Raw genomic sequence first — 230,686 nt, forward strand, 5'->3', positions numbered from 1 at the left:
GCGATTCATAAGGGATTAATTTTAAACGTTCTTTTATTTTCATATTTACACTTCCGCCCGTTGCGTGGAAAAAGCTTCCGTGCGGAAGGTGATCAAGTACGGTCGCTCCGGCATGAACCATAGCAGCTCCGGCTAAAGCAGAAACGCCTAGCTCTAAAATCGTCGATCCAAAAACTTGGCTTGCGACTGCTGTTCCTGCCGTTGTCGAAGCCGTTGCGGCTGACATAAAAATACCTGAAACCGGTGCTAAAACATAAGCAGGCAACCCAATGGCAGACAAGCCTTGAATGATCACGTCTTTTAGCTGAGAGTTAGCAATGATTCCTGCTAATGTCCCCGTTCCAAGCAGCATAATGGCTACACCTGACATTTTCCCTAACCCTGAAATAGCGTATGTATTAAGCTGTTTTCCTTTTTTCATCACAATGGCACCAACAATCCCTCCTGCAGGAAGAGCAACCATCGGATCAACATTAATATCAAAAAGCGGACGCAGCGCCAGCAGGACGATGGTAACGATTGGCGCTATGATGGCTGTTAAAAACAGCGGCAAGCTGCTTGCATCCACTGTATCTATTTCTTCAGCTTGAACCATTGTTCCTTTTTTCACTAATCGTTTGGCTACTACATAAGTAGCTGCTACGCCGAATATAGCGGGAATAATCCCTGCGGCCATTACGGATGTAAGCGGAATATTAAATGCATCTGAAGCAGCAATGGCGTTAGGATTAGGAGACATTAAATTCCCTGCCTTTCCTCCTCCGATCATTGCTAGTAAAATAGCAGGCTTTGACATACCCGTACGTTTCGCAATAGCTAAAGCAATAGGCGCCACTGTGATCACAGCCACATCAACAAACACGCCTACTGTCGTAAGAATAAGTGTGGCTAGCACTAGAGCTAAAAGTGCTTTTGTTTCCCCGAGTTTTTTTACAATGGTTTCTGCTATAACCGCTGCAGCACCTGATTCTATTAATACCCCGGCCAATACCCCAGCTGCAAGAATCCGCAGCACTGCGGGAATGATGCCTTGCGCTCCTTCAATCATTAAAGTAACGGTATCAGCAATATTAACTCCGCCAATCAGTCCTCCTATTAAAGCTCCGGCTATCATTCCGTATGCAGGAGCCACTTTCTTTAAAATTAATATAATGGCAATTACTAATGCACAAATCGCGCCTAATGCGCTTACTTGAACGTCCATAAAGCATCCCCTTTCTTGTTTCTTCTATCCCCAATTCTAATTGTAAGCGCTACCTTTAATTCTTTCATTAGTCACTTCAACAAAAAGAGACCTTGCTATCGCAAGATCTTTTATGCACGTGCACAATTATGAAATTTTAGATAGCAGTAGCGCTACATACAGTTCGAGAAGGTCTTTTACTTTCCTTGGATCTTTTCCCGTGATATCTTGAATTTTATCTAGACGGTAGCTTAGCGTATTCCGATGAATAAAAAGCTTTTTAGCTGCCGTGCTTCCTTCGCCATTTTCTTCTATGTAGATCGTTAACGTTTCGATAAGCTCTTTTTTCTTATCATATTCCTTAAGCTTTTCATAGTATTGCAACAGATCATGATTTTCTTGAAAACCGGCGCGTTGACGTAACAGTACGGGAATTTGATAATCCGAATAGCTGTAGAAATCAGCTTCTGGATGAAGCTTTGAACCAACAGCAAGCGTATCTTTCGCCTGCTGATACGATACATGAAGGCCTTTAAAGTCAGCTTGAACAGATCCTGCAGATAACTTACACACCATACCAGACGCACGAAGCTGTTTTTCCAGCTGTTCAGCATAGCTGCTAGCGCTGCCCGCTTCTATAGATTTCAATAAAACCACTCCGTCTGGAAGCATAGCGTATAGATCATTATTAGCTATGTATTTCTTTACAACCTTCATAACTTCATGGCGATTTTCAGCTTTAATAATTAGTGCCATTCTTGGAAGGTATAAGTTAATATTAAACCGATTCGCTCGTTCAAAAAATAAGGAATCCAGCGGCTCTTCTTGTTGAAGAAGCTGATGAACCACCTCTTCTTTTAATCGTTCATCCCACTGAATTTCCTCTATTAAAATCATTTCTTGAAAAATCATTTCAGCAGCCATACGCACAAGCTCTCCGTAATTACGAATCTGTTCTGGCAGTCCTGTTAATCCCACGACTCCAACAATTTCTCCGTTAAAGAAAATAGGCAAATTCACGCCCGGTTTGGCTCCGCGCAGCGAGTCAGCCTGCTGCTGAGTAATTTCGTAAGAACTGCCGCTTTTTAATACCATTAGCGCTCCTTCGTGAATTTGGTCCATTCGCTTTTTGTCACCAGAACCAATAATGACTCCTTTTTCGTTCATCACGTTAATGTTGCAATCAATAATCTCCATTGTTCTACCGACAATTTTCTGAGCTAATTCTTTTGTTACATATCTCAAGCCTGCTCCTCTCTTTCTTTACATTCCCATCTTTTTAGTTTCTTTATCAAAGTAGAATGATCGATACCTAATTCTTTCGCTGCCTGCCGGAGTGATGAACAATGTTGAATAGTTTCTTTAACGAGTCGCTGTTCAAACTGCTCCACTTTCTTTTTTAGAGGTAAATAATCACATTTTTCATCTTCATGATAAGTATGAAAAGGTAAATGATGGGCTTCAATTGTTTCTCCAGGAATAGACACAATCATATTCTCCACCATATTCCGAAGCTCTCTTACATTTCCTGGCCATTGGTAAGCTTCTAATACTTGCTTCGCTTTATTTGATATGCGCTTTTGGACGTAATACAAGCTGCAAAAGTAGGAAACATAATGATCAACCAGTAAACTGATATCCTCTTTACGTTGAGATAGAGGCGGAAGGCTGATTTCGACTACCTTTAAACGGTAGTATAAATCTTCACGAAACCTCCCCTTTTTAATAAGCTCTCCTAGATATTGATTTGTTGCCGAAATGATTCGTATATCGATACTTTTTGTTTTAGTTCCTCCAATTTTCTGTACCTGCTTTTCCTGTAACACTCGAAGCAGTTTCACTTGCAAGGAAATCGGCATTTCACCAATTTCATCAAGCATCAAGGTTCCGCCATCAGCGAGTTCTAACAGTCCTATTTTCCCTTCTGTTCGAGCGCCAGTAAAAGCTCCCTTTTCATAGCCGAACAACTCCGATTCTAGCAACGGCTCAGGAATGGCTCCGCAGTTCACTTTAATAAATGGCTGATTGTTTCTATCGCTTGAATCGTGAATAAGGTTAGCGACTACTTCTTTTCCGGATCCTGAGGGACCTGACAGAAGAATACTTGTAGGAAACGGAGCTACTCGTTTGGCTTGCTGATAAACCAAGTTCATCCTATTGCTTTGAAACACTAGGGGCTGTTCCGACCCATTCACGTTTACAGCGTATTTATTTGCATTCATATGCGAAAACTCTTGTACCTTTAAAAGCTCTTTTTTAACTGCGTTTAACTGTGTAATATCCTGTACAGTGGTCACAACGAGCTCTATTTCACCTTGTTTGTTAAACACTGGATTTCCTGTTACCATAACGTCTCTTTCGCTTGAAATGGTTTGCATAATAGAGCGCTGCTGTTTTTCTACTAACACAAGTAGGGAAACAGATTGATCAATATATCCTTCATCGATAACAGTTTGCATATGCTTTCCTAATACGTCTCGTTTATTTGTTCCTGTGATTTTTTCATAAGCTTCATTTACATATATCGTTATTCCCTTTTTATTTACTACATATATTCCGTCCGTAGAGAATTCAATGATGGCCTGTAACGTTTCGTTCGTCAAATCTTTTTTCCCTTTAAAAGAAGTCATTGTTTTGCATTCCTTTCTTATGGTGAATTCCCGCCAACATATGGTGAAACTTTTCACCACTAACCATTCAATGCACAATAGCCTTTTTCCTTCTAAAAGCGGTGAATTTTTTCAGCACTTGGTTATAAGAAGCAAGGAAAACTGCGCTAATATTTACTTTTCAAATACTGGCATAAAAATTGCAGTCTAGTATGTTGAAAGAATAGGAAAGAGTCTATCCATTTTAAAAAGGATTATTCTCTCCAGCATATAGGGTAAATGTAGTATAAAGTCATTTTGAAAACGCAAACAAAAATTCAACTACGTTTAGGAGGCTATTATATGTGTAATATTATCAAACCTAACCCAAAGCTTTATGTGATGGACAACGGCTCGATGCAAATGGATAAAAACTGGATGCTTGCAATGCATAACCCAGCAACTGTTAAGAACCCTCATGCACCTACGGAATTTGTAGAGTTTCCAATTTATACTGTATTAATTGATCATCCTGAAGGGAAAATTCTGTTTGATACAGCCTGCAACCCTGAATCAATGGGACCACAAGGGCGTTGGACTGAAGCAACTCAACAAATGTTTCCTTACTCCGCTACAGAAGAATGTTATTTACCAAATCGATTAGAACAATTAAGGGTTGACCCTAAAGAAATTAAATTTGTTGTTGCCTCCCACCTTCATCTTGATCATGCCGGCTGCTTAGAATTGTTCACTAACGCCACTGTTATCGTTCATGAAGATGAGTTAAACGGCACTCTTCAGTCTTATGCACGCAATCAAAAAGAAGGTGCTTACATTTGGGCTGACATTGACGCCTGGATAAAAAATGACCTTCGTTGGAAAACGATTAAACGAAACGAAGATACCATCAAACTGGCAGAAGGAATTAATGTCTTGAATTTTGGAAGCGGACATGCTTGGGGTATGCTTGGTCTTCATGTTCATTTGCCTGAAACAGGTGGCATTATCTTAGCATCCGATACAATCTATACAGCTGAGAGCTATGGTCCTCCTGTTAAACCACCCGGTATTATCTACGACTCTCTTGGATATGCAAACACGGTTGAACGTATACGCCGTCTAGCCTATGAAACTAATTCGCAAGTTTGGTTTGGTCACGATGCAAATCAATTTCAGCAGTTCCGCAAATCTACTGAAGGTTATTACGAATGAAATCAAGCAGCTGCTTAATATAAAAAAATTTTCTATAAATCGGAGGGCAAACAAATGACCATTTCAAAACTAGTTTTCACCCCTCTTAGCTACACAGGATGGGGATCACTTCAGCAACTGCTTCCCGAAGTAAAAAAATATGACCCTGCTCATATTTTAATCGTCACAGATCCCGTGTTAAAAGACATTGGACTTGTAGATAAAGTAAGTGCTCCTCTTATCCAAAATGGATACGAAGTAGATGTATATGCAGATACGGCACCAGAGCCGCCCTTAGCGCTTGGTGAAAAACTCGTATCTTACGCAAAAAGCCGAAAATTTGATTTAGTCATTGGAGTTGGCGGCGGCAGCGCATTAGATTTAGCAAAACTTACGGCCGTTTTAGCCGTTCATGACGGAGCTGTAGAAGAATATTTGAACTTAACTGGCACGAAACAAATTACGGAAAAAGGGCTTCCGAAAATTTTAATTCCTACGACCTCCGGCACGGGCTCAGAAGTAACGAATATTTCTGTATTATCTCTTGAAAGCAGCAAAGACGTCGTGACCCACGATCATTTGCTTGCGGACGCCGCGATTGTAGATCCCGAGCTTACGCTGAGCGTTCCTTCTAAAGTAACGGCGGCTACAGGGATTGATGCATTAACTCATGCCGTTGAGGCTTATGTATCGGTAAATGCAAATCCAGCAACGGACGCCTTAGCCCTAAAGGCTATACGCATGATCAGCTCTTCTTTAAGAGCAGCTGTAGAAGATGGCAAAGATAAAGAAGCGCGAACTCAGATGAGCTACGGAAGCTATTTAGCAGGTCTCGCTTTTTTTAACGCTGGTGTTGCTGGGGTTCATGCACTTGCATATCCGTTAGGCGGACAGTTTCACATTTCTCACGGTGAATCAAATGCCGTACTGCTTCCATACGTTATGGGCTATATCCGCAGCAGCTGCGTGACAAAAATGCGGGATATTTTTGAAGCACTAGGTGGAAACGCTACCTCTTTATCAACAGAAGAAGCTTCTTACCAGTGTGTAAAACACCTGCAGTCACTTGTCAAAGACGTCGGAATTCCTCAGACTCTTCGCGGATTTGATATTCCAGAAAGTGCCCTTCAAAAGCTGACAGAAGATGGCGTCCAGCAAAAACGAATTCTCGCTCGCAGTCCTTTGCCTCTTCGTGAAAAAGACATACGAGCTATTTACCAATCGGCTTATGATGGAGCTATAGTGGAACCTGTCCACTAAAAAACTCCCCCTTACCTAAGGGGGAGTTCTAATTATGCTGCTTTGGCCGTTGTACCAAAACGATTCTCTTTTGGATCGCTAGGCTGGCAGAATAAAACAATTAGCCAGATACTGCCGATAAGTGGAACCAATGTAATGAGCTGCCACCATCCGCTTTTTCCCGTATCGTGGAGTCTTCTTGCTCCTACCGCTAACGATGGGACTGCAACCAACAACGAATAGATAACCGGAAGAAAAAGAGGCTTATCAATAACGAACTGAAGGAACGAAAGAATAAATGAAATAACAAAGTTAACTAACACAAACATCCAGTATTCAGTTCGGCTTGCTCGACCAGAAAATACCCCGTAATTTTTTAACACCTTTATGTACCATTTCATCTGCAAAATCCTCCTTTTTTATCATATAATTGTAAATTTATAGTTTATATATCCTTTTTATTCAAAAAACAAACCGTTAAATAAACAAATAACGACATTTTTTATCCAAAAGAAAAAACTTCTTTAAAAAAAGAAGTTTTCTTAATGTATTATGCTTTTTCTATTTAATCAAATCATTTCGGTCTTCCATACTTGGCGGTTCCTCAAGCCATCCGTTTTTGGCCATGATTTTTCCCCCTTCTTGCCCGTATGTTAAAATGTCTTTAGCCGTACTGACAAGTGTAAGGGGAAGATCTCCACGCAAACTAAAGGCAGTGCCTAAAGCGTTGCTTCCCAGCCCGAAACTGCAGAATAAACTTACGCAGTACATCATCAGCTTATCTGAAAAAGGTGCTACTTTTGATTCTGTCGCTTTCGCTCCCCACGTCGCAGGCGTCTGAATATCGCTCTCCAAAAGAATCTTGCTATAATCACTTACAACTTTTTTAGCCAGCTCTTTTCCTTTTACAAAGTACTTCTTCACTTCAGGTTCATTTGCTACTTGAGCAAACCCTGTGATCATTTGCATGCCCAAAATGTTGCTTTCAATAGCGTAATAAATATGTGCTACCTCTACAGTATTTAATGCACGTTTACTCGAAAACAAATGGATTCCATTCATGTAATCTGTGCCTTCGGCAAACTTCACTGTTTTAGGTACTGAAACAGCTGGAGGTCTTGGAAGCACGTTTTTTCCCTGAAGATAATCTACACATTTGTCATAGCCACTTTGCGTGAAAGCGGTAAGCTCTTTATATAGTGAAATCATGTCTTTTCTGTAGGACATGGTTAAATGAAGCGTATGTAGCCCCATGCTAATTTCTTTTAAAAGGCGAAGAAACATAATATCAAACATCTTATCATAAAGCTTAGGAACACCGACATTTACGTCTTTTTCTGTGTATCCTACCGGTACGGCTGCCCCTTCATTCTGTAAAATTTTTTTGATATCTTCAATGTAGTTCACCACTTGCATATGCGTATCTTGCATAATTTCTTTTGCTCGGTCATCTTCTGCGTGTGCAATAAAATATTCTAAGATTCTTCGGACCATTGTCTTTTGCTGATAGGTCATCCAAAGAGTAGCAATTTCACTTGAACTTAAGGGTATTTCTTGACTCATACACTAAACCTCCTGCTAGGGATACATAGAGCTCTATTTATTCAAAAGTCGGCATCTGTACTAGTGAAGATTGTATTCTACTTTAACGTTCATTCACGTAATCAGATACAAAACTCTGTCTCTTCCTCAATTAATTCTGCTTCATTTACTATGCACAAACTGGAAGAATTCTATGTATTTCCCCTTGCTTTTAAATGGAGGAAACAAAAAAAGCCCCTTTCCATTTAAGGCGCTTTTTCAAAGAAAACGGTTTTATTCCATCGTATCAGAAATTCTTTTGTAGCTTCCGCACTTTTTTAGATATTGAATAATATCTTGATCTTTTACACGCTGGATAGCTGTTCCGAACAGTTCTGCTGCTACCTGCATGCGTTCATGTTTATGTTCAATGGTCATAATATATCGAAGCGCATCCACAACCGGTGCATTGTGACGTGTACGACGAGTTATGTACTCGTGAATGGCTTCATTTAACCCTTCCGATTCCGCTTGTTGAAACTCAGGTTTTCTTACTGCTTGACTATATACCACTTTTTTGCCACTCCTTCTCCTCATTTTTAATCATTTTTTATCTCTCTTTTATTTCCAGTTCCCTAACAAAAAGGAAACAAAACATGCAATCTTAACTTTTTTTATAAAAAAACAATTATTTTTCATAAAGCTCTAACAAGCGTTTGTGTATCCAAATAGCAGCTTGTAAACCTTCTCCCATCGCTACCGTAACTTGTTCAGAATGAGCCACAATGTCTCCTGCTGCCCACACGTTTGAAACATTTGTTTCTTTTGTACGCGGATTTACGATAATGTGCTGATTTTCTAGAAGTTCTACTCCCAGCTCATGCGCTAATTCTGTTCGAACTTTATTTCCTCCGAATGCTAAAAAACCTCTTTCTCCATAAATAAATTCATTGTTTTCTAGGATGACGCCTTTTAACATTTCTGCTTCAGTTATGACTTTTTTTATTGCCGCTTCTTTATAGGTAATTCCCTTTTGCATCAAAGTATCTGCTAAAGGTCCAATTTCTTTTTTGTCGTGATTAATGTACGTAATGTCATTTGTCCAATATGTTAACGTAAGAGATAAACTGGCTCCTGCTTTTCCTGACCCTAGTACTAATACCTTTCTATTATTTACTTCATATCCGTCGCAGTCGGGACATACATATACGGTTTTTCCCATGCAAGGATATAGCTCTTGCTGAAGGTCAGGCGGAACCCGATCTACTACTCCCGTCGCAAACAGTAAAGTAGCTGCTTCGTAGTTCGCAGAGTTTGTGATGACGTTAAACCCATCTATTTCTTTTTGACACTGTATGACACGATCTTCTGTAAATTGAATGCCGTAGCTTTTTGCTTGCTGCCTTCCCGTTTCTCTTAGAGTTTGCCCGCTTATTCCCTCAGGCCATCCCAATATATTTTGATAATTTTTGCAAAGATTGGAACGTCCATCGTTTGAATCAATAACCAATACATTTCGCTTATATCTTCCAAGCTGAATAGCAGCTTGAAGTCCTGCAATTCCTCCACCTATAATGACGCAGTCATACTTATCTGCCACAGCACATCACCCCAGCTTTTACTATTTTCTAAACGAAAGCTTCAGTTTTTCATTATCTGTTTTTGTATTATTTTTATACGCTTTATTGTCTTTATTTTTTGAAGTCATTCTACATACAAAAAACCGCCTCGGCAGCTGCCCTGCCTAGAGACGGTTTTTTATAAAATGAAAAAGACGATATTACTCATTTTTCTTTCCTGCTTCTTTTTCATTAATTTTAGTAATCAAATCTTCTTTATATACTTCACTATCTTTCCCGTAGCGTAGACGGCTATGACAGTTGGGACATAGTGCCGCAGCGTCCATTGGCTTAGCGAGTCCGCTCTCTGAAAGCTTTGAAAGATAGTACATTTGCAAAAAGGAGCTCCCATCTTTTGCGATAAACGGCGCGCTTTCTCCGCAGGCTTCACAAATACCAGCTGCGCGTTTGCGAACATATTGTTTAAGAGCTGCCGTTTGTTCATAAATACTTGTCTTTTTTTCTTTCCCTAACGCCATATGACGAAGCTGTTCAGTTGAATAAGCTGAAACATCCAGCTGTGCTGCTTTTTCCTCAATCACAGGATTTCGTTCAAGTTCAAAAATAATGGCTTCACGCAGCTCTCCGTCTGAATCCCACATAATTTCTAATTGATGATTGATATACGTCACTTCATCAATAAACTCGACCACTCCCGGCTCCACGTAGTGAAACAAATAAACAGCTTTTCCTGATAAAAAATGTTCACGAAGCGCTTTATTGCCTTTAATGAGCTGCATCGATCCTCTTTGGCCTTCCCCCGTATAGAAAAAAGCGGTTTTATCTTTGTTCCATCCGTGTCCCGTTCCGTATTCACTTCCGCTTTCTTTTGTAAAAATAAAAATATATGGATGCGCTTTTGGCGTTGATATTTCGCTTTGTTCCTGTCCTTTATAAAGCTTATGAATTTGTTTTCTGCGATAACGATGTCCTTTTTGAAAGAAATCTCCGCGCTGTAAATCCGTAATCAATGAATGGCCTCCTACTGCGGTCCTGCTTTTATAGTACTTATAGCTCTACTATACACTAATTTTTGTTTTCTTTGCAGATCGTTTCTTCTATCTATTGGATTTATATCATACAAAAAAGCAGCTGTATGGGCAGCTGCTTTTTTGCTATAGTCAATTTTGCACCGTGTAGTCTTCTCCTAGCCATTTTGTGCTGAGTTTTTTTAACGTCCCGTCTTTTTTCAGCTTTTTAATCGCTTGGTCAACTTCCGACTTTAACTTTTCGTCTTTTTTGTTAAACATAAAATACACTTTTGAATTAATCACAATATCTCCAACCGTTTTTTGCTGAAATTTTAGCGCTTGATTGCTAAAATCGATGGAAAATGGCGTCGCAAGCGTAGCATCTGCTCGGCCTGTTTTTAATTGAGTGGTAGCATCATCCGCACCTTGACCGGCGTAAACTACATCGATTTTATTGCCGTGTTTTTTATTATATTTGTCTAGATAGACAGCCGCATTGCTTGTAGCTCCTACAATCATTTTTTTCCCTTCTAAATCTTTTAATGAATGAATATCATTTCGAGTTTTAGGAACTGTTACATAAAGCGGAGAATAATTATATGTTTCATCATTAAATAAAAACTTTTTCTTTCGCTCAGCGTTCTGAGCCATGTTATGAGCAATCATATCAATTTTATTACTTTCTAAGCTAAGAAGCAGATTTGAAAATTCCATCGTTTTAAATTCAAATTTATAATCCTTTAACTCTTTGTCGATCGCTCTTACTACTTCTACATCATAACCGGTCAGTTTGCCTTTATCATCAATAAAGCAAATGTTAGGAAACTGAGTGCCCGTTCCAACAACAATCGTTTGAACATCTTTTTCTTTCTTTTCTCCCGCACTTGAAGATGCGTTTGTTCCGCATCCTGCCACGCTCACAGCTACTACAATTGAAAGTAAAAACAGCCAATATTTTTTCATACGTTCCTCCCCCGAATCCCTATATTATGTAATAAAAAAAAGGCTCTTGATAAAGCATCTGCTTCATCAAGAGCCTCTGGTTAACCAGTGGGCTTACTTCGTGTAAGATTATTCACATCATAATACTAGTTAACCGATAAATCAAGTAGGTTTTGAAAAAAAGATTATCTTGACAGCTCAGTATCTACCGCTTAAGATACAACTAACAAAACAATAAAACTGCATATCTACCAGTCAACTGGAGGCAAATGGACACGGCAATGCGTGTACGTTTGCTTTTTTTATTGTCGTCCAGCATTTTATCTTTTGGAGGTAAAACGTATGAAATTTGCTTTATTTAGTCTTATTCAAAATATCCCGAACCCGGTTACTGGAGAAACATTAACTGCTCAAGAAAAATTTCAGCATGTGTTAAATCAAGCAGTGCTGGCAGAAAAATTAGGTTTTGATGCTTACGGAGTCGGCGAAAGACACGGAGCTCCTTTTTTGTCTTCTTCTCCTCCCGTTGTTTTAAGTGCAATCGCTGCTAAAACGTCTCATATTCGTCTTCTTACTACCGTTACCGTTCTAAGCATTTTAGATCCTGTACGAGTAGCTGAAGATTATGCAACGCTTGATCACCTGTCGGGTGGACGCCTTGAACTGATTATCGGAAAAGGCAATGATCCGCGTCATTATCCGCTTTTTGGCATTACGGAAGAAGAACAATGGGAATCTCTTGCTGAAAGATATGCTCTTTTGAAACAGCTTTGGACAGAAGAAAATGTCACGTGGAGCGGCCGTTATCGTCCGCCTTTAACTAACGTTACGACTCAGCCTCGGCCGTTTCAGCCTTCTATTCCCGTTTGGCATGGAAGCGCGTCAAGCCCGCTGTCTACAGAACTTGCAGCTAAATACGGAGAGCCTCTATTTTCATCCAATTCTTTTCACCCTCAGGCTAAATATAAAGCGCTGATTGACCATTACCGCGAACGTTTTGCTTATTATGGCCATGACCCACGCAAAGCCATCGTCGGTTCAGGGGCAAGCAGCCTATATATTTCTAATACAACGGAAGAAGCGATTCGCCGCTATCGCCCGTACTATAACGCGTTTAGCAATACAGAGGCAGCGAAACATAATCAATCGCCGTTCACGTCACTAGAAGATATCGTTCAACACGGTCCTGCTTTAGTAGGAAGCCCGGAGCAAATCATTGAAAAAATAATAGATTATCACAACGCTTATGGAAACGAAGTGCTGAGCATCAGCGTAGACGGTCTAAGCGAAGCAGAACAGCGCGAACAGCTAGAGCGCTTCGCAAGTGATATTGCACCTGTTCTTCGAAAAGAAATTCCCAGCAGCGTATGGGAAAATGAAAAAAAGAGATTGAGACATAATGAAATCAATCCAATCTAAAGACGAACAAATCAGATACATGAGCTGAACCGCTTATGACACCGCCGTTGATTTCCGTGCAAGGCTTCGCTTTCCGCGGGCGGCGCTAGAAGAACCTATACACATAAAATTCACGTTCACAATCACGCTATGAAAAAATCCGAACTAATTGGATTCTCCATCAAGAATCTTAATTAGTTCGGATTTCCCTTCAACTAAATTACTTTTGTCCCAACCTCTTTTTAATTTAGATACAATTCGCACGTTTAGTTTACTAACTTTTTAAACTAATAAACTACTCTGGTTAAGACGCCTGCGTGTCTGTATCGTAAATATTGGCTGTTACTTCGCTTCTTTGACAAAGTAAGATGAGCAGCCAAATGCCTCCAATAACTGGAACAAAGTTAATTAAATACCACCAGCCGCTTCTTCCTGTATCATGAAGTCGGCGAACAGTAACGGCAAGTGAAGGCAGAATCATTGCTGCTCCGTAAAGTAATACTAAAATAACTCCAAATACTGCAAGTGAATCGATAAAAACCAAGATATATGGAATGATCATAAAGATATAAGCAAATAATGTAAACATCCAATACTCCGTACGCGTTGCTCTTCCTCGAAACGTCGCATAATTTTTTAACGCTTTTATATACCAGTACATTTTTAAACCCTCTCTTTGTTTATTAAATTAAACTACCTAACCGTTTAAGTCCTACGCAACTTTATTAGGTACATCAAACCGGTTTAACTGCGACTCACTCCGTAGACAAAGAAGAATTAATAGACAAATACTTCCCGCAATCGGAATAATAGTAATGAGCTGCCACCACCCGCTTCTTCCTATGTCATGCAGTCGACGTGCCGTCACAGCAAGGGATGGAATGAAGACTGCAACAAGATAAACTATACGCAAAAACGGAGGCATATCTGTTATAAGTTCAATAGCTGAAAGCACACACCATATAATAAAATTAAATAAGACAAACATCCAATACTCTTTACGTGTTGCTCTTCCTTGAAACGTTGCATAATTTTTTAGCACATGTAAATACCATTTCATACAAAAACCTCCTTTTTAAACCGAATTTTGTAAGACAAGCTTACTAGCAGTAATTACCTTAGCATACAAAAAATTAATTTCATATCCTATTTTTTGAAAAAATCCCAAATGGTAATATAGATATAGGAGAGAGATGGATAATAGTTAGTAATAAATACCCAATAAATTCAGTTAAAAAACCATTTAATTACTATAATTACTTTTAATTTATAAAATGTTTTTTTATAACAAAAATCCTGCCGTATTAATCGGCAGGCTCTATCTTTACTTACGTGCGGTAAAAGTAAGGTCCACATGAGCTTTCATGAGTAATCACATAAGTCCATGTAAAGTCTTTATCTACGACATATAAATCTTCTAAATACATGTTTGTATTTTCACTTAAATCAGCGCTTGTTAAATGCTTACATTTAGATAGCTGCAGCACTCGTTCATCATGCTCAAACAGCAAATAACAGTCGTTCTTAACTTGGTTCTCAAACGCTTGAACCGCTTGTTCCTCTTGCAAGCAAGGAAGCTTTTCATAGCTAAACGTATGCCACAGAAACTGATCCATATAAATTTTCTTTTTTTGCGATGCGCTTAAAGCATCTGCAAATTCATTTTCCCACCGCTTCCGGAAGAATTCACCTTGATTCGATAATTTTTTAACAAACATTCCTTTTTTCTTTAACGCATCTTTCATTTTCACTGTGCTTTCTCACCCTTTATTCTGTATTCATTTCTTTTTATCGGCTTCTTAGCTTATTTGTCCATTAGTACCTATGCGTTAGATTCCTTGTTTTTTGACTAAACTTATTTTATAAAACGCCGGCTTTAACGTGCACAAAAACAATACAACCGTACTTAAAAGCATGATCAGGCTTCCACCAATTACAGCTCCTTGAATTGAAACAATGTGTGCAGCCATTCCGCATAGAAAGGTCATCATAATAATTAGCAGTGACTCAAGTAGCCCATAGATACTTCCTACTCTCCCCATCATGTCAACGGGAATGCTGTTTTGATAAAAGGTTTGAAAACCAGCACTTGCAAAAGCTAACGCAAAGGATAAGCTAAAAAATCCCGCTCCCATAGTTTGAAAAGAAGACGAACACGCATACAGCAAATAGCCAAGCGATACTCCTACACTGCCGGCACCTATTAGAAAGTTCGTGGACAGCTTCTTAGCAAACAGTGTATTCACAACTGCGCCAATCATAATGCCAGCACCTGCTACGCTTACTAAAAATCCGTATTCGCTTTCGGATAAATGAATGACTCTTGTTGCAAATGAAACTTCAAGAGAATCAATTGCCGTGGCCATGACCATTAAGAAACTGAACAATACATAAATGGTGATAATGTATCTGTTGGCTCTACTGAAACGAAACACCGCTTTCCAATCTTCTCGAATGGTGTTTACAGAGAGTTTATTTTCTTTAGTTTTTGTTTTTATATCTAAGTTAGGCATTAATAAAGTAACCATTCCTGACAACACGAGCGCTGCAGCATTGGCATAGATAGCAAACGCGGGCGTTCCAACCATAAATAACGCACCTGCTGCGGCCGGACCAAGAAGAAAGCCTCCTGAGTCAATCAAACTGCGCAGCGAATTAAATCTTTTTCGCTTTTCAGTTGGAATAAGCTTTGTAATATAGACCATCGATACCGGACGAAACATCGAACTTGCCATACTGATGATAAATACCAGCACATAAATGATCAGTATGGATGAGAAGAGCGGAAGGCAAGCAATGACCCCGGCGCGCATCCAATCTAAAACCATCATAAGCTTCCGTTTGTTCATGCGGTCAATTAAGCTTCCAGACCATATATTTGTACATAGCGCAGCAAGCGGCTTTATCATGTATAGCCCTGAAATCGCAAGCGGCGAATTCGTCATATCAAGCATCATGACATTTAAAGCGATCAAATAAATCCAGTCGCCGATATTGCTAGTGCCAATTCCAAACAGCAATAAACACGGGTATTTCCAAGACAACAGCTTACTTTTCATAAAAGAAAGGCCTCCGCTTCACTATTGATTTTTGTCAATAAAAAAATCCCACCCCCAAGACATGTGTCTTAGGGGCGAGATTATGAATCGCGGTGCCACCCTAGTTTGTTCATATGTCGCCATATAAACCTTGTCGAGTACGGCTTTCGCTTATACTCTAGCTTTGTAACGGAAGCAGCCGTCGCACTATCACGTTAGATCCAATGCGCTGCTCAGAGGCTTGTTTCAACAGCGTTTTTCTTGCTCCTTTTCAGCTTCCGGAGCTCTCTGCTAAGAATACGCGCTGTCTACTTTTCTCTTCACGGCATTTAATTTCTAACATCTTACCATTATTATCTATTTTTTGTAAATACTTTATTTCAAAATCATTTTTTTCGGCTGAGAAAAGAATAGTCGGTATCCTACGTATACAAAATAAATGATGGAAGCTACCAACACGATTCCCCACATATTGTACATATCTTTATTTCCCCATACGCCCGTTAGCGAAAACAGCGCTGGAATTGTTAAAGTAACCCACGACTGTACAATCGCCACTTTCCCTACATATGCAGATACATCTTTTTTGCTCGTATTAAGCACATAAAATAAAAACCATAAAAACGACCAAAGAATCCATGTAATGGCATTCACTACGTCATGATAGTGAACAAGAGAAACCGTCACGTACACTAAAGCGATAATGGATACCCAAAGTGAGTAGTAGCCAAGCCCTGTTCCCTGCATTCCCTTTAATACCGTCACGCCTACATATAAATACGTAAGGCCAAATAAAAAGATTGCCGTTCTTTCATACAAAATCCAGTTGCTTTGATCTGACGTAATAATTAAATAAAACGGAACAATAACTTGAAAAGCTCCAACAAATAAGTTAAATACGCCTACGTTTTTTTCATCTGCTTTTCCAAGCAGCATGAGTCCGTTTAAAAATAAAGCTGCACCTGACAGCAACAGTCCAATTTGATCCATTTTTCAGTAAGAAAAGCCCCCAGCTTTTCTTGTCCTCCTCTGTGTCGATGTTTTTCTTTAGGATGCGCGGAGCTATGGTTTACATGTAAAAAAGAAAAAGCACTTCCTTTTGAAAAGGAAACTGCTTTTCTTTCTGTTTCTATTACACTTATAAAATGAAGCTGACAACAATCGCTGACAGTACGCTTACAAGCGTAGCTCCATACAGTAAACGCAGACCAAAGCGCGCTACTGTATTTCCTTGCTTTTCACTTAAGCCTTTAACCGCTCCTGACACGATTCCAATTGATGAGAAGTTAGCAAATGATACTAAGAATACGGATACAATTCCAAGTGTTTTAGCACTGAATGTTGAAGCCATATCTGAAAGACTCATCATTGCCACAAATTCATTTGTTACAAGTTTTGTTGCCATAATTCCGCCCGCTGCTACTACTTCTGAAGCAGGAACACCCATGATGAATGCAAACGGTGCAAACACATAGCCAAGCAGGTGCTGGAACGACAGACCAAACAGCATTTCAAACACGTTATCAATCGCAGCCATCAGCGCAACGAAACCAATCAGCATCGCACCTACGATAATCGCTACTTTAAATCCGTCCATAATATATTCGCCAAGCATTTCGAAGAACGTTTGCTTATGACCTGTTTGTACCTCTAAAATATCTTCTTGATCCGTTACTGTGTAAGGGTTAATGATAGAAGAAATAATAAATCCGCCAAATAAGTTAATCACAATTGCTGTTACTACGTATTTTGGTTCAATCATTGTCATATAAGCACCAACAATGGACATTGAAACAGTCGACATAGCTGATGCACAAAGCGTATATAAACGGTTTGGCGGCAGTTTGTCTAATTGCTTTTTAACGGTAATAAATACTTCTGACTGACCTACAATGGCAGAAGCTACTGCGTTATAAGACTCTAATTTTCCCATTCCGTTAATCTTACTGAGAACCAACCCAATCCATTTCATAATGAAAGGAAGAATTTTAAAGTGCTGTAAAATCCCGATTAAGACAGAGATAAAAACGATTGGAAGCAGCACGTTTAAGAAAAACGGCATTGATCCTTTATTCGCGATTCCGCCAAATACGAACTCTACGCCTTCATTTGCGTATGAAAGCAGCTTTCCAAAAACGCTGGCAATCGCATTAATAATAATCAAGCCAAACTTCGTGTTTAGAAGTAAAGCTGATAAAAGAAGCTGAATCACAACCATAATAACGATTGGTTTATATTTGATTTCTTTACGGTTATTACTTGCAAGATACGCTAATCCAAAGACAACGAGTAATCCTAAGATGCCAATTAAATATTTCATAGTATCCTCCACTGCTTACTTATTTTTGTAAGTCTTTTGATGAAAAATAGCCTGGTAAGATTTCGTTAATGTTTGTAATCACAAAATCTCCTTTTAAGTTTGCTAAGATAATTTGTGTGTGATCATCACAGAACTCAGCTAATACTTGTCTGCATGCGCCGCAAGGAGAAATTGGGCCGTCCGTATCTCCTACAACTGCAATAGCTGAAAACTGCTTGTCCCCTTCTGAAACAGCTTTAAAAATAGCCGTTCGCTCAGCACAGTTCGTCAATCCATAGGAAGCGTTTTCAATATTACATCCACGATAAATCTTCCCATCGGTTGTTAAAAGAGCTGCACCAACATGGAAGTGAGAATACGGTACATGTGCTTGTTTGCTTGCTGCGATTGCTTCATCTATTAATTGTTTTGGCTCCACAGTCATCATCCTTTGCTTAGTTTACAGCAGGTTAGTTAGTACTAACCTGCTGTCATTTATTAATAATCAGAGTTGCTTAATTGACCTTTTGCAATTGATACGCCAGAGCTTGCACCAATACGTGTTGCACCAGCTTCAATCATTGCTTTTGCATCTTCTAAGCCGCGAACGCCGCCAGAAGCTTTTACACCTACATCTGGTCCAACCGTTTTTCTCATAAGCGCTACGTCTTCTACCGTTGCGCCTCCTGTAGAGAAGCCCGTTGACGTTTTAACAAAATCAGCTCCAGCTTTTACAGCTAGCTCAGAAACTTTTGCTTTTTCTTCGTCTGTTAAAAGAGCTGTTTCAATAATTACTTTTACTAGCGCTTTTCCTTTTGCAGCATCCACTACTGCTTGAATGTCGCTTTGCACTAAGTCATAGTTTTTATCTTTTAACGCGCCGATGTTGATTACCATATCTACTTCATCTGCACCGTTTTCGATTGCATTTGTAGTTTCAAATGCTTTTACTGCTGAAGTCGTAGCTCCAAGAGGGAAACCGATTACCGTACACACTTTTACTTCTGGAGCATCTTTTAATAACTCAGCTGCTTTTTTTACCCACGTTGGATTTACGCAAACTGAAGCGAATGAATATTCTTTTGCTTCTTGTGCTAAAACCGTAACTTGCTCTTCTGTTGCATCTGCTTTTAATAATGTATGATCAATAATACCCGTAATGTTTTGACTCATTTTGTTCTTCCTCTCTCTTTCTTAATGAATTTCTTTATAAATTAACGTTGGAGCTTCTACTTTTTCAGCGACCGTGCTGTAAGAATCATAAACGATATCCATTACTTCCTGTACATCTTCGCTATTGCTGTGGATTGTAACAAGAGCGTCGCCTTTTTTCACTGAATCTCCAACTTTTTTATTAAGCATAATACCAACTGCTAAGTCGATTTCAGATTCTTTTGTTGCACGTCCTGCACCTAGCTTCATTGCCGCTACGCCAATTTTTTCTGCAACGATTTCTGAAATGTATCCATCTTCTTTTGCTGGCACTTCAATTTTGTGCGCTGCATCCGGTAATTTAGACGGATCGTCTGCCACAGAAGCGTCTCCGCCTTGTGCGCTTAAGAATGTTTTAAATGATTCTAATGCTTTTCCATTTTTAATTACTTCTTGAAGCATTGCACGCGCTTCGTCTAAGCTGCTTGCTTTTTCAGCAAGTACAACCATATGACTTCCTAATGTTAAGCAAAGCTCCGTTAAATCTTCAGGGCCTTCGCCTTTTAACGTGTCGATTGCTTCTTTCACTTCAAGCGCATTACCAACCGCAAAACCTAGAGGCTGGCTCATATCTGAAATGATTGCTTTTGTGTTTCGGCCTACGCCTTTTCCGATTTCAACCATTGCTTTTGCTAATTCTTCAGCGTCTTCAAGCTTCTTCATGAATGCGCCGTTCCCCGTTTTCACGTCCAAGCAAATGGCATCTGCTCCAGCGGCAATTTTCTTACTCATAATTGAGCTTGCAATTAACGGAATCGAATCAACCGTTGCTGTTACATCACGAAGCGCATAAAGTTTTTTATCCGCTGGCGTTAAGTCTCCGCTTTGGCCGATAACGGCAATTTTATTTGTATTTACTAAACGAATGAATTCTTCGTTTGTAATTTCAACATGGAAGCCAGGCACTGCTTCTAGTTTATCAATCGTACCGCCAGTGTGTCCTAAGCCGCGGCCAGACATTTTGGCAACCGGTACATCAACCGCAGCTACTAAAGGTCCTAATACAAGTGTTGTTGTATCACCTACGCCGCCTGTGCTGTGTTTGTCTACTTTAATACCTTCAATTTTTGATAAGTCAATTTGATCGCCTGATTCAACCATTGCTTGCGTTAAATTTACGCGTTCTTCCTGCGTCATTCCTTGAAAGTAAATCGCCATCGCAAATGCCGATAGCTGATAATCAGGTAAATCCCCTTTTGTATAACCTTCGATAATAAAATCGATTTCTGCTTTATTTAATTCATGTCCATTACGTTTTTTTTCAATTAAGTCAACCATTCTCATGACGTTTTCCCCCTAAAAGTATCTGCATATTGTGCATCCACTAAAACGTTTTCAACAACTTACACCCTTACTATATAATAGCTTTGAACAATTGTAAACAGATATATTTACATTTGTTCAAAAATATTTATAGCTGCTGTTTTAGTGAATAAAAAAAGACTTCCGCACTCGGAAGTCTTCCCTTATTTTTCAGCTTTTATCACAAATGACAATACGATTCTGTACTTATTCTTTACCTTTTTATAAGGAATTAATACGTATGGCTGATCAGGCGGCGTAAATCGTTCAATTCCTTTTTGATTAGCATCAGGAGAAAAGTACATTCTTCCCCACCGTTTAATGATATAGCCCGTGGTTCCCTTGGCAATCACTCCGTCTTTTGAAACGTCTGTTTGAAAAGGATACCGGTTTCGCTGTGCCTGCAGAGACGATGCAGAATAAGATACAATATCTTCTACTATTTCAATTCGATGAAGCTTTTGCTCTTGAAAAAACAGCGTCTTCATCTCCTTTACTCTTGTTTATCTAATAAAAAGCGCGCCGTGAACTGATCAGTAACGAGTACATTTGCAAATTTCCCTTGCAGCGCTCCGTAAATGCTGTCGATTTTCTGATCCCCGCCAGCTACTAAAATGGCGTACTCTTTCTTCTTAAGTTCCTCCAAATCAAGTCCTAGCGTCCGTTCATCCAGGCTTTCATTGCAAATTTGTCCATCTTTATCAAAAAAGCGTGAACAAATGTCTCCTACGGCTCGCGAAGAAATCATCTCTACATCTTGCTCGGAAAAATAGCCAAGCTGAAAAAGCAGCGAATCCGTTTTAATGGGTCCCGTAGTAAACACAGCAATGTTGGCTTGTTTGCCTAAATCTAAAATGCGCTTAATATGACGATCCGTTTCCATTGCTTTTTTGACTACCACGTGATCGACAATCACAGGCAGAGGAAGATGCATAGGAGGCGTATTGTATGCCTTTCCAAATAAGTACATAATTTCAGAAGCATATGTGCTCGTTTCCGAATGGCTTACTCCGCCTTTTAACTGCACAACCTGCACGTCATTCACATACTTTTGTTTTAAATCGATGGCCACTTGATAAAGAGTTGTTCCCCACGTCACCCCAATAATATCTCCATCTTTTACGATGTCATAGAGATAGTCAGCTGCTGCTACGCCTAGATGACTTTTAATAATGTGATTTTCATATTGAGGCACCGGTGTGACGATTGCTTTTTTTAGATTGAATTTTTGTTCAAGCTGAGAAGACAATTTTTCACTATTGATAGATGAATCCACAATTTTAATTTGAACAATGCCTTCTTCTTTTGCTGTCTGCAGCAATCGAGAAACCGTAGGCCTTGATAAACCAAGCTTTTTTGCAATTTCACTTTGATTATAATCAAGAATATAATACATCCTTGCCGCTTCAATCACTTTATTAAATTTCTCTTGATCCATCTCCATCGACTTGTTCTCCCTTACCTTATGAATTTCTTAACCCAATTTTACCAAACTTATGTCTTTAGTTTACTTGTTTGGTGAACAAAATTTCAAGAGGGGATTTTGTAACTGAGATGAAAAGAGAAATACTCGGGTTTAAGGAGACCAGTTTTCTACGTATCCATTCGTTCCAGCATACTCATAAAGAGCTTCTAGCTTACGCTCAGAATAATAGTTAAAATCATTGTGAACTGCTGTTAATTTAAGATTATCATTACGAACAAACATCTTCTCGAGGTATACACTCTTAGCAAGTTTATTGCTCTTTTTTGTGTTGCAGCTTTGACAGCTTAGTACCAAATTCCACATATTATCTGATTGGATATAACTCCATGGGATAAAATGATCTACATGAGTAGCGATGCGTTTATCAGAAAGAACTTTCCCACAATAAAAACATTCTTTTGTTTCATATTTCCAAAGGATGTTATAGAATGCATGCAGCGATTCGCGTTTTGATATATTTTCCACTTTCAACAAGACATCTTCCAACTTATTTTTGTCATTATGCTTTTCTAAAAATTTCGCCAAATGATAATTGGTTAAATGAGTAACAATTTGTCTATATTTTTGTAAAAAAATATAGATACTGCTATTAAACTTTATGTATTCTGTTCTTTTATCAAACTCATAAACAGAACCTTCCATATCTCCGTATAACGCCCCTAATACATACCTTGCCCCCACTTTTTTAGTTCTTTCTACTAATTGCAATTGAAGATTACTTGGTAAATGATCAAATACTACTTTATTGGGGACACCATGCATTAACTGAAATTCCTTTAACTCTTTTTGAATTCCAGCTTGTCTGTTGGACGTATTTAATTGATTCAAATCATGATGAATAACCAAGTTCCAATATATTTTAGCAAATGAAAAATACACTTGATCAAACGTGAGGACTAACCGATTGTCAACATTATATAGGTTTTCAATTAAAGCTTTCATCAATCCATATTTATATGTTGTGGTAAAGTGACCATTAGCGAAAAATTGATTAATGATCTTCCAAATTTCTTGTTCTGTTAAATAAGTTTTTTTTATTTCTCCTACTTTTAAATTGAAACTCACCTGCCACCGCTCGCTCCTTCCACTATTGCACCACCAAACTACGCTTCTTCTGTTTCCACTAAATAAATTCGACCATCAAACTTCCCGCGCTCCTTCGCCTTCTCCTCACGCACTTTCTCCAGCTGCTCTGGCGTGGCTCCGTGCACAGCTGCTAACGCGTGCATCACTTCCAGTAAATCTGCGAGTTCTTCAATGGCCTCTTGATGCGTTTCGGCTTCTATGTATTCTTGAAGCTCTTCTTTTGCTTTTTTTATCAGCTCATTTTGATATTCTTCTCGCTGCAGCACGCGTGATTTGAAGGTTTTTCCGCTTTGTTCAATAATCGTAGGAATTTTATCTCGCACTAGCTTGTTATAAGTGAGCATTATTTTTTCCCTCCATCTCTTACCTTTCTAGTAAACTAGTATCTTTCAAATTCTGCTTTGTTTCCGTTAAACACATTTAAATCAATAAACGTTTCTTTACCTTTATAGCCGCTGGCACTCATTGCATTTGGAATTACCCAGCCTATACTCCATAGTAGAAATATAAAACTTACAAGAGCGGCTAATATAACTCCTACGGCAAGAAATCTGTTCTTCTTTTGATTTTCTTTATCTATTGTGTTTACCCCCTTTTTTAGAAAATACTTCTAATATTCTAACATAAAAAGGATTTTTCAAAGCAAAAGAGCCTACCAGTCTTTATTTGGAAATATAAAAAAACCACCTAAAATCAGGCGGCTCTTCTTTTATGCTGCGTCTTCAGATGGTTCATTATCTTTGGCTGCTTCTATAAGTAAGAAAATAGCCGTTAAGATGTGCATGATCATGCCGACAATTGGAATCCACGCAATAGCAGAACAGACAATTCCCATGATATGCCCTGTCCGAACTTTGTTTGTTTTAATCGCAAATACTAAACCTACAATATGCAATGCGAGCATTAGAATAAGCGGCGTGTAGGCTAGGCCAATAACCAAGGTCCCGCCTAGAATTGGAATCCCCCAAAGAGCCTCTAATCCTCCGCTGACCCATTTCAATATACGACTTGTTTTTCCCAATGTATCCTCCCCCTTTGTCTTCAATGTATGCACAGAGGTTTTGTTTCTGAACGGTTGTATATGAAAAAAGTGGAAAAAATACGTGTACTAAAAATAAATCGATAGTCCCATATAAAGATACGTTTTTATACGGGACTAGTGTAGTAGTGGAAAATGAATGAGAGGAAAAGGCTTTGTTTTACATGTAATAACGAGGAGCTCTTCGTCGAGAGAATGAAGTAAACATCAACAAAAAAGCCGAACTCAAAATGTAAGCTCGGCTTTTTCTTATATGATAAATAGAAGTATTATAAAATGTTTTTTGTATTAGTGTTCTCGACTCTTCTCAAATTTTTCAACAGCCTCAAAATCAAGCTCGGCTGATATCCAATCGCCTTTTTCCGGGAATTCTAGATTTCGAACGACTATTTTATTCGGCCCTTTTTTTTCTAAAATTTTCGCCTGGCAGTTTTTGTACATAACTACTTCTCGTTCTTTGATATCTGTCCACAACAAGTGCAGAACCCCTTTCAATTTTAAGAAGTTAATATTTCGAAACACTGTTTTACATTTTATTATATTTTTTTGGATTTGTTAATTTTTTTGTCTTGTTTTTCATAAAAAAATGATCAAAACGCTTTTTTCCACTACAATATACCCAAAATATCTTTTAACCTTTAAATATTTATGGTATATTTTTAAAATTGTATTACAAGTTTTTTGTTTTTGCCTTTTCGTTTCTCCTCTTTTCTTCTTTTTACATATTCATAATAGACATATCAATCTATACTAATACGTATCAAGGTTTAAAAGTTCAAAAATATCTTAACATACTAAAAAGCATTGGGTTGTCCCACTAGAAAGCCAATCGAATTTACAAAAACTCCACCGAAAAAACTAGAAGCCTTTAGCCATACAAAAGACTACTTTTACTGCATTTATATTTTAATGAATACTAACAACACAATTTGAGGTGCCAACAATGAACGTATTGACAAACGCTATAATTATCTTATTAGCTTATTTAATTGGATCAATTCCTTTTGCTTTAGTGATTGGAAAAGGGTTTTACAAAACCGATGTTCGTAAGCACGGAAGCGGTAACTTAGGAGCTACTAATACCTTTCGCACTTTAGGAAAGAAAGCAGGTATTATAGTATTGATCGGCGATATAGCAAAAGGCTCGCTAGCCGTCTGTTTACCGCTTATGATGAATAGTCACTTGCATATGCTTGTCCCTGGATTTATTGCTATTCTTGGACATAGCTATCCGATTTTTGCAAAGTTTAAAGGAGGAAAATCTGTAGCGACTGCCGCTGGTGTATTCCTTGCATTTTCACCATTAGCTTTCATTCTAGGGATTCTTGCTTTTTTAATTTCTCTCAAAATTTCTAAATACGTATCCTTATCTTCACCTATTGGCGCATTGGTTGCCTTTTTAGCATCAATCTATGTAGGCGATGTAGTATTAATCGTATTTGCAGCTATTATTTTTATTTTCATTACGTGGAAGCACATAAAGAACTTTAAACGCATTAAGTTAGGTACAGAGCCTAAGGTTAATTTTTAAACGTCATGAAGTTATTGACTAGTAATCTTTAAATATGTTTACCAAAAAGGTGTTCATGAGTTGAACACCTTTTTTTATTATTTTAGTACGCCTTGTCCCAAGATAGACGTAAATTATGAAATTTCTTTAAAAATGCTCTTGATTATAGAGTAAACAATACATTCCATTTGATATTTACAATTTAACTACTTAACATAGTAATCTTTTTAGTAAATTTGAATAAATAAATGAAACCTTTCCTCTCCACTAACCGTATACCTATCATGCACGTATTAGTTAAAGGAGGAAGACTTGTGCTAAAACGAATTTCACTGTTTATTTTCGTTAATATTTTAGTATTAATTACAATCACAACGATTACATCTTTATTAGGTGTTCAAAGCTATATGGGAAGCGGCGGTTACGGCGGCCTGCTGGCATTTAGCGTCATTGCCGGCTTCAGCGGCGCGATTATTTCTCTTATGATGTCACGCGTGATGGCAAAGTGGATGATGGGTGTTCAAGTTATTGATGAACGTTCCCCTCAAGGTGAATATGAACGATTTGTTTTAGAAGAAACTCACCGACTTGCATCTGTGGCAGGATTAAGAAAAATGCCTCAGGTCGGAATTTATCACTCAGCGGAAGTTAATGCTTTTGCAACAGGGCCAAGTAAAAGACGCTCACTTGTTGCTGTTTCAAGCGGAATGCTTGAACGAATGGATCGCGATGCGATCAGCGGCGTTATCGCTCACGAAATAGCGCATATTAAAAGCGGAGATATGGTCACAACTACGCTGCTGCAAGGAGTATTAAATACATTCGTTATTTTCTTCTCTCGTTTAGTAGCCAAAGCGGTGTCAAACTTTGTGCGAGAAGAGTTTGCGATGGTTGTTTATTTCCTTACATCGATTATATTTGAGATTCTCTTTAGTATCTTAAGCAGCCCAATTATTTTCTGGCATTCAAGAAGACGTGAATTCAAAGCCGATGAGCTTGCAGCTAAACTCGGCGGCAAAGAAAAAATGATTTATGCGTTAGAATCGCTTCGTCATACTACTTCATTAGTAGATGACCGCCAAAAATCAATTGCCGCTTTTAAAATTAGCGGTAAAGAAAAATTCTCACGCTTATTTTCTACTCATCCACCGCTTGAAAAACGCATTGAGCGCTTGCATTCACTATAAGCAGACAAAACCAGCTTCTTTAAAGAAGCTGGTTTTTTTATGTTATGACTGAGAAGCAAGTACGCGTGCAGCTTCCCACAGTAAGACGCCGTCTTTATTTTTTGTTAATTCCACGTAGCCTTCTTTTTCAAGATACGTAAGCTGGCCGTACACTTCTGAGAAAATAAAGTCAGGTGCTTTTTGATACATATCCGGGAAAAATGCAGCGCTGACTTCAAGCGTTGTTTTCTTTCCTTCCCCCATCGCTTGTAACACGCGCAGCGCCCATTTATGCTGCTTTTGAATGCGTTCCATAATTAAAGAGTGAATGTCACTAAGCGGTTCACCATGTCCGCTATAAATCAAATCAATGTCGTAGTTCAACGTTTTTTCTAGAGACGCTAAGTAGTCCAGTAGCGGCGTTGGCTTGGGATTTTGAATGGTTGGCTCTAAATACGGGTTTGACGGTACTTTTGGCAAAATATGATCTCCGCCAAACGCAACTTTTTCTTTGCGATTGTAAAACATCAGCTGACTTAACGAATGTCCCGGCGCTTCAATTACTTCCCACTCACTCGCATACGGAAGTGTATCTCCTTCTTTTAAATAACCCGTTAGCTTCTGCCCTTTAGGTGAATATACTTGAATTGCAGCCGTTGCTTTACGAAGCCATTCTTCCATTACATCATCACTGACTCCAAACTCCATAAGGAAATTACGATATAGCTCATTATGCTGCTGAACAAACTCTTCATCTTGGTAAATCCAAGGCTCCACAAGCTTATGACCGTAAACAGGTATATCACTCGGCAGCCATCCTAAAAATCCAGTGTGATCCGGATGCTGATGAGTCAGGATAACTTGTTCAATATCCGTTACTTTATATCCTTCTTTACGAAGCGCCTCTTCAAAAACGCTCCACGCTTCTTTGGTTTTCATACCTGCATCAATTAACGTTACCTTGTCTGCTTTTAATAAAAACACATTCACTGGTCCAATTGGAAATGGCGTAGGCAGTTCAATGCGTATCACTTTATGATCTAAACTCATTTTACCAAACCCCTATATCTGCATTCTTTTTACTTTTTTATACTGTTAAACGTCTTATTCTTTTAATTAGTCAATTTCCTGCTAACGTCTACCTGTAAAAGTACTCTGAGGAGCAGTCATTACATAGCTCTTTGCACTCGTACAAACAGTCACATAAACTCATACTATTAATAGTTTAGCAGGTTTGAAGACAAATTGATAAAGGAATGCTTTCCAGTGTACTTATTTAAAACAAACGAATGGTTCATCAAACGAAAAAAGTAAGATAGAATAAAGAGACGAAATGATGATATAAGACCTGCGGTAGTATGTCAACTGAAAAATGAAAGAACGTAAAGTTATCAAAGGGCAATTTACTTAAAAAAAGCATCACGAAACTAGACCAGTAACGAATGTTATTTACTGGAAAATATTTGAAAGGTAGCGATGACAAGTTTTATGTCATATTTTCACGCCCCTTTCTGGCGTAAAGAGTTGGTGACTGCGTAGTAGCGCATCCACCAATCGCACGAGTTTTCTTGCGGTTAGAACGAGTGCACGTTTGTGTTGATGTTTTGGTACTTCACTGTACTTTTTCACGTAGTAATCCCGGTAATCTGGAACTTGCTTTCGTACGGAGTTGGCGGCTTCAACTAAGTAATATCGCAAGTAGTGGTTACCGTTACGTGATAGGGACGTGTCTTCGGCAGTAAAGCGCCCAGACTGATGCTTTCGCCAGTATAGACCTGCGTATTTTGCTACTTTAGCTTCATCATCAAACCGGTCTATTTGGCCAATTTCAGCTATGATACCCGCAGCGAATACGGGACCAATTCCAGGGATGGATTCAAGCGTGTGTGTCAATCCAGCCATCAGTTTTTTGATCGCTTTGTCAATTTCTTTTATCTGCTTTTGGAAGGTGCGAATGACCTCGATCGAGGTCCCAAGTATCACATCCATGGAATCTTCCACTACCTTGTCCAAGCGATACGAAGATCGCACGGCTTTCTGAATGGAGGTTGCCACACATTTCGGGTCACCAAATCGGTTTTTCCCTTTCTCTTGAAGGAATGCTGCTAGTTCCTCCAGTGGTAGGTGGGCTAGTTCTTCCAAGCTGTATTTCTCTAAGAAAAGCTCCATCATTGCGTTACCGAAGACCGAGGAGTCTACTTCTTGAGAGAAAGTATTACACTTATAGCTTAGGTGTTGAAGAAAATGCTGCTTTTCTTTTGTCATCATACGAATGAGTTGGTAACGGGACCGAGTCAGTTGTTGTAAGGCCACGTATTGGCTTTCTTTGACCACTGACATCTGGTTACGTCCAAAACGTAAGTAATCCGCAATGATAAAGGCATCGATTTCATCTGTTTTGTTCATGTCCGAATAGCTTTTCTTAAAATTAGCTATTTGTTTAGGGTTCATGACAAACACCTTGGCACCGAAGACTTTTAAGTCTTCATCATGATGGAGAAACATCGACGGGTGAAAACTATAGACCGATGTAGATTCTAAGCCAATCTTTAAGACGTCAACTTCTTGATCGCCTATGCAGTCCAATAAACGCTCTTTAAGCAACGTCGCGCCTGGTAAGTCATTGGTGACGGTAAAGGCATTCAGCTTTTCTCCTTCACCATTTAAAATGCATACTTTCATATCAAACGAACTTACATCTAAACCAACAAATAATCTCACGGGAGAGACCTCCTTTCGATTTAGAATCACTTGGCATTTCCTTGGACGTCTCGAGATATCTCTAGTGTGTACGCCGACCAACAACCTCGTGTATCAGAGCTTCCCCTGCATTCGAAAGCCGCCATAGAGCTACTACCCTCTAGGTTCGAATGACAGGCTGCTCAGCCTGCGAGTAGGGAGTCCCGCGCGTTCACTGAGAAACAGTCTTACATTGTGGTTAATCCACAGGAGAAAGAAGAATTGTCCCAAATGATCCTATGATCATTATCTAGAAATATCTTGAGACGTCCAAGTAATATGTTATTTAGTTTATTAATTAATATGGAAACAGATCTTAGCTCCTAAATAGGGCTTAAATATAATATACGAGGAGTATAGGTTATGATTAAAGCGATTTTTCTTTTTATCTTAGCAGGTCTTGCTGAAATTGGCGGAGGCTATTTGATTTGGCAGTGGCTGCGCGAAGGAGCATCAAGCTGGTTAGGACTTCTGGGCGGTATTGCTTTGGTGCTGTACGGCGTCATTGCTACGTGGCAGTCGTTCCCCGACTTTGGACGTGTATATGCAGCTTACGGCGGTATTTTTATTGTTTTAAGCCTGTTTTGGGCATGGTGGGTTGATAAAAAAATGCCCGATACATACGATTGGATTGGCGGACTTGTGTGTCTGATTGGCGTAGCGGTTATGCTTTGGCCAAGAAGTTAAGTAACCACACAGAAAGGAGCGCGTTTTCTCCCTTTTTGTAAGAAGAAGCAAAATAAAAAGAGGCTAGGACATAACGAGTTGAATCCAATCTAAAGACGAACAAATGAGAGACATGAGCTGAACCGCTTGAGACACCGCCGTTGATTTCCGTGCAAGACTTCGCTTTCCGCGGGCGGACGCTGAGCCTCCTCGTCGCTTACGCTCCTGCGGGGTCTCATCTGTTCCGCTTTTCCCGCAGGAGTCTTCGTCTTGCCCTCCAATCAACGGCTAGAAGAATCTCAACAGGTGAAACCTACGTTTACCCTAACAAAAAAACGAACCACTCATCAACATGGTTGATAAATGGTTCGTTTTTCACTTCGTCTAACATACTTTTTTCCCAGCCTCTTTTTATTTATCACTTATTAAATCTGCCGAAAAAGCCTTTTCTTTTTTCCTTAAACGTATTAGGTCTATGTAAATTAAATAAGTGTTCGATGCCATTTTCCATCATCTTTTCTAGCAAAGCTTCTTGTCCATGCTGGAAATAGTACTCCATTTCTTCTTCGTACAAAGGGAGAAGCGTATGGAAATAGACTGGCCACTCTCCGTGGGTTTCTTTTCCGTTTTCAAGATACGGCATCATAAATGCCTCTTGGCACTGCGGCAAAGGAGGCACGACCATAACACCACAAAAGCCGCTTTCTGGTGAATACGGTTGAACCTGTAATGGCAGCTTCACTTTTTCACCTGTTAAAATTCGTTCATAGGTATCCACGTAGCGATCCAGCTCTTGATTTGGAAATACCATCCACTGACCAATCCAATTCATATGATTAACCGTAAAGCTTCCTACTTGATGCATGACTTGTGGAATCCAGCTATACTTTTCATCTTCAAACGGATCTTGATCTGCATGCATCACCAGTTCAACGTACGCGCTATCTAATCCAGGGGGTGCCGGCAGGCGAAGCGTACTATAACCATGTGTTGCGACCGTATAAAACGGCACTGATGCTGTAGGAGCCATTTCATAAAAACCTGCCTCTGTCACCTCAGCTGATTCTGCTTCGACACGGCGGATAATCGGTCCATAATACGCTTGTAAGTGAGCTTCCACATCCTCATCGAGCGATTCCCGAACAAATGGATTTAACTCTTCAACTGAAGCTTCTGCTTCCTGTGATGACCATACTTCATAGAAAGTAAAACCGGTTAGCCCGTTCTCAAACACTACCTCTCGAAATGCATCAGAAACATAAATTTCTGGAGAGATAATAGGAAAATCTCCTAGACTATGTTCGGTATACTTTATTCGAAAAATTGGCTGTCTCTTTACCTTATCCTCTATAAAGGATAGCTTGTCAAATCCTCCAAAATCATCAGGTATTGATTCTGAATAGTTCACACATTCGTTTATCACATTAACAATATTAACAGCGTAGCACTTGTATTCAGGGTGAGTAAGAGGAACAAATTCTACAAACTCAGAAATTAGTTTTTCTAAGCTCTGAACAGCATATCCATCGATAATTGGAGGAGTTGCAAAACCTTTATAAGTTAAAAGGTTATTTAACTCTCCTTTTTCATATGTTTCAACTGGAAGATTTGTTTTACTATGTAGATACTCTCCTTGCTGCAGCAGATTTTTAAATAGTGTTTCGTCATCTTCCTTGTTAGCAGCGGCTATTTGCTCACTTTCTAAACTTGTACTTAATTTCCATATTTTCATAAACAACACCTCTAGTTTCTATATAGGAAGTGTATCCATTATAAAATTTCCACTGTTCTATCCGAATAGGAATATATAACCTTTTATGCACAATTAATTCTACCATAAAGATAGAAACCTAGAAGTATTAGGCTTTTGATTGCAAAAAAAGACAACCTAAAGGTTGTCTTTTCCATTACTTCAACTCAGCCCATCTTTTATCTAATGATTTTAATAGCTCATCTTCAGATGTTTGGCCGCCGATGTATTCTTGTACATCTGCTCCAAATTTTTGCGTTACGCCTTCAGGGAATTTTGTCCATTCCCAAGGAAGCGTTTTTTGCTCCTTAGAATATTTAAGAAGTTCTTCACCTAAAGGTCCGATGTCTTTTGCTTCAATTGACTTAAAGGCTGGAATGTACTTGAAGTCTTCTACTAGCGCTTTTTGACCTTCTTTAGATGTAACCATCCAGTTTAAGAAGTCTTTTGCTGCTTTTTTATCTGCCGCTGGTGCTTGTTTGTGAATAACCCAGTTACTTGGAACGTCAATTGCAAGCTTGTCAGATGCAGCTGCATCGTCGCTTAGCGGCATAGGTAGAATCCCTACATCCATGTTCGGCGTAATTTTATCAAGCATTGGCTGAATCCAGTTTCCTTGCTGAATCATCGCTGCTTCACCGGTCGCAAATTTCGTTACTTGCGTGTTGTAGTCCGTCGTTAACGGATTTTTATTTCCATATTTCACTGTTAAATCAAGCAGCTTTACATACTGTTTGAACTGCTCGTTTCCTGCGATTTTCGTACTGCCGTCATTTAATCCTTTAATAAATGCATCCGGATCTTTTTGACTGGCAAATGGAATGTTTAAGCCGTGGTTTCCAAGCACCCACCACTCTCCGTAGCCGATAGAAAATGGCGTAATGCCGGCTGCTTTTAGCTTTTTAGCCGCTGCTTCTAATTCTGAATACGTTTTTGGAAGTTCTTTGATGCCTGCTTTTTTGAACAGTTTTTTGTTATATGTAAATCCATAGCCTTCAAGACTGATTGGCTGTCCATATACTTTACCGTCCATCGTCATTGGTGTAAGTGTGTTTTCATATGCGTCATCAACCCAAGGCTGATCTGATAAATCTTCTAATTTATTTTTCCACGTTTTCGCCTCTTGATATCCTCCGTTTGTGAAAAGGTCAGGTGCATTGCCCGACGCAAACTGCGCTTTTAAAGCTGCTGCACCGTCAGCTCCTCCACCAACCGTTTGGATATTGAACTTCACGTTTGGATGTTCTTTTGTATATTGATCAGTTAGAGCTTTTAGCTGATCTGCAATTTCTACTTTTCCTTGAAATACATCTACTACTACTTGATCTCCGCCGCTTTTTTTATTACCAGATGCGCTTTCGTTTGAACATGCGGTTGAAAATAACAGCGTAGCCGATAAAACACCTACTGCTAAAGGCCATTTTTTCATTTTAAATGCCATTTTCCGTTCCTCCCTATTTGCTGCTGGTTTTGATGCCTCAGCCTCAAAACCAGCCCTGTTGCCGCTTCTATTATTTAATTGAACCGCTTGTAATTCCTTTAACAATGTGTTTTTGCATTGCAAAGAAGAAGATTAATAGCGGGATAATACTGATTACAAGTGCTGCTAGTGCTAAATCCCACTGCTTTGTATACTGACCAAAGAAGAAGAATGTCGCAAGCGGAATCGTTCTTAGCTCAGGATCTTGCAAAACAAGAGACGGAAGTAAGAAGTCATTCCAAATCCATAGGCTGTTTAAGATGACGACAGTCACTGTAATTGGCTTTAATAACGGGAATACAATTCTCCAGAATACGCCTAGACGTGAGCATCCGTCGATGATTGCCGCTTCTTCTAGCTCAACTGGAATTCCTTTAATAAATCCGTGGTATAAGAAAATCGTCATACCTGAACCGAAGCCTAAGTACATGATCACAATACCCCAAATGCTGTTTAACAGATTTAAGTTTCCTGCTACTTTTACAAGTGGAATCATGATGGATTGAAATGGAATAACCATTGCCGCTACGAATGCCATAAAGATAATGCTGCTGATTTTTTTCTTTGTTCGAACCAGCATGTAAGCTGCCATTGAACAGAAGATGACTAGAACTGCGTTACTGATGACTGTAATGATCAGCGAGTTGCTAAGCACTTTTAAGTAGTTCATTTGGTTAAATGCATTAACAAAGTTTTGAAACTGAATCGTTGTTGGCAGTGCCGATGTGTTTGATAAAATTTCTGCAAATGACTTCAGCGAGTTTGAAAGCACGTAATAAAAGGGAACCAAGAACACCAGTCCAAGCAGGACCGCTAAAATTTCAACAATAAAGGTTTTGCTCGTATATTTGTTTCCCATTACGATTCAACCTCCTTCTTCTTCGTGTATGTTACTTGAATAATCGTAATCGCTGCTACGACGATGAAGAAAATTAAGGCTTTTGCTTCACCTAGACCGTATCTGTTATTCACAAATGCTTCTGTATAAATGTTAAGCGCTAACATTTCTGTTGATTTGAATGGACCACCGTTTGTTAATGATAAGTTGACATCAAATACTTTAAATGACCATGAAATCGTTAAGAATAAACAAACCGTTACTGCCGGCGCTACCATTGGAATTGTAATGTGACGAAGAATTTGCCATCTGCTTGCTCCGTCAATTTTTGCTGCTTCAATAAGCTCTTGCGGTACGTTTTGCAGTGCTGCTGTGTAAATAAGCATGATATAACCTGCTCCTTGCCATACACTTACAATCACGATGCCCCAAAATGCTGTTTTTGCGTCTCCCAACCAAGGAAGTTCAAAAAGCGAGATTCCCGTGATTTGTCCGATAGATGCAAATCCTTTTACGAAAATGAACTGCCATACAAATCCTAGTAAAAGTCCGCCAATTAAATTCGGCATAAAGAAAACCGTACGTAAAATATTTCGTGTTTTTAACATTTGAGTAACAAGGATTGCTAACACGAACCCAACCACATTCGTTAAGATAATCGCAACGACCGTATATTTTGTTGTGATCCAAAACGACTGCTGAAACTGCTTATCTTCGGTGAACAAGTACTTGAAGTTATCAAGCCCCACCCAGTTAATCGTGCCGTTTACTCCGTTCCAGTCTGTAAATGAGTAATAAACCCCTGTAAAAAATGGTATAAGTACAATCACACAAAATGCTAAAAGTGCGGGCCCTACAAATAGAGCAAATAAACCTGCATTTTTCAAATTTTTACGTTTTTTCGTATTAACTGATGGTTCTCTTTTAAGTTCTTGCTCTAAAGGAACATATTCTGTCTCCTGTAATTTACTTTGGCTATTCATCTTACTAGCACCTCCCTATGTCTTATTTTAGCGAAATCCGCTATTTATGAAACCGCTTTAATTGACGAGTAGGGTGTAAAATATTGACCTTTGTGCAACATTTTCTCCCCTGTGCACATTTTACATACTTTTCTAAAGCATGAAAGAAATATAAGAAAAAGCTAGAAGTGGACGACATATCTTCTTATCTTATACACTAGAAAAAAGATGTAGTTGGGAGGAACATACTCATGACAGCAAAACGAGCGCTAATTACAGGTGCCAATTCAGGAATGGGGCTGGCCACAACGATTGAACTAGCTAAAAAAGGATTCGAAGTCATTATGGTATGCCGAAATGAAGAAAGAGGAAATGCCGCTTTAGAAGAAGCGAAACGCCAAAGCGGATCGGATTCCATATCTCTTATGACCTGTGACCTAGGTTCTCTTGACAGTATCCGGGCTTTCAGTGAAGACTTTACGTCTCGCTACAGTGTACTTGATGTGCTGATTAATAACGCGGGCGTCGTGACAATTAAGCGGGAAACAACACAAGACGGATTTGAAATGATGCTTGGTGTCAATCATTTGGGTCACTTTTTATTAACTAATTTACTTTTAGATCCGCTGAAAAAATCTCAACAGGGACGCATTATAAACGTTGGATCCGGTGCTCATAAAGCGGGGAAAATAGACCTCAACAACCCTCACTTAACAACAGGATTCGGAATATGGCGAGGATACTCTCAGTCTAAATTAGCAAATAACTTATTTACGGTTCATTTAAGTAAAAAGTTAAAAGACACCTCTGTAACCGTAAATTGCCTTCACCCCGGAGCCGTTTCTACCGCTATCGGCGTTAATCGTCAAACAGGTTTTGGAAAAAGCATTCACGCCGTGCTTCGCCCTTTCTTTTTAACACCTCTTCAAGGTGCCGAAACAGCTATTTATTTAGCTGACAGTCCTGAAGTGACGCATATTAGCGGCGCTTATTTTTATAAAAAACGCGTGACTCCTCCTTCTTCAAGAGCAAAAAATGAGCGGCTTGCAGAAGAATTTTGGGACTGGAGTGCGCGCGAAGTTGGTTTATAAAGTAGATAGATACGCTTGGGAAAGAAAAAAGTAATGAAAAAGGTCAGCTTTTCGTATTAAAAAAACGTTAGTCCTATAGCAAAAATAAAGCCTGATACAATTAAGGTCGTCACGCAGTAGCCCATTATATCGCGTGCTCCGAGCCCTGCGATAGCTAGTGCAGGTAGTGCCCAAAACGGCTGCGCCATATTCATCCATGCTTCTCCGTAAGCAATGGCCATCGCAGCGACTCCCGGATCTACGCCGAGCTGTTCAGCTGCCGGCATAATAAAAGGTCCTTGTACAACCCAGTGTCCTCCTCCTGACGGAACAAAAAAGTTCACAACGCCAGAACTTAAAAACGCAAGAAACGGAAATGTCGTTTCATTTGAAATCGAGATAAATGCGTTCGTTAGCTTCCCGCCTAAGCCTGATAGCTCCATCATGCCTTGAATACCTGCGTAGAATGGAAACTGAATCACAATCCCAGCGGTTCCTTTCGCAGCATTGGAAACGGCATTCATATAGGATAAAGGCGTGCGGTGAAGTAAAATACCCGTCGTAAAAAACAATAAATTCACTGTGTTGATATCCATTTTAAAACCGTTTGTAGCAAAATAATAAATTAAATATGAATACCCAAGAAGTGCAATTGTTAGACTTAAAAACCTGCTGTTCTCCATGCGTACAGCAAATGTTGGCTTAGAAGAAGTTGTCTCAACAACTGTAGCCGGCGCCATTTCATCTTCTGCCAATAGTCTTGGATCGATTTCTACCACTTCTTTTCCCGTCGGCATCATCAGTCTTGTCATAATAGGAAGGACAATTAATAATCCGAGGGTAATAAATAAGTTGTAGCCTGTAAAAATTGTGTCTGAGAGTGGAATAAGTCCAGCCGTTTTTTCCATTGGGTTTCCAGGTGTAGCAGCGACAAGAGGAATCGAACCTGACAAGCCTCCGTGCCATGTTAAAAACCCTATGTAAGCACAGGCAATTAAAAACCGATAATCAGATCCCGGCACGCGTTTCGCTACTTCTTTCGCAAACAGCGCACCTACAATTAAGCCAAACCCCCAGTTAATCATACAAGCCATGGCTGCGCCTAGCGTGACCAGAATAACCCCTTGCGCCGGAGTTTTGGCTAACAGTGCTATGTTTACAAGCCACTTCTTTACAAGCGGCGAGCTAGCAAGCGCATGCCCTGTGACAAGCACTAAGCTCATTTGCATCGCAAATGCAAGAAGGTTCCAAAAGCCGCTTCCCCAAAACTGAACCATCTCAATCGGCCCGTGAGGAGTAAAAACAATACCTGATACAAATAAAATCAGCGTCAGGATTAAAGCAAATACAAACGGATCAGGTAAAAAGCGCTGAACAAGCGCCGTGAAGAAATTAGATAACGCTTTCATTTTACTCCTCCTTTACAGGAATACTCCTGTGAATAAATGTCGACAAGCATCTTTAATTATACATAATTTGTTGAAAATTGTTAATATTTAGTTTAAATAAAAAACCCTTCTGTTTTCCAGAAAGGTTTTACACACTAAACGTTTGAATAAGAGTTGGCTCTCCGTCAAGTTCAATTTTCTTTTCTTGAAAGGAAATATGTAAGCTTTCATAAATATGTTTCCAAAATGAAATAGCCCGCTTATTGCCTGCAAGCTCAATAATCATATACGTTCCTTTTCGATGAGAGAAAATGTCTTTTACCGTTTCAGAAGCGATACCCTGCTTTCGGTATTTGTTTAAGATAAAAAAATCATTGATGCAGTAATCTGCTTCTTGCTGAAGTGCGGGCTGTTCAAGAAGTAAAAAAAAGCCCGTCAGCTTATCATCTACTTTAATAAAGTATGGCGAGAGGCCTTCTACTTTCCAAAACAAGGGCAGCTCTTCAAAATGAAAAGCTCCATCTTCGCGAATATCTAAAGAAGGTGTATACGCAGATAAATCATGGAGATAAAGAGAATACAAATTTTGCAAAACGCCCGCTTGGCTTTTAGGTACTTTTTCAATCGTAAGCATTCTTAGTTCATCTCCTTCTTTTCCTATCATAAGGGTTTTTTGTGAAAGTTTACAGTAAAAATGTTTGAGGCAAAGTGAAGATGGATAGTCAAAAAGCTCTTTTTTCATTTTGTAGATGTATGAAGCGCAATAAAAAAACGATCATCTCCGGTACTGTACGCTCCGTCTGATAATCGTTTTTTATGTTTTGTGTGCTGATGCTGAAGTTTTTCCTTCTTTGTTTTGGTTTTACGCGTTTCCATGTCTGCAAATATAAACAGGCTGCGGTTTAATTCTGGATTTCGTTTTCCTTCACGCGTCATTTTATCACGCATTTTTTTTGCTTTTGACTTTGCCATGTAACTTCCTCCCTATATAAACGATTTATACATATCTTACTGCTTTTTTATAAAATGTCAAGTTCAGAAGCACTGATGTGTTAACAGTGCTTCTGTATAGTCATGACTCTTTATTTTTCAGCATATCATCTAATTTTTGTTCCATTCTCTGAAGCCTTTTTTCATTTGCCCCCTGCTTTTGAATCAACCTTTTTAAGCCTATAATAAATGCAATTATTACTCCTGCTATTCCTATCAGGATCAGCAGCATAAGAATTTGAAAAATAATATCACCTATATTAACCATAGTTCCACCTTTAATCTGTTTTTTTACATTATATTATTTATTTGGATGTATATCGCTTTATTTTATAAAAAAAGCTCTCAGTGCTGAGAGCTTCATTTACTATCTTCATCGTAGACCGTCCACTTTTCCTGTTTGATTTGATTGGAAACATCAATCAGTTTATTTTTTACCCGGTCCTTTTCTGCTCCTGTTAAAGGCGTAGGTCGGTAGTCGTTTCGCGCCGTTGTGGAAGAAATGCGGAATGGAATCACATTGATGTCTTTATTAGTCGTTAGCTTTCCATCTTTAATCGTAAACGTCTGCTGAAATACAAATGTATCCTTATCACTTGGATTTTTGTTTCCGCCAAACATAAAGTTTCCTAAGCTATAGACAATAAATTTATTTTTGTATTCTTCAATTCCTTGAACAACGTGAGGGTGATGACCTAAAATCAAATCTGCTCCGTTATCAATTGTATACTTCGCCAGTGCCTGCTGCGCTGTATCAGGAACATAGTGTCGTTCAGATCCCCAGTGGAAATGCACAATAATAATTTTAGCGCCTTTTTCTTTTAAAGACTTAATTCCGTCTTTAATCTGACTTCTTACTTCTTTTGTGTCATCCCAGCCCGGATATCCAAGCAATCCTACTTTGACTCCCTTTACCGTTGTAATATATGTATCTTCATAGCCAAAATAGCCTATTCCGCTTTTCTTTAAGTTTTCTCGTGTATCATCATATCCTTGCTGTAAATAATCATGCGTATGATTATTAGCCAAGTTAACGGTTTCAATACTTCCTTGTTTTAAAATATTTACAAACGAAGGATCACCTTTAAAACGAAATGTTTTACTTGCTTTTTCCGTCGCAGTTGTCAGCGTTGTTTCTAAATTAACCGTTGTTAAGTCATCTTGCTCAAAGATCGATTTTACATTTTGCGTAAAATACGGCAGGCCATTTCTTGCTGCTACGTCGTTAAAAGTAGAATCGTACCCAAAGCTTTCATCGTTTCCTAAGGTAAAATCTCCTGCTGCGCTAACTTTAATGGTTGTATTGATTGCGTCTTTTTTCTCTTTTTTACTCGCTTCTTCTTTAGACTTTACTGTTTCTTCTTTTTTCTGCGGCTCAGAAGAGGTTTGTTCTCCTGCTCCTCCGCACGCTCCCAATAAAAAACACAAACTTCCATAAATAACAGCTTTTTTTAAATACTTGTTCATGTAACGTTAAAACCCCTTTTTACGTTTTAATAACTGTGTCTGGACTTGGTGTTTACTGCTTATTTCGCCAAATACATACAATTCTCCTGTTTTATCGGCAAAATAAGTGAAATTTTTATAAATAAAGGAAGTTTTTATATTCTTTTTGGGTTAGAACAAGAGGATTTGGCTAAGAGAAAAGTAGCGCAAACGCTGCGGATAAAACTGATGAGCTGTACTAAACTTCAAGTGATTCACAAAATAGCAGAGCGATTCCAAACGTCACCTAAAATAAAAACCTCCTTTGCTCATGCAAAGAAGGTTTTATTTAAACTTAACAAATCGAATCATTAGATTTAGGATTTTTGAGTCCAAATAACGGGCGGATAAATAGTGCTAAGCCTGTGCCAAGCATTGCCATAACCATCCATACCCATCCATGAAGACTAAATGAAGCAATGCCGCCAAAGTAAGCGCCAATGTTACAGCCAAAGGCAAGACGCGCACCATATCCCATTAAAAGGCCTCCCACAACAGCTGCTCCTGCAACGCCAGGTTTAATCTTTCCTGGTTTGAACGTTCCTTGCGCCGTCGCTGAAATGAAAGCGCCTAGTATGATCCCAAAATTCAATACGCTGGTAGAGTCTGCTAGCACACTTTGCGTTAGCGCTTCTCCATTTGCACCTTGGAAAAATCCCCAGCTTGATACATCTATTCCAGCTGCCATCATTGCTTTTCCGCCCCATAAAGCAAAAGCAGAAGTAATACCCCAAGGATTTCCTCTTACAGCCAGCGTTAATGCATTTAATACAGCCAGCACAATCGCTGCAGTGAATAGAGGCCAAGAGCCGCGAATGATCTTTTTCCACCCTTTTGTCGTAGGAAGCTGCTTCATCATAGGCGGATTTTTCTTTTTGGCAATTTGAATCGTAATCCAGTAAATCGCTGCAAACGCGATAAGCTGTACAATCCAAGCACCAAAATAACCAAGGCCTGTCGATTCAGCTAATGAAATAGGAGGAAGCGAAGGTTGTTTTTGCCAAAATGGCAAATGATACGCCCCGAACATAGAGCCTACAATAAAGGCTAAAAGCGTTAAAATCATGGAAGAAGAGCCACCGCCTAACGAATACAGCGTTCCTGAGGCACATCCATTTCCTAGCTGCATGCCAATTCCAAACATAAACGAACCAACTATCACGCTGACTCCTACAGGTGAAACATATCCTTTTGGCGTTACCCCTGTAAAGCTAAAGCCTGTACTTAAAATAATAGCAAACAGCGTTGACGCAATCGCTAGCATAAGCATATGCGCTTGCAAGCCTTGAACGTTGCCGACAGATACGAGTCGGCGAAATGCTGATGTAAAGCCAAAACGTGCGTACAGAAGCGTCATTCCTAGTGCTAGACCGATAATAAATAACACACCTTGCGTCCAATCAGTCGTTAGCACAATCGCTAGAAGTAAAATAACCGCTGCTATAACCCCTCCTGCAAATAACGGCTTTTGCATAGGGCTTAATTCTGTTACAACAGTAGTTGGCTTTGATTTATATGATGAGTGCAACGTTTGTGCCAAATCATCCACTCCTTTTCTGATAGAAATACTAAGAATTAATATTTATCATCTTATAGCACTTCCCTTTCTCTGTAAACTATTTAGCAAAATGAAAGTGAATTGTTTATTTTTTGAGTATTCTTACTTTCGTTCATACAAAAAGCAGAAGTTTCTGTTCTTCTGCTTTTGGCTGCTAAACGTAAATAGAATGAATCTCTTTTAAAGGTTTAGGATTAGGCTTTGCAAAATAATACCCTTGAAACAAATCATAACCCATCTCTATCAGGCATTTTAAATCTTCTTCTGTTTCTACACCTTCTGCAAGAGCCTGCGCCCCCATTCTATGGGTGATAGCTAACATATCTTGAGCCACTTTTTTCTGTTTCTCATTCTTACTGACTCCGTTTGTGAATTCAAATGCCAATTTCACGACGTCAGGCTCCACTTCTAAAAGCCGATTCAGCGTATTATATCCAACTCCTACGTCATCTAGCGCATATTTAAATCCGTGGGAGCGATAATAATTCAAAATGTTTTTCAAATGCTCAATATCTTGAACATCCTCCGTTTCAATCACTTCAAACACTATTTGCTCGGGCTTTATATTCAATTCTTTAATTAATGTAAATGTAGATGCTAAGCAATGCTCAGGGTTATATATTGCTGTAGGAATAAAGTTAATAAAAATCAGCTGATGATCAATAATACTAGCATTTTTTACAGCTTCTAAGCGGCAGGCTCGGTCAAGAGCGAAGGTTTTATTTCTTATTTGAGCAGCTTCAAACATTTTAAAAGGAGGTATAATACTTCCGTCTTCTTCTAATCCTCTTGATAAAATTTCGTGGCCAACGATATGCACGCGTTCATGATCAACCGATACAATCGGCTGATAATACGAGCAAATTCGCTTGTCTTCAATCAGCTCATCAATCCACAAGGCATCTTTCATTTTTTGGAAAGCGGTGATTGGCTCCATACGCCGCAGGTTTTCAAACGGGCTCCGCTGCTTGGCTTTTACAGCCCACACATGCCGAGGGTCTAGATGCTGATGAACATAATCCATAAAACTCCAAAAGATATCTTCCCTCATCCAGATCATATCTTCTCCAAGAGTCTTCCATTGGTTTTGAGAAATATCTTTAAAGTATTTCTCCAATTTCTTCACATCCCTTGGTTGCTGAAAAGAAACCGTATATCCTGTCCTAATTGGCAGACACGCGTCGCACCCCATAGCTCATCTTCTCCCTCATTTATCATCAGTTTTCTGTATGTATACACGGATAGTTCTTAGGAACTATACCACTTTTAAGAAAATTGCAAACCCTATTTTTCCGCTAAAATAGAATGTACCAAAAAGTTTTGGTAAAATGATAGACGTGTTTTATTGTCTACATCATAAGACGCACTTGATAAAAGGAAGTGAACCATACATGAGCAAAAACCGTTTTACGAAGTGGTTTTTATTTTCTTTACTACTCTTTGCCTTAAGTACTGGAGCAATGTATTATACGCTCTATATATCGTACTGGGCGTATTCTATTAAGCTGTTTTTAATTGTGGTGCCGCTCTTTACATTATTATCGGTTGCTTTTGGTTCGTTGGTAATCGTTCATGAGCGCAAAAGAAAACGCGTATTTCAGCTACAAAATGAAGGAGGCATTCCCAAAAATACGTTTATTCAAGGTTTTTCCGAAATAACGGTAGGAGCAGGCTGCATCTTGCTGTGCTTTTTTCTCTTTCTTTATTTTCTAATGGATTATTAAGTACATATAAAAAAGACGAGCAGGCAGCTCGTCTTTTTATTTGGATCTTTCTAGAATATCTCGAACGCTTGCATAATCAAGCTCTTTATAAGTACCAACACCTGGTTTTACAAAGGTCTTTTCAACAATCGCATCAAATTCAGAGTCATCAATATCATAGTCACGCAAGCTGTTCGGGGCTCCTAAGTCATTCCAGAAAGTGCGAAGCGCTTTTGCACCTTCCATTGCTGTTTCTTCATCGCTTTTTCCTTCTGGGTTGATGCCAAATATGTTTACAGCCAGTTGTTTTACACGAGAAGGATCTTCTTTTAGCACATGCTCCAGCCAATTAGGGAACAAGATAGCAAGGCCGCCTCCGTGGGGAATATCATACACGGCCGACAGAGCATGTTCAATACGATGAGTAGCCCAGTCTCCCCCGTCCGTTCCGTTTGCTAAGCTTCCGTTAAACGCCGTCGTGCTGATATACATCATTGTTTCGCGATACTGATAAGAAGTCAGGTTTGTAAGAAGCTTAGGACCTTCTTGTACAGCTGTTCTTAGCAATGATTCAATAAAGCCGTCGATCATCGGCGTATTTTCTGTACGATGAAAATAGTGTTCAAGCGCATGCGACATACTGTCAACAATTCCATAGACTGTTTGGTCGCGCGGCACTGAAAACGTGTACGCCGGATCTAAGATAGAAAAAACGGGAAATACATGAGAAGACGTCCAACCTAGCTTTTCTTTTGTTTCCCAATTTGTAATAACAGAAGTTGAATTCATTTCAGATCCTGTTGCCGCAAGTGTTAAGACCGTTCCAAAAGGAAGAGCACCTGTAATCTCTACTTTGCGTGTAATTAAGTCCCATGTATTCCCTTCATACACGGCTCCAGCTGCGATAGCTTTTGTACAATCGATCACGCTTCCTCCCCCAACGGCTAAGAGAAAATCAATGTTTTCTTTTTTACATATGTCAACGCCTTTAGCTACCGTAGTCAAACGAGGGTTCGGTTCTACACCAGACAGCTCGTGAACAACTGCGTTAATAGACTGAAGTTCAGCTTTCACTTCGTCGTATACGCCATTTTGTTTGATGCTTCCTCCTCCGTATACTAACAGAACGTTTACTTGTTTATGATAAGAAGCAAGCTCTTGCGATAGCTTCGTAATTTGATTTTTTCCAAAGTATAATTTGGTAGGATTGTGCTGCAAAAATATATTCATGTTCTACACCTCTAGTTTTCTTTTCTTGTAAAAAGTGTATCACGAAAGCAGCTTCATCATTATTGAAGATTCTCTATATCTATTATCAATATTTTTGATAACCTTCTTGTACAAGTGAAATCAAGTGTTGAATGGGTGCTGTCAGCCATTTTTTCTTTTTGAATATGAGCTGTGAATAAAGATAAAATTCTTCATGGTCAAACGGGATTTTAATCAGTTTTCCATTTTCAATCTCTTGTTTTACCGCTATTTCTGGCACAAGAGCAATACCTAAATTATCCGCTACGCACTGTTTAATTGCTTCAAGACTGCTAAATGAAATCACCGATTGCATATGAATACCCCTGCTGCGCATCATCTCTTCTAAAAGCGTACGATAAGGGCAGCCACTCTCGGTTAAAATGATGGTTTCACCTTCAAACTCTTCCATTACAACGTTGTTTTTTTCACTAAAAAAATGCGAAGGCGAAGCAATCATAACCATGTTTTCTTTTCGAATAGGAATCACTTCTAAACTTGAAGAGGTTTGAAGGCGATCAAGCAAAACGGCTACGTCATACTTTCCGTCAATAATCCCTTGTGTTAAATTTGGACATAAACCCGCTTCTAGCATAATCTTTAGAGAAGGGTGCTGCTTTTTTAATTCACGAATATACGGTGTAATAAAATAAGCGGCCAGCGACTCCACGGTTCCTATTGAAACTGTTCCTCTAGCATCTTCATTCGTAGTAAGGCGCTCTTTTGCTTCATTTAATAACTCGGTTACTTGATTCACATAATAAAGCAATTCTTCACCAGGCTGAGTCAGCTTCATTTTTTGTCCTGTTCGTTCAAATAGTTTTTGACCGTAATGATCTTCTAATTTTTTTATATGAGTGGTAACGCTTGACTGAGCATACCCTAATTCCTCGCCCGTTCGTGTATAGCTCCCCCACTTCGCTACTTCTTTAAATGTATATAAATAGTTAATATCCATGTGCTGCTCCTTATGTACTACTGTTTTGTTTCGTTATCCATATGCTAAAGCTGTTCTTAATCAGAACCTATACGTAAATAGAATCACAGTACAGTATAAGCGAACTTGTTTTGCCAAGCAATTTTATCAACCTTAAAAATTCTTTTTATATTAGGCGATTACGTCGTTTTTTGTTCATAGAATGAAAAACAAACTTATGAAAAGAAAGGGTGTATCTCGTGACAGCCTACAAAGAAGTGCTATATAAAGGAAAACGCTTTGTACTGATTCACGTATATGATTCAGGATACTGTGAAATTCGACCGATTGATCATGCTTTTAAAGTCGAACTTGTGCGATTAGATGAGACAGAACAATGTGGATAACAGTCATGAACGCAGCCATTGCAGCTGCGTTTTTGTTTGTATTATAAACAAGTGGATGAGATAAAAATACCTGAATTGGCTGGCCTTTTACATAATTTCTTCCTGTATACTTTGTAACTAAGGATATCCGCACTTATTTAATTTATATATTTACCCGAGGTGATGACATGAAAAAAGGCTGGCTGGAATGGATATTATTATCCGTTGCGTTAATTTGGGGAGCCAATTATACAATCGGAAAATTTGGAGTTGCTCATATGTCTTCTATCCAATTTAGCGCGCTGCGTTTTATAATGGTTGCTCCTATTCTTTTACTTATTACAGGAATAGTAGAGCGAGGCATTCGGATCGAAAAGAAAGACTGGGGACGTTTAATAGCCGTAAGCATAGTAGGCGTTACACTCTATCAAACGCTGTTTATGGTATCTGTTAAATATACGACAGCTACAAATGCTTCTTTACTTATTTCGATGTCTCCTATTTTCACAGGAATCTTAGCTATCTTATATAAGCATGAAGCTTTTTCGTTAAAAACACAGCTAGGCTCTGTACTTGCTTTTTTCGGTGCTGCGTTTGTACTGCTGTTTGGTCACTCTAGTCATGCGCTGTCGCAGCTTGCATGGTTCGGAAATATCATGGGGATTGTAGCGGCCGTTGCGTGGGGCTGGTATCCAATTTTAGCAAAACCTTTAGTCGTAAAATATTCTGCTTTGCGCGTAACTGCCTGGTCTGCTTTGATCGGAGCTATTCCTCTTACTGTCTACTGTCTTTTCACCTATCAAACGCTTATCTGGCCAACAGATATAGGCAGCTGGAGCTCTTTGGCATACTCTGTTTTGTTCGTGACGGTGTACGGGCTGGTAATGTGGTATGTAGGAATTGGAAAAATTGGATCTACAAAAGTAATGGTTTACATGTATGTTATTCCTTTGTTCGCCGTTGTCTTTGCTGCTGTAGCCATTGGAGAAACCATCAATTCCATGCAGCTGCTTGGAGGACTTATTATTTTTAGCGGTTTGTATATTGTTAAAAAAAGCCCTGCTCCTAAAACAGCTCTCAAACTTAAAAAAGCAAACTAAAAAGAGTAACGGGTTCGGTTGATGCGTTGATGCGTTGATGCATGGTAACGAATAGCGCTCAGATTTTTTCTGAGCGTTATTCGTATATTATTTTAATGCCCTAATTGAATGAAACATCCGTTAGTTTGATTAATGAACATTTTTTAGTTTATATTCATGAGTAATTTTATGCTGATTGTGTATGCGTTTAAAGCCGTTTCGTTCATAAAATAACTTCGCTTCGTCCGTATCTGTATATAAGACGAGAGTGTTATAATAGTTCTCTGCATAATGAATGATTTCTTTTAAAAGTCGCTTACCTATACCCTTTCTGCGAAACCGAGCTGAAACATAAAACCTTCTTACTCTTCCAACGTTAGTATACTGACTGTAAAGATCTTGATTAAGGCCGGCTACGCCAATTAATTTATTTTGTTCACCGTAAACTCCCCACAGCCTTTCTCCTGTTCTGTTAAATACGTTTTGCCCGTTTTTATACTCCGCTATTAGCTTGGTAAGAAAGAAAAAGCCTTCCTCCTGGCTTTCTATTAACAGCTCTTTTATATCATGCTCCATAAGATACGTTAGCGTGATGATCTTCATATATTCTCTCCCCGTTCAACAGGTGATGTTGTTTCCACAGACTGCTTGTTATGAACTAATACTGCAATACCTATGAGAGACGTTACCAGCAATAGGAAGCTTGCAAATAGATATACAATCCTCACCCCAAAGAAGTCCGCTACTGTACCTACAAACGCGATAGAAAGAATAAACGCACCCTGTACAAGAGTTGATTTTGCCGCTATTACTTTAGAAAGAACCCCACTGCTGCAGGCATTTTGATAAATGGTTTCCTGCGCTGCGTCTCGAAGCTGATAGGCAGGACCCATCATTACCAAAAGTGCTAAAGCTAAATACGGGTTCGTTACTAAGCCGTAAAAACCGGTTAAAACAGCATAACCAATTGAGCCCGCGAACATAAGAAGCAAAAGCCTTCCTTTTACCATAGAAGACATTCGGTACACAATAATTCCTCCGACTATGCTTCCAAAATAATACGCACCGTTTATATATCCCCACCATACTTCTCCTTTTCCAAGCACTTCTTTCACAAAAGAAAGAGTAATAGCCCCAATCCAAATGGTTCCAACGAGTGATTCAGTTATGTCCATTATAACGAGTGCTCTGATGCGTTTACGTACCCATAAAAAGCGCCATCCTTCCATTAGCTTTGCCACGCTTCGCTTTTCTGGCTGCTTGTATCTATGAGCTTCTTTTATAAACAGCAAACAAACAAACGAGAACAATAAAAGACCTGCCGTTATACATAAAGAATAAGTGAATCCTGTTAAAGACAAAACGAAACCACCAAGGGACCACCCTGCAAATAGAAAGGTTTGGTCAATTGTTGAAAGCAAACTATTCGCCTGCATTCTTTGACTATCACTTACTAAGCTGCGAACAACCGACGTTTTAAAAATAGTAAAAAAACCGTTAAAAAAAGAAATGATCCCAACAATGACAAAACACATCGCTAGTACTGTGACTGTAAATTTTTGTGTGAGTAGCATATACAATCCAGCGAGCATTCCTATTTGCATAACCTGTACAGCCCGCATAATATGAATAGATTTATATGTATCGGCTAGTAAAGGTACGCTAAGACCACTAAGGAGGCGAGCAAGTAAGCTCGTCATCGTAATCATTGATGCAAGAGCTGTTGAACCGGTGTTTTGATTTATATAGAAAGTGAGGGCCATTGTATAAAGAACAAAACCTAAATTTGTGGTTACTTGACTTGCTGCTAAAAAATAAAAACGCTGAGTCAATTTTTTCTCCTTTCCGTTAGGCGTAACATACAAAGGGATAATATTTTTTGTTAATTTTTCCCTTTTTAAACTATAACACTATTTGACGAAATCCAAAACTATCTATAATTTAGTAGATGGAGGTTTTTATGTTTAAATATAGTTTTCTTATTGTTCTTATTGCTTTTTTACTTATTAACTTTAACGGCCAGGAAAATCAAATTGTAGGTGGGAGAATAAAAAAAGAGCGAAGTGAGGTTTTCTTTGGAGAATATGACAGCTTTACAGGCCGCTACTCTCGGAGCATTAAACTCAAAAAAGGCGTAACCTACGTTTTCAGGCTATCTAAAAACACTAAAAGTGGAGACCTTTCTCTATATGTAGAAGATCCAAGACGTACACGTTTCTTTGAGATGACTAATAACTCTCTTTATCTAACACCCGAAAGAACGAGAAGATATCGTATTAACTTTATAGGCTCTGAGCATAAAGGATCTTTTCAGCTTCACTGGAAAAGCAGCGTTCAAAGGGATGATAATGAAACATCTGTTTAATGCCATGTGATTTAGACAACGTTTAAACGAGGAGGAATGGTTTATGATGATTAATCAAGCTGTCCTGTACACTCATCTACTGGACGAAATGAAGGCTTTTTATGCAAATTCCCTCAATTTCCCATTAACTGCCGCTTCACCGCGTTCTTTTTCCATTAAAGTTGGTGAAAGTGAGCTCACTTTTAAAGAAAGTGCTCTACATACAAAGCCCTTTTACCATTTTGCTTTTAATGTTCCAGCAAACCGCTTTATGGAAGCGAAACAATGGGCTACTCAAAGAGTCTTCCTCAATACAGAAGAGAAGAAAGATGAGATTTATTTTGAAGCATTTGATGCTCATTCGTTTTATTTTGAAGATCCTGCTCATAATATTGTTGAATACATTTCAAGACATTCAGACTGCCCGCCATCCAACGACCCCTTTTCTTCTAAGTCGCTTTTAAGCATAGGAGAAATCAACTTGACAACGCCTCATGTCCGCTCTGTAGGGACACAGCTTATTAACTCGGGTATCACCGTGCGCAACAACAGGCCATTAAACGAGAACTTTAACTTTTTAGGAAGCGACAGTGCGTTTTTTCTTGTAGGGGCGCCTAAAAGACGGTGGTTTTTTTCGGACCGAGACTCTGAAGTTCATCCATTAACGGTGAAGGTTAATCATTCTCTAGCAGTTGCGTTAGATAAAAAAGGAATGCTGAAGATTACGCAAGAATGATTGTTTTTTCAATAAAGCCATGTAACAAGCGAACTTGTTACGTGGCTGTTTTTGTTCAAAATTCAGCTCTACTCCACCTATAGGTTTTGTATATAGTTCTCGATGTCCTTTCTGTTCATCAGCATAAAAACCTTGCAATCCTCATCATTTTTAAGCTTTTTAAACCGGTTTCTCATCTTTTTTTGCCGTTCTCGATACGTCGTAAGAATAAATGTAAAAAATGACCAATCTACTTTCTCAGGGCATCCTTTTGCCATATCTTCACGCGTTTTTCTTGCATATACAATCCTCCTCTTTATCACTCGGTACACACAAACGATTAGCGGCAGCTCTAAATAAATGATGGTATCTGCACGCTTCACTCGAATATCATACGAATTGCTGTAGTTCCCATCGATAATCCAGCTGTCTTTTTTTACAATGTGCTCCTGCAATTCTCTAAAACTATCATTGTCTCTTTCCGCCCAGCCCGGCTGCCAATACAGGCTGTCTAGATGATGTACTTCTAGATCAAGCTTTTTCCCTAATTTCTTGGCAAATGTGGACTTTCCTACTCCTGGAGAAACGCCCATTACCAGCACTCTTTTCATTTCATCACCTTACCTTTTTAAAAACTAAAGCTAATTGAAGAGAAGGCAACTGTTTATACTGACTCGGTGTACTAAAAGCAGACTGCTGTATAAAGCAGCTTCATGTTAGCAGTTTTATTCGCATAATTTTCAGATAACATATAAACATTCATCATAAATTTCTGTATTCCTTCTTGCTTTGTAGTAAATAGGTTGCTTTTATTAATCGTTTCCTTTACCTTAAATGTGAGTATATAAAAGTAAGGTGAAAAAAATGAATGCATCTATGCTAAAGAGATTTTTACGAAACCTCGGGATTTTTATTTATATTGTCATCGCAGCTATTAATATTTACTTAACGAGAAATGACTTGAGCGATATGCTTACTCGCCTTGTGCTGCTGACTATTTTACTTCCTTTGTTTTTTAGTTTTGTGTATGCGTTAGGAAAATCACATTTTAAAAGACAAGAAGAGCTCGCTCAACAAGAGAAGAAAAAAGAGTAAAAAAAGCCTTTTATAGAGAGGGATTCCCCTTTCTAAAAGGCTTTTACTTTTTTTCATATAACTGAATCTGAACTACATCAGGATTAACGTTATACTGCTTGGTAAGTTGATTTACGACTTGCTGAATGTCCTTCTTCTTATAGGAAAAAAGTTGTTCAGCCGGCAGAAGAACCAGAACTTGAGCTTCCGCATAGTCATTCAGCACCCTAACTTCTTGAAAACCATGCTGCGTCAAAGCTGATTTTAACTCTTTTTCAAAGTCGGTGCTTTCTTTTGGGACAGCTATGGAGAGCTGATCGTAAGAAACTAGCGAAACCTCTTTCTCTTCAGGCTTTGTATACACCGCCCAAGCAGTTGTCAGCACTGTGACAGCAATACCAACATTCAATATCCACACTTTCATACCATGAACGCTCCTTTTAATCGAGTTTGTTCATGATATGAAAAAATTTATTGGTTCATGCGTTATCTTCCTAGCCATCCTCCGTCTACGGCAAGCAAGTGTCCGTGAATATAAGCAGACGCATCAGATGCTAAAAAGACAATTGCTCCTTTAAAATCATCTGCCTGTCCCCATCTGCCTGCGGGAATACGTTCAATGATTTGTCTGCTGCGCGTTTCATCGTTAATAAGTGCTTCATTCATATCAGTGGCAATGTATCCTGGTACAATTCCATTAACATTTACGCCTTTTGCTGCCCATTCATTAGATAAAGCCTTTGTAAGCTGAGCAACTCCGCCTTTTGCTGCGGCATAAGCTGGAACGGTAATACCTCCTTGGTAAGAAAGCAAAGATGCCATATTAATGATTTTTCCGCTTCCTTGTTTAAGCATTTGGCGGCCCGCCTGCTGACATAACAACCATACGGTTTTTAAATTAACGTTCATAACAGCGTCCCAATCTTCTTCTGCAAAGTCTACAGCGGGTGAACGTCTTTGAATGCCCGCGTTGTTCACTAAAATATCGAGCTTGCCAAAATAAGCAACAACCGATGAGATCGCTTCGCTTACTTGAGAAGCATTTTCTAGATCACAATTAACAATAAAACATTTTCTTTCGAGCCGTTCGATTTCTTCTTTTACTCCAAGAAACTCCTTTGAACGCTGCAAAAGAGCGATATCCGAACCTGCTTCTGCCAAAGCAATCGCCATTGATCTTCCAATTCCTCTTGTTGCTCCTGTAATTGCTGCTACTTTACCATCTAAAGAAAACAAATCTACTGTCATTGTTCATTCTCCTCTCCGTTTGGTGCAAATAAAACCTTAAGTGATTCATCAGGCCGCTGCATAAACTCAAACCCCGCTTGAATATCTTCAAGCTGCAGTTTATGAGAAATTAAAGAATCTGCTGCTATTTCACCGTTTGCAAGTAAATCAATAGCCGTCTGAAAATCTTCCCTTGTATAACATCTCGTTGTAGTTAATGAAATTTCCTTAAAGTGCATTGCTGCTAAATCTACTTCTGGAGCGCTTTTGTATACGCTCACCACCACAACCTCTCCTTGAATACGGCTTGTTTCAACCATTTGTTTTGCTGTAATTTGATTTCCGGCTACTTCAAATACAACGTCTGCACCGACTTCATTCGTAAGCAAACGCACTTCTTTTACTACGTCTCTTTTCGCTGCATCAATTGGTATAAAGCCAAGTTCTTTCGCTTTAGTTAAGCGATAAGAACTAATATCTGAGATCATTACTTTTTTTGCTCCTGCTCGTTTCGCAATCATCCCGATCAGCAGTCCAATAGGTCCTGCCCCTAAAATGACAGCTTGGTCTCCTACTTTCAAACGCGAGCGTCGCACTGTATGTACGGCAACCGCTACAGGTTCTGCAAGAGCTGCATGCTCGCTAGACAGTTTCTCTGGCAAGAGGTGAAGGCGGTTCACAGGAACAGCCACGTACTGCGCAAAACCTCCATCTTGATCAATGCCGATTAGTTTTAACTTTTTACAAACGTGAAACTGTCCTTTTACACAGGCTTCGCACGTTCCGCAGCTAAGCGTAGGCTCAACTGCTACGCGGTCACCTAAAGAAAATTCCGTTTCTCCTCGGATCTCCTCTATCACTCCGCTGAACTCATGTCCCATAGTGAGTGGCGCCTGTGCTCTAGGGTGTTTTCCAAAATAAATCATCATATCCGTTCCGCAAATTCCAGCATGAGATACCTTTACAAGCGCTTCTCCTTTTTTTATAACCGGTTTCGCTTTTTGCTGCATAACGGCTTTTGTTTCTGAAACGTAGACACCTGCTTTCATTTCTCCATCCCCCTTTGTATACTTGTCGACAAGTTGAAGAGAAAAATACTCAAAAATATTTCGAATATTTTATCCCTTTTTTTATGCTTCATTCAAAAGTGAAGCTGTTATCGTATTTCGCGTGTCTTCAAAGTGACGTTTCACTTCATCTTGAATGCGTTCTGTATTTTGAGACTTTAATGCCTTAATCATTTCATGATGCTGCTTAATCAGTGGGAGCACAGCTGCTTTATCATCTCGAAATCTTTTTTCAGTCGTAATTAAAAGAGCAGCTAAAATAATTTCACGGATGCTTTCCCACAATTTTAATATCCGCTTGTGGTCTGCTTCGATAATCACGAGCTCATGAAACCGCAAATCTTGATAAGCAAACTCTACATAGTCATCGTATTTAGCTGCCATCTTCATTTGATCAATGCTTTGCTCCAGCTTTTTAATAAGCGAATCATGGTTGACTTCAGATAAACGTTCTAAGACAAAGTGTTCTAAAAGCAGACGAACATCGTACAGCTCGTTTAAATCCCTAGTTGTTAAACCAATAACAACTGCTCCCATTCGCTGTAAATCAATGAGCCCTTCGTTTGAAAGGATCCGCAGAGCTTCTCTGATAGGAGATCGACTCATTCCAAACTCTGCCGAGAGCTGATTTTCTGATAGTATGGTTCCTTTTTTCAGCTCGCCGCTCATAATTTGAATTCTTAATTTGCTTACCACTTGTTCTCCCAGCGAGGCTCCGCGAAGCCATCTTTCCGGGTAGGTTACCTTTTTAATGTGTCATCACTCCCTTAACCAACTTGTATACAAGTATTCAAGATTTAGTATATAGATAAGAAATCTGACTGTAAACGTTTTCTTTGCGAAATGTATATTTTTACAATTCTTTCTTACACTAAGAACTACTGATAAATAAAAGGTGGGAAGATGGATGAATCAAATTATATTATGGGGAATTCTTGTTATTCCATGGTTTTTACTGCTGCTGCTTGATAAACAGCGGGTTAAACGATTTTTTACTGTAGGGTTGTTTGCTGCATTAATGATGACAATCGCCTATCAAGTAGCGGAAAAAATGCACTGGTGGACGGTTCAAGAAAACGTATTTTTTCTTACTAGCATGGGAGCAACGATTTATTGCCTTCATATTGTGATTACGATCTTTGTCTTTTACCTTACGTATCCCGGGTTTATCTTGTACATAATGGTTAACATTATTTTGGATTTGATTCATGGTTATGTTATAGTTCCTTTTCTCGCTAAAATTGGGCTTTATAATCTGTATGAAATTAGTCATTTTGGACTTTTCCTTGTCATAACTACCGTAGCCATTATCCTTTACTTGTTTCAGCGGCTTCTTGACTTTATATTTGAAGAAAATCATGCATAAAAAGAGGCTGGGACATAACGAAATGAAGCCCACCTAAAGACGAATAAATGAGATACATGAGCTGAACCGCTTATGACACCGCAGTTGATTTCCGTGCAAGGCTTCGCTTTCCGCGGGCGGCCGCTGAGCCTCCTCGTCGCTTGCGCTCCTGCGGGGTCTTCTGTCCCGCTTTTCCCGCAGGAGTCTTCGCCTTGCCCTTCAATCAACTGCTAGAAGGAACGAAACCCATGAAGCTATATTCACCATAACCAAAAGAACGAACCACTCATCAAACATGTTGATCAATGGTTCGTTTTTCACTTGGGCTAAAATACTTTTGTCCTAGTCTCTTTTTAATCAATAGAAAAATGGAATAACCGTATCTCCGCGAATCGGTTCAACAGCTGCATGAAACTGAATTCGCAAACTTTTTGACGTTTCGATGTCAGAGGCATCCATGACGTGAAAATGAATGTGAGGTTCGGATGAATTCCCGGAATTTCCACACCTTCCGAGCAGCGTTCCTTTACGAACCACGTCTCCTTTTTTCACAGAAACCGACCCTTGCTTCAAATGTGCAAGCACACTGTATTCTTTCCCTTCATGTTCAATGATAACGTGATTTCCTAAAGGATTTTTTTTATTGGTGTGTCCAATTTCATTATCTTCTTGGCCATCAGCTGCTGCGATAACGACTCCTTCAAGCGGAGCTACAACCTTTTTTCCATAAGCATAGTAATCTTCGTTTTTCATTCCATCATTTTTATAGCTTTGCTTTCCTTTTCGCACGACTAAATCATATGCATACCTTTGGCTTTCGACTGGATGGTGATAGTTCAACACCTCATGCTTTCCACCCCAATAGACAAACCATTCACTTTGAATCGGCATCGTATATTTGTTTGTACTCCATCTCTCTCTCTCTGAAAATGATTCTATAGGAGCAAGCACAAGTGCTTGTATAATATTATGTTCATCAAACATAACGCTGATGGCTTTTCTCTGCGTAGAATTTATCCAAATAAACTGCTCAATTTGAGGGGTTAAATAAAGATTTGTTTCTAGTCTGTACAACTGTTCTCCTTGATTAAACAATTTGCTCTGCTCCAAAAATTGCTGAAGGGAAACTTGACGTTTAAATTCTTCGCTTACACAATCATAAAGCTTCTTAAAATCCCCTTCTGCAAATAAAGTTCCAAACTCTTCTCTGATATTCACTTTTCTCTCTGTATCCATCATTGTAATCCACCCTTTTATATGTATTTCAATTTGTTTGAATTATCTATAAGTAATACGTTTTATCTTATAAAAAGGTTTCATTTTCCAATTATTCTATCTCAAAATCTTCTCCTATACCTTATTTACAATTTTCTCAATCCATTTTATACTTATTTTACAAATATTTGAAAGGAGGTGCAGCATGATGAAAATAACGTTAAATAAGAAAATCAAGCTGCGCCAAGTAAGTATTTTTGGCGCTTAAATTTTAAGGAGATTTCACAATGAAAGTAGCATTAGTACGTCATTACAAAGTAAACAAAGGGCTTCCAGAAAACCACCGCTTATCCACCGATGAACTAGTGGCTTGGTTTCAGGAATATGATGAATCAGATATTACGTATGGAGAGACTGATTTAAATAATATTGAATGGAAACGCTGTTTTTCAAGCGATATGCCGCGAGCACACAAAACGGCAAAGCATATTTATAAACAAGAGATCACTCTTCTTCCGGAACTTAGAGAAATACCCATGCCTATTATTCCAGTAAAATTTAAACTTCCTTTTATCCTCTGGGCATTACTGTTTCGCATGTCCGGACTCATCAACAAACAAGCTCGTACAGATATGGCTGAGACTAAGAGAAAAGTAGCAGCAGTGCTAGATCGCGCTATTTCCGAGTCAGAAGACGATTTGCTGATTGTCAGCCACGGAGGCATTATGAAATTTATGCGTAAAGAACTTATAAAACGCGGCTTTAAAGGGCCTCGGTTTGATATTGCTGTTAACGGAAAGCTTTATCTTTTTGAAAAGCAATAGAATGAAACTTACTAGAAAAAGTCGCAGAGACTACTCTCTGCGACTTTTTAATAACCATTTTCTTCAATTGTTAATGCTTCACGCAAAGCGATATCTTTTCGAATATTATGAGCGATTTCACGTGTGATTTCTCCTTTTTCATAAAGTTCTTGCACCGTTTCCCGCTCGGTATGAAACGCTTTATAACATAAATCTCTCGTTGCTTTTTTACGTTTACCTGAATTATACTCCGTACTCTCTTTTCTAAGTCTTGCCATGGATCTATGGTATTCACTAATGATAGCAAGTGAAATCATTCGATTTTCTTCGTTCATATTTTCTTTAATGACCTTTATCGCTTCTTCAATCATTTGAATACGTACTTTGTTCACTTTACTTCTTCTGCGCAGGCTTTGTTTTCTTAAAGCCTGCTTATTCGGTGAAAAAATTCGGACTAGTAATAATAAAACTTTTTTAAACCTCATCCAGCTCACCAATAATTTGTACCTTACACGATTGGTTACAGCCATTTCAAGCTTGTGCGTATGTTCCAAACAAATATACGCTGTCTCACGGTCTATTTTTTCCTCTTTTAATAGCTTTTCCACCAATTTCCCCTTGGCCTGAAGAGCCAGCAATCGAATTTCTTCTTCATACTGTTTGTTTTCAGAGGCTTCTAAAGGATGCGTTTTAACGATGATGTTATTAATCGTTGTATTATACGTTGAAATTAACGAAAGCGCTGCTCCACGATTTTCCTCGGTCATTTCTCTTTTTAACCGCTGAATAGCAGCTTTGTGCACTTTAATGCGTGCTTTAACCTCTTTTGTATTGCGCTCAGGCTTCTTCGGCGCCTTTTCTGTTTTCGCAATAACAGGTAAAAGAATGCTTGCCGCAACTAAGGTTAACAATATAACGCCTGCTGCTAGAAAAATAATCAGAGAGCGTTCCGGGAAATCACTGCCGTTATCAAGCGTATAAGGAATCGAAAACGCTCCAGCTAACGTAACAGCTCCTCGTACACCTGAAACCGTAATAATACCAATAGACCGAGGCTCAGGTTTTAGATGCTTGTTATTTTTGTAATACCAGCCTACTGACCATGATACCATCACCCAAATAAATCGTAGTACGAGCAAAAAGACAGTAATAATCAAAATATAAAGAAGCACTTGTCCATTATTAAAGTTTGGATCTTGAATAATTGCTTTCGCCACTTTTGGTATTTGCAGACCAAGCAGCACAAAAACCAAGCCATTTAACAAATATAAAATAACCGTCCAAGTACTTTTTGATACCACTTTAAGCTGCTGGTTAGGTGATTCCTCTCGGTCGCGCTCAATCGCATGCACAATGCCGCCTGCTACAACTGCCAAGATTCCCGATAGATGAAAGTGTTCAGCAATGTAGAAGACAACAAATGGAGTTAGAATTTGTATTAACATATGAATCGTAATATCTTCCATTCCTAAACGTCGAACAAGTACACGCAGTCTGATAATCAGAAAAGCGATAAATGCTCCTACAAACAAACCGCCCAGCGCTACCCAAAGGAACTGAAATGTAGCATCTACGATTGAAAAAACGCCCGTTACGGTAGCAGCTACTGCTACTTGAAACGCTACAAGACCAGAGGCATCATTCATCAGTCCTTCCCCTTCAAGCAAATGCATAATTCGCTTAGGCAGCTTTACTCGGCTCGCCATAGCTCCAACTGCCACTACATCTGTTGGGGACAAAATAGCGGCTAGTGCAAATGCCGCCGGTAACGGAATGGAAGGGATAAGCCAATTAATTAGATATCCCCCTACTGCCACCGTTACAAAAACCAGTCCCAGCGCTAGTAATAAAATAGGTGTACGAAGCTTCCAAAGAGCAGCTCTTGACACGTTTTTCCCATCATTGAATAATAGCGGGGCAATAAATAAAATAAAAAATAATTCAGGTTCCAAATGGACATCTCCGCCAAATGGCAAGATAGCAAGCCCTGCTCCCAAAGCTATTTGAACTAACGGAACAGGAATAAATGGCACAAAATGATTAATGATATTAGATAGACCAATCAAAGCCAATAAGACTAATATCGTTAGAAAAAATTCCATAAAAACAATCGACTCCTACTTCTATTTACATCTCTTTAAAGGTATCACGTTGTCTCTTTTCGTTCATTTTATAATGTTTAGTTTACGCTTTTTCTGCCAAAAAATGTTGCGAGTTATTAAAAAGTGTTCTTTCTTTTCGATAAGTTTATTTCTACGGAGATTAAGGGAACAGTATACATGATATTCTTTATTTACCATATAAATCAGCTCATCAAACTTTTATAAAGGAGGTGTTCCCTTATCCGTTTCAACGGGGTAAGGAGATAAATTTGGAAACAGTAAATGTCATCTTATTCATCGTATTAATCATATTAACAGCCTTTTTTGTTGCAACGGAATTTGCCGTCATTAGGGTACGGTCGACTAGAATCGATCAGTTAATTGAAGAAGGAAACCGGAACGCTTTAGCAGCAAAAAAAGTAGTATCAAATTTAGATGGTTATCTTTCAGCCACACAGCTGGGCATTACGGTTACCGCATTGGGTCTAGGCTGGATAGGTGAACCTACGGTAGGTCATTTATTAGAGCCGCTTATTGACATGCTTCCTTTTGCTACATCACTTTCGCATGTCATATCTTTTGTTCTTGCTTTTTCGATTGTCACATTTTTAAATGTGGTAGCTGGAGAACTTGCGCCCAAAACGGTGGCGATTCAAAAGGCCGAACAAGTGACGCTGTTATTTTCCCGTCCTCTTATTCTTTTTTCTAAGTTACTTTATCCGTTTATTTGGCTTTTAAACCACTCAGCAAGAGGCGTTGTCGGATTATTCGGCCTGAAGCCAGCTTCTGAAAATGAAGTAGCTCATAGTGAAGAAGAACTTAGAATTATTTTATCTGAAAGCTATGAGAGCGGTGAAATTAATCAATCGGAATTTAAGTTCATGAATAATATCTTTGAATTTGATAATCGTACGGCTAAAGAAATCATGGTGCCTCGTACAGAAATTGTTAGCGTATCAGCAGATGAAACGATAGAAGAATTCTTAAAAATGGCTAGAGTAGAGCAATATACTCGCTATCCAGTAGTTATAGATGGAAACAAAGATCAAGTGGTGGGATTAGTTAATATTAAAGAAATATTAGCGGATTACATAAAAGAAGATGATATCAAACCACGTACCGTGCAAACGTATATGAAACCCATCATTCAAGTCATTGATTCCATCGCCATTTACGACTTATTGCTTAAAATTCAAAGGGACAGAATTCACATGGCCATCTTAATAGACGAGTATGGAGGAACAACGGGGCTTGTAACGGTTGAAGACATTTTAGAAGAAATTGTTGGTGAAATTCGTGATGAATTTGATGATGATGAAATACCGGACGTACACAAAATTAATGAAAATCACTACGTACTAGATGCGAAGGTGTTGATTGAAGAAGTAAATGATTTACTCGGAACAACTATTGAACAAGAAGACGTTGATACCATTGGCGGCTGGATGCTGACCGAAAAGTTTGATCTTGCTAAAGGTGATAGCATCAAAAACGAAGGTTTTTCATTTAAAGTCATTGATATTGAACATCACCATATTAAACGAATCGAAATAACAAAGGAAAAAAGTACGGATCCCAGCTGATTATCCGTACTTTTTTTGATGCTCTTTTTTCATTTGCAAGTACTCTTTATTCTCTCGTACCTCTTTCCATTTTTCCATAAAAATTGATGCCGATTCTGCTTTTTGTTCATCCATTTGCCGTTCGTTACGCTCGCCGTCTTTGTTGTATTTCTTTCCGCCTTTGTAGTTCGCGTAGCGCCTCGATCGCGTGTATCCCATTTGGAGAAATTTCCGGGCCATGTCCATTCCAACAAAATCGCTTTTTTCTTTGTAGGTTAAAAAAAGCTGATAGATGGCGTCGGCGGATTCCTCAGCAATGTCAGGTGTACGAAAACGCCAGTGAGGAAGAATTTCACTTTTATATGGCTCAACAAGGAGAACTCCTTGTTCTCCTTTTCCTACTCTATACTTTTCAGGATGTTTTCTAAAATCGATATGTTCAAAGTCAAGTGAATAATCAAATGCCACGGCTCTTCCCTCCTTTTTGATCTCTACCCTTTACAAATGAATGATAAAACTTTTCTTAAAGAAGTTTTTCACATGCAGGTGAGGGTAATAATAGGTGGATAAGTATGGTTAACTTTTTTCTTCATACTAAAAGAAGTCCGAACTTATTAAATCATGATATGGGAGATTTCGTTATGTCAATAAAGCTACAGCAAAATCGAATAAAAGCTAATTTTTGGATTACTCCTTCTATATACGGAATTGTTGCTTTTGTTTTAGCCACTATTAGTACATTTTTAGATCGATATTTGACAGCTCACAAACAGTGGTTAAAGTTAGTTCCATCCGTGTTTCTAACGGATAAAGAGCTTGCTCATACTATTTTAAGTTCAGTATCAAATTCCTTATTAACGATGACGACAATTACATTTTCTTCTGTGTTAGTGGTACTGACTACGTTTGTAGGTCAGTTTTCTCCTAGAACGATTCAGAACTTTAATACAGATGCCAAAACTCAGCGCGTGCTTGGCACTTTTATCGGTGGATACGTATACGTGCTTGTAGTGCTCATTCAAGTTCGCAGCAACCAAGTCAGCAATACTTTTATTGTTCCTTCATTAGCCATCGTGGTAGCATTCATTTGCTTAGGGATGTTTGTGTTTTTGATTCACCACGTCATCAACTGGATTAAAGTCGGAAATTTAATTTCAAACATTGCAAAAAAAACGATGCTTACCATTGAAGAGAGACGGCTAGAACAACAAAAGCACCCCGAATCAAAGAATGAAATACAGGTTGATTTTGATAGTGAAAACACACTGCAAATTAAAAGTAATAGACAAGGATATATTCAATATATCGAACTCAACCATTTAACAGCACTAGCATCTAAATTAAATGTCATTGTTAAACTCGAAAAAGCACCCGGAGAGTATGTAGAAGCAGACACACCGTTATTAACTGTAATCACTCACCATCAATCGTTAGAACGTGAAAAATTTCTTCATTGCTTGTTTATTACAAATGACCAAGAATCGATCCAAGACGTAAAATTAGGTATTCAAAAACTAAGTGAAATTGCATTAAGAGCTATTTCACCAGCTATTAATGACCCTGAAACAGCTATTAACTGCATTGAACAGCTCACGCAAGTGTTTATCAAACTCGGACAAAGCTATTCTTCCTCTCCTTATTATTGCGATGAAGAAGGACGTATTCGAGTGCTGCTAGAAAAACCTTCTTTTACGGATTATTTGTACAAAGCGTTCTATCAAATTCGCCATTATGGAAAAGAAGATGTTTCCGTGATGTCTGCTGTCATTAAGGCATTAACTGTAATCGCTGAAACAAATCGCTCTGCCATCAAAAACGACGTGTGGTTTTTTTCTTCCTATATCGTAGAAGGACTGCAAAAGGAAGAGTGGCTTAAAATGGACAAAGAGTTTCTTAATCAGCTTCTCAAAAACCTTGCAAAAGCTTGTGAAAAAAAATGCGGGTCTATGTTGATAGAATAAAAACCAAAAAAAGCCGCTCATCAACTGAGCGGCTTTTTCTTACGATGTGAGGAACTTCTAATCTATGGGATAACAAACGGGCTAGAGTCGTTTTTCCACTTCCAACGGATCCAACGATATGTATTTTTTTACATGAAGCGCTTTGAATACTTCATCTCCTCCTACTTCAAACCTGTTCTTCTATACATATTGTATCATTCAAGTTCTTTTTCTCTAATGCAAACCAAAACGTTTTATGCTAGTATTTTATGGTACTTGACTGACAAAAGGAGTGAAAACACAGTGCCTAAAACCCTTTTTGGAAAACTTACGCTGTTTTGGATTGGACTATTTTTATTAATTACAGGTCTATTTTTTTATTATAAATATACAAACCAAGGGTTTACAGCTGCAGATTTATTCTTTCGCGCCTCTCCTCCTTTAGCTACTATTGGCTTTCTTTTAAGCGCAGCCGGACTATATGAAGAACGAGGAAAAAACAAGCTAATTCCTCTTGTTGTACTCACCATTAGTTTTATCATGCTCTGCCAAGCAGGCTATCACTTTATCCATATGCATACTCCACCGCCGCGTCCCTGACTTTGTCTCATTCTCATTTATAAAAAAGCTCTCGTTTAGTATATTAAACGAAGAGCTTTATTTTCTATTCAAATAAACGCACAAGCTTTTTTGTATAGGGATGCCTGTTTTTATCAAATAGCTGTGCACGGTCAAATTGATCGATAACCTCGCCTTGCTGCATAACCATCATGCGACTGCTCATAAATTTTACTGCTGCTAAATCATGCGAAATAAAAAGATAAGACAGCTGAAAAGTCTCCTGCAAATCTTTTAATAAATTTAAAATCTTTGCTTGTACCGTAACATCAAGGCTCGCTGTTGGTTCGTCTAACAGTACCAGAGACGGACCTACGCTAATGGCACGCGCAATCGCTACACGCTGAAGCTGTCCTCCGCTGAGTTCATGGGGATAATTCAACGCATATTCTGCGTTAATTCCGACTTTTTCTAACAAATAAAAAGCGATTTCTTTTTCATTTCTGCTCACATGAGATAAAAATGAAGGAACGGTTCGCTGCTGCCGCAAAGGCTCGAGCAAAGAATCGATGATTTTTACTTTTGGATTAAAAGAAGCCGCGGGGTTTTGAAATACCACTTGCATGCCTAGACGAGCTTGCTGCAGTTTTTTCCCTTTTAACCGGTGAAGAGGTTTCTCTGCAAACCATACTTCTCCCTGCTGAGTCTCTGTTAACCTTAGCACGCTTTTTACAAGCGTACTTTTTCCGCTTCCACTTTCTCCGACAATCCCCACACATTCCCCTTTATCGATATGCAGGGAAACATTATTTAGCGCTTTAACGTCTTTATACTGTTTCACAAGCTGCGTGACGCGTAATATATTTTTTTCTTTCATATCTCACTCCTATATCAACACTTTTTTCTGCGTATCTAACAATCGATCAGGCGTTTTCCGTAAAGAAGGAATGGCGTTAAACAGTTTTTTTGTGTAAAAATGACGCGGAGTGTGAAGCAGAGATTCGATACTGTTTTCTTCCACGATTTCTCCTGCTAGCATAATGGCTCCCCGGTCCGCATATTTCCGCACATGACGCAAATCATGAGTAATAAACAGAATGGCACAGCCAGCTTCTTCTTTCAGCTTATACAGCAGCTGAAGAACTTCAGCTGCTGCCACGCTATCTAAAGCCGTAGTTGGTTCATCTGCGATAATCAAGGCAGGCTTCATCACCAGCGCTAAAGCAATTGCTGCTCGCTGAAGCTGTCCTCCGCTCAGCTGAGCAGCATAGCTTTTATACACGCGTTCATTAGGTAAATTCACCGCTTTTAAAGCCTGAAAAACGGCGGCTTTCCTGTCTTTTTTAGACAGCTCACTATGAGTACGAACCGTTTCATCAAACTGCTTTCCAATTGTTAAAAAAGGCGTAAAAGCGCTTCGATAATCTTGAAAGATATACGAAATATCTTTTCCAAGGATAGGAGCCTCTCCTTTCTGTTTAAAGGTGATAGAGCCTTCTTTAAGCGTCACACCTGAAGGCAGCAGTCCTCCTATCGAAGCAGCAGTGATGCTTTTCCCGCTTCCGCTTTCTCCAACGAGCGCCATCCACTGTCCTTGTTCGATTGTGAAAGAAACGTCTTTTATGATTTGTTTTGTTTTATTATAAATGGCTAGATGCTTTACTTCTAAAACGATGACGATCACCTCTTTTATCGATTAACTTGATATTTCCCTCGAATATATTCACCTAAAGCTGTAAACGTCAGCACAAATAAAATAATGGCCACACCTGGTATCAACATTAGCTGCGGAGCATTGTAAAAGTAAGCCCTGCCTTCATTTAGCATCGTTCCCCATTCCGGAGTAGGCGGCTGAGTCCCTAGTCCAATATAGGATAATGAGGCCATCATTAAAATGATTTTCCCTATATCCAGCGTAGCAAGAACAAGAATATGTCCCCCGACGTGAGGAAGAAAGTGGCGAAGGATTAAAGGCAGTGTTCCCACTCCGTTTAATTTAGCAATCAGCACATATTCTTTTGACTTTTCTTGAAGCACAATACTCCGCACTACCCTTGCATAACTAACCCACTTTACAATAACCATCGCAGCAATTAAGTTAAATAATCCAGGCCCTAACAGTCCGCTTAAGACAATGGCTGCAATATAATCAGGAAAAGCTAAAAAAGCATCTACAATTCTCATTAAAAAGCGATCTATCTTTCCTCCAATATACCCTGAAACTAAACCAACCGGGACTCCAATCAAAAGAGAGAGCGCTAAGACAAGACAACTAGTTCCAATCGTAGTCTGAGCTCCAGCTATGATTCGTGAAAAAAGATCTCTGCCTAAGTGATCAGTCCCTAGCCAGTGATCACTGTTGGCTTTTTGAAGCCGGTCTTGCATATTGACTTGTGTGGGGTCCATTGGTATTAGCTGACTTCCAAACAGACAAAATAAAATAAGCACAATACCACACATGCTTATTACTACAAAAAGAAGCTGCGGCTTTTTCAAGTTTTATCCCCTCCCTTTACATAGAGCTGGGGATTTACATATTTGTAGCTCAAATCCACAAGTGAATTGATTAAAACAACAAACAGGCCCATCCACAAAATATACCCTTGAATCACAGGATAATCACGATTCATAATCGCATCAATAACTAGTTTTCCGATTCCAGGATAAGCAAAAAGCACTTCAATAATAACCGTTCCTCCAAGTAAACTCCCTAAGCTTGTCCCTAAAATGGTAAGAATGGGTGTTAAGCTATACCGAAACGCATGGAAAATAAAAATGCGGCTTTCACTTATTCCTCTTGCTCGAGCAGATCGTACAAAATCTTGTTTCAATCCTTCTAGCAGACTAGCTCTAATCATTCGCATATACACAGCGGACATGGCAAAACCAAGTGTTAAAGAAGGCAGCACAAGATGGGCTGCTGTGCCTGTACCCATTGAAGGAAGCCATTGAAGACGTACAGAGAACAGCTGTATAAACAAAAGACCGAGCCAAAAGCTTGGAATAGACGCTCCAATTAAAGAAATACTTCTGCTGAGATAATCAATCCACTTATTTGGATATAGTGCTGACAGCGTTCCGAGTGGCACAGCTATTAAAAGCATCACAACCAAAGATGCAACCGTCAAGCGCAGCGTAGCCGGAAACTTCTCAACTAATTCGTCGATGACAGGCTCTTTTGTCATATATGAAGATCCTAAATCAAACTGAAAAAAACGCTTCAGCCACTTTACATATTGAATATATACGGGTTCGTTAAACCCTAGCTCTGTTCGCAAACTATTTATTTGTTCCTCAGAAACTGCCACGTCATCTACGCGGAGCATTTGCTTAACTGGGTCTCCTGGAGCCAGCTTCATTAAAACAAAGCTGAGAAACGATAGGATAACTAAAAAAATGAGTAATTCTATTATTCTTTTACCAATTAATTTCATATCTATTTCACATCTAAATCCTTTGTTATCACATAGTATTCACTTTTGGCTGTAACCCAATTTTTCACATTGTCTCTATAGGCTACAAAATTGTTCGGGTGAACAATCGAAGAATGCAGCGTTTCCTTTTCTGCTATTTCTCCCGCTTGTCTTGCTAACTTATTGCGCTGTTTTTGATCAACGGTTTTATTAAGCTCATCAATAATGGAAGCTAATGCTGGTTCATGAAAATGTCCAACATTAAATGCCCCTCCCTCCGTATAAAGAGCATTAAAGAAATATCCTGCATCTCCTCGCGGCGCGGTTACTAGGCTGTATGTAACGATTCCCCAATCATCTTTTGTTGTCATATACTCATCCATATTTTCCACTTGTTGAATGTCTATTTTCACACCAATCTTTTTGGCTTCTGACTGAAGCATTTGTGACATTAAAGGCAGTTCTGGACGATAAGGGTATGTAACAAGCTTAAAAGAAAGTTGTTTTCCATTTTTTATTGCTTTTCCATCCTCGAGTATATAACCGGCTTTTTCTAAATGTTTTTGAGCCTCACTTGGTCCGTAGGTTTTCGTTTTTTGATCGTTCGAAAAATCCAAACTATCTAAAAATGGACCTGCTGCTGGTGAACCTTGACCTGCGAGCGCTGTGTTGACAACATCCGTGGGATTTAATAATACATCAAACGCTTTTCTCACATTTTTATCTTTAAACGCTTCTTGCCTTGAATTATAGAAAAGCATTTGATTTCTGAGGCTCGGCTGTATATCTACTACAATAGATGAATCTTGTTTTAAAGTATTTAAGCTTTCAATTGCCGGACGATATACAATATCAGCTTCACCTGATTGTAAAGCAGACGTGCGTGCATTTTCATCATCATTAAATGTTAACACAACTTCATCCAATTTTGGTTCCCCGTCCCAGTATTCTTTATATTTTTTTACTTTCATTTCACTATCCGGTTTAAACGAAGCTACTTTAAATGGTCCCGTTCCCACTGGTTTACTTTTTATATCTGAAGTATCTACATCAATAATTGCCGTGTTTGGATGAACAAGTTCAGAAGGCAGCGTAGCAAGCGGCTCTGTTGTTGTAATGGTCAAGATTTGGCCACTGGCTTTCATTTCTTTAATTTTAAGTGCACTTTTCATTGCTTCACTTTCTTTTATCGTTCTTTCTAACGAATGTTTCACGGCTTCAGCATTCAAATCCTTGCCATTTTGAAACGTAATTCCGTCTCTAATCTCAAATATCCAGGTCGTCCCATTATCTTCTGTTTTCCATTTCTTTGCGAGCCACGGTTCAATCTGTAATTGCTCATTCACTTTGACTAGCGTCTCAGCAATTCCCGCTCTTACAGTTGTATAATTTAGCTGCGGATCGAGCGTGTCGCTTGGAAAATTTGATACAAAAGTAAGTGATTTCTTTCCACTCTTTTGTTCGGTACTCGCGGAGTTATCCGAACATGCAGCCAGCAGACCTATCGTAACAAGCATTGAGCATAGCAGACTTATCTTTTTTCTCATATAAACCCTTCCTTTATTAAAAACTAACCTTCTTTTATGTACTGCCTCTAAATATAATCCTCCTTTAAATCGTAACGATTATTATTATCATAAAAAGTTTAATTTGTTTACCTTACTTTGTCAACAAAGGTTTTTAAAGGATACAGGTGCTCTAGCACCTGCTTTCACTCGTTGTGATGATTGAATTTATTGATAACGTATACAAATGAGCATAAAAAAACAAAGCCTTCTCGAGGCTTTGTTTATACAGCATGTTTTTTTCTTTTATATTTCCACATCATATATCGATAACGAATCGTGCAGCCTATACAATATCCCATCAGCGCTACACCCGCAGCAAGAATCACCATTATACTAAATACATAGCCAACAAACGTATAACTAAGTAAAAATGAAATGAAAGCAATCCCAATGCATATCGTTGCAATCCATTGATTAAAAAGCTGCTGATCACGGTCTTCCATCTGATACGAAGAAATAGGTTTCTTGAGAAGCTTTTTACCTGCCATAATTACAGGATTACGCTTTGTTACAAGTGTGACTACTCCAACGAGAAAAGGCAAAAGTAAAAGCCACTTTGCCGCAAGTAAAGCGAGCAAAACCGTTATAACGATAAAGAGTTGATTAAGCTGAACTAATGGTTTGGGAATGCTCATGGAACTCCTCCTTCTTAAAACCTATTATACAAATTGGTTTACTAATTTAAAAGAAAAAGCACTCCAAATGAGCGATAAGACTCATATAAAAAAGTTACATAATTTCACTAACGTACTTTAAAATCAGTATCGTAAATAAAATCAAGACAACGTATCGTAAAGAACGGATTCGACGTTGAAGAAGACGTTTTACATGCCTTTTATTACGCATATGGGTTCTTCCTTTCGTATATTGAATTGTCTTTAGACACACTTATATCATACTTTTTCGGAAAACACCAACGTCAGAAAAAATTGCCAAGAACCACAGCTTTATGCGCTTAAAAAGCCTTTTCCAATTACGTCTCGTACATCGTGTACAATCACAAATGCTTCATCATCAATTTTTTTAATTAACTTTTTAAGTTTAAGAAGCTCTTGTTTATTAATGACAACGTACAAAATTTCTTTTGATTCTTTTGTATAGTTCCCTCGACCGTTTAGAATCGTTACCCCGCGATCAAGCTGTTCATTGATTTGGTCCGCTACCTCGTTTTTGTTGCTTGAAATAACGGTAACGGCCTTTTTGGCATCAAATCCTTCAATAACGAAGTCAATTACTTTTGTTGTAATGTAAAGCATGACGATCGTAAATAGTAACTTTTCGATTCCAATAATAAAATAAGAAGCCAATACCACTAGTAAATCAACAATTAAAAGTGCATGACTGACTTTCCAGTTTAAAAACTTATTTAGAATTCGAGCAATAATGGCTGACCCTGCTGTTGTTCCACCAACTCGCAAAATCATCCCAATTCCAACGCCTAGCAGTACACCGGCAAAAACCATGCCAATGAGCTCTTCGTGAAGATGAAGACCCCAGCCTTCAGTTACGTGAAGAAAAATAGATGTAGTGATAATCGTAATCATTGTATAGACGATAGTTTTTTTCTCTAAAAATTTATACCCTACGATAAGCAAGATACCGTTTAGAATAAAGTTAGTGACGCCTGTTGAAAGATGCGTTGTATAATATAAAATAATGGATATACCCGTAACGCCGCCTTCACCCAGTCCTATTGGAATGACGAACATGTTAACTGCAAGTGAAAATACAAACGAACCTATTAATAAAAAGATGACATCTTTTACTATTTTACTCATCGATTAAACCCTCCTCGGCATAAAAATTCACATAAAAAAGCCCCTTCTCCAAAAGAGAAGAGACGCTTATGTTTAGTTTTTATATTACGTATTCTTAAATTGCCATGTATGACTATAATATGTTCCCATACGTTTGTCAAACGGAAAGTTTATGCATTATGTGTAACCAAGGCTATGAGTCATTTATCTTTTATGTATACTAGGAGTGTTTTAATTTATTTAAGCAAAGACGGATGCAGGAATTAGTCGACTCAATTAATTCTTTATCGCCTTTTTTCAATCGAATTTCTAACGCGCGTTGAAAATAGTGATGTGCTCTGGAAACAACCCGCTGATCAAGTAAACATTTTCCATAATGCTGATAGACAAAGTCTTCATATATGTGAAGGTCTTCATCTGCTTTTAATTGTTCGATGAGTAGCTGAAACGTTTCATTCGCCTTATCCCACTGTTCTTGCCAGTGATATGTATGTCCAAGTCGGATTGTATTCAAAAATTCACCTATTGTATCAGCATGTCGGTCATATAGATAAATGGCCAGCTGCAAGTGTCTTTCACTGCTCGTTAATTCTCCAAGTATGCGCTCATATACACCAATATGTCCATATGTTTTAGCAGCGGCACACTCATCCTCTTCTTCAAGAGCTCGTTTCTTTAAATAGATGATTCCCTGCTTCATTTGGTTTGGGTTAACCGGAACTTCTCGAAGCTTTTCATTAAATCGATAACTCATATTAAACGGAAGATCTCTGATGTTCATGCACGCTCCTTTCATGTGGCACATCAGCAAACATACTTTCATGACCGCTTGCTTATGGTCCATTGGATGTAGGATTCTTTCCATTTTGATACGTTTACGCGATTTACAGGAAAGCTCAGCAAAAGTGCTGAGCTGTTGGTTCTTATTATTTTACTTATATATCCATTTTATCACAAAAAATACTACCGTAAAGATGATCAGGCAGTCTTCATATAAAAAAATGGTTTTTTATCAATAAAAATGGTTTTATGCTCTTGAAAGCCTATACGCTGATACAATTTTTTGGCTTCTATGTTATTGTATTCAACGTTTAACGATAAAAACATCTTACGCTTTTTGGCTTCTTGCTTGGCTACATTTAAAAGAGCCGTTCCTATCCCTTTTCCGCGGTAATCTTCGTCTACACATAGAGAATCAATATAATAATCTCCATGTTCAGTTTCTATATCAATTTCCCACGCTGGATTATTAAGTTTCGCACGCACAAAACGCTTAACTGGTTCATAAAGCGTTTGTAACATACTTCCTTCGTAGCAAAGCATAAGTCCAACTACCTTCTCATCGACTTCTGCGACTGTAATATGATGATAGCTATAGCGATTCTTCTCAGACAGAATAAACGCTTTAAGTCTTAAAAGCGCTTCTTCATTCGTTGTAGCCGCCGTATGAGAGCGTGCAATACTCCCAAGCATGTCATAAAGTAATTCCGTTACAGCAGAAGCATCTTCTTTTCTTGCTTTCCTTATTTTCACGATTTTCAAACTCCCTTTATTCTCTTCGCTTGCGTTATTTGTAGCAAAACTTCTTACCTATCTACTTTAACACGAAAAAGAAAAGAAAGAAAAAATTAACTCCTAATCTTCCTTTCATTGTATAATTAATGTATATTTTCAAATGAATGGATGATGACTATGAAAAAACGCTGTCAGCAGAAAGATAATACGATGAGCGGGAGAGAACTTATAGCGGAGGTTCTTTTACAAGTGCCTCAGCTGCTCATATGGCCCCTGCGTCTTCTTATACGAATTGGCCGCTCTTTGTTGGATGGTATTTAACAAATTAGGTAGAATCTAAACCATTAAGGCCGCTCTAGGTCTGCCTTAAACATCAGAATATATACAAAGAAAAGACAGAACTATTATGTACAGATAGTGGTGATTACTAACATATGTTCACGTTCTTCATAACTTACAGAAGCACCCTCTTCTGTAATGCCTTCGTTGAACTCATAATTTTCATCATACATCCCGTTCGAAAGCACTTAACTTCTGCTCCTAAATGTCTCCACATTACCAGGGTGCTTTCCAAGCGGTAAGCTCACGCCGCAGCTCATTCAATAACGTTGTCTGCAGGTTCCCAGCTATTTGATTTTTTCGTTGTACTAGTCCTATGGGATAGCTTAGCTGCATATCATTTACTTTTCTTAGTACGGTTCCTTCTAAATTAGACTTATCCGAAATTACAGGGACAATAGCAAGTCCAAGTCCTTGCACAACGGCTTTTTTTAACATCTCAGTACTGCCAATTGCAATAGTAGAGTAAAGATTTTTTCCTTGCTTCATAAGATATGTCTCTAAGATATGCCGACAAGCACTATTTTGACCTGGAAAAAGCAGCCTCTCTCTTGTCAAATCACTAAAATTAATGATCTCCTTATCGGCTAAAGGATGATATTGGGGCACAAGAAGTCCAAGTGTCTCTTCAAACCACTGTGTAAATACTAGATTTTCTTCAGCAGACGGAATAGAACAAACGGCAAAATCCAACTCTCCTTTTGCTACACGATGCCCCAGATTATTCGTATTTCCAACCTCTAATTCAAACTTAACGTGATGCCTGTCTTTTAGAAAAGGCACTATAACAGATGGCAACATTAGACTCGTTGTTGGTTCAATTGCTCCCATCCTTATCATTCCAGCCTCTCCTTTGTCATACGAAGTAAGCTTTTGTCGTATAGATTCCGCACTAAATAATAACGGTGTTATTTCTTCAAGAAGAACCCGCCCAGCCTCTGTTAAAGCGATTTTTTTTCCTCTTTCAAAAAGCTTTACTCCAAGATCTTCCTCAAGCTTTTTAATTTGCATCGTTACAGTCGACTGAGCATAATTCTGCTCTTGTGCAGCCTGTTGGAAACTTCCATTCGTAGCGATTAGTTTAAACGTTTTTAATGATTTTAAATCCATTTCTTACACGCTCTTTTCACTTCAATATTATTGAATTGTTAAATCAAATAATTCATTTTTACAAATGTATCATAGTTATGTATGATAAATCTAGGCTGTTTGATATCCGTACTAGTTGGTATTTATCTAAAAGGAGGAATGATTAATGAAATCAAATAAATTTTTAATAGGTATTTTAATGTGTTTAACTGCCGTTGTCTCTTGGGGAGGGATGTTCCCTCTCATGGGAAGTGCACTTAAAATAATGGATCCCTTCTATTTTACGTTATTTAGATATGTTTCTGCTTCTATTGTATTAGTACTATTGCTGCTCCTCATAGAAGGTCTCAGAGGGTTCTCTACGGATGGGAATTTATTAAAAATATGGTTTTTAGGCACGATGGGCTTTGCAGGATTTAGCTTTTTTGTATTTTTAGGACAGAGATTGGCTGGCTCATCAGGAGCTGTTATTGCCGCTGTTATAATGGCTGTTCAACCTCTGCTTGGAGTTATTGTGAACTTTATAACAACGAGAGCTGTCCCTAAGCTATTGACTATTTTGTTTATGTTAACAGGGTTGGCAGGAGTAGTAATGGTTATTTCAAAAGGTGATGTAAGTACGTTCGTGGAAAAAGATGCAAACATCTCTGCTTACCTATTTATCCTTTTAGGTGCTTTATGTTTTGTTATTTATACAATAGGAGGAAGTTCCTTTTCAAAATGGTCACCATTGAGATATAGTACACTAACCTCTCTTTATGGAACTATTTCTATCATTATTATTGTATCTATCGGTACGTTATTAGGCTGGTTAAAAACTCCATCTGTTTCCGCAGTGAAGGATGTATCAGGAGCACTGTTTTATACAGCATTTATTGCAGGAGTATTAGCCTTTTTTGTTTGGAATATCGGGAATCGACTGATTACTCCTGTAAATGGTATTCTATTTATGAACATGGTTCCTGTAACTACTTTTATTATCTCCGTTATTCAAGGTTATCACTTGTCTACATTTGAATTAGCTGGTGCACTCATTACTGTAGGAAGTTTGATTGGCAATAATTTATATACTCGTAAAATTAACAAGAAAGAAGCTGTACATTTTACAGAAAGCACAGCGAAATGACTATTTTCTAGTTCAATAAAATAAAAGAGGCTGAGACATTACGAGATGAACCCAATCTAAAAACGCACCACTCATCAAACATGTTGATGAGTGGTGCGTTTTTCACTTCGTCTAAAATACTTTTGTCTCAGCATCTTTTTTGCATTGATCCTGTCATAAGCCTTATTTACCTCATACAAAAGACAACAATCTCGATCTTTACTGAACTCGAAAAAACAAACTCAGCAATTACTGAATTTCTTTGTTAGTTCTTTGCTTTTGTGTATCCTGCTTCTTGTGCATCTTTTTCAGTACAGAACCAAATGACGTTGTTCATTGTTTGATTGTAGTGTGCCCCTGTTGGCACGTGATAAATTTTAGAGTTTTGATTTCCTTTTATTTTACCTTCGCAGCTTGTGGCAGATTGAGTATCTTTTCGATTAGAAGAGGACTGATTTTTTACAGCATCCGTATTATATCCTTTTTCTTGGGCATAGTTTTCAATACTCCAGATGCCTTTTTCGCTTTTTCGAGCCTGCTCCTGTATTTTCTTAAATTCGTCTACGTACTTTGTGTTAGGAGGAAATACCGCTACGCGGGCTAGCCCTTTTGCTAGCAGCTCTTCATTATACAGCTCATTGTCTATCCATACATACGCAAGCAAGCGTCCATATTGATCACGTTCCTGCACATCAAATTCAAGAGTGATTTCCTGCCCTTCTAGCCTTTTTTTCGTGTAAGCAGATGCTTCTGGACCAAAGAGCTGTACGCCTAGTTTGGGATGCTTTGTTTCAGGGGTATCGACAAGAAGTAGTCGCACTCGATCCGTCTTTCCGTTCAGCATTTTCACTTTAAGCGTATCGCCATCCACCACTCTTTCTACCGTCGCTGCCTCACCTACTACATCTTCACGACTTGCTTTAGAAGGACTATGATCGTCTTCTTGATCTGATGAACTTTCTACTTGAACTGCTTGTTTTGTATCCGTAGAAGATGTGGTTGAATGACTTGCCTGCTCATCGCTGCATCCAGTAAGAAGCAGCATAAACGTCGCGAGCATCGCGTAAATAATTGCTTTTATTTCTTTCAAAACCCGGGTCCTCCTTTAACACGTTCCCTATCTACTATATAAAAGTAAACTGTTTTTATAAATAGTGTAAATCACCTAAAAACAAAAACTCGTGAAAATACCTTTCACGAGTTTTTTCGTGCACCTGTTATAAAAATTGGTTACCTGTTTTAAAATCATTATTTAAATGGCATCTATTTTATTTTTATCTCACGAACACATTTTTCGTTTTCGTGTATCCAGATTTTTAATCATGAGGATATTTTACACTACAAATACATTTATCGTCTACCGGCTTATAAGAATAAGGAATAGCCGCACAAATAGAATAAGTATGAATATTTCAATATAATAACTAGCTAACATGATTGCTATTTTTTGTAACATAAATAAGAGCCCTCATTAACAATAGCTAATAGGGCTCTTCAAACCTTTGTTATTACGATCGAATTTTTTGTTTGCGCATCCACTGGGTAGCGACCCACTTTTCTCCTTTTATAACAGGAGCTCCCCCGTGGAGAGTACGGTCATTAAGTTCAGCATCACTATAAAAATACTCAAAGTACACGGCCATTCCTTTTGTCGGAGATATGGAAAGACCCAGCTTAGGAAAATAAGTTTCTCCTCCTTCTTCCACATCGTTCAAGTACATAACCAATGTACTAATACGGTTATTTTTAGATGCTTTACTTGCAGAAGTGAAATAATCGTGATGCGCTTTATATTCTTGATCAGGCAAGTATTTTAAAATTTGAAGACCTTCAGCATATTCAATAGATGGTCCCATTATTTTAGAAAGTCTTCTTTCGATTTGATGTATAAGCTCGTTTTCACTTTCTTCAAAAAACATGCCGCTACTCGTTCGAATACTGTTTACTTCACGTTCAGCTCCAATTTTTGATCGCTGCATTTTATCTTTGGATAGCTGTATAAGTTCGTCACATTCTTCGGTACTTAGGACATTTCCTAAAACTAGAACAAGAGGCTCTTCAAATCGAGCAACAATATTAATCTCTCTGTCTTCTAATTTAATTTTATTCCCTGAATGGCTAAAAATCGTTTGTTCTTTCGTTAGTAAAGATGTATTAGTTGTAATCATCTTTTATCGGCTCCTCAAAATAGCTATTTTCCAATTCTTCACTCCATTATATGTAAACGCTTACTAATAAGAATTATATCATGTATACGAAGTAAATTCTGCTAGCAAAGGAAATAAATAAAAAGAAGCCCGTTATATAACGGAGCTCCTTCATTTTTTCTTATAGATTTCACTTATATTTTAAACACTTTATAAAGCAGCCTAAAAAAATTCTTTTAATCTAAAGCATACGTGCCAAAGGCCGCCTAAAATCATCGGTACGCAAGTTCTTTTTTACTTAAATTCAGCGTTTGTGCTGTAGAAGCATGAATTTCGTTAAAAAGCGCTGGATTTTTTACCAGTGACAAGCCGTAAGAAGGAATCATTTCTTTTATTTTTGGTTCCCAGTTCTTCATATGCTGCGGGAAACATTTTTCTAGCACTTCAAGCATAACATGAACGGCAGTCGAAGCGCCTGGCGAGGCCCCGAGCAATGCAGCAACGGAACCATCCGCTGAACTCACAACTTCTGTACCGAATTGAAGAGTTCCTTTACCTCCGGCTTCCGTATCTTTGATTACCTGTACACGCTGACCCGCTACGACGATATCCCAGTCTTCGCTTTTTGCGTTTGGAATAAATTCGCGAAGTTCTTCCATACGCTTTTCATTTGACAATAGCACCTGTTGAATCAAGTATTTCGTTAAGCCCATCTCTTTGACGCCTGCTGCTAACATCGTTAAGATATTATTCGGTTTTACAGAATTGATTAAATCCAAATTTGAACCCGTTTTTAAGAACTTTGGTGAAAATCCGGCAAAAGGTCCAAACAGCAGTGTTTTGTTGCGGTCGATATAGCGTGTATCAAGATGTGGAACCGACATCGGCGGAGCGCCAACCTTTGCTTTTCCGTACACTTTCCCGTGATGCTGCGCTACAACTTCGGGATTATTGCATACCATAAATAATCCGCTTACCGGGAACCCTCCAATATGTTTGGACTCAGGAATACCCGTTTTTTGGAGTAAAGACAGACTTCCGCCTCCTCCTCCGATAAAAACAAAGTTCGCCGTGTGATATTCCTGTTTGCCGCTACGAATATCATGTACTTTTACTTCCCACGAGCCGTCTGCGGTACGTGTCAGATTTTCAACGCTGTGGTTATAGTTTATTTCTACGCTTTTACTTTTTAAATGTGTAAACAACATACGAGTTAAAGCTCCAAAGTTCACGTCCGTTCCTGAGTCAATTTTGGTTGCCGCAATTGCTTCAGTCGATGTACGGCCTTTCATAACAAGCGGCATCCATTCTTTTAACTTTTCAGGACGATCCGAATACTCCATCCCTTGAAACAACGGATTATTTGATAGCGCTTCAAAACGTTTTTTCAAAAAGGATACGTTCTTTTCTCCTTGTACGAAACTCATATGAGGGATTGGCATAATAAACTCTTGCGGAGGATGAATTAAATTACTGCTTACAAGATACGACCAAAATTGCCTTGAAAGCTGAAACTGTTCATTAATTCGCACTGCTTTCGTAATATCTATAGATCCGTCAGCTTGTTCAGATGTATAGTTCAACTCGCACAGGGCAGCATGCCCAGTCCCTGCATTATTCCATTCATTGGAGCTTTCTTCTCCTGCATCTGCGAGTTTCTCAAATACTTTGATTTCCCATTCCGGCACTAACTCTTTTAGTAAAGATCCCAGCGTTGCGCTCATCACTCCGGCCCCAATTAAGATAACGTCTGTTTTTTTATATACATTGCTCATCACAATCTTCCTTATCTTTTATATTTTAAAAAAGCACCTTTTAGCAACACGCCTGTTCTACCTGACTCTCTATAAATTAAGTATGTCTGACAAGTTGTCTGTCTTACATAATGGGAGTTTTTATACATACCCTTTCATCTTGTCCTTTTTTAACATGCTCAATATCACTTCAGCGGTTTCTTCAACTGCTTTACCTGAGACATTAACAATAGGACAACCAATGCGCTTCATAATTTTCTCAGCATAGTCCAGCTCTTCAAGGATTCGATCTACATTGGCATAATTGGCTTGAGACGCTAAACCTAAATTTTTTAATCGTTCTTTTCGGATTTCATTGAGCTTATCCGGTGTAATAACTAAACCAATACATTTATTTTTTGGAATAGTAAAAAGTTCATCAGGAGGCGTCACTTCTGGAACTAACGGTATATTCGCTACTTTAAGACTTTTATGAGCTAAATACATAGAAAGTGGCGTCTTAGATGTTCTCGAAACACCAATCAACACTAGATCAGCTCGCTTGATGCCTCTGAAGTCTTGTCCATCATCATATTTAACAGCGAATTCAACTGCTTCTACTCTTCGAAAATAGTTATCGTCTAATTTTCTTGTTAATCTCGGTTGAAGATTAGGTTCTTTATTAAAGGTTTGGCTAAAGGCACTCATAAGAGGAGTCATCAAATCAATGGCTACAATTCCTTCTTCTTGTGCCGTTTGGTCAAGATACTGTTTTAAAGGTGGGATGACGATGGTATACGCAATGATGGCTTCGTTACACCTTGCTTCGGCAATGATATTATCAATATTTTCCTCATTTTCTACGTAAGAAGTATTTTGAATTTCAATATCTTCTCCACTAAATTGAGTTAAAACTGCTTTTACCATCAGCTCAGCCGTTTCACCTACTGAGTCGGAAACTATATAGACAATTTTTCTTTTATTCACATTAAATCTTCCTATTCTTTGATTTTGATAGTTTAATAACGCTAATATTTTTATTTAGCAGCTTACAAGATACACAATTTAATAGTAATGAATAGATAAATATGCTGGTCACTGTGATTATAAACACTTTAACAAAACAATTAAATTAAGAATTTATGTCATACTAATTATGAAATAAAGATAAATATGTTATACTATTTTCATTAAATGTTATATTAGCATTAAATATACGGAGATACAATCCCTTTTCTGCGCATTTTATAAAAAGTTTGAAGAAAGAAAAAGTTTAGATTTTAAAATGTTTTATGCTTTGGCATGGTGGCACTCATCAGGGCTGAGAGGTGTTTTGCAGGGATAGGTACGAGGATAGTTATATAATTATGTTGTTTATAAATAAAAATAATGAACGGTTTACTTTTCACCTTATGTATACTAAAAACATCGCCTAAAAGACGATGTTTTGAAGAGCTGGTTATAATGCATTGTCGTGAAATAGATTCATTTTTATAAAACGGGATTACTTCTAGTAGCTTTTTGTAATAAAAATTTAGAAAGATAATGAGATACGCCGTTTTCGTCACAGTTAAATTCCGTTATGTCATCGACAATTTCTTTAATATGATCCGGCGCGTTTTTCATAGCTACAGCGTAGCTGGCAAACTGAAACATTGGTAAATCATTGTTGCTGTCGCCAATTGCTAGAATGTCTTGCTCGGGCAAATTAAAATGTTTTAGCATTTGCTGAATTCCCGTTGCTTTATTTACGTTTGCCACCATCACTTCGACATTGTGTTTAGATGAAGTAGAAGTTGTAAAGTCTGTTTCTTGCTTGAGTTTTTCAAGCTCTTCTTTCCATTTATCGATATGCTCGTGCGTTCTTGCAAAGAAATAGAACTTTGAAAATTCACTTCCTTCTACGGAATCTTTCCAGTCAATTTCTTCTTTAATTGCTTGTTTACGAGAAAGCCATTCGTTAATTTCCACACTGTCTGGCTTTGGCTCTTTAATTTCATTTTCAACATACGGCTGATCTTGTTTTAACGTCACGCGAGGTGTGCCATACGGGAAAAGCTCGTAGTATACCTTGTTCGCTCTTGCTTTTTCAATAATAGTTTCCACCAATTGAAGTGAAAGCGAATGCTGAAAGACTGATTCTTTTCCTACGTATCCTGCCATACCATTTGATGTGATAAATCCATCTACTTGAAAGCCTTCAGGAACTAACTCTTCTATTTCATCAAACGCTCTTCCCGTAGCAATAAAAACAAAAATTCCCTGTTTTCGTAATTCGTCAATGGTTTCTTTTGTTTGAATACTTACTTTGTTGGAGCGATTTAATATCGTACCGTCCATATCTAAAAAAATTGCTTTAGGTTTTAACAACATATTTATTCCCCCTATTTGTAAAAAGATTGTACTTGGCAAGTATAAACTTTTCCATTTTCAAACTCAATGAATGTACTTTGCTTTTCTCTTTTATAAAGCTACTATAATACTCTCCTTACATCTAAAATTGTACAAGCGCTATAAAGAAAGAATTTTATATTTGCAATAAGCCTTTATATACTAATAGCTGGTTAGGCTAATTTGATATAAAACAGCATTCACAAAAACGAATTTTCCTTTTAGCCTTTAGAGTATCGTTCAAAAAAGATATAATAAGAGTGTTACAGATTAAATACATACAGAGGAGGTCAACATGAACGAACCATCCAATTTTTCTCCTTACCTTATTAAACAAATCAGCGATGCGATCGATGACAATATCAAAGCAAAGTGCATAGACTTTTTATATGATTCTCATTCGTTTTTTTCGAATGAAAAAGATTTTATAGAAGACTACATTTTAAATATATTGCAAGATACGTTTGTTTTAGAGAATAAATTAATAAATCCTAAGGAAATACGAAACCCAGCCTACAAAAGAAGACAATCAAATAAGAAAAACTGGCTGCAAACATTAAAAAAAGATATTAAAGCAGAAAAGCCTAATCCTATTTTTGAAGACATTGAATTAGCCAAAAAAGTGATGGATAAAAAAGTGGATACCGAACACTTAAAAAAGCTGTTTGGCGTGGAAAAACCTGAAGATATTTTAAAGATAAAGTTAAAAGAAGTAGAGGCATGGGCTAAAAGCAAAAAAACAAACATTACCGATTTTCCTTATTTAGATTCAAAAATGAATTATCAAATAGAGAAAGCATTTCACACGGACTTTACTTTTTTAATTGCGGAAATCATCTTAGAAAAATACAATGGAAATTTAAGCAACTGGATTGATAAACGATTAAATTCGTGGGTAGAGGCGCCTATCTTCTCAAACGAAAGTCATTCTCTTAAAACCAATATGGAAGTTAAAACAAACTCCCAAGAAGTCGTTTTATATAATGACTATAAAGTTGATGAAGAATATTTCATTCGCACCATTATCCCTGTGAATGATAATCAAACGGTTCTTTCCAAACGAAATATGGTTTTAGACCCAAAAGATTCCCAAATTATCCAGTTTGCTCTTTCACAGCGCGACGAGATGTTTTATAAAGAAAAAACGGTGACTCTTGATTTAGCGGATATCGTGAAAGAAATTTATAATTCAAAAGGTGTAAAAAACTATGAAGCCGTTGAAGCCCGCATTATGAAAATTGCCAGATATCACGTAGAAGGTGTAGCAAAGAAGAAAAATTCCAGAGATACAAAATTTGCGATCAACTTCTTTCAAAAGGCTGTTATTGAAACCGATGAAGTAACGGGCAGACGATATGCAACGATTGTATTTAGCGATGATACGCATCAAGGCTTTTTAAATCAGCAGTTTGTACAAATTTACAGTGATGTTATTAAAAAGTTTAAAGATAACTCGCTGTCTTCTTTACTGCTTTATGCATTTCAAAAAGAGCGTTTAGACTGTTATTTACAAGAAAAGTCTTACACTCATTTTTACCCGTATCAATATTTTGCTTCAAAAGTTCGTTTTCGTTCAAAGAAAATTGATGTAAACCTAAAATTAATTAATGAATCTCTAGCAGAATTTGTTAGCAATCAAGTACTGATCCAAAGTTATCAGCAAAAACTTCAAGGATTTGAAATCTCTTTTATTCCTCTTCAAAATTATGAAATTCAAGACTATTTTGGAGGAGAACATAGAGAAACATTGGAAGGGTAAATCATTCCCTTCCTTTTTTATTTGACATTTTGCCATTTTCGTCTTTTTGATACAAAATCTCCCTCTATTTTCATTTCATAGTTTGGAAGTTTTGTCATTTTTAACGTACTACACAAAAGCTTTTGCCGTTTTTGACGTACTCCTCCGCTACTTTTGCCGTTTTCTGCGTACTAATTACTGTCTTTTGCTGTTTTTGACGTACTACTTTGCTTCTTTTGCTGTTTTTGACGTACTAAATTCATTTTATTTACTCGTCATCACTTATTAATTGTTAATTATTCTCTTTTTTTCGTAAAACAATCCTACCTTTTGCCGTTTTTCACGTACTCCTTCACTACTTTTGCCGTTTTCTGCGTACTAAACATTGCTTTTCCCTTTGTTATGTCTTTTTCAAACCCTATTTTTTATTTTTTTCGCAGCATATATAAAGCTTTTGCCATTTTTGACGTACCAAACGATAACTTTTGCTGTTTTTAGCGTACTACTAGGTCGTTTTTGACGTTTTTCACGTACTAAAAATAGCTTTTGCCATTTTTGACGTACTATTGAAATTCATTGTGTTATTTACAGCGATCAGAGAAGTGATTTTTTTCCCTTTTTTTAGGTGAATCGAGATCACTTTTGCTGTTTTTGGCGTACCACTCTTCACTTTTGCTATTTTCGGCGTACTATATTGAGCCTTTTGCCGTTTTTTACGTACTAAAACGCATAAAGTTTTTTTTGATTTTTACTGATCGTAACAAACACTGTTCTACCGGCGCTTGCTTGCTTTTGCCGTTTTTGTCGTACTAAAAAACCTATACGCTGAATCCCTTGCTATGACAGCATTCTTTGAGCCTTTTGCCGTTTTTCGCGTACTACTCGTTCGTTTGCGATTCTGTTTCTTATTGATATAATTTTCACAAGGTATTCTTTGTTATTTTACCCTAATAAATTATTGTTGATATGAAATAGATTGGAGGGATTCTCATGATAAAAAAAGAATTTGCGAAAATTGGAAAACAAATTATTCGCCAATTGTCTAGCACCGTAGAAAAATATAAAGATATTGAAGATCACATGGACCTAGACGCTCATGGGAACCCTACAATCAAAACAGTGGCAGAACATCACCGTTTATCTAAATCTCAAATTTCACAATTAATTTTTTATCACTTCCTTCACGTTGATGAAAGAGGTATTATTTGTGATGTTTCTGAAAAAGAGATTGCAGCCGCTTTGAATTGTACAGTTCGAACAGTTCGCAACAACAATGTAGTATTAGCAGAAACAGAATTAATTTCCTATTCTCGCAGCGGCAAAGGAATCAATATTTGTATTGTTCCCTACCCCCAATATTTTGAAGAACACGGCTTTGGGTTTATGGAATTAGAATACACTCGCTTTGAAGAACTTATTCTAATTGAAAACGTAAATGCCCTTCGCTTAGAGCTGCGCAAAGAATTGGTTTATGACAACGATACGATTAAGCGTCAGTTTAATCCTGGAGAAAACACTTCAAAAATTAGCTTTAATGACTATAAAATTTTTACGCCGAAATATACTCACTACAAGGGTATGATGCAAAAAATAGCTGAAACGCAGGCGAGCGCATTTAAAACCGTTGTCCAAGGATCTACTATTTTCTTTGTTTTAAAAGACGGAGCTAAAAATGGCAAGATGTCAAAACAAGAAAAGAGAGATCAATACGATGCGGCGATTCGACGTACTATTGAAGAGACTTTTGTAAAATTATCTGGACACAGCACAGATTCTACAGGAATTGTTATGTCTTCATTCCAAAACGAAGACATCGCTGATTTGGTTCAGCTTTCTTTTGAATATGGTATTGAACGAGTGAAGTCTGCCCTTTATACATTGATTGAACAGGCCTTCTTCAGCCATGATGCTCAAGTCGTTGAAAATTACGGTGGGAAAATCCGTACGCTCATTCGAAAAGAGCTTTCAAAAAATCTTCAAGATCAAGTCCCTGCCGAACTTACAGCTTCATAAGGGGCTTCTTTGGCATGCCTTTTTTTTATTTTCTATCCCTTCTCCTCTCTTTTTGATACAAATAGTACAAACAAACACCCATTTTTTCAGCTCTCAAATTTCATTATCCTATCTATATAAACGTAATGAGTTTAAATAAATGATATTTCTTGTGTATAACGATGGAATATTACTAAAAAAACACCTTCATACTTATCCACAAAAGAAAGAAAACATATTCAATGACTGTTATATCATCCTCTTTATTAATAAAAACATCCCTTTTATTTTTTTATTAACGATAATTTCCAGGTTATTTACTCTTTAACATAACTACTTTTATCCACAGTGGAAATAATTCATACTTTTAACAGCAATCTTCATACTATTGATTTTAAAATCCATCTATTGTAGAAGAAAAAACATAGTAAATAAAATAGATTCCATATCTACTACGATAAAAAACATCCTTTAGCCAAAGGATGCTGTTCACAAAAAAGGGCTATTTTCCACACAGTTATTTATTGAAAAGCTATTTTCTTTCTAACCCTTGATATCATTGGGTTTTTAGAGGATTTTTCTTTCTTTAATATCTGTATATAATGTTTGCTAATAAGATCTATACTAATCTCTGCTATAAGATTTTATTTAATATTTGTATAAAGAAATGTTTTAAAAATATCTACACCTGAGGATTTTCACTTTTTCTAAATTACGGAGTTTTCATTACATATACCAAATACAAATAAATTAAAATAAAACAATAGTTCAAACGCCTCTTAATAAATTCTAGTAGTATATTTTTTAAAATAAATTATACTATTCAGTAGAGAAAAATTTATAAAGCAAGAAAGGGACTTAGTCATGAAATACATACAGTGGGTACAGCAAACTTTATTTAATACCGGTAGGTGGATTGACATTAGTGAAGTAATCATAAAGATTATCCTCATTTTTATCATTGCTCAAATTGTCATCCGGTTTGCTCGCAGTGTCATTAATAAAATCTTTGATTTCAGATTTAAAACTAAACTGCTGAGGTACAACGAACGAAAAGAAATAACGCTGAAAAAACTTTGTCTGAGCATTGTCATGTACGTTGTGTATTTTATTGCACTTATTACGTCTTTAGAGGCAATCGGAATTAATATGAAAGCACTTTTAGCTGGTATTAGCGTAGCAGGGTTTATTACAGGCTTAGGTGCACAGAATTTGATTAAAGATATTTTAAATGGGTTTTTTATTCTATTTGAAGATCAATTCTCAGTAGGAGATCACGTATCTATAAATGATACGAAAGGAACTGTTGAAGAAATTGGATTGCGCACGACAAAAATTCGCGGAGTCGACGGAGAGTTTTATTTTTTTGCTAATAGTAACATTACAAAAGTAGCGAACTACACGCTCGGTGAAATCCCCGAAATACATACACCTGAACAAATAAAAACTCGTGAAGAATAGCTTCACGAGTTTTTATTTACGACCGTTGTAAAGAATTGATCATATGATGTAAGGTGATAATCTGCTTCAATATCGTTATTTTGAAATGCACATGTTTTAATTCCCAGTTCACGGGCAGGTTTTAAGTCAAGTTCGCGATCCCCAATTACTAAATCGAGCTGATACTTATCGTGAAGATAGGCATAAGCTCCGCTATCAGGCTTTCGTTTGTAGCCATCATCCTTTGTAATAATCTCCGTGAAGTAGTGCTCCATATTAAAAAATGCCAGGATATCAAGCGTAGATTGTCTAGACTTGTGCGTAACAATTACATTTGTATCCGCAAAGCTCAGTACGTCTTCTACGTGAGAAAAAGCAGGCTTATCTTTAGGATTTATTTTTTGTTCGAGCACATGGAAGTGTTTATCAAACAAAGACTTTTCAATATCAAAATGCTTGATTGCTACGTCAGAAGATATTTTCATTTGTTTTAAAATATCATCTTCTGAAATCGTTTGATCTGTTAGTAATTCTTTGAATGCTTTCACGATAGTCGGATAGGTATCAAAGATGGTTCCATCAAAGTCCCATAAAATATTCATTTTCGCTGTCTCTCCTTTTTAAAAACGTAACGATTATACCAAATTTTTCACTGCTTGTCAGTGAATCATTTTGTCGTCGTTGCATTTAAAGTAAAAAAACTCGTATAAAACGAGTTTTTTTACTTTATTAGCTGCTGCTGCACCCACTCCCGCAGCTAGAGCTTGAACAGCTTGAACTGCTGCAGTTTGAACTCGAACAGCTGCTGCCGCTGTCATGATGGTGATGACCTCCATCGTTGTGGTGATGGTGGCGGTTGTCTTCCCAGGGGCTTGAACAGCTATACCCGCTGTAAGAGGCTGTCTCTCCCGCATACATCGTCTTTTTATATAGCAACAGTTCATTCATATGGCTTGAAAAGTTGGTGGCTTTGTAGAGAGAATAAAAAACAAAGCCTTGAAGAAGAAGTTCGTTTGATACATTTCCTTTTTTAGCCGCTTTTTTAAAATAAGTTGATCCGCCCGTTTTTTTTCTTTTTCGTGCAGCAGTGACTTCTTCTTTTAACGTTTGAATCAGGGCTCTCTGCTGTTTTTCCCATTTGCCGTTTCTTAAAAAATAGCGATCTAGTAATTCATCTTCTGATAACCTTTGAAAATCTTGAAGCGTACTTTTATCAAGCGGATGCTGAAAAAACTTCCCCCAAAGCAGTCGGCTGTTACCCGTTATGTCAAACAAATGAGCATACATCCAATCAAAGAACGCTCGCTTATCCGGCTGTGGGGATGGAGCTGTTTCTACATTTGGCTGGTGATGCAAAAAGCGGTTGAAAAAACGGTCTGTAAAGCGCTCATAATCTACTGTAAACATAATCATTTCATGCCATACTTCATCTACTTTTGCACTAAACATTGGTACGTCTTTGATGACTGCATTTAATAAAAAATAGCGCTTCATCTCAAAAAACGTCCATTCTACTTCATCGGCTTTTGTATTTCGCCCTTGCATACGCTGTTTCACTTGCTGAACATAGGCTGCCGGTAAAGAATCTTCTAGTGAATGAACTATATCTTCAAAGCCATTATCTTTATGTATTCCGAGCTCATCTGGAAGCTCCTCTTTATACAAGCGAAATCTTCTCGACTTTACAACCCCTTTAATAATCAAAACTAAAAGAATTACCGCTACTACTATAATTGCTGCTATCATCTTCTTCCCCCTGTATCGTATCTATATATTCAATATTTTACCACATTCGTAAAACACAAAAAAAGAGCTCAATTAACTTGAGCTCTCGTCATCATCGGGTATCTCGTCTACCTTTTCTACTTTGACTAGACCTTTCGTGCTATATTCAAGATCAAAGTATGCTTTAACGATATCCCCTTTTTTCAAATTACTTGGAATCGGTTCATTTAAATTTTTATCGGAAAATTTAATGCCCGTTCCTTCTTTTGTTGTTCCGCTGTATGTACCATTTTCGATTTTTTCAATAGTAATATAATACACTCGATATTTGTGCGCTTCCTCGTCGCCTTTCGCTTTTTCTTTAACGGTTTCTTGTTCAGGAAGCTTACTCAGTGTTTCTTGGGCCTGTCCAGAAGTCGGCTCTGCTGATCGATTTATGAATTGCATCACAACTAACACTAAACATATAACTACTAAAACTAATAATAATATCTTTTTTGCTGATAAAGACAATGAACTGTGCCTCCTTACACCTTTATGTATATCATGCTGCACACAAGAGATTATACACGATAAAGGATTAGAAATTGGAATAAATTCTATAAAAATAGTAAAAATATGAGAAAGTACCTAGAATTTTTTACGCTTTTCTGCACTTTTTTGAGATAGAAAAGAAATTTGGTACCTTATCCTTAAATTGTAACTGATTCACTTCATTTTCGGAAAGAGTTTTGCCCATTTTGTCGTAAAAAAGTCATAATAAGAAGGAATATCACACCATATTGTCGAACGTATGTATATACTTATAATGAACTGCCGAACTGCTTTTCTCTATCCTCATTGTTGAGGCAATATGGCAACTGAAACAGCTTGCTGTTAAATTCAGATTACACATCTATACTCAGGAGGTGGAATGCAAAATGATGTTTGCACTTATTGTTGTGGTTGGTATCGTAGCACTTGGCGTAGCTAGCTTCTACGTCATTAAGCGACCTCAAGGCGCTGTTGATCCTGAGGATCGCAAACCGCTTGTTTCTGTAAACGGGCATGTTAAATTTGCAGAAGGAATTAATCAAATTTCCATATCTAAAATTGACATGTACGATCAGCGTCTTGTTATCAATCAAGTAGCTATTATTCCATTTAACCGTATTCAACGAGCAGAATTTTCAAAGGTTGTCAAAAATGAAAAAGGCCTTCACGGAGCTCCTGTTCAACGCTATTTCGGTGAGTTAACCATTCATTTCACAGACAAGAACGGGCAAGAAACCTACATTCGCTGTGAAACACCGAAAAAAAATCAATTTCACCTCATCTACCAGTACGATTTAATGAAAAGACAATTAAATAAGCGTCTTGGTCTTGAAGATCAGCAGCCTTACCTTACTCTTCAAGAACCATACGAACTATAAGAGAAAACCTCCCTTTTTCACATATTATTTCACTTCCCTGTACATACTAGAAGCGAAACTGAAAATGGGAGGTCATTCCAATGGATTTCGTCCGTTTTTTGCAATATTTTTGTTCAATCGCCGGCGCTCTATGCTTGGGGTTTACCTACTATCACATGTTCAAGCGTGACGCTCCGGTTAAAAAAGAAGAATCACAGCAAGGTGGAACTGAGTGAAGTTCGCCTGCCGTGATTCTTCTTTTTATTTATATATTATTTATTTTTAGCCCAACAATAATTTTTGGTAAGTACATTTTTAATAATATTCCGTAGCATACAAATAGAATTGTAGGAATAATAATGAATTTTGAAAAAAGTAAAAATGCAGTAATAGACAAAGTTATAAAAATAATAAGAAAAATAACTAAGTGTTTCATGCTAGACACCTTTTGGTTATTAATAATATCAGCGATACCAACTAATATCATTAAGAAACATATGTAATCTATTACACCTTGTATCAAATAATATTGTTTGACAACAGATTCAACAGTTGACATAGCAAACGTGAGATATAATAGCATAAATGAAACCACTACAGTTAATAAAGTCAACAAGAAAGGTATAAGCACAGGTGAAAGCATTGTTCTAAATAAGTGACCAAATGACCGAGATATACTTCTTTCATTTAAATAAGAGAAAGCATTAGGTTGGTTATATTTAAGGTTAGTTCTCTCTGTACTCAATCTTTCGACGAATTTCTCGACTTTTTTCTTTTCTATTCCAGTACTGAAGCTTCCAACCTCCTTACTTAGATCATAAGATAAATACGGATAAGCAGCCTTTAAATTCTCTTCTAATTGAGTAAACTCTACTTCATTTATTAAGAATTTATTTAGTGCATACTCCAATTCTAATAAAATTGTTAATACCTCACTGTACTTTTCTCTTTTATAGTTTTCACTATTTAGTAATTGAGTTCTGAACTCTTTGTACAACCATGTTCCAATTAATGCTATTAATAAATAAGTAATCAATTGCACATAATTTTTGCCAAATAATTGGTCTACGCTATTTAAAACAATTTTTACTAATTCATTCATTTAACGTATTACTCTCCTCTTTACATTAAAAAAACTTATAGCCACTTCTATAAATCGAGAAGTGGCTAATTCATTTATTACCTTGATTATTGTAGAGACTTCATAGATTAAACTGTTTATTAAAACGCCCAGTTCCCTTTTCTAAACACAGGCTCGCTTGTACCGTCAGCTTTAATGCCGTCGATGTCCATTTCAGCTGAGCCAATCATGAAGTCAACGTGGGTGATGCTGTCGTTTGCTCCGTTTTGTGATAGCTCTTCTTTAGACATCGTTTTTCCGCCTTCTAAACAGAAGGAATACGAGCTGCCGATGGCTAAGTGGTTGGATGCATTTTCGTCAAACAGCGTGTTGTAGAAAATGATGTTTGACTGAGAAATTGGCGATTGATGCGGTACTAAGGCTACTTCTCCTAAGTATTTGGCACCTTCATCTGTTTCAATTAAGTGCTTTAACGTTTCTTCGCCTTCTTCTGCTTTTACATCAACAATTTTTCCGTTTTCAAATGTTAGCGTGAAGTTTTCAATTAAGTTTCCTGCGTAGCTAAGCGGTTTTGTGCTCGTTACTTGACCGTTTACGCCGTCTTTTTTCGGAAGTGTGAATACTTCTTCTGTTGGCATATTGGCCATGAACGAGTTGCCGTCTTCATTAACACTGCCTGCTCCAACCCAAATATGTTTGTCAGGAAGTTCAATTGTTAAATCTGTTCCTGGCGCTTTATAGTGAAGCTTAGAAAATCTTTTTTCATTTAAAATGTCTACTTTTGTATGTAATGAAGCATTATGCTCTTCCCATGCGGCCACTGGATCTTCTTGGTCTACGCGCACAGATTTAAAAATAGCTTCCCATAGTTTTTCTTGCTGCTGTTCTTCTGGAACGTCAGGAAATACTTTAGCTGCCCAGTCTTTTGAAGGAACAGCTACGATGGACCAGCTGATTTTATCAGATTGGATCGCTTCACGGAATTTTTTCATTGCTTTTCCGCTTACTTTTTGGAACGCAGCAATACGTTTGCCGTCTACTCCTTTTAGTAAGTCAGGACCGCTTGAAATTACAGATAAAACAGCGCCTCCGTTTTTCACAAGCTCTTCTCTTGCCTGAGCTTTCCAAGCAGGAAATTCATTAAATACAGATTCATCCGCTTTTTCATATTTCAAACGAACTAAATGATCGTCATGCCAGTCTACATCAACAGACTTTGCTCCGGCTTCGTACGCTTTTTTCGCAATCTCACGAACAAAATCAGCGGAAGAAATATCAGCATTAATGTTTAATACTTGCCCTTTTTGAATGTTTACACCGACTTTTACAGCTAGCTCGGCGTACTTTTCAATATTGCGCTCAAACTGTTCCATAATTTATCTCCTTTACGTATATATTCTAACAACTTTATTGTATCACGAATAAAACATCAATTAAAAATCCTAGCCTATAGTTTACATAATATAATTACGTTATTTTACAGATTATTATATAGAAAAAGTTTGTTCTCTAAGAATCAGAACAAACTTTTGTCTTTCACAGATTCCGTTTTGTAGCCGAGCCGCTCCGAAATGTTCTTGCCTATATCAACCATGCGTTCTTGAAGGTACGTTAATCGCTCATTGGTCATACGCATCGTAGCACCGGAAATGCTGACTGCAGCAACGACTTGACCAAGGTGATCAAAAATAGGGGCTGCGATGCAAGTAATTCCGTATTCATTTTCTTCTAAATCCAGCGCATATCCCTTTTGCTTCACTTCTGAAAGTTCCCGGAGAAAGCTTTCTTCATCTGTAATGGTGTGATTGGTATGAGCTGGTAAGCCTTTTCTTTCAAGAATGCTTGTTACCGTGTTAAGCGGTAAAAAAGCTAGGATAGCTTTACCGACAGACGTACAGTGCATAGGCGCTCTTTTCCCCACTTTTGAGTGCATGCGCAGCGTCTGATTTCCTTCTAGCTTTTCAATATACACTACTTCACCTTGATCGTAGACAACAAGATGAATAACTTCATTTGTTTCACTTTCAAGTTCTTGCAAAAACGGCTTTGCTTCCGTTCGTAGATCAATAGAATCTAAAAGCTTTGAACTTACTTCTAAAAACTTATACCCAAGCTTGTACCGCCCGCTTTCTTGATCTTGTTCAATATAGCCATACTGAGCAAGAGTAGTTAGAATACGGTATACGGAGCTTTTATTAATGTCCATTTGCTTTGCAATTTCTGTGACGCCTACCCCTTCTCTTTCCATGCTGACAATTGTGACAATGTCCAATGCCCGGCTTACAGACTTAACCATATTTTCTCGCTCCATTTTTCCTCTCTCCTCTATGTGTCATTTTACTGCCGGGCATTTTTTATCACTTTTATACGTTTACACGTTCTTTTTCTGCAACAAACGGATTTTGGAGGGTCCCAATTTCTCGGATGGTGCATGCAATAACATCGTTTGCGCTCACCAGTTCCGCGCCGACCGGACTTCCTGTTAAAACCACATCTCCCGGCTTAAGGGTCATAACAGTAGATAGGTAAGCAATCATTTCTCCAACCGAAATAATCATTAAATCTGTCGAGCTGTTTTGTTTTTCAACGCCATTTAAAAACGCTTTTACATGAATGGACTTAAGATCAAGCTCTGTTTCGATTACGGGGCCAAGAGGCGTAAATGAATCAAAGGATTTTCCAATGGTCCAGTGCCCGTCTTTATGAAAATAATCCGGAGCCGTTACATCGTTTCCAATTGTATACCCAAATATATAGTCCTGTACGTCTTCTACTGCGATGTTCTTCGCTTCTTTTCCAATAACAACTGCAAGCTCAGACTCAAACTTGACGTGCTTAATGGCAGTTGGAATGACAATGTCTTCGTTTGGACCAATCACAGAGGATGTGGGCTTAAAAAAGAAGACAGGAATAGAAGGCATTTCTTTTGGCAGCTCCGACTTTGCAGCTGCATAATTAGCGCCTATTCCAATAATTTGATTCGGCTCTAAAGGAGCCAAAAGCCTTACTTCACTCGGTGAAAAAGTCTGCCCTGTATAGTCCCACTTCTCAAATATATTTCCTTCAATAACGCTGATCGTATCCTCTTTTAGTACACCTGTATGACGGCTATCTTGTATAGCAAACCTTACAAATTTCATGACATAACTCCTTTTCCCATTTGCTTTGTTTTAATAAGGATCGTAGGTAGTCAGGTTCTTAAGATGTAAGTACAGCCTGCCATCTCTATGCTGACAGGCCGTTTTTTTACTGTTTTATAGCTGCTTTTGCCTTTGCTTCGATACGACGGCGGTGTAAAATGGGCTCCGTATAGCCGTTTGGCTGATCATAGCCTTGAAATACTAAATCGCAGGCTGCCTGAAAAGCAATGGATGCGCTGTAGTTCGATGACATTGGCTGATACAGAGGATCATTTTCATTTTGTTGATCCACTACTTTTGCCATTCGCTTTAGCGTTTCCGTTACTTGTTCTTTTGTACAAATCCCATGATGAAGCCAGTTGGCTACGTGCTGACTGGAAATACGAAGCGTTGCCCGGTCTTCCATTAGCCCTACATTATTAATATCCGGTACTTTTGAGCACCCTACTCCTTGGTCGACCCATCTTACTACATAGCCGAGTATTCCTTGAGCGTTGTTGTCTAGCTCCTGCTGGATTTCATCTTTGCTCCAATTTGGTTTTTCGGCCACAGGAATTTGCAAAATGTCATCTTGTAAATCAGTGGACTTAGTAAGCAATTCGTTTTGAACATCTCTTACATCAATTTGATGATAGTGAAGAGCATGAAGCGTTGCTGCGGTTGGTGAAGGCACCCATGCCGTATTCGCTCCTGCTTTTAAATGCCCCACTTTTTGTTTCAGCATTTCGGCCATCATATCCGGCATTGCCCACATTCCTTTTCCGATTTGAGCGCGGCCTTGGAACCCGCTTGCTAACCCTACATTTACATTAGACTGCTCGTAGCCTTGAAGCCATTTAGACGCCTTCATATCATTTTTACGAATAACAGCGCCTGCTTCCATAGAAGTGTGAATTTCGTCACCTGTTCGATCCAAAAATCCAGTATTAATAAACGCCACTCGGTCTTTTACTTCTTTGATGCACGCTTTTAAATTAAGCGTTGTGCGGCGCTCTTCGTCCATTACGCCAATTTTAATCGTATGACGCTCAAGCCCTAGCATATCTTCAATTGAATTAAATAACGTGTTGGCAAAAGCCACTTCTTTGGAGCCGTGCATTTTCGGTTTAACGATATAGATAGAGCTCTTTTTAGAATTTTGATACGTACCGTTTTTAAGCAAGGTGTGTTTGGCAATTAAACTAGTAATCACGCTGTCTAAAATACCTTCATAGATTTCGTTGCCATTTCGATCTAAAACAGCGCTGTTTGTCATTAAATGCCCAACGTTTCGAACAAACATAAGCGAACGGCCAGACAGTGAAATCTTTTCCTTGTGGGGAGCAATATAGGTACGGTCTGGATTTAAACGCCTTGTCATGTTTTGACTTCCTTTTTTAAAAGTAGACGTCAAATCACCTTTCATTAATCCCAGCCAGTTGCGGTAAACGTCTACTTTGTCTTCTGCGTCTACTGCCGCTACTGAATCTTCACAGTCCATAATCGTCGTAAGAGCTGCTTCCATTAAAATATCTTTTACACCCGCATCGTCCGTTTTACCAATCGAATCCGTACGATCAATTTGAACTTCAAAATGCAGGCCGTTGTTTTTGAATAAAAGAGCATCAGGGCTTTCTTCTTCTCCTTGATACCCTACAAATTTATCTTCTTCCTGTAACTCTGTTAAACTGCCATCGTTTAATTGAGCAACAAGCTTTCCATTTTCAAGACTGTACTGAACCACTTCTGCATGAGAAGACTGAACGAGCGGAATAACTTCATCAAGAAAATTCTTTGCAAACGCAATAACTTTTTCTCCTCGAATTGGATTATAAGAACTCGTGCGCGAAGCTCCATTTTCTTCACTGATTGCATCAGTGCCGTAAAGTGCATCATAGAGACTACCCCAGCGTGCATTAGCAGCGTTAATAGCATACCGAGCGTTATTCACTGGTACCACAAGCTGTGGTCCCGCTTGATAGGCAATTTCGCTGTCTACTCCTTCTGTACCAATAAGAAAATCTTCTGCCTTGTCTTCTAAATAGCCAATTCTCGTTAAAAACGATTTGTATTCGTTAAAGTCACCGTCAGGATTTTCTTGATGCCATGCATTAATTTGAGCTTGAAGCTGATCACGCTTTTCTAACAAACGTTTATTTACGGGTGTTAACTCAGTTACTAACGCTTCAAAATCAGACCAAAAATTTTCTGTACTTAGGCCGCTGCCCGGGAGAGCTTCCTCATTAATAAATTGATAGAGAACTGGAGCTACTTTCAGATTTCCAACTTGTTTGTAGTTTGTCACCGTCTGTTTCCTCCTCTTACTTCTTTACATTTTTAAATTTGGACGCGCTTTCAATTCTTTTTGCCAAAATGGTTAAGACGAACATATGCGGTACTGTTTCTTATTACAAAACAGCGTTTTATTTTTGTTAAAAAAATCATATCATCGAGCGAATGTATTTTCAAGAATTTTCTAAAAATAACCCACTTTTTTCTTTTCTTTTTTGACTTCAGCGCAGCGGCTCGGACTTGGAAAAAGCTTTCCTGCATTTAATAGATTTTTAGGATTAAATACTTCTCGTATATTCGTTTGTGCTTGAATTTCATCTTCATTAAAAACAAATCGCATTTCTTCTTTTTTTTCAATGCCCACGCCGTGTTCGCCGGTAATCGTTCCTCCTACTTCTGCACATACTTGCAAACATGCGCTTCCGGCGTCGAGTGCTTTTTCAGTTTCCCCCGGCTTTCTAGCATCAAATAATACAAGCGGATGCAAGTTCCCGTCTCCAGCGTGAAAAATATTGGCAATGCGAAGGCTAGATTCTTCGCTAATTTTGTTGATTCGCTTCAGCACTTGAGGCAGTTTACTTCTTGGAATAACGCCGTCTTGTACGAGGTAGTCAGGGGATATAGCTCCCATCGCTCCAAATCCTGTTTTGCGATTTGCCCACCACCTGGCGCGCTCTTCTTCACTTTCAGCTACTTTCACTTCCCGTACGTTCTGTTTTTTGCATACGTCTAAAATACGTAGAATTTGCTCTTCGATACCGGCTGAAATGCCGTCTACTTCAATTAATAAAAGAGCTTCAATATCTCTAGGGTGTCCGACTGGAAACGCAGCAGCTTCCACTCCTTCAATGGCGGTTTTATCCATCATTTCAAGCGCAGCGGGCACAATGCCGGCTGATATAATGTCGGATACCGCTTGACTGCCGTCTTCTACGCGGTCGAAATAGGCAAGTACCGTTTGTTTGGCTTCGGGGTTTTTCAAAATGCGCACCGTAATTTTTGTAACGATTCCTAACGTCCCTTCTGATCCTGTTAAAAGTCCTAATAAATCATATCCCGGTTCATCTGGAATACCTTGCTTGCCAAGTTCAATCACATCTCCATTTGGAAGCACCACCTCTAGCCCTAAAATATGGTTGGTAGTTACGCCATATTTTAGACAGTGTGCCCCTCCCGCGTTTTCCGCTACATTTCCACCAATGGTGCAGCAATACTGACTCGAAGGATCGGGTGCATAATAATATCCTTTTTCAGAGATTGAATTAGTTAACTTAAGATTAATAAATCCGGGCTCTACCACGGCACGTCTGTTTTCATAGTCGACGCTAAGCAGCCGCTTCATTTTTACTAAACTAATAATCACTTCGTTATTAAGCGGAATCGCTCCTCCGCTCAGTCCTGTGCCTGCTCCTCTTGCAAGAAAAGGCAAGTCATGTTCATTGCAGTATTTAACAATGCTAGAAACTTCTTTCGTATTTTTAGGAAATAACACCGCTTTAGGCAAGTGTCTGTGAATAGTAAACCCATCGCAGTCGTACGCAAGTAAATCTTCTTTGTGATACAAAATAGAATGAGCATCTACTAGTTGAGAAAGATTTTTCACGTGAAGATCTTTTATTCTATTTTTCTTCAACACGATGCGCTTCCTCCTCTTCTTTTTGATAGGCCCACTCCAAAAGCTGTACCGTGTGAACAATTTGCTGACTTCGTCCATATTTTTTCACTCCTACTGCCATCTGCAGCATACATCCTGGGTTTCCCATTGAAATCATTTCTACGTCAGGGGGCACATTTTCCATTTTACTTTGAAGCACGGCTCCCGCCATGTCAGGGTTTGTTAAATTATAAATTCCTGCGCTTCCACAGCATCTGTCTGCGTTAGCCATATGAACCATTTCAACTCCCGGAATAGAAAGCAAAATATCTCTTGGTTCTTCTCTAACTCCTTGACCATGAGCTAAATGACAAGCGTCGTGATACGTAATGCGCGTATGCAGCTTCGCCTGCGGAGGGCGATATCCCGTATCGTGAAGGTATTTTGAAATATCCTGGACTTTTTTAGCAAAGACTTCGGCTTTTTCAAGCCACTCTTGCTCTTCTTCTCTAAATAGTTCAGGATACTCTTTTAACATGCAGCCGCATCCCGCAGCGTTTACAATAATGGTATCGGCATGCTGAAACGCCTCTATATTTTTTTTGGCAAGCTGCCTTCCCATGTCTCGGTCTCCTGCATGAACGTGCAAAGCACCACAGCACGTCTGAGAATGAGGAATAACAACGTCGTTTCCGTTTCTTCTTAATACATTAAGAGTCGCTTCGTTAATATCACTGAACATGACGTCCATAATGCAGCCCGTTAAAAAAGCAACTTCGGCTTTTCTTTCGGCTTTTGCTTTTAGAACGCGTTCTTTTTTATATTTTTTTCGAACAGAACGGGTAATTTTAGGCATTACATGTTCCATTTCTGCTAGATGTGTTGGCATCATATTTAACATGCCTGTTGTGCGAACCATTTTTTGCATCCCGCTTTTTTGATACAACTTTAATAGACTTCCTGCAGCTTCTAAGCGATGGGAATGAGGAAAAAGTTCCTTTAGAAAAAATTTGCTGATCATTCCTTTCCATCCCGTCAAAGGCATCGCCTGACGAATTTGGCCGCGAGCTTCTTCAATGAGTCCGCCAACGTCTACATTTGCAGGACAAGCAGTTGTACAGGCACGGCAGTCCAAACAAGCAAATACAGGATCTGTAAACTGTTCATTCACGCTTATCTTTCCTTCTGCTACCGATTTGATAAGGTGCACGCGTCCTCTTGGTGAATGCTGTTCTTGCCCCGTTATTTCGTAAGTAGGACAAGACTCCAAGCACATTCCGCAGTGTACACAATCCGCCCATTTTTTTTCGTCTGGCGCGTCTTTCCACAAATAATTGCTAACGCTTTGACATGGAGCATCTTTGATATCCGCTTTCGCTGAATTCACTTAGATTCCTCCTATAAATCGTTTATAGTTAAGCACATTTTTAGCGTCCACCTTTGCTTTAATTCCTGCTAGTAACGGAAAATGAGAAGGTTTTTCCCCCCACACATTTACTTTTTGACGCAGTATAAAAGGCAAATGTTTAACGACCACATATCCTCCGTACGTTTTAGCCGTTTCAGTCAATGAAGTGATAACGGAAAGAATGGCTTCTTCTGAGCCCTTTATGTAGACTGAGCAAAGACCGTGTCCAACTCCTCCATGTGCTTTTACCAGCATGGGAAGGGATGTTTTTAAAGCAGTACTTTTGTTTATCACGTCAAGTACATTCATATTTGGTACACCGACTTTTAAAGTGGCTTCCGTTTCCTCTTCGGAAGAACAGCATGCACCATTTGGACTAATGTTACTAAAAAATCCCCAAAATACTTCGGCTTCTTTTTCATGAAGCACTTTTAAAATCGTATCAGACGGCTGAATGCTTTTGATGTAATTCTCTTGATAATGAACGGAACTTTCCACATCTTCAAAGCTGATTACAAGCGTAAACAGATGCTGCCCTATTACATCTTCAGCTAGAGAAGGATTTAATAATTCCAAGGAAACGGGCTCTATCATGGAGTCTAAGACTTTGCTAACAAACGCATGAACTTCTTCGATATTGCCTGTTGAAAAAGAAAGAAAAAGAACGCTTTGATACTTGGGCAGCGGACGCAGCTTTAACGTTATTTCGGATATAACGCCGAGCGTTCCCATTGAACCAATAAACAGCTTATTCATATCATAGCCAGCCACGTTCTTGACGACTTTTCCCCCTGAACGAACAATGGTTCCATCTGAATATACGACTCTCATACCGATTACTGCATCTCGAGCTGATCCATAAGACAAGCGCTTTGGGCCACTTTCATTCGCTGCAATAACTCCGCCGATTGTAGCGTAGTCTCCTAGAGCTGGATCAAGTGAAACTTGCTGATTGTACGTTTTTAAATACGTTTGCAGCTCTCCAAACGGCGTACCAGCTTTTACAGTAACCGTCATATCGCCTACTGTATGTTCAACAATTCCGCTGTATTCAGTCAGCGAAAGCAAAAGATCTGCTGTGTCTATAAGCCCGCCAAAGCCTTTTTTGGTACCGTTCCCTTCAATGACGACTTTTTTTCCGTGTTCCGCCGCATACCTTAAAACGGCTGCTATTTCTTGTTCTGAAGTTGGCTTAACATGCACGGACCCGTTATTTCCAAGGAAGTGATTCATATGCTGTTCTTCAAGTGTGGAAGGATGAGATAAAATGGATTTTAAATGACCTGGAAGTTCTAACGTACTCAATAAATTGACTCCTCTCGTTTTGTAATAGCAAACAACGTTTCACTAATAACATACAGAAGTGCCATGTATAATACGACTGAAAGTAGTAGATTAATAAGAAGAATAATTAGTAGAATAGATAAAAAGATATATTTTAAGCGCTTACAATCATTTAATCACCTATTCTTGGGATTTTCAACCAGTATTTTCTTCTTATCAACAAAAAAATGTCCGTTCTTTAGAAAAAAAGTTTCTTTTAGTACTTGCCTATCACGAAAGTATTAGAATATAATGTAAGCGAATTCATTTTTACATAAGTCATCAGATGACCTTATCATCGTAGTTTTAATGGTTTCGTTTTACTAAATTCGTAGTTCACTAATTTGAAAATGAGGTGTTAGTTATGACATGGACACAGCAGTTCACTCCTGTAGGAAACAGCGTCATTTGGTCTTCATTAATCGCTTTGATTCCTATTCTTTACTTCTTTTGGGCTCTGGCTATTAAACGAATGAAAGGTTATATGGCTGGGATTACAACCTTACTGGTCGCACTTGCCGTTGCGATGCTTGCCTATAAAATGCCGGCTAGCATGGCTTTTATGTCAGCTAGTCAAGGAGCTGTATACGGTATACTGCCGATTGGATGGATTATCATTACATCCGTTTTTCTTTACAAACTAACTGTAAAAACCGGTCAGTTTGATATTATTCGTACCTCTGTCGTATCTATTACAGAAGATCGCAGACTTCAAGCTTTGTTGGTTGCTTTTTCGTTTGGGGCTTTTCTTGAAGGTGCTGCTGGTTTTGGCGCACCTGTTGCGATTTCAGCAGCTTTGCTGGTAGGCCTAGGTTTTAATCCGCTGTATGCCGCGGGCTTATGTTTATTAGCAAATACAGCACCCGTTGCTTTTGGTGCAATCGGTATTCCTATCACGGCTATGGAGGGTCCTACTGGAGTAGCGGCAATGGAAATCTCTAAAATGGTAGGCCGCCAGCTTCCTTTTATTTCTGTATTTATTCCGCTATATTTGGTTTTTGTAATGGCTGGATTTAAGAAAACAGTAGAAGTACTCCCTGCTATTTTAGTATCCGGCGTCTCTTTTGCTCTTACACAGTTTGTCAGCTCTAACTTTTTAGGACCTGAACTTCCCGATATTTTATCGGCACTCGTTTCACTTTTTGCGCTCGCTATTTTCTTAAAATTCTGGAAACCGAAAACAACGTTTCGCTTTCAATCTGAAAAAGCAGCACATGAAGTAGCTTCCGCTTCGGCTGAGCCAAGAGAAACTCAAGGTCAGCCCGCATTCACCGGGGCTCAAATTGCAAAGGCGTGGTCACCTTTTTTAATTTTAACGATCTTTATTTCCATATGGGGAATTCCTCAAATTAAAACCGCTCTGACGGGACATTATGAAGGAACTAACGCTTTTTTGAGCGCTATCAATTCCGTCGGACATTATTTAACGTTTATGCCAGAAGTACCTTGGTTAAATAATTTAATTTTAAATGGAAATGGAGAACCAATTGCGGCAGTGTATAAGTTAGAATTACTAGGCGCTGCGGGCACAGCTATCCTGTTGTCTGCTGTTGTCACAAAATTTATCGTCAACATCTCTTGGAAAGACTGGTTTATTACGTTTAACGAGACGTGTAAAGAATTAGCGCTGCCGCTGCTTACGATTATGTCCGTTGTGGCATTTGCTTACGTGACAAATGCTTCTGGAATGAGTACAACATTAGGACTGCTGTTAGCTAAAACAGGCGCGTTATTTCCCTTTTTCTCTCCTGTACTCGGCTGGCTTGGTGTTTTTATTACAGGATCAGATACATCAGCCAACTTATTGTTCGGCAATTTGCAAAAAATCACGGCCACGTCTATTGGAATGGATCCGCTTCTTGCGCTTGCAGCAAACTCTTCGGGCGGAGTAACCGGTAAAATGATTTCACCGCAGTCCATCGCTGTCGCCTGTGCTGCGGTTGGGCTGGCAGGAAAAGAATCCGATTTGCTTCGTTTTACGGTGAAGCACAGCCTATTTTTACTGCTGATTGTCTGCCTACTAACATTTTTACAATCCAATGTATTATCGTGGATGATTCCTTAATCAAAAAAGCTTCCGCAGCTAGAGGTGAACCTCTGCACGGAAGCCTTTTTCTTTTAGTTAAGATCGATTAATGGCATATACAACAAATAAAACTATGTCTAGCAAAATCATGACAACACCGACAAGCAGCCAGATGTTTCCTTGCGTCTTTTTCTCTCCTTCTTGCATTTCAAACGCTCGAATAGCAAATACAATTCCAAGGGTAAACACGAGAAAAAACAGCTGACGGTAATCAAAAAACGACAGTACGACAAAAATTAAAGTGAAAAACACCATAATCATTTCTAAGATCCGATAAGGCTGCTTTTGACATGCTAATAATAGTTTCATTTCTTGACCTACTTTCATCCCGTTTCTAATAGCGTTATTTTACTATTAATTTTAAATGAGATGTTAGTGTTTCGGGCACTGTTCACTGTTTTGTAACAAAAAAAGCGTACGTTAGCTAAACGCACGCTTCTCCTTTTATTCATTTACATTTGGATTCATTGGATTATCCATCCCTGTTTTATCTTGAATTTTTTTATAGATAAAATACGTGTAGACGGCAATTAAAATGGAGAATGCCCACGTAACGGCTTGACGGAATACAATCATGTTCCCGTACCCTTCTACTCCGTACTTTTGAATCAATACGTATTTTACAATTGCTAAAAATACATAGCGACCTGCGAACAGTACTGTAAGCCAGTTCATCATTTTGAATAAATCAGGCTGGTGGAAGAGCTTAAGAGAATCTTCTCGCTTATAGCCCATTAAGTACGCCGTATCTACAAAAAAGTACAAACCAATTGGCTTTTTTATCACAATGGTAAAAAGGACAACTACAGCCAGTCCAATCATAAAGTATACTTGATTGTTTAACATCGTCGCTGCGTTTCCTGAAATTAAATCAATAATGGTACGTGCCAGCAGCGTAATGACAATAAACAATCCTGTTACGTTAAACTGGCGATCTTTAATAAATGTATAAATGGTATACACAAACGCTGGTGCTGTTGAAAGCAAAATGGCATAGTAATCACCAATAATGTCTTTTCCCTGATTCCATATTAGGTAAGGAATAGCGATATAAAAAAGTAAATCAAACCATACTCGTTTTGTATTGTTCATATATAACTCCTTTAAAAACGTTGTTCCTGCTATTATATGGGATACTACGCAAGAAAAAAAGGCTTTTACCTGGAATGTTATGAAATTTTAATCATTTATGTTTAGATCCAAAGCGACAGGGAAAACGATTTCTAGAAAGACTTCAAGAATTATAAACATCGAAACACTTGAGCAGCAATACATGTGCCACAAGTGAAAAATGCTGAAAGGATTGATTCATTATCGCACTTCACCTAACGTACACGTCAGAAATGGAAAAGGCCATGCAGCTTTCTCACGGCGTGGGGTATGCTGAATATAGCCGTAAACTAGACAAACGTCTACAGGTGGAAAAAGAACGGGAAAAAGATTATCAGGCTAGCAAAGATATACTTCGTGATATTAACCAGCATCGATAATAAAAAGCCGCTTGCTACTCTTGGTAGCAAGCGGCTTTTTATTTACAAATGAACCAAAATTATACATAATAAGGAAGTGCGTGTATCAAAGAAAGGAACTTACTTATTATGATGGAAAAATTACTGATTATTTGTGTATTTGTAGGAATTATTCACATGATTGAAACACTAGCCTACTCTGTGAGACTCGCGGGCTTGAAAACTGGAAAACTAGTCGTGGCCCTATCTCTTTTTAATATTATTGTCATCGTTTCAAGAACAGCTAATATGGTGCAAGCTCCGCTGACCGGCAAATTAGGAGATGCGGTCCAGTCTAAAGAAGATTTGTCCCTTCTACTTCATCAGCTTCAAACTATCTTGCTCGCGGCCTCTATTGGGACAATCGCAGGTGCTCTTTTAATTCCTAGCTTTGTATCAATCTTCTCTCGCATGATTTCACACTTAGAAGTAGCAGGATCTGTACCCAAAATGATGAAAAACATTACTTCCATACATACGCTGGAAAAAGCAAAAAAACACGTGAAGCGTCCTAGGTGGATTATGCTGTCTCAGCTGCGAATAGGCGGAGTGCCCAAGCGATTGCTTCTTTTAAATTTAATGGCTACGACCATTTATACAGTAGGTGTTCTTTCCACTCTTTATGCTTCTACGCTCGAGCCTACTCTTTCTAAATCGATTCTGATGTCTTCTGGTCTTATTAACGGACTAGCGATGATTACCCTTGCAGTGTTTGTAGATCCGCAAGTAGCCATTCTAACTGAAAAGGTAATGAAAGGTGAATCGACTAAGCAATCTATGAATAAAATGGTTGGTACACTCGTCATCTCTCGTTTATGCGGGACAGTATGTGCCCAGATTCTCTTAGTCCCCGCTGCTCTTTATATTGCGTGGATTTGCAAATTAATTCCCTAGAAAAAAGACTTCGTTTCAGAAGTCTTTTTATACATATTCTACTTTTTTGTATCTATAAACAGCAGCAATTAAAAGAAGAAAACAGCTCACTAATGTAACAACTACGGTATAGGTGACACTTTGTGACCAGTGCAATTGTTCAAGTATACGACCGGCGTATTGTGACAGCGCCGCAGGACTCCACTTTAATTGATTCATAAACAAAGTACTTAAAAATGAAAGTGACGCAATAATCAAAATGCTTACTCCAGCAATTCCTCCGCTTTGTAAAAGAAAGGTTCCAGCTGCCACTAGCACGGACAAGATAAAAATCAGCCACAGGCTGTATAAAAGAAAGCTAACTATCATATGAGTCCAATCCACATGTGAAAATAAAAGATTTGTATAATACCACGCTGCTATATAGCTTATAAACATTGAGCCAATAACCAGTACGATTTGCGCAGCCCATTTACTCATAATGTATTGAATGACGCTCACCGGTCTCATCATAACAAGTACAGCCGCATGATTTTGTCGTTCATTTGAAATCATATTCATGCTTGCTAGTACAATCAATAAGATTCCTATTGTGCTATATTGTGAAAGGACACCTTGCAATACTTCTTGACCGCTTGGCGTAGGAAGTTGAATAATGGCTCCTTTTGGCAAATTTCCTGCCATGTCAATGATTTGTGGCATATAATAATTCGTTAAAGGCTGTGTGATGCCTAGCAAAATTAGAGAGATGGGTAGCCAAATTGCTTTGCCGTTCGCAAATAATTCATGCAGCTCCTTTTTAAATAAGACTCTAAATATATTCATTTATTCATCACCTCTAGATACACATCTTCGAGAGAATGCTGTTTTCGTTCAAATAAAACAAGATTTGCTTGTTGATCAACAAGCAGTTGAAGCAGCTGCTGCTGCTGAGATGTATCTTTTACACTTACAGTGGCTTTATAAGGAGAATGAAACAGCACCTGTTCACTTGGCAGACTGCTAAATGATGCAGGGAGCCTTTCTTCTGTTTCAATCGTAAAAGCAGGATCCGCAAACTCTTGGCGCAGCGAACTCTTTGTTCCATTCCATTTCATGCGTCCGTTTTTAATCATAATCATGTTATCGCATATTTGTTCTGCATCATGCAAAATGTGAGTTGAAAAAAGGATGGTCGTATCTTTTTTTAATGTTTCGATAATCATTAGGACATCTTTTCTGCCTTCAGGATCCAAAGCCGAAACGGGTTCATCTAAAATTAGCAGTTCAGGTTTATGTAACAAGGCTTGAGCTAAGCCCAAACGTTGTTTCATTCCTCCAGAAAAGCCAGCAATTTTCTGCTTTTCCTTTCCTTTTAAACCTACCGTTTCAAGTACTTCATCTATTCGTTGGGAAAGCACATTCTTTGAAATGTTAGATAAAAGACCTAAAAAAGTTAAATACTGCTGAGGCGTCATCCAATTAAAAAACGTAGGATGCTGCGGCAGAAAGCCAATAAATGATCGTACGTCTTGATGCTGTTTATCTTCAAAAGAAATTTTCCCTTTATTAGGTGCAGTAAGACCTGCAATCATATGCAAAGTAGTCGTCTTACCTGCACCATTAGGGCCTAACAATGCTGCACATTTTCCTTTATCGAGATTAAATGAAAGGTTATCTACAACGGTTATATTACGGTACGTTTTTGTCAGTCCTTCTACTTGCATAAACATCTTCGCTCCACCTCACTGTTTTTTACGTCCTAAAACAAAATATAAAACGGGACCGACTGTACTTACACATAAAATGATGAGTCCCCATAACCATTTTGGTCCGTTTGTCTCTTCTTGCTTTATGCAGCTTATTAACGCTGGAATCATTAAAAGCAATTGTAAGAATAGAATTGGAGCAATTAACAACCAGTTAATGTCCTTCATTTACATCCCCCTTTTTTTTCGTGCTGGAAGCCAAATAATAAAAAACCAATAAAAAAGCGTTGGCATTGGAATTTGAATCAGTCCCCATATTCCCCAAAACCATGGATGGGCGCCGCGTTTTTTTGCATTGATAAAAAGTAGAAAGCTTTGAAGAAGGAGAAATGGTGAAATAAACAGCACAATAATCCATTTTTCATTCATTATAAAAACATCTCCTTTTTTCGTTTATAGTGAAAAACGATAAAAGAAAGAGGCGCAACAATGATGCCAATTACCTCAATGGCGATAAATAAGGCAGGTATTTGTAAAATAGCCGTTGCCACTACCGTTAAAATAACAAGTGCTGTTAATGTAAATAAGCATAACTCTTTCCGGAAAGCTTTTTTCTGCTTTTGTTTTTGAATGAGAAGCTGTTCTTGAATTGCATGAAGAGAAATACGTTCATGACTTGCTAAACTCTCTAGCTGCTCCCAATCTTTTTTTAAAGAATGTAAGGACTGATTGTCATTTTCTTCCCTCATTCTTTCCACTCCTTTCTCAGTATATTTACTCCTTTATTTACTCTTGATTTGACCGTTCCTGCTCGCATATTCAGCATATGGGCAATCTCATCGTATGTATATCCGTAATAATGTCGAAGCAAGACAGGAATTCGAAAGCGCGAATCGAGTTCATTAAAATCGGAAAACATCTCGCTCCACTCCACTCCTTTGTATTTAGCTTTCCACTGAAGCTGATGCGATAAAGCCTGCTTTATTCGCTGAAGACTGCTTTTTTCACGTTTTTGCTTACGCAAATAATCCATGTACAGTCTTGAAGCAATGGATATCATCCAAGTCGAAAACTTTGCTTCATTTTTGTATGAAGAAAGATTCACGTAACACTTCATCATTGCTTCCTGACACAATTCACTGCATAAGTCCTCATCTAATGTCAGCTTTAAAAGGTATTTATATAAAAATGAATGATAGCGCTGAAATAATAATGAAAAGGCATCATCATCACCTTGTAATGCTTTTTGGACAAGGATGAAATCATCTTGTTCCAAAGCGGTCACCCCTCCTTTTTGTTTCATCACCTATATGACGCTTGAGCGATTGAAATCGTTCATTTTTTATATAAAAAAAACGCCCCGCAGGACGTTTTTATTTAGTACGAAGCATTTTTAATCCTTCTTCATCTTCTTCTAATGAATAGACTTCATCGTTTTTAGCGAATAAAACACCGTGGAAGATTTGAAGATCATCATCACAGGCTTCACAAAATTCCTTTTCGCCTTCGTTCCAAAAGCTAAAGAGCGCTAGTTCATCACTTCGCACGCTTGCGTATTTTTGATGAAATTCATAAATCATCATCGCGTAGTAGCGAAGCGCTTCTTCTTTTTTTTCAAATTCAATGGTTTCAATAATATCCTTTTCCCAGCCTTCTAAAAACAGCCAAGGTTCACAATCACTTTTTATTTTATGAACTCTCCATTTATCTGTCATGATTGAACATCTCCTTACTTACAGCTTACTTCTAAAAATTCTCTTTTCCTTATTATTCAGCAAAAATAACTTTGAATCAAGTAAAACGGAAAAAACGCCTATTTTTAGGAAATAGGCGCTAACAAGTTGGCTTAATCTGAACTTCTTTTTTATATTAGTAATAGCCCCTTAAACTATAAGGAACTAAACTGCCCGTATAATACTGGGTAACAGGAGGGAAAACGCCGGCTGAAGGCGTGATTTTCCCCCACCAAGATGGTTTTTTGCCCCACCAGTTATCCATCGCTCCATCAGGTGACACGACAAATCCAATTGGACGTGCAAAAGAAGGCATAAAATACGGATAAAACGAATACTGAAAAGGCGTGTAGAAAGAAGAGTAAAACATCTCTTTCCTTATCCGTTTCCGAAGCCGTTTTGGTCAGAACCATCCGGATCGAGCGTATTTGTATTAGAAAGTCCCGAATTTGTATTTACACAAATTCCTGTATTTGAAGACCCTGAACCTTGCGCAGTTTTACTGTTACTTTTTGGAGAAACATAGTACGTGTCGCCAAATGTAACGACTCCTCCTGTAACATTTGGAATCACTACATGATTAATAACAATCGGCATTATCCTCACCCTTTTTATTTTCATCGTGATGTAATATATGAATGATTTATCAAAAGGGTTATAAATTAATGGATATAAATAAAAAATCCCCCTGCAGAGTGGGGTATTTTTACGCTTTTACCTCTTTTTTAGAATGACTTAATTCATCTCGAAGAATATCAAAATCTCGTTCTGCTACTTCTTCAATTTTAGTATACAACTCATTCTCTGTTAGAAGTCCTTTTTCTTCAAGTATTTCGACAAGAGCCTTAAACTTTATTCTAGATAAAAGCATTTCGTTGACCGTGCTCTCTGTTGGACGTTCATTTTTCACTTGTTCTTTTTCTTTAACAGGTTCTTGCTGCAGCTTCACTCTGAAAACAATATTTGTATGATCTGTAATTTCAGGTGACTGATAAAATGTGCTATGCGAAATGTTTTTTAGTGTTAGCGTTTCTTTTGTCTCCATATTTGTTACTTCAAAGTACGGATCCTCAAAAAATGCATCATATTTATCATAAGCTGCTTTGCCTACAACCGAAAAAGAAAAGTTTAGCCTTTTCAACTCTTCACCTGTATTCGCATCAGTAATCATTTTTTCTTCAAACATATCAACGTGAAAATTTACGTTATTAATCATTAGTTGTGTCAATTCAATCGCCTCCTTCTTTATTAATACGACATGGAGTGACAAGTTCCCTGTTTTTTTATATAAAAAAACATCTCCCAAAAATGGGGATGTTTTTCAAAGAGCTAGAAAAATGCTTTTTTAGCTCTACAATTCTTCTTCTGCTTTGTCGTATTTGCGTTCGTGCGCCGTATCTTCTTCGTTATCACGAATGGTTTTTTGAAGCACAAAAGCGGACATCGTTAAGTATAATGTTCCAACAGCATAATAACCTTTTACCGGTAATGATGCATCTAAGGTATAAATTCCTATAAACATAGCTAATAGTGCTGTAATAAAAGCTGTCCATGCTAAAAATGTAAAAGCTGCTGTATTACGCTTTTTCATCGTATGACCTCCTCTTTTCCTTTTTCTGTTAAGCGTCGCTTTCATTTTACATTGTAAAATAATTGTTGTCATGGGTATTTATAGTCAGTTACCCTTTTAATCAGAACAAGAAACGGAAGAATTTAGGTCTTACATCCTATTTTTATCATAAAGCTTTTTTTCGAAATGATGAGATATATGGAATTTCTCTTTAAAAGTATGTTCATTCGTTTTCATTAAGGAAAGCTCCATTTAATTATTGCAATAAAAAAATCATCGCCGAGACGATGATTTTTTTGTTTAGCCTTCAAAGTATTCTTTATAAAAGCCGCCGACTTGGCCAGTGTTATCAACAACAAAATAAAATTCTTCTGTTTCGTTTTTTACATCATATGTTTTTCCTGCTGTTAAAACATTTTCAACCACGAATTTTTTTGCATCTGTATGTATGCATTTTACTTGTTTAATTGTTGGACGATCGTTCCATTCTAAATGAATCATGTATGTACACTCCTTTGTTTTCATTCAAGATTCATTTTATCTTACTTGAAGTAAAAAAGAAACGGAGCGAATTTAAAAATTAAAAAATTCGCTCATGCACTTTTTTTTTGGCAACTGTTGCTTGTACAAACTGTGCCGTTTGTGCAACAATTGTGTCTTTATCAAAATCCATCGACGCAACATGGTAAGAGTTTCGAAGCATGTGCTGTCTTTTTTCTGCTGATTGAATATGGTTTAAGATATAAGCTGAATTCTCAGGCGGTACTACGTTATCAACGGTTGATGTTAGTACTAAAGCCGGGCATGTTACATAAGATAAGCGTTCTTTTGTTTCGTCCATTAAAGAAAGCAGCTCACGCATAGAGCGCACTGGTACTTTGTCGTACGTAATTTCATGTACGTTTGGATCCTTAATATCAGGATGATCTTCTTTTAAATAACGAGGCGTATGACGAGAGCGGTAAGGCTCCATTGAAGGAATGGACGTCATAGCCGGATTGATTGCAATAACTCCGTCAAGATCTAATCCTTGGCTTGCTGTATGAAAGGTGAGAGTGCCTCCCATGGACTGACCTAAGATAAATACGTGACGGCATTCTTGCTTCAAACGCTGATACCCATTTAAAAAGTCCTGCTTCCATTCCTCGTACGTTGTTTGTTCAATATCATAGTAGTGAGTACCATGTCCCGTTAGTCGCAAACCGTACACAGTAAAACCTTTTTTAGCTAATTCTTTTCCGATATATTCCATACTTTGAGGGGTCCCCATAAATCCATGAGAAACAAGTATACCAATGTCGTTGCCTTTATAATAAAAAGATTCTGCGCCTTGAATTACGTCATAACGTTCCATTTTCTTCACCCTTTATCACAAATTTTCTGACTAAATGAACTACCTTTATAATACACCTATAATTCCTATAAGTCAACTGGGTTATTTATTTTTTTACGATTCAAAAAGAACGAAGCAAGAATTATCTCTTGCTTCGTTCTTTTTGAATATGTGGAAATACTAGCTCAGCAAACGTATATGCTTCTTCTAGATGCGGGTATCCTGATAAAATAAACGTATCAATTCCTAGCTCTTTGTACTCTTTTAAACGATCCGCTACAATTTCAGGACTTCCAACAAGAGCGGTTCCAGCTCCTTCTCGTGCTAAGCCGATTCCAGCCCATAGATTCGGAGCAATCTCCAGTGCACCTCGATCTTTTGTGCCGCTGTGCAAACTTGACTGTGTTTTTTGGGCAGTGGAGTCAAATGACGCAAACTTATCTTGAAACGCTTTGATCGTATCATCATTAACATGTTTAATTAATTTATCTGCAGATTCCCACGCTTCGTCTTCCGATTCTCTTACAATAACGTGCAGTCGAATACCAAAGCGAATGTCCCTGCCTTCATTTGCAGCTTTTTCTTTCATCTCATCAATTTTCGTCTTGATCACTGCAGGAGGCTCTCCCCATAACAAATATACATCTGCATGCTTTGCGCCTACTTCTTTGCCCGCTGGAGAAGACCCGCCAAAGTACAGCGGAGGATACGGTTTTTGGACAGGAGGCGACGGAATGTACGCACCTGTTACATCAAGATGTTCTCCTTTATAGTCCACTTTTTTTCCTTCCATTACATCTCGCCAAATCGTTAAAAATTCATCTGTTAACTCGTAGCGTTTATCATGGCTTAAATAGTTACCGTACGTTGCTTGTTCCACGGGATCTCCTCCCGTCACAATATTTAACATAAGTCGGCCGTTTGACATTTGATCAAATGTCGAAGCCATCCGTGCTGAAAGTGTGGGAGACATTACACCCGGGCGAAGTGCAATTAAAAACTTCAGTCGATTCGTAACGGAAGCAAGTGCCGATGCAATCACCCACGAATCTTCACAATTTGAACCAGTAGGCAACAAAGCACCGTCATATCCTAGATAATCCAGCCCGTGTGCGATTTGCTTTAAGTAGTGAATATCACTTGTTCTACTTCCTTCGGTTGTGCCTAGATAATGTCCGTCGCCTGCTGTAGGGAAAAACCATAAGATGTTCATTTCCATTTCCTCCTAAATATTCTCGTATTCTATATAAAGCGTTTTCATATTATTTGTTCAATTCTTGTCCGCTAATTACAGAGATGCATTTGTGTATTAGCGTATGTAATACTACTCTTTTTATTTATTAAATTAGTAAAATCATAATACCTGTTTAACCTATATGTCAAGTATGAATTGAAATAAAAAAACAAGAATTAAAAATAATTCTTGTTTTTTTATTTCCTCATACGTGAAGCCATCGCATTAGCAAGAGTTGATTTTGTGGATATATTTTCAAACGATAAACCTAAATGAGAAGCCGTAATTGCGATTTCAGGACGTACCCCAGAGATCGTTGATTCTACGCCTATTAATTTTAAGGCATCGATCAGCTGGAAAATCTGATGAGCAACCATCGTATCAACAATAACTACTCCTGAAATATCAATATAAAGGTGATTCACTTGCTGTTCAGCGCAGCGAGTTAACTTATTCTCTAAAATTCGTCGCGCTCTTGCCGTGTCGATATCCCCAACAAGCGGAAGAATCGCGATATGATCGCTCAATGGAATAACTGGCGAACTCAGCTCATTAATCAGCTCTTTGTGTGCCTCAAGCAACCGCTTTGAATGCTGATGGTGTTCTTCTACAAATTTATAAACGGTGATATCAAACACGCGTACAATCAATTCGTTCCATTCGTCTAGTTCTTCTTGCGTAATATCTTGCTCGTACTCTTCTACAAATTGATTTAAATACGTTAAATACTGTTTTCTAACTCGGAAAAACTCTCGAATAATATAATGAATAGGCGTTCTTACATGCTCTCCGTCCTCGGCAATCTTTAAAATCCACGTTTCAAAGGAATCAAAAAATTCTTTTTCACTTTTTATAAATACATCGGCTATGTATAAATGAAATTCATTATTTTGATCTTTTAATACTGAAATGACTTCCGGATGAGTAGATGCATAAACCGATTCTGGGTCATTGTCTTCAATGCTTTCATACCATTCTTCCGTCAGTTGATCTGCATGTTTTAAAAAAAACATTCGAAGTGCTTCATTTTTATTCAAAACGATTCCCCTTTCCATACGAGCTATTACTATCATTATAATTCAACTTTTTCACCCTTACTAGTTTTATAAAAAGAGAAGAAAGAAAATTTTTTTAAAAAATACGTGTATTTTGTGGTTTTATGCTACATTGAAAATAGCTATAAAAACACAAAGGAGTTTTCAAATGATACGAACGTTAGCTCTTACGAACGATAACAAACTTGTGAAACATATACAATTAGATCAGATTCACGATCCCGCTATTCAGTACTATTGGATTGACTTTAACTGCCCTTCTGAAGAAGAAGCGCTACTGCTTCAATCATCCTTTCACTTTCATCCGTTAGCGATTGAAGATTGCTTTCATTTTCTGCAGCGTCCAAAACTCGATTATTATGAAGGATACAGTTTTTTTGTCCTTCATTCGTTAAATCGGCAAACGTTAGAAGCTGAAGAAGTTGATCTTTTTATCGGCGATAATTATATGGTTACTTTTCATTTTCACTCGTCAGCTGCAATTGATAAAGTATGGGAAAAGCTGCTTCATACACCTTCGATTCAAGAAAAAGGAATAAGCTACCTTGCGTATTCTGTGATGGATAAAGTGGTAGATGAATATTTTCCCACTGTATATCAAATTGAAGATGAGCTGAATGATATAGAAAACATAGACGCAAAAAAATCCATCTCTGTTTTAATGGAAGATGTATTTAAACTTCGAAGTGATTTGCTAAAAATCAGAAGAACCATTTTGCCCATGCGCGATTTATTGTACCGTGTTATAAATTCTGAACGCTTAGATGTTCATCCTGAACAAAAAAGGTATTTTAAAGATGTCTATGACCACTTATTAAAATTAGCCGATATGATTGAATCAAACCGGGAAATGACGTCTGATATGCGCGATAATTATCTTTCTCTTAATTCAAACCGGATGAATTCAATTATGATGACACTGACTGTTATTTCATCTATCTTTATTCCCCTTACCTTTATCGTTGGCGTATACGGAATGAATTTTGAAAATATGCCTGAGCTAAAGTGGCACTATGGCTATTTCTTTGTACTTGGCTTCATGGGATTGATAACGCTTGGTTTAATTCTATGGTTCAAGCGAAAAGGCTGGTTTAATGCTGATAAAGAGTAGAAAGATTGAGACATATCGAAATCAATCCAATGTAAAGATGAATAAATTGGATAAGTGAGCTAGTGCTATCAATTTCCGCGGCCGGCCGATGAGTCTCCTCGTCGCTTACGCTCCTGCGGGGTCTCCCCTGTTTCGCTTTTCCTGCAGGAGTCTTCGCCTTGCTCTCCCATCAACCGCTAGAAATCCTACATACATGAATCCTACGTTCATCCTATCAATGAAAAAATTCGAAAGGTTTCGATTTCTACTAAGAGTATGGATTGATTGTTCGGCTCTTCCTTCAACGAAAATATGTTTGCCTCAACCGCCTTTCTATGTGATGATAACTAGTTATTTCCCGAAAATATTTATAAACTAATGTGCTTGCGTTTCCTTTTTCTGAAAAATTTCATAAGATAGTGAAAATAATGCTCAGAAAGGAGGCTGAAGTAGTGGATATTAAAGGCGAACACTTGCTAATGGATGCGTTCGAATGCGATGAAGTGATATTAAATGATCCCTCACTTTTAAGGCAAATTCTTATTGAAGCTGCACTAGATGCAGAGATGGAAGTTTTGCACTGTTATTTTCACCAGTTTACGCCCCAAGGCATTACAGGTATTCTCGTATTAGCTACCTCTCACTTGTCTATTCATACTTGGCCGGAGGAAAACTACGCTTCATTAGATTTTTATACGTGCGGAGACAAAGAAATAATTGAAATTGGTTATGCGTTGCTGAAGCAATTAGCTTCAAAAAAAGCTGTTGTATATTCAATTTCTCGCGGAATTCAACACGCCGAAACTCTAACAAAAAATCGTCAGCATGCTGAAAGCACTCGTCTTCTCGATCGTGGAGATGACTCAGATCACGTTAGTCTACAGCAGATCTTATCAGGTCAGCATGACATTTTGTTTCATCAGAAAAACAGTATTCAAGATATTCAGCTGATCAAAGCATCTGATATTCGAATGTATTTGGATGAACAGCTGCAATTTAGTTCATTGGATGAACATGCGTACCATGAAGCTCTTGTACACCCTATCTTTGCAGCTTCCTTAAGTCCTCGCCGCATTCTTATTCTGGGCGGTGGAGATGGTTTAGCTTTACGAGAAGTCCTTAAATATAAAGAAGTTAAAGAAATAGACCTTGTGGAAATAGATGCTGACGTTGTAAATGCTGCGATGAATGTAAAAGAATTAAAGAAGTTAAATCAACGCTCATTTGAAGATTCTCGTGTCACCGTTCATATTCAAGATGCTGTTGACTACCTCTCTTTGAATTCAGCGTGTTATGATATTATCATTGTCGACTTTCCTGATCCTACTAACAAAAAAATAAGTGCTCTTTATACAAAAGAATTTTACGAACTTCTCCAACGTTCACTATCGCGCAGCGGCTTGGTCGTGTGTCAGTCAAATTCTCCTAGAGACACACCTATCGTTTTTTGGAGCATTAATAAGACGATGAAAGCTTCTCAGTTTTATACGTTGAGCTACCACACCATTATTCCCTCTTTTGGAGATTGGGGTTTTCACATCGGCTCGAAAACATCTTTGTCTGCCCCTATACTCTCTACTGATGTTTCATCTACTACGCTGCCATCAGACTTTACTAAGCTAATGCGTTTTTCTCCTCATTCTCTTTCTAAAAAACAGTTTGCCGTTGTGAACTCTGCTGAGCACTTGGTTCTGCATAAAATATTTAAAAAAGAAGGCTTATATTTGTAAAAAAGAAAGCTTAGCTTATACATTCCTTTTCTTTTGACATACTAAGATAGTCTCGTCATCACTGCGCGTTAGAAAGGATTGTTATGAGAAAAATTTCGGTTTTTGTTATCTTATTGCTAACTGTTATTTTCCCTTCCCCCGCTTTTAGCCAAGTGAAAGTACCTATACTGATTTACCACTCTATTGATTCCTACACAGGCCACGGGGAAAAAGAACTGTATGTGACACCTGAAAATTTTGAGAAACAACTTCTTTATCTTAAAAAGCAAGGGTATACGCCGCTAACATTTGAAAAATGGCAGGAACTAAAGCATGTGAAAAAACCTATATTTATTACATTTGACGATGGATATAAAAACAATCTTACTATCTTGCCTATTTTTCAAAGAACAGCCAGCCCTCAATTTCATCCAGCGGCTACAATTTTTGTGATTTCAGATTTTATCGGTCGTCCCAACCGTTTGTCTCCAGCGGATCTGAAAAAATTTGTTGATTCAGGATTTTTTTCTATTCAGTCTCATACCGCTACTCATCCGGATTTAACTAAGACGAAAAATTTATCCTATGAGCTAGCTGAATCAAAGCTGAAAATTGAAGCCATCACGAGCCAGCCCGTTATTGCTCTTGCTTATCCCTACGGAAAGGTCAATAGCCGCGTAGTCGAAGAAACAAAAAAGAATTATACATTTGGGCTTTCAACGATTCCAAAATTTTTTACTGAAAGCGGACAAAAGAATGAAAACTATCTTATTCCTCGTCTGTACGTCACGTATTCTACAACGATTGAGGATTTTGCTAAGCTATTAAAAGAAAACTAAAAACCCTTTCCTTAAAAGGAAAGGGTTTTTAGAATTTTGTTATTTCCAGTCCCCGCTCTTGCTGCCATTCAGCATAAAAAACTTCGCTGTATTTTTTAATTTTCTTGATTGCAAGCTGTTTTTTTAACCATTTTTCATCTACGTTTGCTTCTTTCAAATTACCAGGCACTACTTTTCCATCCATGATTAAAGCAATAGGTAAATTAGTTTGAGAATAAGGGATGTTTAAATCATTTTTCGTCGGAGGGCCGAATTCGTGTTTAGGAGCGACGCTCACCTCTCCGTTTGTTTCTAAAATGACGTATTCTGCTTCATACAGTGAAAAATACCCTTGCTGTCTCATTAGATGCTGAAGCTGATTCAAGTCCAAGTTGTTTTTCTTAAGCTCTTTATAAAGGATTTTCCCTTTATAAATAATCATTGAAGGTTTTCCTTCAAGAATTCCCCTAAATCCTGTAAAGGTTTGAGATAGCTTTGTCACTGCGTAGATCAGAAGCCCCCAAATCAAAACGCTATAAAGAATTTCAGTTAACTCTACTCCTTTTTCAAGAGCTGCATCCCCTACAATATTTCCCAGGACAAGCGTTGTAATAAAGTCAAACGGAGTGATTTGAGCAAACTGCGTCTTACCTAAAAGCTTCAGCATAATAAATAGCGCTAAAAATCCACATATCAGTTCAATCGCAATATCTTTATACATCGATACCCTTCCTCTATAGCAAGCATGTTATAGTATCAGTTTGTATCATATGTGAGAGTGATAAACCTGACTTTTCATTTTTCTTTCCTTCGTTTTCCAGCTATAGAACTTTTGATTAAGCTTTTGTCTTACTTGCATAGGTTTCTAACGTTATATATTGATTAAAAATGGATGAGGCTGCCTTTTTTCCTACATATCTAAGGTGCCATGGTTCGTATTTATAACCGGTAACTTCTTCTTCACCTTGAGGATATCGAATAACGAATCCGTATTGATACGCATGTTTTGAAAGCCAATGAGCTTCTAGTGTATCAGCAAAGCAGTCTGCTGCAGCACATATTCCCTTTCCTCCTGTGACATCGATTGCTAGTCCCGTTTCGTGTTCACTCGTTCCTGGGTAGGCGCTATAGGTGCGTGCTTGTTCTTCACCGTCTCGTTTTGCGTAAAATGCAAAAAGCTCTTTTTGCCGCTCGTGAGATCGATAACCAGATACGCCAAGTAAGCTGATCCCCTCTTTTTCCGCGTCTCGAAAAAGTTCTTCAAGCGCTTGTGCCGCAGGCTTTCTAAGCATTCGTTTTTCTATTTTTTCGTTAAAGATAAACGGAACGTCGGCATAGACTAAATCGGAAGGCTGGTAAGATTCAGGAAGCTGATGCTTTTTATTAACTAAAGCCGTAACCGATTCTGGATTGGCTATTACCACTGTTTCGTCTACATTAGATTTCATTAAAGATGAAGAAGCTGATGAGCTTTCTAGTTTTTGAGCCTGTCCATTTTTTATGAATTCTCCGGCAGGCTTTGATGAAGAATTGCTTGTGCCGCACCCTGCTATCATCAGCGCAAAAGCTAAAGAACAAATAAATAAAAAGTATTTCATGATGTCTTACTCCTTTCACATGGCTTTTAATACGCTATAAAAGCCTGTAAAGAAAGAATAAAACATAAATGTTTCTGTCTTTTATTCAGTTGTTTCAAACTTGTAAACACTCTTAAAGAAGTTTAGTATGCGTAAAAAAAAGACTGCCTAAGCAGTCTATTTCAAAAAGATAATATACGTATGAACTTGATTTTGCGTAAAGCTCGATGCAACTAGTTTATTTCCTGATTGACTCCAGGCAAGCTGATCAGCGGCATAGTCTAAATTTACGTTTAAGTGTGTAACATCTCCTGTTAATCCATCTGCTATGAATATCCCTTTATCTCCCTCTTTTTCAGAAATAAAATTATAAGCTAATTTCGAACCGTCGGGAGACCAGCTGACACCAAAAATTTGAGTGGACAGAGCAAGCTGAAAGGCCTCTGATCCTTTTAAATCTGTGATAGACAGCGTTCTCGTTTGGGCATCTTTTTGCTGAACGAGCGCTAATTGTTTTCCATTTGGAGACGGGATAATAGAAACCACATTATCTCGGATTTTTTCAGGGTCCGTCTGTTCGTTATGAAGAAAAAAAAGCTGGTTGTTTACACCAATATAATAAATGCCACCTATCCCTTTAACTGCATCTAAGATTCGATCGTCTCTGTGCAATAGAGGTTTTGCTTTTCCTTTTACATTTGCTTTAGAAAGCTTTCCTTCCATTGTAATAAACATTACTTCTGAATTATTAAGCCACTCTCCGCTTGATGGGTAGAGAAGAACATTCTTGATTTCAACTGTTTTTTTTGTTTGAACGTTCATTATATAACCAAATGTATCTTCGCCTTTTGCAACTTTATAAAAAAGATATTTGCCATTTGGAGAAAGCTTCGCCGCATGTTGAATTTCATTGCTTGGATGCAACACAAAAGTAGACTTGTTTTTAAGATTATAAGTAGCTAAATTCTGCGCATATACCTCTTTGGGACCGAAATCGTGCGACCGAAATTGTTTATTTTCTTGACTAACAATCACTGTGTTTTCATTCAAAAATTGAAACGCTCTTACTCCGTTAATATCTTGAACGTCTTTCACTTCTATTTTTCCATCTTGATCTACGTGGTCCAATACAGTAATTTTCTTGTCTGGTTTTTCAACCGTTTCTCTATGACCTTCTCCTTGGCCGCATGATGCTAAAATAAGAAAAGTGCTTGCGATATATATCATTAATCTATACCGTTTCAATAACGGTTCACTCCTTTTAGCTAACTCAGTTCTCGTTTTTTAAAGGAAACGACACTTTAAAAGTTGTCCATGTAGAGTCAGAATGATGCAGCTTGATAACACCGTTTTGTTTTTCAGTTAAATCTTTGGCTAATGCTAAGCCAAGACCTGTTCCTCCGGATAAACGCGACCGATCTTTATTTACGGTGAAAAATGGTTGGAATAATTTCTCTTCTGCTTCGGGTGGAATTCCTATTCCGGTGTTGGCTACATCTACAATGATAGAATTCTCTAAAGTATAAGATGCTACTTCCACTTTTCCTCCGGGTTCATTATATTTAATAGCATTGTCAATTAAATTAATAAAAATGTGTATTAAGCTTTCGCGATCAGCCCAAACAACCGCTTCTTTTATATTTGTATGAAGAGTCAAATCAAATTTAGCAGCTTTTCCTTTCATACGATCGCATATGTCTTCTAGAAGCCGTTTCAATTCAACTTGCTCTGGTCGCTGCTCGAAATCATATTTCTCAAGTGCTGAAAGCTTTAAGATTTTATCCACCATTTCATGGAGGCGATTCGTTTCTTTACGAATGTTTTGCACACCGTCTTCCATAAGCTGAGGATCATCTCGATACATATCAAGTAAGTCAACATAAGCTTTGATCGATGTTAAAGGCGTCTTAAATTCGTGGCTAATGTTACCGATAAACTGCTTTTGCTGCTGTTCGAGAGACTGCAGTTTCGAAATGGCGAACTCAAGCTTTCTTTTTTCTTTATTCATTTGATCGATGTTTTTTTCAATCGACGTACTCATAAAAAACAAGCCTTGACTGAGCTCTCCGAGTTCATCGCGCCGTTTGAAGGGCACATGAGTTAAATAATGGCCTTTTCGAATCTGCTGTGAAGTTTTTTGAAGCGTAGCGATGAGAGAAGCAATGCGATAAAAATAAGCATAGCCAATTAAAAAAGCTGCTGCCGCTGCAATCGTTCCCCCCATACGAAATAAGTGCCTAATGTCAGCTATAAACTGCTGATTATTTTTTAGGGAATGGTCAAAACGAAGGACTCCAATAAATTGATTCTCGATTGACACAGGTGCAAAGTAAATAAGGGAAGAACCCGAGATTTGATAGGCTATTTTTCCTTTCAAAGCATAACTAAGCGTATCAGAAACATCCACATCTTTTTGGCCGATGGGAATAGAGCTTCCTGCTTCCTGTCCTTTTTGATTATATAGGACTGTTTGCATTCCGCTTTGTGATGCAATTGAAGATGCAAGGCGCTGTCCTTTTTGCTGAAGAAAGGAATCTGTATTCAGAGACGGGTCACCTGTTACATAACTTTGATGAATCGTTTGCTCCGCTGCTTTGCTTTTTTGAATAAGTTCACTTTCTAGCTGATCACGCTGATTGGTCTCAATTCCTTTTAATACGAGTACGCTCAGTACGGTTACTGTTAAAATAATTAAAAAAGCAAGAACGAGTCCCATCTTAGCTTTTAGGCTGATTTTCATTCATTGATCCCTGCAGTCGCTTTATATCCAACCCCGTATACCGTTTGAAGCAAATAAGGCTCTGCTTCTCCTACTTTTTTTCGAAGGCGCTGCATGTGAATATCTACCGTACGTGTACCGCCTGCATAATCCATTCCCCAGACAAGATCTAGTAAATCTTCTCGTGTGTACACTCTCTCTAAATTGGCAAGCAATAAAGCAATAAGATCAAACTCCTTTGGTGTAAGCTTAACTAACTCATTGGCAACATGTAACGTGCGCTGAATTAAGTTCACTTTCACTTTTCCCACCGTGATTTCTCCCACAGCTTCAGGAGCTTCATTTTTTTCTATTCGCCGAACAAGTGCTTTAGCTCTAGCTACAAGTTCTCTTACATCAAATGGCTTGGTCATGTAATCATCAGCGCCTAACTCTAAACCTAGAACTTTATCGACGATATCATTTTTAACCGTTAACAAGATAATCCCCATTCCTCTTCGATTCTCAAGTTTTCGGCATACTTCATAGCCGGTTAGTTTTGGCATCATCACATCTAATATCATCACGTCAGGTCGAAAGCTTTTTACTTTTTCAAGTGCTTCTTCACCGTCAGATGCTGTGTCTACAATATATCCTTCGCGCTTGAAAGCATAAGATACCGCTGTGGCAATACTTTTTTCATCATCTACTACTAAAATCCTTTTATTCAATGTATCACGTACTTTCATTTGATATTTCTCTTCGTCTATCTTATCAAACAGCTTTAGCAAAAACATCTCCAAGTTGTTTCGAAATTGTAAACAAAAATAAAGAGATTGAGACATAACAAAATCAATTCAATCTAAAGACGCACAAATGAGATAAAGGAGGCTTAGTATGGAGCGCTTTTGACACCGCGGTTGATTTCCGTGCAAGGCTTCGCTTTCCGCGGGCGGCCGCTGAGCCTCCTCGTCGCTTGCGCTCCTGCGGGGTCTCACCTGTTCTGCTTTTCCTGCAGGAGTCTGCGCCTTGCCCTCCAATCAACCGCTTGAGTAAACTAAATAGATGAAATCTACGTTTACATGACCATAAAAAAATCCGAATAAAGTTGATTTTCCTTGAAGAGTCTCGATTCATCGATCCAATTTTCTTTTAGCTAAAATCATGTTGTCTTAGCTTTTTATTAGCGTTATTATTCATTTGTAAAAGGAAGGATTTTATGAGTATTCAAATATTGATAAAGAAGCTCTATACGCTGTTCGCTGCTAATAAAACCAATATACCCGTCCGGTCTAATAACATACAGTGCATCTTTTTGAAGCCCTGCTTTCTTCATATAGGGGTTCCAAGAAAACTCATGCAAAGAGAAGCCTTTTTCTCTCATGCTCTTTTTTAGCTTCTGTGCTGCTGTTCCATAGACGTGTATTTGCCAGTTTAAGGACTGTAAAGATTCAAAATTCCCTTCCACATAAGGTAACCGATCACCACTTTGCACATTTGTCCCTTGTCCGCTGCTTAGGTTACTATTTCGATATTTAATGCGGATTTGAGATAAAATCGTAAATGCTTTGTGACGGGGATAAGGGAAACGAAATAAAAAGGATAGTACAGGCGGAAAGATATGCTTTCTAAAAAATTGACTCGTTTTATCTCGTGCCACCATTCGCTTAAAAGCGCGATCAGTTGTATTTACAAGCAGCTCTGCAAAAGGCAACCTTTCTTCTTCGTATGTATCTAATATGGAAAGTGCCGCTTTTCGTTGAAGGACAGCTGCTAATTTCCATGAAAGGTTGATTGCATCTCCAATTCCTGTGTTCATTCCTTGTCCGCCTGCAGGACTATGAATATGAGCTGCATCTCCACTTAGAAAAATACGCCCCTGTCGGAAACGACTTGCTACTCTGTGATGGATATTGTATGTTGAGAACCAATTTATATTTTCAATCTCAGCACCAAATGTTTGTTGAAGAAAAGTTTGAATATTTTCAGCTTTTATATCGTTTTGATCCAAAAGAGCTGAAGGAATAATGCCGATCATTCGATACGTTCCTTTACTTCTAACAGGCATACAAATCAAAAATTCTTCATTGCTAAATGAAATACTGATTTTTTGATTCTTCATCACTTCACCAGAGCCGTGAACATCCATCACATAAAAATGCTGTTTATATTTTTCTCCTTTAAACTCTATATTCATTTGTTTACGAACTGTACTGTGTGCTCCGTCACATCCACAAATATACTTAAAATAAGCGGTTTCCTCTTGCTGGGCTTTTAATAAAGTTTTTATCCCTTCTCCGTGTTCAGCTAGAGATAGTAACTCCGTCTTCCATTCTACTTCAATCCCAAGATTTTTTAATTTTTCAAGCAGAAACCGCTCGTGGTCGTCCTGTGGAAATGTAAGAACAAAAGGAAAAGGACTTAATCCTTCTCCTAAAGATCCTAGATGAACTTTTGCTTTTATTTTATTCTTTACTCGGACGTATACATCTTCCATCTTAATCCCGCGGTCTATGACTTCATCTGCAAAACCGAACTGCTGATAAAATTCAAGGGTTCGCGGTAAAATAGCCATTGCCCGGGAGGCTTGCCCAGGCCCTTCGTTTCTATCAATAATTCGAAAAGAAATGTTATGTCTTGCTAAATTATAGGCCATCACAAGGCCAGTAGGTCCGGCACCAACGATTAGGATTTGTGGCTTCATCATTATCTCTCCTTCTCATTCAGTTGCAGTATCTTTTATATTGAGCGAGACGTCTCTTTTTTTACAGAAGATGCAGGTAAAGCAGAAGCAAACAGAGCACACAAACTTATTAAAGAGATAAGAGCTAGAGCAGATACAGAATGATTCCATGTCAGATGTTCTCCAAAGAAAAATAGTTCTCTTACGCCATCTACCATAAACCTCATTGGCAGCCATGGATAAATCCACTCTCGATAAAAATCAGGCATAATTTCTGGGGCCATTGGAAGCAGCGGTGCGCCAAAAAATAGAATAATAACGAAAATCGGAAGTCCCTTTAATCCTAACCATGAAAGTGCGGCTGATATCAAGGTGAAAAAACTGAAGTAAGCAATAGCTAAGAATAGTGCTGTATCCAAAAATGAAGGAACGCTTATTCCAACTACTTCAGCTAGCCACGCTAGCCCGAAACCTGCAGCTAAAGCAAGTGTAGCACCAATGATTACGAACCCTACTTGGTTAACAATTTTCTCTTTGCGAGAAGAAAACGTGATTTTGTGGATGCTGAGGAAGACAACTGCTGCCCCTGCTATGCTTGCCATCCACAGCGGCTGAAATAATGAAACGGGGGCATTTCCGTTGACACTATGAGTCCCTGTTTTATTGACGTTTATCACTGTCTTTTGAATCGGTGCAGCGAGTGCTAATGCTTGGTTTGCACTTAGTTGCGTTCCGCTTTGTTCAAATCTTTTCACTAGCTGCAAGCGCATATTTTCATTCATCTGATCAACTGCTCCGTTTAGCACCTGACTGGCTAGTGTTGAAGCAGCTGTATTCATTCCTTGATTCACTAACAATCTAATAGCAGGTGCCTCAGGCTGAGCCGTCTGAAGAGTCGCCTGTTTTTTGGTGAAATCTTTTGGAATGATAAGCGCTCCGTAGTATTTTTGATTATTTAACCCTGTTTCAACTTCTTTAGTAGTGGATACAAAAATCCATTTAACCGAAGCCTGTTCAGCGCTTGAACTCTTCATATTTTGTTTTATATGATCTCCTATATTTACCTTACCCTTTGCTGGAACTGTCATTCCTTCGTCGGCATTTACAAATGCGATTGGCAAATTCTTAGGTGCTTGGCTTACTGAAGGAATTAACGTTAGGGTAAAAATGAAAATAACTGCTACCACTATAATTGGTGAAAGATATATAAGCTTTTGCTTACTTAATTTCATATAGATATCCCCTTCTTTAAGCATATACACGTTGACGGAGAGATAATGTACATGCTGTTGATTAGTGATCACTATGTAAATTATAATAAATTTACCTGCATTCTCAATATGCAATAATCATGGGAATGTCGCTTACTTAACACAAAACACATAACTGTTCATTATTAAAGAAAAAAGTAGGTGTTTAAAAACTGTGGGGAATTTAAAAACAGATCGTAGAATTATTCGAACGAAGAAATTTATCCGAGATGCTTTAACAGAATTAATGGAAGATAAAGGATTTGAAGGCGTAACGGTCAGAGATCTGACGAAAAAAGCCGATATTAATCGAGGAACTTTTTATTTACACTACCAAGACAAATACGATTTGCTTGAAAAAAGTGAAAATGAAGTCATTCAAGAGATAAAAGAATTTATCAAAAAAGCAAATCCAAATGAGATTGTATCTGCTAATTTGAAAGAACAGCCTTTGCCGTTTATTATTGCGCTTTTTGAATATATTCAAAAGAATGCGCGTTTTATGCAGGTTATGCTTGGTCCAAAAGGCAACCCTGGCTTTCATCTTAAAATTAAAGAAGTTATGAAAACCAATATGCTGGAAAAATTAGAGCTCATGGATAATAAAACGCCTCCGCTTGTTCCACTTGAACATTTAATGTCTTATGTAACGTCAGCGCATCTTGGCGTCATTCAGCACTGGCTAGAACAAGATATGAAGCAGTCACCTAGAGAAATGGCTCTGACACTCGCTAGCATGACTTTTTTGGGTCCTGCTTATGTTGCAGGCATTAAGCGAACATAAAAGAACCTGCTATTCTCCGAGAGAATAGCAGGTTTTTTTTATTAACCTTCTAGTAATAAAGATTCTGGATCTTCTAATAGTTCTTTAACAGTAGCTAGGAAGCTTACGGCTTCTTTGCCGTCAACGATACGGTGATCGTAAGAAAGTGCAATGTACATCATCGGACGATTTTCGATACGCTCTTCATCAATTGCTACCGGACGAAGCTGAACTTTGTGCATTCCTAAAATACCAACTTGAGGCCCGTTTAAAATTGGTGTAGACATTAATGAACCGAATACACCGCCGTTTGTAATTGTGAACGTTCCACCTTGTAAATCTTTTAATGCTAATTTGTTGTCGCGCGCTTTTTTCGCTAAATCAACGATAGATCCTTCGATACCAGCGAATGTTTTACGGTCAGCATCACGTACAACTGGAACAACAAGACCGTCTGGAGCTGACACAGCAATACCAATATCGTAGAATTTTTTAATTAATAACTCGTTGCCTTGAATTTCAGCATTTAATAATGGGTATTTTTTAAGTGCTGCTACTACTGCTTTTGTGAAGAATGACATAAAGCCAAGTCTTACGTCGTGCTGTTCAAAGAATTTGTCTTTGCGTCGTTTGCGAAGAGCCATAACAGCCGTCATGTCTACTTCGTTAAACGTTGTCAACATAGCCGCTGTTTGCTGAACTTCAACGAGACGTTTGGCAATTGTTTGACGACGACGTGACATACGTTCGCGTTCAACAGGTTTGTCGCTATTTTCACTTGCCGCTGGAGACGGAGATACCGGGTTAGCTGGCTTACTTGCTTGTGCCTGCTGTTTTTGCTCATTTGATTTTTGATCTGCATATGAATCAATATCATGTTTACGCACGCGGCCAAGAGGATCAGTAGTTGGTACTTGATCTAGCTTGATTCCGCGTTCTCTTGCTGCTTTGCGAGCTGCAGGAGAAGCAATCAGCCATTGTTTTTGATTTCCTTGTTGAGGCGCTTCAGCTGCTGGCGCTACTTCTTCAACTGTTTTTTGCTGAGCTGGAGCAGCTTCTTGTTTTGGTGCTTCCTCTGCTGGTTTTTCTTCAGCTTTTGGTGCTGCTGGTGCTGAAGCTCCTTCTTTCGCTTCAAGACGTGCAATTGTTTCACCAACTTGCACTGTGTCGCCTTCGCCAGCAAGAAGTTCTGTTAGCACACCAGAGTCTTCAGCTGTAATTTCAACGTTAACTTTATCTGTTTCAAGTTCAACGATATAATCGCCTTTTTCAACGAAATCTCCTACTTGTTTTAGCCACTGTGCAACTGTTCCTTCAGAAATTGATTCTGCTAATTCCGGTACTTTAATCTCTCCCATGGTTCATTCCCCTTCCTTATCGTGTAACAACGTCGTTAGCAATTTCATTTTTAGTTAATGCATCTTGTAAAATACGTTCTTGTTCTTGTCTGTGAACTGTTGGATCTCCTTCAGCTGGACTTGAGCGTCTTGTGCGGCCGATGTAGTCAACAGTAGCTCCTTCTGGTGCTACTTCACGCAGTCGATCTTCTACATAGTTCCATGCGCCCATGTTTTCGGGCTCTTCTTGTAACCAGACAATCTCTTTTAAATTTTTATAGCGAGCAAAGATTTCAGCAATTACGCGTCTTGGGAACGGATAAATTTGTTCTAGACGAAGAACGTGTAGCCAATCTTTATCATCTTCTGCTTTGTTTAAGCGTTCCGTTAACTCACTGCTGATTTTTCCGCTGCACAGAACGATTCGTTCAACTGCATCTTCTTTTTTGCCTAATCCAGGCTGTTCTACTACTAAGCGGAAAGAGCCTTTTGTAAACTCTTCAAGGTTTGACACACTAAAAGCATTACGAAGCAAACTTTTTGGTGTCATAACTACTAGCGGTCTTACTTCTTCGCGCTGTAAAATGGCAGCTTGTCGTCGAAGTAAGTGGAAATATTGCGCAGCGCTTGTTACGTTTGCGATTGTCCAGTTGTTTTCTCCAGCTAGCTGTAAATAACGTTCTAGACGAGCGCTTGAGTGTTCTGGCCCTTGACCTTCATGGCCATGTGGTAGCAATAAGACCATTCCAGATTTTTGTCCCCACTTAGCACGACCTGCTGCAATAAACTGGTCAATAATAACTTGACCTGCATTGGCAAAATCACCGAATTGTGCTTCCCAAAGAACAAGCGTTTCAGGAGCAAATACATTATAGCCGTATTCAAATCCAAGCACTGAACCTTCAGATAATGGACTGTTACGAATATCAAAGGAAGCGCTTACGTTCTTCATTGCGTGTAGTGGTGAGTAAACATCCCCTGTCTTATGATCATGAAGAACAAGATGTCTATGTGCAAACGTACCACGTTCAGAATCTTGGCCTGTAATACGAATTGGCGTGCCGTCTCTTAAAATCGTAGCAAATGCAAACGCCTCACCCAATGACCAATCCACGCTTTCATTTTCTTCAAACGCTTTGGCACGTTTAGATAAGATGCGATCAAGTTTTGGAAATACGTTAAATCCTTCAGGGTATTTCACTAGCTCTTGATTCACTTCAAACAGCTCTTCTTTTGTAACAGATGTATCAATATCTGAAATTCCTTTGAAGACTGCTTGTGGCATTTCCATAATTCTATGTTGTTTTTCAGCTTTTGGCGGTACTTTCTCATAAGCTGCTTTTAACTTCGCTTGTAACTCTTCATTAATTTGATCTGCTTGACCGCTTTGAATAACGTTTTGTTCTTCGAGCTGCTTTGCATACATAGCACGAACGGTTGGACGTTTTGTCACAATTTCATACATCTTCGGCTGCGTTACAGACGGTTCATCCATTTCATTGTGGCCAAATCGACGGTATCCAATTAAATCAATCAAGAAATCTTTGTTAAAACGTCTGCGATACTCATAAGCAAAATAAGCAGCCGCTAAACAGGCTTCCGGATCATCCGCGTTTACGTGAACAATTGGAATTTCAAACCCTTTTGCTAAGTCACTTGCATATTTTGTTGAACGAGAATCGACGCTTTCTGTTGTAAATCCAATCATGTTGTTAGCAATAATGTGGATTGTTCCACCTGTTTGATAACCAGTCAATTGATTTAAGTTCAGCGTTTCTTGTACAATACCTTCACCAGGGAACGCAGCATCTCCGTGAATTAAAATCGCGAACGATTTTTTTACATCTTGTTTCGGGTATCCATTCACATCACGCTCATCTTGAGCCGCTCTTGTAAACCCTTCCACAACCGGATTAACAAACTCCAAGTGACTAGGGTTACTAGCCAATGTCAAACGAGCTCGAACTGTGTTCTCTGCTTTAATTTGTTTGTCGGCACCCAGGTGATATTTTACGTCTCCCGTCCAGCCGTAGTTGATACCGATTGAACCTTCTGAAGGAACTAATTCCTTGTTAGGCGCATGCTGGAATTCCGCAAAAATCATTTCATACGGCTTGCCTAATACGTGTGCTAATACATTTAAACGTCCACGGTGAGCCATACCGATATTAACCGTTTTTGGGCTTGTTTCCACTGAGCGTGCAATCAGTTCATCTACAAGTGGAATTAACATATCTACGCCTTCAATAGAAAAGCGTTTTTGTCCGACAAATGTACGGTGTAAAAATTGTTCAAAGCCTTCTACTTCTGTTAAACGCTTTAATACAGAAGTTCTTTTCTCATTTGAAAGAGGTTGGAAAATAGCACCTGACTCGACCATATCAGTCAGCCACTTATTCTCTTCCATGTTATGTACGTGATGGAATTCAAACGCAATGGTTTTTGTGTAGACATCTGTTAAATAGTTAATTGCGTCTAAACCATTTTTGACGTGTGATGGCGCATTCGTACATAAAATATCAACCGGAATTGATTTTAAATCTTCTTGCGTTAAATTGTAATCTTCCAAGTGAAGCAAGACAGGATCTTTCTTCTCGCTTTCAAGAGGCTTAATTGACGCGTATAGATGACCATAAGCACGGATGTTTTCCGCTAGCTTAATAGCCGATGCAATTTTAGATGTGTTAGCTGAAGGTGCAGCCTGTGCGTATTCAGCTTGCTGAACCTGCTCACTTTCGTTTAATGGAGGAGCACCCCAATAATCAAATAATTCTTTTAAGTCTGGATCTACTAGATCTGACTGCTCTTCATATAACTCATACTGTTCTAATACATAGCCATAGTTCGGACCCAAAAATCCTTGCCAAGGCTCCCCTCTATTCGACGTTTCGTTACCCATGATAAAACCCCCAACGAGTTATAATAATTGTCGTACTCAACAATCTTTCCATTTTGAATGTCGATTACCTTATCGTCTGACATCTTTACAACGAGTGATAAATCTCACTGCGTGTGTATCTGATATCTGCTTATATTTTACCACTCTTTTACTCGTCAATCAAAATGAAATCGCTATATTTCTTTAATTTTTTTTACTTTTTTAATAGTCTTACTACTTTTTGAAAGCGTTTTATAAGTAAAGCTGATTAAAGGTCGAATCAGGTGTTAATTAATTGTTATTGACCTAGCTTTTGGCAAAATTAAATTGCTTGAAATATATTTTATGACTATTTAAAAAAAGAAGCAGTGTTTTGCTTCTTTTTTTAAAACTCATCTACGATTTTTTCAACGTCTTTAAAATAACCATCATCTACTTCTGTAAGCTTGCTGCTTTTCGCCGCTTCGAGTAAATGAGTGAACCAAGTTAGTTCTACTTTCAAATGCATAATCGTGCGCATAATGATCGACAGATTTGCAATGGAATGATCCACCTTTTTAACTTGGTACAAATTTTGCATTTTTTCTAAATAAGCTGCCGTTTCCTCAATCTTTTTTTCTAAAGCAGAAGCCACTTTTTTTTGATCCACGTAAGAAGTAAATGAAAGAGCAGCATAAACAGGTCTATGCATATGCTCTTTTTTTAACAGCTGTTCAAAATAAAGGCGTTCAAATTCTTCTCTTCCTGCATCCGTGATAGAATAAACGGTCTTTTCAGGTCTGTTCGTCTCTCGAATCACATCGACTACTTTCACCAACTGATCTTTTTCGAGCGTATCAAAAGCGTAATATAAAGAACCGCTTGCAAGTTTAATATAGTGCTTCATTTGTCTTTCATTAATGGTTTGCTGAATTTCATAAGGGTGCTTATTTCCTTCCATTAATAAGCCCAGTATGACTAATTTAACACTCATAACACCTTTCACCTCTTGATATGCATCTTATTTAGTAAAAAAAGCACGAATAAATTCGTGCCTTTTCTATTTTTGAGCTGCAGGTTCCTTAGCTTCTACCCGCTTTTTAGGGGGAACTTCCACTCGTTCATTTCCCATTAAAAAGACAGTAATAATAGCTACTGCAATTGGAATAAGAGCAAGCATAAATGCATACGTGATCGATGTAGACATAGCATCAACAATCTTATCTAATATTTGAGGCGGAATGCTGTTTCGGGCACTTGATTGAAAAACTGCACTCGGATCTCCTATTTGAGAAAATGCTCCTTGTGATCCATTTCCCATACCTTGAAAATTGCGCTGCAGCTCATTTGTAAATGTATTGCTTTGAATCGTTCCAAAAATCGTAACTCCCAGCGTCATTCCTAAAGAACGAGCAAATGAGTTTGTTGAGTTGGCAGAACCTCTAAACTGTGGATCTAGCTTATGAGTTGACGACGTTGGTAAAAGAGAAAAGCTAAACCCTACGCCAAATCCAGTCAAAATCATAAATACCGTGAGCATCCAACGAGGTGTATCAGGTTCCATTGTTCCTAACAAGAACATTCCTACTGCAAATGAGAAAACGGACATAATCATCAAGTTTCGGAAGCTTGTTTTTGTGAGAAAAATCCCGCCGATCGCACTTCCTGCTACTGAGCCTAACATCATCGGAGTTAAAATTAAACCTGCATTTGTAGCAGAACCTCCGTAGACAGCTTGAACGAAAATAGGAATAAATACCGTTAAAATAATAAACGTTGCTCCGTATAAGAAAGCGAGAATTTGTGATGTTGCAAATAAACGGCGCTTGAACATCCAAAATGAAATAATCGGCTCTTGCGCGCGCTTTTCCACAAAAAAGAAGAGTGACAGCGCCACAGCAAAGATAGCAAAAAGAGATAAAATTTGCGGAGAAGACCACTCATACTCTTTTCCTCCAAGTTCAAGAGCAAACATTAAACTTACTACTGAAATGACAAGAGTGGCTGCACCAGCCCAGTCAATTTTTTGCTTTTTATGACTTTTTGACTCTTTATAAAAGCGCATAATAAAAAATAACGATAAAAGTCCAATTGGCACGTTCACGTAAAACACCCAGTGCCAGCTGATGTATTCCGTAATGTAAGCACCGAGAAGTGGACCAAATACGCTTGCTGAGCCAAAAACGGCACCTAATAATCCCGTCATTTTCCCGCGTTTTTCAGGAGGGAAAATATCAAATACGATGGTAAAAGCAATCGGAAGAAGCGCTCCTCCTCCAATTCCTTGAATCGCTCGGTAAATACTTAGCTGCACAATGCTTTGTGCTAAACCACACAATGCGGATCCAAGTAAGAATACGGTTAACCCAAAAATAAAAAACCGTTTACGGCCGTACATATCAGATAGTTTACCAAATATCGGCATACCTGCCATCACGGCAACCATATAAGCGGACGTAACCCAAACAAACTTATCTAATCCGCCTAGATCAGAAATGATTTTCCCCATAGCCGTCGCTACGATGGTATTATCCATGGCTGACATAAAAATACCGAGCAGCAATCCTGCTACGATAAAACGAATATGTTTTTCTGATGAAACCATTTCAGTTCCTCCTTTCGCGTCATCTTTTTGATGAACAGAAATGATAGCTACTTAAATTATTATATTCAAATTTGAGTATTTTACAATCTTAAATGTGCTATTTTTTAGAAATAAACATAACAAAAGCGTAATGGATTCATTACGCTTTTACTGTCAACTGAGGTTCTAACTCGATCTCTACATTTCCTTGAATGGCTCTTGAAATCATACAGGACGTTTCTGCTTTTTTTATAAGTCGATTGATTTTCTCTTCTTGAGCCGCAAATTCAGGTGTGACAATCACGTGAGGTTTATGAATGATTTTTTCGTACGTAAACACACCATTCGTTACGTCCACGATAGCTTCTGATTCCATCGTTAAAGCCTCCTGATGGATTCCACTTCTTTCTAGCATCGCTGCAAGCGTGATAATGTAGCAGGTGGCTGCTGCTCCTAGCAGCATTTCATCTGGATTTGTCCCGGCTCCTGGCCCGTCCATTTCTGGTGGAATAGAAATGTTTGTTTTTAATTGCCCTGCTTCAATTGTTCCCACTTCATTTCGGCCTCCTGGCCAATTTGCTTGCAAATGAAAGTGATGTTTTGCCATAGTGTATCCTTCTTTCTTCTATATAATGATGTATACTTAGCGTACCTTTTTTACTCATAAAATAAAAATGTTCTGCTTGTAACAGCAAAAAGACTGCTAAACGTGCAGTCTTTGTTGTTCTCTAACTTAAAGGTACTTTCTTTTCGCTTTCAACGACAGTTTTGATTAATGAAGGCAGCCAGTCCTGCAGGTTCGTAAATGAATATCCCCAAAAGCTAGCTTTTTCATTGCTCATCGTCCAAGAATGATCTACTCCGTACGGAGAACTATTTTCATCCGTTAAACGAGAGGTTGTTCTTGCTGTTTTATCCGCTGCTTGTTCAATATATGAAAATAAATTTTTGAGTGAAATGGTACCATTTGAACAAGCGTTAATCGGCCCTTTTAGCTTCTGTTCTGCACACCAAACTAAAAATTCACCTGCTTCTTCCTGTGAAATGAAGTTCATTTCTGCTTCAATAGCCGGTACACCAATTTCTTCTCCATGCATAATTTTTTCTATGTGAAAACGCAAGCGGTCCGTATAATCATCTTTTCCCATAACAATTGGAAAACGGACAGCTGTTACCGAAAACGGTGCTTTTTGAAAGAATACTGCCTCGGCTTGGCGTTTTCCTTCTTGATAGGAAATATTTTCACGGCGTGTATATGAAATAGGATACTTATATGGATCAAAATCTTCTTCATAACACGTTTTTTCTAAAGAACCATATACTGAAAGAGTCGAGGTAAGTACATAGTGACTCGTACTATGACGAAAAGCTTCAACAGCAACAGCTGCGCCGTGTGAAGAATAGCATATTTGATCGAAGATAACATCCCATTTTCTTCCTCTTGTTGTTTCGATTACAGAATCTTTTTCTACACGATCAAGAAAAATTCGCTCAACTCGGTCGCCGAAATCATCCGGTGTTTTACCTCGCGTTGCTAACGTAACCTGTACTCCTTTAGAAAGCAATGTCTGAACTAAATTTTTTCCGAAAAAACGCGTTCCACCTAACACAAGTGCTGTTTTCATCTTTTTCTCCACCTTTCATATTTGATATGGGTGACCATACCATTATTATCCAACTTTTTCATCCATAAAGCTATGAATCTTTCCGCTTATTTTTTTGTACTTCCACCTATTTTTTCGACACTGCCGTGTTAAGATGTACATATCTAACCAAAAGGAGCGACAGCGATGAATCCTTCTCCACTTCCCCTTAACGAACGTCTTGTTATTCTTGATATTATTCGGGGCATTGCTTTGCTGGGCATTTTTTTAGTGAATATACCGGCTTTTACTTCTCCGATATTTATTTTTCAGCTGTACAATGTTTCTTATAAGTATGAAGGAATAGATGCTTATATTGATTTATTCTTGCAGCTGTTTGTCCAAGGGAAGTTTTTTACCATCTTTTCTTTTTTGTTTGGACTTGGATGCGGAATTTTTTTGCATAGAGCTGAAGAAAAGCAGTACTTTGCCGCTGCTTTATGGTCAAGAAGAATGGCTGCATTGCTATTAATCGGGCTTTTTCATCTTGTCTTTTTCTGGTATGGAGACATTTTGCATGTGTATGCTATTGGCGGTCTTTTATTATTCTTTTTTTACAATCGAAAAGCTAAGACGATTTTGCTGTGGGCAATAGGCTTGCTATGCTTTTTTTATCTTTTAGCTTGTATGCAGTTTTTTATTCCAGCACACGTCTTGCAGGAGGCTCAGTGGGAGTATAAAGCTTTACATGAACATGTCTTAACCCAATATTTATCCACCTACAGGCAAGCAGACTATTTATCTTGGCTGTTTTATCGTTTGAATGTTGAAGTGGTGCCTATGCTATTAAATCTACCGTTTTCTATCTTTCCCGTATTTTCTATGTTGTTATTTGGCTTATATACTGCTAAAAAAGGATTGGTACATAATATCGAACAAAATCGTTCTTTTTTCAAGAAAATTCAGTCAATAACAGGCGCAGCAGGTTTCACTTTAACTATTATTCTGGCCATGCTAAAAACAGAGATTTTAAGATACGAACTCTATCAGCAGGCGGCCATTCACCTTTTTACAAGCTTGAGCGGCATTTTTCTATGTTTTTTTTATCTTACCACCTTACTGTTATTCCTGCAATTTTCTCCTTACGCTTCAATGCTGGGTCTTTTTAAGTATAGTGGAACAATGGCATTAACAACTTACCTTAGCCAAACTTTAATTTGCCTGTGGATGGTTCGAGTCTTTGGTTTATACGGAACTCTTACCTTAATGGAAAGCACGGTTATTTGTCTCATCATCTATACACTCCAGCTTTTTCTTAATAAGTGGTGGCTTTATTATTTCTATTACGGTCCGTGTGAATGGTTATGGCGGAGCTTTACATACCGATCTCTCCCGCCTCTCAGGCGGAATAGAAAAGCTTCAGCTTAACAGCAAATCGGCCTTCAAGGTTGAAAGCCGATTTGTCTCCTTTACTGCAAAGGCGGTATAGTTATTCGTTTAATTCCATTTGTCTCAAACTCTCGTATATAATCCATTTCTCGATGGAAAATTTGCATAAAAACTTCATTTTTTATTTCTTTAGTGGGTCCTATTTGCTCTATCACATCTCGTTTAGCCATGCGATAGGCTAGCGCTTCCCAAAACACTTCGTTATCGTATTCTCCAATAATATCTTGAAGAGAATCTTCATGTTCTTCTGTAAACATAACCTCACTGTTTAGCGTGTGAAAAGGTCCTTTTTCAAGGAAAGGCTCTGCGTGTGAAAACATTTGTTTTTCTACATCCGTATATTCCTGTGCATGCTCATCTTCCACTCCAGAACATGCTGTGACCATCCAGTTACCTAAATAAATTAAATCAAGCAGTTGAAAAAAGTGCGTTTCAGATAGTTGAAGTTCAATATCGTTTTTTACAGGAGCTTTTGACATAAGCGCGGATCTCTCCTTTAATTTTGAGGGTAGTTGCTACTAAATAAAATAGCTAAAAGGGTTAATATGCAGGCTAGCAGGAAAACTGAAGAAATGGCTTCACCTCTTTTCTGTAGTGTAAAAATAGAGGTACTGACATCCAAAGAAGTGAATACGAAGGGTGTAAACTTATCATAATCGAAATAAAGACAAGATACAAGACTTTTTTACTAAATTTTCTGACTATTTTCGTCATAAATACCTATTTTTGTTTTGTTTATACTAGAAAGGTCCGAAATTTGTGTGCTGAGCTGTTCAAAATAAAAAAGCGCTGAACCAGGCGCTTTAACGGTGTAAAAAAAGAGATAAACCAATAAAAAAAGCAGCTAAAATAAAATCAAAAATCCATTGCCACTTCTCACGTTTTAACAATACGTGCTCTACCCCTGATAACAGCGAACTTATACTAACCAAAACAAAAATAAAGCTTAATTGGTTAAACGAAAATTTAGTGACAAAATTTGATACAAGTATGACTGCTACGGTGATGAACAGTGCCATTTGACTTATAAGTACCCATTTAATTCTCTGTTTATATCCGTCTTTTAAAGCTTGTAATAAATCGTTGCTGATCACTCTCACTAAACCCCTTTTGTATTCCTATCGTCAAAAGTAAGAACGCAGCAAAAAACGCTTATCTGCATCTTAACTACTTAGCAAAACTAGCTATTAAATCGAAACATAAATATCAACTTGACTGCACTCAGGATCAATACAGCGTTCATCATATAATTCAAAGTCTATTTTATAGGCACGATGATTTTTTTTAGCCCACTCGCGAATATAAGCCCAAGCCTCTACTACTACCTGTCTAGCTGGCCCAACAGCTGTTGTAAACACCATATATTCACCTTCTGGGATGATGAACTCTCTCATATCATCTTTGAGTTCGCCGCCAGGTAAAACTTCATATCCTAGAGCAAATGTAAAATCCATTTTTTGATTATATTCAAATTCTGTATAAAGAGCAAATGTATTACCATTTACTTTATTGGCGATTTTATTAGCTAACTGTTGTTTATAAAAAGTCTGCCAGTGCTCAGGAATAAGACCTGTGCCCGTTTCTTCCACAGGTTCATCTGTTCGAATAGGCACTCCTACAACAGTAAATTCATTTACCTTGACTACTTTTTGACTTACGACTAAGTCAGTCAACATATTGAGCCCCCTTAATTCTTCTTTTTCTGTAGTTACAATGAGGGAAATACTTCTTAATATGCATTTTATTTGTATTCAAAGAAAACGTCAACCTTTTATGCAAATCCCTTAACGAAGGGGCTGAAGATCATTCTTCTAAACTATAAAAAAAACGATTCTATTTTCTTTGTACACATCATACGTATAAGATACCCCTAATTTACAATAGAGTGAGGTAAAAAAATGAAGATCATTGAACTTGCCGAATTCATTAAAACAAGTAAAAAAACAACTAAACTTGCTCTCTCCTCTTCTACAGTACAGTATACATTAGAAACAGATGATTTGAAAATTGAATTAAAAACAGGCGGCACGAATAAGCGAATCGTGTTTTTTCGCATCTTCTTAAAAGGAACGTACAAGGATTGGATTTGTTATCACCGGAACGAACATCATATTTACGAATTGTATCAAAATATTCCTTTATCTCCTAAAATGCAAAAGCAGCTTTTGTATGCTATTGCATCATAAAAGAGCTGGCTTAGTTAGCCAGCTCTTTTATCGGTATATCTTTTGTTTTATATATACTAAGCACAATGCCAATGAACACCGCATTTGCAATTGTGGGACCCATACCATAACTTATAAATGGCAACCATACACCCATAATTGGGAGGAGATTAAACGACATACCTAAATTATAAAGCAACTGAAATGCATACACGCTTACGCTTCCGGAAACGAGCATTTTTCCAAACGGATCGCGAATCTGTTTAATTAACAGTATCATTTTTACTAATAAAGCACTCAACACTAGCATAATAAAAATTGAAATTCCCCAGCCGTAGGCATAGGTCAAACCTGCATATACAAATTCTGTGTCGATTCCACCTATTCGGTATCCCTCTGATGGATTAGCTTGAGGAAGCCACTCAGCTTGATGGAACAGGCGAGAAAGATGTACAGGGACGTAGCCTGCCCCTGCTGGATCTTTCCCTAGATGCAACACAATTGATAGACGACTTAAGTAATAAGAGCTTCCTGAAAGGAGCAGCATAACGGCTATAATTATAAACAGTGTGAGCAGAAACAACAAAGTGATCTTTTTAGCATGTTTACGAGCACTAAATATAAACATAGAAGCGATCATGATGATGTACATCATCACATTAGGAATACTAGTTAAATGCCCGTATAAGACTATGGTTAAAATAAATAGTACTGCCATAATGGGAACGTTACATGACCTACGTTGTAAAATATATCCCCAACCTATTAAATAAAATATTAAAATGAAATTTAAATCTAGGCTAAAAAAAGATAGGTTTACTACGGTTGTACCTTGAACGTTTGGTTGAATCCTTTCTGGCAATATATGCAGATTAAATACTACAAGGAGGAGTGTAGGAGCTATAAATGCTACCCACCCCCACTCTCTCCACTTGCGGTAGTTTTGAAAAGCACATACTGCTGTCAGGGCTAGTCCAATTAATGCAGTAATAAGTTTGGTTTCCATTGATATAGATGAACCTAGCTTAATTGTCAACATTCCTAAGCCTAACGCTGCAACAAATAATGAAACTAAGATCCAATCAATCTTTGTGCGGTATAGCTTTTGAAAGCGTCTGCTTAGTTCCGCTGAACTGCCCATTTGTTCAACAGCTTTTTTTTCAGCTTCCTCTTGAGAAACACCGCGCTGAATAGATTCTCGTTCTAAGTTTTTAATATGGGTATCAAGCTCTTGATACACTGCTTCTTTTGCTTCTTTATGTTTTATTTCTTGAGTAATTGACTGTAAAAATTCTTCTTTTTTCATTGTCCTCCTCCTAATAACCCTTGAAGGACAAAAGCTGATCGTTGACTTCCATTTTCTAAGCTTTTCATTACCTTTTTACCTTTACTATTCAGCTGATAGTATTTCTTCTGATCTTCTTTCCAGCGGCTTGTTACGTATGATTTTTGCTCAAGCTGATGCAGCAGAATGTACACAAACCCTTCTTGTTCATCAAACTCTTGAATTCCTCTACTCCGTAGTTTTTGAACAAGTTCTATTCCATTTTTTTCAACTGACAGAAGCTGTAGCGCTGGCAGTAAAATGTTTTCTTGTTTTATTTTTCGCTTAATAGCTTGCTTGTGCTTGTCAGTAAACTGCAGGTTTTGGAATACAGATTGCTTCATTGAGCCTTTTAGATGACGTAATCTTTCATCCATATTAGCCCTCCTCTATCATTTGTTTTAACAATTCTTTTCCACGCCGTAATCGTGTTTTAATCGTATTAGAATTAATAGATAAAAGCTCAGCTATTTCTTTAATTGTGTATTCTTCGAAATAATGCAGATAAATGAGTTCTCTATACTTTAATGGAAGACTCATTACAGTTTGAACCAATTCTTCAGACTCCTCGTTTTTTACCATTTCTTCTTCGATCATTTCTTTGCTTGATTCAAAAATCGTATGTATATGTTCTGTAAATTGCATTTTTCGCACGTACCAACTTTTTAAATAATCTTTGCAGTGATTAATAGCAATGCGCCATAACCAAGTTTTCAAACTAGATTGCTTAGAATACGTAGAAAGAGAATTATAAAACTTCACAAAAATTTCTTGTGTCAAATCCTCACTAACAGTAGAATTTCGCACGTAAGAATATACAAGCTGCAAGATGGATTGACCATATTCATTCATAGCCTCTTCTAAAAGAATTTCATATTCTTCTTGCTCTACTAATGCAAATAGCAAATCGTTCACTTCACTCACCTCTTTTTCAATACATTAGACGAAGCTCAAGCCAATTAGGTTTTAAATTACTCATTTTTTATCAAAAAAACACCGGAAGCTTTGGGGTCAGTCCCTTGCTCCGGTGCTTTTCTTATTTATGCTGTAGCTTTGTAAACGAATGTTTGTGCGGCTTTGCATGTAACTTTCCCTTTGTCCATTGAATCCCTCTGTATAAATAGTACGAGCACCAAAAAACTGCTGGGACGATAAGTACATATGCGACGATACTATTTGTAAAGAAAGAAGAATCTATGGAACGAAGCAATCGATAGGTCTCATTTAATATACATATATGCACGACATAAATGCCAACTGAATTTTTCCCAACTTTTGAAAAAAACGAGTTTTTGCCAAGACTTGGACTGCTCAATACGAATAAAAACAATGATGCCGATAAAAAAATTGTGGAAATAAAATAGTCTCCGGGCTTGCTGTGCTGGATATTAACCAACCAGTAGCGCTCGACGATCTCTAACGCTGAAAACACAAAAAAGCTGGCTAAATAAATCATTGGCCTTACGTTTAATACTGACAGAATTTGCTTGCCATAAAGGGCAAACATAGCTCCTAATACTGTATAGAACAAACCAAAGAACAGGGCATCTCTCGTTTGAAAAGAAAGTGGAAAAAATAAAGAATAAGACTGCCCAAATAACCCAGTTACATATAATACGGTGCTGATAAACATTAATAAGCCAATCTTTTTCCATCGTTGAAATAAGAAAACGATGACAACAGCCCAAATTAACGCGATCAAGTACCAAAGCTGAAATCCGCTTGTGTCACTTCCATAATAAAAGATATCTTTGAATGTGATGGATGATGTTAAATAATCAGCTACTGCATCTTTTCGCTCTGCTAATGTTCCGTGGTTCTGAAATAAGCGCAGAACTACACCAAACAATAAATAAAAGATGAACCAACATGCATAAAGCTTTGAAATATTCCACGTGTATTTTTTTAAGTATGCAGAAGGTTTTGGATGTTTTTGAATTTTATTCGTAAACAAATACCCTGATACAATAAAGAAAAAAGGAACCGCGAATCGTGCAAATGTGTCAACAATGACATCTAGCACATTTTCCTGGTTCCCTAAAAAGAAATCGTCATGTGATGGGTTAACATGAATACAAACCACAAACACTGTAGCAAAAAACTTAATAAAATCAATTGAATAATTACGTTCCATCTTGTTGTCAGCTCCTTAAAATAAACTCGAGCTCTATTTTAGCATAATTATCCAAACGAAAAAGACATTTTGGTAAAATTAACCTTATAGTCATGGAAAAATTTTCTTAACTTCCAATATTCTAGTCTTGTTTACTTGTATGATGTCTTTCAATATTCCAAATAAATGATTCTAAAGAACTACAAAACAAAAAAACAGATTACCGGTAACCTGTTTTTTAAATTAACATTTTCCATGCAAACTTATTATCTTGTTTAATATCGATTTCTTTTTCATGTAAAGCCTGCACATGCTGTTTAATTTGTTTGAGAAACAGCATTACTTCTCCGCTTGATACGGCAGCTGAGTTGAGAGATAACGAATGTTTTTTAGCAATTTTTAATTCCTCTGTTTCCACTGAAATACTCACGTGGCGAAATAAGTGCCAAGGGTAATAAACTGTTTTAAAAGATTTTGAGAAATAAATTCCTTTAGAACAAACGGTAATCCCCTCGGTTTTTTGAAGAGGATATGTATTTAAATGAGCTACAATTTTTTCTTTTGCAGGTAAATAGAGCCTGTTTCGCATCTCTTTTTCAACTTCTTCACATAGTTGTCCTGCTACCGACAACACATCTTTTGGATCAGGTGTTTGATGAATTTGAAAAGATGAACAAATAGAAGTTAATTCTTTTGAGGATACACATGGATATATATAGTCTTGACACATATATTCATGGGAATGAGTGCGAATAAATTTCTTGATTTTTTTTAATAGAGATACTAGCTTTCTAGCTGAGTAATCGTTTTGATTGACTTGAAATTTCTCCACGTCATTAAAACAAATCATTTCTTCTTTTCGAATGGTAATGGATTGAATGTTAGCGAAATCTTCCCATAACATTTTTCCTTTTTTCATCCCTCTGCTTTTCCAGTAAATCCCCTTATTTGTAAAGCAAATTCCCCTTTTATCTAGGCCCGCTATAAAAGAGCTGTGTAAATACGCAATTATTTTTTCTTGGGGCTGAAACTGAAAGTATTTGCTAGCCATTTTTTTGTAGAAACTAGGTATTTGCATTACATAAAATTGACTTTCTCTATAGATTAAGCATAAGTCAGTCAAATAATTAGTTTTCAGCGTCGCCACGCTCTCACTTCCTTTTTGAGTGTAAATAACCGTACCCATTTTTTTCTATTACTTTATAAACGTTTTTTGATGAAAAAAGTTTCAACTTTTTTTGTTTTTTATGAAAAAGCTTTAAATGGAAGCATTCCTTTCATCTAGGAGGTTATCTAATTACTCACTTATTCAATAATCTTATTTTAAACGTTCCCTACTTAATTAAGAAACTAAACCAGATAATAGCAATGCTTACCTGCTTTATCCAAATCATCCCCTGTGAACAAAAATAAACCGCAGCGTTAAAACGCGATGCGGTTTGTTTTTTAAGCTAAATAAGCTTCTTTTATTTTTTCATTGTGAATTAATTCCGGTCCTTTTCCTTGCAAAATAATTTCTCCCGTTTGAATCACGTAGCCTCGGTGCGCGATTTGCAGTGCTTGATAAGCGTTTTGTTCAACGAGCAAAATGGTCATTCCGCTTTTATTTAATTCCATAATGATTTCAAATATTTGTTCTACAATGATGGGAGCAAGCCCCATAGAAGGTTCATCTAGCATAAGCATAGAAGGGTTCATCATAAGCGCTCGCCCGATAGCTAGCATTTGCTGTTCACCGCCGCTCATCGTTCCTCCTTTTTGAGTCAGCCTTTCTTTTAATCTCGGAAAATACGTGAGTACTCTAGCCATATTTTCTTCTATTATTTTTTTATTAGAAAGTGAGAAGGCTCCAATCGTTAAATTTTCTTTTACCGTCATCTTAGGGAAAATTTTTCTTCCTTCTGGTACGTGAGCTATTCCTAGCCGGGCCGTTTGGTGAGGAGGGAATTTCGTGATGTGGGTGCCTTTATACACGATACTACCTGCTTTGACAGGAGCTTGACCGCTAATGGACTTTAATGTGGTAGATTTACCGGCTCCATTGCTTCCAATAAGAGTCACAATTTCTCCTTCTTCTACATCAATCGTTATTCCTTTAAGCGCTTGAATTCCTCCGTAAAAGGTGTCAACTTCAGTTAACTTTAATAGAGTCATGTGCTTTTCTCCTTCCTTTCTATCTCCTCTGCCGCTCCTTTTCCTAAATAGGCTTCGATCACTTTCGGGTGCGTACGGATATGTTCAGCATTTCCTTCTGCAATTTTTATTCCATGATCTAATACAATAATATGATCAGAAATTTCCATGACGAGCTTCATGTCATGCTCAATTAATAAAATGGTTATTTCCCGGTCTCTTCGTATCGTGTGAATAAGATCCGTCAGCTCTTTTGTTTCACGCGGATTCATACCAGCAGCCGGTTCGTCTAATAATAACAGTGAGGGTCTAGTAGCTAACGCTCTCGCAATTTCGAGTCGGCGCTGCGCTCCATATGATAAGTTAGTGGCTACTTCGTTATATAAAGCTTCTAGCCCAACGTATTCCAACAGCTTATACGCTTCTTTTTTAGCTGCTTTTTCCGCTCTTCTTGCTCGAGGTAAATTCAACAGCGTTTCAAAAGTGGTTGCTTTCAAATGGTTGTGCATCCCAACTAACACATTTTCTAAAACCGTTATATTACTAAACAACCTGATGTTTTGAAATGTCCGAGAAATCCCTTGTTTTGATACGCTGTGAGGTTTTAGCCCTGTTATGGATTGACCATTTAACATAATATCACCTGAGGTTGGCTGATAAACACCTGTCACCATATTAAAAAACGTGGTCTTTCCAGCGCCGTTTGGTCCTATTACAGCTGTTATTGAATTTTTTTGAATATCCATTGTTACGTCTTGATTGGCAACTAAACCACCAAAGGTCTTGGTTACATTTTTCACTTCTAAAATTGACAATTTCTTTCACCTCTATAGATTGACGTTTTTCTTAGCTGTTGAAATCACAGGCTGTATTTCTTCTTCAGCTTCTTCTTTCAGCTCTTTCAAATCGAACGTAGGCTGTTTAGCAGGAAGCAATCCCTGAGACCTGTATAGAGCAAATAAAATAAGAAGTCCGCCAAAGATAAATCGCTGCATTTTAGCTGGCGAAAGTGCATCCGGTATAGAGATAACTCCGTTTAAGCTCAGCTGATTAAACCAATCCGTGAGCTCCGTTAATACTTGAAGATTAAGAATGGTTACAACCGCTGCTCCAAGTATGACGCCCGGAACGCTCCCCATTCCTCCTAAAATAACCATCACTAAAATCGTAATAGATTCTAACAGCGTAAAGCTGGTTGGATCGACAAACGTTTGCTTCGCGGCAAAAACAACTCCCATCATGCCTGAAAATGATGCACCAATAGCAAACGCAAGCAGCTTTGTTCTAACAAGGTGAATTCCCATCGCTTGAGCGGCAATTTCATTTTCACGAACCGCTTTCCACGATCGTCCTACTTTAGAATATTCAAATCGCCGTACAATAAAAATAACCGCAGCTAAGATGACTAATACTACATAATAGAACTGACTTGGATATACTAAATTAATCCCAAAAATAGAAGGCGGCGTCACGGAGGACAGCCCCATTGCCCCGTTTGTAATATTGATCGGTTTATCCAAATTGTTAAACACAATTCGAATAATTTCCCCGAATCCAAGCGTAACGATAGCTAGATAGTCTCCTTTTACGCGCAGCACAGGTATACCAAGCAAAACTCCAAATAAAGCGGCTATTAGGCACCCTGCAATGATAAAAAACCAAAAGCTTTCTCCTGATAATGGGTACGTACCAAAAGGCATAAAATTAGCAGCTTGATTAGTCGCGAAAATTCCATACGTGTAAGCCCCAACTGCAAAGAAAGCAACAAATCCCAAATCCAATAATCCGGCCAATCCGACTACAATGTTCAACCCAAGTGCCATAGCAACATAAATGCCTACTAGCGTAGATACTTCCATATATGATTCATAAGCAGGGCCTTGGCTAGCTGAAAAAGGAAGCAGCACAATTAAAATGACCCCTGCTATTAGCCATTTTAATTTAGTAGAAAGAGACATAAAGTACAGAAGTAATAATGAAAATAAAAGAAGTAAAAATGCGACGACGGACTTTTGGGCAAGCATTAAACTACCGCTTGTTGCAATTACATATATAAAAAATAAAATGATTTGCGCCTTTTTGTTTCCTTCAAGCCTACTCATTAATTTTTTCATCGTCATCACCTACACTTTTTCTGTAACGGCTTTTCCAAATAAGCCTTCTGGTTTAAAAATTAACACCAAAATCAAAATAGCAAATGCAAATACATCTTTATACTCTGCTCCTAAAACATTGCCGGTAATTGTTGATAAATTCGCAGCTGCAAACATTTCAAGAATGCCAAGCATTAGCCCTCCAAACATTGCGCCTCGTATATTGCCTATTCCTCCTAAAACTGCTGCTGTAAAAGCCTTTAATCCTAATATGAAACCAATGTAAGGGTCAATTGTTCCGTAATGAAGCGCAAATAACACGCCGGTTGCTCCCCCTAAAGCCGAACCAATAAAAAAAGTAAGAGAAATAACTTTGTTTACATTAATGGACATGAGTGAAGCCGTATCGGGATCTTGAGCTACGGCTCTCATTGCCATTCCCCATTTGGTTCGATTGACGAAAATTTCGAGTCCGATCATTAAGCAAAGAGCAACAATTAACACTACGATAAACGTTACTTTAAATGTAGCATCATCAAATGATGATGAAAGAGAAGAAGCGTTAACCGATACTTTTCCTGAAAATAAAGCAGGGGTATTAACAATATAATTACCATTCTTAAGTTCCGTAATGAAGCGCACAAAATCCTGTAATAGAAACGACATTCCGATAGCTGTAATAAGTGTAATCAGTTTAGAAGACTTGCGCAGGGGGCGATAAGCCACTCTTTCAATTCCCATACCAAGAAACCCAGTCGCAACACTCGTAATAAGAAGAACTAAAATTAACGTCACAACAGCTGGAAAAGCTGCAATCCAACCTACGCCTGTTAATCCTATTAAAATAGCGGTTCCGATAAAGGCCCCTGACATAAAAATTTCGCCGTGTGCAAAATTGATGAGTTCTAAAATGCCATATACCATCGTATAACCTAGGGCAATAATTGCATATACAGCTCCTAATGTTAGTCCGTCGATTAACACTTGCGGCAGCGTTTGTATAATATGAGCAAACATATAACCTCGTCCCTTTCGTCCTATAAAATCAATTTTAAGAAAAGAAAGGTACGGAACATCCATACCTTTCTTTTCTAAGGTTTACTGTGAGATTTCCCCTTCTAATTTAGCTGGATATGAAGGAGCGTCAAACTTATAGATAAAGATTTTAGCGTATTTATTGTCTCCTTTCTCATCAAATCCTACCTGCGTAAGTTCTCCTTTGTATTCTTTAATACCTCGTACAGCATCACGCACTGCTTCATGAGAAGGAAGCTTTTTATCATTGTCTTCAATTGCTTTTTGAATACCTTGAAGCATAACCTTCATGGAATCATACCCGTATACAGAATATGACTCTACTTTTTTATTGAATTTCTTCTCATAATCTTTAGCAAATTGTGTTTTGGAAGCATCTCCTGCTACTGACGTAAGGTACGTATCTTTTACAGCATCTCCAGCAATATCAACTAAAGTTGAGGAGTCTAAGCCATCTCCTCCCATAAATTTAGCGGTAATTCCTTTGTCACGAGCTTGCTTAATTAAGAGTCCGCCTTCTGCGTAGAGCCCTCCAAAATAAACGAGATCTGGCTTTTCTTTAGAGACTTGATTTAACACACCGTTAAAATCTTTTTCTCCAACTGTAATTCCTTCAAATCCAACAATTTTTGCCCCTTCTTTTTCAGCCGCTGTTTTAAAAGCGTCTGCAAGCCCTTGTCCGTAGGCTGTTTTATCTTGAATGACAAAAATATTTTTTGCTTTCAACTCTTTAACAGCATATTTCGCTCCTGCAGGCCCTTGGAAGTCATCACGGGCTACAATGCGGTTAACTGTTTTTAACTTTCGGTCTGTTACATCCGTTGCTGTACTTGCAGGAGAAATCATTGGAATTGAGTATTTCTCATACGTTTCAGATGAAGGAATGGTAACTCCTGAATTTAAATGTCCTATTACGCCATAGACAGCTTTGTCTGATCCGATTAACTGAGCGTTTGCTACGCCTTTTTTAGGATCGCCTTGGTCGTCATACGGCACAAGCTGAAGTTTATATCCTAATTTTTTAAACGTGTCTTTTTCTTCATCAAGAGCTAGCTGAGCTCCCAGTTTGATCGCTTCACCTAACGTTGCACTACCTCCTGACAAAGGGCTTTGCGTAGCAATTTTAATAACATTGCTGCCTTTATCTTCTCCTGATGTACTGTTGCTGCCACAGCCAGCTACAAATCCTACTGATAAGACCGTTGTTGCTAAAATAGATAACATTTTTTTACTTAGCATGTAGTAATCGTTATAAAACGCGTAATAGCGGCTAGTCTTTTATAACGATTTTCCCTCCCTTTGTTCGCGTCTAGAACGCTTTTTATCTTTTCGGCAAATGTCATTTCTGAAAACGGTAAAAAAGCTTGCTGTTTATGTACACTGATTGTCACATCCTTTCATAATAGATTCACTCTCCTATACAGAGAGAAACTAATAAAAGTAAAATTATAGTCATTTTTTACTATTATAAAAGGATAAACAGCACTATTTCACCAAACTTGTCAGTAATAATGACACATATTTTTATAATTTTCTTAATTTTATAAAAATAATTTTAATTATATTCACTTGTTTTTTGCGATATACTCCTTGACCGTATATATAACAAAAAAGCATGTCACCATAAGGAAACATGCCTTGTAACTATTCAACCTAAAAAAAGGTTGAGACATAACGAAATGAATCTGACCGAAAGACGGACAAATGAGATACATGGGCTGGCCGGCTTATGACACCGCAGTTGATTTCCGTGCAGGGCTTCGCTTTCCGCGGGCGGCCGCTGAGCCTCCTCGTCGCTTGTGCTCCTGCTGGGTCTCACCTGTCCCGCTTTTCCCGCAGGAGTCTCCGCCTTGCCCTCCAATCAACTGCTAGAAGGACAGAAACAAATAAAACGATAGGCATCATCACAAAAAACAAAAAAAACGAACCACTCATTAAATATGTTGATGAGTGGTTCGTTTTTCACTTGGGCTAAACTACTTTTGTCCCAGCCTCTTTTTATGCCCCTTTGTTTTCCGCTTCTCCCCGAGTTTAACTATTGTTTCGTAATGCCTGTGATCCCTCTTCCCCTGTTCGGATCTTAATCGCATTTTTTAATTCATAGATAAATATTTTCCCATCTCCAGGCTGACCTGTATTTAGTACTTTTCTTGCTTTATCAACAACGTCGGATACGGGAACTTCGCATACAACAATTTCCACTTTAATTCGGGCGTGCATATTGTCTTGTTTTTTGACCCCCCTGTAAAGTTCCGTAATGCCTTTTTGCAATCCGCATCCTAACGCATCTGTAACCGTAATACCGCTCACGCCAATTTTTGCTAGTTCTTGCTTAAGCTCTTCAAACTTTGAAGGGCGCGTAATAATTTCAATTTTTGTTAAAACATCACTCACTGTGCCCACCCCTTTTACATATTCGATTCGTGATACGCTCTTTCACCGTGCAGCGTAATATCAAGCCCGAGCGTTTCTTCTTCTTGTGTTGCGCGTAGAGATACTACCAACCCAACCACTTTAACAATAATGAAGGTAGCGATGCCGACAAATAGATACGTTGCTACGATAGCCACCAGCTGTTTCCATAGTAGACTTGGGTCTCCGTAGAATAAACCATTCGCGCCGGCATCATTTACAGAAGTTGTGGCAAATAAACCCGTTGCGATACCTCCCCATGTTCCCCCAATACCGTGAAGACCAAATGCATCTAACGCATCGTCGTAACCGATTTTCTTTTTAAGTGAGAAGATACCCCAGAAACAAACTGCTCCGCCGATAAAACCAATTACAATAGAAGCAAACGGTGTAACGAATCCACAAGCTGGTGTAATAGCTACAAGTCCAGCAATCGCTCCCGAAACGGCTCCAAGCAGCGTAGGCTTTTTATTAATAATCCACTCTACTACAAGCCAGCCGATAATTCCTGTTGCTGCCGCTGTATTCGTGTTAATGAAAGCCGTCATTGCAACGCTGTTAATAGTTAAGGAACTTCCAACGTTAAATCCAAACCACCCGAACCAAATCAGCATTCCGCCTAAAAGAGTTAGCGGTAAATTGTGAGGTGCTGCAGCATCGGCATTTTTTCGTTTTCCAACAACAAGAGCTAGAATTAATCCTGCTACACCTGATGAAATGTGAACGACGTTTCCGCCAGCAAAGTCAATAGCTCCTAGTTCACGAAGCCATCCGCCAACTCCCCAAACCCAGTGTGCAACGGGTGCATATACAAATAATGACCATAGGATAGCAAATAAGATAAATGCTGAAAACTTCATGCGCTCTGCAAAAGCACCAGAGATAATAGCTACTGTTAACACAGCAAATGTTAGTTGAAACATCATAAACATGTTATGCGGGATCGTTGCGCTGTAGTCCCCGTTTGGAGTGAATCCAACGCCTTTTAATCCCACCCAGTCCAAGTTTCCAATAAAAGCATTGCCACCGGTCGAAAATGCTAGAGAATAGCCAGCTACTATCCAAAGAACAGATATGACAGCTAATGAACCTACGCTATACATCGCGGTACTTAACATGTTTTTACTTCGAACCATGCCTCCGTAAAACAATGCAATAGCTGGTGTCATAATCCAAACCAATAATGCCGAAAAAAACATAAATACTGAATCGCCCATTTGCATGATGATTTCCCCCTTAAGTACGAATAAATAACCCCTAAATTCAATGTTAGATTATATAACATATATTGTTATGTTTACTATCATATTTGATTTATATGTATTTAGCAACTACTTTTTGCAAATTTATTCAGAAAACTTTTGTTTTTAAAACTCTTTTCTTTTTGTTATTTATTCTTCTATGTACACAGAAGCTGCAATATTATTTGTGCGTGTTAGAATTTCTGACATAAAAAAATCCTCTTCTACTCCAAGAAGAGGATTTTTTTTACAAATACATATATACACCTGGTCCTAAAGGAATACCGAATACAGCAAAAACAATCAACATTACAATCCAAATTCCTAAGAAGGCTAAAGTATAAGGAAGCATAAGTGAAATGATGGTTCCAAGTCCTGCTTTCGGCTCGTATTCTTTCATAAAGGCTAAAATGACAATCATGTATGGATTTAAAGGAGTGATTACATTCGTAGACGAATCCGCTATTCGGTAAGCTGCTTGAATAAATCCAGGATTGTATCCTAACAGCATGAATAATGGAATAAAAATAGGTGCTTCTAGTGCCCATTGAGCAGAGCCGCTAAAAATAAGAAGGCTTAGAACCACAGTTAAAAATACAAAACCAACCACAACTGGAAGTCCAGTTAGATTTAGTGCTTTTAATGCATCCGCTCCTTCTACTGCAATCCACGTTCCAATATTAGTCCAATTAAAGTAAGCGATAAATTGAGCGGCGGCAAAAATAAGGACAATATAGCTAGCCATATCTTTCATCGAATCAGTCATATAAGCAGGTATATCTCTAGAACTTTTGATTTTCCCTACTGTTATTCCATAAACAGAGCCAACTACCACAAAAAACAGCAGCGTAATCGGAATGATACCATCTAAAAAAGGAGATGGAACAATTCCGCCGTCTTCATTTCGTAGAGGAGAGTTGGTCCAAAATAAGAAAACAGCTAGTACAACGACATAAATACATGTAGCAACGATACTGTTTTTTAATCCTTTTGCTTCTACCTCACTGATTTCACCAAAATCATTGCGTTTTTTCCCTTTATAATTACCCAGTCTAGGTTCTACAATCTTTTCAGTGACGATCGCTCCTATAATAGTTAAAACGAATACAGAAGCCGCCATGAAGTACCAGTTCGCTGCAGGACTGACAGCAGCGCTTGGGTCGATTGTTTTAGCAGCTTCAGTAGAAATGCCTGATAACAATCCGTCGGTTCCGGATATAATAAGATTCGCTGTAAAGCCTGATCCCACCCCAGCAAATCCTGCTGCTAATCCAGCAAGCGGGTGTCTTCCTACTGTATAAAATATCATTGCGGCAAGCGGAGGCACGATGACAAAAGCAGCATCTGCGGCTAAGTTGGCCATAATCCCTGTAAAAATGATGGCGTATGTAATAAGAGCTTTTGGAGCATTTAAAATCGTTTTCTTTATGGCCACTTCAAGCAGACCTACTTTTTCTGCAAGTCCGACTCCAAGCATCATAGCAAGTACAAGTCCTAAGGGCTTAAATTCAGTGAAATTGGTCAGCATCGATGTTAAGATATACTGAATGCCTTCATGCGACAACAAACTTTTAATTGGAAGAGTCTTATTAGTACCAGGATGGACCACTGTTACTCCCATACTATTAATAGCAACAGACGCTAATACGATAATAAGCGCTAAGCATACAAACAAAATAAAAGGATCAGGTAGTTTGTTTCCGAATGCTTCTACTCTTCCTAATAGTTTGTCTAGTAAGGTTGTTGGATGTGATTTTTGCTCTGTTTGCAAATTAGGTTGTGCCATACTTTCTCTCCTTTTTCTTTTAGAGTCTTTTTGTTTTTTTCCTTTTAATTACCAAAAAGACTATTAGTACATAATAATCTGAATATTTATATTATTCAAGTATTATTTTTAAGGAATTTTTATTTATCTATTAAAACTAATAGCATTTAGATAAATAGAAAGCCATAAGATATCTTTTGAATCGACAATCAAAAATAACAAAAAGCTCTCCGTTTGAAGAGAGCTTTTTGTTATTTCGCTATACTAGATGGGGCAGACTCTTTTCCTGACTCGTTAACAGCTGTTACATAATAACGAGACTGAGATGCGTCGGAGTCGGCAAAGCTTTTTCGCTCAAATTCCGAAACGCTGCCAATATGGACAAATGTTCCGCCTGGGTTCTTTTTATAAATTCGGTAACCGATAATATTGCCTTCTCGTACCGCGTACCACGTAAGCAAATTACCGCTCATCTTTACATGTGTGGGAGGTTGTGGTGCAGTTGCTTCACGCTCCAATTCTTTTGCTTGGTCAGCTTTTAGTTCTGTATATACAACTAACCTCTCTTGATGGGTTCCTTCTGCACGGTCAAACGTGCCTGTACACGTAATTAGATTTAAATTACGTTTGTTGCTGTACCCAAAAATTTCGTTTAAAGGTGCCTTATCTCGCGGATAGCTTTTTGTACGTTTAACAACAAAGGTAAGCGTGGTCCCCTGTGCATCTCTTACGGTAATTTCATCGTCTTTTTTTAAGTTTTTTAGATTATAAAAGACGGCAGGACCGGTTTTACTGTCTACGTGTCCTGCTAGTACAGCATTTCCTTTTACGCCAGGTTTAGCTCCTGGTTCAAACCAAGCAACTCCATTTTCTGTAGATGGCGCTGCCATTTCACCGCTGTCTAATAACCCTACTTGTTCAATTGAAGCCTCCACATGAATAGCTGGAATGGACACTTTTGCAGGAATGATTCCTTTGAATTCTTTGTTTAACTGTTTGGCTTCTGTTTTATGCTTTTTTAATACAGCAAATTCCTCTTCAAGCGTTACCCGGCTTTTTAAATCCTTTGATTGTGCTTCTTTTTCTTTTTGCTTAGCTGCATTCTGTTGCTTCATTTCTTTTGCTTCTACCATTTGTTCTTTAAAATATAGTCCGCCGCTAACAAGCAGGACTAAACTTAATATACAGTAGGCGAGAACAATCGCTTTTTTCACATCGTCACCTCGTTTCACAGCTGTTTATAAAAAAGAAGAGAGAACAACCTCTCTTCTTTTTTTAGGACTCTTGACTTGTAATTCATAAGGAAAAGGAGAAAAAATATTATTTACTTACTGGTTTCTTGCGTAAAATAACTCCAGCTGTTAATACAGCTAACGAACCTAGTGCAATATAGATCGCTGTTAGTGGGTTCATCGTTGATTCAGATGCCCCGCCCATACCTGTTTTCGGCATATCTGTTGGCATAGCTGTCTCAGCAAACTTATCGGGATTTTGTTTTACAATCGCTTCACCTAAAGCTTGGCCGACACCAAACATTAATTTATACCCTTCACGGTACGTATCATAACTTCCAGCGTAGTCGCCGGATGCATATTGCTCAAATGTTTTAATAACCGTATCTTCATGTGCTTTTATAGCTGCCTGTGCGTCTGCAGTTGGAAGGTTTCCATCTGTTGCTGTTCCTAAGAATGTACCAAATTCTTGCGCGAATTTATGGAGCTTGTCTTTAGCAGCTTTTTCTCCTGCTTCATCGCCTTTTACTTGTGCACTTACTAGTTCAGCTTGGGCATTGATGTGATCTCCTTGCCAAATTTTTTCGAATTGTGCAGCCCCTTCATCGCCATATACTGAACCGATTGCAGCTTTAAAATCTGCTGTGTTAGCATTTTCTAACCAGCTAACATAGTCGTAATCTTTTGAACCGTTGAACCCTTTTTCCATTCCCATTGTTGCTAAAGCAAAATGTTCTGCTGCTAAGCTGTTTAATGAAGAACGTAAATCTGCTGCTGGTGTATCTACTTTGGTATTGTCGAATTTATCGGGCATTTGCGTTACGATTGCATTTGATAACGCTTTACTAATGGCAAACATTTGCTGATATCCTTCGCGGTATGTTTTAGCGGCCGCTTCGTAGTCACCTGCTACATAATCTTCAAATGTTTCTTTTACTTGGTCTTCATGTACGCGAAGCGCTTCTTTTGCTGCATCTTCAGGTAGTTTGCCTTCCGTAGCAGTACTTAAGAACTTAGCAAATTCATTTACGAATTGATTTACTTCTTTATCTACTTCAGCCATGGCTTCTTTGTCATTTTCTTTTGTTGCTTTTACAAAATCATCTGTGTAATTGTTATGTTCTCTGAAAATTCTTTCAAATTCAGCTGCTCCTTTATCACCATAGACAGACGCAATAGCAGGCTCCATGTCAACGGCATTTTGGTCCAATGCTTTAAACGCAGCGTCAGCGTCTTTAGAACCGTCATAGGCTGTTGTCATAGCGGCAACGGCAAGCGTAAAGTGTTCAGATAATAAGTAGTCTAAGTTCGCTCGTAAATCTGCAGCTTTTGTTACTGCCGTTGGTTGTGCTTCCTCTGCGTTTGCAATTGTGGGCATCAATAGTGAAGCTCCTAGTACAGGGATCATTAACTTTTTGCTTAATTTCATCATTTTCCACTCTCCTCATTTTTAGTTGATGTACGCTACTTTTTTCATTCTTACTACATCTTAAATCATTAAATAGATTGAACATTCTGAATATTCTTTATATTTTACCTTCATGTTCTCCCGTATTTAATGACTCTTTTTAGGAAGTATTCTCTTTCTATCTACTAAACGATTGGCGAATGACCTTGGATCACTTTTTTAAGATGTCATTTTCATCAAGAATTCCTTCCCTTTCTACTTATCTAACGAACGCTTTGTTCAGCTAGATCACTTTTTTTGAAAAAGTTTTTAACCGCTTTTTTTCAAGAAGTACTTCCTTTTCTACTTACCTAACGATCACCTTATTCTGTTGGATCACTTTTTTAAAAATTATTTTAAATTCAAAAGAAAAAGAAAGGTTTCTAAAGGAAACCTTTCTTTTTCTCTTTACTTATTTAAAAAATTCCACATCACGTTGTTTACTTCTTGAGGCTTTTCATGCTGAGGGGCATGAGATGCTTCAGCTAATCGGTGAACAGATATGTTTGGCACATATTCTTCAATACCATCTAAGTTTTCAGGCATAAAAGTAGGATCTTGATTTCCCCAAATAATTTGTACCGGGATGTTTAACACTTCTTCTTCTAACGGAAACAAAGATTTTCTTCGAAGGTCTTCTTCCGTGAAAATCTTTAAATTGCGGTAATAACTTAGCATGGACAGCACAGAGCCATTTTCCCAAGAGTTCATGTATGCTTGAACATCATCAGCTGTTAGGTATCCTTTTTTTACACCTGGGTTGATCACAAGCTTACGCAAACCTGAGAAGTTGTCTCGTTCCATATAGTCCTGTGCTTCTTGTTTTTGAAACCATTTCATATACTCGCTTGCTTTTTGCTGATTTTTATTTGTTCTAAGCTCACGCATAAATGTATAAGGGTGCGGACCGTTAAAAGCAATTAATTTTTGTACATATTCCGGGTAGCGATAAGCGAATGTCCATCCGATTCCTGCTCCCCAATCGTGTACAACTAGCGTGCAGGAGCTGTATCCTAGGCCTTCAATCACTTGGCGAATATCTTCTACTAATACATCAATCTCGTATGATTCTAGTCCGCTTGGCTTTTCAGATAAGTTATATCCTCTTAAGTCCAGAGCAACTGTGTGAAAATCATTAGAAAATTCATCTATCTGGTGTCGCCAAATATGCGAAAAGTCAGGAAACCCATGAAGAAATAGCATAAGCTCTCCTTGTCCCTTGCTTATGTAGTGCAAATTAACGCCATTTACGTTTATATACTGTTTGCTCATTGTTCATTTCCTCCTTTTATGTAGCTGTAGAGCAGTATAACGCTGTAAAAAATGAACGTCAATTCATTTGCTTCGTTCACTTCTTTTTAGTTCTTTTTATGAATATAGTTAATTATTTAGAGTGGATTTTTTTGAAGGAGTGATTAACAATGGCTCATATCTATTCAAAAGGCTGGTTTGTTCAGCAGTTAAAAGCGGCCAATATCTCTAAAATTGATGGAAGAAAGCTAGAAAGTTATAAAACCTACATTCTTCGTAATTTATATGCTGAGCTTATAGAACAAGGTAAAATCGACGGCTAAAAGAGGTTGAGACATAACGAAATGAATCCCATCTAAAGATTTACACAAATGAAATCTACGTTTGTCTTAACAAAAAAACGAACCACTAATCAAAAGTTTTGATCAATGGTTCGTTTTACATTTCGTCTAACATATTTTTGTCCCATCCACTTTTTTTACAGCGATTGCTCAATAAAAGATAATACGCGCTTTACATATTCTTTTTTGTATACATGATAATTTTGAACGTGTTCTGCTTTATCAGTTTTCCAGAAGGAAAAAGCATCCGGGTGTGTTTTAGCCATTTTTTCACTTTCAGTGTAAGGGATTTTTGTATCTCCTGTGCTGTGTATAAATAAAATTGGTCGAGGGTAAATATGCTCGACTGCTTTAATAGGACTAGCTTCAGCAGGATTTACATCTGCAATAACAGGAAGAATAGCAATGGTTAGCGGTGTAAATGGGAAATTTGGTAAATGAGACCATACAGATAGATTTTCTTTTAAATAAGAGGTTAAATCACTAAAAGGACTATCGGCTACCACTGCTTTTACGTCGTCATCTTGAGAGGCTGCTAATAAAGAAGTGGCTGCTCCCATTGAAATGCCGTAGAGCACAATTGGCTCTTTTGTTGTTTCTTTCATTTTCTGAATAACGCCTAATAAATCGAGCTGTTCTTTTACACCAATCGTCGTTTGATTTCCTTCTGAGTCTCCTGAATCTCTAAAGTCAAACATGACTACTCGATATCCCGCTTTTACAAATTCTTTACTCAGCGGCAGAAAGCCAGCTCCTTGTGCTTCACGGTTATTTCCGTATCCATGTGACATAATAATGGTCGCTTTTGGCTGTTCCGTTGGTTCAATCATCCATCCTTTTAAATGGGTTATTCCGTCTTTGCTCAAAAATACTTGATTGCTATAGTGCATGCCGTAATCACTAGGATTTTTCACAGCAGGATTTTTATCTAGTTTTGTCAGGCTTATGCCTACATAAAGAGAAATGGCCGTACAAAGTACAAAACAAAGAATAACAAAGGATATCAGGCTGATCCATATTGTTTTTTTCTTTTTACCTGTATTTGTCTGTCGATTTAGAACTGGAGTCAAGCTCGTTCCTCCTTTTTATCTAAGATCATCTTTCCTATTCTTATTGCTGCTTCCCTTTCTCCATTTTAAAGCTAGCCCATCTATTTTATGAATAAAATTCGTTTTATTTTCCACATATTTTTCCGGTTCAAAGCGATAGCGATGCGCTAGTTCTGTTTTCAACGTTTCGTATTCTTTTGCTGCATCAGGGTGAGTACGCAGATAATCTCGAAACCATATATGCCGATTAATTTCTGGGTGGCCTTTTTCATAAATATGAACGTGGTGGGTTCTTTCATTTCCACCTTTTTGGAAGTGTCGTCTTCCTTTTATGCCGTTTTCACCTTTTGCTTCATATCCAAGCTGTTCCATCTTTTGATTATATGTATCTACTTTTTTTATATCTTTCACTTCAATAAGTAAATCAATAATCGGTTTTGCGCTTAAGCCGGGAACAGCAGTGCTTCCGATATGATGAACCTCTAAAACTTGAGCTGACATTATAGTTGTTAAGGTGGCAGCTTCTTTTGAAAATTCCTTTTCCCACGCGATATTATGAGGTGTCAGCTGAATTTCTCTTACGGACTTCATCTTCAATTCCTCCTTTTGTAACGAAAAAACTGCTTACTATAGAATAGCCTATAATAAGCAGTTTTTCATCATTTAACATGTTATTAAGTTTTATCTAACAAACGCCTGCTTCGCTAAATTAACAACCGTCATATCATCCATTGGAGGGTTGTGGAGCCCAGCACGCACGTCTCTATAATAGCGCTGCAGCGGATTACTGCGCTGCAAGCTACGCGCTCCTACTATGCGCATGGCTTTGTCAACAACCGTACAGGCACTATTGGTCACTACGTGTTTGACAGCTGCTAATTCTCCCGCTAATGCTGCTCGGTCGCTTGTTTCATCCCATTTATTTGCCACGCTGTACATAAAGTGACGCGCCTGCATGAGTTCAAGTTCCATCTCTCCGACTAAACGCTGCACATTTGGCAACTCGCTAATCGTTCCTTCAATACTATTAGGCGAATATTCTGTAGCAAATGCGACAGCATAATCTCTTGCTGCGATGGCTGTACCCATGTAGCAAGCTGGTATATGAAGCAACCAGCCGCTTGGCTCATTCTTTTTAAAGCCACCTAGGCGTTCAACAAGAAAGTCTTGTTCAATATCGACATTTTCTAGCACAAGATCGTGACTTCCTGTCCCGCGCATTGCAATCATATCCCATGTTTCTTCTATTGAAAGTCCGCTTGTTTCACGAGGAATTAAAAATAAGCCGATCTCTTCTTCACCTTCAATGCTTGCTTTTACTAAGAAGTAATTTAACACTGGAGACATCGTGGTGAATGTTTTTCGGCCATTGATTCGCCAGCCTTTTTTTGTTTTTACAGCTAGCGTTTCCGGTTTGCCTCCTCGAGTAGGACTTCCTGTCTTTGGTTCAGTAGCAGCGGTATTAATAAGTGCACCTTTTTCTATTTCTTTAAAAATAAAATCGAGCATTTGCTGACTCCAAGGCTGTTTTTCACGCAAGTCCATTGTAATCCCCATATGCCATCCAATACTAAGAGCCGTAGAAGCGTCCCCTTGAGCAATTAATTCTTGAAATAATAAAAAATCATAAAGGCGTAATTCATCTCCTCCATAGTTGCTTTCTAGAGAAAGACGTGTATAGCCAGCTTCTTTTAACTCTTGAATATTTTCAAACGGAAACGTACCTTCTTCATCTATTTTAAAAGCTCGTTTCTTAAATTTTTCGACTAGAGGTAGCAGTTTTTCGTACGTAGACTTTTGATTTTTATTTACAAATGAAACACTCATTTGCTTCATCTCCTTTTTATATGACAGAGTGTCCCTATCGGATTAATATATAGTTCTTATCATAGCATACCTCATCTTTTCTGTGCATGTTTGGTGTGTTTATCTTTCTCGTTAAATCTATTCTTTTTCCAATTTAATGGTCTGTTTTACCTACACATTCCATACATTTAATGGAATGAAAAGAAGGGAATGGTGTGAATGAATCAATGTCCAAAATGCGGTGCCAGTGCAAGCGCAGATCAATTATTTTGCAATAACTGCGGCTTTTCTTTCACCGTGTCGCCAGCTGCAGCTAAGCATAAAAAGAGCTGGTATATTGGCGGGGGTATTGTGCTTATACTTCTTTTAACTTTTGTATTTTATTTCTTTTTCTCTGGTTCAGAAGAAAAAACGGCTGACCGCTTTATTGAGGCATTGGAATCGAAAGATACAGCTGTGTTAAGAGAGTTATTAGACTCTTCGCAGTCTACTATAGTTATTAATGACACATCTATTCAAGCTCTGTTGGATGCAACTTCCGATGGTTCTATTTTACGAGACGTTGAAAATGATTTAAAAAATAAATCGAGTATCTACTTTACAATAAAAGAACAGAAACATTCACTACTCTTCAAAAAACAGTACGTGGTTGTGCCGTCATCATATTATATCTCCCTCACCACGCCAGAGGATGCAACGGTTACAGTCAATGATACAAAACAATCGATATCCAAAAATCAAACGCAAAAAATAGGGCCTTTTATGATTGGAAATTACCCGCTTACGGCTTCTTATGAAAGCTCTTACGGAAAGCTTACAGACCAAACCACTGTAAACTTTCACCGTCAAAAAGAAGAAAATATATCTGTTGTATTTAAAGGAGCTTACGTTACAATCTCATCGAATAGAGATGACGCTATTTTATTTGTAAACGGAAAAAGCACGGGACTGCAGGTGAATAGTTCATCACAAATAGGGCCTGTTGCCACGGATGGAAGCGTCACTGTTCATGCAGAAGTGCAAAAAGACGGCACCACGTTCAAAAGCAGTCCTTACACCATTCAAAGTGAAGAAAGTATTATATTAAATATACAAGCGCCGCCCGTTGAAAAGGAAAAAACCGTCATAAAAGAACGAGAAGTAATCGTGCCTGGGCCGCGCTCTTATGCTACTTCAAGCTCTTATATTCTTCCTGGTTCGGACTCTTACAAATTAAGCTATAGTGATATTAGCAGTTTGAGCTCGAGTGAACGAAGGCTAGCTCGAAATGAAATCTATGCGCGGCATGGGTATGTATTTAAATCGAAAGATCTTCAAGCCTATTTTTATGAAAAGTCATGGTATACGCCTGATTCATCATTTAGAGACTCCTACTTATCAAGCGTTGAAAAATATAACGTTGATTTTATTAAATCATATGAATAAAGTGAACTCCCCTTTACCCAGGGGAGTTTTTTGATTGAAGCGAGTGCTTACTCCTACGTTTTTTTACATACCATGATCCCTACATACGTTAATAAATTTTTTATAGCCTTCTTCATTCTTTTCACTGTAAAATATAAAGTAGATGTACATAAACTTACTACACGCATAAGGAGAGATGGAGAATGAATGGAATTGGACGACTTCCACAAAAGCTTAATGGACATTTGATTTTAGAAAATATTCAAGAAACCATGATCATTGCAGATCAAGACTATCGTGTGCAGTGGATGAATGCAAGAGCAATTGAAACACTTCAGCCAGTACTCCCAATCTACCAGTTATCTCATATCGAAGAGTTAATTGGAAAGCATATGGACTTCTTTCATTCCAATTCTGAAGAAGCGGAAAATTTACTCACCTCTCTTCATACAACCTACAGAACGCGTATAACGATTGGCAGTCAATACGTAGCAGAAGCTGTGATTCACCCCATTGATACAAAAGACGGCGAGCGTTATGGCTACTTGCTTATGCTATTAGACTTTACAGATCAAGCCGAAGCAGAGCTTGAAAAAGAACGGTTAATTGAGGATTTGTCCACTCCTTTATTAAAGATATGGGACGAGGTTTTAGCTGTGCCCATTACCGGTAAGATGGATATAGAACGTGGAAAGAAGCTAACTGAAACGGTATTGGAGGCAGTTGTAAAAGAACAGGCGCGCTATTTGCTTATTGATTTATCTTCCCTTCATTCATTAGATGAAGAACACGGTTATTATATTAACACGCTCCACGATGCTTTGCGTTTGATTGGTACCACTTGCCTTATTGTTGGTCTTTCTTCAAAAATGGCTCTGTCGCTTGTAGATTCTCAGTTTAATTGGCGAACATTTTCCACTGTCCAACAAAGCATCTCTTACATTTTAGAAAAAAAGAATTGTCGTATTGCACCCATTTCATAAGCCCATCATATCATTAAGTAATCCTCTCTCAATCGCTTTTTCCTTCAATCGGAAAAGGCGATTTTAGTTATGAGGAATTGTGAACGTTTAGGCACTTATCATCATAGGATACATTAATCAACCATAGAAAAGGGTGAGAGCCTATGCCAAGTGTTATTAACATTTATAATTTAAAGATCAACAGTATCTCAAGCAACGGTTCTGTCAACATTGGCGAAGCACTCCATAACAGTCACACGGCTCATTCAAAATCCACTGGTACGAACTCTTCTTATGGCGATGTCTCACCTGCTTCCTCGAAAATGCGAAACATTTATATCGATCCTGATACAAATGACCAAACAGATATTGCAAACGTTGATCATGTCAATGGTTATCAGCAGTGATATAGGGCAATGCTTGTCAACAGCATGACGACAAACGGTGAATACATTCTCTCTGAACGCAATAGGCCGTTGGAGTAGAATGAATAAAAACAGTAAGGAGTCTCTTTATGCCTCTTCAAATTAACGTTTTTAATATCGTAACAAACGGTGTCACACAAAACGCAAATATTGATTTCGGTTCCACCATTCAAAACAGTCACACGGCGAACTCAAAGTTTAACGGCGCAAATTTCTCTTTAGGTAACTTCTCTCCTACTTGCTCTCAAATGAATACGGGCGTGTTAGATCCTGACGTAAGCGATCAAGATCAAATTGCAAACCCTTCAGCTCCAATTGGAAATCAAATTTAGATTTAACGATTTTGTCGTTTTACTTGGCACATTACAAGGAGGTGTGTAAATATGTTTCCATTTGGAAAGTCTCCGTTTAAAGGAATGATGGAAAATATCCCAAAAGGAATGGCATCTAAAGACATGAATAAATATATTCAGCAAATGATTTCTTCTACGATGTCCCATTCTTTTCCGGATTTTATGCAAGGAAATGAATTCTTTAAGCAGGCCCAAGACATGATGAAAGAACAGCAGGATGTGGGAAATGAAGGTCATGGACAACAGCTAAGAAGATTTGATTCAAACGTCATTAATACATTAGACGAATGCATTGTTCAGTTAAAAATTCCTAACCGCGATATTGTATCAAGCATTAAAGTCTATCATACTCCATACGTGTGTACGATTGAAGGAATAGATGGAGAAGAATCCTTCAAAGAAGAAATTCAGCTTCCTTGTTCGGTTCGCAAAAAAGGTACACGCGCCGTATATCGTTCCGGGGTGTTGGAAATCCGGATGCCTAAACATGTTAATATTCCTATGTCTCAAATAGACGTCCACGATTTAGATTAAAGTGGACGTTTTTTTCTGTTTTCATGCATACATATAAAATAGGAAGCGGCAAAAGGCCTTGTTTTATTTTTTTAAAGAAGGTGACAAATATGAATCATGGAAAGTTTAAAAAGTGGGCAGAAACGTTACAAGAAGAAAACCATACAAAATTTTGGGAAAAGATTTTTGACGATGATCCTGAAGAAAAGAATGATACGGAAGCAGATGCTTCTCCTCAAATTGTAAATGAGTATCGAGATTATCCTTTAATTGATGTATACGAATGGGCAAATCAACTGTTAGTTGTGATTGAAATACCCGGTGCTAAACGAACAGACGTCGAATTGACCATGCATGAAAATACTTTACACATATCCGGTTCATCTCTTTTAACGATGAAGGATGCAAATGTTCTTCACAAAGAAAGACGTGAAGGAACGTTTCAACGATCAATCATCCTTCCACCTGCTGTAGGGGAAGCGCCGTGTCACGCATCATTTAAAGATGGTCTATTGCACGTGAAATTTGATTTGTAATTTATTGTGCAGAACTATACGTAGCATGAAAGGCAGGGAATTTCATGTTTTCTAAGTGGTTTAAACAATCGCCTAAAATTGAAACAGTCCGCAAAATAAATCCGTCTTCCCTTCCAACCAAAAAAAAAGTAAGTCCCATAGACCAAAGCTCTAATCAAAAGCGGAAAGAATTACCCGAAAAGATGAAAACTAAAAAACAGTCTAATCTAAAGAAACCCCCTCAGCAGCCAAAGAAGTTGCCGAGCCAAACGGAGCCTAAGACATCTGATGAAGTTGAATTCACAAAATCTGTTCATTCGTCAGATTCAGCGCTGAACCTGCAGGGAATTATTGATCAAGTGACGCGTTTAACCGACGCGATTCCTAAAATAGAAGAGCTTCATCAGCAATTACATGAATCAGCTCATCTTATTCAATCATTGTCTCAACTGCACGAGCAAACAGCTCATTTACTTTCGGCTATGCAGTCAGCTCCTAATTTCGAAGACATTCAAAATCAGCTCTCTGCGTTAAAGGAAGAATCGTCCAATACAGCTTTATATGAGATGGTGAAAACTCTTGACAAAAAGATTGATGAAGTAACTCAGCCAAAGCAGTCCATTGTTGTTGAAAAAATTATGGTGGAAAAAGTATTGTTAGACAAAATTGACCTTAGTAATAATTTTGGCCAGCTAGGAATTAAAGATTTGACCGGCCACTTAAACATTGGTACAACTTACAGCGCTGACTCTGATCAAGTGGATGAAGAAGTCAAAGACTTATTCTCTGTTAAGCTAAAAGAAAAAAAGATTGATGAACATACAACTGAGACAACGATGAGTTCAGGAGGTGAAACAGAAAAGCCTGATCACTCCGAAGAATAAAAAATGACCGCTACTGCTTATTTAAAGCAATTGTCGGTCATTTTTGTTTCCATAAATAGTTGTAATTCTTTCTGTAGGCGTTCCATTAAGAACGCTGAAATTTCTTCTTGATTTTCTTCTTTATGATGAGATGATGCTACAACAATACGGCCTGTTTTTCCTAAGAAAGCCCGGTATTCAATTACCTTCATCGCAGCATGAAGTAGGTTCGCGTCCGAAAGCGGTGTATTTGTTAGTAGAACAATATTCATTTCATTCTCTTTTTGTCCATGTGTCAGTACAGTCAGCCACGAGTAACCTTTATCGTCTTTTAAGCGAACTTCATGACTAGATAAAGACGCAGATTTCCACGCCGTGTTAGAACTGCTTTGCTGTTGAACAATTTCTTGACACCAGTCTAGACCTGTTTCATTGGAACCCAGTGAAAGAGTTCTCAAAGGACGAGCAAAGGATAAACATAGCTTGCCCGGTTCCTTTTGCAACTGATACAACTCATGGAAGTCCGTCTCTGGATATTGATACGGCGGCACAAAAGCAATTTGCCGCTTGTTCACAGCGGGATGGTGAAATACATGCAAATCAACGCCATATACTCTTTTTAACGTAGCTGCATCCTGAAAAATGGCATCCATCCCCGTTTCTTCTACTCTTCCATCTTTCAATAATACGGCATTATCTGCAAACAGCGAGGCAATGTTGAGATCATGCAAAATGGCCAGAACCGTCAAGCTCATTTCCTGCTGTAACGTTTTTAACAGCTGAAGCAGTTCCATCGTATGTTTTACATCTAAGTGATTCGTTGGTTCATCAAGAAGTAAGTAGTCAGGTTCTTGCGCCAGTGCTTTAGCAAGTAACACCCGCTGTTTTTCTCCACCGCTCAGCGATTGAAAGGTATGATTTCGATAGTGCCAGACGTTTGTTAATTTCATCACGCTTTCTACCACTTCTTCATCCTGTGCTGATACAGTGCTAAACAAACCTTTTGCCTGATAAGGATAACGTCCAAGTGAAACAATTTCTTGAACCGTAAATTCTAATCCAATTTGATTTTCTTGCGTCATGACTGCAACTTTTTGCGCCAGTTGTTTTGGTGAATAAGCCTTCACTGACTTCCCTTCTACCTTCACTTCTCCTGATTGAGTGGTTAATACATTCATAATTAAGCGAATAAGCGTTGTTTTTCCGCTTCCATTTGGTCCTAGTAAAGCAACAAAAGAACCTTTGTCTACGGTGAACGTGATGTCACGAACGGTCGGTTTCTGTTTATCGTATCCTCCCGTCACATTATATAGTTCAATCATGATATTCCTCTTTTCCGCATACGTTCTTTTACAAGCAGCAGCGTAAAAATTGGCGAACCAATTAAGGCGGTTACGACTCCAATCGGCAGTTCACGAGGTTCTAATATCGTTCTTGCTATTAAATCGGCTAAAACCAAATAACTTCCTCCGATTAAAATAGAAAGCGGCAGTACATGCTTATGATTAGCTCCCGCTACGAGACGCACTACGTGGGGAATAACTAAGCCAACAAATCCAATTGCCCCAGATACTGATACCGCAGCCCCGGTTAATACGGATGCACCTATTAAAATCATTCTTTTTTTCTTCTTTACGTCTATCCCCATAAACTGAGCGGATTGATCGCCAAATGCTAAGCCGTTCAGCTCCTTCACATGTAACAGCAGCATAATCGTACCGACTAAAAAGAACGGCCCCAAAATTTGAATATGCGACCATCCTCTCATTGATACGCTTCCCATTAGCCAATATAAAACCTGCCTTACATCTTCTTCAGGAGAAAGAGCTACAATTAATGAAATAAGCGCGCTCATAAAGGATGATAAAATAATCCCCGCTAAGATGATGGTTTCATTGGCCAAATTGCCGCTTGCGAGTTTCGTAATACCAAAAACTAAAAGAAGAGTAATAAAACCAGATACGATGCCGACTACAGGCAGCGTGAAGATAGACAAGCCAAAAATACTCCAGTGAAAATAAATTGCCATGACAGAGCCAAGGGTTGCACCTGAGGAAACTCCGATCGTGTAAGGATCCGCAAGAGAGTTTCTTAATAGCCCTTGAAAGGCAGCTCCTGCTATTGAAAGCGAAGCTCCTACTAAAAATGCCACCAGTACTCTTGGAAAACGAATTTGCCAAATGATTAAATCCATGTTTTCCGGACCGTGATATAAGGATAGTCCGGTAAGGTGGCCAATAATAATTTTGATTGTATCTCCTACGGTTAACGAAACTGTACCAATAAATACTCCCATAATCACCGAAGTACATACAATAAATAAACTGACTATGTATAAAATAGATGCTTTGTTTAAAAAAATACGTTTAAAAATCAATACTTTCAGCTCCTCTAGGAAACGAGGCGTGATGTTTTACATTACATTAACCATTCATTTTCCTGTCCATAAACCATGTTTCCATCCTACATAGTATTGGAAACAATCATCTTTTATTTGTTACGAGTGCTAGACTGTTGAACTAGGCAACGTAGAATAGCGTACTAAAGTTCTCGGTGAAAAAACAAGCGAAAACCTCTACAAGCTACACTTTTTGTGTTTGCTCCGGGCTTTTATAGTTGTCTATTAAATGATACAGCTTTTCCATATCTACAGCTTCTCTCACATATGCTGCTGCTTTTGAAAAAGACTCCTCTTTTTGCAGGCGACTGTTGAATGTATCCGTAATAGGCGGCAATTTTTTAAGTTTACGAATTTGATTAAGCAAAGCTCTGCGCAAAGCATCGTTATGAAACACATCATGAACATACGTGCCAATGATGTTGTCTTTAACCGTTCCTTCTTTTTGATCATCTACCACCGCAAAGGCTTCCGTCATGCTTTTAGAAACCGTCTTTCCCATATGAATTTCATAGCCTTCAATCGAAACCTTCTCACTCTCTAACTGAACATATCCAGAAACTCTTTCTGTTTTTTTGCTGGTTGTCATAACGGTTTCCACTGGAAGCAAACCCAGCCCTTTAATAGATTCAATCCGGGACTCTACTGCATCGGGGTCCGTAATTGTCTCGCCTAACATTTGATATCCCCCGCAGATGCCAATAACGTGAGCGTTTGTTGCGTTCAAGACTTGATTAATGGCTAGAGCCAGGCCGCTTTCTTGTAAAAACTGCGCATCTTCAATCGTATTTTTGCTTCCTGGTAAAACAATTAAATCAGGCGTACCTAGTTGTGATGGCTTGGTTACAAGTCTCACATGACAGTCTTCTTCTAAGCTTAGAGGATCAATGTCTGTAAAATTTGAGATGCGAGGATACGAGATAACCGCAATATCGATTTCTTTTAACGGATTTACAAGCGTTGAGTAATTTCTGAGTGATAGCGAATCTTCAGCGTCAATTTCCACGTCGTGCATATAAGGAATCACTCCTAGTACCGGAACTCCCGTGTATTCTTCAAACCACTTCAACCCCGGTTTTAAAAGCTCTAAGTCCCCTCGGAATTTATTGATTAACACTCCAATTACTCTAGGTTTATGTTCATCTGGAAGCAATTGAAGAGTACCCACCAGACTCGCAAAAACCCCTCCTTTATCAATGTCTCCTACTAACACAACAGGGGCTTGGGCTATCTTTGCTACGCGCATATTTACCAGTTCCCGATCGTTCAAATTCACTTCAGCAGGACTTCCAGCACCTTCAATCACAATTCGATCATAATGATTGGCAAGCTCTTTATAAGACTCCGTGATAACGTTCAAACCTTCATTAAAAAATTCTTGCCGATACTGAAAAGCAAACATATTACGAAGCGGTTTTCCATGAACGACAATTTGAGATTCATGATCACGAGTTGGTTTAATTAAAATAGGATTCATATTGGTTGTTGCTTCTACTCCAGCCGCTTCAGCTTGAATTCCTTGCGCTCTTCCAATTTCTTTTCCATCCATTGTAATGTATGAATTAAGCGCCATATTTTGCGATTTAAACGGTGCAGTTTGATAGCCGTCTTCTTTAAAAATACGGCAAAACGCTGTAGCAATCATGCTTTTTCCAGCGTCTGAGTGCGTTCCTTGAATCATAAGAGGTTTTCCTTTTTTCACTTTTTCCACTCCCTATCACATAAAAAAACCTTAACTGTAAAAGTCAAGGTTTGGTCATGCGCTCATTAACACATTGTCTTGACTTATTTCTCCCACCGAAAAATAAGGGGTTTTTAAAAGCAGGTCTCCTGGCTTATGCTTCATTTTACTTCTGCATCCTTCCTAGTTTGACTAGTGGGTCTTTGCAGGTTCATCCACATTTACAGTAGCGGGGGCTGCACCGGATTTACACCGATTTCCCTATTATCCTCCTTAGAGGCACTTTTAAAATCATTTATTCTTTATTGTAACGAATTTTATAACCATTCACAATAACGATTTTCTTCTATTATTATATATTACTGTGTTTATACTTATTTGAGTCTCGTATGCTATAATAACAATTATTTTCCAAACATCTTATGAAATAGCTAGGAAGGTGCTCGTAGTTGAAGAAAAAAATCATTTATATCTTTATTAGTTTGCTTGTTCTTTACATAGCAATCATGTCTTTTTGTATGTATCAAACCGCTCATCAGCCTGTTCCGCAAAAAGCAGATTATGTGCTCATTTTAGGTTCCAAAGTAGACGGAGATCAAATGTCTCCTAGTTTAAAAGAACGAGCAAAAACGGCTTTATCTTATTTAAAGACTCATAAACAAACAAAAGTTATCGTAACGGGTGGAAAAGGATCCGATGAAGAAATTTCTGAAGCAGAAGCAGCCTATCGTTTTCTACGAAAAGAAGGAATTAAAAAGAATCGAATGATAAAAGAGGATCAGTCAACTTCTACTTTTGAGAATTTCACTTTCACTAAAAAGAAAGTTGATATTCAACACAAAAAAGTCGTGCTTGTTAGCAGTGATTTTCATTTATTTCGCGCCTCTATTATTGCCAAGCGTCAAGGTTTTGACGTTTATCCTTTAGGTGCAAAGACACCAAATTCAATTAAACTTCAAGCCTACTTTCGTGAGTATGCTGCTATCTTAAAAACGTGGCTGTTTGATAAATAAATAGAGTACACCCCTATACAAACGAAAAACACGGCATGAATTCATGCCGTGTTTTTTATTAATCATCCGTATCGATAACTGCTTTTGGTAAACCCGTGTATTTCGCCCAGTAGAAAATACCGATTGAAACAAGAGCAATTAAAATTAAGTCAAGCGGGTTGCTTAGCACACCTTGTCCTCCACCAAATGAGCCTAGGTAAGAGATAACAAGCATAATAATATAATAAGCAACTAGCCACCAAGCAGATTTAAGCTGCTGTGCAAATTTTACAACGTCAGTTGGTACGTATTTCTTAAATGCTACGTAGATAACAACCATTAGAAGCTGTGATCCTAGAAGCCAAGAAATTGTCGTCCATCCTGACCAATATACGATGTATGAACAGAAGATAAATGACACAGGAGCAATAACGCTCATGCCTTTTAATTTGAAAGGCTTTTTAAGGTCTTTTGCATTTACTCTGAATGCAGCAGCTGAAATTGGCGCAATCGCATAAGACAGAATAAGTGCTACTGAACATACGTTTACTAGCGCTTCCCAAGAAGGAAATGGCAGTGTCCAGAATACGGACATTCCAAACGATAGCCATAGTGACGCACGTGGAATTCCTGTTTTCTTATCTACTTTTGAGAAACGTTTAAATAGTGTTCCATTACGAGACCAAGCATAAACTAAACGAGAAGTTGTATTCATGAAGATGTTCCCGTTACCGCCTGGTGATAAAATAGCATCAAAAATAACAAGCGTTACTAACCAGCCAAGGCCTAAAATAAGTGCAATATCTTTAAATGGTAAAGAGAATTGCTCTTGAATTGTTCCCCATCCTCCTGATAGCATATCAGCCGGAATGTTACCAATGAACAATACTTGCAGTGCTGTGTAAATAATCGCTGAAAGTACAATACAGATAATGAGCGCGATTGGAATATTACGCTGCGGGTTTTTAACTTCACTGGCTACAGAAACAATAGGGTGAAGTCCTAGGTAAGCAAACATAACGCCACCTGTTGAAATGGCTGCTTGAATACCATTAAAACCAAACGGAGTAAAATCGCCAGTTGTAAAGTTAGCTGATTTAAAGTGATAAGCTAACACGACGATAATTGTAAGAGGAACCGCATATTTGAACACAGATATAATAACATTTGACTTAGCAAATGCTTTTACACTTACGTAGTTAATGATAAAAAATAGCGTTAATAACGCGAACTGAAATAACCAGCCGATTGTAGTAGGCGATTCAGAACCATGTTTAGTTAGACCAGGAAGCCAAAACGCAACATACTGACGTACAGCCGTTACCTCGATGGCAATCAAACTTGTGTAAGCAATAATGGTAATGAATGAAATTAAGTAACCCACTAAATGACCATGTGAGTAAACCGGATAACGGATAATTCCACCGGTACGCGGCAGCGCTGCTCCAAGTTCAGCATACACTAAACCGATAAGTAAAATAATGACTCCGCCAATCAGCCACGAAAAACTTCCGGCTGGACCAGCCTTTGACGCTACGTTACTAACCGCAAATAACCAGGCGGAACCAAAAATAGCTCCCATCCCAATTAACGTTAGGTCAAGTAACGATATTGATTTTTTAAACTTTCCTTGATTTCCTTGATCAGACATAATATCCTCCTTTAAAATTTCCACTCCACATATCTACGCCCTTGCGTCCGATATGGGATTCTTTACATCATCCTCCTCTTACTAAGACCTCACAAGTGGATATGTTAACAAATATTCTCTAAAAAACCAAGTTAAAAACTTTATTTTTTTGTAAAACATCGTTGAATTGCTTATGTATAGCGCATAAATTCCACAGAAGATTTGAGGACTACTCCTCCTATTTAACCGCATTTTTCTTAGGTTAAACATAAAAGAATATTCAAACTATTTACCGTAAAAAAGGGTCTGAGATATAATAAAATCAACCGCTAGAAGCAGCTACATACGCAACACCTAGGCTTGCCATACCAATAAAAAAATCCGAACGATTCATCGTTCGGATTTTGCTTTAATTAAAATAATGTTGCCCGTGCCTCTTTTTTTTTGCTTATTTAAATACTTTTACACGTTCACTTAGTGGTTGAAATTCTTTTTCTCCCGCTGGTGACACGGGATTACCAAATGGCATTTGAGCAATCAGCTTCCATGAACTTGGAATATTCCAAGCTGCTTTTACTTCATCGTCAATCAATGGATTGTAATGCTGTAAAGTTGCTCCTAGGCCTTCGAGCTCAAGAGCTGTCCAGATCACATGCTGCAGCATGCCTGATGATTGGTTAGACCAAACCGGGAAATTTTCGCTGTAAGATGCGAACTGCTTTTGCAGCCCTTCAACTACTTCTTGATCTTCAAAGAAAAGAACTGTTCCATAGCCGCTTCCGAATAAGTTCATTTTTTGATCCGTATCTGAAAAATTTTCAGCTGGAACAATTTTACGAAGCGTTTCTCTCGTAATATTCCACACTTTATCATGCTGTTCGCCAAATAAAACGACTACGCGTGCGCTTTGGGAATTAAATGCTGAAGGAGTATGTTTCACCGCAAAGTTAATAATTTCTTCAATTTTTTCTTCTGACATTTTTACATTTTTATCAATTGCATAAATAGAACGTCGGTTTTTAATTGCTTCATAAAAATCTTTTCCAACCTGTTGTTGATCACTTGATTTATCAAATAATTTATCTAAAAAACCCATTTTCCACACTCCTAATTGTTTGTTTTTTTAAGCTTAAATTGCATGTTTATACCCTTCCCCCTGATAAAAGGAGATAAACAAGATATAATGAATTCTTATATCTCTAATTCGAGATATTAAACCAAAAAATATTAATTGAAATTTAATTACTTTATGTAACTTACTTTACAATGATTATTTTGTTCTGTCAAGCGAAAATTATTATCTTTTTCTTTTCTTGATTATATGAAAAAAGACTGCTAAATACGGCAGTCTTTTTTCGTAGATGCTTAATGTTCATAAATCATCTTTCGCGTCATTCCCCCGTCTACTACGAGGTTAGCTCCTGTTACAAAATCATTTTCGACGTTTGTTAAGTACATACACGCTCTTGAGATATCCGCTGGCGTTCCTACCCGATTAGACGGATGCTGCGTATGATCGATTTCACGAAGGCCATCGTAGTCAGATGTCTCAATCCATCCTGGAGAAATAGCATTTACCGTGATGTTGTCATCACCAAGCGAAACGGCAAGTGCATGAGTTAAAGCAACGATTCCTCCTTTTGTAGCAGCATAGGCTTCTGTATCTGGTTCAGACATTGAAGCTCTTGTAGAAGCTAAGTTTACAATGGAGCCCCCGCTTTCGTTTTTCCTCATCACTTTAGCTGCTTCGCGAGAACATAGAAACACGCTGCGCAGGTTCGTATTGATAATGTCATCCCATTCATCAACGGTTAGCTCATACGGTGATTTCCAGCGGGAAACGCCTGCATTATTAATCAAAATATGTATCGTTCCATACGTACTGACCGTTTTTTCAACGAGATGTAAAATGTCGCTTTCTTTTCGGACGTCTGTTTTTACAAAAATGGCTTCTCCGCCTTGTCTTTGAATAGCTTCTGCGTGACGCTCGCCTTCGGTTTCGTCCACATCTGCCAATACCACTTTTGCTCCTTGTTTTGCGTATGCGCGTGATACATCTTTTCCTATTCCATTCGCAGCTCCCGTAACAACAACAACTAAATCTTTAAATGACATAGCATCTCCTCCTTATACGCTTTATTCACTTTTTTCTTCGTCTTTAAACAAGTGATCCGTGACGAAAAGAGCAAACGTTTCAGCCGTTAACTTGCATCCAGAAGCTTTTGGGTGACCTCCTCCTCCAAGGTGCCCAACAATTTCGGCTAAGTTGATTTCGTCTTTTACTGCACGGAAGCCAATCTTTTGGCGTCCCATGTCCACCATAACGGAAAAGTCGATATCTTCGTTTTCTAGACACAGTGCATTTCCTAGCTCAGACTGATATGTATCTGCAAATACAATGCCTACGTTGTACGCTGTTTTAGCAATTTCAACACTTTCTTTTATGATTTGTTTTTGCTTGTCGTAAATATATTTTTCAATCTTTTTTTCTTCTGCTTCTAGTAAAATTTCGTGTTTGTCCGTAAACGTAAATTCTTGATTTTCAGTATGGTACGATTCACGAAGCGTTTCTAGAATGGTCTCTTTAAATTCTTCATGCGGGATTAGATAATATAGGTGATTGAGGCGCTTTGCTTTCAAATTATTTTCATGAAACCAGTCCCACGTATCAAATAAACGCACAAGTTCTACATATTCATCAAGCAACTCCGTTTTTTGAAGCATGTTGTTGCGCACTAAGTAGTCGTAGAAAAGAGATGTAGCTGCTGTCTTTTTACCGTTTTCGTCTTCTGCAATAACATGAACCCAATCGTATTTCTCAGCTAGTGGAAGAGCAGAGATATGATGGTCAATAAGAGTTATTTTCTGGCCTTTTTTTACCAGTTCATTTAATTTTTCCGCTACTTCATCGTTTACGCTAATATCCGTTATGTATAAAGCTGTGTCTCCATCGTTTTCTTCTTCAATAAAATGCGTCACTGTGTCATTGATGCGGCCAATGCTTACCGTGCTGTAATCAAAGTTGTCGTCGCCAAACGCTAACCGACCCAACAGTGCTGGACTTACCCCGTCTAAATCGTTATGTGAAATTAATTTTATTTTTGTCATCAATCAAAACTCCTTTATTTTCAGTCGCCTTAGTATATGTACCGGCTTGTATATTATAGCAATTTCAACATAAAAATGCTGTTATTTACTTTGAAGAGAAGGAATATCTTCGCAATAAACAAAAGTGAAGTAAACGTTTAGACTTACCTGTATCAAAAGAGAGTGAGACATAACTACATCGATCCAATCAACAGCTAGAAGCAACTACACACATGAAACCTACGCTCACCAATACCAATAAAAAAATCCGAACGAATGTGATTCTCCATCAAGAATCTTGACTCATCGTTCGGATTTTCTTTTAACCAACCTACTTTTGTTTCAGCCTATTTCCACTTACTCTAAATTGCTGTGCTGCTTAAACGCCTGTTCATGATCCGTTTGGTTCAAATTCCCGTATTCTAAGCAAATCGTATCAAACACAACATGAGCACATTGATCAAACAATGAACCAAGCGGCTGAATAGAAGCGGCTTCATTTTCGCTTCGGTATTTGGTTGCAGCGGGAATGTGCAGCAGCTCATCAGTATGAGCAGTTAATGGTGATTCTGTACTAGCTGAAATGCCGATAACTGAACATCCTACTTCTTTGGCTTTTTTAGCTACGCTCACCACTTGCTGTGTTTTTCCTGAACCTGATACAGCCACCAATACGTCACCTGCTGCAATCGAAGGAGTAATGGTCTCTCCTACAACGTATACTGTTGCACCTAAATGCATCAGTCTCATCGCAAATGATTTGCCCATTAACCCGGAGCGACCTTCGCCTATAACAAAAATTCGTTTTGCTTGGTAAAGTGAAAACGCTACTTCTTCTATTTGAGGCTCTTTTATGTGATTCATTACGGTCGTAATTTCATGTAAAATCGTTTGTGTTTTTGTCATTATACGTTCCCCCTGCTCATAAATAAGTCTTGAAATTCAGCAGATGCCTTTGCCACATCTGCACTTTTTGTAATCGCTGATCCAATAATCGCAACGTCCGCTTTCATTTGAAGTAATGATGCTGCTGAGGCTGGATTAATTCCTCCTGCTACTGCTATTTGCGCATCTGAATGAAAATACTGCCGCAAATTTATTTGACTCAGCGATTTTCCTTCTTTTTCTTGCTCGTCTTTGCTGATATGATGGCAAAAAATAGCGTTTCTATAAATACTTACTTGCTTTTGCGAGCCGCTTGACGTGTTTAATAAATCAACCATCATTTTTTTATTCCATTTTTCGCTGACATTTGCACACGTCTCTATCGTGGGTAAAGGTGATACGCCCATTACTGTTGCTATATCTGCTCCTGCCTGATAGCACATGGTAAACTCATACTCTGCGTTATCAATCGTTTTGATATCTGCTACAATCGTCTTGTGCGGAAATGCCTGTTTGATTTTATAAATGCTTTCAATTCCATACTCTTTTATAAGAGATGTACCTACTTCAATCCAATCAACATAGGGTTCTGCCAGCTTGGCAAGGATAATAGCTTCTTCAATTGTGACGCGATCTAATGCTAATTGTATCTTCATCTTTCTTCTCCTCACTTTCTACTAAACCGGTTTAGTAACAGCGTAAAAAAAACGAATATTTTGATGAGCTAAAAAGAGCACGCCATAGGCGCTCTTTTTAGCTTAATGCGACAACGTTGTTTCTCGAATAATTAATTCACATTCATACTGGTACTCTTCATAAGCTATCTTTTCTTTCAAAATTTGTTTAATAAGTAAATCTGCTGCTTTTGTTCCCATGTCAAAAGCAGGCTGCGAAATCGTGGTAACGGCAGGCGTTGCTACATCTGCGTAAGGAATATTATCATAAACAATTAAAGATAAATCATTCGGGATATTAAATCCGTGTTGTTTAATAAATTTCTGCACTTCAATGAACACTAAATCGTTTCCAGCCAGCAGCGCTGTCGGCGGATTATCGGCTGCAAATAGCTTCTCCAGCGCTTTTTGCATGTCCGCTTTTTTGCAGTTAATAATCATAAATTCATTTAAAGGCATATTGGCTGATGTTAACGCTTCTTTGTACCCTTCTACACGTTCAATCCGGGGTGTAATAGTTAATGGTTCTGTAATAATCGCTATATGCTTATGTCCAAGCTCCAGCAGATGCAAAATAGCCTGTTTTGTGGCTTCTTGGTTGTTCGCCACTACGGATGGAATTTTTCCTTTTACATCATGAATTTTACGATCCATAATAACAACCGGATATTCTTCTTTGATCATCTGCTCATAAAGAGAAGTATTGGCACCCGTTGGAAATAAAATAAGGCCATCTACTTGCTTTGCTTTTAACATATTAATATATTTCTTTTCTTTATCAGGGTCATCATCTGCGTTGCAAATGATGGCATGTATATCTTGCGAATGGCAATAGTCTTCAATGGCACGAATGACTTCCGTAGAAAATCTGTGCATAATATTGGCAACAATAATCCCAATCATCGACGTTCGCTTTTGTTTTAAGCTTCGTGCTAGATAGTTGGGCTGATAGCCCAGTGTATCGATCGCTTCTTTAATTTTCTTTCGCGTTTCTTCGCCCATATATTCGTATCGCTTGTTAATGTATTGTGATACGGTGCTTTTGGAGACATTTGCTGCTTTTGCAACGTCCAGCATAGTAACTTTTTGCATCATGATCCGTCCTTTTCATTCAATCCCTAAAATTATGCTACTCCTAGTGTAAACGAAAAAAACGAAAAAGGAAAAGCCTTCTTGCTAGCAGAAGGCTTTATTTATTAAGCGTACGCAAGCCTAGCTTCTTGAATTTCATGAGTAAAACGTTTCGCTTCCCTTGTTACTTGAAGTAAGTATTCAGGAGTTGGAAGCTGCTTGCCATCTACTAATGTGCTTCCTGCTCCAATAGCAGCTGCTCCGGCTTTAATATAAGCTCCCGCATTCTCAGCCGTAACGCCGCCTGTTGGCATTAACGGAATATGAGGAAGCGGTCCTGCTATATTTTTAAAATAAGCGGGGCCTACTACGCTTGCCGGGAAGACTTTAATCATATCTGCGCCGCATTCATAGGCTGTTAAAATTTCAGTAGGTGTAAAAGCACCCGGAACGCTAATGACTCCGTATCTTTTAGCCGTTTTAATTGTTCGTTCGTTCACCGTAGGGGAAAAAATAAATGACGCTCCTGCCATAATGGCAATTCGTGCTGTTTCTTCGTCTAGAACAGTTCCTGCTCCAATAAACATCGAATCGTCAAATTCATTTTTCAATTCTTTAATAACCTCTACGGCAGCAGGGTTTTCCATTGTGATTTCTAGATTTGTTACTCCGCCTTCTTTTAACGCGTAGGCAAGCGGAATAATTCGCTCAGCGCTTGCTCCTCGAATGACCGCTACAATACCGCTACTTGTAATTTTCTCAATATGCATCTCAATTCTCCTTTTCTATCATTACATTAAGCCGTTGTTTCAACTGGCTTCACACTCTGAACTTCTCTTGGCTTTTTCGTTGCGACAATGGTTAAAACTGCCGCAAGGAATAATGATCCAGCCATAAAGATATAGGAAGCGCCAAACCCTCCTGTTGATCCATTTAAAAATCCTACAATATAAGAACCGGCAAATGAACCAAGTGCCCCCATGCTATTAATTAAAGCCATCGCTCCTCCGGCAACATTACGCGGTAAAATTTCAGGAATAATCGCAAAGAACGGTCCGTACGGAGCATACATCGTTCCTCCGGCGATAACGAGTAAAGTAAAAGAAAGCCAGAAGTTGCTTGTGCCAACTAAATAAGATCCGTAAAAGGCAAGAGCTCCTACTAATAAGAACGGCCATACAAATGCGCTTCGTTTTAAAAACTTATCTGATAGATATGAAACCGTTAACATTAATACGACTGCTAATACGTAAGGAACGGACGCTAACCACCCTGTCTTCACTATACTCATGTTAGGCGCTGCTTTAATAATAGACGGCAGCCACATAACAAATCCGTAGACGCCAATACTCCATAAAGCATATTGAATGCTTAATAAAATGACAGTACGATTTTTGAAAGCTTCTTTATAGCCTTTAACAGGTTTAATTCCTTCTTGTTCTTTTTGCAGCGCATCGTGTAAGTCTGCTTTTTCTTTTTTCGACAGCCAGCCTGCATCTTTTGGCTCATCGTTTACTAGTTTCCACCATAAAAACGCCCAAATAACAGCTGGAAAACCTTCTAAAATAAACATCCATCTCCAGCCAAATGATTCTAGCAAATATCCAGAAACAATTGACATCCAAAGGACCGTTGCCGGGTTTCCTAAAATTAAGAACGTGTTGGCTCTAGAACGTTCTGCTTTTGTAAACCAGTGGCTTAAAAAAACGAGCATAGCAGGCATAACGGCACTTTCCACTACTCCTAAAGCAAATCGAATAACAAACAAAAATCCGACGTGGCTTACCATACCTGTAGCTGTAGCAAGTGCTCCCCATAAAATCAGAGACCAAAAAATCAGCTTTTTGGCGCTTTTATTTTCAGCATAGTGAGCGCCAGGAATTTGGAAAAAGAAATAACCTAAGAAAAAGAGCGATCCTAATAAAGACGAAATACCTGGCGTAATATGAAGATCTTCTGCCAGCCCTGCTGCTGCTCCAAACCCGTAGTTTGCACGGTCTAAATATGCAAGGCTATACGTAATAAATACGATAGGAATTAACCGAAGCCATCTTTTTTTTGCTAGCTGCTGTTTCATTATCACTTCACTCCTTGTTTTTGGGATTCCATATATTTTTGCAACTGCTGTTCAGTTGGATATCCGTCGTTATCTCCAGGGCTTTGTACAGCTAATGACCCAATAGCATTTGCTCTCATGACAGATTGAGTAAGAGAATCATGCTGAAGAAGTCCGCTTAACAGCCCTACTGCAAAGCCGTCTCCTGCACCGACTGTATCCACTATTTGTTTGACTTTTATTCCTTCAACCATTCCTTGCTCTTTAGCCGTCTTAAAAAAGGCTCCTTGTTCACCTAGTTTAATAACGACAAGCTCTACGCCTGCATCTAAATAGTAAGAAGCGATGTCTTCTGGGTTTTCGTATCCGGTTAAAATTTTCCCTTCTTCAATGCCTGGCAGAACGTAGTTTGCTTGTTTAGCAGCTTCGTTGATTGTAAAAATCATTTCTTCCTTCGATGTCCAAAGAGTCGGTCGCAGGTTCGGGTCAAAGGAAACCGTTCTGCCAGCTGCTTTCATCGAGGTAAGCGCGTGTAGAGCAAATTCACGCATGCTTGCTGACACAGCAAGCGGTATTCCTGTCATATGCATGTGTTTTGCCGCTAAAAAATAGTTTCGATTAAAATCGCGTGGGTGCAAGTGACTGGCTGCCGAATTTTTTCGGAAGTAACAAACTTCCGGATCTCCCACTTCCACTTTTGATTTAATTTGAAAGCCTGTTGAATGTTCGCTATCTACTAGTACACAATCGGTGTTGACCGACTCCTCTTGTAGCCGTTTCATAATAAACGTACCGAAAGGATCATTGCCGACTTTGCTCACCCACCCTGCGCGCAGACCGAGACGAGCGAGACCAATTGCTACATTTGTTTCTGCTCCGGCTAGCTCTTTTGTATAATGCTTAATCTCATACAGCGGTCCTGGTTGTTCTGCCATGAACATCGCCATTGCTTCTCCGAAGGTAATAACGTCTAATGAATTCATTGCACTTCCTCCTGTTCTGCTGCTTGCACCAATGAAATGAAGCGGGGGATTTGTTCCGGTTCATCGATTGGAAACTCTAAAGCTTTAAAAATCGAATGAGAAAACCCTTTCAAAATATCTTTCCACATTTCATTTGAATCGTTTGATATAGAGGTTGTTACTAGCTTTCCGCTATTCTTTATTACGTGTTTAACATGAATATAGCCTACAAATGACCTTAGCTTTTTGATTGCTTCCTGGGGTCGTTCCTGTACATAAAGCCAGTTACCAATATCAAACGTCATGGAAACAGGAATTTCGTAAGCGTTATCAAAAAATGCGTGCAAAGATGCTATGTTGCCTCCATAACTGGTTTGATCGTTTTCCACAAATAGATGTAAAGCTGGAAATGCCTGCAATAGCTCCTGCAATTCCCCTATAGGTGATTGTGGCTGATAAAAACCAAGAGAAACTTTTACCCACTGAGCGCCAAGTGATACGGCTTCTTCAAGAATAGATTTTAATTCTTGTTTGTTTAACTCTCCACTTTCTTTCCACAGTTCGATTGGAGCCGAATATACTGTAAAAAGCGGATATCTTTTTAATTCTTCGGCAATAAGCTCAATCTCTTGATCTACTTTTTTCATTAACTCTCTTCGAATTTCCACTCCATGTACTTGCTGTTCATATATTTTCCCAATCATGGTGTGCTGAGAGCTTGTCGTTTCAAATGCATTTAAAGGAATAATGATATGATTCATAAATCGACCTACCTTTCTTATTATACTAGCTAACCACTTACTAAACCGGTTTAGTAAATCGATTTATCTAAATTATAAGACTATTGAAAGCGCTTTTCAAGCTTTTTTTATAAATTATAAAAAAAAGAAACAACACGGCGTTATGCCGTGTTGTTTCTTAGTGATCTTCTGTGCTTTTTACTAAATTGCGATCTTGTTGATAAATATCATAGATTAAGAAACTAAAACCATAGTACAAGACCATGATTACAACTGACTTTGTCATGATAAATAAAGCGCCTAGCCCGATACCAACTAACAGCGTCTGGACACTCAAACGGTCACGCTGAAAAGCTAGCTGTGATAGGAAATAACCAATACCAATTAAAATAGCCAACACCCATGTATTTTGAATGGCTAATACATAGTGACTATATAAATAAAAGCTAGGAAAATAGACGGTGCTTTCTACGAAGCTGGAAATACCGCTGTATGCAAGCCACCACTTTTGCTCTCTTTCTGTTTTAGGAACGGTTGCCTCAATTGACGTGGGCATCTCCTGTTCCACAAAAACCGTTTCTCCATGATCTTTCATCCATTGAATCATAATGGAAATAATAATAAAACCGGCAAAGATTAAAAGCAGCAGATATTCAATCCACGCTGGATACGGAGCCGTCCGGTGAATCGTATCTAGATATACTCCCTGCAATCCTAACATAGAAAGTGGAACCGCATGGTATACCATCACCGCAATATAAAATAGTAAAATTAGCACATAAAAAAAGAACTGTTCTTTGTAGTAGCGAATTTTTTTGCCTTCTGAAGCAATTCGCTTAACAGTCACGCTCTCCAAGTACGGACGAATAATGCTTATGATAATAATAAGACACGTAAATACAATCATATAGTTATGTAATCACCTTTTCAACTTCATTATGTAACATTTTTTTCCATCCGCGAGAACAGGTGGTTAACAGCCTCTGTCCTTTCTTATAGTACCAAAAAACTAAACTTTTTGACAATCCTGATTTATCAATTAGGAAGATGAAATAAGCGTAGCTACATTAATACCGCTAATTGTGACCATAGGAGATCCCCCGCCTGGGTGAGTCGTTCCTCCTACAAAATATAAGTTTTTAACATCTTTTGAGACGTTGCTTGGACGAAGAAAACTATCCATTTTCCGATTTGAACTCACTCCATACAAAGCGCCTTTAAATGCACCAAAGGTTTGTTCAATTTCACATGGAGTAACAATTCGTTCATGTACAAGCGAGGGCTCAATATCTAAACCAAACTTAGAAAGCTTGCGATAGACAACCTCTCTGTAAGATTTCATTTTTTCTTGATTCGCTTCTTTTACAGCAGGGGCATTCACTAAAATAAATAAATTATCACCCGGAGCTACCGTGTTATCGGTATACGAAGAATTACAAACGTAAATGGTAGGGTCGGTTGGAAGCGTTTTTTGCTGAAATAGTTCATAGAATTCCTGCTTGTAATCCTGAGAAAAGTACACTTGATGATGAATCAGCTGAGAAAAGCGCTTTTTAACTGCTGCCATAATTACATAGGCTGATATGGAAGGCTCAAATTCAGCTGCTTTTTTGTTTTTAAAATGAGGTCTATCCTGCTCTTTTACGAGTGCCGGATAGGCATTTAGCAAGTCCCCGTTTACAATAACGATATCCGCGTCTATCTTTTCTTCTCCATTCACTTCCACTCCGACAGCCCGCTTATTTTTTACTACTATTTCAGTCACGCTGCAGTTTGTGTACAGCTTTCCGCCGGCTTTTTGGAACACATGCCCCAGCCCTTTTGCAATTCTAGTATTTCCTCCTTTTACATAGTACACCCCGTCATTCATTTCTAAGTGTCCAATCAGTGAAAAGGTAGCGGGCGATGTATAAGGTGAAGATCCAATATAGGTTGCGTATCGATTAAATGCATTTCGAATGTTTTCATTTCGAAAAAAGCGCTGATGAAACGTATCTACTGTTTCAAACGGCCTTACTTGCAGCAGTGCTTTTAATAGAGAAGGGTTTGTGTAATCTTTCCATGACGAAAATGTCCGGTAGAAAAATTGACTTTTTGCAATGTCATATATTCTTTTTACTTCTTTTAAATAGGCCGGGTATTGTTTAGCAGCAAAGGGGTCAAGACGTTCAAGCTGCTCAATCATTTTTCGTTCGTCGATAGACATGGAAAATTGTGAACCGTCGGTGAAGAAATTATTTGTATGATGCGTTAGTTTAACAAGAGGCATATAGTCTTCTGCACGTTCGCCCGCTTGCTCAAATAACCACTGAAAAACTTCTGGCATTGTAATGGTATTAGGCCCGAAATCAAAAGAATATTCTCCTAGCTGCACAGGCATCATTTTTCCGCCTACGTGTTCGTTTTTTTCAACGATTGTGACATCGAACCCTTTTGTTTGAAGAAGAACTCCTGCAGCTAATCCGCCTAATCCTGCCCCGACAATTAGTACTTTTTTCATTGATAATGCCTTCCTTTCCATTCATATCCCTGCTTTTTTCGTTCACGCTTCATAGAATGGTTCATGAGCAGCATCAGCACAATTGCCGACGCCGGCATAGTAAGAAACAAAAGCCCTTTTTGCTGAGCCGACCGGTCAATTAAAAACCGCTGAAAAAGCATAATGCAAAAAGGAAGAATCCAAAGTATGTTGCCTGTGAATATTCCTGCTATAAACAAAGGAAGCGGCAGCACATAGTAACAGGTAAAAAAAACGCTCAGTATCCAAACTGCTTTAGCGGATCGGCCTAGACCAACAAAGATATTTTTAGCAAACCCATTCCATACTTCTTCAGTTGTTTCATACATATAACAGCTAACGTGAGACGTAATATTGGCTAAAATAACGCGCTGTTTCTTTTTCTTAAAAAGCTGAGCTAGATGCACATCTTCTACTAGTGAAGTTTTAACAGCTTCATGTCCTCCTGCGATCTCATAAGCTTCTTTTTTTATAAACATAAAAGCACCGTGAGCTGCTGAAGCTTTGCTCACCTTGTTACGGTTCGCTACCACAACCGGTAAATAGCTAAAAACAACCACATGCTGAAGCGGAACAACCAATGCTTCTAACCACGTTTTTACGGGAAAACGAGGAAATCCTGTTAAAAGAGCTGCTTTTGTCGCTTGTGCGGTGGCTAAAGTATGTTCTAGCGTGCGTTCTTTGAGCTGTACATCGGCATCTACAAACAATAAATAGTCTCCATTTGCAGCTTGTGACAGCTGGTGACAGGCATGAACTTTTCCTACCCACCCTTCTTTCAGCTCTTTTCCTTCTATGATGGTAAACCTTGAATCCCCTTGAATTTCTTTCCACAGCTGTGTTCGTGTTTCATCTGTGGACTGATCGTCTAGTATGACACATTCTAGATTGCTGTACGTTAATCCTTTAACAGAAGAAATGATTCGCTTTACATTTCGTTCTTCGTTTCGCATTGGAATCAAAATAGAAATGAGAGGCTGAGGTGTTTTTGAATTCAACTTGTATCTATTTAATTTAGGCATTGCTTGAATATTTACAATGGTCAGAAGCAGCATCAAAATAAATAAAAGCATATAGTAAATCATTCTTTCACCTTCGCTTTCCACCACGTTAACCACTCGCTAAGCGTCTTTCGTCCTTTTAATAAAACCGTAAATTCCTCATCGTTTTCTTGAATGATTTTTTGTTTTTGATGATCGAGCTGAGCAGTGACTGCAGCGGCTAGCGTTTTGGTTATATCTTCTCTTGCATTGGCTAAGTCGTAAAAAACAGCTTGCCCTACCCAGATAAAAAGCTCGGGTCGCTGATCATGGCGAAACGTATAATAATATGTAATGGGAATAACTTCAACGTCAGATTGCTTTTTTAGAAGAAAAGCAGGTCCTTCAGAAAAAGCTAACGGTCTTTTTTCAAGATGCTCTTCTTTTCCTTGAGGAAAAACAAGCACCGCTTTTTTATCTTCTAACAGCCTACTGGCAAACCTTAACGATTCCACCGTATGCTTCGGAGACGCTGCATTTACTGAAAAAGCCCCAATTCGTTGAAAAAAAGGAAAATCCTTCATTCCTTGTTCAGACATCATAGCGTATAGATCTGTTTTTAATACCGCGTTATTTAAATAAAATGTCACTAAACCGTCCCACCAGCTGGAATGATTAGCAATTAATAACATTTTTTTATCTTTTGGGAGCTCTTCTATATGTAAATGAATACGATAAAACTGTTTTTTGAGCTGATATGTGACAAACAGTTGAAAAAAGCGCTCAAATATTGAGTTTTTCTTCGGATAAATCATAAGCGAGTCTCCTTTTTATACACAATATAAAGAATAAGAAAAGGAATCATCGTCAGCCATACCACAAGCCACAGGCCATTTACTAATGCTACAATTACAAACATCATGACGACTGCACTATACAAAAACACCATTCTTCTTTCCCATACCGGCTCTTCTTCTTTAGGAACCTTAGCTAAAAAGAAATATACGACCAGCTGAATGAAGAAAGACAGTAAAAACCAGCCGGAGAAATTGGATAAAGGAATATTATAATAAAAGCTGTCCCCTTCCCACACCCAATATTGTTTAACAACATAGGCAACGGGATCAATAGCCAAATCCATAATAACAGCAAATAGCGAACTAATGACCGCATAGGCAATTCCATGGACAATAAACGGCAGCTCCATGCGCTTCATAATTCCGAGAGCTAATATTCTGCTTGTGATTACGACCATAAACCAAGCCGATCCAATGGTTAGAGGAACTCCTAAGATTTTAGCGCCAAAATCTTTTTCATAATCGTAGGATCCAAACAAAAACCCATGTTTAACACCTAGACTTTCGACATAAATAGATGCGCCTGTCACAAATACGGCAACGACCAGTGCCCGCCTTACTCCATAGGCTTTAGCTAGATAAATAAGAGCAAGAAGACTGCTCAAGTGTAAAAAAACAGCATTTGCCCATTCTAACCATGAAGGCAGCAAATCAAATGAAAGCAAAACGACTCCGCATACGTACCAAATAAGAAAAAAACGATAAATACCATTTGTGATCATCGATTCACCTTCTCTCCAGCTTCTTTTTATCAAATTGCTATTATATAAGCTTGTACACATTCTCTCCATTTTCAATGTGCTCTTTTCTATGAGTAGAACACACTCTCTTAAGATTATGTGAAAATAGCCACTGTTAGTACGTTCCCTAAATAAGAGACTTTATTACTTATTTATAAACAAAAATAAAATAAACGTCCATTAAAATCTACGGATGTATAGATTGAAATGACGTTTATTTTTTCTTATGTATATACACTTCTAATAGCTTTTTGGCAATGAGTCCAATAACCAGTCCCGGTACAACAGACAGCATAGGGAGCCAAATTGGGCCTATAAAAACACCGTTGATGGTTGTCACTGAGGAATACATAATGCCTACTGTAACAAAATAAGCACAGGAGACAAAAGGAATAAATGTAAATCTTGATGCGCCGTTTTCTGCTTCTTTAACAGCATCCCAAATTGCAAAAAAATATAAACATGGATAAAACATTAACCACTGCATGTTCATTACCTCGAGGGATTGCTTTGTTTCCCCCAAAAAGCTTAAGCGAATGCCTTCATTAAAATTTGCGCCCATATTAATGAGAAATTCAAGTACAATAAACAAAATTCCTTTTATATGTTTTTTGTTTAGTAATTGTCCAAAGCCTGGCAACGCAATGCTCCATAAAAGAGCTTCTAGTCTAGTCACGTTCTATCCCAACATTTTGACGTATAAAAGAACTCCACAGCATGATATCAGTAGAAATTTTGTCCATAGTTATCAACCTCACAATAATTTACTTATAGTTTTTGTAAATGTAAAATTTTTATACTACATCTCCTTTAATATTTGTAACTTATTGTAAATTGATAAATGTTTTAGCTATTCAACCAGACATTTTCGTTTAGAATTTTCTGTTTATTAAAACAAAAGCGTGCGATATACTAGTTTTATACGTACGAAAGGATGAGAAAGCTGACATGGAAACAAGTTTTTTTTCAATTTTAATACTAGGATTTTTTTTAGGAATCAAGCATGCTCTAGAACCAGATCACATTATCGCTGTATCAACCATTGCTTCAAAAAGTAAAAAGCTGTGGCGCTCTTCGCTTGCAGGAGTATACTGGGGGATTGGTCATACGCTTACGCTGTTTATTTTTGGCATGATTTTAATAGTGTTAAAAAGCAGTATTTCTGAACGTATGAGCATGTCACTTGAATTTTTAGTGGGCATTATGCTCGTTTATCTCGGTTTTACATCGTTTCTGTCTTACAAAAAACAAGTGCATACGCATCACGAAAAAACGTCTTACTTAAAGTCATTAGGCATTGGCTTTGTTCATGGACTGGCCGGAAGCGCAGCGATGGTTGTAGTAACGATGAGCACCGTTACTCACGTATGGCAAGGTGCGCTGTACATTATCATTTTTGGAATCGGCACTTGTCTTGGCATGCTGTTATTTACGACGGTTATTGGAATTCCATTCGTTACAACTAAAAAGCAAGTGACGTTAAACCGCTGTTTGATGCAGGTAACAGGTGCTGTCAGCATTATATTTGGCCTCTATTATATGTATAATTTAGGTGTAAGCGACGGATTATTTAGTCTGTGGTTCTAACAGAGAATAAAACATAATGAAAATAATTCAATCTAAAGACGAATAAGTAGGATAAATGATCTGGACTGCTTGTTCCACAGCTGTTGATTTCTGTGCAAGACTTCGCTTTGTCCTCTAATCAACGGCTAGAACGAACTACATACGGGAAACCTACGTTCACCCTACCAATAAAAAATCCGAACGAATTTGATTCTCTATCAAGAGTTCAGCTCGTTCGGATTTTTCTTTAACTACTATACTTTTGTACAGGCACTTTAATACTTACGCAAAAGTGATACTTCAGCTTTTAATAACTCCTGCCGGAACAATCCGTATACTTTGACGATTATCTCTTCCACTTCTTGTGTACTAGCAGCTAGTATTCGAATAGCACATCCGGAAATCGGAAGTGCGGAAGCTCCTGCTTTACAGCCTGCCTCTTCGCACAGCTGATGTACTTTCGCTATAAATGCGTCGTCGGCGTTTGGATGAACAATAATAATTGATCCAAAATGAGTATACCCTTCCATTTTCATCATGCCGCGCAGATGGTTTTCTGGCTTCAAGTATAAGTGATCGTATACCTTCAGCTGCTTGTTTACATACAGTTTCAGCTTGGAACGCATAGAGGTATATTGAAACAGCTGCCCATCCGGCGACCACCCCGGGGTGATGCTGTCACACATAAACAAAGCAGCGTTTTCTGCCATATGGACCGTTATTTCTTGGACAAATGCAGCATTTTCATACAAAATAAGCGGGTCTGGTATATATTCCATGATGGATTGTTCTTCAAGGGTTATGCACGTTTCTTGTAAAACAGCTGCGTTCGGTGTTTTGTACACCTTTGTCGCAGATTGAGTAGTAGCAGTCAGCTGAGCATTTTTCTCGACCGTTATCATCGTTTTGTATTTGTCTCCGCTCACGTATCCCCCGCCTACGTGAAGCATATAAACAAAAGGTGATTCAGGAGTCATGTAAATAGGTCTGGCAACTTTGAAAGCCCCGTAATGATAAGTATCTTTAATAACCGTTCGCTCACTGTTTCTTTCTGCACGAAGCTCTAAATAACCCGTGTAGCTCATGATTCAAGGCCGATTAAAAAGGCCTCTTTTTTGATCCATTCTATCACTTGATTGAGCCCTTTATCTTCTTTTAAATTGGTGAAAACAAAAGGCTTGTGCCCTCTCGCTTGGATTGTATCTTTTTCCATTACTTCTAAACTGGCTCCTACATATGGGGCTAAATCTGTTTTGTTGATAATGAATAAATCAGATTTAATCATTCCTTGACCGCCTTTACGCGGGATTTTTTCTCCTTGTGCTACATCGATGATATAAATTGAAAAATCAACGAGCTCTGGGCTAAACGTTGCGGCTAAATTATCTCCTCCGCTTTCTACAAAAATAAGTTCAACATCGGGGTGACGTTCCACTAACTCATCAATTGCAGCAAAGTTCATGGATGCATCTTCTCGAATAGCTGTATGAGGACATCCTCCTGTTTCTACTCCTACGATACGATTTTCTGGCAAAATACTGTTTTTTACTAGAAACTGTGCATCTTCTTTTGTATAAATATCGTTTGTAATGACTGCCATACTGAGCTGCCCTTCTAGCGCACGCGTTAATCGTTCTACTAACATTGTTTTTCCTGCACCAACAGGTCCACCAATTCCAATTTTAATTGCATCCATTTTTTATGCCTTCATCATTCGAAGGCCTTCCCTCCTTTTTTATGACATGAACAATCGAACATGCAGTTGTTCATGCTGCATTTGAGCAATTTCTAACCCTGGTGTCACGGCACCAAATTCCTCTTGATCTGCTTGCAAAATATGCTGAAGCGCTTGCTGCAGCAGCGGCTGAAAAAGAACGAGCGTTTTTTGCCCATCGGTTTGGCCGATTGGTATGCCGCGAACAGCATTTTGAATTAATGAAGAGATGCTAGCGTACAAATGACTTAAAATTGCCTCTTCTTTTGTAATGTTTAATTGCAGGCTGGCTAATGCAAATACAACAGCAGGATGTCCGTACGCCTTCTTTGCTTTTACTTCACTCATATACTTTTCTAAATAAGAGCCTTGAAATAACTCTAAGCAAAGCTTTAACATGCGCTGGCCCACCCGTCTTGTCCCTTCTCTTGTTTCTTTTGACAAAGCAAGAGCGTATAGTTCATGATCAATTCTCATAATTTCGTTAAACTGGTCACGAACAGCATACTCATAAGCCAGCCTGCATGCTAAGCCGTCCGTATACGTCAGCTGAACATCAAGGTATGTACGAAGCGCTTCTTGAAAGGTTTCTGTGTCGTAAATTTGATTTCGCTGAATATACGTTTCAAAACCAAACGAATGCGAAAATGCACCCGATGGGAAATTTGAATCACATAGTTGAATCAGCGAAAGCAATGAATTAGTCATGACTATGTCCGATATGCTTAAAAGCTTGTTTTACTTTTCTTTTTTCGCGCTTATAGGGAATGTTGAGCTGCTGAAGCAATTCTTCGACTAAATAATCGTACTGTACAAGCATGTCTCCACCTTCAAACTGCGCCGGCAAATGGCGGTTCCCAAGCTGATGAGCAATTTCTCCCATCTGCTGAATATCAATCGGCTGAATGGTCAAAATATCGTCTGCCAGAACTTGCACAACAATCATATTGCTTTCATCCATAAATAGTACATCGCCATCAACTAACTCGCGGTTTTCTTTCAGACGAATTCCGAGTTCCTTACCGTGATCTGTTACAACGCGCTGAACGCGTTTTACTAAGTGATCACTTTCGATATATACCTTTTCTATATGTGGAGCTCGTTTTTCTAATGTTGCTATATTTCCGATAATTTTTTCGATTACCATTTTTTCACCTCAAAATAAAAAGTATCGCTGCGCCATAGGCACAACTTCTGCCGCTTCACATGTAATCATTTGTCCATCTATTTTTACTTCGTACGTTTGGGGATCAACTTCAACCTTGGGCATTTCTCCATTTAACTTCATATCTGTTTTTTTTAACTGACGAATATCTTTTACTGGTTTAAGCAGCTTTTGTAACCCTAGTTTTTCGCCCACTTTGTTCTCATACGCTGCTTTTGACACAAACGTAACGGAGGTTTTAGCTCTTGCTTTTCCACAAGAAGCAAACATCGGACGATATAAGACCGGCTGTGGGGTTGGAATTGAAGCGTTAGGGTCTCCCATTAAGCTGTGAGCAATTAAACCGCCTTTTACAATCAAGTCAGGCTTTATTCCAAAAAACGCTGGCTCCCATAGGACTAAGTCAGCTATTTTCCCTGTTTCTACCGATCCTACGTATTCGGAAATTCCATGAGCGATAGCTGGATTAATCGTATATTTAGCTACATAGCGTTTGACACGTGCGTTATCGCCGACTTCGCTGTCACCATCAATTTTTCCTCGCTGCTTTTTCATCTTATCAGCTGTTTGCCACGTTCGTGTAATCACTTCTCCTACACGTCCCATTGCTTGAGAATCTGAAGAAATCATACTGAATACACCTAAATCGTGTAAAATATCTTCAGCTGCAATCGTTTCTTTGCGAATGCGGGAATCAGCAAAAGCGATGTCTTCTGGTACAGCAGGATCAAGATGATGACATACCATGAGCATATCTAAATGCTCTTCAAGCGTGTTGACCGTATAGGGTCTTGTTGGATTAGTTGATGATGGAAGCACGTTTGGAAAGCTTGCCATTTCCATAATATCAGGTGCATGCCCGCCTCCAGCTCCTTCAGTATGGTAGGTATGAATGACTCGATCACCAATTGCTGCAATCGTATCTTCAACAAAGCCGCCTTCATTTAAAGTATCTGTATGAATCGCAATTTGAACATCGTACTCGTCTGCTACTTGCAGGCTTGTGTCGATGGCAGATGCCGTGGTTCCCCAGTCTTCGTGAAGCTTTAGTCCAATTGCTCCTGCTTTAATTTGTTCAATTAAAGGCTCTTTCGCACTTGCATTTCCTTTTCCTAAAAAGCCAATATTCATCGGAAATGCTTCAGCGGCTTCAAGCATTCGTTCGATATGCCACGCTCCGGGTGTACAAGTGGTAGCCTTTGTTCCTGTAGCAGGTCCTGTTCCTCCTCCAATCATCGTTGTCACGCCAGAGGCAAGGGCGGTTTCAATTTGCTGCGGACAAATGAAATGAATATGCGCATCAATACCGCCGGCGGTTACAATTTTCCCTTCAGCTGCAATTACTTCCGTACTCGCACCAATGATGATGTCTACTTCATCCATCAACAGCGGATTACCCGCTTTTCCAATAGTTTGAATGAGTCCATCTTTTATTCCAATATCTGCTTTATATATGCCTGTATAATCAACGATAATGGCATTTGTCAACACTAAGTCCGCTGCTTCACTTCGCGTTGCAAGAGGGTGCTGCCCCATTCCGTCACGAATCACTTTTCCTCCGCCAAACTTCACTTCATCTCCGTAGGTTGTGAAATCTTTTTCAATTTCAATAAATAGCTCTGTGTCTGCTAAACGAACAGCATCTCCAACGGTTGGTCCAAACATATCTGCATACTGACGTCGCGACATTTGAAAACTCATCTTATGCATCTTCCTTTCTATCAGAAAGCGATCTGTTTGTTTTATTGTTCAGACCGTAAATTTCTCTTGTTCCGGAGAAAGCAACCAGCTCTACTTCTTTTGCATCACCTGGCTCAAAGCGAACGGCTGTACCGGCTGGAATATTTAAATGATAGCCAAGCGCAGCTTCGCGGGGGAATTGGAGCGCGGCATTCACTTCAAAAAAATGAAAATGTGAACCTACTTGAACGGGGCGGTCGCCTCTATTGATTACAGTCACGCTAATCGATTGCTTTCTGTTATTACATGTGATCGGTTCTTTTTTTAAGACGTATTCCCCTGGAATCATATTTTCCCTCCTCTTAACGAACTGGATTGTGAACAGTGACGAGCTTGGTTCCGTCTGGAAAGGTAGCTTCTACTTGAATATCATGAATCATTTCCGGAATACCTTCCATTACATCTTCTCGTTTTAAAATCTTGGTACCTTCTCGCATTAGCTGTGCTACCGTCTTGCCATCGCGAGCTCCTTCCATAATTTCATATGTAATAATCGCTACTGCCTCGGGATAGTTAAGTTTTAATCCTCTTGTCTGACGGCGTCTTGCTAAGTCTGCAGCTACGACAATCATTAATTTTTCTTGTTCTCTCGACGTAAGTTTCAATGAAAGCTTCCTTTCTGCTAATCTATTTTCTTATTAACATCAAATGTGATATTTTCTAACGCAAACACACAACTAATTATATTAAATTTTCTGATAAAAAACAAAGGATTTATATCTTTCGATAAAAAAAGATGAGCATATTTGCTCACCTTTTACTCTTCTGAAATCACTTGTGTTTTCCATTGCTGCAGGTGTTTCCAACCCAGACCTTCAGCTAGCTGACGTTTTGCATAGTCTACTCCTTTTTCAATAGAAGTTTCATAGCCAAATAAATAATAGCGCAAGCCGGCGTTTAATACTACTTGATTATAGACATAAGTCAGTTCGGAAGAAGATTCACCCTCCAAAATGCGCGTCACATATGCCGCTTGTTTTTCAACACTTATTTTCTTTTCAAAGTGTTCCTCTTCCACAAACAGTCCGTATTCTTTTGGATTGACAATAAACGACTCCATCTCTCCTTCTGAAATAGTAAAAACAAAGCTGCTTCTATGTACAGGTACATCTTCAGATCCTTCTATACCTTGCACCACGTATACATGTTTAAACGGGAGCGAAGCAAAAATGGGCACAATTTTGTTAATGGCCGTGCGGTGAAAAGCGCCCATCATTAAAGAAGAAGCATTTGATAAATTTAATAGTTTTTCAACCGTATTAATTAGTGTTCTTACGCCAATTTCATGACGAATTTGTTTGATGCGACTAAGAGGATAAGAGATTGTTTCAGCATTTACAAAGCCAATTTTTAATGTTTCTAACGTATGACCGATGTCTTCAATCGTTTGAGCTTGAGGGATCTGTAATGAATGAAGTACATCTTCAATCGTTGTTCCAAACTTTGGAGGAAGCGCTTCTGTACAGTGTAAAAAAGCTGGCACACCTCTTTCAGCTAATAAAATCGATACAGGAATGGTCGCAAAAAATGAATTTCTCCCTGCATAAGGGCTTGCAAAATCAATTGATTTATCTTTTAACGGCTGAGACAGCGGTATCTCTTTTGTTTTTTCACGAAAAGCATGAACGAATCCCAATAGTTCATCTGCATTTTCGGTTTTAATGCGTTCCGCAATAAAAAAAGCAGCGACCTGAGCATCCGTAGCTTGTCCAGAAGCGATTAAGCGAGCTGCTTCTTTTGCTTGTTCATACGTTAAGTCAGTTGATCCTCTTTTTCCGCGCGCTATTTCTTTGATAAATTGTTGCATATCGTACACTTCCTTTTTAACTGAATATTTGTACATTGTATCACATATTTCCTTTGTTCCTTAGATTATCTTCTATCAGGTACGCAAACTGCTAAAAAATATGAAATTAAAGGAAAAGTACTAGTTCTTTTATAACCTAATATAGTATAATCTATCTGCTATACTATTATTTGGATATTTGGGGGACTTTACAAATGAAAAAAGAGAAACTACTTGTACCATTTATAGCGGGATCCGTTTTAGTAGGAGCATCGGTGACAACGCCTGTTTTTAGTCACTCTGCTTATGCTGCTTCTTCTGTCAGCGTTTATCAAAAAGACGTTAATTCGCTAGCAGATTATTACGCACCATTTTATAAAACCGTAGAAAAAAAGCTAAAAGAAATTGAAGGAATAAAAGATGACGAAAAAGCGTTAGCCGCATATGATCAGCTTGCAGATCAAATTGACCAGTTTCTAACAAAGACCGATAAAAATTACGCGATGAATCATCTTAATTCAGAAGCTGATCAGCTTCAAGGGTATTTATATGATAGTTTAATTGCTCTTTACAATTACATTGTGGATCTTGAAGACTATGCGTATGGAGATGTAAGTGACGCGGAATTTAATAAGATCTCTGCAAATTTTGAAAAAGAAATCAACGCATACAATACGCAATTTCAGCAAAAAGCGAAGAGCTATAAAACGAAGCGAAAAGTAACGTTTAGCGCAAATATGAGTTATTTGCTTGATGAAGATATTCAACCTTCACCAACAGCTCCATCTACACCCGCTGATAGCAATGGCACCTACACGGTGAAAAAAGGAGACACGCTGACAGCAGTCGCTAAAAAGTACGGCATGACGGTAGCTGAATTAAAAAAATTAAACAATTTAAAAACAGATGCGCTAAAAGTTGGACAAGTGCTGAAAGTGAAAAGTGCAAGCGCACCTTCGCCGGCTCCAGCACCTCAAACTTCTGTTAGTACAAAACAGCAGCAAATTGTATCGTATGCTAAAACACTGATCGGAAAGCCATATAAATATGGAGGCACAACACCAAAAGGTTTTGATGTATCAGGGTACACACAGTATGTATATAAAAACGCGGGTTCAACTATTTCTATCCCCCGTACAGTAGCAGATCAGTATAAAAGCGGAACGGACGTAAAGCAAAACAGTCTGCAGGCTGGAGATTTAGTTTTCTTTAAAAACGGCAAATCCGTTTCAGTCGTAGGAATTTACCTAGACAAACAAGAATTCATTTATGTCAGCAGCAAAGGCGTTAAAACGCAATCACTTTCAACAGCGTACTGGAAAAACAGCTATGCGGGCGCAAAGCGTATTATAAAGTAAAAAGAGGTGCCATAAGGCACCTCTTTTGTTTTACTAGCTATGTATTTCTATACTAGACTAGCAATTTTATAAAGAACTTCTTAGTTCATAACCGTGATTTTAACAGATTTTCTTCCGAACTGTTGAGCATCACCTTCAGAAGGAACGAATACATCGATTCGATTGCCTTTAATTGCTCCACCTGTATCGGCAGCTACAGCTTCACCATAGCCTTCTACATAAACTTTCGAACCTAACGGAATAACACTAGGATCAACAGCGATTACTTTTTGGTTTGGATTTGCTTTTAAATCCACTCCTGTAGCAGTTGTACCGCTACATCCAGCACAATTAGCCGTATAGGCAGTTGCTTCAACTGTCATTGATTTGCCGCTGGCTTGTTGTGACGATTCAGCAGGTTGTTGTTGTTTTTGAGCTTGTTCAGCTTGAGCTTGCTGCTGCTCTTTTTGAGCTTGTTCAGCTTGAGCTTGCTGCTGTTCTTTTTGAGCTTGTTCAGCTTGAGCTTGCTGCTGCTCTTTTTGAGCTTGTTCAGCTTGAGCTTGCTGCTGTTCTTTTTGAGCTTGTTCAGCTTGAGCTTGCTGCTGTTCTTCTTGAGTTTGTTCAGCCGGCGCTTGAGCTTGCTGAGTTTCTGGAGCAGCTTGGGCTACTGAAGGGCTTGATTGCTGAGCTTGGCCGTTTGGAGACTGAATTTTTAGTTGTTCGCCAGGATAAATTAAATCTGACTTCAGTCCGTTCCATTCTTTAATTTGATCTACCGTCACGCCGTATTGCTGACTGATGGACCATAATGTATTTCCTTGCTGAACTTTGTGCGTCATTTCTTTTATAGTAGCTACGTTTAATTCTTGATTTGGATAAATAATATTAGATGTTAAGTTATTTGCATCTTTTAGCTCGTCTACGCTCACGCTGTGCTTTTGAGCGACTTTCCATAACGTATCACCTTTTTCTACGTGATACGTTCCGCTTGTAGAAGCAGAAGCTGCACCTACAAATCCCGCTGAAAGGATTGCTGTTGTTCCTAGAGTAAATATAAATTTTTTCATTACGAATACCTCCTTATTTACTCAATGATTGAATGATATCATCCTCACATTTCACAGCCGTTACAGAGCCATGCTACTTTTATTACAAAACTTAACAAAAAGGAACGTTTAAACGTAATATTTCTGATAATTTGGCTATATGATGAAACGTTTCTACTTTTTACTGCTTTTTATTGTTGTTTTAACCAAAATAGTTAAATTTCTCTATCATTGCTGGCTATGCCTCTTCTTTTTTATTGACCATTTAACGGGTATATTAAGTTTTTTCGTAACAAAAAAGAGGTTGGAAATGAATCCAGTCAACTGCTAGAAGGAACTACATAAATGAAACCTATGTTCACCATAACAAAAAAAGCGAACCGCTCATCAAAGATTCTGATGAGCGGTTCGCTTTTCAATTCGGCTAAACTACTTGTGTCCCAGCCTTTTTATTTCTTATTAAATCCTTGCTTTTCAACAAATTCTTTCATATACATACGCTTAGGATTGGAAAGCATTTCAGCCATTTGACCAGTCCATGTGTCTTGGCGTTTGCCATTTGTTCGTTCGTTGTAATAAGCAGAAATTTCTTCGTTATACGTCGTTAATTCTTTTTTCGTCTGCTCATGGTTTGGCTCATATGTTTCTTCATGATACACATGTTTAAATGGTAAGCGCGGCTTTTTATCCGTCATACCCGCTGGATGTCCAACCGTTAGACCAAATAACGGGATTACATGATGAGGCAGTTTTAACAATTTGCTTACTTCTTCTAATTCGTTACGCAAACCGCCAATATAACAAGCTCCAAGTCCCATTGATTCAGCAGCAAGCGTTGCATTTTGCGCAGCAAGGGCAACGTCAATAATAGCTACCATGAACTGCTCTGTGCTTTCGAGCGCTGTCGATAAATCTTTTTTCTCCATTTCTGCAATGACATCATGACGATGAAAGTCAGCGCAAAATACAAAGAAGTGTCCATTTGTTTCTACGTAAGGCTGATTTCCTGCTAATTGGGCAAGCTTTCGCTTCGTTTCTTTATCTTTTACTCCAATAATGGAGTACGCTTGAATATAGCTTGATGTGGAAGCTGCCTGTGCGCTTTCTACAATCGTCTGAATTTGCTCTTCCGACAATGGTTTGTCTTCATATTTGCGAATAGAACGATGATTTAAAATCGTTTCAATAACTGAGTTCATATTATAATCTCCTCGTATATTATATTTAAGCCCTATTTAGGAGCTAAGATCTGTTTCCATATTAATTAATAAACTAAATAACATATTACTTGGACGTCTCAAGATATTTCTAGATAATGATCATAGGATCATTTGGGACAATTCTTCTTTCTCCTGTGGATTAACCACAATGTAAGACTGTTTCTCAGTGAACGCGCGGGACTCCCTACTCGCAGGCTGAGCAGCCTGTCATTCGAACCTAGAGGGTAGTAGCTCTATGGCGGCTTTCGAATGCAGGGGAAGCTCTGATACACGAGGTTGTTGGTCGGCGTACACACTAGAGATATCTCGAGACGTCCAAGGAAATGCCAAGTGATTCTAAATCGAAAGGAGGTCTCTCCCGTGAGATTATTTGTTGGTTTAGATGTAAGTTCGTTTGATATGAAAGTATGCATTTTAAATGGTGAAGGAGAAAAGCTGAATGCCTTTACCGTCACCAATGACTTACCAGGCGCGACGTTGCTTAAAGAGCGTTTATTGGACTGCATAGGCGATCAAGAAGTTGACGTCTTAAAGATTGGCTTAGAATCTACATCGGTCTATAGTTTTCACCCGTCGATGTTTCTCCATCATGATGAAGACTTAAAAGTCTTCGGTGCCAAGGTGTTTGTCATGAACCCTAAACAAATAGCTAATTTTAAGAAAAGCTATTCGGACATGAACAAAACAGATGAAATCGATGCCTTTATCATTGCGGATTACTTACGTTTTGGACGTAACCAGATGTCAGTGGTCAAAGAAAGCCAATACGTGGCCTTACAACAACTGACTCGGTCCCGTTACCAACTCATTCGTATGATGACAAAAGAAAAGCAGCATTTTCTTCAACACCTAAGCTATAAGTGTAATACTTTCTCTCAAGAAGTAGACTCCTCGGTCTTCGGTAACGCAATGATGGAGCTTTTCTTAGAGAAATACAGCTTGGAAGAACTAGCCCACCTACCACTGGAGGAACTAGCAGCATTCCTTCAAGAGAAAGGGAAAAACCGATTTGGTGACCCGAAATGTGTGGCAACCTCCATTCAGAAAGCCGTGCGATCTTCGTATCGCTTGGACAAGGTAGTGGAAGATTCCATGGATGTGATACTTGGGACCTCGATCGAGGTCATTCGCACCTTCCAAAAGCAGATAAAAGAAATTGACAAAGCGATCAAAAAACTGATGGCTGGATTGACACACACGCTTGAATCCATCCCTGGAATTGGTCCCGTATTCGCTGCGGGTATCATAGCTGAAATTGGCCAAATAGACCGGTTTGATGATGAAGCTAAAGTAGCAAAATACGCAGGTCTATACTGGCGAAAGCATCAGTCTGGGCGCTTTACTGCCGAAGACACGTCCCTATCACGTAACGGTAACCACTACTTGCGATATTACTTAGTTGAAGCCGCCAACTCCGTACGAAAGCAAGTTCCAGATTACCGGGATTACTACGTGAAAAAGTACAGTGAAGTACCAAAACATCAACACAAACGTGCACTCGTTCTAACCGCAAGAAAACTCGTGCGATTGGTGGATGCGCTACTACGCAGTCACCAACTCTTTACGCCAGAAAGGGGCGTGAAAATATGACATAAAACTTGTCATCGCTACCTTTCAAATATTTTCCAGTAAATAACATTCGTTACTGGTCTAGTTTCGTGATGCTTTTTTTAAGTAAATTGCCCTTTGATAACTTTACGTTCTTTCATTTTTCAGTTGACATACTACCGCAGGTCTTTTACTTCATTTAACCTTCTACAGATGTTATATCTACAGTTAGTTTATCGAATGTAAAAAGAAATAACCAATGTTCTGCTTAAAATTGATTTTGACTTGTCTCATATCGATACAGCTTAAAGTGATCTGCAAGCACGCGATCTACTTTTACTTCTAAGCTGTCTACATATTCGTCCATTCGTTTTATCAACCGGTTTCGTTTCACATCATTTTCTAAAATGTTCTTAAGCTGCTGTTCAAAGGCTTCAGCATCATTAAGCGGTATCAGCAGCTCTTTTTCTTTTAGATATTCAATGTTAATTTGTTCTTGACCGGGAAGAGATGAATGAATAAAAATAGGTAGTCTCTTATGAAGGGCTTCGCTAATTGTAACGCCTCCTGCTTTTGTGACAATGGCATCTGCTCCTTCATATAAATCATTCATTTTCTCTCTTGATTTTACATACGGGACCGCTTTAACTTTCGGGTGGTTTAGTTTCACTAGTTCTTGATACAACTTTTTATTTTTTCCACACAGCACATAATACATATACGTACAGTTTTGCGGAAGCTGCTGAAGCATTTTGCGTACATTCCCAAGGCCCGAATTTCCGCCGGCAATCAGGATATGCTTCTGTGGCATGAGATGGTCAATCCGTCTTTTTAAAAACGCTTTATGAACGGGAATGCCCGTTACATAAATAGAAGACTCTTTTACACCGTGAACGTTTTGTAGAAATGCTTTCGTATCCTGATCAGGCACGCAGTGAAGCTCGATTCCATTTTTACCCCATACGTCGCTTACTAAGAAGTCGGTGTATACGTTTATAATAGGAAGATCAATGATTCCTTTTTCTTTTAAGCCGCTTAATACACAGGAAGGAAAGCTGTGTGTGCAAACAATGACGTCGGGCTGCTCTGCATCAATTAATTTCTTCATATGATATTCGATAATCGGCCACTTTTTCACGACAAAATCATCCATCGTATGGTCGTTTTTTTTGTATACATGCCCGTAATAAAATTTTTCAAACTGCTTTGGAAAAACAGAAATCCATTTCATGTATATCGATGAAATCATTTGTTCAAGCGGTTTGCTCCAATAGCTTAAACAATCAATTTTTTGACAAATAACGTGAGAAAAACGTTCCATGATGGCATCCATAACGGCGTCTGCTACTTGGTGATGACCAGATGGCATCTGAAAAAGCGGCAAGAACAGAACCTTCCTCATTGACCATCCCTCCTCTCAAGACGTTTTCGGTTTCTTTTTCTTTTTATAAGTAAATAAATAACAAAAAAAGCTACAGCTCCCATAATGATATACGAAATATGAATCCGGTCTCCTACATAGTAACCTAGAACGAGAAAAGAAAGGACCCATACTAGACTGCCTACCACCGATAACAGCAAATAAAGCAAAAACGGATAGCGACTTATTCCTGCCATATATGGGCTAATTTGACGTAAGCCTGGAATATATAAACCAAATAAAATGGTCCATATCCCATATTTATGGTAGCTGCCGCTTGCCGCTTCAATTTTCTCTTTGGTTAACCCTACGTATTTTCCGTATTTATCAAAAAATGGGGTTCCCGCATACCTTCCTAGCCCGTAAGCAGTAAGCATTCCAGTTATAACACCTAAAAAAGCAAAAAGAGATGATTCGTATAAGTTCAGCTGATGTTTGGCAATAAACATGCCTAATAATATTAAAAATGATTCTTCAGGCGCTGGAATTCCAACGATCCCACAAAAAAGTACAAGTAAAATAACAATATAACCATAGGAATGTATATACTGAGAAATAATTGTTAAGTCCACTGCTCGCTCCTCTATTTACGATTGATTCATCAATTGCTGCATGGTTATACTTTCATACCCTTGCTGTTTTAAGTAAGGTAAAAATTCTTCTAACGCCGCAATCGTCATTTCAGGTGCTTTTTCATCTGCTCCCGGGGTATCTCCATTATCGTGTAAAACAAAAATGGCTCCATCTTCTACTTTACGCATTAGTTTTTGAACTAATGCCGTTTTCGTTGTTTTTAGTGTCCAATCCTGAAAGATTCCTGTCCAGATCACGAGGTGATATGGCTTGGCCATTAATAAACTGCTCATATTTAAATGTCCCCACGGCGGACGATAAAAAAGCGGCTTTTGATTTGTTACTTTCTCTATAACCTGTGCACATTGATGAATGTGTCTTTTTAATTGCCAAGGTGTTTGCGTCCATGCACTCACGTGACGATGATGATGTATAGCTACTTCATGTCCTTCATCAATCATCCTGTTTAAAATAGACGGGTGTTTTTCCCCTAGTTCTCCCACAATAAAAAAAGTAGCTTTCATTTCATGCAGTTTGAACAAGTCCAAAATTTTTGGCGTATAAACAGGATGAGGCCCATCGTCAAATGTTATAGCTATTTTATGCTTTTTTGCCCCTTTTATTATGACTGATGAATGATAGCGACGGTAAAGGGTTTGCGAAATAATGGTATATACACATATAACCATTAGAACGAAAAGTAAAACAATAAAAAAACGAGTCATATGCTTTTAACCATCCTTTTGAATTTAAATCCTGCATTTATTATAACGGTTTACTCAGACTTTGGTTTCATTTTTTTGTGATAGAAGCCAGGAATTTTAAAATAATTTGATACTTTACCTAAAAATAGCTGTTCTGCAAGGATATACCGGAAATAAAATGATATCATAAAATTTCCCTTCATTCAGTAAAAAAAGTACTTTTTACCATTTATATCTATCTTTTGTATGATAACTGTCCTTGTTTTTTGAAAATAAAAAAACTTCCCGCACGAGTGCGGAAAGTTTTGAAATTAAAATTTTGACCGATACCATTTTTCAGCTGCTTCAATTTCTGTTCGTGTTAACTGATGTCCAAATGATTCCCAATGGACCTGTACGTCCGCTCCGGCTTTTTCTAAAAGAGCAGAAAGTTCTTCCGTTTCTGATGCTGGGCAAATAGGATCGTTTGTACCTGCGCCGATAAAGATAGAGGCGTCGGTCTTAGGCACTTCAATTCCTCTTCTTGGAACCATCGGATGAAGAAGAGCCGCCCCTTTTAAAGAATTCTCATAATGAAACAGCAAACTTCCTGCAATATTGGCACCATTTGAGTAGCCTACAGCTACGATGTTGTATCGGTCGAATGAATATGTTTCAGCCGCTTCATCTAAAAATTGATGAAGTTCTTTTGTACGTTCAATTAAATCTTCTATATCAAATATTCCTTCTTGTAAACGTCTAAAGAAACGGGGCATTCCGTTTTCTAGTACATTTCCTCTTACAGATAATACGGAGCAAGAGGAATCAATCAGATCTGCAACAGGGAGCAGATCTTGTTCTGTACCTCCTGTACCATGCAACAGCAATAAAGTCGGTTTCGTCTCGTCCGTTCCTTTTTTAAAAATATGTTTCACGTATATCCACTCCTTTTAAATATCTCGAATTAAAGATAATTTTATTATAAGAACTTTCGAAGCATTTGTAAAGGAACTACTGTCAAAGAAATACCTGTATGTTTTGCTGGCAGTATCACATAATACTGAATAACTTCATATGGCCATTGCTCATATGCAGCTAGGTATTTAATTCGTTTGACTTACAGCGGGTAAAGAAATATTCCACTTTTATCTAAGTGCTCCCGTCAAAAGGTGGATAATAATTAAAACTCGCCCGTCCTCCTTCGTATAAAAAGTGCCCTAGTCTGATAAATTAGTTAATTTTTTCTTTATTTCGTTACTTTCAACAGATATCAGCATTTATACCCGAGCGTATTAAATCGTATTTCTTATACGTGTTATAACAACTTTTTTCTATGAGAAACAGAACGTAAAATACCCCCTTGGTTTTTCATAAAGGGGAACAAAGCCCCGAATGGTGCTTTATACGACTTTATTTGACAAACACAAATTTATGGGTAAACTAAGTTCAGATGATTGTATTTCACTTTGTTTCAGTTTAATAAAAAAACGAAGCATCTGCGAGTAAGCAAAAAATAACTGCGTAAAGAGCTATTTATGTCAATCATCTTATACCCTAAAAACTTACCTGCACTTGAATAATAGCCTTTATTAAACTTAGCGCGTCAGCTTGTAAACGTTAATACTTTATCACCCTTCTCTTTGTTAAAAGATTGAATGGGTCAACAAACTTCAGCATTCTTTACATAACGACCTTGTAAAGACGAAGAATGTAGCTATGTGTGAACATGGAATTATTACTTAGTGGAGTGAACCAACATGAGGAAATTTATTTTAGCCTTTTTAGTCGTTGTTTTAATTGTAATGCTAGGAGTTACCTATGTATTAAAGCAATTTCAGCAAACGGCTGATTTATCTTACTCGAAACTGCAGTCGGTTCAAAGTACGGTAGTCTATGACAAAAATGACCGTAAGATTGACGAATTGTATAAAACCGTTCCCCGTCAAAATGTTTCGAGCAATGAAATTCCCGATTATGTAAAAATGGCGTTTGTTGCAACGGAAGACCGTCGCTTTTACAAGCATTTTGGGATTGATTTACAAGGTATTGGCCGCGCCCTTTTTAAGAACATTGTAACAATGAGTAAAGCTGAAGGCGCAAGTACCATTACGCAGCAGTTAGCAAGAAATCTTTACTTATCTAGTGATAAGACCATTAAACGTAAAGTAGATGAAATGTTTCTATCACTAGGCTTAGAAAGACAATTTACAAAAGATCAAATTTTGGAATTATATTTAAATCAAATTTATTTCGGAAGCGGTGTATACGGTATTGGTGCAGCTTCTCAGATTTATTTTAATAAGCCTGTATCCGATTTAACCGTAGGCGAAGCTGCGCTTTTAGCAGGACTCCCAAAAGCGCCGAGTACGTATTCACCAAGCAATAGCACAGAAAAAGCAACAGCCCGACGAAACGTTGTATTGAAACTGATGCATGACCAAAATGTTATTAGCGATACTCAGTATCAGCAAGCGTTAAACGAACGTGTAGTCGAGCCTAGTATTCCGGTTAAAAAACCGAACTCAAATCAAGCATTTATTGATTATGTAATTAAAGAAGCTGCTCAACAGTATGGCGTATCTGCTGATGACCTTTATAAGGGTGGTTATGCCATCTATACAGATTTAGATCCTAATTTACAGGAATCGATTAATAACTCTGTAGCAAATCATACGTTCCGAGATGATGCCATCAACAGTAAAGTAGAGGTTGGGATTTCAGCTGTCAACCCTAAAACAGGCGGGATTTCAGCGATGTATGGAGGACGCAGCTATGAGCGAAACGGCTTAAACCGTGCTACAAGCGGCTATCAGCTTGGTTCAGCTATTAAGCCTTTAGCCGTATACGGTCCAGCCTTAGAAACTGGAGATTATACACCAACTTCACTCTTAAGTGACGAACGACAAGACTTTGGCGGTGGATATAGCCCTAAAAACGCAGAAGGTGAATATCAAAAGCATGTGACAATGCGTGAAGCACTTACTCGTTCACTTAACGTTCCAGCTGTTTGGCTTTTAAAACAAATTGGTATTGATACAAGCGTAAAATTCATGGAAAAAGCTGGACTTCCTCTTGAAGATGACGATAAGTCAAAATTAGGACTTGCTCTTGGAGGAACGACGACAACGTTCTCTCCCCTTCAGTTAGCACAAGGATATACAACCTTCGCTAACAAAGGCGTCATGACTAAGCCGTACGCAATTCGAAAAATTGAGATGCGCGACGGTGAAGTGAAAAAGCCAGACATTCAGACAGAGCGAGTAATGAGTGAAGAAAATGCGGATACAATGACATCCATGCTGCAAGACGTAATTGAAAAAAGCTATGGAACAGGTGTTAACGCTCGTTCTTCACGAGATGCTGCAGGTAAAACCGGTACAACCAACGACGTCAAAGATGCTTGGTTTGTCGGGTATACCGATGATGCAGTCGTTTCTATCCACGCTGGCTTTGATAATGCTAATTCTACGCAAACAACGAAATACTTATCAGGCGGCGGCGGACAAGACCCTGCTACACTGTTTAGCTCAATTATGAATAACTGGTAACCAAAAAACCTCCAACTTCACTGTTGGAGGTTTTTTTAAGATAAATGCGTTTTATGCTTAAGTGAAAAAAAGGAAACGTTAATGACTTTGCAAATCGTTACATAATGCAGAACGGTCAAAACAACCACGCCACAGTTCATCCCGATAATAATTCCCTGCATGCCAATATTTGTTTGTGATCCTAAGAAAAACATCAGGGAAAAAGAGACAATATGAGACCAAATCGTATGATAAAAAGCATCTTTTACATAGCCGAGTCCAATTAAATAAGCTTGAAGCGGGACGGCAAAGAAGTGAAAAAGAAAATACGGCCATAAAGCCTTTAGATAGTACACGGCTTCTGTAGAATGAAAAAACAAGTTAGTAAGCGGCTCAGCAAAGAAATACATCGCCACTATAGACGGAATCCCATATAAAAATGTCATTTGCATACTTTGAGTCAAAAGTCTTTGAAGCTGTTCTTCCTGATTTTTCGCATGAGCTTCAGATACAGCAGGTATGAGTGCTACTAAAAGAGAGTGAGCAAAGAAAGCCGGAAAAAAGCCGATCGACATCGCTACCCCTGTTAGCATACCAAAATGCTGCGTTGCCCCGGTTAACGTCATGCCCGATAAAACGAGCGCGTGTTTGATTAAAAACGGCTGAATAGCATTACATACCGCATTAAATAAACGCAGTCCCGTGGTCGGAAGTGAGACGCCTAACAGCTTTTTCCGAATCTCACTTGGAGAAAGCAGAGGCCTGTGCCCTCTTGATAAAACACTTAACTGAGTAACATACGTGATAAAAAAATAAAGCAAAATAACAGCTTCGGTTCCAATCAGTGTACAAATCGCAATAAACAGAGACATTTTAACATCTGTGAAAGCGAACATTTGAAAAACAACAAATAAAATAGTTAGCTGAAAGGCTTTGCGAATAAAATTAGACACAGCGATGGTCGTCATATTATTTTTACCCGTAAAATATCCACGAAGCACCGCTGAAAATGAAACAACCGGAATGAAACATAGTACAACCCATTTCAAGTAAGGATGATAGTGACTGAAAAATGGAAAGGCTGCTAATACGGCCAGTGTAATAAAAAAGATCCCCAAGCTCACAGCAGTCGCAAAAATGGTGGCATGCTTCATCATATGCTGATGTTCTTTGCGATGATGTTCAGCAAGAAATTTAGAAATAGAAATAGGCAGTTCTAAGTTGGCTACGGTGGCAATAAGAAAAATGATAGGAAGAACAGTCATGTACATGCCCATGCCTTCCCTTCCTAATTCTCTAGCAAGTACCATATTTACAAGAAATTCAATTAACTCTCCTGCAAAGGCAGCACCTGCTAGAATAAACGTTCCTTTCAAAAAAGTGTTCATCTCGTTATCTCCTCTATCTCCCGTCCTTTTTCATCACTACCTCTTCTCTCTATGTATATGACAAGCCCAATACGAATTATTTGTCTAATTGTATTTTTTCGGTGTACAAGTTCTTGTATAATGTTCAACCTATGTGAAAAAAAACCGTTATATACCTTTTTTACATAGGAAATTCATTCATTTCTTATCTTTTGGCTCTTGAAACTTACATAGAAAAACAGGAGACTGAATGAACCTGCCGATTGCTAAAGGAAATAGAGCATGTTGTTTTAATGTAACAAATTTACATATTAGTTAAGCGTCTTTATTCATCATTTTCTGGGGATGCACTTCTTTTTTTGATACCGAGGCGTTTTTGCCTAGCACAACCGAAAAGACAACAATTATTGCTATAGCAAGAGTAAAAAGTGTAATTGATTCGCCTAGAAATAGAGCTGCAAACAGAATCATTAAAAATGGCTGCAAATATTGAACCTGGCTAACTCTGGCTATTCCCCCCATAGTCATTCCGCTGTACCAAGCAACGTATGCTAAAAATTGACTCACGACTGATAGATAAATCAAACTAACCCACGCTTTTAAAGGCGCATGAAGCATTTCAGTTGTAATGCTTAGTCCCACTGGAATCATAAAAAATGGCGCACCGATGATAATGGCCCAAGCAATTACCTGCCAGCTGCCTAATTCTCTTGCTAACACCCCTCCTTCTGCGTAGCTCAGTCCAAGTATCAGCACCGCTGCTAGTAGAGCGGCATCGGCAAACTGCAGTTGACCAAATCCGAGGTGAAGAGCATACACGATAACAGCTGCAGAACCAATCATGCTTGATATCCAGAATTTGAAAGAAGGACGTTCACCTCCTCTAAACATCGCAAAACCGGCTGTGGCTAATGGTAAAAGAGCGAGTTCAACCGCTCCGTGAGAAACAGGCAATGATTTCATTGCCCAGGAAGTGAGCAGAGGAAACCCTAAAACTGCGCCTAAAGCAACGATCAGCAGACTTTTAAATTGGCGAAGAGAAGGAAATTTTTCTTTTCGTACAATCAATATCACAGCTACTAAGATAGCAGCTATAGCTGTTCTTCCTAAACCGGCGACTGTCGTTCCGAAATACTCGACTGCAACACTTGTAGAAGGAAGGGTTAAGCTAAAACAGATAACGCCTACTACCCCTAACAATAAGCCGATTTTCTCTCTCGTTTCTTTTTGCATCTTACCCTACCCCTGTCTTTTTATTTTTCAGAACTGTACCATTTTTCTAAAAAAAGTTCTGATATAATTAAAAGGATAGCGCAGGACAACTAGTAAAATAAATCATTCTTTTACCTAACTGTACGGGTACAAATTAAAGGAGTAGGACCTATGAGTTTGAAATATCTAAAAATCATGGAAGAAATTAAGCTTGGCCTAGCAAATGGATCGCTTATTGCAGGTGGTAAACTCCCTTCTGTTCGCCGACTCTCCCACCATTTTTCGTGCAGCAAGAATACCGTTATTAAAGCGTACAGCGAATTAGAAAAAGAGCATTTAATTTATTCTGTTCCTAAAAGCGGCTACTACGTTGTGGCAGAATTTCAACATAGGACGAATGAAAATGAAGTGATTGATTTCTTGTCTGCTGGTCCAGATAAAAACGTTATGCCTTATCTTGAATTTCAGCATTGTATAAACCAAGCAATTGAACACTACAAAGAAGAGCTTTTTACATACTCTGATCAACAAGGCTCTTACTCATTGCGGGTACAGTTAGTGAAACACTTGCAGAGCCTACAGGTGTTCACTCAAGCTGAAAGGTTAGTTGTTGTATCTGGGTCTCAGCAAGCTCTTCACTTATTAGTTTCTATGCCATTTCCAAATGGAAAAAATAATATCCTGATTGAACAGCCCACTTATTTCGGTTTTATCGAGTCTCTTACCCTGCACCAAGCTACTACTTTTGGGATCGAGCTATCGATGGAAGGGATTGATCTTGATCGTTTGGAGTACATTTTTCGAAATAATGACATAAAATTTTTCTATATTATTCCAAGATTCCATAATCCTCTTGGACATTGTTATACAAATTTCGAGAAGAAAAAAATCGTGGAGCTGGCCGAAAAATACGATGTATATATAGTCGAGGATGACTTTTTGGGCGACCTTGATCCCGATGCAAAATCAGATCCTTTATTTTCTTTTAATCCTTCTGGACGAGTCATTTATATTAAAAGCTTTTCAAAAATTTTTCTTCCTGGGTTACGCATTGCTGCTATCGTGCTTCCTTCGTTAATGAATAGCAACTTTTTACGATATAAATTCAGTTCAGATTTTAATAGTTCAGCGCTTTCCCAAGGCGCTCTTGAAATTTATTTAAAAAGCGGCATGTTTACTAGTCATCTTAAAAAGATAAAAGAGGTATACCATACCAAAATGCAAACTCTTGTAGAAGCATGTGATTCACTGCTGCCCGCTCATACACATTTTTCTAAGCCGCCTTCAGGATTCTATTTATCCATTAGTTTGCCTGAGCATGTGAAAGCAAAACAGATCGTCCACATGCTAAACGAGCAGCACATATATGTTGATGATGCTTCTAGATTTTTTTTACCAGAATATAAACGAGACACGCTTCTCCGATTAAGCATCTCACAAGTAAATAAGAATACGATCAAACGAGGGATTGAACAGCTGGCTCAGTGCATTACTTTAATTGATGATAGAAAACATCATCCTATTCCTAATAACCTTTTCCCCTTGTAGAATGGGAATTTAACGGACATACTAAACGAAAAGAAGCCAAGGAATTAGCATCCTTGACTTCTTTTATTTAACCGTAACGGTTATAAGAGGCATGTTATGCGTCCCTTTTGCAGAAACATGTGACTGCACGGTATATGTGCCAGGCTCAGAGAAAGATGTTTGTATCTCATATACACCTTTTCCTATTTGTTTAGGCTTTAACATCTTCCCTTTCCCTTCGCCATCTTTTTTCTCTATTTCAAATTCAATCATTTCAACGTCATCATTTTTTACTTTTTCGTCTCCATATGTAACTTCGGCTTTGTAGATACCGTTTTCATTTTTCTGTAACTTCTCTGGGCCTTGAAGGTTTACGTCCAACGGTTTTGGCTGCTCAGCATTTGTGCTTTGAGCAGGTTCCTGACCACAGGCTGTTAAAAGTAAACAAAGACTGATTATAGATATACTTATTCTTTTTTTCATGTATTCATCTCCTTTTTAAACCCTTTGTTTAACTATAACGCGTATTGCAAAGAAAAAAATGAATTTTTTTAAAAAAGAAGGATTTTTAAAGATTTTTTAAGAAAAAAAGTTCATACTGATACTAACTAGTTTTTTCCAAGGAGGAAGAAAATGAATTCCGCTAAATCTCCAGCTAAAAAATCATGGCTACAGACGTTAATCAAAAATAAAAGTGAGCGTAAAAAAGTGATCTTTATCTTTACTATCTCTTTTTTACTAGTTGTAGCAGGGCTTATTTACGTCCCTATTTATAAACATTCCCTTCCGCTTGATTCTAAAATATACGAAGGGAATTTTAAAGAGCTTGGTTCTATCGCACGAATTGGTTTCTTTGCAGCTTTAGCTATTTATCCTATCTTTTTATTATTAAAATGGAAACCGATATCGCAAATTAAAAAAGGAAAGTTTGAGTTAAAACCGCTTATTCAGTTTTTAGCCAAGTACGTTCGTCAGTGGCACGTTCCCGTTGCCCTTATATCAACTGCTTTGATTATTTTACATGGTTATATGGCTTTGATAAAAGGATTTCAAGCAAATTTTACGTACTTTTCAGGAATTATCACGATGGCTGTTCTAGCTTGTCTGCTCGTGATGGGCGTGAAGCGCTATAAGCGTACAGATAAAAAGTGGCATCTTAAATTTGCTATCTCTTTTTTGGTTTTGTTTATGATTCACGCTACCTTTTCATAACTTGCCATTGTTTAAAGTTTTTTTATATAGGGTACAGTTCACAATGAATACATGATATGTATCACTATACGTTTTACATCATTTAGGAGGTATAAACATGGCAAGAGTGTTAGCTGTATTATCAAGCGGATACGAAGAGAAAGATTATCACACAGGTTGGTGGGCAGAAGAATTATTTGCTCCGCTGCAAAAGCTTGAGAACGCAGGACACACCGTTGACTTAGCCTCACCTTTTGGAGGTAAGCCGGAACTAGACGTTCGAAGTATTTCAGAAGACTTTGATCCAGACGGAACGTATAAGAAATTATATGAGTCAGGAAGAGCGGATCAGACAATGAAACTTGAAGAAGTAGATGCTGAGAACTATGACGTTATCTTAGTAGTAGGCGGCCACGGCGCTATGTTTGACTTAGCAAAAAATGTGGACTTGCATGCACTTATGAACAAAGTGTACGACAACGGAGGTATTTTAGCAGCTGAGTGTCACGGACCTTCTGTGTTTGCTTTCTTGAAAGGATCCGATGATGAACTTTTAATTAAAAGACTAGACGTAACCGGTTATCCTGATGAAATTGAACCGGAAGAAGTACTTCCCTTTTTACCATACAGTTTAGAACAAGAACTTCGTGAAGTGGCTAATTACATCCCTGAGATGGATAAAAAAGCATATGCTGTTTGGGCAAATGATCAAATTGTCACAAGCCGAGATCCTTTTTCTTCTGAGTTAATGGGTGATGAATTAGTTAAAAAGCTAAATAAATAAACTAAAAAAAGACTGCTCGAAAGCAGTCTTTTTTTGTTTGTTCTATAGGGATGTTTGAAACTGCTGCTCTACCAAACGCCGGTAAAAAGAATGAGAGGCTAACAGCTCTTTATGCGTTCCGCTTCCTGTAACTTGCCCTTCTTCTATTACAACAATTTGGTCTGCATTAATGACCGTAGATAGACGATGGGCAATGACGAGTGATGTGCGTTCTTTCATTACTGTCTCCAATGACTCTTGCACAAGCTTTTCTGACTCGGAGTCCAAGCTAGCTGTCGCTTCGTCCAGTAATAAAAACTGAGGATTTCGTAACAGCGCTCGGGCAATTGCAATACGCTGTCGCTGTCCTCCTGAGAGATTAATACCTCTTTCTCCAATCATTGTTTCATATTGAGCTTCAAAGGACTGAATGAAATGATGAGCATTCGCTAACTTTGCTGCTTCTTCTATTTCTTCATCCGTCACATGCCGCTCTAATCCGTAAATGAGATTTTCTCGAATTGTTCCTGCTAAAATCGGAGAATCTTGCTGAACATAGCTAAACAGGTGACGCCACGAACGTAAGTTGACGTTTTGACTGTCTGTTCCATCCAAGAATATGTGACCCGATGAAGGCTCATAAAAGCGTTCGATAAGAGAAAAAACAGTAGATTTTCCAGCTCCGCTAGGTCCAACAAAAGCGGTAACTTCTCCTTTTTTAGCAGAAAATGAAACTTCCTGCAATACGGGTTTATCTTCATATTGAAAAGCAACTTTATCGAACCTTAAACTCCCTACCTGTTCAAGCACTTCTCCATTTTCATAGTTCTCTTCTTTCTCAGCTAATATATCAAAGATTCTTTCTGAAGCTCCTTTAGTTTGCTGAAAGCTCGTAACAAATCGGGTAAGTGAACCAACCGGAACCATAATTTGAAAAAGGTAAAGAACAAAAGCCACCAGCTCTCCTGCAGTGATAAATCCCTCACTCACCCGGTATGCACCAAACCCGACGATGGCAATCATAACAGCGGTCATCACCGTGCTAATAACCGGTGTAATGATAGCTTCAATTTTAGCTCTCTTTACACCGAAGAGGTAGAGTGACTGAAACGATTGTAAGCCGGAATCAACTTCTTTTTTCTCTGAACCGGATACTTTAATCAAGCGGATTTCACTCAGCATTTGAGCTAAAAAAGCTGTAAGCTTGGACATTTTATCCTGCTGCTCACGTGAAATTTTATGTATTTTTCTCGCTAGCGGCATAACCAGTACAAACATAACGGGAATAACCGCTAATAAAATGAGCGTCATGGGTACATCAAGCGTAAATAAAATAACAATGGCAACGATAATAGATAAAATATTTTTAACAAAGTCAATCATTTCTGTTGACAATAAGTTCATCACAATGGTTGTATCATTTGTAATGCGGCTTACCATTTCACCGGAACGATTTTGGTCGTAAAATGAAACCGGAAGCTTTATGAGCTTGTTCCACACTTTATGTCTGAGTTCTTTTACAACACCTTGGCCTACTTGAGCAAGGAGATAAAGAGATACTGCGCTTGTTGCCATTTGAGCAGCAAATAAACCAAGGAGTCCTGCTATAAGCTGCGGTGAGACGCCTACTGCAATTTTCTCCATCACTTCTTTAATGACAAGAGGAATAGAAAGCGACGCTCCGGTATTAATTAAGGCCAGTATAAACGAAATGAGTAGCTTTCCTGTCGGAGGGTTCGTTAGCAACCATAATTTTTTAAATGAAAAATGAATTCCTTTTTGCGTATTCATCTTAGTTCCTTTCTACTTCTTTTAATAGGTGATATCAACACTTTACCTTCAAAGTTCTATCTTATTTTACACCATTTCCTTTCTCAACCTGAACTTCTAAGCTTTTACCTATTTTTTAAACTCGTCTATACAAAAATGACAAGCTGGTCATATACTATGGTACACTGAATTCTTTTACTAGATGAGAGGTTGAATAAGGATGTCTGTTTATATTAAATCTATTTCTATTGGCACAATTTCTGGCGGGATCGTTATTTTTGGAAACGCAGGAAATATATCGCCTCCAAGCGGCTCTACATCCGGCTCCGGTTCTAGTTCCCAAATGCCGATGCCCCCTTCTCCGAGAAATGGCCCGAGAGATAACACTACTTTTAATGGCTAATAAAAAAACAGTGAGATATTTCTCACTGTTTTTAGACTTGAATACTTGTCATCATCGCAATATAAAAAGCAAACACAAACAAACCCGCACTTAATACGCTGAGCCATACTGTCTTTTTGTAAAAACAAACAAGTAAATACACAAAAAACAGCAGTGCAACAAATAAGAATAGGATTCCTACAATCGTTACGTGAAACGTTAGAGGCAGCGTCACTTGTTTCCCATAGATAAAAGGAAGAATCGATGAATCCATTGCCATATGACTTATATTAGTTGGCGGCGATTGCGTTACCATGATAGCTGTAAATAAAAAAATGATAAGCAAAATAATGCTTTCTGCTCGAATCCACATCACGGGCTTATATTCTGGATGTTTTATCGCTTTTTTCATAAGAAAGCCATTGATGACGGCAAATGCAAGCAGCGGAATAATCGTAATATGCTTTAACAAAAGAGATTGCCCGTAATCTGTAGCCCATGAATTTACATAGTTGGACAGCCCCATGATAATAACCATCGAAATGAACCCACTTAATGAAAGAAGCACAAAACAAGCGATCGCAAAAGGAGTAAACCAGCTTAAGAAACTTTTCCAATTGGAGGTTTCTTTTGAAAAAGCGGCAACAATCAGAACCACTCCTCCCCACAGTCCAACTGCTAAAATATGAAGGGAATGAGACAACATGCCGCTAAGCACAGAAGCGGATGCTGCGTGACTTGCGTAGGCGATTCCTCCCACTAAGGCTACAGTCAGTAATGTATACATATGGGGGTGGCTCTCTATTGAAACAGCAACCATACATAAAATAGCAATCAGTACAACAAAGATCCAGGCGTGTCCCGTTCTTGTTTCCAATAATACAAGACGAACTGTTTCACCTAACCCTCTTATTTTTGAAAAAGATAAAATAATCTCAAGCGAATTTCCAACCGAAAAAAGAGCGACAGCCGCTGCACTTGCAAGTAGCCATCGCTTTGATAATAAAATTGTTGGCTTTTTTGTAAGGGGCACATATTGCAGTACGGCAAATCCTAATAATAAGGAAAGAGCTACGTATGTGAACCACTCAAAAACAGGCAACAAAACACTCATCTTTTTAAGCCTTTTTCTTTCTGAAGATTAAGAGTAATGCGCCAACCACCACTACAATAGCAATAATCATGATAACAAAAAACGATGAAGAATCGTTGTTCTCTGTTTTCTCATCATTTGCTGCTGCACTTTTTTGGTGCTGTTCGGATTGCGTGGCGCCTTGCTTTTTTTCACTATCTTTTCCGGCTGCTTGAGTATTCTCTTCTTTCGCTTCATCTTTCACATCTACTTTAAAAGCAATCGAATCTTTCATTACATGACCATCTTCCCCTACAATTTCCCAGTTTACTGCGTAAGATCCGTTTTCAAGAGGCTGATCAACAGAAGCTATTAAATCATGCCCCTCTACTTTTTGCGATGCAAGTGAAATTTTTTGTCCATCTTTTGTAATGGTCACAGTACTGATTTTCTCGATGGGTGTTTCAAAGGTTAATTTAATTTCTTTTAGAGGAGCTGTAACAGTTGCACCATTTTCCGGTACTGTTGTTTGCACATGTGTATGAGCAAAACTAACTGTCGGGACAGCTAAAAAGCATGCTAAAAGTAAACCTATTATTTTTTTCATATTTATGACTCCCTATCTCTTTTTTCTTTTTTCATTCATCATATCCAAAAATGTTTTTATGTAGACGTTTCCGAACACGATCTATTTTCCTAGTAAGTGTACTCCTTTTTCACTCAATCTCACAAGAACTATCACCAATTCGTTATAAAATGTTCACAAATCCTAGGAAATATGCTGCTGTAATTTTTTTGAATATTCTTTCAGGTTACCTTTGAATATAGTAAAATAGTTAAATAAGATGGCTGACTTTTTTCTAGCTTAAAATCCCATACAGAAAGGATAGGAACAATGAAAAAGTATACGTGCCCTTGCTGCGGTTATCAATCGTTAGACAGTGATGGTGACTATGATATTTGTGAGATATGTTTTTGGGAAGACGATCCGTATCAAAAGCTGAATGCCAATGAACTAGGAGCCAACTCTATTTCTTTAATAGAAGCTCAGCAAAATTTTATAGTTTATGGAGCATGTAATAAGGAAAGCTTACAGCACGTGAGAAAGCCTTCTGTTCAAGATGTAAAAGATTTTAACTGGAAACCTATTATAAGTCACGAATAGGAAAACTAGTTTATAAAAAAAGAATGCTTGTGAAAGCATTCTTTTTTTAAATCAGTAAGAAGTGGAAACAAACGTAGAAAGCACATTTGTAAACTTATAAAAAGTTTGAGTTTTAGACGAAGCTCTTCCTTGTGAAGTGAATGAATGAAACATAGCACTTCGCAGCGGTTGGCTAATCTCTAATTGAATACTTTTGCCGGTACGATTTTTATTTGCAATATTTTTAGGGTTAATGCCTGCAATCTCATCGTGCCCTTTTGTAATCAGTTCCGCGGGAAATCCATTTTGATTTAATAATTGCGTTAATTTTTTTGCACGTTCCCGATCAGTTCCCCCCACAAAAATATGTTTTTCATTCCCAGAATACCCGTGAAGAGATAAAACATTATCATACATGCTTACCATCTTACGCGCTGTGGGCTCATCAAAATGAGTGCTTGTGAGGTGCAGATCTCGCGAGCCTTTCGATTTTAACGATTCGAATAGGTAAAGAGCATTTTGTTTGCTAAGCTCTTTGGCAATTTCGCTTGTCCCGCCTTCAATTCCTCCACCGTGTGGAGCAAAGATAAGGACAGGGCTTTTCGCTTCTTTAGTCGTCACTTTATAGCTAGCTGAAGACTCGTGCTGTGAGAGCTGCTTGAAATTTTGATATTTATCAGTTGATGCACTAGATGTGTCTTGAAAAGGTGAAATGAATAAAACGAATAGACAGATACATAAGGTAGAGAAACTTACTAAACGATAGCTTTTCAATTTGTACTCCCGCTTCCTATTATGCAATAAGACCTAAAACATTAGAATCTTAAAAAAACCAAAAATAATATTTTAGTAGTCTTATTTACTTATCGTTTAAAAATACAATTTATTTAATAGTTCTTAATACCTATTTATACTATTTAAAAAAACTTCAGCGCATATCCACTGAAGTTTTTTACTTTTTTGTTTTTATTTATTTAAAGCAAGCGCCAAACTAATTTTATCCAGCCAAAGAAGGCGATCCATAAAGGTATGCTCAAAGATGTTCCCCACGCTAAACCAATTAAGAAGTTTCCTCTTTCAATCATACAAACCACTCCTTATGAACATTGTAGGTGAACAAGTACAATTCTATACCTTTACTATAACAGAAAGCGCTTTCATTTAACAGTCACTTACACGTTTTTAGTGCTATATTCATACAGAAAACCGAATTTCAAATAGATAAAGGGCGATATATAAGAAAATGAATAATTACAAGGTGTAAAAGTATAATAATCTACTAAAAAAAAAGAAACCTTCTTTGAAGGCTTCTTTTCTAGGTGTTTTTTATTGTTCGCCGCTGCGCTGCAAGCGATTCTCAATAAATAGGCGCTCAACAAATTTATTTAGCTGGGCTTGATACAAACGGCGCTCATCTAGCGTTTTTGCGTCTTGTATTTGCTGTTTAAAGCGTTTGATTTGCTGTCTTTGTTCAACCGTTACATGATGAGAAAGAAGCATAGGTCCCCCTCCATTTCACTAACGTTTGAATTAAGTAAACCAAGGTTTACCAAAACAAACAACAAACCTGTTAGCTTCTCTTACATAAATTTTTTACTCAGCTTCTTTAGCTCCAACTAATGCTAAACCTGGGCCGTACGGCGTTGTATGGACATCTAACATTAATTCATTTGTATAAGGCACAATAGAAGCTTCCATTGCTACTTGTACTCCGTCGACTTCATACATTTCATCATTTTCAAAAGGCTCTTCAAAAGCTAACCCAATGTTAGGGATTTCACAGCTAATTCCTTTGAAATACAAGCGAATTCCTGTTATCTCCTGCTCTTCAAGTATATTGTTAATTAATTGTTTTGCTTCTGGTGTAATATGCATGACTACCCCTTCTTCCTTTCAATACTCTTGCTCTATCCTATCATATCTTTAGAGTTTTTAAAGAGAATAACTGCAATTTAAAAGCATTCTGATTATTATTTAATAATAATTATAAATAAGTATTGATTTTAATTTGATATTTGATATAATATAAACATAAGATAACAACAACTCATTAGGAGGCTATTAACTATGAATTTAGAAAACGTATTGAACCAACAAATTGCCGATTTTAACGTATTATATACAAAGCTACATCGCTTTCACTGGTATGTAAAAGGGCCTCAATTTTTTACGCTTCATGAAAAATTTGAAGAATTCTATAATGAGACGGCGGACTATATAGATGAATATGCAGAACGATTACTAGCCATTGGAGGAAGCCCAATTGCTACGATGAAGCAATTTTTACAAGCAGCTACTCTTTCTGAAGATGGGAATGAGCAAACGAGTGAAGAAATGGTAGAAACCTTAATTAATGACTATACGCTACTTGTTAAAAACCTAAAGAATGCAGTTGAAAAAGCTGAAGCAGCACATGATCACGTAACAGCTGACTTATTCATTGGAACAATTGGCAACATTGAAAAACATATTTGGATGCTAAAAGCTGCTTTACCTGTAAAAACATCCGTACATGCATAAAAAGAGCCCAATCGGCTCTTTTTTTACGTTTGTTGATTTCCTTTTTTTTGTTTTTGCAGCCACATAAAAAAAGACATATCATCGTAAATGTCATCTTCTAGCACAGCCTTATAGACATGATCACTCGTATAGTAGCGATTATATCCGCTTTGCTGCTTGAAAAATAAAATACATTCCCGCTTCTTTTCAGTGAGAAGTGATTTTAATAATACTTGTTTCTCAACTTTGCCCTTCACGATATTTTCTGGAAGCACGGAAATATCAAGCTTCCACTCTTCACCCTTCTGAATCATATACACACTCCACTGATACTTACCTTTTTCATTAGCAAATATCATCTTATAAGGTTGAAAACGCTTTGTAAGCTGATACCCCATGTGAAAAATAGATTCTTCATCCATTTCATCATTTCCTACGTAAAAATTAATGATGCGATTTGTCATGACATTTAACTCAAAACTCTCCCCTGAGAGCGGGCAACCGTACTCTCTTAACAAATTAAATAAACGGTTGGATACCACCAGTTGATTTGCTTCATGTTTTAATTCACTTGAGTATGACAGCAGCTCATTCATGTTTTTTGATTCCCCTATCTATAGATCGTGAATTGTTATTGATATTCGCTTTTTTTTTATAAAACCCTTTCACTTTTACCCTTTAATTAACTAACTAGAGGTAAATTAAGTTATGTAGAGCAACATTTTATGAATAAATCAAGTTTGAGTATAAAACTTGAAGAAGTTTAAAGACTATAGTCGATACCGATTTTAAGGAGGACTTAGTATGAATAATCACGAACTTCCTACAAACATGCAAACTGGAGCTATCCCCCCTCAATTGAACCATGGAGGGCATGAGCTGTTTGACGTTCATGAAACACTTGCCGGCTCGATCAATGTAATGGATCAGTTTATGATGTTTAGGCAATATGTAAAAGAACAAGAGCTGCTTGATATTATTGATCGGCAATATCAGTTTATTTTAAATGAATATAATTTAATCGTAGAAGCTTTTTCTACTGGCCAAAAGCCGGCCGGTTCTACACATGTATATAACATGAAGCAGTCTCATACCTTTGTTTATGGCTTAAAGCCTTCGCAGCCTAAAAAGCCGAATCAGTCCGTTGAGGAAATTAATGAAAAAGGAATTTCAGGTCATATGCTGGGTCTAGTCAAGTCTCAAGCATCTCTTTTAACTATGACAGCTTTAGAAATAACTAATCCTGTTGTTCGCCGAATATTCGGAGACAGTGTTCCTAATTGGATTGAAATGGCTTATGAAATTTCTCTTTATCAAAACAAACATCATTATTATCAAGTGCCGCAGCTTGCAAAAGAAGATATGCAGCAAATGATCACAAGTTTCGCAAAAGCTACTGCCTCTCCTCAGATGCCTAATAACCATAAGCTGCATTAATTACAAAGAGGCTGGGGCAAACGTATTTTAACTAAAGGAAGATCCGAACGATTCATCGTTCGGATCTTTTCATTGGTATGGTGAATATAGGTTATGTTTAGAGTTGATTCTAGCTGTTGATTGGAGGGAAAGGCGAAGACTCCTGCGGGAAGTGAAGTCATGCACGGAAATCAACAGCGGTGGAACAAGCGATCCATACTCGACCATTTATCCAATTTGTTCCCCTTTAGATTCGATTGATATAGCTGTGTCTCAATCTCTTTTGCGTATATATTTCAGAAAATGACAAAAAACTATGCATTTTGAATTATTTTCTGAATATTTGTAGTATTTTGATTAATTGTGTATTATAATACAGTTAACTAATAGAAAGGAGTGAGAGATGCATCATATATACTCGGATTACAGTTAAAGGAGGTGTCATAACACGCTCGCAATACGTTTGCTAAAAGTCAGTTGAACTGTAGAACCGATATGTGATAGACCATGATGGTAAAGTTAAGATTAATTCCCCTAAATGAACATGTAACATAATAAACTGCTTCTTTTTCTTTTTAAAGATAGAAGCAGTTTTTTTATGTGCGTTTTTCTTTTCCCGATTTAATACATGTTTTCTCCACTTTGGCTAACACTTAAGATATACATTTACGTACAAGGTGGTGACTTTGATGATCGCCGTAAAATTACTATTAGTCGCAGTTTTGATTGCATTAACTGCTTTTTTTGTAGCGACAGAATTCGCTATTGTAAAAGTAAGGAGTTCAAAAATCAACCAGCTTCTAGAAGAAGGAAATAAAAAAGCCGTATCTGCCAAACATGTTATTACGCATTTAGATGAATATCTATCCGCTTGTCAGCTTGGTATCACCATCACAGCTCTCGGGCTTGGTTGGCTTGGTGAACCGACGCTAGATCGGTTGCTTCATCCTCTTTTTACTACCTTCCATACGAATGAGCCGCTTGCTGGTATTTTATCTTTTGTCATTGCATTTGTTGTTATTACCTTTTTACATGTTGTCTTAGGAGAATTAGCTCCTAAAACGTTTGCTATTCAAATGGCTGAACAAATTACGCTGAACTTTGCAAAACCGATTATCGTGTTTTACAAACTTATGTATCCGTTCATTAAAATATTAAACGGCTCAGCTCGTATGTTGACCAAGATATTTGGTATAACGATGATTTCGGAAAATGAAGCTGCTCATAGTGAAGAAGAACTTCGCATTTTGTTATCTGAAAGCTTTGAAGGCGGTGAAATTAATCAGTCCGAATATCGATATATGAGCAAAATTTTTGATTTTGATGACCGTTTAGCTAAAGAAGTAATGGTCCCGCGAACGGAAATTGTAAGTGCTTCTAAAGATGACGTGGTAGAGGTTTTTTTGCAAATTGCAAATGTCGAAAAATATACCCGCTATCCAATTGTTGAAGATGGGGATAAAGATAAGATAATTGGTCTCGTTAATATTAAAGAAATTTATAATGATATTGTATTTAACGAAAAAGACGGCACCAATACGTTAGAATCATATGTCAAGCCTATTTTTAAAGTAATTGAAACCGTACCTATTCATGACTTGCTCGTAAAGATGCAAAAAGAACGCATTCAAATGGCTATTCTTTTTGATGAGTATGGTGGAACCGCGGGGCTTGTGACAGTAGAAGACATTATTGAAGAAATTGTGGGAGAAATTCGAGATGAGTTTGACACGGACGAAATTCCTTATGTACAAAAAATTAAAGACGATCACTATATTCTTGACGGAAAAATGCTCATTAGCCAAGTAAATGATTTACTCGGCACGGATATTAGCGACGAAGAAGTAGATACCATTGCCGGGTGGGTGTTAACCGAAAAGTTTGATGTGACCAAAAATGATATCATTCAGCATGAGCAATTTTACTTTAAAGTTTTGATTATAGAAGATTTTCACATTAAGTATATAGAAGTAAAAAAAAGAAAGAAGAAAGAAAAAAAGGATGATCATCATTAATCATCCTTTTTAGTTATTCAAAATCCCTTTTACCAATCGTCTCCTCCATCAAAAAAGTCCCCATCCAACAGATCCTCCCCGGCTTCTTCAATATCTTCTCCAATTTCACCAAGCGCCGAGTCTTCAAACATATCATCGATCAAATTCTCAATGAGCAGCCCGCCTAACATACCGGCTGCAAAGCCTCCCATTGCTCCTCTTAACCCGCTCATACGTGGATGATGTGAATGCTGATCATAGTGAGAAGGCTTATAATATTCATAGTCTCGAGGATTTTCCATCATCTCTTCCATCGCTTCTTCCAGCAAACGAGCGATAGTGGATGGATGGCTTAGTTCATCATTTGTAAAAAAGAGTTCGTTTTTTATTTCCCTCTCCCGGCCGAAAGAAGGCAAATCTAGCTCCAATAACACGCGTATACCTTCTCGTTCAATGGCTACCTCAAACTCAACCTCATTTACATATCCCTTTAAGAAGTCTGTAGGAAAAAATGCAAATTCTTGTTTGTATCCGTTAAATTTTCCTGAATGGTGTTTTTCTCTAAACCCAAGTGCTTCAAAGCCCTCTACTAGCTGATATAAGCTTTTTGGTGCTTTAATGCGCACAGGGTCCCGGTCTGTTGAGTCAACTCCCCCTTCAATATCTAAGTGTGTCTTAAAGAAATAGCTAACGTTGCTCGCAGAGATTGGAAGATCCAAAGGTAAATGATATGTAAATGGAATTTCCTTTTTCTCACCTTCATTAATTGTAAATGAAGAAGCTGCGCGCAGGCTTTCCACACGATGTGTATGCATTTGACCGCTTTTCATTTGAACTTCAAGCCAAAATTCAACATCAATTAAATTAATATGTTGCTGAACGTTTCCGCCTTGGATGACAATAGCTCCTTCAATCACATGACCGAGCGTATAGGCCGTTTCATTTAATCGTAAATCTACTTTGGCAGCTCCAACTCCCATTTTAGCAAACATTTTTTTAAACATTTTTTTCCTCCTCCAAAATGCTCTTACTATATATACGAAGTATACCGTTTATAAGTTTCAACTTACAAAAAAAGAACTCAATTTCTTGAGTTCTTTCTGTTGCTTCAAAGCTCCTGTATTAAAAAACCCAGCCCCAGCAGCAGTTACGTCTTTTGCAGCAAAGACGTTTTTTACAACCGCCGTGATGTCCGCCGTGATGACAGCCACTGTGGTGACCATCGTGATGCCCTCCATCGTGGTTACCGCCGTGATGTCCGCCGTGGTTGCCGTCATGCCCTCCACCGTGGTTACCGCCATGATGTCCGCCGTGGTTACCGCCATGATCGCCACCGTGACCCCCGCCATGATGACATTTTTTATGACCTGAACGATGATCATCATCATGTTTAGGACAATGATCGTTATGCTTATAATCGTTATGACAGCATTTACCTTCATGGCTACTTCTTGGATCATAACCAGAAGTTTTGTAATAATACTGATTAGAACACCAGCAACACTTCTTTTTGTTGTTGTAACTCACATAAACCATCCTTATCTATAAATAAGATTTATATAGGCAATTTTATACCTATATATAAATAGATTATGTAAACTAGTACAAGGAAGTGCATTGCTGTGGGCCATGACCTAAGCCTGTTTTTAGGAGTATGTACGGGGAAGATAAGACAAGAAAAAAAGCCATCTAGAGATGGCTTTTTTATATTTGATTTTTCACTTTACTTGCGCTTTCTGCATAAAACTCTAGAATTTCTCTTCTTCTCACAATTCCAATAAATACGCCTTGATCATCCGTTACAGGCACAAAATTTTGGTCAATTGCCTTTGAAAGGATGTTTTGAACTTCATCATATATAGCAACTGGGTTATAATCTTGATAGCGGTCAATCTCTGTTAATTTAATATTTTCCGTATCTTGAAAGCGATAGTCTCCTAGGCTTTTTAACTTCCAAAGAAGATCTCCTTCAGTAAGAACGCCCACATATTTACCATCATCGTCAACCAGTGGAACTGTAGAATAGCGATGATACTCCATTTTTTCAAGAGCCTGTCTTAATGTGGAGTGAATATTTAATGTTACAACATCACTTTTTGGTACTAAGAAAAATGCAATATTCATTTTTTAATCTCCTTTTCCTTACCCGCTCATCTTACAATTTCTATTTATTTGTTCAGTTTTCGGCTTATTTTAATGTTTTAATCATACAAAATGCAGCTCGCAGTTATCTTACATTTACAACTATAAGCTGTCAATCCTAAGCTATGTAATTTCGGCTTCATATTTCTTTATTACAGTACCCGTTTTCTAAATAATCAAATCCTAATTTTTAGAAAAAACCGTCTAGTTAAAATGATTGCTCCTGCAGCTGCTGCTTTATACTAATAAGGGCCGGAAGAGCTACTTTCAGCTCTTCTTCTCTGCGATAAGAACGCAACTGAACCTCATTATATGCTCTGTTTATACTTTTTGACTCATGAAAAAGTCCCACATGATTCGGCTAGCATTGGGGCCTTTAGGATCCGTATAGCTGCCCGCTGAATTCCCTCCTGACCATGCATGCCCCATTCCATTGATAATATATTTATCAATAGCCAATTCTCCCTTACTGCTTTCGTAGCGATACGTTGTATAATCCCGTCCAAAGAGGATTTTTTCTTCTCTCGTTTTAACAGGGCTATTCTGAATCCATCCATCTATTTTTCCGTTATAAGCAAGATTATTCGTTGTAATCCACTGGTGAACCACTTGATCTGCATTGGCTACATTTACCGTCGAATCGGCGTTACCATGAAATACAATGAGCGGCAGTGGCTTTGCCCGTTTTCCCATTTGCTGATAAGCAATTCTTCCTTGTTTAACGGGGGAAGGACCTTTACTGGCCATGACGGAATACGCATTAAATACGTTAAGAGCCGCCTGATATTCGATACCTGCTGACACACCTATGCCAGCAAACAGTTCTGGATACGTTACCCCCATGACGATGCTCATGGCTCCTCCTGCTGACAGACCGGCAACAAACACTTTATTTTTCTGAATAAAGTGCATGTTTTGGACTTTTTTTACAATCCCTGCAATAATCGCTGGCTCGCCAAATCCTCTAATTTGATGAAGCGGTTCAAACCAGTTCCAGCATTTATTCATATTTGAGTTAGAAGACTGCTGTGGATATACGACAATAAATTCCTTTTCGTCGGCGAGCTCATTCATTTGCGTGCCTATCGCAAAATCATCTGCATTTTGTGTACATCCATGCAGCATAACCATTAGTGGGTAAGATTTCAAAATATGATAGGATTTAGGTAAATAAACCTTGAATTTTTTTCCTTTATGAGTATATGTTTTAAATGATTCAGATGACGCTTCTTGTTGTTCACTTGAAGACACGAGCGTTGACGTATTTATAACATTAGGTAGTGAACCCAACATGGTACCCCTCCTCTTTTTGTCAACGTTTTCATTTTTCTTCCCAATTACGTCCTGTATTACAATACTACATATTATTCCGTTTTTTTGCACGTTCTACATACTCTAAGAGTACAACTTGTTTTGGTTTTAAGCCGTTTTTTATATTCTTTAAAATTGGGATTTTTTTGCTATATATATACTTTATTACTATATATGAAAATTGTCACTATAATCATGAAAAAAGGACAAACATGCCGTTTGCCCTTTTATTTGGACCTTGATGTTTACATACCTTTTGCCGAATTAAGCATCTATACTTTTATTATATGATGCTCCCTATCATTTATATGAATTTATTGCTCTGCATGTTTCAATCTGTAGCCTTTTATTATTTCATGCTCTGCTTTTTATTCACCAATTCTATAGGAGCAAATGGCAAGGTGCAGGTGTGGAAGCCACGTTGAAAAAGAAGCATCTTGAATAGCAAATGTTTTGGATTAACCTCTTCTTTGTTCGCAACATTCATACAAAGGCTGATTGTAATCACTCTTTTCCCCTCCTTTTCTTTAAATAGGTATAGCCAAGAGGTGCTATTAGAGTAGATTCCTTTATTTTGCATACATTTTTTAGAAAACTATGGTAAAAATAAGACTTATCATATGGAGGTGAATAAATTGGCAAATATCCCAAAGGATACTGAGCCCTACTGGCGCGATCATTTAAAGTTTCCAACATACCCATCTCTTTCAGAAAATCGAAAAGTTGATGTTGTAGTAGTAGGAGGCGGTATTAGCGGTATTACAACGGCTTATTTATTACAAAAAGAAGGACTGAACGTGGCGTTAATTGAAGCTGATAATATTTTAAATGGTACAACCGGTCACACAACAGCAAAGATTACAGCTCAACATGACGTTATCTACGATGAACTGCTTTCACACATTGGCGAAGAAAAAACGCTGCTGTATTATAAAGCAAACGAACAAGCTCTGCAGTTTATGAAAAACTTAATTCAAACGGAAAACATTGACTGTGATTTTTCAGTACAAGATGCTTACTTATACGGAGAAACGCTGGAGTTTGACCATCGAGTTCGTAAAGAATTTCGAGCCTATCAGCGATTACATATTCCATGTGAATTTGCAACAGAGATTCCTTTTAGTTTTGATATTAGAGCAGCAGCTATTATGAAAGATCAAGCTCAGTTTCATCCGTTAAAATATCTGCTTCATTTAGTAAAAAAATTCACAGAAAGCGGCGGATTGATTTTTGAAAACACCGTAGCAACGGATGTAGAAGAAAGCACGTCGCCCACCGTTGTCACAAGAGACGGACATCGCATTTCTTGCAAATATGTAGTGGCGTGTTCACACTTTCCATTTTATGATGGAGCGGGATTTTACTATACGCGCATGTATGCCAAACGTTCGTATGTGTTAGCAGCAAAAGTTGAACAAGCTTACCCTGGAGGCATGTATTTAAGTGCTGATCAGCCTACTCATTCGCTGCGTTCAACAAAAGTTGACGGAGAAGAACTCATCTTAATTGGCGGAGAAGGCCACAAAGCTGGACAAGGAATTAATACTATGTTTCACTATGAGTCCCTTCAGAGGTTCGCCGAAGAAAATTTTACTGTCCAACATTTTCGTTATAAATGGTCTGCACAAGATTTATTTACGCTTGATAAAATTCCATATATCGGGCCCCTTAAAGAAAGCAAGCCAAATATCTTTATTGCTACCGGATTTAAAAAATGGGGCATGACTCATAGCACCATTGCAGCACATATTATCCGGGATGCAATAACCGGGAAAGACAACCCATATGCAGAGTTGTATAATCCGTCTCGTTTTTATGCGGACCCTAGCCTTAAGCATTTCTTTCGTCAAAATCTTGATGTGGCTGAACACTTTATTACCGGTAAGTTTTCAATGCCTGAAAAAGGACTCGATCAGCTTCAAAATGATGAAGGGTCGGTCGTATATGTAAACAGCAAACGTACGGGGGCGTATAAAGATCCTCAAGGGAAGCTTCACTGCGTCGATACTACATGCACGCACTTAGGATGTGAAGTAAATTGGAACGCCGGTGACCGCACGTGGGACTGTCCTTGTCACGGTTCTCGTTTTTCTTACGACGGATCTGTGGTAGAAGGCCCTGCTAAAAAGCCGCTTACACCAGTGGATGTCAATTCAAGCGATAAAAAAAGCACGCCGTAGGGCATGCTTTTTTTATCATTATCAATGGATTCACATTTGAATTTACTCTTTACATCCTTCTTTTCTAAAGTATCGATTATACACTAAAACCATTGCATAAATGACTAAAAAAGAAAACGTAAAGATAATTAACCTTCCAGATTCAGGGACATGATCAAGATAGTCTGTTTCAAAAAACATAACAAACATCAAAAATGGCAGTAGAAACAAAAACCAAATAAAATCTCGATCCATAAACATTTTTATAAAAAATAAAATGGCCCCGATGTAGACAATCATCAAAAACATAATCATTCACCAAATTCTATTTAATACTAGAGGTGTTGTAATGATTATATCGGATTTCTCCGGCGAAATATAGAGTCATTGGTTTTAATTTTATAAATTCCTTACAACTTTCAAACTGCTATTTTAACATAATAAGGGAATTTACTGCTGTAAAGACTCTAAGTGAGCAAAAAACTGCGGGTATGAAACGGATACCGCGTCACGATTTTCAATAATTGTTTCCCCTTCTGCAATACAAGAGGCAACAGCAAGCATCATGCCGATACGGTGATCTCCGTGGCTGTTTACATTTGCTCCATGAAGTTTTGTACCTCCGTGAATAATCATTCCATCTTCCGTTGCTTCAATGTTAGCTCCCATTTTGGTTAACTCATTCACTACCGTATCAATACGATTTGTTTCTTTGACTTTTAACTCTGCAGCATCTTTAATAACGGTAATCCCTTCTGCCTGTGTGGCAGCTAGTGCAATAATTGGGATTTCGTCAATTAGACGTGGAATTAAGTCTCCGCCTACTTCCGTACCTTTTAAGTGAGAAGCTTCTATAACTAAATCTGCATAGGGTTCCGCCGTTTCTTTTGTTTCTTTGACTGTCTCGATCGAAGCCCCCATATTTGAAAGCACATCTAAAATACCCGTTCGAGTCGGATTCATCCCAACTTTTTGAATTTCAATGCGACTGTTTGCAATAATAGCCCCCGCTACTAAAAAGAATGCAGCTGACGAAATATCACCAGGCACTTCTACATGCGTTCCTCTTAACGTTTGACCGCCTTCAATTGAAACGGTTAATCCTTCTTCTTTCACTTTAACTCCAAACGCCTCTAGCATACGTTCTGTATGATCACGCGATTTCGCCGGTTCCGTTACAGAAGTTGTTCCTTCCGCCTGCAGTCCAGCAAGTAAAATAGCTGATTTTACTTGTGCGCTTGCAACAGGAGATGTATAGTGTATACCTTTTGCTTTCCCACCTCGAATAACAAGCGGTGTAAAATTAGCGTCTTTTCGGCCGTCTAAATGAATATTCATATCACGAAGCGGACCAGTCACACGCTTCATAGGGCGTTTGGCAATAGATTCGTCTCCAATTAACGTTGAATGAAAGGGTGTATTTGCTAAAATCCCCATCATGAGGCGAATCGTGGTGCCCGAATTTCCGACATCTAAAATATCAGATGGCTCTTTTAGCGCTTGTAGACCTTTTCCTTTTACCACGACGCTTTGTTCATCAATCATTTGAATATCTACACCTAGTTTTTGAAAGCAGGAAATGGTGCTAAGGCAATCATCTCCCGGCAAAAATCCGTTAATTGTTGTTGTTCCTTCTGCAATTGAACCAAACATGACGGAACGGTGAGAAATGGATTTATCTCCTGGAATTTGAATCGTTCCTCGTAAAGCTTTTACTGTCACAATCTGTCTCTCCTTTTATGCGTGAAGCGAATCACGAAATTCTTTAGCATCTGAAAAGTAATCAAATAACTCGTGTCCGTCACCTTTTTCTACTAATAGTTTTACTTGTTCCATTTCTTTCATCCAGTCATCGAGCAATGTTAAAAGCATAGAACGGTTTTGCTTTAATATGTCTCTCCACATATGAGGGTTGCTTGAAGCAATTCTCGTAATATCTCGAAAACCGCCTGCCGCCATTTCTGTAACAAGATGATTATTTGCTGAATAGCCTTTGACTTGTCTTACTAGACTGGTTGCAATCACATGTGGTAAATGACTGACAACTCCGGTGATTTGGTCATGAGTAGCTGCATCAAGCGGTACAAATTGTGCACCTGTAGGCTCTAGCAAATGCATAAGCGCATCTATTTTTTCTTTTTGCTCATTTTCAAACGGCGTTAAAATATAGCGCGCCGAACAAAATAAATCCGCTCGTGCATTGACTGCACCGCTCGTATGAGAACCAGCCATCGGATGCCCCCCAATAAATGAAATACGTTTTTTATTCAGCGCTTGGGCTGCTTTCATAATTTCACCTTTTGTACTTCCGACATCCGTTACGATAACCGTTTCTTTAAGCTTCCAAGTAGAAAGGTCGTGTATCCATGCTGTCGTATACTCTACTGGAGTAGCAAGCACGATATAATCTGCTTGGGCTGCTTCTGTTTTTATATCTTCAGCTACATAATCAATGATACCTAGCTGGTTGGCTACTTGTACTTCATTTGTGTTGATATCAGCTCCAACGACTGTTACGTGACGATGCTTCTTCATAGCTAGCGCTAATGATCCTCCAATAAGGCCAACGCCAATAAGTAATACACGTGTTTTCACCTTTCATTCTCCTCTATTCTTTAAAATTGCTTTGCGTATTCTTCGTGTTTTTTTACATTTTCTTGAATTAACTGAATTCGATCTGCCCCAAATTGATCGATAATAGCAGATGCTAGTTCCCAAGCAATCACTGATTCTGCTACAACCGCCGCCGCCGGTACTGCACAGCTGTCTGATCGTTCAATACTTGCAGCAAACGGCTCTTTTGTATCAATATCTATACTTTGCAGCGGCTTGTATAAGGTAGGAATAGGTTTCATGACGCCTCGCACCACAATCGGCATCCCTGTTGTCATGCCTCCTTCTAAACCTCCTGCATTATTCGTTTTACGCGTATAGCCGTTTTGTTCATCCCATAGAATTTCATCATGGACTTCACTTCCCGGTCTGCGAGCTGCTTCAAAGCCTACGCCGATTTCAACGCCTTTAAACGCGTTAATGCTCATAATAGCAGCAGCTAGCTTTGAATCTAACTTACGATCATAGTGCACGTAACTGCCTACTGCAGTAGGCATTCCTTCTACTACTACTTCCACTACGCCACCAATGCTGTCTCCATTTTCTTTTGCATCATCGATTGCTTTCATCATTTTCTGTCCCGCTTCTTCATCTAAGCAGCGAACAGGTGACGCTTCAGTTTTTTCCTGAAGTTCTGTTAGCGACTCATATGCCGTTTTTTCAGCTTTCACACCGCCGATTTCAAGTACGTGACATGCAATATTTACACCTACAGCTTTTAATACTTGTTTGGCAACTGCGCCTGTGGCTACTCGTACCGTCGTTTCACGAGCAGATGAACGTTCTAATACGTTTCGCATATCTCTGTGGCCGTATTTAATCGCTCCATTTAAATCCGCGTGACCTGGACGAGGTTTTGTAATTTGTCTCTTTACTTCTTCCTCATGATCAACTGGATCAGCACCCATAATATTTCTCCAGTGCGTAAAATCTTTGTTTTCAACGACTAAAGCAATTGGTGAACCAAGCGTCTCACCGTGGCGAACACCGCCTTTAATCTGAACTTGGTCTTTTTCAATCTGCATGCGGCGTCCGCGCCCATGTCCCTTTTGTCTTCTTGCTAAGTCTTCATTAATATGTTCGGCTGTTAACTCAAGTCCTGCTGGTACTCCTTCAATAATCGCTGTTAATTGAGGTCCGTGCGATTCTCCTGCTGTTAAATATCTCATATTATCGATTCCTTTCTGTTATAAAAAATAAAAAACTCGCCCCTACGTCATAGGGACGAGTTTTTCTCGCGATACCACCCTAGTTGCAAACATTGCTTGCCACCTCGAATTGTTAACGATCCGCTGACCGCTCTGTAAAAGAGTACTCAAAGAGTGTAATTCGCTCACATTTTTGTACTGACTTCCACCAACCGTCAGCTCTCTGAGACAGGGAAATGTTTGCTACTAGTTTCTTATCACTGTATCACTATGAAATTAAGATAATTTTACTGCTGCACCTTTTAATTCTTCCATGAATTTGTGGAATTCAGGAATGTTCATTTGCTGTGCTGAATCTGATAGTGCTACTGCTGGGTCTGGATGAACTTCTGCCATTACAGCATCTGCGCCGATAGCAATCGCTGCTTTTGCACATGGTAATAGTAAGTCTTTGCGTCCTGTCGAATGCGTTACGTCTACTACAACTGGTAAATGCGTTTCTTTTTTCAAGATTGGAACAGCTGAGATATCTAATGTGTTGCGTGTTGCACGCTCGTATGTGCGGATACCGCGTTCACAAAGAATAATGTTTCCATTTCCGCGAGACATAATGTATTCAGCAGCGTTAATGAATTCTTCAATTGTTGCTGCCAATCCACGTTTTAAAAGAATTGGTTTGTCTACAGAACCTGCAGCTTTTAATAGCTCGAAGTTTTGCATGTTACGTGCACCAATTTGAATCACATCTACGTAGTCTAGAGCCGTTTCAATATCTTGAGGAGAAACAATTTCACTGATAATTGATAGACCTAGCTCATCTCCTACTTGACGTAAGATTTTTAATCCTTCCACTCCAAGACCTTGGAAATCGTAAGGTGATGTACGTGGTTTGAACGCTCCGCCGCGCATTAATGTAATGCCTTGTTCTTTAAGCGCTAAGCCCACTTCTTTTACTTGTTCGTAGCTTTCTACTGCACATGGTCCCATTACGAATTCTAAGTTTCCAGGTCCTACTTTTGTGCCGTTGATGTCAACGATTGTATCTTCTGATTTCTTTTTACGAGATACAAGAAGTGCTTTACGGTGATCGTCTTCTTGAAGTTCTAAGCTTGCTTTGAAAATTTCTTTGAAAATATGCTGAATTGTTGAAGCTTCGAATGGACCATTATGGTTAGCTAAGATTTGATCTAATGATTTACGTTCACGAACTGGATCAAAGCGATTCACACCTTGTGTACCTTTTACTTTTCCAATTTCTTGTGCGATTTCACCGCGTTTATTTAATAATTCTAAAATTTCT

240 protein-coding genes, 1 pseudogene, 1 riboswitch and 2 other annotated features (2 of these 244 running past the window's edge) are annotated in these 230,686 nt (G+C 38.3%); of the genes and pseudogenes, 54 read left to right on the forward strand and 187 right to left on the reverse strand.

Annotation, left to right across the window (positions count from 1 at the left end):
* From NST66_RS13185 to NST66_RS13195, 3 genes are all read right to left on the reverse strand, one after another.
* Positions 1-1,204: the 5' portion of a GntP family permease gene (locus NST66_RS13185; RefSeq protein WP_033579320.1), read on the reverse strand. It extends 65 nt beyond the left edge of the window; only the first 1,204 of its 1,269 coding nucleotides appear in the window; the start codon lies at positions 1,202-1,204; the stop codon falls past the left edge of the window.
* 126 nt (positions 1,205-1,330) lie between these two features.
* On the reverse strand, positions 1,331-2,428 hold the full coding sequence (locus NST66_RS13190; RefSeq protein ID WP_033579321.1) for a sugar diacid recognition domain-containing protein: 1,098 nt from the start codon (positions 2,426-2,428) through the stop codon (positions 1,331-1,333).
* The gene (locus NST66_RS13195) at positions 2,425-3,813 is read right to left on the reverse strand and encodes a sigma-54 interaction domain-containing protein (protein WP_033579322.1); all 1,389 of its coding nucleotides are present in this window, start codon (positions 3,811-3,813) and stop codon (positions 2,425-2,427) included. The genes NST66_RS13190 and NST66_RS13195 overlap by 4 nt, the downstream gene beginning before the upstream one ends.
* 321 nt (positions 3,814-4,134) lie before the next feature.
* Between NST66_RS13195 and ahlS the strand changes: the two genes are divergently transcribed.
* Positions 4,135-4,983 carry an AhlS family quorum-quenching N-acyl homoserine lactonase gene (gene ahlS, locus NST66_RS13200; RefSeq protein WP_033579323.1) on the forward strand — a complete coding sequence of 283 codons (849 nt, stop codon included), beginning with the start codon at positions 4,135-4,137 and terminating at the stop codon, positions 4,981-4,983.
* Between the two features lie 54 nt (positions 4,984-5,037).
* Positions 5,038-6,222 (forward strand): iron-containing alcohol dehydrogenase, encoded by a 1,185-nt coding sequence (locus NST66_RS13205; protein ID WP_033579324.1) that lies wholly within the window; start codon positions 5,038-5,040, stop codon positions 6,220-6,222.
* Positions 6,223-6,254: 32 nt separating this feature from the next.
* Here NST66_RS13205 and NST66_RS13210 read toward each other — a convergent pair whose 3' ends face one another.
* The 6 genes from NST66_RS13210 to NST66_RS13235 form a co-directional block, all read right to left on the reverse strand.
* On the reverse strand, positions 6,255-6,602 hold the full coding sequence (locus tag NST66_RS13210; protein WP_033579325.1) for a DUF805 domain-containing protein: 348 nt from the start codon (positions 6,600-6,602) through the stop codon (positions 6,255-6,257).
* A 160-nt stretch (positions 6,603-6,762) separates the two neighbouring features.
* Positions 6,763-7,764: a DUF3231 family protein gene (locus tag NST66_RS13215; protein WP_340843415.1), complete on the reverse strand. Its 1,002-nt coding sequence runs from the start codon at positions 7,762-7,764 to the stop codon at positions 6,763-6,765.
* A 252-nt stretch (positions 7,765-8,016) separates the two neighbouring features.
* Complete coding sequence (locus NST66_RS13220; RefSeq protein ID WP_033579327.1) at positions 8,017-8,295, reverse strand: hypothetical protein; 279 nt, start codon at positions 8,293-8,295, stop codon at positions 8,017-8,019.
* A 115-nt stretch (positions 8,296-8,410) separates the two neighbouring features.
* Positions 8,411-9,322 carry an NAD(P)/FAD-dependent oxidoreductase gene (locus NST66_RS13225; protein WP_033579328.1) on the reverse strand — a complete coding sequence of 304 codons (912 nt, stop codon included), beginning with the start codon at positions 9,320-9,322 and terminating at the stop codon, positions 8,411-8,413.
* Positions 9,323-9,502: 180 nt separating this feature from the next.
* On the reverse strand, positions 9,503-10,312 hold the full coding sequence (locus NST66_RS13230; protein WP_182030207.1) for an HNH endonuclease: 810 nt from the start codon (positions 10,310-10,312) through the stop codon (positions 9,503-9,505).
* Positions 10,313-10,462: 150 nt separating this feature from the next.
* Entirely contained in the window at positions 10,463-11,275 is an 813-nt protein-coding gene (locus NST66_RS13235; protein WP_033579330.1) for an amino acid ABC transporter substrate-binding protein, read from the reverse strand.
* 321 nt (positions 11,276-11,596) lie between these two features.
* On the opposite strand from NST66_RS13235, the gene NST66_RS13240 reads away from it, so the two are divergent.
* On the forward strand, positions 11,597-12,673 hold the full coding sequence (locus NST66_RS13240; protein WP_034268789.1) for an LLM class flavin-dependent oxidoreductase: 1,077 nt from the start codon (positions 11,597-11,599) through the stop codon (positions 12,671-12,673).
* Positions 12,674-12,956: 283 nt separating this feature from the next.
* Here NST66_RS13240 and NST66_RS13245 read toward each other — a convergent pair whose 3' ends face one another.
* The 15 genes from NST66_RS13245 to NST66_RS13315 form a co-directional block, all read right to left on the reverse strand.
* Complete coding sequence (locus NST66_RS13245; protein ID WP_028412963.1) at positions 12,957-13,313, reverse strand: DUF805 domain-containing protein; 357 nt, start codon at positions 13,311-13,313, stop codon at positions 12,957-12,959.
* Between the two features lie 51 nt (positions 13,314-13,364).
* Positions 13,365-13,712: a DUF805 domain-containing protein gene (locus NST66_RS13250; RefSeq protein WP_028412962.1), complete on the reverse strand. Its 348-nt coding sequence runs from the start codon at positions 13,710-13,712 to the stop codon at positions 13,365-13,367.
* Between the two features lie 268 nt (positions 13,713-13,980).
* A complete protein-coding gene (locus tag NST66_RS13255; RefSeq protein ID WP_034268792.1) occupies positions 13,981-14,403 on the reverse strand; it encodes a DUF4275 family protein in 423 nt (140 codons plus the stop codon).
* A gap of 78 nt (positions 14,404-14,481) precedes the next feature.
* Entirely contained in the window at positions 14,482-15,711 is a 1,230-nt protein-coding gene (locus NST66_RS13260; RefSeq protein WP_154992451.1) for an MFS transporter, read from the reverse strand.
* 67 nt (positions 15,712-15,778) lie between these two features.
* Positions 15,779-16,023: a binding site (T-box leader), on the reverse strand.
* A 42-nt stretch (positions 16,024-16,065) separates the two neighbouring features.
* Positions 16,066-16,680, reverse strand: a complete 615-nt coding sequence (locus tag NST66_RS13265) for an AmiS/UreI family transporter (protein WP_013057473.1) — start codon at positions 16,678-16,680, stop codon at positions 16,066-16,068.
* 148 nt (positions 16,681-16,828) lie between these two features.
* Positions 16,829-18,010, reverse strand: a complete 1,182-nt coding sequence (locus tag NST66_RS13270; protein WP_049165126.1) for a NupC/NupG family nucleoside CNT transporter — start codon at positions 18,008-18,010, stop codon at positions 16,829-16,831.
* 19 nt (positions 18,011-18,029) lie between these two features.
* A complete protein-coding gene (locus NST66_RS13275) occupies positions 18,030-18,428 on the reverse strand; it encodes a cytidine deaminase (protein ID WP_013057475.1) in 399 nt (132 codons plus the stop codon).
* A 59-nt stretch (positions 18,429-18,487) separates the two neighbouring features.
* On the reverse strand, positions 18,488-19,162 hold the full coding sequence (gene deoC, locus NST66_RS13280) for a deoxyribose-phosphate aldolase (RefSeq protein WP_014459662.1): 675 nt from the start codon (positions 19,160-19,162) through the stop codon (positions 18,488-18,490).
* Between the two features lie 21 nt (positions 19,163-19,183).
* Positions 19,184-20,485, reverse strand: a complete 1,302-nt coding sequence (locus NST66_RS13285) for a pyrimidine-nucleoside phosphorylase (protein ID WP_028412959.1) — start codon at positions 20,483-20,485, stop codon at positions 19,184-19,186.
* 182 nt (positions 20,486-20,667) lie between these two features.
* Entirely contained in the window at positions 20,668-20,991 is a 324-nt protein-coding gene (locus tag NST66_RS13290) for a hypothetical protein (protein ID WP_340843416.1), read from the reverse strand.
* A 5-nt stretch (positions 20,992-20,996) separates the two neighbouring features.
* Positions 20,997-21,941: a sugar-binding transcriptional regulator gene (locus NST66_RS13295; RefSeq protein ID WP_340843769.1), complete on the reverse strand. Its 945-nt coding sequence runs from the start codon at positions 21,939-21,941 to the stop codon at positions 20,997-20,999.
* Positions 21,942-22,079: 138 nt separating this feature from the next.
* Positions 22,080-23,054, reverse strand: coding sequence for an HNH endonuclease (locus NST66_RS13300; RefSeq protein WP_340843417.1), 975 nt, complete (start codon positions 23,052-23,054; stop codon positions 22,080-22,082).
* 38 nt (positions 23,055-23,092) lie between these two features.
* Positions 23,093-23,419 (reverse strand): nucleoside triphosphate pyrophosphohydrolase, encoded by a 327-nt coding sequence (locus NST66_RS13305; protein ID WP_034268801.1) that lies wholly within the window; start codon positions 23,417-23,419, stop codon positions 23,093-23,095.
* A gap of 365 nt (positions 23,420-23,784) precedes the next feature.
* The gene (locus NST66_RS13310) at positions 23,785-24,096 is read right to left on the reverse strand and encodes a hypothetical protein (protein ID WP_028412954.1); all 312 of its coding nucleotides are present in this window, start codon (positions 24,094-24,096) and stop codon (positions 23,785-23,787) included.
* A 306-nt stretch (positions 24,097-24,402) separates the two neighbouring features.
* The gene (locus NST66_RS13315; protein ID WP_016764545.1) at positions 24,403-24,591 is read right to left on the reverse strand and encodes a hypothetical protein; all 189 of its coding nucleotides are present in this window, start codon (positions 24,589-24,591) and stop codon (positions 24,403-24,405) included.
* A gap of 466 nt (positions 24,592-25,057) precedes the next feature.
* Here NST66_RS13315 and plsY point away from each other — a divergent pair, with 466 nt between their 5' ends.
* Positions 25,058-25,645, forward strand: a complete 588-nt coding sequence (gene plsY / locus NST66_RS13320; RefSeq protein ID WP_034268804.1) for a glycerol-3-phosphate 1-O-acyltransferase PlsY — start codon at positions 25,058-25,060, stop codon at positions 25,643-25,645.
* Positions 25,646-25,938: 293 nt separating this feature from the next.
* Positions 25,939-26,811, forward strand: a complete 873-nt coding sequence (gene htpX / locus NST66_RS13325; protein ID WP_034268807.1) for a protease HtpX — start codon at positions 25,939-25,941, stop codon at positions 26,809-26,811.
* Between the two features lie 42 nt (positions 26,812-26,853).
* On the opposite strand, the gene NST66_RS13330 is transcribed toward htpX, so the two are convergent.
* Both NST66_RS13330 and NST66_RS13335 read right to left on the reverse strand, forming a co-directional pair.
* Positions 26,854-27,840 (reverse strand): MBL fold metallo-hydrolase, encoded by a 987-nt coding sequence (locus NST66_RS13330; protein ID WP_340843418.1) that lies wholly within the window; start codon positions 27,838-27,840, stop codon positions 26,854-26,856.
* A 441-nt stretch (positions 27,841-28,281) separates the two neighbouring features.
* Entirely contained in the window at positions 28,282-29,511 is a 1,230-nt protein-coding gene (locus NST66_RS13335) for an IS110 family transposase (RefSeq protein ID WP_050691787.1), read from the reverse strand.
* 381 nt (positions 29,512-29,892) lie between these two features.
* Between NST66_RS13335 and NST66_RS13340 the strand changes: the two genes are divergently transcribed.
* On the forward strand, positions 29,893-30,216 hold the full coding sequence (locus NST66_RS13340; protein WP_014459650.1) for a YnfA family protein: 324 nt from the start codon (positions 29,893-29,895) through the stop codon (positions 30,214-30,216).
* Positions 30,217-30,279: 63 nt separating this feature from the next.
* Here NST66_RS13340 and NST66_RS13345 read toward each other — a convergent pair whose 3' ends face one another.
* The 5 genes from NST66_RS13345 to NST66_RS13365 form a co-directional block, all read right to left on the reverse strand.
* Complete coding sequence (locus tag NST66_RS13345; RefSeq protein ID WP_081213998.1) at positions 30,280-30,480, reverse strand: hypothetical protein; 201 nt, start codon at positions 30,478-30,480, stop codon at positions 30,280-30,282.
* 133 nt (positions 30,481-30,613) lie between these two features.
* The gene (locus tag NST66_RS13350; protein WP_340843419.1) at positions 30,614-31,927 is read right to left on the reverse strand and encodes a suppressor of fused domain protein; all 1,314 of its coding nucleotides are present in this window, start codon (positions 31,925-31,927) and stop codon (positions 30,614-30,616) included.
* 175 nt (positions 31,928-32,102) lie between these two features.
* Complete coding sequence (locus NST66_RS13355) at positions 32,103-33,386, reverse strand: ABC transporter substrate-binding protein (protein WP_310883897.1); 1,284 nt, start codon at positions 33,384-33,386, stop codon at positions 32,103-32,105.
* A gap of 70 nt (positions 33,387-33,456) precedes the next feature.
* Positions 33,457-34,284, reverse strand: a complete 828-nt coding sequence (locus NST66_RS13360; protein WP_013057493.1) for a carbohydrate ABC transporter permease — start codon at positions 34,282-34,284, stop codon at positions 33,457-33,459.
* The gene (locus tag NST66_RS13365) at positions 34,284-35,246 is read right to left on the reverse strand and encodes a carbohydrate ABC transporter permease (protein ID WP_340843420.1); all 963 of its coding nucleotides are present in this window, start codon (positions 35,244-35,246) and stop codon (positions 34,284-34,286) included. The genes NST66_RS13360 and NST66_RS13365 overlap by 1 nt, the downstream gene beginning before the upstream one ends.
* A 230-nt stretch (positions 35,247-35,476) precedes the next feature.
* On the opposite strand from NST66_RS13365, the gene NST66_RS13370 reads away from it, so the two are divergent.
* On the forward strand, positions 35,477-36,316 hold the full coding sequence (locus tag NST66_RS13370; protein WP_098999492.1) for an SDR family oxidoreductase: 840 nt from the start codon (positions 35,477-35,479) through the stop codon (positions 36,314-36,316).
* A 56-nt stretch (positions 36,317-36,372) separates the two neighbouring features.
* Here NST66_RS13370 and NST66_RS13375 read toward each other — a convergent pair whose 3' ends face one another.
* The 7 genes from NST66_RS13375 to NST66_RS13405 form a co-directional block, all read right to left on the reverse strand.
* On the reverse strand, positions 36,373-37,704 hold the full coding sequence (locus NST66_RS13375) for a TIGR00366 family protein (RefSeq protein WP_014459643.1): 1,332 nt from the start codon (positions 37,702-37,704) through the stop codon (positions 36,373-36,375).
* A gap of 127 nt (positions 37,705-37,831) precedes the next feature.
* On the reverse strand, positions 37,832-38,317 hold the full coding sequence (locus NST66_RS13380; RefSeq protein WP_028412945.1) for a GNAT family N-acetyltransferase: 486 nt from the start codon (positions 38,315-38,317) through the stop codon (positions 37,832-37,834).
* Between the two features lie 104 nt (positions 38,318-38,421).
* Positions 38,422-38,655: a hypothetical protein gene (locus NST66_RS13385; RefSeq protein WP_028412944.1), complete on the reverse strand. Its 234-nt coding sequence runs from the start codon at positions 38,653-38,655 to the stop codon at positions 38,422-38,424.
* Between the two features lie 100 nt (positions 38,656-38,755).
* A complete protein-coding gene (locus NST66_RS13390; RefSeq protein ID WP_013057499.1) occupies positions 38,756-38,941 on the reverse strand; it encodes a DUF4083 family protein in 186 nt (61 codons plus the stop codon).
* A gap of 92 nt (positions 38,942-39,033) precedes the next feature.
* Positions 39,034-40,140 (reverse strand): CapA family protein, encoded by a 1,107-nt coding sequence (locus NST66_RS13395; RefSeq protein WP_014459640.1) that lies wholly within the window; start codon positions 40,138-40,140, stop codon positions 39,034-39,036.
* A gap of 313 nt (positions 40,141-40,453) precedes the next feature.
* Positions 40,454-41,698, reverse strand: coding sequence for a YeeE/YedE family protein (locus tag NST66_RS13400; protein ID WP_033579343.1), 1,245 nt, complete (start codon positions 41,696-41,698; stop codon positions 40,454-40,456).
* A 172-nt stretch (positions 41,699-41,870) separates the two neighbouring features.
* Positions 41,871-42,842, reverse strand: coding sequence for an EAL domain-containing protein (locus tag NST66_RS13405; RefSeq protein ID WP_310877629.1), 972 nt, complete (start codon positions 42,840-42,842; stop codon positions 41,871-41,873).
* Positions 42,843-43,107: 265 nt separating this feature from the next.
* Between NST66_RS13405 and NST66_RS13410 the strand changes: the two genes are divergently transcribed.
* On the forward strand, positions 43,108-43,440 hold the full coding sequence (locus NST66_RS13410; protein ID WP_033579345.1) for a hypothetical protein: 333 nt from the start codon (positions 43,108-43,110) through the stop codon (positions 43,438-43,440).
* Positions 43,441-43,476: 36 nt separating this feature from the next.
* Here NST66_RS13410 and NST66_RS13415 read toward each other — a convergent pair whose 3' ends face one another.
* On the reverse strand, positions 43,477-44,649 hold the full coding sequence (locus NST66_RS13415) for an iron-containing alcohol dehydrogenase (RefSeq protein WP_033579346.1): 1,173 nt from the start codon (positions 44,647-44,649) through the stop codon (positions 43,477-43,479).
* 85 nt (positions 44,650-44,734) lie between these two features.
* Entirely contained in the window at positions 44,735-45,625 is an 891-nt protein-coding gene (locus NST66_RS13420; protein WP_028412938.1) for a LysR family transcriptional regulator, read from the reverse strand.
* A 218-nt stretch (positions 45,626-45,843) separates the two neighbouring features.
* Here NST66_RS13420 and NST66_RS13425 point away from each other — a divergent pair, with 218 nt between their 5' ends.
* The gene (locus NST66_RS13425) at positions 45,844-45,990 is read left to right on the forward strand and encodes a hypothetical protein (RefSeq protein ID WP_196246099.1); all 147 of its coding nucleotides are present in this window, start codon (positions 45,844-45,846) and stop codon (positions 45,988-45,990) included.
* 167 nt (positions 45,991-46,157) lie between these two features.
* Positions 46,158-47,069 (forward strand): DMT family transporter, encoded by a 912-nt coding sequence (locus NST66_RS13430; RefSeq protein ID WP_033579347.1) that lies wholly within the window; start codon positions 46,158-46,160, stop codon positions 47,067-47,069.
* Between the two features lie 129 nt (positions 47,070-47,198).
* Here NST66_RS13430 and NST66_RS13435 read toward each other — a convergent pair whose 3' ends face one another.
* Positions 47,199-47,651 (reverse strand): GNAT family N-acetyltransferase, encoded by a 453-nt coding sequence (locus tag NST66_RS13435; RefSeq protein WP_033579348.1) that lies wholly within the window; start codon positions 47,649-47,651, stop codon positions 47,199-47,201.
* Complete coding sequence (locus tag NST66_RS13440; RefSeq protein ID WP_033579349.1) at positions 47,648-48,880, reverse strand: MFS transporter; 1,233 nt, start codon at positions 48,878-48,880, stop codon at positions 47,648-47,650. Before NST66_RS13440 ends, NST66_RS13435 begins: the two co-directional genes overlap by 4 nt.
* A 128-nt stretch (positions 48,881-49,008) precedes the next feature.
* Between NST66_RS13440 and NST66_RS13445 the strand changes: the two genes are divergently transcribed.
* Positions 49,009-49,413, forward strand: coding sequence for a hypothetical protein (locus NST66_RS13445; RefSeq protein WP_028412934.1), 405 nt, complete (start codon positions 49,009-49,011; stop codon positions 49,411-49,413).
* Positions 49,414-49,456: 43 nt separating this feature from the next.
* Complete coding sequence (locus NST66_RS13450; protein ID WP_033579350.1) at positions 49,457-50,128, forward strand: VOC family protein; 672 nt, start codon at positions 49,457-49,459, stop codon at positions 50,126-50,128.
* Between the two features lie 77 nt (positions 50,129-50,205).
* On the opposite strand, the gene NST66_RS13455 is transcribed toward NST66_RS13450, so the two are convergent.
* Positions 50,206-50,718: a topology modulation protein gene (locus tag NST66_RS13455; RefSeq protein WP_257042463.1), complete on the reverse strand. Its 513-nt coding sequence runs from the start codon at positions 50,716-50,718 to the stop codon at positions 50,206-50,208.
* Between the two features lie 253 nt (positions 50,719-50,971).
* On the opposite strand from NST66_RS13455, the gene NST66_RS13460 reads away from it, so the two are divergent.
* Positions 50,972-51,202 carry a hypothetical protein gene (locus NST66_RS13460; RefSeq protein WP_033579352.1) on the forward strand — a complete coding sequence of 77 codons (231 nt, stop codon included), beginning with the start codon at positions 50,972-50,974 and terminating at the stop codon, positions 51,200-51,202.
* A gap of 43 nt (positions 51,203-51,245) precedes the next feature.
* On the opposite strand, the gene NST66_RS13465 is transcribed toward NST66_RS13460, so the two are convergent.
* The 4 genes from NST66_RS13465 to NST66_RS13480 form a co-directional block, all read right to left on the reverse strand.
* Positions 51,246-51,605 (reverse strand): hypothetical protein, encoded by a 360-nt coding sequence (locus NST66_RS13465; protein ID WP_033579353.1) that lies wholly within the window; start codon positions 51,603-51,605, stop codon positions 51,246-51,248.
* Positions 51,606-51,667: 62 nt separating this feature from the next.
* Positions 51,668-52,429: an SDR family oxidoreductase gene (locus NST66_RS13470; protein WP_340843421.1), complete on the reverse strand. Its 762-nt coding sequence runs from the start codon at positions 52,427-52,429 to the stop codon at positions 51,668-51,670.
* Positions 52,426-53,457, reverse strand: coding sequence for a zinc-dependent alcohol dehydrogenase (locus NST66_RS13475; protein WP_033579355.1), 1,032 nt, complete (start codon positions 53,455-53,457; stop codon positions 52,426-52,428). Before NST66_RS13475 ends, NST66_RS13470 begins: the two co-directional genes overlap by 4 nt.
* Positions 53,458-53,538: 81 nt before the next feature.
* On the reverse strand, positions 53,539-54,171 hold the full coding sequence (locus NST66_RS13480) for a GntR family transcriptional regulator (RefSeq protein ID WP_228307259.1): 633 nt from the start codon (positions 54,169-54,171) through the stop codon (positions 53,539-53,541).
* Between the two features lie 211 nt (positions 54,172-54,382).
* On the opposite strand from NST66_RS13480, the gene NST66_RS13485 reads away from it, so the two are divergent.
* Positions 54,383-54,841 (forward strand): hypothetical protein, encoded by a 459-nt coding sequence (locus tag NST66_RS13485; RefSeq protein WP_340843422.1) that lies wholly within the window; start codon positions 54,383-54,385, stop codon positions 54,839-54,841.
* Positions 54,842-54,911: 70 nt separating this feature from the next.
* Here NST66_RS13485 and NST66_RS13490 read toward each other — a convergent pair whose 3' ends face one another.
* Positions 54,912-55,043 (reverse strand): hypothetical protein, encoded by a 132-nt coding sequence (locus tag NST66_RS13490; protein WP_255219796.1) that lies wholly within the window; start codon positions 55,041-55,043, stop codon positions 54,912-54,914.
* 134 nt (positions 55,044-55,177) lie between these two features.
* Positions 55,178-56,059, reverse strand: coding sequence for a M23 family metallopeptidase (locus NST66_RS13495; protein WP_049165173.1), 882 nt, complete (start codon positions 56,057-56,059; stop codon positions 55,178-55,180).
* A 263-nt stretch (positions 56,060-56,322) separates the two neighbouring features.
* On the opposite strand from NST66_RS13495, the gene NST66_RS13500 reads away from it, so the two are divergent.
* A complete protein-coding gene (locus tag NST66_RS13500; RefSeq protein ID WP_033579359.1) occupies positions 56,323-56,859 on the forward strand; it encodes a histidine phosphatase family protein in 537 nt (178 codons plus the stop codon).
* 47 nt (positions 56,860-56,906) lie between these two features.
* Here NST66_RS13500 and NST66_RS13505 read toward each other — a convergent pair whose 3' ends face one another.
* Positions 56,907-58,940, reverse strand: coding sequence for a Na+/H+ antiporter (locus tag NST66_RS13505; protein WP_028412925.1), 2,034 nt, complete (start codon positions 58,938-58,940; stop codon positions 56,907-56,909).
* A 269-nt stretch (positions 58,941-59,209) separates the two neighbouring features.
* Here NST66_RS13505 and NST66_RS13510 point away from each other — a divergent pair, with 269 nt between their 5' ends.
* Entirely contained in the window at positions 59,210-60,523 is a 1,314-nt protein-coding gene (locus NST66_RS13510) for a hemolysin family protein (RefSeq protein ID WP_033579360.1), read from the forward strand.
* Here the strand turns inward: NST66_RS13510 and NST66_RS13515 are convergent, their stop codons facing one another.
* On the reverse strand, positions 60,524-60,970 hold the full coding sequence (locus NST66_RS13515) for a DUF4385 domain-containing protein (protein WP_033579361.1): 447 nt from the start codon (positions 60,968-60,970) through the stop codon (positions 60,524-60,526). It lies immediately after the preceding gene.
* Between the two features lie 173 nt (positions 60,971-61,143).
* Between NST66_RS13515 and NST66_RS13520 the strand changes: the two genes are divergently transcribed.
* Positions 61,144-62,463, forward strand: coding sequence for a DUF2254 domain-containing protein (locus NST66_RS13520; RefSeq protein ID WP_230624634.1), 1,320 nt, complete (start codon positions 61,144-61,146; stop codon positions 62,461-62,463).
* Positions 62,464-62,509: 46 nt separating this feature from the next.
* Here NST66_RS13520 and NST66_RS13525 read toward each other — a convergent pair.
* Positions 62,510-62,611, reverse strand: a pseudogene (locus NST66_RS13525) (DNA topology modulation protein FlaR); the annotation flags it as partial.
* A gap of 134 nt (positions 62,612-62,745) precedes the next feature.
* Here NST66_RS13525 and NST66_RS13530 point away from each other — a divergent pair.
* Positions 62,746-63,042: a hypothetical protein gene (locus NST66_RS13530; RefSeq protein ID WP_028412920.1), complete on the forward strand. Its 297-nt coding sequence runs from the start codon at positions 62,746-62,748 to the stop codon at positions 63,040-63,042.
* A 64-nt stretch (positions 63,043-63,106) separates the two neighbouring features.
* Here NST66_RS13530 and NST66_RS13535 read toward each other — a convergent pair whose 3' ends face one another.
* The 9 genes from NST66_RS13535 to NST66_RS13575 form a co-directional block, all read right to left on the reverse strand.
* Positions 63,107-63,877 carry an ABC transporter ATP-binding protein gene (locus NST66_RS13535; protein ID WP_033579363.1) on the reverse strand — a complete coding sequence of 257 codons (771 nt, stop codon included), beginning with the start codon at positions 63,875-63,877 and terminating at the stop codon, positions 63,107-63,109.
* 9 nt (positions 63,878-63,886) lie between these two features.
* Positions 63,887-64,684: an ABC transporter ATP-binding protein gene (locus tag NST66_RS13540; protein WP_033579364.1), complete on the reverse strand. Its 798-nt coding sequence runs from the start codon at positions 64,682-64,684 to the stop codon at positions 63,887-63,889.
* Positions 64,685-64,689: 5 nt separating this feature from the next.
* Complete coding sequence (gene nikC, locus NST66_RS13545) at positions 64,690-65,496, reverse strand: nickel transporter permease (protein WP_033579365.1); 807 nt, start codon at positions 65,494-65,496, stop codon at positions 64,690-64,692.
* Positions 65,493-66,434 (reverse strand): nickel ABC transporter permease, encoded by a 942-nt coding sequence (gene nikB / locus NST66_RS13550; RefSeq protein WP_033579366.1) that lies wholly within the window; start codon positions 66,432-66,434, stop codon positions 65,493-65,495. Before nikB ends, nikC begins: the two co-directional genes overlap by 4 nt.
* Positions 66,435-66,436: 2 nt before the next feature.
* On the reverse strand, positions 66,437-67,960 hold the full coding sequence (gene nikA / locus NST66_RS13555) for a nickel ABC transporter substrate-binding protein (RefSeq protein WP_340843423.1): 1,524 nt from the start codon (positions 67,958-67,960) through the stop codon (positions 66,437-66,439).
* A 242-nt stretch (positions 67,961-68,202) separates the two neighbouring features.
* Positions 68,203-68,616, reverse strand: coding sequence for a DUF4395 domain-containing protein (locus NST66_RS13560; RefSeq protein ID WP_098113165.1), 414 nt, complete (start codon positions 68,614-68,616; stop codon positions 68,203-68,205).
* Between the two features lie 312 nt (positions 68,617-68,928).
* Positions 68,929-69,759, reverse strand: a complete 831-nt coding sequence (locus tag NST66_RS13565) for a YitT family protein (protein WP_098113166.1) — start codon at positions 69,757-69,759, stop codon at positions 68,929-68,931.
* Between the two features lie 199 nt (positions 69,760-69,958).
* Positions 69,959-70,519 (reverse strand): hypothetical protein, encoded by a 561-nt coding sequence (locus NST66_RS13570; protein ID WP_098113167.1) that lies wholly within the window; start codon positions 70,517-70,519, stop codon positions 69,959-69,961.
* 197 nt (positions 70,520-70,716) lie between these two features.
* A complete protein-coding gene (locus tag NST66_RS13575; RefSeq protein WP_047750646.1) occupies positions 70,717-71,271 on the reverse strand; it encodes a GNAT family N-acetyltransferase in 555 nt (184 codons plus the stop codon).
* Between the two features lie 159 nt (positions 71,272-71,430).
* Here NST66_RS13575 and NST66_RS13580 point away from each other — a divergent pair, with 159 nt between their 5' ends.
* Complete coding sequence (locus NST66_RS13580; RefSeq protein WP_155017337.1) at positions 71,431-71,574, forward strand: hypothetical protein; 144 nt, start codon at positions 71,431-71,433, stop codon at positions 71,572-71,574.
* An 83-nt stretch (positions 71,575-71,657) separates the two neighbouring features.
* Here NST66_RS13580 and NST66_RS13585 read toward each other — a convergent pair whose 3' ends face one another.
* Both NST66_RS13585 and NST66_RS13590 read right to left on the reverse strand, forming a co-directional pair.
* Positions 71,658-71,780 carry a hypothetical protein gene (locus NST66_RS13585; protein WP_255219794.1) on the reverse strand — a complete coding sequence of 41 codons (123 nt, stop codon included), beginning with the start codon at positions 71,778-71,780 and terminating at the stop codon, positions 71,658-71,660.
* A 28-nt stretch (positions 71,781-71,808) separates the two neighbouring features.
* Positions 71,809-72,702 (reverse strand): LysR family transcriptional regulator, encoded by an 894-nt coding sequence (locus NST66_RS13590; protein ID WP_098625779.1) that lies wholly within the window; start codon positions 72,700-72,702, stop codon positions 71,809-71,811.
* 145 nt (positions 72,703-72,847) lie between these two features.
* On the opposite strand from NST66_RS13590, the gene NST66_RS13595 reads away from it, so the two are divergent.
* A complete protein-coding gene (locus NST66_RS13595) occupies positions 72,848-73,807 on the forward strand; it encodes a DMT family transporter (protein ID WP_098625781.1) in 960 nt (319 codons plus the stop codon).
* A gap of 244 nt (positions 73,808-74,051) precedes the next feature.
* Here NST66_RS13595 and NST66_RS13600 read toward each other — a convergent pair whose 3' ends face one another.
* The 5 genes from NST66_RS13600 to NST66_RS13620 form a co-directional block, all read right to left on the reverse strand.
* Positions 74,052-74,876, reverse strand: coding sequence for a thermonuclease family protein (locus NST66_RS13600; RefSeq protein ID WP_340843424.1), 825 nt, complete (start codon positions 74,874-74,876; stop codon positions 74,052-74,054).
* Between the two features lie 418 nt (positions 74,877-75,294).
* Positions 75,295-75,954, reverse strand: a complete 660-nt coding sequence (locus NST66_RS13605; protein ID WP_340843425.1) for a 2OG-Fe(II) oxygenase — start codon at positions 75,952-75,954, stop codon at positions 75,295-75,297.
* 251 nt (positions 75,955-76,205) lie between these two features.
* Positions 76,206-77,708, reverse strand: a complete 1,503-nt coding sequence (locus NST66_RS13610) for a malate:quinone oxidoreductase (RefSeq protein ID WP_154990429.1) — start codon at positions 77,706-77,708, stop codon at positions 76,206-76,208.
* A gap of 120 nt (positions 77,709-77,828) precedes the next feature.
* The gene (locus NST66_RS13615) at positions 77,829-78,653 is read right to left on the reverse strand and encodes a pyruvate, water dikinase regulatory protein (RefSeq protein WP_042992073.1); all 825 of its coding nucleotides are present in this window, start codon (positions 78,651-78,653) and stop codon (positions 77,829-77,831) included.
* Between the two features lie 504 nt (positions 78,654-79,157).
* Positions 79,158-80,039 (reverse strand): HAD family hydrolase, encoded by an 882-nt coding sequence (locus NST66_RS13620; protein ID WP_033579374.1) that lies wholly within the window; start codon positions 80,037-80,039, stop codon positions 79,158-79,160.
* Positions 80,040-80,352: 313 nt separating this feature from the next.
* Between NST66_RS13620 and NST66_RS13625 the strand changes: the two genes are divergently transcribed.
* From NST66_RS13625 to NST66_RS13635, 3 genes are all read left to right on the forward strand, one after another.
* Positions 80,353-81,816 carry a hypothetical protein gene (locus tag NST66_RS13625; protein ID WP_013083667.1) on the forward strand — a complete coding sequence of 488 codons (1,464 nt, stop codon included), beginning with the start codon at positions 80,353-80,355 and terminating at the stop codon, positions 81,814-81,816.
* A 969-nt stretch (positions 81,817-82,785) separates the two neighbouring features.
* Positions 82,786-83,808 (forward strand): hypothetical protein, encoded by a 1,023-nt coding sequence (locus NST66_RS13630; RefSeq protein WP_033579375.1) that lies wholly within the window; start codon positions 82,786-82,788, stop codon positions 83,806-83,808.
* Between the two features lie 843 nt (positions 83,809-84,651).
* Complete coding sequence (locus tag NST66_RS13635) at positions 84,652-85,248, forward strand: mechanosensitive ion channel family protein (RefSeq protein WP_028412904.1); 597 nt, start codon at positions 84,652-84,654, stop codon at positions 85,246-85,248.
* A gap of 2 nt (positions 85,249-85,250) precedes the next feature.
* On the opposite strand, the gene NST66_RS13640 is transcribed toward NST66_RS13635, so the two are convergent.
* From NST66_RS13640 to NST66_RS13650, 3 genes are all read right to left on the reverse strand, one after another.
* A complete protein-coding gene (locus tag NST66_RS13640) occupies positions 85,251-85,829 on the reverse strand; it encodes an HAD-IA family hydrolase (protein WP_033579376.1) in 579 nt (192 codons plus the stop codon).
* Between the two features lie 127 nt (positions 85,830-85,956).
* A complete protein-coding gene (locus NST66_RS13645; RefSeq protein ID WP_033579377.1) occupies positions 85,957-86,973 on the reverse strand; it encodes a hypothetical protein in 1,017 nt (338 codons plus the stop codon).
* 72 nt (positions 86,974-87,045) lie between these two features.
* A complete protein-coding gene (locus NST66_RS13650; RefSeq protein WP_028412901.1) occupies positions 87,046-87,465 on the reverse strand; it encodes a hypothetical protein in 420 nt (139 codons plus the stop codon).
* A gap of 407 nt (positions 87,466-87,872) precedes the next feature.
* Between NST66_RS13650 and NST66_RS13655 the strand changes: the two genes are divergently transcribed.
* Both NST66_RS13655 and NST66_RS13660 read left to right on the forward strand, forming a co-directional pair.
* On the forward strand, positions 87,873-88,364 hold the full coding sequence (locus NST66_RS13655) for a hypothetical protein (RefSeq protein WP_028409022.1): 492 nt from the start codon (positions 87,873-87,875) through the stop codon (positions 88,362-88,364).
* An 80-nt stretch (positions 88,365-88,444) separates the two neighbouring features.
* Positions 88,445-88,579: a hypothetical protein gene (locus tag NST66_RS13660; RefSeq protein ID WP_014459590.1), complete on the forward strand. Its 135-nt coding sequence runs from the start codon at positions 88,445-88,447 to the stop codon at positions 88,577-88,579.
* A 29-nt stretch (positions 88,580-88,608) separates the two neighbouring features.
* On the opposite strand, the gene NST66_RS13665 is transcribed toward NST66_RS13660, so the two are convergent.
* The 8 genes from NST66_RS13665 to NST66_RS13700 form a co-directional block, all read right to left on the reverse strand.
* A complete protein-coding gene (locus tag NST66_RS13665) occupies positions 88,609-89,445 on the reverse strand; it encodes a hypothetical protein (protein ID WP_033579378.1) in 837 nt (278 codons plus the stop codon).
* Positions 89,446-89,564: 119 nt separating this feature from the next.
* On the reverse strand, positions 89,565-90,797 hold the full coding sequence (locus tag NST66_RS13670) for an aminopeptidase (protein WP_033579379.1): 1,233 nt from the start codon (positions 90,795-90,797) through the stop codon (positions 89,565-89,567).
* A gap of 143 nt (positions 90,798-90,940) precedes the next feature.
* The gene (locus NST66_RS13675; protein WP_033579380.1) at positions 90,941-91,735 is read right to left on the reverse strand and encodes an IclR family transcriptional regulator; all 795 of its coding nucleotides are present in this window, start codon (positions 91,733-91,735) and stop codon (positions 90,941-90,943) included.
* 52 nt (positions 91,736-91,787) lie between these two features.
* The gene (locus NST66_RS13680; RefSeq protein WP_033579381.1) at positions 91,788-92,564 is read right to left on the reverse strand and encodes a fumarylacetoacetate hydrolase family protein; all 777 of its coding nucleotides are present in this window, start codon (positions 92,562-92,564) and stop codon (positions 91,788-91,790) included.
* A 106-nt stretch (positions 92,565-92,670) separates the two neighbouring features.
* On the reverse strand, positions 92,671-94,848 hold the full coding sequence (locus NST66_RS13685) for a malate synthase G (protein WP_098113826.1): 2,178 nt from the start codon (positions 94,846-94,848) through the stop codon (positions 92,671-92,673).
* Between the two features lie 171 nt (positions 94,849-95,019).
* Positions 95,020-96,471 carry an FAD-linked oxidase C-terminal domain-containing protein gene (locus NST66_RS13690; RefSeq protein ID WP_340843426.1) on the reverse strand — a complete coding sequence of 484 codons (1,452 nt, stop codon included), beginning with the start codon at positions 96,469-96,471 and terminating at the stop codon, positions 95,020-95,022.
* Entirely contained in the window at positions 96,455-97,816 is a 1,362-nt protein-coding gene (locus tag NST66_RS13695; protein WP_028414362.1) for a (Fe-S)-binding protein, read from the reverse strand. Before NST66_RS13695 ends, NST66_RS13690 begins: the two co-directional genes overlap by 17 nt.
* Entirely contained in the window at positions 97,817-99,142 is a 1,326-nt protein-coding gene (locus tag NST66_RS13700) for an FAD-binding oxidoreductase (protein ID WP_033579383.1), read from the reverse strand.
* A gap of 382 nt (positions 99,143-99,524) precedes the next feature.
* Here NST66_RS13700 and NST66_RS13705 point away from each other — a divergent pair, with 382 nt between their 5' ends.
* On the forward strand, positions 99,525-101,225 hold the full coding sequence (locus tag NST66_RS13705; RefSeq protein ID WP_033579384.1) for an L-lactate permease: 1,701 nt from the start codon (positions 99,525-99,527) through the stop codon (positions 101,223-101,225).
* 57 nt (positions 101,226-101,282) lie between these two features.
* Here NST66_RS13705 and NST66_RS13710 read toward each other — a convergent pair whose 3' ends face one another.
* Both NST66_RS13710 and NST66_RS13715 read right to left on the reverse strand, forming a co-directional pair.
* Positions 101,283-101,555, reverse strand: coding sequence for a hypothetical protein (locus NST66_RS13710; protein WP_223260190.1), 273 nt, complete (start codon positions 101,553-101,555; stop codon positions 101,283-101,285).
* A gap of 135 nt (positions 101,556-101,690) precedes the next feature.
* Entirely contained in the window at positions 101,691-102,338 is a 648-nt protein-coding gene (locus tag NST66_RS13715; protein WP_013057564.1) for a VC0807 family protein, read from the reverse strand.
* A 506-nt stretch (positions 102,339-102,844) separates the two neighbouring features.
* Between NST66_RS13715 and NST66_RS13720 the strand changes: the two genes are divergently transcribed.
* Positions 102,845-103,648 (forward strand): lipid II flippase Amj family protein, encoded by an 804-nt coding sequence (locus NST66_RS13720; RefSeq protein WP_049165218.1) that lies wholly within the window; start codon positions 102,845-102,847, stop codon positions 103,646-103,648.
* Positions 103,649-103,675: 27 nt separating this feature from the next.
* Here NST66_RS13720 and NST66_RS13725 read toward each other — a convergent pair whose 3' ends face one another.
* From NST66_RS13725 to NST66_RS13795, 15 genes are all read right to left on the reverse strand, one after another.
* On the reverse strand, positions 103,676-104,452 hold the full coding sequence (locus tag NST66_RS13725) for an ABC transporter permease (RefSeq protein ID WP_033579385.1): 777 nt from the start codon (positions 104,450-104,452) through the stop codon (positions 103,676-103,678).
* Positions 104,449-105,339: an ABC transporter ATP-binding protein gene (locus tag NST66_RS13730; RefSeq protein ID WP_033579386.1), complete on the reverse strand. Its 891-nt coding sequence runs from the start codon at positions 105,337-105,339 to the stop codon at positions 104,449-104,451. The genes NST66_RS13725 and NST66_RS13730 overlap by 4 nt, the downstream gene beginning before the upstream one ends.
* Before the next feature lie 12 nt (positions 105,340-105,351).
* Positions 105,352-105,543, reverse strand: a complete 192-nt coding sequence (locus NST66_RS13735) for a PLD nuclease N-terminal domain-containing protein (protein ID WP_013057569.1) — start codon at positions 105,541-105,543, stop codon at positions 105,352-105,354.
* Positions 105,544-105,744, reverse strand: coding sequence for a hypothetical protein (locus NST66_RS13740; protein WP_033579387.1), 201 nt, complete (start codon positions 105,742-105,744; stop codon positions 105,544-105,546).
* The gene (locus NST66_RS13745; protein ID WP_033579388.1) at positions 105,744-106,064 is read right to left on the reverse strand and encodes a YxlC family protein; all 321 of its coding nucleotides are present in this window, start codon (positions 106,062-106,064) and stop codon (positions 105,744-105,746) included. The genes NST66_RS13740 and NST66_RS13745 overlap by 1 nt, the downstream gene beginning before the upstream one ends.
* On the reverse strand, positions 106,061-106,591 hold the full coding sequence (gene sigY / locus NST66_RS13750; protein WP_033579389.1) for an RNA polymerase sigma factor SigY: 531 nt from the start codon (positions 106,589-106,591) through the stop codon (positions 106,061-106,063). The genes NST66_RS13745 and sigY overlap by 4 nt, the downstream gene beginning before the upstream one ends.
* A 97-nt stretch (positions 106,592-106,688) precedes the next feature.
* A complete protein-coding gene (locus NST66_RS13755; RefSeq protein ID WP_013057574.1) occupies positions 106,689-107,030 on the reverse strand; it encodes a DUF1033 family protein in 342 nt (113 codons plus the stop codon).
* Positions 107,031-107,184: 154 nt separating this feature from the next.
* Positions 107,185-107,418 carry a hypothetical protein gene (locus NST66_RS13760; protein WP_028412882.1) on the reverse strand — a complete coding sequence of 78 codons (234 nt, stop codon included), beginning with the start codon at positions 107,416-107,418 and terminating at the stop codon, positions 107,185-107,187.
* A gap of 8 nt (positions 107,419-107,426) precedes the next feature.
* The gene (locus NST66_RS13765) at positions 107,427-107,645 is read right to left on the reverse strand and encodes a spore germination protein (RefSeq protein ID WP_013083687.1); all 219 of its coding nucleotides are present in this window, start codon (positions 107,643-107,645) and stop codon (positions 107,427-107,429) included.
* Positions 107,646-107,754: 109 nt separating this feature from the next.
* Complete coding sequence (locus NST66_RS13770) at positions 107,755-108,276, reverse strand: hypothetical protein (RefSeq protein WP_028412881.1); 522 nt, start codon at positions 108,274-108,276, stop codon at positions 107,755-107,757.
* Between the two features lie 123 nt (positions 108,277-108,399).
* Positions 108,400-108,639, reverse strand: a complete 240-nt coding sequence (locus tag NST66_RS13775; protein WP_013057577.1) for a YiaA/YiaB family inner membrane protein — start codon at positions 108,637-108,639, stop codon at positions 108,400-108,402.
* Between the two features lie 279 nt (positions 108,640-108,918).
* A complete protein-coding gene (locus tag NST66_RS13780; RefSeq protein WP_013057578.1) occupies positions 108,919-109,119 on the reverse strand; it encodes a DUF6501 family protein in 201 nt (66 codons plus the stop codon).
* 79 nt (positions 109,120-109,198) lie between these two features.
* Positions 109,199-109,972, reverse strand: a complete 774-nt coding sequence (locus tag NST66_RS13785) for an alpha/beta hydrolase (protein WP_033579390.1) — start codon at positions 109,970-109,972, stop codon at positions 109,199-109,201.
* 121 nt (positions 109,973-110,093) lie between these two features.
* Entirely contained in the window at positions 110,094-111,164 is a 1,071-nt protein-coding gene (gene ssuD, locus NST66_RS13790; RefSeq protein ID WP_033579391.1) for an FMNH2-dependent alkanesulfonate monooxygenase, read from the reverse strand.
* A 218-nt stretch (positions 111,165-111,382) separates the two neighbouring features.
* Entirely contained in the window at positions 111,383-112,258 is an 876-nt protein-coding gene (locus NST66_RS13795; protein ID WP_445326388.1) for an STAS domain-containing protein, read from the reverse strand.
* A gap of 130 nt (positions 112,259-112,388) precedes the next feature.
* On the opposite strand from NST66_RS13795, the gene corA reads away from it, so the two are divergent.
* The 3 genes from corA to NST66_RS13810 all read left to right on the forward strand — a co-directional run bounded on the left by corA (position 112,389) and on the right by NST66_RS13810 (position 115,878).
* Positions 112,389-113,351 (forward strand): magnesium/cobalt transporter CorA, encoded by a 963-nt coding sequence (gene corA / locus NST66_RS13800; protein ID WP_340843427.1) that lies wholly within the window; start codon positions 112,389-112,391, stop codon positions 113,349-113,351.
* Between the two features lie 431 nt (positions 113,352-113,782).
* Complete coding sequence (locus tag NST66_RS13805; RefSeq protein ID WP_033579394.1) at positions 113,783-115,060, forward strand: polyamine aminopropyltransferase; 1,278 nt, start codon at positions 113,783-113,785, stop codon at positions 115,058-115,060.
* Between the two features lie 83 nt (positions 115,061-115,143).
* Positions 115,144-115,878: a polysaccharide deacetylase family protein gene (locus NST66_RS13810; RefSeq protein WP_052191899.1), complete on the forward strand. Its 735-nt coding sequence runs from the start codon at positions 115,144-115,146 to the stop codon at positions 115,876-115,878.
* A 28-nt stretch (positions 115,879-115,906) separates the two neighbouring features.
* On the opposite strand, the gene NST66_RS13815 is transcribed toward NST66_RS13810, so the two are convergent.
* The 8 genes from NST66_RS13815 to NST66_RS13850 all read right to left on the reverse strand — a co-directional run bounded on the left by NST66_RS13815 (position 115,907) and on the right by NST66_RS13850 (position 124,047).
* Positions 115,907-116,578 carry a DUF421 domain-containing protein gene (locus tag NST66_RS13815; RefSeq protein WP_013057585.1) on the reverse strand — a complete coding sequence of 224 codons (672 nt, stop codon included), beginning with the start codon at positions 116,576-116,578 and terminating at the stop codon, positions 115,907-115,909.
* Between the two features lie 115 nt (positions 116,579-116,693).
* Entirely contained in the window at positions 116,694-117,455 is a 762-nt protein-coding gene (locus NST66_RS13820; RefSeq protein WP_033579395.1) for a M15 family metallopeptidase, read from the reverse strand.
* Positions 117,456-117,611: 156 nt separating this feature from the next.
* Entirely contained in the window at positions 117,612-118,679 is a 1,068-nt protein-coding gene (locus tag NST66_RS13825) for a TolB family protein (RefSeq protein WP_033579396.1), read from the reverse strand.
* A 25-nt stretch (positions 118,680-118,704) separates the two neighbouring features.
* Positions 118,705-120,174, reverse strand: a complete 1,470-nt coding sequence (locus tag NST66_RS13830; RefSeq protein ID WP_034268979.1) for a sensor histidine kinase — start codon at positions 120,172-120,174, stop codon at positions 118,705-118,707.
* Positions 120,171-120,863, reverse strand: a complete 693-nt coding sequence (locus tag NST66_RS13835) for a response regulator transcription factor (protein WP_028412871.1) — start codon at positions 120,861-120,863, stop codon at positions 120,171-120,173. Before NST66_RS13835 ends, NST66_RS13830 begins: the two co-directional genes overlap by 4 nt.
* A gap of 121 nt (positions 120,864-120,984) precedes the next feature.
* Complete coding sequence (locus NST66_RS13840) at positions 120,985-121,176, reverse strand: hypothetical protein (protein WP_165573212.1); 192 nt, start codon at positions 121,174-121,176, stop codon at positions 120,985-120,987.
* Positions 121,177-121,324: 148 nt separating this feature from the next.
* Positions 121,325-122,836, reverse strand: a complete 1,512-nt coding sequence (locus tag NST66_RS13845; RefSeq protein ID WP_232217029.1) for an FAD-dependent monooxygenase — start codon at positions 122,834-122,836, stop codon at positions 121,325-121,327.
* 35 nt (positions 122,837-122,871) lie between these two features.
* Positions 122,872-124,047, reverse strand: coding sequence for a YhgE/Pip domain-containing protein (locus NST66_RS13850; protein WP_034268984.1), 1,176 nt, complete (start codon positions 124,045-124,047; stop codon positions 122,872-122,874).
* A 193-nt stretch (positions 124,048-124,240) separates the two neighbouring features.
* Between NST66_RS13850 and NST66_RS13855 the strand changes: the two genes are divergently transcribed.
* Positions 124,241-124,849, forward strand: a complete 609-nt coding sequence (locus NST66_RS13855; protein WP_340843428.1) for a TetR/AcrR family transcriptional regulator — start codon at positions 124,241-124,243, stop codon at positions 124,847-124,849.
* A gap of 41 nt (positions 124,850-124,890) precedes the next feature.
* Here the strand turns inward: NST66_RS13855 and odhB are convergent, their stop codons facing one another.
* From odhB to NST66_RS13885, 6 genes are all read right to left on the reverse strand, one after another.
* Complete coding sequence (gene odhB / locus NST66_RS13860; RefSeq protein WP_014459542.1) at positions 124,891-126,186, reverse strand: 2-oxoglutarate dehydrogenase complex dihydrolipoyllysine-residue succinyltransferase; 1,296 nt, start codon at positions 126,184-126,186, stop codon at positions 124,891-124,893.
* Between the two features lie 16 nt (positions 126,187-126,202).
* A complete protein-coding gene (gene sucA, locus NST66_RS13865; protein ID WP_033579402.1) occupies positions 126,203-129,064 on the reverse strand; it encodes a 2-oxoglutarate dehydrogenase E1 component in 2,862 nt (953 codons plus the stop codon).
* Positions 129,065-129,428: 364 nt separating this feature from the next.
* The gene (locus NST66_RS13870) at positions 129,429-130,016 is read right to left on the reverse strand and encodes a PadR family transcriptional regulator (protein WP_028412866.1); all 588 of its coding nucleotides are present in this window, start codon (positions 130,014-130,016) and stop codon (positions 129,429-129,431) included.
* Positions 130,017-130,082: 66 nt separating this feature from the next.
* Positions 130,083-131,627 carry an MDR family MFS transporter gene (locus NST66_RS13875; RefSeq protein WP_028412865.1) on the reverse strand — a complete coding sequence of 515 codons (1,545 nt, stop codon included), beginning with the start codon at positions 131,625-131,627 and terminating at the stop codon, positions 130,083-130,085.
* 139 nt (positions 131,628-131,766) lie between these two features.
* Entirely contained in the window at positions 131,767-132,213 is a 447-nt protein-coding gene (locus tag NST66_RS13880; RefSeq protein WP_060746886.1) for an OsmC family protein, read from the reverse strand.
* 121 nt (positions 132,214-132,334) lie between these two features.
* Complete coding sequence (locus NST66_RS13885) at positions 132,335-133,231, reverse strand: NAD-dependent epimerase/dehydratase family protein (protein WP_028412863.1); 897 nt, start codon at positions 133,229-133,231, stop codon at positions 132,335-132,337.
* A gap of 165 nt (positions 133,232-133,396) precedes the next feature.
* Here NST66_RS13885 and NST66_RS13890 point away from each other — a divergent pair, with 165 nt between their 5' ends.
* Positions 133,397-134,617 (forward strand): DUF418 domain-containing protein, encoded by a 1,221-nt coding sequence (locus tag NST66_RS13890; protein WP_033579406.1) that lies wholly within the window; start codon positions 133,397-133,399, stop codon positions 134,615-134,617.
* 41 nt (positions 134,618-134,658) lie between these two features.
* Here NST66_RS13890 and NST66_RS13895 read toward each other — a convergent pair whose 3' ends face one another.
* The 3 genes from NST66_RS13895 to NST66_RS13905 form a co-directional block, all read right to left on the reverse strand.
* Positions 134,659-135,117 (reverse strand): hypothetical protein, encoded by a 459-nt coding sequence (locus NST66_RS13895; protein ID WP_033579407.1) that lies wholly within the window; start codon positions 135,115-135,117, stop codon positions 134,659-134,661.
* A 324-nt stretch (positions 135,118-135,441) separates the two neighbouring features.
* Entirely contained in the window at positions 135,442-135,732 is a 291-nt protein-coding gene (locus tag NST66_RS13900) for a hypothetical protein (protein WP_340843429.1), read from the reverse strand.
* Between the two features lie 93 nt (positions 135,733-135,825).
* Positions 135,826-136,314: a GyrI-like domain-containing protein gene (locus NST66_RS13905; RefSeq protein WP_033579408.1), complete on the reverse strand. Its 489-nt coding sequence runs from the start codon at positions 136,312-136,314 to the stop codon at positions 135,826-135,828.
* A gap of 222 nt (positions 136,315-136,536) precedes the next feature.
* Here NST66_RS13905 and NST66_RS13910 point away from each other — a divergent pair, with 222 nt between their 5' ends.
* Positions 136,537-136,824 carry a hypothetical protein gene (locus NST66_RS13910; RefSeq protein WP_028412858.1) on the forward strand — a complete coding sequence of 96 codons (288 nt, stop codon included), beginning with the start codon at positions 136,537-136,539 and terminating at the stop codon, positions 136,822-136,824.
* A gap of 10 nt (positions 136,825-136,834) precedes the next feature.
* Here the strand turns inward: NST66_RS13910 and NST66_RS13915 are convergent, their stop codons facing one another.
* The 17 genes from NST66_RS13915 to NST66_RS13995 all read right to left on the reverse strand — a co-directional run bounded on the left by NST66_RS13915 (position 136,835) and on the right by NST66_RS13995 (position 154,870).
* Positions 136,835-138,109 carry an FtsW/RodA/SpoVE family cell cycle protein gene (locus tag NST66_RS13915; protein WP_340843430.1) on the reverse strand — a complete coding sequence of 425 codons (1,275 nt, stop codon included), beginning with the start codon at positions 138,107-138,109 and terminating at the stop codon, positions 136,835-136,837.
* On the reverse strand, positions 138,106-138,504 hold the full coding sequence (locus tag NST66_RS13920; RefSeq protein ID WP_033579410.1) for a PadR family transcriptional regulator: 399 nt from the start codon (positions 138,502-138,504) through the stop codon (positions 138,106-138,108). Before NST66_RS13920 ends, NST66_RS13915 begins: the two co-directional genes overlap by 4 nt.
* A 1-nt stretch (position 138,505) precedes the next feature.
* The gene (locus NST66_RS13925; protein WP_033579411.1) at positions 138,506-139,042 is read right to left on the reverse strand and encodes a sigma-70 family RNA polymerase sigma factor; all 537 of its coding nucleotides are present in this window, start codon (positions 139,040-139,042) and stop codon (positions 138,506-138,508) included.
* Between the two features lie 121 nt (positions 139,043-139,163).
* Complete coding sequence (locus NST66_RS13930) at positions 139,164-140,261, reverse strand: acyltransferase (protein ID WP_340843431.1); 1,098 nt, start codon at positions 140,259-140,261, stop codon at positions 139,164-139,166.
* 217 nt (positions 140,262-140,478) lie between these two features.
* On the reverse strand, positions 140,479-141,387 hold the full coding sequence (locus NST66_RS13935) for a hypothetical protein (RefSeq protein WP_028412856.1): 909 nt from the start codon (positions 141,385-141,387) through the stop codon (positions 140,479-140,481).
* Positions 141,388-141,686: 299 nt separating this feature from the next.
* Positions 141,687-142,394: an ABC transporter ATP-binding protein gene (locus NST66_RS13940; protein ID WP_033579413.1), complete on the reverse strand. Its 708-nt coding sequence runs from the start codon at positions 142,392-142,394 to the stop codon at positions 141,687-141,689.
* The gene (locus tag NST66_RS13945) at positions 142,391-143,188 is read right to left on the reverse strand and encodes an ABC transporter ATP-binding protein (RefSeq protein ID WP_033579414.1); all 798 of its coding nucleotides are present in this window, start codon (positions 143,186-143,188) and stop codon (positions 142,391-142,393) included. The genes NST66_RS13940 and NST66_RS13945 overlap by 4 nt, the downstream gene beginning before the upstream one ends.
* 12 nt (positions 143,189-143,200) lie before the next feature.
* Positions 143,201-144,487, reverse strand: a complete 1,287-nt coding sequence (locus NST66_RS13950) for a branched-chain amino acid ABC transporter permease (protein WP_033579415.1) — start codon at positions 144,485-144,487, stop codon at positions 143,201-143,203.
* A gap of 9 nt (positions 144,488-144,496) precedes the next feature.
* Positions 144,497-145,483 carry a branched-chain amino acid ABC transporter permease gene (locus tag NST66_RS13955; RefSeq protein ID WP_033579574.1) on the reverse strand — a complete coding sequence of 329 codons (987 nt, stop codon included), beginning with the start codon at positions 145,481-145,483 and terminating at the stop codon, positions 144,497-144,499.
* 81 nt (positions 145,484-145,564) lie between these two features.
* Positions 145,565-146,740 carry a branched-chain amino acid ABC transporter substrate-binding protein gene (locus NST66_RS13960; protein WP_033579416.1) on the reverse strand — a complete coding sequence of 392 codons (1,176 nt, stop codon included), beginning with the start codon at positions 146,738-146,740 and terminating at the stop codon, positions 145,565-145,567.
* Positions 146,741-147,228: 488 nt separating this feature from the next.
* On the reverse strand, positions 147,229-147,366 hold the full coding sequence (locus NST66_RS13965) for a hypothetical protein (RefSeq protein WP_168760963.1): 138 nt from the start codon (positions 147,364-147,366) through the stop codon (positions 147,229-147,231).
* Positions 147,367-147,532: 166 nt separating this feature from the next.
* Positions 147,533-147,895: a P-II family nitrogen regulator gene (locus tag NST66_RS13970; RefSeq protein WP_013057611.1), complete on the reverse strand. Its 363-nt coding sequence runs from the start codon at positions 147,893-147,895 to the stop codon at positions 147,533-147,535.
* 14 nt (positions 147,896-147,909) lie between these two features.
* Complete coding sequence (locus NST66_RS13975) at positions 147,910-149,136, reverse strand: ammonium transporter (RefSeq protein WP_028412855.1); 1,227 nt, start codon at positions 149,134-149,136, stop codon at positions 147,910-147,912.
* Between the two features lie 265 nt (positions 149,137-149,401).
* Positions 149,402-150,940, reverse strand: coding sequence for an AbgT family transporter (locus tag NST66_RS13980; protein ID WP_340843432.1), 1,539 nt, complete (start codon positions 150,938-150,940; stop codon positions 149,402-149,404).
* Between the two features lie 230 nt (positions 150,941-151,170).
* Entirely contained in the window at positions 151,171-152,133 is a 963-nt protein-coding gene (locus tag NST66_RS13985; RefSeq protein ID WP_033579418.1) for a class F sortase, read from the reverse strand.
* A 106-nt stretch (positions 152,134-152,239) separates the two neighbouring features.
* Positions 152,240-153,583, reverse strand: coding sequence for a hypothetical protein (locus NST66_RS13990; RefSeq protein ID WP_033579419.1), 1,344 nt, complete (start codon positions 153,581-153,583; stop codon positions 152,240-152,242).
* 423 nt (positions 153,584-154,006) lie between these two features.
* Positions 154,007-154,870: an alpha/beta fold hydrolase gene (locus tag NST66_RS13995; protein ID WP_340843433.1), complete on the reverse strand. Its 864-nt coding sequence runs from the start codon at positions 154,868-154,870 to the stop codon at positions 154,007-154,009.
* Between the two features lie 149 nt (positions 154,871-155,019).
* Here NST66_RS13995 and NST66_RS14000 point away from each other — a divergent pair, with 149 nt between their 5' ends.
* Positions 155,020-155,172 carry a YflJ family protein gene (locus tag NST66_RS14000; RefSeq protein ID WP_080754441.1) on the forward strand — a complete coding sequence of 51 codons (153 nt, stop codon included), beginning with the start codon at positions 155,020-155,022 and terminating at the stop codon, positions 155,170-155,172.
* Between the two features lie 155 nt (positions 155,173-155,327).
* On the opposite strand, the gene NST66_RS14005 is transcribed toward NST66_RS14000, so the two are convergent.
* The 3 genes from NST66_RS14005 to NST66_RS14015 all read right to left on the reverse strand — a co-directional run bounded on the left by NST66_RS14005 (position 155,328) and on the right by NST66_RS14015 (position 158,066).
* The gene (locus NST66_RS14005; protein ID WP_049165282.1) at positions 155,328-156,260 is read right to left on the reverse strand and encodes an alpha/beta hydrolase; all 933 of its coding nucleotides are present in this window, start codon (positions 156,258-156,260) and stop codon (positions 155,328-155,330) included.
* Positions 156,261-156,275: 15 nt separating this feature from the next.
* Complete coding sequence (locus tag NST66_RS14010) at positions 156,276-156,830, reverse strand: GrpB family protein (RefSeq protein ID WP_098113845.1); 555 nt, start codon at positions 156,828-156,830, stop codon at positions 156,276-156,278.
* A 90-nt stretch (positions 156,831-156,920) separates the two neighbouring features.
* The gene (locus NST66_RS14015; protein WP_049165285.1) at positions 156,921-158,066 is read right to left on the reverse strand and encodes an acyl-CoA dehydrogenase family protein; all 1,146 of its coding nucleotides are present in this window, start codon (positions 158,064-158,066) and stop codon (positions 156,921-156,923) included.
* Between the two features lie 198 nt (positions 158,067-158,264).
* Between NST66_RS14015 and NST66_RS14020 the strand changes: the two genes are divergently transcribed.
* The 7 genes from NST66_RS14020 to NST66_RS14050 all read left to right on the forward strand — a co-directional run bounded on the left by NST66_RS14020 (position 158,265) and on the right by NST66_RS14050 (position 163,101).
* Positions 158,265-159,470: a TcaA 3rd/4th domain-containing protein gene (locus tag NST66_RS14020; protein ID WP_034266783.1), complete on the forward strand. Its 1,206-nt coding sequence runs from the start codon at positions 158,265-158,267 to the stop codon at positions 159,468-159,470.
* Positions 159,471-159,652: 182 nt separating this feature from the next.
* Complete coding sequence (locus tag NST66_RS14025; protein ID WP_028412846.1) at positions 159,653-160,432, forward strand: STAS domain-containing protein; 780 nt, start codon at positions 159,653-159,655, stop codon at positions 160,430-160,432.
* A 143-nt stretch (positions 160,433-160,575) separates the two neighbouring features.
* The gene (locus NST66_RS14030; RefSeq protein ID WP_013057625.1) at positions 160,576-160,818 is read left to right on the forward strand and encodes a spore germination protein; all 243 of its coding nucleotides are present in this window, start codon (positions 160,576-160,578) and stop codon (positions 160,816-160,818) included.
* A gap of 107 nt (positions 160,819-160,925) precedes the next feature.
* Complete coding sequence (locus tag NST66_RS14035) at positions 160,926-161,168, forward strand: spore germination protein (RefSeq protein ID WP_013057626.1); 243 nt, start codon at positions 160,926-160,928, stop codon at positions 161,166-161,168.
* 51 nt (positions 161,169-161,219) lie between these two features.
* Positions 161,220-161,723, forward strand: a complete 504-nt coding sequence (locus tag NST66_RS14040) for an Hsp20/alpha crystallin family protein (protein ID WP_028412845.1) — start codon at positions 161,220-161,222, stop codon at positions 161,721-161,723.
* An 89-nt stretch (positions 161,724-161,812) separates the two neighbouring features.
* Positions 161,813-162,238 (forward strand): Hsp20/alpha crystallin family protein, encoded by a 426-nt coding sequence (locus tag NST66_RS14045; RefSeq protein ID WP_028412844.1) that lies wholly within the window; start codon positions 161,813-161,815, stop codon positions 162,236-162,238.
* 44 nt (positions 162,239-162,282) lie between these two features.
* Entirely contained in the window at positions 162,283-163,101 is an 819-nt protein-coding gene (locus NST66_RS14050) for a hypothetical protein (RefSeq protein WP_340843434.1), read from the forward strand.
* A gap of 17 nt (positions 163,102-163,118) precedes the next feature.
* On the opposite strand, the gene NST66_RS14055 is transcribed toward NST66_RS14050, so the two are convergent.
* From NST66_RS14055 to NST66_RS14065, 3 genes are all read right to left on the reverse strand, one after another.
* The gene (locus NST66_RS14055) at positions 163,119-164,402 is read right to left on the reverse strand and encodes an ABC transporter ATP-binding protein (RefSeq protein WP_033579427.1); all 1,284 of its coding nucleotides are present in this window, start codon (positions 164,400-164,402) and stop codon (positions 163,119-163,121) included.
* Positions 164,399-165,457, reverse strand: coding sequence for an iron chelate uptake ABC transporter family permease subunit (locus tag NST66_RS14060; protein WP_182029108.1), 1,059 nt, complete (start codon positions 165,455-165,457; stop codon positions 164,399-164,401). Before NST66_RS14060 ends, NST66_RS14055 begins: the two co-directional genes overlap by 4 nt.
* A 205-nt stretch (positions 165,458-165,662) precedes the next feature.
* The gene (locus tag NST66_RS14065) at positions 165,663-167,189 is read right to left on the reverse strand and encodes a cobyric acid synthase (protein ID WP_340843435.1); all 1,527 of its coding nucleotides are present in this window, start codon (positions 167,187-167,189) and stop codon (positions 165,663-165,665) included.
* Positions 167,190-167,281: 92 nt separating this feature from the next.
* Positions 167,282-167,461, reverse strand: a riboswitch (cobalamin riboswitch).
* 147 nt (positions 167,462-167,608) lie between these two features.
* Here NST66_RS14065 and NST66_RS14070 point away from each other — a divergent pair.
* On the forward strand, positions 167,609-168,172 hold the full coding sequence (locus NST66_RS14070; RefSeq protein WP_033579429.1) for a YdcF family protein: 564 nt from the start codon (positions 167,609-167,611) through the stop codon (positions 168,170-168,172).
* A 58-nt stretch (positions 168,173-168,230) separates the two neighbouring features.
* Here the strand turns inward: NST66_RS14070 and NST66_RS14075 are convergent, their stop codons facing one another.
* The 17 genes from NST66_RS14075 to NST66_RS14155 form a co-directional block, all read right to left on the reverse strand.
* On the reverse strand, positions 168,231-169,802 hold the full coding sequence (locus NST66_RS14075; RefSeq protein ID WP_028412838.1) for an APC family permease: 1,572 nt from the start codon (positions 169,800-169,802) through the stop codon (positions 168,231-168,233).
* 427 nt (positions 169,803-170,229) lie between these two features.
* Entirely contained in the window at positions 170,230-170,877 is a 648-nt protein-coding gene (locus tag NST66_RS14080) for a nitroreductase family protein (protein WP_033579430.1), read from the reverse strand.
* A 269-nt stretch (positions 170,878-171,146) separates the two neighbouring features.
* On the reverse strand, positions 171,147-171,896 hold the full coding sequence (locus NST66_RS14085; protein WP_033579431.1) for a glucose 1-dehydrogenase: 750 nt from the start codon (positions 171,894-171,896) through the stop codon (positions 171,147-171,149).
* Between the two features lie 21 nt (positions 171,897-171,917).
* Positions 171,918-172,889: a DHH family phosphoesterase gene (locus NST66_RS14090; protein ID WP_098113318.1), complete on the reverse strand. Its 972-nt coding sequence runs from the start codon at positions 172,887-172,889 to the stop codon at positions 171,918-171,920.
* Between the two features lie 336 nt (positions 172,890-173,225).
* Positions 173,226-173,774, reverse strand: coding sequence for a 6-phospho-3-hexuloisomerase (gene hxlB / locus NST66_RS14095; RefSeq protein ID WP_033579433.1), 549 nt, complete (start codon positions 173,772-173,774; stop codon positions 173,226-173,228).
* A complete protein-coding gene (gene hxlA, locus NST66_RS14100) occupies positions 173,774-174,409 on the reverse strand; it encodes a 3-hexulose-6-phosphate synthase (RefSeq protein WP_049165308.1) in 636 nt (211 codons plus the stop codon). Before hxlA ends, hxlB begins: the two co-directional genes overlap by 1 nt.
* Before the next feature lie 102 nt (positions 174,410-174,511).
* A complete protein-coding gene (locus NST66_RS14105) occupies positions 174,512-175,522 on the reverse strand; it encodes a LacI family DNA-binding transcriptional regulator (RefSeq protein WP_049165310.1) in 1,011 nt (336 codons plus the stop codon).
* A gap of 101 nt (positions 175,523-175,623) precedes the next feature.
* On the reverse strand, positions 175,624-176,268 hold the full coding sequence (locus tag NST66_RS14110) for a bifunctional 4-hydroxy-2-oxoglutarate aldolase/2-dehydro-3-deoxy-phosphogluconate aldolase (protein WP_014459503.1): 645 nt from the start codon (positions 176,266-176,268) through the stop codon (positions 175,624-175,626).
* 26 nt (positions 176,269-176,294) lie between these two features.
* Positions 176,295-177,575: an MFS transporter gene (locus NST66_RS14115; RefSeq protein WP_013083743.1), complete on the reverse strand. Its 1,281-nt coding sequence runs from the start codon at positions 177,573-177,575 to the stop codon at positions 176,295-176,297.
* Positions 177,576-177,577: 2 nt separating this feature from the next.
* On the reverse strand, positions 177,578-178,537 hold the full coding sequence (locus NST66_RS14120; RefSeq protein ID WP_033579436.1) for a sugar kinase: 960 nt from the start codon (positions 178,535-178,537) through the stop codon (positions 177,578-177,580).
* Positions 178,534-179,277 (reverse strand): sugar phosphate isomerase/epimerase family protein, encoded by a 744-nt coding sequence (locus NST66_RS14125; RefSeq protein WP_340843436.1) that lies wholly within the window; start codon positions 179,275-179,277, stop codon positions 178,534-178,536. The genes NST66_RS14120 and NST66_RS14125 overlap by 4 nt, the downstream gene beginning before the upstream one ends.
* A gap of 157 nt (positions 179,278-179,434) precedes the next feature.
* Positions 179,435-180,163, reverse strand: coding sequence for a hypothetical protein (locus NST66_RS14130; RefSeq protein ID WP_028412829.1), 729 nt, complete (start codon positions 180,161-180,163; stop codon positions 179,435-179,437).
* A gap of 132 nt (positions 180,164-180,295) precedes the next feature.
* Positions 180,296-181,756 (reverse strand): phytoene desaturase family protein, encoded by a 1,461-nt coding sequence (locus NST66_RS14135; RefSeq protein WP_340843437.1) that lies wholly within the window; start codon positions 181,754-181,756, stop codon positions 180,296-180,298.
* Positions 181,753-182,859 carry a glycosyltransferase gene (locus tag NST66_RS14140; protein WP_049165328.1) on the reverse strand — a complete coding sequence of 369 codons (1,107 nt, stop codon included), beginning with the start codon at positions 182,857-182,859 and terminating at the stop codon, positions 181,753-181,755. Before NST66_RS14140 ends, NST66_RS14135 begins: the two co-directional genes overlap by 4 nt.
* A complete protein-coding gene (locus tag NST66_RS14145) occupies positions 182,856-183,569 on the reverse strand; it encodes a lysophospholipid acyltransferase family protein (RefSeq protein WP_165635364.1) in 714 nt (237 codons plus the stop codon). The genes NST66_RS14140 and NST66_RS14145 overlap by 4 nt, the downstream gene beginning before the upstream one ends.
* On the reverse strand, positions 183,566-184,333 hold the full coding sequence (locus tag NST66_RS14150) for a carotenoid biosynthesis protein (RefSeq protein ID WP_033579441.1): 768 nt from the start codon (positions 184,331-184,333) through the stop codon (positions 183,566-183,568). Before NST66_RS14150 ends, NST66_RS14145 begins: the two co-directional genes overlap by 4 nt.
* Before the next feature lie 232 nt (positions 184,334-184,565).
* Positions 184,566-185,027, reverse strand: coding sequence for a hypothetical protein (locus tag NST66_RS14155; protein ID WP_033579442.1), 462 nt, complete (start codon positions 185,025-185,027; stop codon positions 184,566-184,568).
* Positions 185,028-185,299: 272 nt separating this feature from the next.
* Here NST66_RS14155 and NST66_RS14160 point away from each other — a divergent pair, with 272 nt between their 5' ends.
* Entirely contained in the window at positions 185,300-185,938 is a 639-nt protein-coding gene (locus NST66_RS14160) for a HoxN/HupN/NixA family nickel/cobalt transporter (RefSeq protein ID WP_033579443.1), read from the forward strand.
* 254 nt (positions 185,939-186,192) lie between these two features.
* On the opposite strand, the gene NST66_RS14165 is transcribed toward NST66_RS14160, so the two are convergent.
* The 8 genes from NST66_RS14165 to NST66_RS14200 form a co-directional block, all read right to left on the reverse strand.
* The gene (locus tag NST66_RS14165) at positions 186,193-187,002 is read right to left on the reverse strand and encodes an urease accessory protein UreD (RefSeq protein ID WP_048019020.1); all 810 of its coding nucleotides are present in this window, start codon (positions 187,000-187,002) and stop codon (positions 186,193-186,195) included.
* Positions 186,999-187,613 carry an urease accessory protein UreG gene (gene ureG, locus NST66_RS14170; protein WP_028412821.1) on the reverse strand — a complete coding sequence of 205 codons (615 nt, stop codon included), beginning with the start codon at positions 187,611-187,613 and terminating at the stop codon, positions 186,999-187,001. The genes NST66_RS14165 and ureG overlap by 4 nt, the downstream gene beginning before the upstream one ends.
* A 39-nt stretch (positions 187,614-187,652) precedes the next feature.
* Positions 187,653-188,339 (reverse strand): urease accessory protein UreF, encoded by a 687-nt coding sequence (locus tag NST66_RS14175; RefSeq protein ID WP_028412820.1) that lies wholly within the window; start codon positions 188,337-188,339, stop codon positions 187,653-187,655.
* Positions 188,332-188,778: an urease accessory protein UreE gene (gene ureE, locus NST66_RS14180; RefSeq protein ID WP_028412819.1), complete on the reverse strand. Its 447-nt coding sequence runs from the start codon at positions 188,776-188,778 to the stop codon at positions 188,332-188,334. The genes NST66_RS14175 and ureE overlap by 8 nt, the downstream gene beginning before the upstream one ends.
* Positions 188,779-188,787: 9 nt before the next feature.
* Positions 188,788-190,497 (reverse strand): urease subunit alpha, encoded by a 1,710-nt coding sequence (ureC, locus tag NST66_RS14185; protein WP_033579445.1) that lies wholly within the window; start codon positions 190,495-190,497, stop codon positions 188,788-188,790.
* A gap of 1 nt (position 190,498) precedes the next feature.
* Positions 190,499-190,825 carry an urease subunit beta gene (locus NST66_RS14190; protein ID WP_340843438.1) on the reverse strand — a complete coding sequence of 109 codons (327 nt, stop codon included), beginning with the start codon at positions 190,823-190,825 and terminating at the stop codon, positions 190,499-190,501.
* Positions 190,826-190,838: 13 nt separating this feature from the next.
* A complete protein-coding gene (locus NST66_RS14195; RefSeq protein ID WP_340843439.1) occupies positions 190,839-191,141 on the reverse strand; it encodes an urease subunit gamma in 303 nt (100 codons plus the stop codon).
* Between the two features lie 152 nt (positions 191,142-191,293).
* On the reverse strand, positions 191,294-192,343 hold the full coding sequence (locus NST66_RS14200) for an anthranilate phosphoribosyltransferase (RefSeq protein ID WP_033579447.1): 1,050 nt from the start codon (positions 192,341-192,343) through the stop codon (positions 191,294-191,296).
* Positions 192,344-192,537: 194 nt separating this feature from the next.
* Between NST66_RS14200 and NST66_RS14205 the strand changes: the two genes are divergently transcribed.
* Positions 192,538-193,680, forward strand: a complete 1,143-nt coding sequence (locus NST66_RS14205; RefSeq protein WP_340843440.1) for a C40 family peptidase — start codon at positions 192,538-192,540, stop codon at positions 193,678-193,680.
* Positions 193,681-193,760: 80 nt separating this feature from the next.
* Here the strand turns inward: NST66_RS14205 and NST66_RS14210 are convergent, their stop codons facing one another.
* The gene (locus NST66_RS14210; protein ID WP_080974263.1) at positions 193,761-194,726 is read right to left on the reverse strand and encodes a 3D domain-containing protein; all 966 of its coding nucleotides are present in this window, start codon (positions 194,724-194,726) and stop codon (positions 193,761-193,763) included.
* Between the two features lie 428 nt (positions 194,727-195,154).
* Positions 195,155-195,904, reverse strand: coding sequence for an oxygen-insensitive NADPH nitroreductase (nfsA, locus tag NST66_RS14215; RefSeq protein WP_028412813.1), 750 nt, complete (start codon positions 195,902-195,904; stop codon positions 195,155-195,157).
* A 381-nt stretch (positions 195,905-196,285) separates the two neighbouring features.
* Between nfsA and NST66_RS14220 the strand changes: the two genes are divergently transcribed.
* Complete coding sequence (locus NST66_RS14220; RefSeq protein WP_050691787.1) at positions 196,286-197,515, forward strand: IS110 family transposase; 1,230 nt, start codon at positions 196,286-196,288, stop codon at positions 197,513-197,515.
* A gap of 226 nt (positions 197,516-197,741) precedes the next feature.
* Here the strand turns inward: NST66_RS14220 and NST66_RS14225 are convergent, their stop codons facing one another.
* From NST66_RS14225 to NST66_RS14240, 4 genes are all read right to left on the reverse strand, one after another.
* Complete coding sequence (locus NST66_RS14225) at positions 197,742-198,875, reverse strand: MGDG synthase family glycosyltransferase (RefSeq protein ID WP_028412812.1); 1,134 nt, start codon at positions 198,873-198,875, stop codon at positions 197,742-197,744.
* Positions 198,872-199,465: a DedA family protein gene (locus NST66_RS14230; RefSeq protein WP_028412811.1), complete on the reverse strand. Its 594-nt coding sequence runs from the start codon at positions 199,463-199,465 to the stop codon at positions 198,872-198,874. The genes NST66_RS14225 and NST66_RS14230 overlap by 4 nt, the downstream gene beginning before the upstream one ends.
* A 15-nt stretch (positions 199,466-199,480) precedes the next feature.
* Complete coding sequence (locus NST66_RS14235; protein ID WP_098625840.1) at positions 199,481-200,191, reverse strand: polysaccharide deacetylase family protein; 711 nt, start codon at positions 200,189-200,191, stop codon at positions 199,481-199,483.
* Positions 200,192-200,481: 290 nt separating this feature from the next.
* The gene (locus NST66_RS14240; protein ID WP_340843441.1) at positions 200,482-201,084 is read right to left on the reverse strand and encodes an alpha/beta hydrolase; all 603 of its coding nucleotides are present in this window, start codon (positions 201,082-201,084) and stop codon (positions 200,482-200,484) included.
* 822 nt (positions 201,085-201,906) lie between these two features.
* On the opposite strand from NST66_RS14240, the gene NST66_RS14245 reads away from it, so the two are divergent.
* Positions 201,907-203,697, forward strand: a complete 1,791-nt coding sequence (locus NST66_RS14245) for a transglycosylase domain-containing protein (RefSeq protein WP_310883920.1) — start codon at positions 201,907-201,909, stop codon at positions 203,695-203,697.
* Positions 203,698-203,732: 35 nt separating this feature from the next.
* Here the strand turns inward: NST66_RS14245 and NST66_RS14250 are convergent, their stop codons facing one another.
* Positions 203,733-205,064, reverse strand: coding sequence for a polysaccharide biosynthesis protein (locus NST66_RS14250; RefSeq protein ID WP_013057669.1), 1,332 nt, complete (start codon positions 205,062-205,064; stop codon positions 203,733-203,735).
* Between the two features lie 294 nt (positions 205,065-205,358).
* Complete coding sequence (locus NST66_RS14255) at positions 205,359-206,276, reverse strand: DMT family transporter (protein WP_340843442.1); 918 nt, start codon at positions 206,274-206,276, stop codon at positions 205,359-205,361.
* Positions 206,277-206,426: 150 nt separating this feature from the next.
* Here NST66_RS14255 and NST66_RS14260 point away from each other — a divergent pair, with 150 nt between their 5' ends.
* Positions 206,427-207,803: an aminotransferase-like domain-containing protein gene (locus NST66_RS14260; RefSeq protein WP_033579453.1), complete on the forward strand. Its 1,377-nt coding sequence runs from the start codon at positions 206,427-206,429 to the stop codon at positions 207,801-207,803.
* 63 nt (positions 207,804-207,866) lie between these two features.
* Here NST66_RS14260 and NST66_RS14265 read toward each other — a convergent pair whose 3' ends face one another.
* Positions 207,867-208,265: a FixH family protein gene (locus tag NST66_RS14265; protein WP_034270096.1), complete on the reverse strand. Its 399-nt coding sequence runs from the start codon at positions 208,263-208,265 to the stop codon at positions 207,867-207,869.
* Positions 208,266-208,415: 150 nt separating this feature from the next.
* Between NST66_RS14265 and NST66_RS14270 the strand changes: the two genes are divergently transcribed.
* Together NST66_RS14270 and NST66_RS14275 are read left to right on the forward strand one after the other, a co-directional pair.
* Positions 208,416-208,994, forward strand: coding sequence for a hypothetical protein (locus tag NST66_RS14270; protein WP_028412804.1), 579 nt, complete (start codon positions 208,416-208,418; stop codon positions 208,992-208,994).
* 97 nt (positions 208,995-209,091) lie between these two features.
* Entirely contained in the window at positions 209,092-209,757 is a 666-nt protein-coding gene (locus tag NST66_RS14275) for a type 1 glutamine amidotransferase domain-containing protein (protein WP_311264681.1), read from the forward strand.
* Positions 209,758-209,799: 42 nt separating this feature from the next.
* Here NST66_RS14275 and NST66_RS14280 read toward each other — a convergent pair whose 3' ends face one another.
* From NST66_RS14280 to NST66_RS14290, 3 genes are all read right to left on the reverse strand, one after another.
* Entirely contained in the window at positions 209,800-211,527 is a 1,728-nt protein-coding gene (locus NST66_RS14280; protein ID WP_340843443.1) for an ABC transporter ATP-binding protein, read from the reverse strand.
* A gap of 413 nt (positions 211,528-211,940) precedes the next feature.
* Complete coding sequence (locus NST66_RS14285) at positions 211,941-213,002, reverse strand: copper resistance D family protein (RefSeq protein ID WP_232217049.1); 1,062 nt, start codon at positions 213,000-213,002, stop codon at positions 211,941-211,943.
* A 4-nt stretch (positions 213,003-213,006) separates the two neighbouring features.
* Entirely contained in the window at positions 213,007-213,567 is a 561-nt protein-coding gene (locus NST66_RS14290; RefSeq protein ID WP_048019008.1) for a copper resistance CopC family protein, read from the reverse strand.
* A 288-nt stretch (positions 213,568-213,855) separates the two neighbouring features.
* On the opposite strand from NST66_RS14290, the gene NST66_RS14295 reads away from it, so the two are divergent.
* Positions 213,856-214,125, forward strand: a complete 270-nt coding sequence (locus NST66_RS14295; protein ID WP_033579458.1) for a CPCC family cysteine-rich protein — start codon at positions 213,856-213,858, stop codon at positions 214,123-214,125.
* 51 nt (positions 214,126-214,176) lie between these two features.
* Here NST66_RS14295 and NST66_RS14300 read toward each other — a convergent pair whose 3' ends face one another.
* From NST66_RS14300 to NST66_RS14310, 3 genes are all read right to left on the reverse strand, one after another.
* Positions 214,177-214,878, reverse strand: coding sequence for a poly-gamma-glutamate hydrolase family protein (locus NST66_RS14300; RefSeq protein ID WP_033579459.1), 702 nt, complete (start codon positions 214,876-214,878; stop codon positions 214,177-214,179).
* A gap of 552 nt (positions 214,879-215,430) precedes the next feature.
* Positions 215,431-215,604, reverse strand: a complete 174-nt coding sequence (locus NST66_RS14305) for a hypothetical protein (RefSeq protein ID WP_013057683.1) — start codon at positions 215,602-215,604, stop codon at positions 215,431-215,433.
* A gap of 93 nt (positions 215,605-215,697) precedes the next feature.
* Positions 215,698-215,979, reverse strand: a complete 282-nt coding sequence (locus NST66_RS14310; RefSeq protein WP_013057684.1) for a hypothetical protein — start codon at positions 215,977-215,979, stop codon at positions 215,698-215,700.
* A 192-nt stretch (positions 215,980-216,171) separates the two neighbouring features.
* On the opposite strand from NST66_RS14310, the gene NST66_RS14315 reads away from it, so the two are divergent.
* Positions 216,172-216,624, forward strand: a complete 453-nt coding sequence (locus NST66_RS14315; RefSeq protein WP_028412796.1) for a Dps family protein — start codon at positions 216,172-216,174, stop codon at positions 216,622-216,624.
* Positions 216,625-216,647: 23 nt separating this feature from the next.
* On the opposite strand, the gene NST66_RS14320 is transcribed toward NST66_RS14315, so the two are convergent.
* The gene (locus tag NST66_RS14320; RefSeq protein WP_033579460.1) at positions 216,648-217,199 is read right to left on the reverse strand and encodes a hypothetical protein; all 552 of its coding nucleotides are present in this window, start codon (positions 217,197-217,199) and stop codon (positions 216,648-216,650) included.
* Between the two features lie 208 nt (positions 217,200-217,407).
* Between NST66_RS14320 and NST66_RS14325 the strand changes: the two genes are divergently transcribed.
* Together NST66_RS14325 and NST66_RS14330 are read left to right on the forward strand one after the other, a co-directional pair.
* Entirely contained in the window at positions 217,408-218,040 is a 633-nt protein-coding gene (locus tag NST66_RS14325) for a spore coat protein (RefSeq protein WP_033579461.1), read from the forward strand.
* A 668-nt stretch (positions 218,041-218,708) separates the two neighbouring features.
* A complete protein-coding gene (locus tag NST66_RS14330) occupies positions 218,709-220,034 on the forward strand; it encodes a hemolysin family protein (RefSeq protein ID WP_033579462.1) in 1,326 nt (441 codons plus the stop codon).
* A 29-nt stretch (positions 220,035-220,063) separates the two neighbouring features.
* On the opposite strand, the gene NST66_RS14335 is transcribed toward NST66_RS14330, so the two are convergent.
* The 5 genes from NST66_RS14335 to NST66_RS14355 form a co-directional block, all read right to left on the reverse strand.
* Positions 220,064-221,017 carry a sporulation protein gene (locus NST66_RS14335; protein WP_340843444.1) on the reverse strand — a complete coding sequence of 318 codons (954 nt, stop codon included), beginning with the start codon at positions 221,015-221,017 and terminating at the stop codon, positions 220,064-220,066.
* 118 nt (positions 221,018-221,135) lie between these two features.
* On the reverse strand, positions 221,136-221,540 hold the full coding sequence (locus tag NST66_RS14340; protein ID WP_310877552.1) for a hypothetical protein: 405 nt from the start codon (positions 221,538-221,540) through the stop codon (positions 221,136-221,138).
* 177 nt (positions 221,541-221,717) lie between these two features.
* Positions 221,718-222,137, reverse strand: coding sequence for a CBS domain-containing protein (locus NST66_RS14345; protein WP_033580628.1), 420 nt, complete (start codon positions 222,135-222,137; stop codon positions 221,718-221,720).
* A gap of 339 nt (positions 222,138-222,476) precedes the next feature.
* Positions 222,477-223,448 (reverse strand): extracellular catalytic domain type 1 short-chain-length polyhydroxyalkanoate depolymerase, encoded by a 972-nt coding sequence (locus NST66_RS14350; protein ID WP_033580627.1) that lies wholly within the window; start codon positions 223,446-223,448, stop codon positions 222,477-222,479.
* Between the two features lie 367 nt (positions 223,449-223,815).
* A complete protein-coding gene (locus NST66_RS14355; RefSeq protein WP_155404191.1) occupies positions 223,816-223,974 on the reverse strand; it encodes a hypothetical protein in 159 nt (52 codons plus the stop codon).
* 127 nt (positions 223,975-224,101) lie between these two features.
* Between NST66_RS14355 and NST66_RS14360 the strand changes: the two genes are divergently transcribed.
* Complete coding sequence (locus NST66_RS14360; RefSeq protein WP_080754504.1) at positions 224,102-225,646, forward strand: FAD-dependent oxidoreductase; 1,545 nt, start codon at positions 224,102-224,104, stop codon at positions 225,644-225,646.
* A 42-nt stretch (positions 225,647-225,688) separates the two neighbouring features.
* Here NST66_RS14360 and NST66_RS14365 read toward each other — a convergent pair whose 3' ends face one another.
* From NST66_RS14365 to NST66_RS14385, 5 genes are all read right to left on the reverse strand, one after another.
* Complete coding sequence (locus NST66_RS14365) at positions 225,689-225,934, reverse strand: hypothetical protein (RefSeq protein ID WP_013057694.1); 246 nt, start codon at positions 225,932-225,934, stop codon at positions 225,689-225,691.
* Between the two features lie 141 nt (positions 225,935-226,075).
* A complete protein-coding gene (gene aroA / locus NST66_RS14370; RefSeq protein ID WP_340843445.1) occupies positions 226,076-227,347 on the reverse strand; it encodes a 3-phosphoshikimate 1-carboxyvinyltransferase in 1,272 nt (423 codons plus the stop codon).
* 15 nt (positions 227,348-227,362) lie between these two features.
* Positions 227,363-228,220: a prephenate dehydrogenase gene (locus NST66_RS14375; protein WP_033580624.1), complete on the reverse strand. Its 858-nt coding sequence runs from the start codon at positions 228,218-228,220 to the stop codon at positions 227,363-227,365.
* 20 nt (positions 228,221-228,240) lie between these two features.
* Positions 228,241-229,407: a chorismate synthase gene (aroC, locus tag NST66_RS14380; RefSeq protein WP_033580623.1), complete on the reverse strand. Its 1,167-nt coding sequence runs from the start codon at positions 229,405-229,407 to the stop codon at positions 228,241-228,243.
* Between the two features lie 48 nt (positions 229,408-229,455).
* Positions 229,456-229,656: a binding site (T-box leader), on the reverse strand.
* 6 nt (positions 229,657-229,662) lie between these two features.
* Positions 229,663-230,686, reverse strand: the 3' portion of a protein-coding gene (locus NST66_RS14385; RefSeq protein ID WP_013057698.1) for a bifunctional 3-deoxy-7-phosphoheptulonate synthase/chorismate mutase. The gene runs 50 nt beyond the window's last position; 1,024 of the gene's 1,074 nt are visible here — the last part of the coding sequence; its start codon lies beyond the right edge, outside the window; its stop codon occupies positions 229,663-229,665.

Origin of the sequence: Priestia sp. FSL W8-0524, from assembly GCF_038005965.1 — a bacterium.
Classification (GTDB): Bacteria; Bacillota; Bacilli; order Bacillales; family Bacillaceae_H; genus Priestia; species Priestia zanthoxyli.

Excerpts from the sequence above, each read along its gene's own strand:
- NST66_RS13195 (WP_033579322.1), bottom strand. The coding sequence starts at position 3,813 with ATGACTTCTTTTAAAGGGAAAAAAGATTTGACGAACGAAACGTTACAG.
- ahlS (WP_033579323.1), top strand. The coding sequence starts at position 4,135 with ATGTGTAATATTATCAAACCTAACCCAAAGCTTTATGTGATGGACAAC.
- NST66_RS13205 (WP_033579324.1), top strand. The coding sequence starts at position 5,038 with ATGACCATTTCAAAACTAGTTTTCACCCCTCTTAGCTACACAGGATGG.
- NST66_RS13210 (WP_033579325.1), bottom strand. The coding sequence starts at position 6,602 with ATGAAATGGTACATAAAGGTGTTAAAAAATTACGGGGTATTTTCTGGT.
- NST66_RS13215 (WP_340843415.1), bottom strand. The coding sequence starts at position 7,764 with ATGAGTCAAGAAATACCCTTAAGTTCAAGTGAAATTGCTACTCTTTGG.
- NST66_RS13235 (WP_033579330.1), bottom strand. The coding sequence starts at position 11,275 with ATGAAAAAATATTGGCTGTTTTTACTTTCAATTGTAGTAGCTGTGAGC.
- NST66_RS13240 (WP_034268789.1), top strand. The coding sequence starts at position 11,597 with ATGAAATTTGCTTTATTTAGTCTTATTCAAAATATCCCGAACCCGGTT.
- NST66_RS13245 (WP_028412963.1), bottom strand. The coding sequence starts at position 13,313 with ATGTACTGGTATATAAAAGCGTTAAAAAATTATGCGACGTTTCGAGGA.
- NST66_RS13250 (WP_028412962.1), bottom strand. The coding sequence starts at position 13,712 with ATGAAATGGTATTTACATGTGCTAAAAAATTATGCAACGTTTCAAGGA.
- NST66_RS13260 (WP_154992451.1), bottom strand. The coding sequence starts at position 15,711 with ATGAAAAGTAAGCTGTTGTCTTGGAAATACCCGTGTTTATTGCTGTTT.
- NST66_RS13265 (WP_013057473.1), bottom strand. The coding sequence starts at position 16,680 with ATGGATCAAATTGGACTGTTGCTGTCAGGTGCAGCTTTATTTTTAAAC.
- NST66_RS13270 (WP_049165126.1), bottom strand. The coding sequence starts at position 18,010 with ATGAAATATTTAATTGGCATCTTAGGATTACTCGTTGTCTTTGGATTA.
- deoC (WP_014459662.1), bottom strand. The coding sequence starts at position 19,162 with ATGAGTCAAAACATTACGGGTATTATTGATCATACATTATTAAAAGCA.
- NST66_RS13285 (WP_028412959.1), bottom strand. The coding sequence starts at position 20,485 with ATGAGAATGGTTGACTTAATTGAAAAAAAACGTAATGGACATGAATTA.
- NST66_RS13290 (WP_340843416.1), bottom strand. The coding sequence starts at position 20,991 with ATGAAGACGCTGTTTTTTCAAGAGCAAAAGCTTCATCGAATTGAAATA.
- NST66_RS13295 (WP_340843769.1), bottom strand. The coding sequence starts at position 21,941 with ATGGATCAAGAGAAATTTAATAAAGTGATTGAAGCGGCAAGGATGTAT.
- NST66_RS13305 (WP_034268801.1), bottom strand. The coding sequence starts at position 23,419 with ATGCTCACTTATAACAAGCTAGTGCGAGATAAAATTCCTACGATTATT.
- plsY (WP_034268804.1), top strand. The coding sequence starts at position 25,058 with ATGAACGTATTGACAAACGCTATAATTATCTTATTAGCTTATTTAATT.
- NST66_RS13330 (WP_340843418.1), bottom strand. The coding sequence starts at position 27,840 with ATGAGTTTAGATCATAAAGTGATACGCATTGAACTGCCTACGCCATTT.
- NST66_RS13340 (WP_014459650.1), top strand. The coding sequence starts at position 29,893 with ATGATTAAAGCGATTTTTCTTTTTATCTTAGCAGGTCTTGCTGAAATT.
- NST66_RS13350 (WP_340843419.1), bottom strand. The coding sequence starts at position 31,927 with ATGAAAATATGGAAATTAAGTACAAGTTTAGAAAGTGAGCAAATAGCC.
- NST66_RS13355 (WP_310883897.1), bottom strand. The coding sequence starts at position 33,386 with ATGGCATTTAAAATGAAAAAATGGCCTTTAGCAGTAGGTGTTTTATCG.
- NST66_RS13360 (WP_013057493.1), bottom strand. The coding sequence starts at position 34,284 with ATGGGAAACAAATATACGAGCAAAACCTTTATTGTTGAAATTTTAGCG.
- NST66_RS13365 (WP_340843420.1), bottom strand. The coding sequence starts at position 35,246 with ATGAATAGCCAAAGTAAATTACAGGAGACAGAATATGTTCCTTTAGAG.
- NST66_RS13370 (WP_098999492.1), top strand. The coding sequence starts at position 35,477 with ATGACAGCAAAACGAGCGCTAATTACAGGTGCCAATTCAGGAATGGGG.
- NST66_RS13375 (WP_014459643.1), bottom strand. The coding sequence starts at position 37,704 with ATGAAAGCGTTATCTAATTTCTTCACGGCGCTTGTTCAGCGCTTTTTA.
- NST66_RS13380 (WP_028412945.1), bottom strand. The coding sequence starts at position 38,317 with ATGCTTACGATTGAAAAAGTACCTAAAAGCCAAGCGGGCGTTTTGCAA.
- NST66_RS13385 (WP_028412944.1), bottom strand. The coding sequence starts at position 38,655 with ATGGCAAAGTCAAAAGCAAAAAAAATGCGTGATAAAATGACGCGTGAA.
- NST66_RS13390 (WP_013057499.1), bottom strand. The coding sequence starts at position 38,941 with ATGGTTAATATAGGTGATATTATTTTTCAAATTCTTATGCTGCTGATC.
- NST66_RS13395 (WP_014459640.1), bottom strand. The coding sequence starts at position 40,140 with ATGAACAAGTATTTAAAAAAAGCTGTTATTTATGGAAGTTTGTGTTTT.
- NST66_RS13410 (WP_033579345.1), top strand. The coding sequence starts at position 43,108 with ATGAGCAAAAACCGTTTTACGAAGTGGTTTTTATTTTCTTTACTACTC.
- NST66_RS13415 (WP_033579346.1), bottom strand. The coding sequence starts at position 44,649 with ATGAATATATTTTTGCAGCACAATCCTACCAAATTATACTTTGGAAAA.
- NST66_RS13420 (WP_028412938.1), bottom strand. The coding sequence starts at position 45,625 with ATGGATATTAACTATTTATATACATTTAAAGAAGTAGCGAAGTGGGGG.
- NST66_RS13430 (WP_033579347.1), top strand. The coding sequence starts at position 46,158 with ATGAAAAAAGGCTGGCTGGAATGGATATTATTATCCGTTGCGTTAATT.
- NST66_RS13435 (WP_033579348.1), bottom strand. The coding sequence starts at position 47,651 with ATGAAGATCATCACGCTAACGTATCTTATGGAGCATGATATAAAAGAG.
- NST66_RS13445 (WP_028412934.1), top strand. The coding sequence starts at position 49,009 with ATGTTTAAATATAGTTTTCTTATTGTTCTTATTGCTTTTTTACTTATT.
- NST66_RS13450 (WP_033579350.1), top strand. The coding sequence starts at position 49,457 with ATGATGATTAATCAAGCTGTCCTGTACACTCATCTACTGGACGAAATG.
- NST66_RS13455 (WP_257042463.1), bottom strand. The coding sequence starts at position 50,718 with ATGAAAAGAGTGCTGGTAATGGGCGTTTCTCCAGGAGTAGGAAAGTCC.
- NST66_RS13460 (WP_033579352.1), top strand. The coding sequence starts at position 50,972 with ATGAATGCATCTATGCTAAAGAGATTTTTACGAAACCTCGGGATTTTT.
- NST66_RS13465 (WP_033579353.1), bottom strand. The coding sequence starts at position 51,605 with ATGAAAGTGTGGATATTGAATGTTGGTATTGCTGTCACAGTGCTGACA.
- NST66_RS13470 (WP_340843421.1), bottom strand. The coding sequence starts at position 52,429 with ATGACAGTAGATTTGTTTTCTTTAGATGGTAAAGTAGCAGCAATTACA.
- NST66_RS13475 (WP_033579355.1), bottom strand. The coding sequence starts at position 53,457 with ATGAAAGCAGGTGTCTACGTTTCAGAAACAAAAGCCGTTATGCAGCAA.
- NST66_RS13485 (WP_340843422.1), top strand. The coding sequence starts at position 54,383 with ATGAATCAAATTATATTATGGGGAATTCTTGTTATTCCATGGTTTTTA.
- NST66_RS13495 (WP_049165173.1), bottom strand. The coding sequence starts at position 56,059 with ATGATGGATACAGAGAGAAAAGTGAATATCAGAGAAGAGTTTGGAACT.
- NST66_RS13500 (WP_033579359.1), top strand. The coding sequence starts at position 56,323 with ATGAAAGTAGCATTAGTACGTCATTACAAAGTAAACAAAGGGCTTCCA.
- NST66_RS13505 (WP_028412925.1), bottom strand. The coding sequence starts at position 58,940 with ATGGAATTTTTTCTAACGATATTAGTCTTATTGGCTTTGATTGGTCTA.
- NST66_RS13520 (WP_230624634.1), top strand. The coding sequence starts at position 61,144 with ATGTCAATAAAGCTACAGCAAAATCGAATAAAAGCTAATTTTTGGATT.
- NST66_RS13535 (WP_033579363.1), bottom strand. The coding sequence starts at position 63,877 with ATGAAAGAAAAAAATATATTACGCGTCACGCAGCTTGTGAAACAGTAT.
- nikB (WP_033579366.1), bottom strand. The coding sequence starts at position 66,434 with ATGAAATTAATTGGTAAAAGAATAATAGAATTACTCATTTTTTTAGTT.
- nikA (WP_340843423.1), bottom strand. The coding sequence starts at position 67,960 with ATGAGAAAAAAGATAAGTCTGCTATGCTCAATGCTTGTTACGATAGGT.
- NST66_RS13560 (WP_098113165.1), bottom strand. The coding sequence starts at position 68,616 with ATGAGCATTCCCAAACCATTAGTTCAGCTTAATCAACTCTTTATCGTT.
- NST66_RS13565 (WP_098113166.1), bottom strand. The coding sequence starts at position 69,759 with ATGAGTAAAATAGTAAAAGATGTCATCTTTTTATTAATAGGTTCGTTT.
- NST66_RS13570 (WP_098113167.1), bottom strand. The coding sequence starts at position 70,519 with ATGAACATCAGAGATCTTCCGTTTAATATGAGTTATCGATTTAATGAA.
- NST66_RS13580 (WP_155017337.1), top strand. The coding sequence starts at position 71,431 with ATGAAAAAACGCTGTCAGCAGAAAGATAATACGATGAGCGGGAGAGAA.
- NST66_RS13590 (WP_098625779.1), bottom strand. The coding sequence starts at position 72,702 with ATGGATTTAAAATCATTAAAAACGTTTAAACTAATCGCTACGAATGGA.
- NST66_RS13595 (WP_098625781.1), top strand. The coding sequence starts at position 72,848 with ATGAAATCAAATAAATTTTTAATAGGTATTTTAATGTGTTTAACTGCC.
- NST66_RS13605 (WP_340843425.1), bottom strand. The coding sequence starts at position 75,954 with ATGATTACAACTAATACATCTTTACTAACGAAAGAACAAACGATTTTT.
- NST66_RS13610 (WP_154990429.1), bottom strand. The coding sequence starts at position 77,708 with ATGAGCAATGTATATAAAAAAACAGACGTTATCTTAATTGGGGCCGGA.
- NST66_RS13620 (WP_033579374.1), bottom strand. The coding sequence starts at position 80,039 with ATGTTGTTAAAACCTAAAGCAATTTTTTTAGATATGGACGGTACGATA.
- NST66_RS13625 (WP_013083667.1), top strand. The coding sequence starts at position 80,353 with ATGAACGAACCATCCAATTTTTCTCCTTACCTTATTAAACAAATCAGC.
- NST66_RS13630 (WP_033579375.1), top strand. The coding sequence starts at position 82,786 with ATGATAAAAAAAGAATTTGCGAAAATTGGAAAACAAATTATTCGCCAA.
- NST66_RS13635 (WP_028412904.1), top strand. The coding sequence starts at position 84,652 with ATGAAATACATACAGTGGGTACAGCAAACTTTATTTAATACCGGTAGG.
- NST66_RS13640 (WP_033579376.1), bottom strand. The coding sequence starts at position 85,829 with ATGAATATTTTATGGGACTTTGATGGAACCATCTTTGATACCTATCCG.
- NST66_RS13645 (WP_033579377.1), bottom strand. The coding sequence starts at position 86,973 with ATGATAGCAGCAATTATAGTAGTAGCGGTAATTCTTTTAGTTTTGATT.
- NST66_RS13655 (WP_028409022.1), top strand. The coding sequence starts at position 87,873 with ATGATGTTTGCACTTATTGTTGTGGTTGGTATCGTAGCACTTGGCGTA.
- NST66_RS13660 (WP_014459590.1), top strand. The coding sequence starts at position 88,445 with ATGGATTTCGTCCGTTTTTTGCAATATTTTTGTTCAATCGCCGGCGCT.
- NST66_RS13665 (WP_033579378.1), bottom strand. The coding sequence starts at position 89,445 with ATGAATGAATTAGTAAAAATTGTTTTAAATAGCGTAGACCAATTATTT.
- NST66_RS13670 (WP_033579379.1), bottom strand. The coding sequence starts at position 90,797 with ATGGAACAGTTTGAGCGCAATATTGAAAAGTACGCCGAGCTAGCTGTA.
- NST66_RS13675 (WP_033579380.1), bottom strand. The coding sequence starts at position 91,735 with ATGGAGCGAGAAAATATGGTTAAGTCTGTAAGCCGGGCATTGGACATT.
- NST66_RS13680 (WP_033579381.1), bottom strand. The coding sequence starts at position 92,564 with ATGAAATTTGTAAGGTTTGCTATACAAGATAGCCGTCATACAGGTGTA.
- NST66_RS13705 (WP_033579384.1), top strand. The coding sequence starts at position 99,525 with ATGACATGGACACAGCAGTTCACTCCTGTAGGAAACAGCGTCATTTGG.
- NST66_RS13710 (WP_223260190.1), bottom strand. The coding sequence starts at position 101,555 with ATGAAACTATTATTAGCATGTCAAAAGCAGCCTTATCGGATCTTAGAA.
- NST66_RS13715 (WP_013057564.1), bottom strand. The coding sequence starts at position 102,338 with ATGAACAATACAAAACGAGTATGGTTTGATTTACTTTTTTATATCGCT.
- NST66_RS13720 (WP_049165218.1), top strand. The coding sequence starts at position 102,845 with ATGATGGAAAAATTACTGATTATTTGTGTATTTGTAGGAATTATTCAC.
- NST66_RS13725 (WP_033579385.1), bottom strand. The coding sequence starts at position 104,452 with ATGAATATATTTAGAGTCTTATTTAAAAAGGAGCTGCATGAATTATTT.
- NST66_RS13730 (WP_033579386.1), bottom strand. The coding sequence starts at position 105,339 with ATGTTTATGCAAGTAGAAGGACTGACAAAAACGTACCGTAATATAACC.
- NST66_RS13735 (WP_013057569.1), bottom strand. The coding sequence starts at position 105,543 with ATGAAGGACATTAACTGGTTGTTAATTGCTCCAATTCTATTCTTACAA.
- NST66_RS13740 (WP_033579387.1), bottom strand. The coding sequence starts at position 105,744 with ATGAATGAAAAATGGATTATTGTGCTGTTTATTTCACCATTTCTCCTT.
- NST66_RS13745 (WP_033579388.1), bottom strand. The coding sequence starts at position 106,064 with ATGAGGGAAGAAAATGACAATCAGTCCTTACATTCTTTAAAAAAAGAT.
- NST66_RS13755 (WP_013057574.1), bottom strand. The coding sequence starts at position 107,030 with ATGACAGATAAATGGAGAGTTCATAAAATAAAAAGTGATTGTGAACCT.
- NST66_RS13760 (WP_028412882.1), bottom strand. The coding sequence starts at position 107,418 with ATGTTTTACTCTTCTTTCTACACGCCTTTTCAGTATTCGTTTTATCCG.
- NST66_RS13765 (WP_013083687.1), bottom strand. The coding sequence starts at position 107,645 with ATGCCGATTGTTATTAATCATGTAGTGATTCCAAATGTTACAGGAGGA.
- NST66_RS13775 (WP_013057577.1), bottom strand. The coding sequence starts at position 108,639 with ATGAAAAAGCGTAATACAGCAGCTTTTACATTTTTAGCATGGACAGCT.
- NST66_RS13780 (WP_013057578.1), bottom strand. The coding sequence starts at position 109,119 with ATGATTCATTTAGAATGGAACGATCGTCCAACAATTAAACAAGTAAAA.
- NST66_RS13785 (WP_033579390.1), bottom strand. The coding sequence starts at position 109,972 with ATGGAACGTTATGACGTAATTCAAGGCGCAGAATCTTTTTATTATAAA.
- ssuD (WP_033579391.1), bottom strand. The coding sequence starts at position 111,164 with ATGAACATCTTATGGTTTTTCCCTACAGCAGGCGACGGACATTATCTA.
- NST66_RS13795 (WP_445326388.1), bottom strand. The coding sequence starts at position 112,258 with ATGATAGTAATAGCTCGTATGGAAAGGGGAATCGTTTTGAATAAAAAT.
- corA (WP_340843427.1), top strand. The coding sequence starts at position 112,389 with ATGATACGAACGTTAGCTCTTACGAACGATAACAAACTTGTGAAACAT.
- NST66_RS13810 (WP_052191899.1), top strand. The coding sequence starts at position 115,144 with ATGAGAAAAATTTCGGTTTTTGTTATCTTATTGCTAACTGTTATTTTC.
- NST66_RS13815 (WP_013057585.1), bottom strand. The coding sequence starts at position 116,578 with ATGTATAAAGATATTGCGATTGAACTGATATGTGGATTTTTAGCGCTA.
- NST66_RS13820 (WP_033579395.1), bottom strand. The coding sequence starts at position 117,455 with ATGAAATACTTTTTATTTATTTGTTCTTTAGCTTTTGCGCTGATGATA.
- NST66_RS13830 (WP_034268979.1), bottom strand. The coding sequence starts at position 120,174 with ATGAAAATCAGCCTAAAAGCTAAGATGGGACTCGTTCTTGCTTTTTTA.
- NST66_RS13845 (WP_232217029.1), bottom strand. The coding sequence starts at position 122,836 with ATGAAGCCACAAATCCTAATCGTTGGTGCCGGACCTACTGGCCTTGTG.
- NST66_RS13850 (WP_034268984.1), bottom strand. The coding sequence starts at position 124,047 with ATGAAATTAAGTAAGCAAAAGCTTATATATCTTTCACCAATTATAGTG.
- odhB (WP_014459542.1), bottom strand. The coding sequence starts at position 126,186 with ATGGGAGAGATTAAAGTACCGGAATTAGCAGAATCAATTTCTGAAGGA.
- sucA (WP_033579402.1), bottom strand. The coding sequence starts at position 129,064 with ATGGGTAACGAAACGTCGAATAGAGGGGAGCCTTGGCAAGGATTTTTG.
- NST66_RS13870 (WP_028412866.1), bottom strand. The coding sequence starts at position 130,016 with ATGAGTGTTAAATTAGTCATACTGGGCTTATTAATGGAAGGAAATAAG.
- NST66_RS13875 (WP_028412865.1), bottom strand. The coding sequence starts at position 131,627 with ATGGTTTCATCAGAAAAACATATTCGTTTTATCGTAGCAGGATTGCTG.
- NST66_RS13880 (WP_060746886.1), bottom strand. The coding sequence starts at position 132,213 with ATGGCAAAACATCACTTTCATTTGCAAGCAAATTGGCCAGGAGGCCGA.
- NST66_RS13885 (WP_028412863.1), bottom strand. The coding sequence starts at position 133,231 with ATGAAAACAGCACTTGTGTTAGGTGGAACGCGTTTTTTCGGAAAAAAT.
- NST66_RS13890 (WP_033579406.1), top strand. The coding sequence starts at position 133,397 with ATGAATCCTTCTCCACTTCCCCTTAACGAACGTCTTGTTATTCTTGAT.
- NST66_RS13895 (WP_033579407.1), bottom strand. The coding sequence starts at position 135,117 with ATGTCAAAAGCTCCTGTAAAAAACGATATTGAACTTCAACTATCTGAA.
- NST66_RS13905 (WP_033579408.1), bottom strand. The coding sequence starts at position 136,314 with ATGTTGACTGACTTAGTCGTAAGTCAAAAAGTAGTCAAGGTAAATGAA.
- NST66_RS13910 (WP_028412858.1), top strand. The coding sequence starts at position 136,537 with ATGAAGATCATTGAACTTGCCGAATTCATTAAAACAAGTAAAAAAACA.
- NST66_RS13915 (WP_340843430.1), bottom strand. The coding sequence starts at position 138,109 with ATGAAAAAAGAAGAATTTTTACAGTCAATTACTCAAGAAATAAAACAT.
- NST66_RS13920 (WP_033579410.1), bottom strand. The coding sequence starts at position 138,504 with ATGGATGAAAGATTACGTCATCTAAAAGGCTCAATGAAGCAATCTGTA.
- NST66_RS13930 (WP_340843431.1), bottom strand. The coding sequence starts at position 140,261 with ATGGAACGTAATTATTCAATTGATTTTATTAAGTTTTTTGCTACAGTG.
- NST66_RS13940 (WP_033579413.1), bottom strand. The coding sequence starts at position 142,394 with ATGACTCTATTAAAGTTAACTGAAGTTGACACCTTTTACGGAGGAATT.
- NST66_RS13950 (WP_033579415.1), bottom strand. The coding sequence starts at position 144,487 with ATGAAAAAATTAATGAGTAGGCTTGAAGGAAACAAAAAGGCGCAAATC.
- NST66_RS13955 (WP_033579574.1), bottom strand. The coding sequence starts at position 145,483 with ATGTTTGCTCATATTATACAAACGCTGCCGCAAGTGTTAATCGACGGA.
- NST66_RS13960 (WP_033579416.1), bottom strand. The coding sequence starts at position 146,740 with ATGCTAAGTAAAAAAATGTTATCTATTTTAGCAACAACGGTCTTATCA.
- NST66_RS13975 (WP_028412855.1), bottom strand. The coding sequence starts at position 149,136 with ATGCAAATGGGCGATTCAGTATTTATGTTTTTTTCGGCATTATTGGTT.
- NST66_RS13980 (WP_340843432.1), bottom strand. The coding sequence starts at position 150,940 with ATGGCACAACCTAATTTGCAAACAGAGCAAAAATCACATCCAACAACC.
- NST66_RS13990 (WP_033579419.1), bottom strand. The coding sequence starts at position 153,583 with ATGATGAAATTAAGCAAAAAGTTAATGATCCCTGTACTAGGAGCTTCA.
- NST66_RS13995 (WP_340843433.1), bottom strand. The coding sequence starts at position 154,870 with ATGAGCAAACAGTATATAAACGTAAATGGCGTTAATTTGCACTACATA.
- NST66_RS14000 (WP_080754441.1), top strand. The coding sequence starts at position 155,020 with ATGGCTCATATCTATTCAAAAGGCTGGTTTGTTCAGCAGTTAAAAGCG.
- NST66_RS14010 (WP_098113845.1), bottom strand. The coding sequence starts at position 156,830 with ATGAAGTCCGTAAGAGAAATTCAGCTGACACCTCATAATATCGCGTGG.
- NST66_RS14015 (WP_049165285.1), bottom strand. The coding sequence starts at position 158,066 with ATGAGTGTTTCATTTGTAAATAAAAATCAAAAGTCTACGTACGAAAAA.
- NST66_RS14020 (WP_034266783.1), top strand. The coding sequence starts at position 158,265 with ATGAATCAATGTCCAAAATGCGGTGCCAGTGCAAGCGCAGATCAATTA.
- NST66_RS14025 (WP_028412846.1), top strand. The coding sequence starts at position 159,653 with ATGAATGGAATTGGACGACTTCCACAAAAGCTTAATGGACATTTGATT.
- NST66_RS14030 (WP_013057625.1), top strand. The coding sequence starts at position 160,576 with ATGCCAAGTGTTATTAACATTTATAATTTAAAGATCAACAGTATCTCA.
- NST66_RS14035 (WP_013057626.1), top strand. The coding sequence starts at position 160,926 with ATGCCTCTTCAAATTAACGTTTTTAATATCGTAACAAACGGTGTCACA.
- NST66_RS14040 (WP_028412845.1), top strand. The coding sequence starts at position 161,220 with ATGTTTCCATTTGGAAAGTCTCCGTTTAAAGGAATGATGGAAAATATC.
- NST66_RS14045 (WP_028412844.1), top strand. The coding sequence starts at position 161,813 with ATGAATCATGGAAAGTTTAAAAAGTGGGCAGAAACGTTACAAGAAGAA.
- NST66_RS14050 (WP_340843434.1), top strand. The coding sequence starts at position 162,283 with ATGTTTTCTAAGTGGTTTAAACAATCGCCTAAAATTGAAACAGTCCGC.
- NST66_RS14055 (WP_033579427.1), bottom strand. The coding sequence starts at position 164,402 with ATGATTGAACTATATAATGTGACGGGAGGATACGATAAACAGAAACCG.
- NST66_RS14075 (WP_028412838.1), bottom strand. The coding sequence starts at position 169,802 with ATGTCTGATCAAGGAAATCAAGGAAAGTTTAAAAAATCAATATCGTTA.
- NST66_RS14080 (WP_033579430.1), bottom strand. The coding sequence starts at position 170,877 with ATGGGTTTTTTAGATAAATTATTTGATAAATCAAGTGATCAACAACAG.
- NST66_RS14085 (WP_033579431.1), bottom strand. The coding sequence starts at position 171,896 with ATGTCATTTAAAGATTTAGTTGTTGTTGTTACGGGAGCTGCGAATGGA.
- NST66_RS14090 (WP_098113318.1), bottom strand. The coding sequence starts at position 172,889 with ATGACAAAAATAAAATTAATTTCACATAACGATTTAGACGGGGTAAGT.
- hxlB (WP_033579433.1), bottom strand. The coding sequence starts at position 173,774 with ATGACAAAAACACAAACGATTTTACATGAAATTACGACCGTAATGAAT.
- hxlA (WP_049165308.1), bottom strand. The coding sequence starts at position 174,409 with ATGAAGATACAATTAGCATTAGATCGCGTCACAATTGAAGAAGCTATT.
- NST66_RS14105 (WP_049165310.1), bottom strand. The coding sequence starts at position 175,522 with ATGATGCAAAAAGTTACTATGCTGGACGTTGCAAAAGCAGCAAATGTC.
- NST66_RS14110 (WP_014459503.1), bottom strand. The coding sequence starts at position 176,268 with ATGCATATTGAGAAAATTACAAGTAGCGGTATTGTAGCGGTCATTCGA.
- NST66_RS14115 (WP_013083743.1), bottom strand. The coding sequence starts at position 177,575 with ATGAAACAGCAGCTAGCAAAAAAAAGATGGCTTCGGTTAATTCCTATC.
- NST66_RS14120 (WP_033579436.1), bottom strand. The coding sequence starts at position 178,537 with ATGAATTCATTAGACGTTATTACCTTCGGAGAAGCAATGGCGATGTTC.
- NST66_RS14125 (WP_340843436.1), bottom strand. The coding sequence starts at position 179,277 with ATGAATCATATCATTATTCCTTTAAATGCATTTGAAACGACAAGCTCT.
- NST66_RS14130 (WP_028412829.1), bottom strand. The coding sequence starts at position 180,163 with ATGATTGTATTTACGTGTCTTATTATTATCATAAGCATTATTCGTCCG.
- NST66_RS14135 (WP_340843437.1), bottom strand. The coding sequence starts at position 181,756 with ATGAAAAAAGTACTAATTGTCGGGGCAGGATTAGGCGGATTAGCTGCA.
- NST66_RS14140 (WP_049165328.1), bottom strand. The coding sequence starts at position 182,859 with ATGATTTACTATATGCTTTTATTTATTTTGATGCTGCTTCTGACCATT.
- NST66_RS14145 (WP_165635364.1), bottom strand. The coding sequence starts at position 183,569 with ATGATTTATCCGAAGAAAAACTCAATATTTGAGCGCTTTTTTCAACTG.
- NST66_RS14150 (WP_033579441.1), bottom strand. The coding sequence starts at position 184,333 with ATGATCACAAATGGTATTTATCGTTTTTTTCTTATTTGGTACGTATGC.
- NST66_RS14160 (WP_033579443.1), top strand. The coding sequence starts at position 185,300 with ATGGAAACAAGTTTTTTTTCAATTTTAATACTAGGATTTTTTTTAGGA.
- NST66_RS14165 (WP_048019020.1), bottom strand. The coding sequence starts at position 187,002 with ATGAGCTACACGGGTTATTTAGAGCTTCGTGCAGAAAGAAACAGTGAG.
- ureG (WP_028412821.1), bottom strand. The coding sequence starts at position 187,613 with ATGGATGCAATTAAAATTGGAATTGGTGGACCTGTTGGTGCAGGAAAA.
- NST66_RS14175 (WP_028412820.1), bottom strand. The coding sequence starts at position 188,339 with ATGACTAATTCATTGCTTTCGCTGATTCAACTATGTGATTCAAATTTC.
- ureE (WP_028412819.1), bottom strand. The coding sequence starts at position 188,778 with ATGGTAATCGAAAAAATTATCGGAAATATAGCAACATTAGAAAAACGA.
- ureC (WP_033579445.1), bottom strand. The coding sequence starts at position 190,497 with ATGAGTTTTCAAATGTCGCGACGTCAGTATGCAGATATGTTTGGACCA.
- NST66_RS14190 (WP_340843438.1), bottom strand. The coding sequence starts at position 190,825 with ATGATTCCAGGGGAATACGTCTTAAAAAAAGAACCGATCACATGTAAT.
- NST66_RS14200 (WP_033579447.1), bottom strand. The coding sequence starts at position 192,343 with ATGCAACAATTTATCAAAGAAATAGCGCGCGGAAAAAGAGGATCAACT.
- NST66_RS14205 (WP_340843440.1), top strand. The coding sequence starts at position 192,538 with ATGAAAAAAGAGAAACTACTTGTACCATTTATAGCGGGATCCGTTTTA.
- NST66_RS14210 (WP_080974263.1), bottom strand. The coding sequence starts at position 194,726 with ATGAAAAAATTTATATTTACTCTAGGAACAACAGCAATCCTTTCAGCG.
- nfsA (WP_028412813.1), bottom strand. The coding sequence starts at position 195,904 with ATGAACTCAGTTATTGAAACGATTTTAAATCATCGTTCTATTCGCAAA.
- NST66_RS14225 (WP_028412812.1), bottom strand. The coding sequence starts at position 198,875 with ATGAGGAAGGTTCTGTTCTTGCCGCTTTTTCAGATGCCATCTGGTCAT.
- NST66_RS14235 (WP_098625840.1), bottom strand. The coding sequence starts at position 200,191 with ATGACTCGTTTTTTTATTGTTTTACTTTTCGTTCTAATGGTTATATGT.
- NST66_RS14245 (WP_310883920.1), top strand. The coding sequence starts at position 201,907 with ATGAGGAAATTTATTTTAGCCTTTTTAGTCGTTGTTTTAATTGTAATG.
- NST66_RS14250 (WP_013057669.1), bottom strand. The coding sequence starts at position 205,064 with ATGAACACTTTTTTGAAAGGAACGTTTATTCTAGCAGGTGCTGCCTTT.
- NST66_RS14255 (WP_340843442.1), bottom strand. The coding sequence starts at position 206,276 with ATGCAAAAAGAAACGAGAGAGAAAATCGGCTTATTGTTAGGGGTAGTA.
- NST66_RS14260 (WP_033579453.1), top strand. The coding sequence starts at position 206,427 with ATGAGTTTGAAATATCTAAAAATCATGGAAGAAATTAAGCTTGGCCTA.
- NST66_RS14265 (WP_034270096.1), bottom strand. The coding sequence starts at position 208,265 with ATGAAAAAAAGAATAAGTATATCTATAATCAGTCTTTGTTTACTTTTA.
- NST66_RS14270 (WP_028412804.1), top strand. The coding sequence starts at position 208,416 with ATGAATTCCGCTAAATCTCCAGCTAAAAAATCATGGCTACAGACGTTA.
- NST66_RS14275 (WP_311264681.1), top strand. The coding sequence starts at position 209,092 with ATGGCAAGAGTGTTAGCTGTATTATCAAGCGGATACGAAGAGAAAGAT.
- NST66_RS14280 (WP_340843443.1), bottom strand. The coding sequence starts at position 211,527 with ATGAATACGCAAAAAGGAATTCATTTTTCATTTAAAAAATTATGGTTG.
- NST66_RS14285 (WP_232217049.1), bottom strand. The coding sequence starts at position 213,002 with ATGAGTGTTTTGTTGCCTGTTTTTGAGTGGTTCACATACGTAGCTCTT.
- NST66_RS14290 (WP_048019008.1), bottom strand. The coding sequence starts at position 213,567 with ATGAAAAAAATAATAGGTTTACTTTTAGCATGCTTTTTAGCTGTCCCG.
- NST66_RS14295 (WP_033579458.1), top strand. The coding sequence starts at position 213,856 with ATGAAAAAGTATACGTGCCCTTGCTGCGGTTATCAATCGTTAGACAGT.
- NST66_RS14305 (WP_013057683.1), bottom strand. The coding sequence starts at position 215,604 with ATGCTTCTTTCTCATCATGTAACGGTTGAACAAAGACAGCAAATCAAA.
- NST66_RS14310 (WP_013057684.1), bottom strand. The coding sequence starts at position 215,979 with ATGCATATTACACCAGAAGCAAAACAATTAATTAACAATATACTTGAA.
- NST66_RS14315 (WP_028412796.1), top strand. The coding sequence starts at position 216,172 with ATGAATTTAGAAAACGTATTGAACCAACAAATTGCCGATTTTAACGTA.
- NST66_RS14320 (WP_033579460.1), bottom strand. The coding sequence starts at position 217,199 with ATGAATGAGCTGCTGTCATACTCAAGTGAATTAAAACATGAAGCAAAT.
- NST66_RS14325 (WP_033579461.1), top strand. The coding sequence starts at position 217,408 with ATGAATAATCACGAACTTCCTACAAACATGCAAACTGGAGCTATCCCC.
- NST66_RS14330 (WP_033579462.1), top strand. The coding sequence starts at position 218,709 with ATGATCGCCGTAAAATTACTATTAGTCGCAGTTTTGATTGCATTAACT.
- NST66_RS14335 (WP_340843444.1), bottom strand. The coding sequence starts at position 221,017 with ATGTTTAAAAAAATGTTTGCTAAAATGGGAGTTGGAGCTGCCAAAGTA.
- NST66_RS14345 (WP_033580628.1), bottom strand. The coding sequence starts at position 222,137 with ATGAATATTGCATTTTTCTTAGTACCAAAAAGTGATGTTGTAACATTA.
- NST66_RS14350 (WP_033580627.1), bottom strand. The coding sequence starts at position 223,448 with ATGTTGGGTTCACTACCTAATGTTATAAATACGTCAACGCTCGTGTCT.
- NST66_RS14365 (WP_013057694.1), bottom strand. The coding sequence starts at position 225,934 with ATGTTTTTGATGATTGTCTACATCGGGGCCATTTTATTTTTTATAAAA.
- aroC (WP_033580623.1), bottom strand. The coding sequence starts at position 229,407 with ATGAGATATTTAACAGCAGGAGAATCGCACGGACCTCAATTAACAGCG.